Here is a 219,537-nt window from a genome sequence, read left to right as displayed (position 1 = left end):
CTTGGAACACAAGGCGCGCAAGCTGGGCATGCAGTTGGTGATGGCTGGATAATTTTTAGAGCAAAAACAATGGGTTATTTTTTGTTTGATAAGAGCTGCCGCAGGCTGCGATCTTTTTTGCCTTTCGCATTGCCCAGTGTCACTCGACACGTACAGTCTGATAACGTGCGTCTATCGATTGCAGCCGGTATGCTTGGCCCGCAACTTCATGGACGCTTGCTATGACTCTTACAGAATTACGCTACATCGTTACCCTCGCCCAAGAGCAGCACTTCGGCCACGCGGCCGAGCGTTGCCACGTCAGCCAGCCGACCCTTTCGGTGGGCGTGAAAAAGCTTGAAGACGAACTCGGTGTGCTGATTTTCGAGCGCAGCAAAAGCGCCGTGCGCCTGACCCCAGTCGGCGAAGGCATCGTCGCCCAGGCGCAGAAAGTGCTGGAACAAGCCCAGGGCATCCGCGAACTGGCCCAGGCCGGCAAGAATCAACTGACCGCCCCGCTCAAAGTCGGCGCGATCTACACCGTCGGGCCTTACCTGTTTCCGCACCTGATTCCACAACTGCACCGGGTCGCCCCGCAGATGCCGCTGTACATCGAGGAAAATTTCACCCACGTGCTGCGCGACAAACTGCGCAACGGCGAGCTCGACGCGATCATCATCGCCCTGCCGTTCAATGAAGCCGACGTGCTGACCCTGCAACTCTACGACGAGCCCTTCTACGTACTGATGCCGGCCCAGCACCCGTGGACGCAAAAAGAATCCATCGACGCCAACCTGCTCAACGACAAGAGCCTGCTGCTGCTCGGCGAAGGCCACTGCTTCCGCGATCAGGTACTGGAAGCATGCCCGACCCTGACGAAAGGCAACGACGGCGCCAAGCACACCACGGTGGAATCCAGCTCCCTGGAAACCATTCGCCACATGGTCGCGTCCGGCCTGGGTATCTCGATCCTGCCTTTATCGGCAGTCGACAGCCATCACTACGCCCCCGGCGTGATTGAAGTGCGCCCGCTCTCGGCACCCGTACCGTTCCGCACCGTGGCCATTGCCTGGCGCGCGAGCTTCCCGCGTCCGAAGGCGATTGAAATCCTCGCCGACTCCATTCGCCTGTGCTCGGTGGCCAAGCCAGCGGCACAAGTCGCTGCGGGCTAAGCAACGGTCATGAGCGAGTTGTCGCAAGTGTCGGTGACGGCACTCAAGGGTGTCGGTGAAGCCATGGCCGAGAAACTGGCCAAGGTCGGCCTGGAAAACCTCCAGGACGTGCTGTTTCACCTGCCGCTGCGCTATCAGGACCGCACCCGCGTGGTTCCGATTGGCGCATTGCGACCCGGACAGGACGCGGTCATCGAAGGCACTGTCAGCGGCGCCGACGTGGTCATGGGCCGGCGACGCAGCCTGGTGGTTCGACTACAGGACGGCACCGGGGGCTTAAGCCTGCGCTTCTACCATTTCAGCAACGCGCAGAAAGAAGGCCTCAAACGCGGCACGCGGATTCGCTGCTACGGCGAGGCACGGCCCGGTGCTTCGGGGCTGGAGATCTACCACCCGGAATACCGCGCCATCACCGGTGACGAACCGCCGCCGGTGGATGAAACCCTGACCCCGGTCTACCCGCTCACCGAAGGCCTGACCCAACAGCGCTTGCGCCAGTTGTGCATGCAGACCCTCACCCTGCTCGGCCCCAGCAGCCTGCCCGACTGGCTGCCGAACGAACTGGCTCGCGACTACCAATTGGCGCCATTGGCCGATGCGATCCGCTACCTGCACAACCCACCCGCCGATGCCGACGTCGATGAACTGGCCCTCGGTCACCACTGGGCGCAGCACCGTCTGGCCTTCGAAGAACTGCTGACCCATCAATTGTCGCAACAGCGTCTGCGTGAAAGCATGCGCTCCCTGCGCGCGCCGGCAATGCCCAAAGCCACCCAACTGCCGGCTAAGTACCTGGCGAACCTCGGCTTCAACCCGACCGGTGCCCAGCAACGGGTCGGCAACGAAATCGCATACGACCTCAGTCAGCACGAACCCATGCTGCGGCTGATCCAGGGCGACGTTGGCGCCGGCAAAACCGTAGTCGCCGCCCTCGCTGCGCTGCAAGCGCTGGAGGCCGGTTATCAGGTCGCACTGATGGCGCCCACCGAGATTCTCGCCGAGCAGCACTTCATCACGTTCAAGCGCTGGCTCGAACCGCTGGGCATCGAAGTCGCGTGGCTGGCCGGCAAGCTCAAGGGCAAGAACCGCGTAGCCGCGCTGGAGCAAATCGCCAGCGGCACACCGATGGTGGTTGGTACTCACGCGCTGTTCCAGGATGAAGTGCAATTCAAGAACCTGGCGCTGGTGATCATCGACGAGCAGCACCGCTTCGGCGTGCAGCAGCGTCTGGCCTTGCGGCAGAAGGGCGTCGGCGGGCGCATGTGCCCGCACCAGTTGATCATGACCGCCACGCCGATTCCGCGCACGCTGGCCATGAGCGCCTACGCCGATCTCGACACCTCGATCCTCGACGAACTGCCGCCGGGCCGAACTCCGGTCAACACCGTACTGATCACCGACACCCGCCGGGTCGAAGTCATCGAGCGGGTACGCAGCGCTTGCGCCGAAGGGCGCCAGGCCTACTGGGTGTGCACGCTGATCGAAGAGTCGGAAGAGCTGACCTGCCAGGCTGCCGAAACCACCTATGAGGACCTCACCGCCGCCCTCGGCGAGTTGAAAGTCGGGCTGATCCACGGCCGCATGAAGCCTGCGGAAAAAGCCGCGGTGATGGCCGAGTTCAAGGCCGGCAACCTGCAACTGCTCGTCGCGACCACGGTGATCGAAGTGGGCGTGGACGTACCCAACGCCAGCCTGATGATCATTGAGAACCCGGAGCGCCTGGGCCTGGCGCAACTGCACCAGCTGCGCGGCCGCGTCGGCCGGGGCAGCGCCGTCAGCCATTGCGTGCTGCTCTACCATCCGCCGCTGTCGCAGATCGGCCGCCAGCGCCTGGGCATCATGCGCGAAACCAACGATGGTTTCGTCATCGCCGAAAGGGATCTGGAACTGCGCGGCCCCGGCGAAATGCTCGGCACCCGGCAAACCGGCCTGCTTCAATTCAAAGTCGCTGACCTGATGCGCGATGCCGATTTGTTGCCCGCCGTACGGGATGCCGCCCAGGCATTGCTCGAGCGCTGGCCAACCCACGTCAGCCCGCTACTCGACCGCTGGCTACGTCACGGGCAGCAATACGGCCAAGTCTAAGCACCGTCGCAGTTTCCGGGCCATGGGTTTGAGCAAGCTGGTTATACTCCTGCAATTGTTTTGAAACGGATACAGTCCATGACCGAAGTTGCCCAAGCACCCGCCACCCCGCACGCTCCGTCGGTTATTCGGCTGATGCTGGGCAAGTTGGCCATTGCCTACGAAGAAGTGCTGGACCATCACGGCCTCAATGCCGCGCGCAAAGTGCAGGCCGTTCTGCTGGATGACAGCGTCGGCGCATTGATGGTGTTGTTCCCGCAGAGCCAGTTGCTCGACCTCAATCGCCTGACCGAACTCACCGGTCGCCGCCTCACTGCCGTACCCGTCGAACGCCTGGAAAAAATGCTCGGCAAGCACAACCTGAGCCTGTTGCCTGGCCTGCCGGCGCTCACCAGCTCGCCGTGCCTGTACGAAGAAAGCCTGCTGCGCGAACCAAAGCTGCTGGTCAATTCCGGTGAGCCGGGCGTGCTGCTGGAAATCTCCAGTGAAGACTTCAAGACCATGCTGACCAAGGCCAGCGCCGCCAACTTCGGCGAAAACCTGACCAGCATCCGCCCCAACCTCGACCGCCCCGATGACGACCGCGAGGAAATCACCCAGGCCGTCCAGGCGTTCACCGCGCGGCGTATCCAGCAGCGCCTGGAAGCGACCATCGAGATTCCGCCGCTGGCCGAAACCGCGCAAAAAATCATCAAGCTGCGCGTCGACCCCAACGCCACCATCGACGACATCACCGGCGTGGTCGAAACCGACCCGGCGCTGGCCGCACAAGTCGTGAGCTGGGCGGCATCGCCGTACTACGCCTCTCCGGGCAAGATCCGCTCGGTGGAAGACGCCATCGTGCGCGTGCTGGGCTTCGACCTGGTGATCAACCTGGCGCTGGGCCTGGCCCTGGGCAAAACCCTGAGCCTGCCCAAAGACCACCCGCAACACTCCACGCCGTACTGGCAGCAGTCGATCTACACCGCCGCCGTCATCGAAGGCCTGACCCGCGCCATGCCGCGCGCCCAGCGTCCGGAAGCCGGCCTGACCTACCTGGCCGGCCTGCTGCACAACTTCGGCTACCTGCTGTTGGCCCACGTGTTCCCGCCGCACTTCTCACTGATCTGCCGCCACCTGGAGGTCAACCCGCACCTGTGCCACAGTTTCGTGGAACAACACCTGCTGGGCATCAGCCGGGAACAGATCGGCACATGGCTGATGCGTTTCTGGGACATGCCTGAAGAACTGGCCACCGCCCTGCGCTTCCAGCACGACCCGGCCTACGATGGCGCCTACGCCGAATACCCGAACCTGGTGTGCCTGTCTGTACGCCTGCTGCGCAGCCGTGGCATCGGCTCTGGTCCGGACGAAGGCATCCCCGACGCCCTGCTCGAACGCCTTGGCCTGAGCCGCGAAAAAGCCAACGACGTGGTCAGCAAAGTCCTCGAGGCCGAAGTGCTGCTGCGCGAACTGGCTTCGCAGTTCACCCAGGGCTGAAAAGCATCGCGAGCAGGAATCAGGTGATCCCTGTGGGAGCGAGCCTGCTCGCGATGAGTATCACGCGGTCTAACTGACAGCTCTCAAGCCTTGGCCTTGGCCTTCTTCGGCTTCAAATACTTGGTCAGCCCCTGGAACCAGATCACCAGCGCCGGGTTGCCCTTGATCTGAATCGACTTGTCCTGAATCCCCGTCATGAACGCCAGTTGCTTGTTCTTCGCCTGCATCGTGGCAAAGCCGTACGCGGCGTCTTTAAAGGCAATCGCAAACGCCGGCTCGGCATGCACACCCGATTGGCTGGTAATGCGCCGGTCCTTCACACGGAAATGCCGCGCCACTTTCCCGTCCAGGGTCTGCAGCTGAAACACCAGGTCCTTGTCACCCAATTGCTGCTGAAACGCCGCATTGGTCCGGCTGGCCTTACCCATCAAAAAACCCAGCATCCACAGCAGAAAACGAAACTTCATGCGCACAGCCTCAAGAGAAAAATGAACGGCCGGGGCAGTTTAACGGCTTCAGGCGATAACACCAGTATCCAGCTGCATTAGGAGAAGATCATTACCATTACCTGCACGATGACTACTAAGTCACAATTATCAACACATCACTCCGGCCACTCCACACGCCACTTCTGTACCTGAAGAAAGACATTCTGTAGGAGCTGCCGAAGGCTGCGATCTTTTGCCCCCTCTACCCTGCAAACCTATCGGAATCTTCCTTCAAAATGCTGCGCCATACATGACCTAGGCGAATTTTGAATTCATCGATAACCTCTGATCGTCACCACCAAAAACGGCGACCGGATGTGCAAGTCCGAAATCGGGAGCAAAACTTCTTAACCAAGGATTTACACCAATGACTCCGATACCCGACGCATCCGAAAACGAAGCCACATCCCCCTACGAATCCCTCAATTCCAAAAAACTCCACGAAGCCGCCGAACGCGCCCTCGATCACTGTCTCGCCCCACCAAAACAAACACCAACGAAACGCAGCGGCCAGCTCTTCAGTGTCTGCCCGGACATCAACACCGAAGCACTCCTGGCCAACGCCTCGGAAGATCTGCTGTCCATCAGCGCCATCGCCGCTGACCTGGCCGACGATATAGACGGCTCGCGCCGCTCTGTAGCCCTGGCGATCAGTCGCGTGGCTGAGGGGGCGCATTTGCTGGTAGAGCGGGCGCTGGATCATCTGGATGAGCCGTAAATGGCGGCGATTCTCGCCAAGCAACACAGCGGGCTCGGCTGATTCGCCACCCACAAAAAATGGGCACCCAACCCTGGTTGGCGTGCCCATTTTTTATTCCACTCCCCCGCGACGCGGGAGGTGAAAACGGATTACGGATTAACGCTGTCTTTCAACGATTTGCCTGGCTTGAACGCAACGGTGTTGCTGGCCTTGATTTTGACGGGCTCACCGGTTTGCGGGTTTTTGCCGGTGCGGGCACCGCGATGGCGTTGCAGGAAGGTGCCGAAGCCCACCAGCGTCACGCTGTCTTTGCGGTGCAGGGCACCGGTGATTTCTTCAAGAACGGCGTTGAGAACGCGGTTGGCTTGTTCTTTGGTGAGGTCTGCTTTTTCAGCAATGGCTGCGGCGAGGTCTGGTTTACGCATGTGAGTGAAGCCCCTTTGACGGTTTGTTGTTGTTATGTCCGTGCTGCTCTCTGCGGAGCAGCGCCAAAAGCGCCGCAGGTGCTCTACTCTGCGGCAGACGGGAGTGAGGATGGCACGCAGTGAGGCCCCGCGCCAGTATCGGCGCGGCCATTGTTAGGGCAAAAGGGGGGTGATTCCGACAGAACGACCGGTATTTATGCCAACAGCGCCGGAAGCTCTTTGTTCAGGGCCAGTTTTTCCATCACGGCGGCGCCGGTGAGGGCATAACCGAGCAGCTTGCCCGCGGTATCGCGGCATAACACCTTGATGTCGGCGCCCTGCCCTTCGACTGTCCAGATGCCCTCTGCGCCCCGTGGCGGCGGGGATACCACCAACGGGCAGACCGGGGTTTTGACGGTGATCGGCATCGGGCCATAGGTGACGGCGGTCGGGTTGCCGGCGAGGGTTTGGGCCAACGCTCGCGCACAACTCATCAGAGGCATGACGTACAGCAGATTCAGCCCGTCGACCTCGGCACAATCGCCCAGGGCGTAGATGTTGGCATGGGAGGTTTTCAGGTGCCGGTCGACCATGACGCCGCGGCTGACCTGCAGACCGGCCGCTGCCGCGAGGTCGACCCGTGGGCGCAGGCCAATGGCCGAGACCACCACGTCGCACGGGATCACCTGGCCATCGGACAGGTGCGCTTCCAGGCCGTCAGCCACGCGTTGCAGGCGGTTGAGCACTGGCCCAAGGTGGAAGCGCGCGCCGAGGCTTTCGAGGCCAGCCTGTACCGCAGCGGCGGCCGCCGGGTGCAACAGGGTCGGCATGACTTGTTCGCACGGTGCAACCAGTTGCACTTCGTAGCCGCCCAGGGTCAGGTCGTTGGCGAACTCGCAGCCGATCAGGCCGGCACCGAGCAGCAGCACGCGGCGCTTGCCGGCTGCCGCCGCACGGAAACGTGCGTAGTCTTCCAGGTCGTTGATGGGGAAGACGCAATCCGCCGCGTCGCCTTCGATGGGCACGCGCACGGTTTCGGCGCCCCAGGCCAGGATCAGGTCGCGGTAGATCACCGCTTCTTCACCAATCCACAGGCGTTTGTGGCCCGGGTCGATGCCGCTGATGCGGGTGTGGGTGCGTATTTCCGCTTTGAGTTGTTCGGCCATGGCGCCGGGTTCAGACATGCTCAGGCCGTCGGCATCCTTGTTTTTGCCGAAGCCGGTGGAGAGCATCGGCTTGGAGTAGGAGCGCCCGTCATCGGCGGTAATCAGCAGCAGCGGGGTTTCGCTATCGAGTTTGCGAAACTCGCGGGCCACGTTGTAACCCGCCAGGCCGGTGCCAATGATGACGACAGGTGCGTTCATTCCTTACTCCTCAATTATTCAGGCAGCGATTTCGATCATTTCAAAATCCATTTTGCCCACACCGCAGTCCGGGCACAGCCAGTCTGCCGGGACGTCTTCCCAACGGGTGCCCGGCGCAATGCCGTCATCCGGCCAACCGTCGGCTTCGTTGTAGATCAGGCCGCAGACGATACATTGCCACTTTTTCATTCAGGTACTTCCTCAGGGTTCAGGCGTTTTGCCGGCCGGACGGTCGATGGTTGTAGCACTGCCGTCCAACTCAGCGCGTTTTGTACTGATCGGAGCCGTCAGATGCAAGCCTGTTCGGCGCAACGGCAGGCCATTTCAATCGATATCGGCGGCTGACATGTTAAGCTCGCCGCCTCATTTGCTGCCAACAATGACTCATTGTGCATCACACAGAATCCCCCTCTCCAGCTCCTCTCTGGCTCTCGCGCAGCGAACTGGCGCCCCTCCCCGATGCCTCCACCCTCGATTGGCTGTTCGACGAAGGCTCGCTGACCAGACGTCTGATTCATCTGTCGAATGATGCCTTCAGCGTCTCGCCGATGTTCGAAGGCTGGCAACCCCTGCGTGCCGACGAATGCGCAGCGCTGGACCTGGCCGAAGGCAGTGAGGGCTGGGTACGTGAGGTGTATTTGCGCGGTCACGGCCAGGCGTGGGTGTTTGCGCGCAGCGTGGCGTCACGCAGTGCATTGCAAGGCGACGGCTTGCACATGGACGAATTGGGCAGCCGCTCGCTGGGCGAATTGCTGTTTTGCGATCAGGCCTTCCAGCGCCGGGCCATCGAGGTTTGCCATTATCCGCAAGCGTGGCTGCCCGCCGAGGTGCAATCGCCAGGGCTGTGGGGCCGCCGTTCGCGTTTCGACCGCGGCGCCTTGAGTGTTCTGGTGGCCGAAATTTTCCTGCCTTCCCTGTGGGACGCCACCTGCGCCCAATCGGAGAACCGTTGATGTACCAAAGCCTGCTCAAGTCCTTGAACCGCTTGAACCCTCGGGCCTGGGACTTCATTCAGTTGACCCGCATGGACAAGCCGATCGGTATTTACCTGCTGCTGTGGCCGACGCTGTGGGCGCTGTGGATTGCCGGCAAGGGTTCGCCGTCCCTGGCCAATATCGTTATTTTCGTCCTCGGCGTGGTGCTGACCCGCGCCGGCGGCTGCGTGATCAATGACTGGGCGGACCGCAAGGTCGATGGCCATGTGAAGCGTACCGAACAGCGGCCGCTGGTGAGCGGCAAGATCAGCTCCAAAGAGGCGCTGGTGTTCTTCGCGTTGCTGATGGGCGTGAGTTTCCTGCTGGTGCTGTGCACCAATGCCGCGACCGTTTGGCTGTCACTGGGCGGCCTGGCGCTGGCATTCAGTTACCCGTTCATGAAGCGCTACACCTATTACCCGCAAGTGGTGCTGGGCGCGGCGTTTTCCTGGGGCATGCCGATGGCCTTTACCGCCGAAACCGGTGAATTGCCGGCTGTCGCGTGGCTGCTGTGGATCGCCAACCTGATGTGGACCGTGGGTTACGACACCTATTACGCGATGACTGACCGCGATGACGACCTGAAGATCGGCGTGAAGTCCACGGCGATTCTATTCGGCGACGCGGACCGGGCGATCATCCTGACCTTGCAAGGCTTGGCGCTGGGCTGCTTGTTGCTGGCAGGGTCGAAGTTCGAGCTCGGTGGCTGGTTCCATCTCGGCTTGCTGGCGGCGGCGGGCTGTTTTGCGTGGGAATTCTGGTATACCCGAAGCAAGGACCGGATGCGCTGTTTCAAGGCGTTTTTGCACAATCACTGGGCAGGTTTGGCGATTTTCGTCGGGATTGTGCTGGACTATGCGCTGCGTTGACCTTTGAAAAGATCGCAGCCTGCGGCAGCTCCTACCGAAGGCTGCGATCTTTTTGCGGTATTACATATGCTCGCGAACGACGTGCCAGACGTCTTTTTTCTTGTCACCCGTCATGTCTCCGGGTTTTTTGTCGTCTTCGTAGTAGTACAGCGGCTTGCCGTCATAGGCCCATTGCATCTTGCCATCGTCACGCTTGATGACTGTCCATTTACCTTCGGCCTTGGCACCCGCCGGCGCCATCATTGGCGGCCAGTATTTGGCGCAGTCGCCGTTGCACATCGACTTGCCGCCCATGTCCTTGTCGAAGGTGTACAGGGTCATCCCTTTCTGGTCGGTCATCATGCCGTCTTTCATCATGCCCGGTCCGGCGGCGAAGGCCATCGAAGGCAATGCCAGGGCAGCGGCCAGCAGCAGGGCCTTGAGGGATTGCGAGTGTAGATTCATTTGAAACCTTCCTTTTGTGGATGTCAGGATTCGGACTTAAAGCTTAGCCCAGGATCCAGCCAATCGCCGACCGACTAAAATACTGTCACACGACTGCAATAATTCCGTTATCTAATGCGGCGCAAGACAGTTAAATGACAAGAGGAATAAGGGCATGGTTGGCAGGAGCATTCTGATCGTCGACGACGAAGCGCCTATTCGCGAAATGATCGCCGTTGCATTGGAAATGGCCGGCTATGACTGCCTGGAGGCTGAAAACTCCCAGCAGGCCCACGCCATTATCGTCGACCGCAAACCGGACCTGATCCTGCTCGACTGGATGCTGCCAGGCACGTCCGGCATCGAACTGGCCCGTCGCCTCAAGCGTGATGAACTGACCGGGGACATCCCGATCATCATGCTCACCGCCAAGGGTGAAGAGGACAACAAGATCCAGGGCCTGGAAGTCGGCGCCGATGACTACATCACCAAGCCGTTTTCCCCACGTGAGCTGGTCGCGCGCCTGAAGGCCGTGCTGCGTCGCGCCGGACCGACCGATGGCGAGGCGCCAATCGAAGTCGGCGGCCTGCTGCTGGACCCGATCAGCCACCGCGTGACCATCGACGGCCGTCCTGCCGAGATGGGCCCGACCGAATACCGCCTGCTGCAATTTTTCATGACCCACCAGGAGCGCGCCTACACGCGTGGCCAACTTCTGGATCAGGTCTGGGGTGGCAACGTCTACGTCGAAGAGCGTACGGTTGACGTGCACATTCGACGCCTGCGCAAAGCCCTCGGCGATGCTTACGAAAATCTGGTACAAACCGTGCGCGGCACTGGCTACCGGTTCTCGACCAAGGCCTGATGATCGCAGCGGTTCCACTTTCAAGGACGTATTTTTTTCGTGAACCAAAACTGGCATGGCACCCTGATTCGCCACATGCTGCTGCTGGTCACCGCCTGCCTGGTGATCGGCCTGATCACAGGCTTATACGGCTGGAGCCTCGCCGCAGGCCTGGGCCTTTACCTGGCCTGGACCCTCAAGCAATTGCTGCGTCTGCACGAGTGGCTGCGCCTGCACAAACCCGATGAAGCGCCACCCGACGGCTACGGTCTGTGGGGCGAGGTGTTCGACAGCATCTACCACCTGCAACGCCGCGACCAACGGGTACGCGGGCGCCTGCAAGCAGTGATCGACCGGGTTCAGGAATCCACCGCCGCGCTGAAAGATGCGGTGATCATGCTCGACAGCGATGGCAACCTGGAATGGTGGAACCGCGCCGCCGAAACCCTGCTGGGCCTCAAGACCCCGCAGGATAGCGGCCAGCCGGTGACCAACCTGGTGCGCCATCCGCGCTTCAAGGAATACTTCGAGCAAGACAGCTACGCCGAGCCGCTGGAAATTCCTTCGCCCACCAACGACCGCGTGCGCATCCAGCTGTACATCACCCGCTACGGTAACAACGAACACTTGATGCTGGTGCGCGATGTGACGCGTATCCATCAGCTTGAGCAAATGCGCAAAGACTTCATCGCCAACGTTTCCCATGAACTGCGTACACCATTGACGGTGATCTGCGGCTACCTGGAGACCTTGCTCGATAACGTCGACGAGGTGAACCCGCGCTGGAGCCGTGCCTTGCAGCAGATGCAGCAACAAGGCGGCCGCATGCAGACCCTGCTCAACGACCTGTTGTTGCTGGCCAAGCTGGAAGCCACCGATTATCCGTCGGACAACCAGCCGGTGCCGATCGACGGCTTGCTGCAATCGATCAAGAGCGATGCGCAGCAGTTGTCCGGCCAGAAAAACCAGACAATCACCCTGGAAGCCGACCCGACGATACTGCTCAAGGGCAGCGAAGCGGAGTTGCGCAGCGCATTTTCCAATCTGGTGTTCAACGCGGTGAAATACACCCCGGCCGAAGGCAATATCCGCATTCGCTGGTGGGGCGATGACCAGGGGGCGCACCTGAGCGTGCAGGATTCCGGGATCGGCATCGATGCCAAACACCTGCCGCGCTTGACCGAACGCTTCTATCGCGTCGACTCCAGCCGCAACTCCAACACCGGGGGCACCGGCCTGGGGCTGGCGATCGTCAAGCACGTCTTGTTACGACATCGGGCGCGGATGGAAATCAGCAGCGTACCGGGCCACGGCAGCACCTTTACCTGCCACTTTGCTCCGGCCCAAGTCACCAAATCCCGGGTTATCAGCACCGCTGACTGATACCGGTCAGCACGCACCACTAGGCAACTGGCCGGTCAGCCGCTACATTGGCTGACTTGCGTCTGCCTTTCAGGCGCGGCTTTTACTTCCCATTCGAATACACGGAACCCGCAAAACTCCATCATGGACCCTTCCCCTGGCTTGACCCTCGCTACAATTTTCGCCGACTTCGGCATGATTCTTTTTGCTCTGATCCTGGTTTTGCTCAACGGATTTTTCGTTGCGGCGGAATTTGCCATGGTCAAGCTGCGCTCGACCCGGGTCGAGGCCATCGCTGACAAAAACGGCTGGCGCGGGCACATCCTGCGCACCGTGCACAGTCAGCTCGATGCTTACCTGTCGGCCTGCCAATTGGGTATCACCCTCGCCTCCCTGGGCCTGGGCTGGGTCGGTGAACCTGCGTTTGCGCACCTTCTGGCGCCTGTGCTGAGTGCTGTGGGCGTAGATTCCGCTGAAGTGGTCAAGGCGGTTTCGTTCTTCTCCGCCTTCTTCATCATTTCCTACCTGCACATCGTGGTCGGCGAGCTGGCCCCGAAATCCTGGGCGATCCGCAAACCCGAATTGCTGTCGCTGTGGACCGCCGTGCCGCTGTACCTGTTCTACTGGACCATGTACCCGGCCATCTACCTGCTCAACGCCAGCGCCAACCAGATCCTGCGCATCGCTGGCCAAGGTGAGCCCGGCCCGCACCACGAACACCATTACAGCCGCGAAGAACTGAAACTGATCCTGCACTCCAGCCGTGGTCAGGATCCGAGCGACCAAGGCATGCGCGTTCTGGCGTCAGCAGTGGAAATGGGCGAGCTGGAAGTGGTCGACTGGGCCAACTCCCGCGAAGACCTGGTCACCCTCGAGTTCAATGCACCGCTCAAGGAAATCCTGGCGTTGTTCCGTCGCCACAAATTCAGCCGCTACCCGGTGTACGACAGCGAGCGCCAGGAGTTCGTCGGCCTGCTGCACATCAAGGATCTGCTGCTGGAACTGGCGGCGCTGGACCACATTCCCGAGTCGTTCAACCTGGCCGAACTGACCCGCCCGCTGGAGCGTGTATCGCGGCACATGCCGCTGTCGCAGTTGCTGGAGCAGTTCCGCAAGGGCGGCTCGCACTTCGCTGTGGTCGAAGAGGCCGACGGCAACATCATCGGCTACCTGACCATGGAAGACGTGCTGGAAGTGCTGGTCGGCGACATCCAGGACGAACACCGCAAGGCCGAACGCGGGATCCTCGCGTATCAGCCGGGCAAGCTGCTGGTGCGGGGCGATACGCCGCTGTTCAAGGTTGAACGACTGCTGGGCATCGACCTCGACCACGTCGAAGCCGAAACCCTTGCCGGGCTGGTCTACGAAAGCCTCAAGCGCGTTCCGGAAGAGGAAGAAGTGCTGGAAGTCGAAGGCCTGCGGATCATCATCAAGAAGATGAAAGGGCCGAAGATCGTTCTGGCCAAGGTGTTGATGCTGGATTGAGGCATCCCAGCCTGAACCGCGTTGATGCCTTCGCTGGCAAGCCAGCTCCTACAGATATGCGCAGTTCCTGTAGGAGCTGGCTTGCCAGCGAAAGCGTCAGTTCAGACACCTCATCACTGCTTGCCCAACGCAAAGTTGGGCAGCGCGCCGACCGGTTGATTGAATTGGTACGGAATCGATACCAGCCCCAGCCCGGTATTGCGCTGCACCACGAAGTGCAAATGCGGCCCGGTACTGTTGCCAGTGTTGCCCGACAGCGCCAAGGCACTGCCCACCTGTACCCGCTGACCTTCCCGAACGCAGACCGAGCCTTTCTTCAGGTGCAGGTAAACGCCCATGGTCCCGTCATCGTGCAGCACCCGCACGAAATTGCCGGATGCATCAGTGCCGCGCCCGCTCTGGCGATTTTCGGTTTTCACCACCACTCCGCCTCGCGCGGCAATGATCGGCGTGCCCTCAGGCATTGCGATGTCTATGGCATATCGGCTCTTGGGCCCGAAGTGGCTGTAGGGCCCATTGGCGCCCTGGCTGATCCGGAATGGCCCGCCACGCCAGGGCAAGGGGTACCGATAGCCCACCATGGGCCCTGAGGGGTCGCCCAGGGAGTATTTGAACTTCGGGACGTACGCGAGGGACCTTCCACCTTTAGCCGCCGTGAGCTGCGCCAGGCGAACGCTGCTGCGTAGCGGTATCACGCGCCGAATCGTCCCGCCCGGCACACCGCTGGCGTTCTTTACCCCGGCAAAACTCAATTCGACCTCTACCGGCGCATACAGATCATTGCGCACGTACACGCTGTGCACGCCGTTCTTCTTCGTGATGATGAGGCGCACCTGGCGCTCAAGGTGCTCGACCATGCCATCGCGAAAAACGAACACGTGGGCGCCTTTGCTGGGGCGGTCGCTGTAGGAAACCACGCCATAAGCGTCTTTGGACTTGTAGATGGTCATGGCCATGGCCGAGGTGGCGACCATGAACAGGCCACATAAAAACAGCAGGCGCGTGAACATGAGCAAGGATTCTGTCGAGTGAGGCCTGGGATTGAGCCTAGCAGCTGCAATGGACCCGGGTAGTCGGCAGATGTTTCAAAGAGACAAGATCACGCGCCAGGAATGAAATGCTTCTGCGCCGTACCCCGCGCAATCAGGCGCGAAATGTAATCGAGCTTCTGCGCATCCTGATCGACAAAGCGGAAGGTCAGTTGCAGCCAGTCGCTGTCGGGCTTCGGTTCGTGGGCGACGACGGCGTGCAGATAGCCGTTGAGGCGGGCGACTTCGGCGTTATCGCCCTGCTCCAGGTCCAGCACGGCGCTGTCGAGGATCTGCGGCAGGGTCTCGGAGCGCTTCACCACCAGCAGGGCTTCCTTGAGGCTCAAGGCCTTGATCACACATTGCTGGATGCCGTTCGGCAAACGCAGTTGACCCTGGCCACGGCCGCTGGCAGGTGCCGAAGAAGCCGCAGGCGTCTTGACCGGCGGGTTGTTGAGCAGGCCTTTGGACGGTGCAGGTGCGGCTGTTGGCGTGGCGACGGGTGCCTTGCCACCGGTCAAGGCAGCGAGGGAGTCGTTACCGAATGCCGAGCTTGTTTTGGTCGCGGCTACGTTGATCAAGGCGTCGAGTTTGCCAACCTTGTGCAGCGCCTGCTTGACCTTGGTGATCAGTTGCTCGTTGGTGAACGGCTTGCTGACGTAACCGGACACCCCGGCCTGGATCGCCTGGACAACGTTCTCCTTGTCGCCACGGCTGGTCACCATCACGAAGGGCATGGTTTTGAGGTTGTCTTGCTCACGACACCAGGTCAGCAGTTCCAGGCCGGACATTTCCGGCATCTCCCAGTCGCACAGGACCAGGTCGAATGCTTCCTTGGCCAGCATGGCCTGGGCCTTTCTGCCATTGATCGCGTCTTCGATCCGCATGCCCGGGAAATAATTGCGCAGGCACTTCTTCACCAGGTCACGAATGAACGACGCGTCGTCCACGACCAACACACTGACCTTACTCATCCACCACCCCTTTAAAAAATCCCGGCCAGCATACCGCCTTGCTGATGGCACATTGCCAAAAACCTTCAGTCACGCCGGACTTTTCGTTCGCGGGTGCTGCTTTTCGATTTCGTCAGCCGCAAACAAAAACGCCCGGCCAAAAGGCCGGGCGCTTTACTTGGGCAACCTTACTTATCGTCAGTTTTGCCCGGAACATTAGCGGTTTCGCCACTGGTTCCTTCAACTTCTTCCTTCATGCGCTTGAGACCCAGGTGCCGCACGTCAGTGCCGCGCACCAGGTAGATCACCAGCTCCGAGATATTGCGTGCGTGATCGCCGATACGCTCCAGCGAACGCAGCACCCAGATAATGCTCAGAACCCGCGAGATAGAACGCGGATCTTCCATCATGTAGGTCGCCAGCTCACGCAGGGCGGTCTTGTATTCGCGGTCGATGATCTTGTCGTACTGCGCCACCGACAACGCCAGCTCGGCGTCGAAACGGGCAAAGGCGTCCAGTGCATCGCGGACCATGTTGCGCACCTGGTCACCGATGTGGCGCACCTCGACGTAACCGCGCGGCGCTTCGCCTTCTTCGCATAGCTGGATGGCGCGACGGGCGATCTTGGTCGCTTCGTCACCGATGCGCTCCAGGTCGATCACCGATTTGGAAATGCTGATGATCAAGCGCAGGTCGGACGCTGCCGGCTGACGACGGGCCAGAATGCGCAGGCATTCTTCGTCGATGTTGCGTTCCATCTGGTTGATCTGGTCGTCGATCTCGCGCACCTGCTGGGCCAGGCCGGAGTCGGCCTCGATCAGCGCGGTCACCGCGTCGTTGACCTGTTTCTCCACCAGTCCGCCCATGGCCAGGAGGTGGCTGCGCACTTCCTCCAGTTCGGCGTTGAACTGCTGGGAGATGTGGTGTGTAAGGCCTTCCTTAGAAATCATGTTGTCTGCTCCGCAAAAGCTGTGAGCTGCAAGCTACAAGCTGCAAGCTGATGTGTGTCGTACCCGAACCGCTCTGACTTGCCGCTTGAAGCGTGCGGCTTGTGGCTACTGCTAGCCGTAGCGACCGGTGATGTAGTCTTCGGTCTGCTTCTTCGCCGGATTGGTGAACAGGGTATCGGTGTCACCGAATTCCACCAGCTTGCCCATGTACATGAACGCGGTGTAGTCGGACACCCGCGCCGCCTGTTGCATGTTGTGAGTCACGATGACGATGGTGAACTTGGATTTCAGTTCGTAGATCAGCTCTTCGACTTTCAGCGTGGAGATCGGGTCGAGTGCCGAGCACGGTTCGTCGAGCAGCAGCACTTCCGGCTCCACGGCGATGGTGCGGGCGATCACCAGACGTTGCTGCTGGCCACCGGACAGACCCAGTGCCGACTCGTGCAGACGGTCTTTGACTTCGTCCCACAATGCCGCGCCTTTCAACGCCCACTCGACGGCTTCATCGAGGACGCGCTTCTTGTTGATGCCCTGGATGCGCAGGCCGTAAACCACATTTTCGTAGATGGTTTTCGGGAACGGGTTCGGCTTCTGGAACACCATGCCGACGCGACGACGCAGTTCGGCCACGTCTTCGCCCTTGCGGTAGATGTTGTTGCCGTACAGGTTGATCTCGCCTTCAACGCGGCAGCCGTCAACCAGGTCGTTCATGCGATTGAAGGTCCGCAGCAGCGTCGACTTGCCACAGCCGGACGGGCCGATGAAGGCGGTCACGCGCTGTTTCGGGATGTTCATGCTGACGTCGTACAGCGCTTGTTTTTCGCCGTAGAACAGGCTCAGGCCCGGCACTTCGATAGCCACGGTTTCCTGCTCGAGGTTCAGGCTCTGCTTGTCGCGACCCAGCGCCGACATGTTGATGCCGTGGGTATGTGCTTCGTGCTGCATGGGAGGCTCCCTGTGCTAACAAATTCGGTTCGTTTTCCGCTGGCCTTGGCCTGCGGTTACACAATTCTTTCTGTAGGAGCGAGCTTGCTCGCGATGGTCGTTCAGACACAAAAAATGTGTCGGATGTACCTTCCTCGCGAGCAAGTTCGCTCCTACAGGGTTATCAGCTATCCAGCGCCTTGTACTTCTCGCGCAGGTGGTTACGGATGTACACCGCCGACAGGTTCAGCGTGGCGATCACCAGCACCAGCAGCAGCGCCGTGGCGTACACCAGCGGTCGTGCGGCTTCGACGTTCGGGCTCTGGAAGCCGACGTCATAGATGTGGAAGCCCAGGTGCATGATCTTCTGGTCCAGGTGCAGGTACGGGTAGTTACCGTCCACCGGCAGCGACGGCGCCAGTTTCACCACACCCACCAGCATCAGCGGCGCCACTTCACCCGCGGCGCGGGCCACGGCGAGGATCATGCCGGTCATCATGGCCGGGCTGGCCATCGGCAGCACGATCTTCCACAAGGTTTCCGCCTTGGTCGCACCGAGGGCCAACGAGCCTTCACGTACGGTGCGAGGAATCCGCGCCAGGCCCTCTTCCGTGGCCACGATCACCACCGGCACTGCCAGCAGCGCCAGGGTCAGCGAGGCCCAGAGCAGGCCCGGTGTGCCGAAGGTCGGCGCCGGCAAGGCTTCCGGGAAGAACAGACGGTCGAGCGAGCCACCCAGCACGTAGACGAAGAAACCCAGGCCGAACACGCCGTAAACGATAGCCGGAACGCCCGCCAGGTTGTTCACCGCGATGCGGATAATCCGGGTCAGTGCGTTCTGCTTGGCGTATTCACGCAGGTACACCGCCGCCAGTACGCCGAACGGGGTCACGATCATCGCCATGATCAGGGTCATCATCACGGTGCCGAAGATGGCCGGAAAGATCCCGCCTTCGGTGTTCGCTTCACGCGGGTCGTCGCTCAGGAACTCCCAGACCTTGCTGAAGTAGAAACCGATCTTGGTGGTCGTGCTCATGGCGTTCGGCTGATAAGCGTGAACCACTTTGCCGATGCCGATTTCGATTTCCTTACCGTTCGCATCGCGGGCGGTCAGGCTGTCGCGGTTGAACTGCGCGTGCAAGTCGCTCAGGCGCGCTTCGACATCCTGATAGCGAGCATTGAGTTCGGCGCGTTCGGATTCCATGTCCGCTTGTGCGGTGGCGTCGAGTTTGCCGTCCAGCTCAAGCTTGCGACCGTGCAAGCGGATGCGCTCGAGACCGGCGTTGATCGCGCCGATGTCGGTTTTCTCCAGGTTCTTGAGCTGTGCAGCCAGCTTGTTCACGCGGTCGACACGGGCCTGCAACTCAGGCCATGCCGCTTCGCCTTCAGCGACGACTTTGCCATCCTGTTTGACGTTGACCAGGTAACCGTAGAAGTTGCCCCACTCACGACGCTCGATGGCCATCAGCTCCGGCGGCGTCGTCTGGTTGGTCAGCCACTCGCCCACGATCCAGGTGAAGTCGTTGCCGTTCAGGTCACGGTTGCCGACCTTGATCAGCTCGCGGGTCATGAACTCAGGGCCTTCGTCAGGCACCGGCAGGCCGGCGCTCTTCAGACGGGCACGTGGCACTTCTTCCTTCTGTACGATTTCGCCGATCACCAGGTGATTGGCCTGGCCCGGTACGTCGTAACTGGCATGCACCAGATCCGCCGGCCAGAAGTGACCCAGACCGCGCACGGCAATCACTGCCAGCAGGCCAATGGTCATGATGACCGCGATGGACACCGCGCCACCGCTGATCCAGACGCCGGGGGCGCCGCTCTTGAACCATCCTTTCAGGGAGTTCTGTTTCACAGACTTCTACCTTTCTTAAAGCGACGAGTATTTCTTGCGCAGACGCTGACGAATCAGTTCCGCGAGGGTGTTCATGACGAAGGTGAACAACAGCAGCACCAGCGCCGAGAGGAACAGCACGCGGTAGTGGCTGCCGCCGACTTCCGATTCGGGCATTTCCACCGCGACGTTGGCCGCCAGGGTGCGCAGGCCTTCGAACAGGTTCATTTCCATGACCGGGGTGTTACCGGTGGCCATCAACACGATCATGGTTTCACCGACCGCACGGCCCATGCCGATCATCAGCGCCGAGAAGATGCCCGGGCTGGCAGTGAGGATCACCACGCGGGTCATGGTCTGCCACGGCGTGGCACCGAGGGCCAGGGAGCCCAGAGTCAGGCCGCGAGGCACGCTGAACACGGCGTCTTCGGCGATGGAGTAGATGTTCGGGATGACCGCGAAGCCCATGGCCAAACCGACTACCAGGGCGTTGCGCTGGTCGTAGGTGATACCCAGGTCGTGGGAGATCCACATGCGCATGTCGCCGCCGAAGAACCAGTTCTCCATGAACGGACTCATGTACAGCGACAACCAGCCCACAAACAGGATCACTGGAATCAGCAGCGCACTTTCCCAGCCATCCGGGACTTTCAGGCGAATCGACTCAGGCAGGCGGCTGAAGGTGAAACCGGCGACCAGAATGCCGATCGGCAGCAGCATCAGCAGGCTGAAGATGCCCGGTAAGTGCCCTTCCACATAGGGCGCGAGGAACAGGCCGGCGAAGAAACCGAGGATCACCGTCGGCATCGCTTCCATCAGCTCGATCACCGGCTTGACCTTGCGGCGCATGCCCGGGGCCATGAAGTACGCAGTGTAGATCGCAGCGGCAACGGCCAGTGGAGCGGCCAGCAGCATGGCGTAGAACGCGGCTTTCAGGGTACCGAAGGTCAGCGGCGACAGGCTCAGTTTGGGTTCGAAGTCAGTGTTGGCAGCGGTCGATTGCCAGACGTACTTAGGCTCGTCGTAGTTCTCGTACCAGACCTTGCTCCACAGTGCGCTCCACGATACTTCCGGGTGCGGGTTGTCGAGCAGCAGCGGGTGCAACTTGCCGCCGGCTTCCACGATCACGCGGTTGGCGCGAGGCGACAGACCGAAAACGCCTTGGCCTTCAGCGACTGGCTCCACCAGCAAGGTGCGGTGAGCAGTGCTGTGGAACACGCCGAGTTTGCCGGAAGCGTCGAGGGCAATGAAGCCCTTGCGGCGTTCTTCGGCAGTGATTTCAACGATCGGCGTGGTGCCCATCTGGAAGGTGCGGATCTGCTTCAGGCGTTGCTCGCCATCGGGGTCGCGTGCCATGAACCACTGGGCCAGGCCACCTTTGGAGTCACCGATGATCAGCGAGATACCACCCACCAGCTGGGTGCTGGCGGTGACTTGCGCTTCACCGTCTTCAAGCAGTTTGTAGCGACCATTGAGGCTCTTGTCGCGCAAGCTGAACACGTCGGCCTGGGCGCGCCCGTTGACCACGTACAACCACTGCTGACGCGGGTCGACGAAGATGTTCTTCACCGGCTCGGTCATTTGCGGCAGATCGATACGCTTTTGCTCGTTGGTGACTTCGCCGGTCATCATGTTCTCTTCGCTGGTCAGCGACAGAACATTGAGTTGCGAACCGGTGGCGCCAACCAGCATCAGGGTCGAGTCGTTGGCGTTGAGGCTGACGTGCTCCAGTGCACCGCCGGCTTCGTTCACCGCGATTGGCGCTTCGCCATACGGGTACTCGACGGCCGGGGTGATGGTTTTCTTGCCTTCCGGATAGCTGACTTTATAGGTGTGACGGAACACCAGAGCCTGACCGTTGGACAGACCCACGGCCACCAGCGGATGACCTGGCTGATCTTCTCCAATGGAGGTCACGGTGGTGCCGGCCGGGATCAACAGATCGACGCGCTTCAATTCAGCGCCACTGTCGATGTCGAAGAACAATGCCTGGCCCTTGTCGGAAACCCGCATCGCCACCTGGTTCTGCTCTTCCAGGGAGATCATCAGCGGCTTGCCGGCGTCTTGCATCCAGGCTGGCGTAATGGCGTCCTTGGCAGTCAGGCTGGCACCCTGGAACAGGGGCGCGACGACGTAGGCAAGGAAGAAGAAGATCAAGGTGATCGCGCCCAGCACAGCGAGGCCGCCCACGAGGACGTACCAGCGGGTCAGGCGATCCTTGAGCGCGCGAATGCGGCGCTTGCGTTGCAGCTCAGGCGTATTGAAGTCAATTCGCTTGGGGGGATTAGTAGTCATGTTGGAATTGGCCAGATCATTCATGCGCACACCCTAGCGATCCTGTATGACAGAAAGATGACAATGCAGTGACGCAACAAATCCGCCGCTAGCAGTAACCAGCAGCGGATAGAAAATTAGAGGTGTATGGGGGCGGCTCCTGCCGCCCCCATTTGAGTCCAGAGGGATTCACTCTAGACTCAATTTGTTACTTTTTTGCGACTTCAGCGCCGCCTTCCGCCAGACCCAGATCAGCCAGAGCTTTGGCAGCTACTTTGGCCGGCAGTGGGATGTAACCGTCTTTCACTACAACTTCCTGGCCCTGTTTCGACAGGACCAGTTTCACGAACTCGGCTTCCAGCGGGGCCAGAGGCTTGTTCGGGGCTTTGTTGACGTACACGTACAGGAAGCGGGACAGCGGGTACTTGCCGTTCAGGGCGTTTTCTTCGGTGTCTTCGATGAACTCGGTGGTGCCTTTCTTGGCCAGAGCTACAGTTTTCACACTAGCGGTCTTGTAGCCGATGCCCGAGTAACCGATGCCGTTCAGCGAGGAGCTGATCGACTGCACGACCGAAGCCGAACCTGGTTGTTCGTTCACGTTAGGCTTGTAGTCGCCTTTGCACAGGGCTTCTTCCTTGAAGTAGCCGTAGGTGCCCGATACCGAGTTACGACCGAACAGTTGAACCGGCTTGTTGGCCAGGTCGCCGGTCACGCCCAGATCGCCCCAGGTTTTCACGTCGGCTTTAGCGCCGCACAGACGAGTGGACGAGAAGATCGCGTCAACTTGTTCCATGGTCAGGTGCTGGATCGGGTTGTCCTTGTGTACGAATACAGCCAGGGCGTCCACGGCAACCGGGATAGCGGTTGGCTTGTAGCCGTACTTCTGCTCGAAGGCAGCCAGTTCGGTGTCCTTCATCTTGCGGCTCATCGGGCCCAGGTTGGAGGTGCCTTCAGTCAGCGCAGGTGGCGCAGTGGCGGAACCAGCGGCCTGAATCTGGATGTTTACGTTCGGGTATTCTTTTTTGTAGTTCTCGGCCCAGAGGGTCATGAGGTTGGCCAGGGTGTCGGAACCAACGCTGGACAGGTTGCCCGACACACCAGTGGTCTTGGTGTAGCTCGGGATAGCAGGGTCAACAGCGGCAACCGCGTTGGCAGTCGCAACGCCAGCAGCGACAAAAGTCATTGCCGCCATCAAACGCTTCAGTTTCATGCCTTACTCCTAGCAGATAGGGTGTGTTATTCGGGGCCAAGTATCAGCAGGCCGTGTGAACACTCTATGGCTGAAATATGACAATTGGATGAAAGGCCATTATCCCGATCAGGAGACTGACCTTTCAGCTGTAACCGTAGATGTTGGAATTGCGCAGACCGCCAAGATCGCAGCCGATAATTACCGACCCTTCTTCCACAACCAGGCACCCACCAATATCCCCACCCCACACAGCACCGCCACATAGTAAGCAGGCCCCATCGCACTTTCCTTGAGCAACAGGCTGACGATCATCGGCGTCAGACCACCGAAAATCGCGTAGGCGACGTTGTACGAGAACGACAGACCGCTGAAACGCACCACTGGCGGGAAGGCCTTGACCATCACATACGGCACCGCACCGATGGTGCCGACCAGCAGACCGGTCAGGGCATACATCGGGAACAGCCAGTCGGGATGGTCAGCCAGGCTGTGGTAGAAGGTCCAGGAGCTGGCCAGCAACGCGGTACAGCCGATCACGAAGACTCGTCCCGCACCGAAGCGATCGGCCAGTGCGCCGGCAATGATGCAGCCAAAGCTCAGGAATACGATCGCCACGCTGTTCGCCTGCAGGGACGTGGTTGGCGAGACGTGATAGACCGTCTGCAACACAGTCGGGGTCATCAGGATCAGCACCACGATGGCGGCAGACAGCAGCCAGGTCAGCAACATTGAAATGGCGATCGCACCACGATGGTCACGCAGCACCGCCCGCAGCGGCACCTCTTCGGCCAGGGCCTTGCGCAGTTGCAGCTCGGCAAACACTGGGGTTTCGTGCAACCAGCGACGCAGGTACACCGAGAACAAACCAAACACACCGCCAAGCAGGAACGGAATCCGCCAGGCGTAATCCGCTACTTCCACCGCGGTGTAGATGCTGTTGATCGCCGTGGCGACCAGCGAGCCGAGCAAAATGCCGGCCGTCAGACCGCTGGTCAGGGTGCCGCAGGCGTAGCCGACATGCCGTTGCGGAACGTGTTCGGAAACGAAGACCCACGCCCCCGGCACTTCACCGCCAATGGCCGCGCCCTGGATCACCCGCATCAACAGCAACAGGATCGGTGCCCACATGCCGATCTGCGCATAAGTCGGCAGCAAACCCATGATCAAGGTCGGGACGGCCATCATGAAAATGCTCAGCGTGAACATTTTCTTGCGACCCAGCAGGTCGCCGAAGTGCGCCATCACGATGCCACCCAGTGGCCGTGCCAGGTACCCAGCGGCGAAGATGCCGAAGGTCTGCATCAGGCGTAGCCACTCGGGCATGTCCGCCGGGAAGAACAGCTTGCCCACCACAGTGGCGAAGAACACGAAGATGATGAAGTCGTAGAACTCCAGCGCGCCGCCCAGGGCAGACAGCGATAGAGTCTTGTAGTCGTTGCGGGTCAGCGGGCGGGCGGGTTGGTCTGGCTGCGCGATGCTCGAGGGCGCTGTTGTCATGGCAAGGGCTTCTCTTATAGTCGGATCTGCAACCTCAACGACGCTGGCGGAGGTTTGGGCAGGTCCGGCACGATAGCAAATTGTTCGAAAAAGCACATAGAGGTGCATTTTTGACGGTCAAAATGAGAACCGGACGGTCGTCGCGGAGTCTACCGACCGATATACTCGCAGTCTTGCTCCGGTTTTTCAGGGGTTGCTGTGCGAAAACGCCTGTCAGGTTCATAGGCGATTTCGCAGAGTTTCCCTTTAGGCGCCTTATGGAAAACGTGACGAACGTAGTATGTTCGGTGCTGAATCGTTTTTCCCGAAGACGGCTACCACCAGCAATACCAACGAAGAGTCACGGGTCAGAGGCACCCCCGGAATGATAGAGCTCGAACAAGAAGATCCGATCCCGCAAGGCGACCTGGCCCTGCAAATCACCGCGCTTCCTCGCGAAACCAACGGCTTCGGCGATATTTTCGGCGGCTGGCTGGTGGCGCAGATGGATTTGGCGGGCACCGCTATGGCCAGCAAGGTCGCTGGCGGACGCGTTGCCACCGTCGCGATCGACCGCATGGCCTTTCTGGTTCCGGTGGCGGTGGGCGCGCAGCTCTCCTTTTATACCCAGGCCCTGGAAATCGGCCGCAGCTCGATCAAGATGATGGTCGAGGTCTGGAGCGACGATCCGCTGTCCAGCGAGTGGCGTAAAGTAACCGAAGCGGTGTTTGTGTTCGTTGCCATCGACGGCAGCGGTCGCACCCGTTCGGTTCCGCCTCGGGCTCGCTAAACCTGGCAGCCGTTTTGCGGTCGATAGTCGTCCACGTTACTGATCGAGAGCTGTCCCATGAGCACGCCCAATGTTGAAGCCGTAAAACTGAATGAACTGAACTGCTGGCGCATCCGCCACGGTCAGGCCGAATTACTGGTGGCCCAGCAAGGCGCACACATCCTCAGCTATCAATTGGCCGGCCAGCCGCCGCTGATCTGGCTCAACGACGAGGCCGTGTTCAAGACCGGCAAGAGCATCCGTGCCGGCGTGCCGGTGTGCTGGCCGTGGTTCGGCAACTTTGCGCGCAACCCGCAAAGCGTTCAGGCGATGCGCACCAGCAATGAAGCGCCGTCGGCTCACGGCTTCGTGCGAGCGATGGATTGGGAGTTGGGCGGCATAGAAGCCGAAGGCGAAAGCCTGAAAGTCGAATTCGTCCTGCCCTACCCCGAAGGCGGCTTTCCCGGCTGGCCGCACCAAGTGGATTTGACGCTGAGCATTCGCCTCGACGAGCAATTGCACATCCAGCTGACCAGCCACAACCGGGGCACTGATACCGTCAGCATCAGCCAGGCTCTGCACAGTTACTTTGCCGTCAGCGATGTGCGCGACGTGCATGTCGAAGGCGTGGACGGCCTCAACTACATCGAAACCCTGGACAACTGGAAAACCGTCCCCCAGACCGGTGATCTGCGTTTTACCGGCGAGACCGATCGCATCTACCTCGACACCCCGCCGCAGTTGAGCATCGTCGATCCTGCCTGGGAGCGACGCATCGTACTGACCAGCACCGGCTCTCGCACGACGGTGATCTGGAACCCGTGGATCGACCGCGCCGCCGCGTTCAGCGACATGGCCGACGACGGCTGGCAGCGCATGCTGTGCATCGAGACGGCGAACGTGATGGGCGATGTGGTGAATCTGAAACCAGGGGCCAGCCATACGCTAGGCGTGAGCGTCGGTAGCAAGCCGCTCTAATCAGCGCCATAACCCCCTGTAGGAGCGAGCTTGCTCGCGAAAAACGTGAGGACAACGCGTATCCAGATAACACGCGTTATCGTTAGCCTCCATCGCGAGCAAGCTCGCTCCTACAGGGGTTTGGTGCAGTTGTTACAGATCCGACTCTTCCACCACCCGCACCTTCTGCGCATCCAGCGCATACGCCGCATCGGCCAGGTCATTGCTGACCTTCTCGACTTTCAGCGTGCCGGTGACCCACAGCGGCGTGTAGATATCGTTCAGCTTCAGGCCCTTTGGATAGCGCACCAGCACCAGCTGGTTGGGCGGCGGAGGTGGCACATGGATGCACGCGCCCGGGTACGGCACCAGGAAGAACAGCGTACTGCGGCCCTTGGCATCGGACTCCAGCGGCACCGGATAACCACCGATGCGGATGTTCTTGTCGTTCATCGACGCAACGGTCTTGGTCGAGTACATCACCGCCGGCAAGCCTTTGGCCTGCTTCATCCCACCTTTGTCGGTGAAAGTGCCATTGGCTTCAGGGGAGTTGTGGTCGATTTCAGGCATGGCCTCGAGGGCCTTCTGGTCCGACTTGGGCATCAATTCAAGCCAGTCGGTTTCCGGCAGTTCGCCGGCATGGGCAAGGCCCGAACCCAGTAAAACAAGAGTCAACAAAAGACAGCGCATGAAGGTGCTCGCCAAAGGGAAGAACAGGAAACGCCGAGCATTCTAGCCCTCCCGGCTTGTGCCGCCGAGAGGACTTTGTCGCTTGGCTCAGTTCTTTTTGACCAGGCCGTAGATCACCAGCAGGATGACCGCGCCAACCAACGCACCGATAAAGCCTGCACCTTGGCCAGCCTGATAAATGCCCAGAGCCTGGCCGCCATAAGTCGCCGCCAGCGAACCGCCAATACCGAGCAGGATGGTCATGATCCAACCCATGCTGTCATCACCCGGTTTCAGAAACCGCGCCAGCAGGCCGACGATCAAGCCGATAAAGATGGTTCCGATAATTCCCATGGCATTTCCCTCTGATTGATACAGGACACCCAGCCAAAGCCTAGTCAGACTTCAGCATCCTGCCATGAGAGAACGGCGGTCCCTGAATGGTTCCGCCGCTGCCACATGAAACTATTCGGCGATCAGCGCTTCGACCTTGAGGATCTGCGCAGTCAGCGTTTCGCGATCCGCACAACGCAGGTTGGCGTGACCGACCTTGCGGCCGACCTTGAAGGCCTTGCCATAGTGATGCAGATGGCAATCGGCGATAGCCAAGACCTTCTCGGTGTCCGGCACTTTGCCGATGAAGTTGAGCATCGCGCTTTCGCCGACCTTGGCCGTCGAACCCAACGGCAGACCGGCGACGGCCCGCAGGTGGTTTTCGAACTGGCTGCACTCAGCGCCCTCGGTGGTCCAGTGCCCGGAGTTGTGCACGCGCGGGGCGATTTCGTTGGCCTTGAGGCCACCGTCGACTTCAAAGAACTCGAACGCCATCACGCCAACATAATCCAGCTGCTTGAGCACACGGCTGGAGTAGTCTTCGGCCAGGGCTTGCAACGGGTGATCGGTGCTGGCCACGGACAGCTTGAGGATGCCGCTGTCATGGGTGTTGTGCACCAGCGGATAGAAGCGGGTTTCACCGTCACGGGCGCGCACGGCGATCAGCGAGACTTCACCGGTGAACGGCACGAAGCCTTCCAGCAGACAGGCCACGCTGCCCAGTTCGGCGAAGGTGCCAACCACATCTTCAGGGGTGCGCAGGACTTTCTGGCCCTTGCCGTCGTAACCCAAAGTACGGGTTTTCAGCACCGCCGGCAGACCGATGGAAGCCACGGCGGCGTCCAGGTCGGCCTGGGACTGGATGTCGGCGAACGCCGGGGTAGGAATCCCCAGATCCTTGAACATGCTCTTCTCGAACCAGCGATCGCGGGCGATGCGCAGGGCTTCAGCGCTCGGGTAGACCGGGACGAATTGCGAAAGGAAAGCCACGGTCTCGGCCGGAACGCTTTCGAACTCGAAGGTCACCAGATCGACTTCATCGGCCAGCTGACGCAGGTGATCCTGATCGCCGTAATCGGCTCGCAGGTGTTCGCCCAACGCGGCTGCGCAGGCATCCGGCGCAGGGTCCAGAAAAGCGAAGTTCATGCCCAGCGGAGTGCCCGCCAGCGCCAACATGCGACCCAGTTGGCCGCCACCGATTACACCGATCTTCATCGTCAACAACCTCAGGCGATGCGTGGGTCTGGATTGTCCAGGACGCTGTCTGTCTGCTCAGCACGGAAAGTTTTCAGCACCGCGTGGAACTGCGGGTGCTTGGCGCCCAGGATACTCGCCGACAACAGCGCTGCGTTGATCGCACCCGCCTTGCCGATGGCCAGAGTGGCAACCGGAATGCCTGCTGGCATCTGCACAATGGAGAGCAGCGAATCAACGCCCGAAAGCATGGCGGACTGCACGGGTACGCCCAACACCGGCAAGTGGGTCTTGGCCGCACACATGCCTGGCAAGTGAGCCGCGCCACCGGCACCGGCGATGATCACCTCGATGCCCCGTGCTTCGGCCTCTTCGGCGTACTGAAACAGCAGGTCCGGGGTGCGGTGGGCAGAAACCACTTTCACCTCGTAGGGGATGCCGAGCTTTTCCAGCATATCGGCGGTGTGGCTAAGGGTGGACCAATCGGACTTGGAGCCCATGATCACGCCAACCAGTGCACTCATCGTCGTGCCTCTTCTCTCTGGGCGCCCGCAGGCGCATCAAAAAACAACAAGCCACGCAGAATGCGTGGCTTGATTGTACGAATTATGGCCGGTCGTAACCGGCCGAAGGCCGCGCAGTATACCTCAATGAGGCAGATAAACAGCCCCTGTTGCGACCATCTGTCATGCCATCGAGAAATCCATGCTTCTTGACTATCAAGTCAAGCATTAGATTCCGGCATGTCACGAAGTGCTTGATTTCTTACTTCAATGAATTTCGCGACTTTTATCATCATTAGTTGCCGGATTATTGAGATTATAAATATTAAAAAACAAACTATAAGCGGTTAAAAATCTGTGAAAAATTTAGCCTCAAACGGTAGGAAACTTTAAATTAAATAGGGAGTTCAACAGATATGAAAAAACCATCGCCATAATGGTCATCATTCACAGCGACCTACAGGGTTATCAAAAAAACAAATTATACGCCGATTATTTTGCGTGGCTTAAAACCGAACTCAAACTCATCTCGGGACGTGAAGTCCTGATTTTAATGTACCACCATGACGAAGCTCCAAATATGGCCGGATATAACTACAGGAATGAGAATAATGCGGCCGCATTGCAAGGCTGGAGAGATCTGTTACACGACTTGTATTCAAAAATTTTATACAGGGACCGTGATGAAGCGAATATCACCAAGTTTCTCTTGCTGACCCGAAACAACATCAACGAACAGCTCGGCGGCGTTCTCGGGTGGACAGGCGGATTTGCCATGATCGAAGGTCATTGCGCAATCGCGTCGATCGGCTCTTACCGAACGCCCGCACATGAAATAGGCCATATGTTTGGCGCGACCCACGAAGACAGTGAAGTTGTCTATGACGGCTGGTGGCACGACACAATCATGCTTGTCGATGAGTTTTCTCTTGCTCGTGGAAACGTTTACCGCTTCAGCGACAAGAACAGGAAAAATATTCGCGAATATCTAAATCGCTTTTCATAAGTTCAGTCTGCCGTGCGGTAGTTACCACAAACAGTCTCATGAAGCCGAGCCGGCCGCCCCACCCTCCAACTTGCGCCACAACAATCGCACGTTGGCCTTGCGCACCAGCGCACAGCGGTACAGACGAATCTCCAGCGGCACATGCCACTGCGGCCCGCCGCAGACCACCAGTTCACCGCGCGCCAGTTCGGCGCGCACACTCAGTTGCGGCACCCAGGCGATGCCCAGGCCCTCCAGGGCCATGCTTTTCAGGCTGTCGGCCATGGCGGTTTCGTAGATCGTGGTGAAGCGCAGCGCTCGTTGACGCAGCAGCAAGTTCACCGAACGCCCGAGAAAGGCCCCGGCGCTGTACGCCAGCAACGGCACGCTGCCTTCGCCTTCCAGATCGAACAGCGGTTTGCCATTGGCGTCGGCGGCACACACCGGCAGCATCTCGGTGTGGCCAAGGTGCAGCGAGGGGAAGATTTCCGGGTCCATCTGCATCGCGGCGTCCGGGTCGTAGAACGCCAGCATCAGATCGCAACCGCCTTCGCGCAACGCATGCACGGCGTCGCCGACGTTGGTTGCCACCAGCCGCGTGGCGATGTTCAAGCCTTCGTTGCGCAATTGCGCGATCCAGCGCGGAAAGAAACCAAGCGCCAGGGAATGCGCCGCCGCGACCTGCATCACTTCGCCCTGCCCACCTTCCAGGTGATGCAGATGGCGCAGCACTTCGCCCAGTTGCTCGACCACGGTGCGCGCGGTAACCAGAAACAATTGCCCTGCTGCCGTCAGTTCCACCGGCGTTCGGGAACGGTTGACCAGAGTCAGACCGAGCGCGGCCTCAAGGCTACGGATTCGCCGACTGAATGCCGGTTGCGTCACGAAACGCCGCTCGGCTGCCTGAGAGAAACTGCGGGTGGCGGCCAGGGCACTAAAGTCCTCCAGCCATTTGCTTTCCAGATTCATCACGCCCTCCCGGAGATGCACCAATTTAGGTCATACGCCTGCCGACAACACGGCGTCACACGGGCATTATGCCGAATGTGCATAGGCTAGTGTTTAACAGCATTGGCCCAAAATTCTGCACAAGCCTAGCATTCACAGCGTTCCGGCACAGACCGGGTCCATATTGAGATGATTTCTATCATGTCCTCCGCTGCATCATTCCGCACAGAAAACGACCTGCTTGGCGCTCTCGAAGTACCCGCTCAAGCGTATTACGGTATCCAGACCCTGCGAGCGGTGAATAACTTCCGCCTCTCGGGCGTTCCGATTTCGCACTACCCGAAACTGGTTGTCGGCCTGGCCATGGTCAAACAGGCCGCTGCTGACGCCAACCGTGAACTGGGTCACCTGAGCGAAGCCAAGCACGCTGCCATCAGCGAAGCCTGTGCACGTTTGATCCGCGGCGACTTCCACGAAGAGTTCGTGGTGGACATGATTCAAGGCGGCGCTGGCACTTCGACCAACATGAATGCCAACGAAGTCATCGCCAACATCGCACTGGAGGCCATGGGTCACCAGAAAGGCGAATACCAGTACCTGCACCCGAACGACGACGTGAACATGGCGCAGTCGACCAACGACGCGTATCCAACGGCGATCCGTCTGGGTCTGTTGCTGGGTCACGACGCCCTGCTCGCCAGCCTCGACAGCCTGATTCAGGCATTCGCAGCCAAGGGTGAAGAATTCAACCACGTCCTGAAGATGGGTCGTACCCAACTGCAAGACGCCGTGCCGATGACCCTGGGTCAGGAATTCCGTGCGTTCGCCACCACTATGGGCGAAGACCTGGCCCGTCTGAAGACGCTGGCCCCGGAACTGCTGACTGAAGTGAACCTGGGCGGCACCGCGATCGGTACCGGTATCAACGCCGACCCGCGTTATCAGGCTCTGGCTGTTCAGCGCCTGGCAGTGATCAGCGGTCAACCGCTGGTACCGGCCGCCGACCTGATCGAAGCCACTTCCGACATGGGCGCTTTCGTGCTGTTCTCCGGCATGCTCAAGCGTACCGCGGTCAAGCTGTCGAAGATTTGCAACGACCTGCGCCTGCTGTCCAGCGGCCCACGTACCGGCATCAACGAGATCAACCTGCCGGCACGTCAGCCAGGCAGTTCGATCATGCCAGGCAAGGTCAACCCGGTTATTCCGGAAGCGGTCAACCAGGTGGCGTTCCAGATCATCGGTAACGACCTGGCGCTGACCATCGCGGCCGAAGGCGGCCAGTTGCAACTGAACGTGATGGAGCCGCTGATCGCCTTCAAGATCTTCGACTCGATCCGCCTGCTGCAACGCGCCATGGACATGCTGCGCGAGCACTGCATCGTCGGCATCACCGCCAACGAAGCACGCTGCCGTGAACTGGTCGAGCACTCGATCGGCCTGGTCACTGCGCTGAACCCGTACATCGGCTACAAAAATGCCACCCGCATCGCCGCCCTCGCCCTTGAAAGCGGCCGCGGCGTGCTGGAACTGGTGCGTGAAGAAGGTCTGCTCGACGAAGCCATGCTCGCCGACATCCTGCGCCCGGAAAACATGATTGCTCCGCGCCTGGTGCCTCTGAAGGCATAACCCGACGCGTTATTTGTAGCACCGCTCACCAGGTCGAGGGACTAGACACCTCTCACCTTTTGAGGGCCTGGAGATCAATCTCCAGGCCCTTTTTTTTAACTGTTTTGTAGGAGCGAGCTTGCTCGCGAAAGATGTTTAACGATAACGCGTAAACCTGATGGCCAACGGCGCCCTTGAGTTTTTCGCGAGCGAGCTCGCTCCTACAGGAGCCCGACGCCGATAACGTCAGGTGTTTCAAAGGTTTCGTGATACGACACGTACCACAACCATGCAGACGGACGGCACCGTCATCGGTATAGTGCCGCCCCTCTTCGTGTGAGCGGTCGTCGGTAGCGAGGCCTCAACCCATGCGAAACCCGAACTAATAACAAACCCGCGATATGAAACCGGGACGAACGTTGACCCGCCTGTTGTGCCGTGCGCCAGCGGGTGTAACTCGATGTGTTTACCCGGCCAGCATTTGCCTACACAAAAAACAGCGAGGAATAATCCATGCTCGAAGTCATTAACGACTTCCTCTCAGGGAAAGTACTGATCGTGCTCATTGTCGGGCTCGGTAGCTACTTCACGATCCGCTCGCGTTTCGTTCAACTGCGTCATTTCTTCCACATGTTCGCGGTGTTCCGCGACAGCCTCAAAAGCAGCGCCGGGCAACTCAGTTCGTTCCAGGCCCTGATGCTCAGCCTTGCCGGCCGCGTCGGTGCGGGCAACATCGCCGGCGTCGGCATTGCCGTGACCCTCGGTGGCCCCGGTGCCGTGTTCTGGATGTGGGTGACCGCGCTGGTCGGCATGTCCAGCAGCTTCTTCGAATGTTCCCTCGGCCAGCTCTACAAGCGCTGCGATTCCGAAGGCCAGTTCCGTGGCGGCCCGTCCTATTACATCCAGCACGGTCTGCAAAAACGCTGGCTGGGCATGCTGATGGCGTTCTTGCTGCTGGTGACGTTCGGCTTCGCCTTCAACGGCCTGCAAGCCCACGCTGTGACGCACTCGTTGAACAACGCGTTCGGCCTCGACACCACCTACACCGGCATCGGCCTTGCCGTGCTGCTGGGCCTGGTGTTCATCGGCGGGATCAAGCGCATCGCCAAGGTCGCCGACCTGTTGGTACCGGTGAAAACCCTGGTGTACATCGGCGTGACCCTCTACGTGATCGTGCTGCAGTTCGACCATGTGCCGGGCATGCTGATGACCATCATCAAGAGCGCCTTCGGTCTGGACCAGGCCTTCGGCGGCCTGATCGGCAGCGCCATTGTCATGGGCGTGAAGCGTGGCGTGTTCGCCAACGAAGCCGGCCTGGGCAGTGCGCCGAACGTGGCGGCAGTTGCGGCGGTCGAGCACCCGGTGGCACAAGGTGTGGTCCAGGCGTTCAGCGTGTTCCTCGATACCTTCGTGATCTGTACCTGCACCGCACTGCTGATCCTGCTTTCCGGCTTCTACACCCCGGGCTTCGAAGGCGACGGCATTGCCCTGACCCAGAACTCGTTGGCCGCCGTGGTCGGTGACTGGGGCCGGATGTTCATCTCCGTGGCCCTGGCGTTGTTCGTGTTCACCTCGATCCTCTACAACTACTACCTGGGCGAGAGCAACCTGCGCTTTTTGATCGGTGAAAACCGCAAGGCGCTGATTGGCTATCGCGCGCTGGTACTGGTGCTGATTTTCTGGGGCGCCATCGAAAACCTCGGCACCGTATTTGCCTTCGCCGACATCACCATGACTATGCTCGCGTTCGTCAACCTGATCGCGCTGTTCCTGCTGTTCAAGGTCGGCATGCGCATCCTGCGTGACTACGATGATCAGCGCGCCGCTGGCATCAAGACGCCGGTGTTCGACTCGGCCAAGTTCCCGGACCTGGACCTGGACCGCCAGGCGTGGCCGGCCAATCCGCCAGCCGCTCAGGCTGAAGCGACGCTAAAGGCCGCGACCGCAGCGCAACACTGATCGGTTAAAGTGCGGAAATCCCATGTGGGAGCGAGCCTGCTCGCGAATGCGGACTGACATTCAATATTGATGTCGACTGACACACCGCTATCGCTGGCAGGCTCGCTCCCACAAGGAAGTCATCGATTTCGGAGATTCCCATGAATTCCTCGACCTACCCTGCCGCCCAGCACGTCATGGTGCTCTACACCGGTGGCACCATCGGCATGCAGGCCAGCGCCCATGGCCTGGCCCCGGCGTCCGGTTTCGAAGCGCGGATGCGTGAGTATCTGCACAGCCAGCCTGAGCTGGTGGTGCCGCAATGGCGCTTTCGCGAAATGTCGCCGTTGATCGACAGCGCCAACATGACCCCGGCGTATTGGCAACAACTGCGCGAAGCGGTGGTCGACGCGGTGGATGTTCAGGGCTGCGACAGCGTGCTGATCCTGCATGGCACCGACACTCTGGCCTACAGCGCCGCCGCCATGAGTTTCCAGTTGCTCGGCCTGCATGCCCGCGTGTGCTTCACCGGTTCGATGCTGCCGGCCGGCGTCACCGACAGCGACGCCTGGGAAAACCTCGGCGGCGCGCTGGTTGCACTGGGCCAGGGCCTCGCGCCGGGCGTGCATCTGTATTTCCATGGCGAACTGCTTGACCCAACCCGTTGCGCGAAGGTACGCAGTTTTGGCCGGCATCCGTTCAAGCGCCTGGAGCGTCAGGGCGGTGGCGTGAAGGTGCCTTCTTTACCAACACAGCTGAATTACAACCAGCCCAAACAATTGGCGAACGTCGCGGTACTGCCGCTGTTCCCCGGCATCAGCGCCGAGGTGCTGGATGGTTTGCTCGACAGTGGCATTCAAGGCCTGGTGCTGGAGTGCTACGGCAGCGGCACCGGCCCGAGCGACAACCCCGGGTTTCTCGCCAGCCTTGGGCGCGCGCGGGACAACGGCGTGGTCGTGGTCGCGGTGACGCAGTGCCATGAAGGCGGTGTTGTACTGGACGTCTATGAAGCCGGCAGTCGCTTGCGCGGTGTGGGCGTGTTGTCCGGTGGCGGCATGACCCGTGAAGCGGCGTTCGGCAAGTTGCATGGGTTGTTGGGGGCGGGGCTTGAGACAGAAGAAGTCCGTCGACTTGTCGAACTCGACTTGTGCGGCGAGCTGAGCTGAATCAACACATAACCCTGTGGGAGCGGCGGTGCGACGATTCGACTTGCTCGCTCCCACCTTAAGATCCTCGCCCGGCATACAACTTGCTGCGTTCCAGCCATCCCAAGGCTGGAAGTCCTCATGCTCCACTCCCACCTCACCACGCTCAACGCAGTCTCCCTGGTACTCGATGCCTTCAAGGCACAAGGCTTGTCCAGCGAAGCGCTGCTGGCCGGCAGCGGCATAAGTGCGGCGGATCTGAACCGTGCCGACACGTGCATCACCACCAATCAGGAAATGCAGGTCTGTGCCAACGCCGTTGCCCTCAAACGTGACATCGGCCTGGAACTGGGCCGGCGGATGCACGTTTCCTGCTACGGCATGCTCGGTTACGCCCTGCTCACCAGTGCCACCTTCGGTGACGCTTTGCGTCTGGCGATGCGCTATCCGGCGCTGCTGGGAACACTTTTCGAGTTGAGCCTTGAAGACGATGGCGAGCGCATCTGGTTCGCCGCCGCCGATTACCGCGAGAGCCCCGCCATGGCGGTGTTCAACGCCGAATTCTGCCTGGTGTCGCTGAAAGTCACCTGCGACGACCTGCTCGGCCATCCCCTGCCTTTGCTCGGCGCCCGCTTTGAACACGCCGCCCCCGACTACGAAGCGACCTACGCCGAACACTTCAATTGCCCGGTGCACTTCGGCGCCCGCAACAATGCTTTTGCCTTCGACAAACGCTGGCTCGACCAGCCACTGCCGCTGGCCGATATCATCACCCACCAGGCCATGGCCGAACGCTGCCGCAAACAGAACATCGAGTTCACCGGACGCCAGGCCTGGCTGGGACGGATCCGCCAATTGCTCAGCGCGCAATTGAATGCGGCGCCGGGGTTGGAGGGGCTGGCCGAGCAAATGAACTGTTCGGCGCGGACCTTGCGCCGGCATCTCAAGGACATGGGTTGCAGCTATCAGGAACTGCTCGACGAACTGCGTTTCGAGCAGGCCAAGCAAATGCTTTGCGAGGATCAGTTGCCGATCTATCAGATCGCCGAGGCCCTGGGCTTCAGCGAGACCGCGAGTTTTCGGCATGCGTTTGTGCGCTGGAGCGGTGTGGCGCCGAGTCAGTTCCGCCCACAACACAGGCCTTGGTAGGAGCTGGCTTGCCAGCGAAGAGGACAGCACATCCGACGCATCTCTATCGGCTGAAATACCGCCTTCACTGGCAAGCCAGCTCCTACAGGGTGTGTATCCCATACACTGAACAGGGGCGAATTTCGGTCAAATGTTTTGGCCACATTAATCCCCTTTTGGCCTTTCCTGCCGTTCTCCTAAACCGTCTGCACCGCAAGACTGTGTTCAACCGAACCAGCCTGCGGAGAACAAGAAATGCTGACGATCTACTCGGATGATCACCACCTGCACCACGGCCGTTGTGAATTGATCGATGGCCAACTCAAGCCCTGCTTCGAAATGCCTTCCCGTGCCGACCACGTGCTGCAACGGGTGAAAAACCAGAACCTGGGCCCCGTCCAGGCACCGACGGATTTCGGCCTGGAGCCCATCGCGCGCATCCACAGCCGCGACTATCTGGATTTCTTCAAGGGCGCCTGGGCACGCTGGACCGAATTCAACACTGACGGTGACCTGCTGCCCTACACCTGGCCGGCCCGCACGTTACGCCAGGTCAAACCGACCAGCCTGCACGGCCAGCTCGGCTATTACAGCTTCGACGGCGGCGCCCCGATCACCGCCGGCACCTGGCAAGCGGCGTACAGCGCAGCGCAAGTCGCGCTCACCGCCCAAGCGGAAATCCAGCGCGGCGCCCGCTCTGCTTTCGCCCTGTGCCGTCCGCCGGGCCACCACGCCGCCGGCGACTTGATGGGTGGTTATTGCTACCTCAACAACGCCGCCATCGCCGCCCAGGCCTTCCTCGATCAGGGCCACAAGAAGGTCGCGATCCTCGACGTCGATTACCACCATGGCAACGGCACCCAGTCGATTTTCTACAAGCGCAGCGACGTGCTGTTCACATCGATTCACGGTCATCCGGAAGCCGAATTTCCGTTCTTCCTCGGTTATGACGATGAACTGGGCGAAGGCGCCGGTGAAGGTTTCAACTTCAACTACCCGTTGCCCGCCGGTTCAGGCTGGGACACCTGGAGCGCTGCGCTGGAACAGGCCTGCAAGGAGATCGAAAGCTACGGCGCCGACATCGTCGTCGTATCCCTGGGCGTCGATACCTTCAAGGACGATCCGATCTCGCAATTCAAGCTCGACAGCCCGGATTACCTGGCCATGGGCAAGCGCATCGCCAACCTCGGCGTACCGACGCTGTTCGTGATGGAAGGTGGTTATGCCGTCGAAGAAATCGGCATCAACGCCGTGAACGTTCTCGAAGGTTTTGAAAGCGCTTGTTGAGGAAGTAGAAGAATGAAAAGTCTTAAGCGTTTTATCGTGCCGACGCTGTGTGCCTCGGTACTCAGCGTTGCCGCCCACGCCGAAGAGCGAACATTGCGCGTCTACAACTGGTTCGACTACATCACGCCCAAGGCCCTGGAAGACTTCAAGGCGCAGAACACCCAGACCAAACTGGTCTACGACATCTTCGACACCAACGAAGCGCTGGAGGCCAAGCTGCTGACCGGCAACTCAGGCTATGACGTGGTGGTGCCGTCCAACGTGTTCCTCGCCAAGCAGATCGAAGCCGGCGTGTTCCAGCCGCTGGATCGCAGCAAGTTGCCGAACTGGAACCACCTCGATCCCAAGCTGATGAAGCTGATCGAGGCCAACGACCCGGGCAACAAGTTCGCCGTGCCGTACATGTACGGCACCATCCTGATCGGCTTCAACCCGGACAAGATCAAGGCCGTGCTCGGCGACAATGCACCGGTGGACAGCTGGGACCTGATCTTCAAGGAAGAGAACATCAGCAAGCTCAAGCAGTGCGGTGTCGCCCTGCTCGACTCGCCGTCGGAGATCCTGCCGCTGGCCCTGCAACACCTCGGTCTGGACCCCAACAGCAAGAAGCCTGCGGACTATGACAAGGCTGAAGCGCTGCTGATGAAGATCCGCCCGTACATCACCTACTTCCACTCGTCCAAGTACATGGCCGATATCGCCAACGGTGACATCTGCGTTGCGGTCGGATATTCCGGCAGCTTCTCGCAAGCCGCCAACCGCGCCAAAGAAGCCAGGAACGGGGTGGTCGTCGACATGCGTTTGCCGAAGGAAGGCGCGCCGATCTGGTTCGACATGCTGGCGATTCCGAAGGGTGCGAAAAACCCCGACGACGCTTACACCTTCGTCAACTACCTGCTGCAACCCCAGGTGATCGCGCCGGTCAGTGACTTCGTCGGCTACCCGAACCCGAACAAGGACGCCACGGAAATGGTCGACCCGGCGATCCGCAATAACCCGAACCTGTACCCGACCGACACGGCGATGAGCACGCTCTACACCCTGCAACCGCTGCCCCGCGATGCCGAACGTGCGCGGACCCGGGCCTGGACCAAGATCAAGTCCGGCACCTGATACCCGCTTCGCTCCCGCCGTCACCAGGACCTGCGCTCGCGCAGGTTTGTTTTTGCCTGCGGCACATCAGCGACCCGACGCGCTCGTTTCAAAGACAACGCCAGACCGTCCGTAGCCGCTCCAACGCAGCTTCGATAGCCTTTTCCGGCACTGCTGCAAACCCCAGAACCAACCCGGCACGCTGATCCATCGGGATCGTGGACTCGGGCAGCCAATAGCCACTCAAGCCATTGATCTCGACATCGACGCTACGTGCCAATTCAATCAACACCTGTTCTCGCTCAATGCTGTCGACCGACACTGTCATGTGCAACCCGGCGGCGACCGTGGGCAACTGGCCGACACCGGGAATGCCCCCCGGCCAGCCGCTGAGCAACGCATTACGCCGGCTCAGCGCCGCACGCCGCATGCGGCGGATATGCCGCTGGAAATGCCCGGCCGCCATGAACTCGGCCATTACGGCCTGGGTACTGACCTCGGAATGCCGTACGTCCACCGCCCGACGCTGGGCAAATGCCTGTACCAGCCCCGTCGGCAACACCAGGTAACCCAGGCGCAACGCCGGAAACGCCACTTTGCCGAACGTGCCGACGTAGAGCACCCGGCCATGCCGATCCAGTGCTGCCAAAGGTGCCAGTGGCGCACCGCTGTAGCGGTACTCGCCGTCGTAATCATCCTCGACGATCCAGCCCTGCGTGCGTTCGGCCCAGGCCAGCAACTCCAGACGACGAGCCAGGCTCATCACCACCCCGGTGGGGTACTGATGGGACGGGGTGACGTAGGTCAGACGGCAATCGCCCAGCTGTGCCAATTCACCGCAGTCGATACCCTCACTATCCACCGCCACCCCATGCAGCCGGGCACCTGCAACGGCGAATGCATGACCGGCCGCCCGATATCCCGGATTTTCAATCGCCACCCCGTCACCGGGCTCCACCAGCAGCTGTGCACAAAGGCTGATTCCCTGCTGTGCGCCACTGGTGATCACAATTTGTTCAGCCGTGCACTGCATGCCCCGCGAGCTGCGTAGATACGCCGCGATCATCCCCCGCAAGCGCGCATCGCCTGCCGGGTCGCCGTAGCACAGTTGCTGCAAATCCGGTTTGCGCCAGAAAGCCGCATTCAGCTTGGCCCAGACCTCGAACGGAAACAGATCGAACGCCGGAACACCGACCCGAAAAGCCCTGGGCGGACCACTGGGCGGCATGGGTAAATGGTTCTTTTCAACGCGGGACAAGGCGTCCCTGTGGGTAACTTTGCTGGATGAATCCACAGGTAAATCAAGCCAATTTGTGGATAAAGCTGTGGGTAAGCCTGTTGAAAACCCTGTGGATACTTTTGTGGATAGTTTTTTTGCCGGCAAGGTTGCCTGGGGTAATTGCGCGACGTAAGTCCCGTCGCCTACCCGCCCCTCGATAAACCCTTCAGCGTAAAGCTGATCGTAGGCGCGCACGACGCTGTTGCGGGAAATCGCCAGCGCGGCAGCCAGATCCCGACTGGCCGGCAGACGCGTGCCGCTGGCCAGTCGCCCGTCGAGCACCCGCATCCGTAATGCCTGATAGAGCTGCCGACTCAGCCCCTGGCGACGATCAAGCTCGATACCCGCCGGGTTGAAGGTCAAGGACAGTGGTTCGCTAGTCATCACAATGGACCTATGAAATTGGTCATTAATGGCTCTTACAACAGACCAATAGCCTGCCTAGGATGCAGACATTCGCCAAGGAAAATATCTCCATGTACACGCCACGTGCTTTTGCCATCGAAGAGTTGTCCCAACTGCATGAACTGATCCTCGCCACCCGTCTCGCCATATTGGTGACCCACGGTGAAAGCGGCCTGCAAGCCAGCCATGTACCGGTGCTGCTGCATTGCGAACAAGGCTCGAACGGCACGTTGTACGGGCATCTGGCCAAAGCCAATCCACAGTGGAAAGACCTGCGCGACGGCGCCGAAGCCCTGCTGATTTTTGCCGGTGCCGACGCCTACGTCAGCCCTGGCTTCTACCCGAGCAAGGCCGAACACGGCAAAGTCGTGCCAACCTGGAACTACGTCGCCGTACACGCCTATGGCCGAGCCGAAACCTTCAGCGATGGAGGGCGGCTGCTCGACATCGTCAGCACCCTCACCGATCGTCATGAAGCTGGCCGCGCCCAACCGTGGTCAGTGGCCGATGCCCCCGCCGATTACATCGACGGCATGCTCAAGGCCATCGTCGGTTTCGCCATTCCCATCGACCGTCTGGAAGGCAAGCGCAAGCTCAGCCAGAACCGCAGCCCCGCCGACATCGCCGGCGTGCGCGAAGGCCTGGCCGCCAGCCCCGACGTCAACGACCAAACCCTCGCCCAATTGATGCGCTAAGGAAATCACCATGAGTCAGATCGACATTCGTCAGGTCACCGCCGGTGATTACGCGGCCTGGTTGCCGCTGTGGCAAGCCTACTTGCGCTTCTACAACACCGAATTGCCGGAGGCCGTCACTCAAAGCACCTGGCAGCGCATGCTCGATACGAACGAGCCAACCCACGCCGCCCTCGCCTGGGCTGATGGCAAAGCGGTGGGCATGGTGCATTTCATCTACCATCGTTCGAACTGGGCCATCGAAAACGCCTGCTACCTGCAAGACTTGCTGGTGGCCCCGGAAACCCGCGGCACCGGCGTCGGCCGGCAACTGATCGAATTCGTCTACACCACGGCCAAGGCCGACGGCTGCAACAAGGTCCACTGGCTGACCCACGAAACCAACGCCACCGCGATCCAGCTCTACGAGCGCATCGCCGAACGCCCCGGTTTCATCCAGTTTCGCAAAGCCATCTAGGAGAACAGCATGTCGATTTCACTCGCCGACTGGAAAGGCGTCCCGGCACCCACCGCTCAACTGATCGAAGGGCGTTACATCCGCCTGGAAAAACTCGACCCGGCGCGCCACGGCGACGGCCTGTACAAAGTCCTGCAAGGCCCCGGCGCCGACCCGAAGCTGTGGGACTACCTGCCTTACGGCCCCTTCCCGGAGCGTAGCGTCTTCAACGACTGGCTGAACAACCATGCGGCCAACAGCGACCCGTATTTCTTCAGTGTGATCGACCGCGCCAGCGGCGAGGTCCAGGGCATCCTCAGCCTGATGTCCATCGTCCCGGCCCAGGGCCGCATCGAAATCGGCCACGTCACCTTCGGCGCGCCGATGCAGCGCTCGCCGAAAAGCACCGAGGCGGTTTACCTGCTGGCCAAGGAATCCTTTGCCCTGGGTTACCGTCGCCTGGAGTGGAAGTGCAATAACGCCAACGCCCGCTCCAAATACGCAGCCGAACGACTGGGCTTCAGTTTTGAGGGTGTGTTCCGCCAGCACATGGTGGTCAAGGGGCAGAACCGGGATACGGCGTGGTATTCGATTCTGGACTCGGAATGGCCAGCGATCGGGGCGGGGTTTGAGCGGTGGCTATCCGATGAGAACCAGACGGATTCGGGGCAGGTGAAAACGTTGGCGGAGTGCCGCACCTGATTCGGTAGCGCCTGGACGGACGCTATCGTCGGAGCGCCGCCCGGAGCAAGCTTTGCTCCTACGGGATATGGGCCGGACACACGATCTGTGGACGCCACCAAACCTGTAGGAGCATGGCTTGCCCCGCGATGCTTTTAGGCGAGTTTCTGGGCAAGCACCGCAATATGCTCCGGCCCGATCCCGCAGCAACCGCCCAAATGACTGGCGCCGCGTTCTTTCCAATCCGCCGCCCACTGCAAGTAACCCGGCGGATCAAGGTCTTCACGCAACGGGTCCAGACCGTCATTGGCCGTGGCCTCTTTCGGTTGCGGCGGGAAGGCATTGGCATAAGCGCCGATGTGAATCTTCACCCCTAAACGCTCGAAGGTTTCCCGCGCGGCATCAATCGCAGCACCGATTACTTCCGGCTGGCTGCAGTTGAACAGCAACGTTTCGACGCCCAACTCAGCCGCCACGGCGGCGGCTTCAGCCACCGGCTCGCCCGAACGCAAGCGCGGCACTTCGTCCGTGTCCTCATCCTTCAGGGTAAACGACAGCCAGAACGGCTTGCCGTCCGTTGGCAGACCGGCGTGGATCGCTCGCGCTTCAACGATCGAACTCTGGGTTTCTGCCAGCCACAGATCGACATGAGGTGCCAGACCCTTCACCAGCGGCGCCAACAATTCAGTCGCCCGACCAGCATCAAAAAGGTCCGGGCGATAGGACCCAAACAGCGGCGGCAATGAACCGGCCACACGCACCGCTTTGCCCGAAGCCTCTACCGCGCGCCGAGCCAGCTCACCGGCCAACGCCGCGAGCGCCTGCCCTTCTGCTGCAAAACGCTCTTCGCCAATGTGAAACGGCACCACCGCGTAACTGTTGCTGGTGATCACGTTCGCACCGCTTTCGATATAAGCCGAGTGCACCGCCTCTACCGCTTGCGGCGCTTCGCTCAAGGCCAGCGCCGACCACTCAGGCTGCCGGAACGGCGCGCCTCGGCGCTGTAACTCACGACCCATGCCGCCATCCAGAATCACTGTGCTTGCTGCGCCCATATGCCTTTCACTCATAAGCTTATGAAAATAACTCACTATCGGAGTCGTTCTTATAACTATTTAATACGCACCATCCGGTTAATGACAACCTCTTTTTTATCAGGAATCGACTGTGAAATTCCAACCACTCCTGGCCCTGGGCCTGACGATTCTGGCTGCCTCCACCCAAGCCTTTGGCGGCGCCACGCTGGATCGCGTCGAGCAAAAAAAAGAACTGGTGGGCGTGTTGATGGAAAGCTATCCACCCTTCTCGTTCCTCAATGATCAGAACCAGCTCGATGGCTTCGACGTCGACGTGGCCAAGGCCGTGGCAGACAAACTGGGCGTCAAACTGCGCCTCGAAACCCCGTCCTGGGACGTGATCGCTGCCGGCCGCTGGAGTGGGCGCTACGACATCTGCATCTGCTCCATGACCCCGAGCAAGGCCCGCGCCGAGGTCTTCGACTTCCCGGTCGAGTACTACGCCTCGCCAGCGGTGATCGTGGTCAACGCCAAGGACGACAGCATCCACAGCGCCAAGGACCTGAGCGGCAAGAAAGTCGGCCTCACCAGCGCCTCCAGCTATGAAAGCTACCTGAACAAAAACCTGGTGATCGAAGGCGCCGAAGACACCCAATTGCAGTACCCGTTCGAGGACGTGCAGATCGCCCCGTATGACACTGACAACGTGGCGTTCCAGGACCTCGGCCTGGGCGCTGGCGTGCGACTGGACGCGATCCTCACCAACCTTGTCACCGCCCAACCGCGCCTGACCGAAGACAAGCGCTTCAAGCTCGCCGGCGAGCCGCTGTACTCGGAGCCGAACTCGGTGGCCATTGAAAAAGGCGACGCCCAGTGGGACGCCAAAGTGCGTGACGTCTTCGCTCAGCTGAAACAGGACGGCACTCTGAGCAAGCTTTCGCAGAAATGGATCGGCGCCGACATCAGCAAATGACTTCTTTCCCCAAACCTCCTCAGCCGCCACAACCGGTGGCTGAGTCGCTGTTGCAACGGATCTTCGGTTTCCGCACGCGGCTGTTCCTGACCTGGGCAGCGATGTTCGGGTTATTCGCCAGCTTCTTCCTGAGCTTCGACCTGAAGTTCTCGATCATCCTCGACAAACTGCCGAACCTGATCGGTCTGCACCTGGCACCCAGCGGCTTTTTGCAGGGAGCGGCGCTGACGTTGTTCTTGTGCCTGTGCTCGATCGTGACCTCCTCGCTGCTGGGCTTCATCACCGCCCTGGCGCGGCTGTCGAAAAGCGCCGTGGCCTTCGGAATCGCGAGCTTCTATGCCTCGTTCTTTCGTGGCACACCGCTACTGATCCAGATCCTGCTGATCTACCTCGGCCTGCCACAACTCGGCATCGTCCCGGGCGCCATCGCCGCCGGCATCATCGCCCTGTCGCTGAACTACGGCGCGTACCTGAGCGAAATCTTCCGCGCCGGCATCCTCGGCGTCCCCCACGGCCAGCGCGAAGCATCCCTGGCCCTGGGCATGCGCGAAACCGTGATCTTCTGGCGAGTCACCTTGCCCCAGGCCATGCGCACCATCATCCCGCCAACCACCAACCAATTCATCTCGATGCTCAAAGACTCGTCGCTGATCTCGGTGATGGGGGTTTGGGAGGTGATGTTTCTGGCGCAATCGTATGGGCGCTCGAGCTATCGCTACATCGAGATGCTGACGACCGCAGCGGTGATTTATTGGGTGATGTCGATTGGATTGGAGCTGGTTCAGGCAAGGATGGAGCGTCACTACGGGAAGGCGTATTTGCATAACCGATGAGTTCACTTGATGCGTGGTGACGCCATAAAAACGACTCGGCTAACAACGCGAAAAAAAAGGGGAGCACATGCCCCCCCGAGGTTTAAAGCGTTGTTATCGCGGCTGTTAACTCAGCCTTCGATCTCGATCAGTATCTCGCCCGGGTTCACCCGGTCGCCCTTGGCCACATGAATGGCGGTGACTTTACCGGCGATGGCCGCCTGGACTTCGGTTTCCATCTTCATCGCTTCGGTGATCAACACGGCCTGGCCTGCCTTGACGGTGTCGCCCTCCTTGACCAGCACGTCGACGATGTTGCCCGGCATGGTGGTGCTGACGTGGCCCGGAGCAGAGGCTTGCTTGCGCTTGCTGCCACCACCACCGACGAATTCGTTGAGCGGCTCGAACACCACTTCTTCCGGCATGCCGTCGATGGACAGGTAGAAGTGACGCTTGCCTTCAGACTTGACGCCAACACCGGTGATGTCGACGCGGTAGGTTTCGCCGTGAACGTCGATGACGAACTCGGTTGGCACGCCTTCCCCACCAACAGAGGCGACGCCACCGGCTTCAGGAATCGGCAGCAACACTTCCGGTGTCAGGGTGCCCGCAGCACGCTCTTCGAGGAACTTGCGACCGATGTCCGGGAACATGGCGAAGGTCAGCACGTCTTCTTCAGACTTGGCCAGTGCGCCGATGTCGGCACGCAGTTTGGCCATTTCCGGCTTGAGCAGATCGGCCGGGCGAACGTCGATCACTTCTTCGCTGCCGATGGCCTGGCGACGCAGTTGTTCGTTCACGGTACCCGGCGCCTTGCCGTAGCCGCCTTGCAGGTACAGCTTCACTTCGTTGGTGATGGTCTTGTAGCGCTCGCCGGCCAGTACGTTGAAGAACGCCTGGGTGCCGACGATCTGCGAAGTCGGGGTCACCAGCGGCGGGAAGCCGAGGTCTTCACGAACCCGCGGGATTTCGGCCAGCACTTCACTCATGCGATTGAGTGCGCCCTGCTCTTTCAACTGGTTGGCCAGGTTGGAAATCATCCCGCCCGGTACCTGGTTGACTTGAACACGGGTGTCGACGGCGGTGAATTCGCTTTCGAACTGGTGGTACTTCTTGCGTACGGCGTAGAAGTACAGGCCGATTTCTTGCAGCAGTTCCAGATTCAGGCCGGTGTCGAACTCACTGCCTTTAAGGGCTGCGACCATCGACTCGGTGCCCGGGTGGCTGGTGCCCCAGGCGAAGCTGGAGATTGCGGTGTCGATGTGGTCGGCGCCGTTTTCGATCGCCTTGAGCTGGCACATCGCAGCCAGGCCAGCGGTGTCGTGGGAGTGAATGAACACTGGCAGCGACTGCTCGGCTTTCAATGCCCGGACCAGTTCGCCGGTGGCGTACGGGGTCAGCAGGCCGGCCATGTCCTTGATCGCCACCGAGTCGCAACCCATGGCTTCCATTTGCTTGGCCTGGTTCACGAAGGCCTCGATGGTGTGCACCGGGCTGGTGGTGTAGGCGATGGTGCCCTGGGCGTGTTTGCCGGCGGCTTTCACCGCTTCGATGGCCACGCGCAGGTTACGCACATCGTTCATGGCGTCGAAGATGCGGAACACGTCGATGCCGTTGACCGCGGCCTTGGCGACGAAGGCCTTGACCACGTCGTCGCTGTAGTGGCGGTAGCCCAGCAGGTTCTGGCCGCGCAGCAGCATTTGCAGGCGAGTGTTAGGCAGCGCGGCGCGCAGTTGGCGCAGACGCTCCCACGGGTCTTCTTTCAGGAAACGTACGCAGGCGTCGAACGTCGCGCCACCCCAGCATTCCAGCGACCAGTAGCCGACTTTGTCGAGCTTGTCGCAGATCGGCAGCATGTCTTCGGTGCGCATGCGGGTCGCCAGCAGCGATTGGTGAGCATCGCGCAGGATGGTGTCGGTTACATGAATCTTCTTGCTCATTGTTCTATTCCTCACAGGCCTGCGTGGGCGGCGATGGCGGCGGCGATGGCCAGGGCCAGCTCTTCGGGTTTGCGCTTGATCGAGTAGTTGGTCAGTTCAGGGTGGCTTTCAACGAAGCTGGTGTTGAACTGGCCGCTACGGAATTCCGGGTTACGCAGGATTTCCTGGTAGTACGCGGCGGTGGTCTTGACCCCTTGCAGACGCATGTCGTCCAGGGCGCGCAAGCCGCGGTCCATCGCCTCTTCCCAGGTCAGCGCCCACACCACCAGTTTCAGGCACATCGAGTCGTAGTACGGCGGGATGGTGTAGCCGGTGTAGATCGCCGTGTCGGTGCGCACGCCAGGGCCGCCGGGAGCATAGTAACGGGTGATCTTGCCGAAGCTCGGCAGGAAGTTGTTCTTCGGATCTTCGGCGTTGATCCGGAATTGCAGGGCGAAACCGCGGTGCTGGATGTCTTCCTGTTTCACCGAAAGCGGCAGGCCGGAGGCAATGCGAATCTGCTCACGGACAATGTCGATACCGGTGATTTCTTCGGTGATGGTGTGTTCCACCTGCACCCGGGTGTTCATCTCCATGAAGTACACCTCGCCCTCGGCGAGCAGGAACTCCACGGTGCCGGCGTTCTCGTATCCCACGGCCTTGGCTGCGCGCACCGACAGGTCGCCGATGTAGGCGCGCTGTTCCGGGGTCAGTTGCGGGCTCGGGGCGATCTCGATCAGCTTCTGGTTGCGGCGCTGGATCGAGCAGTCACGCTCGAACAGGTGCACCACGTTGCCGAAGCTGTCGCCAAGAATCTGCGCTTCGATGTGTTTCGGATTGACGATGCATTTTTCCAGGAACACTTCCGCCGAACCAAACGCCTTGGTGGCTTCGGAAATGACCCGTGGGAAAGCCTGTTCGAGTTCTTCGCGGCTGTTGCAGCGACGAATGCCGCGACCGCCACCACCGGACGTGGCCTTGAGCATCACCGGGTAACCGATGCGATCGCCTTCGGTCAGGGCTTCTTCGATGCCCGACACGTTGCCTTCAGTGCCCGGGGTCACCGGTACGCCGGCCTTGATCATGCTGCGGCGAGCTTCGGTCTTGTCGCCCATGCGGCGAATGACTTCAGCCGATGGGCCGATGAATTTGATCCCGCGTTCGGCGCAGATTTCCGCCAGCTCGGCGTTTTCCGAAAGGAAGCCATAGCCGGGGTGCAGTGCATCGCAACCGGTTTCTACAGCCAGGTTCACCAGCTTGCGCGGGTTCAGGTAACCGGCCAGTGGCTCGGCACCAATGCTATGGGCCTCGTCCGCACGCTTCACATGCAAGGCATGGCGGTCGGCGTCGGAATAGATCGCGACCGAACGAATGCCCATCTCGGCGCAGGCACGTACGATTCGTACGGCAATCTCACCACGGTTGGCGATCAGGATCTTTGTTATCACTTGGAGGTTCCCTTGAGCCGGTGTACCCACGACCTGCTAGATCAGGCCGACGAGTGACCAAATGTTTCAATTTGGTCGCAGGTCCACACTAGCGCCCACAAGGGATTAACAAAAATGAATAAAAATTGGGTCGTGCATAAGTAAAGACTTATAGTTGATGCACCAGCCAACGACGAGAGCAACGATAAAATGCGTAAGTCATTGATGCGTATGACTTTGCGTCAATTGCAGATCTTCAACGAGGTCTGTGATTTGCGCTCCTACAGCCGCGCAGCCGACGAAATGTCGCTCACACAACCTGCCGTCAGCCTGCAGATTCGTCAACTTGAAGAGCTGATTGGCCAGCCTTTGTTCGATTACGTCGGCAAAAAACTCTACATGACCGAGGCAGCTGAAGCGTTACAGCGGGCCAGCCGGGATATTTTCGGACGCCTGGAAAACCTCGACATGCAGCTGTCGGACATGCAGGGCTCGTTGCAGGGGCAATTGAAGCTGGCGATTGAGTCCAGCGCCAAATATTTCGTGCCGCACTTGTTTGCCGCATTCAAACGCCAGCACCCGGAAGTGAACCTGCAACTGACGGTGGTCAATCGCGGCCAGGTGATCCGGCGCCTGTCGGACAACCGCGACGACCTGGTGATCATGTCCATGGTGCCGCAGGACATGGGCCTGGAATTCCTGCCGTTCCTGAACAACCCGATCGTCGCCGTGGCGCCACCGGATCACCCGCTGTGTCATATGGGGCCGCTGCGCTTGCAGGATCTCGAGCCCTACACACTGCTGCTGCGTGAGCCAGGCTCCGGGACGCGGCTTGCGTGCGAAGAATACTTCAAAGAGAAGCGCGTGCACTTCAACCAGACTCAGGAAGTCTCGTCTGCCGAAGCTCAGCGCGAATGTGTACTGGCAGGCCTGGGCGTTGCGCTGTTGACGCGCCACGCCCTGAGCCTTGAACTGGCAACCGGCGGGCTGATCGAGCTACCGGTCGAAGAGCTGCCACTGTTTCGCAGTTGGTGCCTGGTGCAGGCCAAGGCGAAACGCCTGTCACCGGTGGCTCACGCCTTCCTGGCGTTTATCCGTAGTGAGCGGATTCAAATCAGCGCACTGGCTGAGCGTTTCGACGGGAAGTCGAGGCAGATGCCTGCCAGAAATTGAGTTCCAACTCCGGAAAATCGCCGATTTCGGCCAGAAGCTGACGGCGTTCGCAGCGATCTTCGATGGCGCGACGGAATTCCATGCGGCGCTGATCTTCTTGCTGGCGACGGGTTCTGACAGCGCTGTTGCGTTCTTCGTAGGGCATGGCCATTTCGAGTCTCCCAAGGCGAGTACGGGAGTTTCAAGATAGGCGCGGGGGATGACGGTTTGGCGGCTCGGGGGTTACAGACTGATGAAAATTGCGTCGTATTCGAGGACGCCATCGCGAGCAGGCTCGCTCCCACAGGAGATCGCGGTCAAAGGTGGGAGCGAGCCTGCTCGCGATTAAGGTCGGAACGACCTTACGACGACGTCAGTCGTCCAGCGCTTTCACCGACTTGGGCGACAACCGCAAGCTGCGCAGGCTGCGCTTGACGCTCTTGAGGTGGTTGACCAGGCTCGGGCCACGGGCCATGGCTACGCCCATCGCCAGCACGTCGATCACCACCAGGTGGGCGATACGCGAAGTCAGCGGCGTATAGATTTCGGTGTCTTCATGCACATCGATAGCCAGATTGACCGTAGACAGCTCGGCCAACGGTGTCTGGCTCGGGCACAAGGTGATCAACGAGGCACCGCTTTCACGCACCAGGTTGGCGGTGATCAACAGGTCCTTGGAGCGCCCGGATTGGGAAATGCAGATCGCCACGTCGGTTGGCTTGAGCGTTACGGCCGACATCGCCTGCATGTGCGGGTCGGAATACGCCGCAGCGGTGAGCAGCAAGCGGAAGAACTTGTGCTGGGCGTCCGCCGCGACCGCACCCGAGGCGCCGAAGCCGTAGAACTCGACACGCTGGGCCTGGGACATCAGTGTCACTGCCCGCTGCAACTCCAGCGGATCGAGTTTCTCGCGAACCTCCATCAGCGTATGCAGGGTGGTGTCGAAAATTTTCAGGCTGTAGTCGGCGACCGAATCATCCTCATGGATCGCAAACTGGCCGAAACTCGCACCTGCCGCCAGGCTCTGGGCCAGCTTGAGTTTCAGGTCCTGAAACCCGGAACAACCGATGGCGCGGCAGAAGCGCACGATGGTCGGCTCGCTGATGCCCACGCTGTGGGCCAGGTCGGCCATGGAGCTGTGCATCACGGCCGCAGGATCAAGCAGCACGTGGTCGGCGACCTTGAGCTCCGACTTGCGTAACAGGTGGCGAGACTGGGCGATGTGTTGCAGCAGATTCAAGGGGCTGGACTCTTTGTTATTGGCAGGTGCCGGGGATGTAGCACGCTTGTAGTTATACTACATGAATCGGCTTTTTGCCTGCTCAATGCGTTACCGAATCCCTCGATTTCACGTGCCCGCGCTTCATGTAGCACTGATGCCCTGGTCGCAAGGCTTTACGTCGCCCCACAAAACCCGACGGGAATCAGCCCATTCAATTCGAACATTGCTCTCGCAACAGGATCGCCAGCGCCTGCGACTCGATGGGCCGGCTGATCAAATAGCCCTGCACTTCATCGCAGCGCTCGGCTTTCAGGAACTCAAGCTGTTCTTCCCGCTCCACCCCTTCCGCCACGACCTTCAGCTTCAGGCCGTGAGCCATGGCAATGATCGCCCGGGTGATCGCCGCATCCTCGGTGCCCTCTCCCAACCCGCGGATAAAGGCTTGGTCGATCTTCACGTAATCCACCGGGATACGCTTGAGGTAGCTCAGGGAGGAGTAGCCAGTGCCAAAATCATCAATGGCCAGTTTCACCCCGAGATCACGCAACTGCTGGAAGGTGGCGATGATGTGCTCGACGCTGTCCAGCAACTGGCTTTCAGTGAGCTCCAGCTCCAGGAGATGCGGTGCCAGCCCGGTTTCTTCCAGCACCTGCCGCACCAGGCTGACCAATTTGCCCTGGCGCAATTGATGCACTGACAAGTTGACCGACACCCGAATCGCCTCAAGCCCCTCCCGCTGCCACTCACAGGCTTGCCAGCAGGCCTGACGCAGCACGAACTCACCGATCGGGCCGATCAATCCGGTTTCTTCAGCCAGGCCGATGAAGTCCCCCGGCGGCACACGGCCCATGGTCGGATGATCCCAGCGCACCAACGCCTCGGCGGCATTGAGCTTGCCCGTGGCAAGGCACAGCTTGGGTTGGTAAAAGACCTTCAACTGTTGTTCTTCGACGGCCTTGCGCAAATGGTTTTCCAGCTGTAACCGCTCCAGCGTGCTGGCTTGCAAACTGTCGGTATAAAACTGGAAATTATTACCACCCAGGTGTTTGGCGTGCTGCATGGCCATGTTCGACTGACTGACCAATGCAGAAATTTCCCGGGCGCTGTCCGGCAACAAGCTGATGCCCATCGACACGCTGACCACCAGTTCATGCCCCTCAATCGTCACCGGCAAACGCAGCTTGCTCGCCAGGCGAGTCGCCACCCGGGCCAGGCTCGAAAGGTTGCCGTAAGAGTTGAACAGCACGGCAAACTCATCACCGGAAAGGCGCGCGATGGTGTCTGCTTCAGGCAATGCATTCACCAGCCGCCGGGATATTTTCTGCAGCAACTGATCGGCGACTTCATGCCCCAGGCTGTCGTTGAGTTGCTTGAATCGATCGAGATTGATGTGCAGCAATGCCAGGCTGCGATAACCGCCCTGCCTCACTCGTTGATGAGCCTCACTGAGTCGCTCGCGGAACATCGAACGATTGGCCAGACCGGTAAGTTCGTCGTAATGGGTCAGATAGCGCATTCGCTCTTCGGATTCTCGACGGGCTGAGAGATCGGCGAAAAAGCCCACAATATGGCTGACATTTCCCCGAGTATCACGCACAGCATTCAGTTGCAGCCATTGCGGATACATCTCGCCGTTCTTGCGGGTTTCCACCAATTCGCCCTGCCAGTTGCCTTGCTGCTCCAGCGCCTGATGTATTGCGGCGTAATGCCGACGCGCATCGCGACTACATGGCAGCTCAATGACATTGCGTCCGATCATGTCCTCGATGTCATAGCCGGTCACCCGACTGAAGGCTTGATTGATCGCGATCAGGGCGTAGTTCGGATCGAAAATCACGATCCCTTCGCTGGCCGCCTCGAACACGGTCGCCGCCAGTTGCAGCTGCTCTTCCAGGCCTTTGCTGACGCTGATGTCGCGGCGAGTGCCGACCATGCGAATCACCCGGCCGTTTTTGGCACGCTCGACCGCCCGCCCGCGGTCCTCGATCCAGACCCAGTGGCCGTCGCCATGCCGCACGCGATACTCGATTTGATAGTCCTCGGTGCGGCCCTTCAAATGCTCGACCAGCGCCCTTTTCAGCGCAGGAAGATCCTCGGGATGAAGGCGCGGCTTGAGGTGACGCAGTATTGCCGTGACCTGTTCAGGCTCCAGGCCGAACAATTCCTGAATCTGCGTGTGATGGACTTCGTCAGTTTGCAGATTCCAGTCCCACAACCCCAACTCGCTGGCCTTCAATGCCAGCGCCAGACGCGCCTCACTCTTGCTCAGCGCCTGGTTGGCGGCGTCCAGTTCCAGACTGCGCTGAGCGACACGGTTTTCCAGGTCGATCTGGATTTCTCGCAATTCGGTTTCGGCACGCCGACGCTGTTCAATCTCCTTGGCCAACTTCTGATTGAGCTGATCACTGCAGCTTTGTGCCTGCTGCAGATGCTCGATCAGTGCCTGATTCTGAAAGCGTCGCATCAAGCCCCGATCGATCAATCGATTGACTTGCCAGGCAACCACGCTCAATGCACCGAGCAGGATCAGCCCGAACCAGCCCCAACCTTGCTGCTGTTCGTCAGCCCCCCAAAACATATAGGCGATGGCCGGCAACAGGCAGGGCAAGGTAAATGACAGAAATGCCGGCAAACTGACCGCATAAGCAACACTGGCCGAGAGCGCTGCGGCACCGATGAGGCCGAAGACCCAGGCTTGCTGAATGAAGTTATCGGCGGGAACCAGGGCGATGCCGGCACCCGCCAGGGTCAGGCCCGTGAGGCCGGAGCCCAGCAAAAACATCCGTCGCCAAATGGGATGGGCCTGACGGTTGGGAATGGCCGAATCGAAGGCTGCGACCTGAATCACTCGCAATGCCACCAAAGACAACAACCACACTAGCCATACGCTGACCAGGAAATAGCGCTGCGGGCTCCAGAGCAAACCGGCACAGACCAGGCCATTGATCAGCATGAACAACGTGGGCAGCAGCGAGCCCTGATACAACAGGCGCGTGCGTTCGACCGCCATTTCCATGGCGTACTGCTTACGGATGGCCCTGGGCTCCACGATAGGGCCCGACAGGTCGAAGCTGAGGGTCATAGGCAATGTTCTTGTTCTTATAATGATGAGCATGGGCCCGAAACTGCTCGGAGCATACACAAGCAATGGCCCGGACCAAACTGCTGCCGATCAATAAATGGCCAAATTTTTTCAGCCGCCGACACCCCTGAAAACGCTGTGGACACGCCCCGCCAACGCCTGCAGCCCATGACCGACCGGTCGTCCTTCACTTAACTTTCATCGGCTAAAGCGAAGCGGGGTTTGCCCGGTGTGTCGCCGCCCCCTAGAATGCCCTGATGCGCGATGATCTCTCCCTTCTGCTGAACTCCCTCAACGATGCCCAACGCCAGGCTGTAGCAGCCCCCGTGGGTCGTCAGTTGGTCCTGGCCGGTGCTGGTTCCGGTAAAACCCGAGTGCTGGTGCACCGTATCGCCTGGTTGATCCAGGTCGAAAACGCCTCGCCCCACTCCATCCTGTCGGTGACCTTCACCAACAAGGCCGCTGCCGAGATGCGCCAGCGCATCGAGCAGCTGATGGGTATCAACCCGGCCGGCATGTGGGTCGGCACCTTCCACGGCCTGGCGCACCGCTTGTTGCGGGCGCACTGGCAGGAAGCGGGCTTAAGCCAGACGTTCCAGATTCTCGACAGCGACGACCAGCAACGGCTGGTCAAGCGGGTGATCCGCGAGCTAGGTCTGGACGAACAGCGCTGGCCGGCCCGTCAGGCCCAGTGGTTCATCAACGGGCAGAAAGACGAAGGCCTGCGTCCGCAACACATTCAAGCCAGCGGCGACCTGTTCCTGGCGACCATGCGCGGCATTTATGAAGCCTACGAGGCCGCTTGCCTGCGCGCAGGCGTTATCGACTTCTCCGAACTACTGCTGCGTGCTCTCGACCTATGGCGCGATCATCCGGGGCTGCTGGCGCACTATCAGAAGCGCTTCCGGCACATTCTGGTGGACGAGTTCCAGGATACCAACGCCGTGCAATACGCCTGGTTGCGCCTGCTGGCCAAGGGCGGCGACAGCCTGATGGTGGTGGGCGACGATGACCAGTCGATCTACGGCTGGCGCGGCGCGAAAATCGAGAACATCTACCAGTATTCCGAAGACTTCCCGGACGCCGAAACCATTCGCCTGGAGCAAAACTATCGCTCCACCGCGGGTATCCTGAAGGCTGCCAACGCCTTGATCGCCAACAACACCGGGCGCCTGGGCAAAGAACTCTGGACCGATGGCGGCGAAGGCGAAGCGATCAATTTGTACGCCGCGTTCAACGAACATGACGAAGCCCGCTACGTTGTCGAAACCATCGAAAGTGCGCTGAAAACCGGCTTGTCTCGCAGCGATATCGCGATTTTGTATCGCTCCAACGCCCAATCGCGGGTTCTGGAAGAAGCTTTGCTGCGCGAGCGCATCCCATACCGTATCTATGGCGGTCAACGCTTCTTCGAACGCGCCGAAATCAAGAACGCCATGGCTTACCTGCGGTTGCTCGAAGGACGGGGCAACGACGCCGCGCTGGAACGGGTCATCAACGTGCCGGCCCGTGGTATCGGCGAAAAAACCGTCGAAGCGATCCGCGACCATGCGCGCCACAGCGACGTGTCGATGTGGGAAGCGATGCGCCAACTGGTGGCCAACAAAGGCCTGACCGGTCGCGCGGCCGGCGCCCTTGGCGCGTTTATCGAGCTGATCGAGAACCTCTCCGCCAAGTGCATGGATATGCCGCTGCACCTGATGACCCAGACCGTCATCGAGCAGTCGGGGCTGATCGCCTATCACGAAGCGGAAAAAGGCGAGAAAGGCCAGGCCCGGGTAGAAAACCTTGAGGAACTGGTCAGCGCCGCGCGCAACTTCGAAAACAGCGAAGAAGACGAAGACCTGACGCCATTGGCAGCGTTCCTCGGTCACGCGTCGCTGGAGGCTGGCGATACCCAGGCCGACGAGCACGAAGACAGCATTCAACTGATGACCCTGCACAGCGCCAAAGGCCTGGAGTTCCCTTACGTGTTCCTGGTGGGCATGGAAGAAGGCCTGTTCCCGCACAAGATGAGCCTGGAAGAACCCGGCCGCCTTGAGGAAGAGCGTCGCCTGGCCTACGTCGGCATCACCCGGGCCATGCAGAATCTGGTGATGACCTTTGCCGAAACCCGACGCCTTTATGGCAGCGAGACCTACAACAAAGTGTCGCGCTTCGTACGCGAGGTTCCGAAAGGCCTGATTCAGGAAGTGCGGCTGTCCAACAGCGTCAGCCGTCCGTTTGGTGGCAACCAGTCGATGAGTGGCAGCAACCTGTTCAGCGGCAGCGAGATTCCGCAGACCGGCTTCAGCCTTGGCCAGACCGTACGTCACTCCATCTTCGGTGACGGCGTGATCCTGAACTTCGAAGGTGCCGGGGCTCAGGCCCGGGTGCAGGTGAACTTCAGCGAAGGCAGCAAGTGGCTGATGTTGGGTTACGCCAAGCTGGAAGCCGTTTAAAGACATACTGGATGCTTTTCTGTGGGAGCGAGCCTGCTCGCGATGGCAACACTTCGGTACTTCAGAAATACCGCATCATCGTTCATCGCGAGCAGGCTCGCTCCCACAGGTTGATCTGACCAAAGGCGCTAAAAAATGGGCTCAGGTTTCTTTTCTTCCTGGACATTCTGGGCCCTGTTATCGGCGGCATTCGCGGCAATGACCGCCATTTTCGCGAAACTTGGCATCGAAAACGTCAATTCCGACTTCGCCACCCTGCTACGTACGATAGTGGTGTTGGTCAGCCTGGCCTTGATTTTGTACGCCACGGGCCAATATCAGTCATTGGGATCGATCTCTGCAAAGAGCTACCTGTTCCTGCTGTTGTCGGGCCTTGCCACCGGTGCATCGTGGATCTGCTATTTCCGCGCACTCAAGGTCGGTCCGGCGTCACTGGTTGCCCCAGTGGACAAACTCAGCGTGGTACTGGTGGCTGTTCTTGGCGTTGTCCTGCTGGGTGAAAAACTCGACCTGCGCCAATGGGGCGGAATCGGCCTGATCACGGCCGGGGTTGTCATGCTTGCCCTGCGACGCTAGGCGACCGTCCTACAAACCCTATCCACTCATCTGACATATCAAAGTCAAAAGGCCCTATTGCACTGACTGAAGCTGAACACGACCTGTCAGGCAAAAGCCCGAAACACTCTGCCGCTAGCCAGTAACACTTCAGCTGTGCAACATGGCGCGCGTGCCTTCCACAAATGGGAATTCCCTTTATGAAACGTTTTCTTAGCATCGCCATGGCGTTGTGCATCGGCCTGACGATGAGTCTCGACGCCAATGCCGCCAAGCGCTTCGGTGGTGGTAAAAGCGCCGGCGCTGCGCCGACGCACCAGACCAGCCAGATGGCTCCTTCTTCTCCAGGCATGGGCGGCGCCGCGGCGACCGCGGGTGCTGCCGGTGCCGCTGGCGCCGCCGCCAAGGCCGGTGGCGCCTCGCGCTGGCTCGGCCCTCTGGCCGGTATCGCGGCCGGTGGCCTGCTGGCCTCCATGTTCATGGGTGACGGCTTCCAGGGCATGCAGATCTTCGACATCCTGATCATGGCGGTTATCGCGTTCCTGGTCTTCCGCTTCATCGCCGCCCGTCGTCGCAAGCAGCAGGAGCAATACGCTCCGGCCGGTCATGCGCCAATGCAACGTGAAGCGTTCGAGCAGAAGCCTGCCGGCGGTTCGATCTTCGGTGGTTCGGCTGCGCCTGTTGCCGCTCGCCCAGTGATCAATGCTCCAGCCTGGTTCAACGAAAGAAACTTCGTCGAAGCGGCTCGCAATCACTTCCAGTCCCTGCAACAGCACTGGGACGCCAACGAAATGGACAAGATCGCCGAGTTCGTGACCCCGCAAATGCTGGAGTTCCTCAAGCGTGAGCGTGCTGACCTGGGTGACGGTTTCCAGTCCACCTACATTGATGACCTCAATGTACAACTGGACGGCGTGGACGATCGCGCCGACAAGACCATTGCCACCCTGACCTTCACTGGCGTGTCGAAAACCTCGCGTTTCGACCAGGGCGAAGTCTTCAGCGAAAGCTGGAACATGGAACGTGCACAAGGCGAAAACCAGCCTTGGCTGGTGGCCGGTATCCGCCAGAACGGCTGATACCACGCAGAACTTCACCTGCTGTAAACAAAACCCCGGCTCAGGCCGGGGTTTTCTATTTCGCGGTTGCATCTATAGCAAGCTACTGTATAAACCGCCCCATATAAACCGCGCCATACAAGCAAGAGGATCCCGGACGTGGAAGAAATCATCGAACAACTGCGTGAAGCCAACGAACCGGTACCGGTCCCCTTGGAATTGCCCGACGAAGACCTGCTGGTCGAAATCGAAGAACAACTGTTCATCGATATTCCGTTCGTCTTCAGAGAGTTTCTGCTGACTGTCAGCGACGTGGTCTACGGCAGTCTGGAACCGGTCACCGTGACCGACCCGCAATCCCACACCTACCTGCCCGACGTTGCCGCCAACGCCTGGGACGCCGGCGTCGATCGCAGCCTGATCCCGATTTGCCAGGACGGTGATGACTACTATTGCGTCGAAGAAGACGGCACCGTGGTGCTTTGGCAAGCCGAAGAAGAGCTGATCGCCGAAGAAACCTGGGAATCGGTGTGGCACTGGGCACGGGACGTCTGGCTGGAAAGCTGACCCAGTCAACGCCGCAGGGTGGTCAATGCCCGGACGACTCCTTGTGATTGTCGAGGGTTTCCAGCAACGCCACCTGCATCCGCGTATGCACACGAATGAACCAGCGCCACAGCAGCGCCGCTACGGCGGCCGCGACCACAGCGATCAGCACCAGCAACTTGTTGGTCGGCAGAATACTGGCCGACAAGGCTGCCAATAGCAAAAAGATCACCAGCAGCGACAGGATCGGGATCACTTCGGCTATCACCCGGCGCACCCGCTGCGTGTGGCGCCCGGCCATTTCCGGCTTAACGCCCATTTCCGTCAGCAACATCGACAGCGCCTTTAGCTTGCGGTACGCAGCAATCAAAAACGGCAGCGATAACAGCAGCGCCCCACCCCAGATCAACGCCTTTTGCCAGCTCGGATCGTTGATCCAGCCTTGCAGGTAAGCTGACATACGCTCGGCGAAGTACGCCCCCGAGAAGAAGATCGCGATCACGAGCGCCAGATTGACTCCTACCTGCAGCAAGATCCGCCGAATCATGGATGCCAGTAACGCCCTCTCACCCTGAGGCTGGATGCTGCGCAGCCATTCGCCGTACATCCCCAACACTCGTCCCAGGCGTTCTGGCATGACACCGGCGAGCTTGATCGACAATGGATCGGCCGCGCGAATCAGATATGGCGTCAGCAAGGTCGTGATTACCGAAACGGCCACCGCGACGGGGTACAGAAAGTCACTGGTGACCTGCAATGTCATGCCTAGCGCCGCGATGATGAAAGAGAATTCGCCAATCTGTGAAAGGCTCATCCCGACCCGCAGCGAGGTGCGTCCGTCATTGCCGGCGATAAATGCACCAAGGCCGCAAGACAACATCTTGCCGAGCACCACGGCTACGGTGATTACGGCGATCGGCCAGGCGTATTGCAGCAGGATCTTCGGGTCGAGCATCAGCCCGATCGCCACAAAGAAAATGGCGCTGAACAGGTCGCGAACCGGTTCAATCAAGCGTTCAATTTTCAGCAATTGCCGGGATTCAGCCATGATCGCGCCGATCAGGAACGCCCCGAGGACCATGCTGTATTCAAGCTTGACCACCAGCAGGCAGAAGCCGAAACACAGGCCCAGCACAGTAATCAGCAGCATTTCGTTGCTGTCGAATCTCGCCACGTAGGCCAGCAACCGCGGCACCATCAGAATGCCAATGACCAACGCAACGATCATGAACAGCGACAGCTTGCCGACTGTAGAAAACACTTCGCCGGAGCTGACCGTACCGCTGACAGCGATGCTGGAAAGTAGCGCGATGATGCCGATGCCCAGGATGTCTTCAACGATCAGCACCCCGAATATCAACTGGGCAAACCGCTCGTTTTTCAACTTCAGGTCGTTGAGCGCCTTAACAATGATGGTGGTCGAGGAAATCGCCAGGATCGCGCCGAGGAACAGTGAATCCATGGTGTTCCAGTCAAACCAGCGGCCAATTTCGTAGCCGATCCAGATCATCAGCACGATTTCCAGGAACGCCGCGATGAATGCCGTGGCCCCGACCTTGAACAGCTTGCGCAGGCTGAACTCCAGGCCCAGGCAGAACATCAGGAATATCACTCCGAGTTCGGCCAGGGTCTTGATGGTTTCTTCGTCGTGGATCAGACCGAATGGCGGGGTGTGCGGGCCAATGATGAAACCGGCGACGATGTAGCCCAGCACCACCGGTTGTTTCAGCCGATGGAAGAGCACGGTTACCACACCTGCGATCAACATGATCACTGCCAGATCCTGAATGAAACTGATGGCATGCATGGCGTGAGACTCCCTGGACGGCATTGCTCGATCCCCGAACACAGGAAAAGTCTGATCGAGCAAAAACAAAAATCGGAACTGCACGTAGGAAATGCCCTTGAGTCAGGGCTTTTTGCAGGGTAACACCGCGACTTCTGACAGAAAGGCGGTGCAATATATGGAAACAGATCGATCCGGCGTGACGGCGACTCCGCACCCGGCGTCCCGATAACTGTTGGTTTGAAAAAACCGCCGAGGCACCCGCAGAGGTGCATCCCTCAAACCTGGCCTTGACCCGTGAGAATGCTATGGAACCCGGAAACGCCCAGCTGTCGATGACGGTATTGATGACCCCTGACATGGCCAACTTCTCTGGCAATGTTCACGGCGGCACCCTGCTCAAATACCTCGACGAAGTGGCCTACGCCTGCGCCAGCCGTTATGCCGGTCGCTATGTGGTGACGCTGTCGGTGGACCAGGTCATTTTCCGTGAGCCGATCCATGTCGGCGAACTGGTGACCTTTCTCGCCTCCGTCAACTACACCGGCAACACCTCCATGGAGGTGGGTATCAAAGTGGTGACCGAGAACATCCGCGAGCGCTCGGTGCGTCACACCAACAGTTGCTTCTTCACCATGGTTGCGGTGGATGACCAGCGTAAACCTGCATCGGTACCACCGCTGCAACCGCAGAACAGCGAAGACAAGCGCCGCTATATGCAGGCCCAACAGCGCCGGCAGATTCGCCAGGAGCTGGAAAAGCGTTATCAGGAGATCAAGGGCGACGCTTAAAGCTAAAGATCGCAGCCTGCGGCAGCTCCTACAACCAGGTCACATTCCCTTGTAGGAGCTGCCGCAGGCTGCGATCTTTCTGCTCAAATCTGATTAAAAACTGATCGACGTCGCCTCGAACCTCACCCGCGGATGGGCAATCCGGTCCTGAGCCCGAACCAGTTCCAACTCGTAGCTGGCACACGCCTGGGTTTCCAGCAGCACTTCATGCACCGCCGACGCCGTGAACTCGAAAGCTGCCACCAGGCTGTCCCCCAACAGCACACGCGCCAGGAACAGCCCGGACGTCAGATCGCCCACGCCCACCGGCTGACGCGGAAACGCCAGCAACGGGCGCTGCAAATGCCAGCTTCCTTCGGCCGTCACCAGCAGCATCTCGAAGGTCTCTGCCGATTTGCCCGGGTAGTCCAGATGCTTGACCAGCACCGCTTTCGGGCCGCGCACCAGCAATGCACGCGCCATGGCCAGGCAATCGAACAGCGATTGCGGATTGCGCCCCGAGAAGCTGTCCAGCTCCAGTTGGTTCGGGCACATGAAGTCCGCCACGGCGGCGGCCTCTTCCAACAGGAAATCACTGACTTCCGCCGGAACACTGCAGCCCTTCTCCGGATGCCCCATGACCGGGTCACACAAGTACAGCGCTTTGGGATTCATCGACTTGATCCGCGCCACCCCCGTCAAAATCGCCCGCCCCTGGGCCGCACTGCCGAGGTAACCGGAGAGCACCGCATCGCAGTTGCCCAGCTCGCCAATCGCCGCGATACCTTCGACCAGGTCGGGGATCTGGTGCGGCGCCAGCACTTCACCGGCCCACTGACCGTACTGGGTGTGATTGGAGAACTGCACGGTGTTGAGCGGCCAGACATTCACCCCGACCCGTTGCATCGGGAAAACCGCGGCACTGTTGCCGGCGTGACCGAATACCACGTGGGACTGGATAGCGAGCAAATGCGGAGTACGTTTCATGCGGTGGATTTCCGTAAAACGATTGAAATTCTAGCCGCGCAGTATGCGACTAAACGCAGCCTGTACGACAGACCAGCGACGCAGTTAAGCTGACACTATCTTGTTGGAGCACCCTGTGATGCTGACCCTTGGAAATATATTCGTGCTGATGCTGTTCGCCACTGCCGGCGCATGGCTATGGCACAACCACGGCTTGCGCGAGCGCGCGCTGGAGCGGGTCAAGCAGCATTGCGGCAAACTCGGGATCGAATTGCTCGACGGCAACGTAGCCTTGAAAAGAATCGCGTTCATCAGGGATGCCAGTGGTCGGCGACGTCTGGCCCGTGTGTATAACTTCGAATTCACCGTGACCGGCGAAACCCGCCACAACGGCACCATCACCCAGTTCGGCGCTCACAGCGCACAGATTGAGCTGGCACCCTACCCGGTTCCGTTCGACGAAACCGAACCGGTGATCGACGTGGCGAAACCTCGTGCGCAAGTGATCGAGCTGAGCCAGTGGCGTCAGGAACATACCAAGTGGCGACCTTGATTCGTTAACCCGATTCGGATCGGCACGCAGCCAGTTCTTTCTGCAATAGCTCTGCATTCTTCGGCTCACTGAAAATCAGCTCGATACGCGAATCCTGCCGCCATTCACTGGGCCGCCAGTCCAGCACCGAGTTATCCACCGCGTTCACCGATACCCACCCTTGAGCACTGTGGATAACCAGCTTCGCCCGCTTCCAGCCAAGGCTTTCAAGCCAGCGGCCAACCTGCGCGGCATCAAACACCTGGCTCGAATGCCAGCGCCATCCGATGCTCCAGCCACCGTCCTGCTCCTGACTCAAGCAAATGGGCAATGCGGGATCGCTCCAGACGGCCGGCAGCTGCGCCAATCCCTTGGGCACGACGAAGTTATCCACACCTGCCAGTGCCTTGGCATTCAGCCCCGGTAACTCGCTCAAGGGTAGAACCGCCTGTTGCGTCCAGTACAGAGGGGTCGGCGGCAATTGCCCGGCGATTCGCTGGCGACTTACTTCTTCGAGACCTTCAGATTTGTTCAGCAGCAACAATCCCGCATGGCTCAGCGCTTGCTGCTGCGCCTGCGGCAGCGGTTTGCCTGCGGCAAGCGACTGGGCGTCCAGTACCAGTACACAAGGCTGAACAGCCAGCACGCCTCGCCATGGCGCTTCGCTCAATTGCCTGAGCAACTGCGCCGGATGCCCCAGCCCTGAGGGCTCGATAAACAGGCGATCCGGTTGCGCCTTGCGCAACAAACGCCCAAGACCAATCTGAAACGGCGCCCCGTTGACGCAACACAAGCAGCCCCCGGCCACTTCGCCCAGTGCGATACCATCGGCGTCCCGGGTCAGTAGCGCAGCGTCGAGACCGATCTGGCCAAACTCATTGATCAACACCGCCCACCGCTCGCCAGCCGGGCGCTGAGCCAGCAGGTGTTTGATCAGGCTGGTCTTGCCGGCGCCCAACGGACCGGCAATGACATGAGTGGGGATATTCTGCAGCATGGTCGATTATTTCTGAGGAGGTGATGGATGCGGTTGATTGGCTTGTCGTTGCTCCTGGCACTCGTTTCAGGCGAGGCGCTGGCCCAGGCTTGTGTGGTTCACAGCCAGGGCGAGCGGCTTGATGTCAAGGTTTGCCAGCAGAACCGCAACATCCCGCCAAAGCTCTTTGCCGATGGCTTCTGCCAGCCGAACCTGGCGGGGCAGAAAGTCGAAGTGCAGTATGTCGATCAATGCCCCGGCGGCGCATTTGGTATCTGCAGCAACGCCCAAGTCGCCAATATGCCCTACCACCAGGATATTCACTATTACGGCGTTGCCACCGACGCGGCATATTTGCAGCCGTACTGCGAGGCCCAGAGCCAGGGCACCTGGCTCAAGCCCTGAGGCGCCAGTAGAGGATCAGGCAACCTCTTCGTACCAAGGGCCGAATGGATCAGACAGCAAACTCCAGCCCTCTACGCCCAGCGCCATTTCCTCTTCAGTCAGCAGGCAGGCGTCCAGCTCGGCCGTGAGCTGCGAGAAGTCGATGTTCTGGCCGATAAATACCAGCTCCTGGCGACAGTCCCCGCTGTCGGCGGTCCAGTTTTTCATGATCCCGGCGGTACTTTCTTCGTCTTGCGGCCATTGGTTTTTCGGTACGTAACGCCACCAGCGCCCGGCAAAACCATAGCGCATCAAACCACCGGCCTGGGACCAGCTGCCAGCGTCCATGTGCTTGCTCGCCAGCCAGAAAAAGCCCTTGGAGCGCAGCAGCTTGCCGTTGTCCCAAGGACCGTCGATGAAGTTGAAGAAACGCTGCGGATGGAACGGCCGGCGAGCCCGGTAAGCACTGGAAGCGATACCGTATTCCTCGGTTTCCGGCACGTGTTCGCCACGCAGCTCCTGCAACCATCCCGGGGCCTGGGCAGCCTTTTCGAAGTCAAAACGACCGGTGTTGAGAATCTTGTTCAAGGGGATTTCACCCATCGCCATCGGAATGATTTCCGCCCGGGCGTTGAGCCGCTCAAGTATGGCGATCAGCTCCTCGCGCTCGTGGCTGCTGATCAAGTCGATCTTGCTGAGCAAAATCACATCGGCAAACTCGACCTGCTCAATCAACAGATCGGTAATCGAACGTTCGTCTTCCTCCCCTAGTGTTTCTCCTCGGGAAGCCAGGCTTTCGGCAGCCTGGTAGTCGAGCAGGAAGTTCATGCCATCGACCACCGTGACCATGGTGTCGAGACGTGCGATGTCGTTGAGGCTCTGGCCGTTTTCATCGCGGAAGGTGAAGGTTTCCGCAACAGGCAGCGGTTCGGAAATACCGGTGGATTCGATTAGCAGGTAGTCGAAGCGACCCTCCCTGGCGAGTTGGCTCACCTCCTCCAGCAAATCTTCACGTAACGTACAGCAAATACACCCGTTACTCATCTCCACCAAGCGTTCTTCAGCCCGATTAAGGCTGACATCACGTTGAACTTCGGTGCCATCGACGTTGATTTCGCTCATATCGTTAACGATGACTGCCACTCGCAATCCATCGCGATTACGTAGTATGTAATTAAGAAGTGTACTTTTTCCGGCACCAAGAAAGCCGGAGAGAACGGTCACGGGGAGTCGATTGGACATCTGCATATTCCTCACAGGGATGCCCGGTCGCTGTGTCGGGCTTGTATAATGTTATACTGTTACATTACAAATAAACCATCCCCCCTTGTCCGGCAGGGCAAAGGATACGATGCTGAACGCGTTCCTTTCCTGAGAAGCCCCATGCACAACGTCCTGAAACCTGCACTGATCATGCTTTCCCTGCTGGTGGCTGCCGACGCGATAGCCCAGATCCCGAGCCTGGCCAAGTGCACCCGCAGCGCCAACCTGCTGGCCTGTGTGGATGCGGATGGTAACGCCTACAGCGTCAACACCGTCGGCAGCACCATCTACCTGCGGGGTTTCGAAACGGCCGGAAAACGCTATTGGGCACAGACCAACAGCCGCTACGGCCAGCTGACGTTTTTCACCGGTATCGCTTCCGATGGCGAGACCTGGGTCGGTTACAACCGACGCGTCGGCTGGACCACGATCAACCGGTTTTCCAGCTCCGGCGGCAGCAGCGCCAAGTTCACCTGCAGCCGGATCGCTGGCTGTTAGGCCGGCTTGTTTTTCTGCTCTTGCTGCCAGGCAAGGTAGCTGTTGATTGGCGGATTTTTCTGAAAGTAGCGCTGCAACCCTTCGAACAGACCGTCAGCCACCGCCTGCTGATGGCGTGTGGTCACCAGCCGCTGACTGTCGCGGGCATTGGATATGAAGCCGGTTTCCACCAGGATCGAGGGCACATCCGGCGACTTCAACACCGCGAACCCCGCCTGCTCCACACGCTTCTGATGCAAGGTGGTGATACCCGCCAGGCTACCGAGCACGGTATTGCCCAGCTCCAGACTGGCGGCGAGGGTGGCATTCATCGACATGTCGAGGATGACCCCGGCGAGCATCGGATCCTTGTCCTTGAGATTCAAAAGGCTCGTCGCTCCCAGCAGGTCCGCGCCATTCTCTTGCTGCGCCATGAAGCGCGCAGTGGCAGAGGTCGCCCCTCCTTCAGACAGGCAGTACACCGACGCTCCCGATGCCGTAAGACGCGGAGCCGCATCGGCATGCACCGAGATGAACATATCGGCATTGTGCTTGCGGGCGATGTCCACGCGCTTGCGCAACGGCACAAAGAAATCGTCATTGCGCACCAGTTTCACGTCGAATCCTTTTTCGCGTTTCAGACGCCTGGCCAGCAACTGAGCGATGGACAGCACCACATCTTTCTCACGCTCGCCCTTGGCCCCGATCGCCCCCCCGGATCCTTGCCGCCATGACCGGGATCGACCACCACGATGACGTCGCGCATGGGATGGGCCTTGGCTATGGCCACTGCCGGCTCCGCTGGCGACGACGATGGCAACGGTGCGCTGGTTTTCAGATCGAGTACCAGCCGGTGCCCTTGCCCATCCTGGGGCGGCAGCAGGAAGCTGTTGAGCTGTACCGGCTCGCTGAGGTCGAGGACGATCCGCGTATCACCTTTGCCGAAATGCCCGGAGCGAATCGAACGGATCACGCCATCACCCAGGGCCAACTGACTGAAGTCGCTGCTGAGGCCGGCGCCACTGAGGTCGATGATCAGGCGCTCCGGGGTACTCAGTGAGAAGGTCTTGTACTGCACGGGTCCGCTCAGATCGAACACCAGCCTGAGCTTCCCATCCGAGCGCCAAAGCCGTGCGTTACGAATTTGCGTAGCCGCCGCGCCGAAGGGTAAAGCGAAGGCCGCACTGGCCAGAATCAGGTTGAGCAAGTGGCGTCTGTGCATGATGAAGGTCTGTTCATGAAAAAGGCATCGTCGATTGTATAGTTATACTATAACATACCAAATCAACTCCCACGATGGACCTGCTCATGAATGCGCTGACTCTGCCGGATATCGCCGCGCAGGCCTCACGCCAAGCCCTGCCACTGGAGTGGGTGGGCATGTGCGGCATTGCTCTACCTGTTTTGTTTGATGGCCAACGATTGAATGCAAAGGTCGATGCCGGCGTGAGCCTCGACGATGGCAGCGCGCGCGGCATTCATATGTCACGGCTCTATTTGGCGCTTGAATCGCTGGAGCAGGAAAACCTTTCTCCGGCTTTATTGAGGCGGGTTCTGCAGCGTTTTCTTGAGAGCCATGAAGGGTTGTCCAGCAGCGCACACCTAACCATTCATGCCGATTTGTTGCTGAAAAGGCCGGCGCTGATCAGTCCACTGGCTGGCTGGAAAAGCTATCCGGTCATCATCGAAGCACGTTTGAAAAACGCAATGTTCCACGTGGAACTAAAAATCGATGTGCCTTATTCCTCAACCTGCCCGTGTTCCGCAGCCCTTTCTCGACAGTTGATCCAGCAGCAGTTCGTCGATGATTTCGCCAACAAGTCACTGCAACACGCCGACGTTTTAGCGTGGCTCGGCTCCACCGACGGCATCGTCGCTACACCTCACAGCCAACGCAGCAGCGCAAAATTGTGCGTACGACTGGCTGATTTTTTGGACGAGTTTCCTCTGATCGCCGTCATCAATGACGCCGAAGCCGCACTCGGCACCGCTGTTCAAACAGCGGTAAAACGCGCCGACGAACAGGCCTTCGCCCTGGCCAATGGTCAGAACCTGATGTTCTGCGAGGACGCCGCACGCCGTTTGAATCTGGCCCTGAAAGGCTCCACAGGCATCAACGCCTTCCATATTCGAGTCACTCACGCCGAAAGCCTGCACGCCCACGACGCCGTCGCCGAAAGCCGTTTCAACTGGGAGGTCGCATGATTGCTTGCCACGATTTGCGCTGGGGCGCCCCGGGACAGCCACTCACACCCGCGCTGGACTTCGAACTGTCGAAGGGCAGCCTGACCGCCATCATCGGTGCGAACGGCTCCGGGAAAAGCAGCCTGTTGAAGGTCATCGCCGGCTTGCAAAAACCGTTGGCCGGGAAGGTGCGACTGAGTGTTCCAATCAAGGGCGGTGTGTCGTTTCTGCCCCAGCAACAACACCTGGACAGACAATTTCCGATCAGCCTTCAGGCATTGGTCGCCGCCGGTTTCTGGGGCAACAAACAGTCACCAGATATCCGTAGCCAACGACTGAAAACCGTCCTCGAAAACTGGCGCCTGAACGGCCTGGAAGATCGACCCTTGATGGCCCTCTCCGGCGGCGAATTGCAACGCGCCCTGCTCGCCCGATTGAGCCTGACCGACGCACCCGTGCTGTTGCTCGATGAACCCCACGCGGCCCTCGATGAACTCGGCCAGGCATTGCTCTGGAAGCACATACACGATTGGCACCTCGAAGGCCGGACACTGGTGATCGTATGCCATGACCTGGCCGCTGTCCGCGAGCACATCCCATACACATTGCAGATCAAAAGCAGCGGTTGTGCATTCGGCCCGAGCACCGAACTGATCCGCCAACAACCACAGGCACAGGTGGCCTGATGATCGCTGCCGCGCATCTTTGGCAACCGTTCCAGGAGTTCGTCTTCATGCGTCGGGCGCTGCTTGGCGGACTGGTGTTGGCGTGTAGCACGGCACCACTTGGGGTGTTTCTGATCCTGCGGCGCATGAGTCTGATCGGCGATGCCGTCGCCCACGGCATCCTTCCCGGGGCGGCGCTGGGTTTCTGGTTTGCCGGGTTGAGCCTCCCGGCATTGACCATTGGCGGCCTCGGTGCCGGCCTGAGCATGGCCGGCCTCGCGGCCTGGATTACCCGACGCACCGGCCTGCGAGAAGACGCCAGCCTCGCGGCGATCTACCCGATTTCCCTGGCCGGTGGCGTGCTGATTCTCGGCATCGCCGGCAAACGCCTGGACCTGTTGCACCTGCTGTTTGGCTCGGCTTTGGCTGTCGACGGCCCGACCTTGACCGGCATGCTTTGGGTCTCGGGCCTGAGCCTGATTGCCATGACACTGATCTACAAACCACTGCTGCTCGACACCCTCGACCCGCTTTTTCTGCAGACCGTCAGCCGACTCGGTCCACTGGCCCACGGCGTTTTCCTGACGCTGGTGGTGTTGAATCTGGTCATCGGATTCCAGGCGATCGGCGCGTTGATGGTAGTCGGCCTGATGATGTTGCCTGCCGCCGCGGCACGTTTCTGGAGCCGCCGCCTGCCGGTGCTGATCGTCGTCGCTGCCTTGATCGGCAGCCTCTCGGTGTGGCTGGGTTTATTGATCTCGTTCTATTACTCACTGCCCAGTGGCCCGGCAATCGTGCTGGTGGCCGGCGGTGGATATCTGTTGTCCGTGGTGTTCGGGCCGGTGCACGGCTTGCTGCGCCGCCCGCCTTTGCTCACATCCCAATGAGGTGTTACCCGATGCGCGCTTTACTCGTGCTGTTCAGCTTGATGGTGTCGATGTCGCTGTCTGCCGCCGAAAAACTCCAGGTGGTCACCAGCTTCAGCATCCTTGCCGACATGACCCGCCAGGTCGGCAAGGATCATATCCAGATCACCAATATGGTCGGCCCGGACGCGGATGCCCATACCTACGAGCCGACACCGGACGACGCCAAAGCGCTGCTCAAGGCCAGGCTCATCATCAAGAACGGTCTGGGTTTCGAGCCTTGGCTGGATCGCCTGGTGACGAGCACCGAGACCAAAGCAACGGTCATCAGCGCAAGCCACGGCGTCATACCGCGTAGCCTGGATGAAGACGGTGAAACCGTTCCCGACCCGCATGCCTGGCACAACCTGGCGAACACCGAGTTGTACATCGCTAACATTACCAAGGCGCTGATCGCCGCTGACCCGGCGAACACAGCCGACTATGAGCGCAACAGCCGGATGTACCTGAAACAGGTCTACGCCCTGCTTGCCGAAGCCAAGGCCAAGCTCGGCTCGCTGCCACCGGGCAACCGCAAGGTCGTGACGTCCCATGACGCCTTCGGTTATCTCGGCCAGGCCTACGACATCGAGTTCATGGCGCCTCAAGGTCTCTCCACCGAGCGCGAACCTTCAGCCGCCGAAGTGGCCGCACTGATCACCCAGATTCGTCAGGCCAAGGTCAAGGCGGTGTTTATGGAGAACATCAAGGACGCGCGCCTGCTCAAGCAGATCGCGGATGAAAGCGGCGCGCAGATCGGCGGCACGCTGTACTCCGATGCCCTCGCGGCGAGCGGTCCGGCCAGCACCTTCACCGGATTGTTCGAGTACAACCTCAACACCCTGTACAACGCTCTGAGCAAGCCATGATCCGCAAGAACCCTTCCGGAGATTTACCGCTGATTGCCGAGTCGGCCTACGTCGACAAGACGGCGATCATCTGCGGCAAAGTGGTGATCGGCGAGAACGTGTTCGTCGGGCCCTATGCCGTGATCCGTGCTGACGAAGTCGATGAGTCAGGCGACATGCAGCCGATCACCATCGGCGCCAACTCGAACATCCAGGACGGCGTGGTGATCCACTCCAAATCCGGTGCGGCGGTCACCATCGGCGAGTTCAGTTCCATCGCCCACCGCTCGATCGTGCATGGTCCCTGCACCGTGGGCAATCGAGTGTTCATTGGCTTCAACAGCGTGCTGTTCAACTGCGTGGTCGGTGACGGTTGCGTGGTGCGGCACAACTCGGTGGTCGATGGTCGTGACCTGCCTGAAGCCTTCTACGTGCCCTCCACCACGCGGATCGGCCCCAACACCGACCTCTCGCAATATCCGCCGGTGAGCGTCAGTGCCTCGGAGTTTTCCGAAGACGTGGCGCGCACCAACGTCGACCTGGTGCGCGGCTACAAAGCCCTGCAAAACGAGTTCTGACGCGGGAGGCCAAAAACAGCCATCGTGTCAGGACAAATTGCCTGGCACGACAAACGTCTTAATGTTTGCCCCTACGGTTTATGCGATAAAGCTCGTTAGAAGCACCTGAGTACGCCGACCATGATCCAGATCACCCTGTCCGACGGTTCATTGCGTGAGTACGACCAGCCGCTGTCCGTGCACGAGGTGGCTGCCAGCATCGGCCCCGAACTGGCCAGCGCGGCTGTAGCGGGCCGAGTCAATGGTGTGCTGGTGGACTGTGAATACATGATCGAGGCGGATGCCCGGGTCAGCATTGTCACCCCCCGGGAGCCGGACGGCCTGGAGATCTTGCGCCGCTCCTGTGCCTTGATGCTGGCGATGGCGGTCAAGCAACTCCACCCACATGCGCAAATGCGTGCGGGCAAGGAATTGGGCGACGGGTTCTTTTACGAGTTTGCCGTCGAGCCACCGCTGACCGCGGCAGACCTGCCCCTCATCGAAGCGCGCATGCAATCACTGGCAGCGACCAATCACTCGATCCGTCGCCGGCCGGTGCGCGAAGCAGTGTCGCTATACCGGCTGGGGGACACCGAGTACCAGAGCCATGGACCGCATGTCCCCACCACCAAAGTCTTGCAGGCGTTTACCCTCGACCACATCAACGGCACGTTACAACAACGTATCTACGGCACCTGCTGGTCCAGCCATCAGGAACTGCAACAGTGGCGCGTTCCACCCCACGTGGTCGTTGTGAGCATGGATGATCGCCAGGCGACTTATGCACAAGCGGTGACCGAGTCCTTGCGCCAACGGGGCGTACGCGCCAGGGCCGACCTGCGTAACGAAAAGGTTCACTACAAGATTCGCCAGCACAGCCAGACCGTGCCGTATCTGGTGGTGGTGGGCGAGAAAGAACAAGCTGGGGGATTTGTCAGTGTGCGCAGCCGAACGGGGGAAGATTTTGGCCGGATGCCTGTCGAGGCGGCGTGTGAATGGTTGAGTCGTCCCGAGATTTAGGAAGGCCGTGCGGACGCCTTCGCGAGCAGGCTCGCTCCCACATTGATTGTGTGTCGATCACCAATCCCCTGTGGGAGCGAGCCTGCTCCGGGCGGCGTTCCGACGAAGCTCTTTTAAGCTCTTGGCTTCACAGTACCGCAATCCTGCCCCAGCCAGACGGCGCGGGATTCGAGGCTGCCCTTCTGCTGAATGCCGGTGGCGTTGAACGTTCCGTTGACCTTGGTGGTGAACTCGCGATCACTGAGGAATGTCGCCACGCCCGCACCCTGGGCTTTCGGGCAGCTGAAACGGAACTTCCACTGATTGCCGGAGCGGTCGGTGATTTCCTGCTTGCAGCCCGACTGCGGATCGGTCAACGGAATGTTGTCGGTCTTGACCTGTTCCGGGGTCAGGCACGCCCGGATCCCTTTACCGCCCATGGTGATGCCCTGTTTTTCCAGCATTGCACGCTGCTGAGGGGTCATCTGGCTCTGGAGCTGACCGAGGATCAATTGCAGGTCCGGCATGTTCTGTTCATCGACCTTCATGTTGCTCGTAGTCAGCTCCCACAATCCTGGTTGCAGCATTTGCGCGTGAGCCGCCACAGGAAGTGCCAAACCCAGTGCCATGGCCAAACCCAGCAGACGAACGTTCATCGAGTAACTCCTGATCAGTAGTGGCCGTTAGACGTCAGCCGCAGGCTTCGGTTCATGGGCCAATTAATTAGCGACATTCTGCACGGAACATGGTCTGTTAAGCACTGAATCTTCAGGAGCAAGGCAGCCCCCATGGATTATTTCGGACCGCATATTTTCGGTTATACCATCGCCCTGCTGCACTCGCTGGGCCTGATCGCGGCCATACACGCCGTGTTGACCGTCCGTACCGCTCAAGGCTCGATCGCCTGGGCGCTGTCGCTGTTTTTCATCCCTTACTTCACGCTGATCCCGTACCTGATGTTCGGCCGCAGCACCTTCGATGGCTACATCAAGGCCCGACGGCAGGCCAACGAAGAAATGCGCAAGGCCGTTTCCGAACTCAACTGGCGACCCTGGATAGAAGAGGCGCTCACCGCCCGCGCTTCTTCTGCATACGCCTCACTCAGAGCGATGCCCAAGCTCGGACACATGCCCTGTCTGGCCAACAACCAAATGCGTCTCTTGATCAACGGTCAGAACACGTTCGAGGCCATTTTCGATGCCATCAGCCAGGCGAAAGAAGCCGTGCTGATCCAGTTTTTCATCGTTCACGACGACCGCCTCGGCCAGCGCCTGCAAAACCTGCTGTTGAAGAAAGCCGCCGAAGGCGTGGCGATTTACCTGTTATATGACCGAATCGGCAGCCATTCCCTACCCCACGGCTATGTGCAGGCCTTGCGTGATGGCGGGGTCGAGGTCAAAGCCTTCGCCACCCGCAGTGGCTGGCTCAACCGCTTTCAGGTGAACTTCCGCAACCACCGCAAGATCGTGGTGGTGGACGGCATCCTGGGCTTCGTCGGCGGGCACAACGTCGGTGACGAATACATGGGCGAGAAACCGCCCCTGGCGCCCTGGCGCGATACCCACGTGCAAGTGCGCGGACCGGTGGTGGCGTGCATGCAGGAGTCTTTCGCCGAAGACTGGTTCTGGGTGGCTCGTGCACTGCCGCCGCTGATCTTGCCGGAGGTCTATCCGGAAGACGGCGTGCTCTGCCAGTTACTCGCCAGCGGTCCGGCCGATGCCTATGAAACCTGTTCATTGTTCTTTGTCGAAGCGATCCATGCGGCGACGCAAAGGGTCTGGATCACCAGCCCGTATTTCATCCCCGATGAAGCCGTGTTCGCAGCATTGCGCCTGGCGGTACTGCGCGGCCTGGATGTGCGTCTGCTGTTGCCGTCCAGGCCCGACCACCGAATCGTCTACGCCGCCTCCAGCCTCTACGCCTTCGAAGCGGTGCGCGCGGGTGTGCGGGTGTTCCGCTACCAACCCGGGTTCCTGCATCAGAAAGTGGTATTGATCGACAGCGAAATCAGTGCCATCGGCAGTGCCAACATGGACAACCGTTCGTTCCGGCTGAATTTCGAAGTGATGTTGCTGACTGTCGACCGCGCATTCGCCGCCGAGGTGGAACAGATGCTCAACGATGACTTTGCCAACGCCCACGAAATCGCCAAGGAAGAAGGCCGGGAGACCCGCCGCGTCCAACAGGTCGGCATGCGGGTCGCCCGGCTTATTTCGCCGATTCTCTAGAGGTAGATATCGTCACGGGTCCATGGCAGTTCATGACTGCCATCGGCGTGGGCCTTCACTGCGAGAATCTGGTGCAGGTTGATCCAGCCGCGAGCGAACGCGTAGGCACAACCGGCCAGGTACAGCCGCCAGATGCGCAGGACCTGTTCCGGCACCAGTTTGGAGGCCGCCTCGAGATTGTCTTCCAGGCGTTCGCTCCAGTGATCGAGCGTGCGAGCGTAGTGCAGGCGCAAACTCTCGACATCGACGATTTCCAGCCCCGCCTCACTGATCTCGGCAGAGATCATCGACAGATGCGGCAGCTCGCCGTTGGGGAACACATATTTCCCGATGAAATCACCGGCACCGCGCCCCACCGGACGGCCATCGGTGTATTTGGCGGTGATCCCGTGGTTCATCACCAGGCCGCCCTCTTTCACCGCGTCGAACAGGGTCTTGCAGTACTCGGCAAGATTGGCGTGGCCAACGTGTTCGAACATGCCGACGCTGACCACTTTGTCGAAACGGCCATCCTGCGGCAGGTCGCGATAGTCGAGCAGTTGCAGTTCGACCAGGTCCTCCAGGCCCTCCGCTTTTACGCGTTCCCGGGCCAGGGCCAACTGCTCTTTGCTGAGGGTGATACCGAACACTTTCGCGCCAAATTCTCGCGCCGCATAACGCGCCAAACCGCCCCAACCGCAACCCACATCCAGCAAGTATTCGCCGGGCTGCAGGCGCAGCTTGCGGCACAAATGACGGAACTTGGCTTGCTGGGCCTGCTCGAGGCTTTCACTGCCGGTCTCGAAGTAAGCGCAGGAGTACGCCATGTCGCTGTCGAGCCATAGCTGATAGAACGCGTTGGAAAGGTCGTAGTGGTAGGAAATCGCCTTGGCGTCTGTCTCTTTGTCGTGGGCGCTACGAACAGGCTGATTGTCGTCGCCTTCGTCCAGCAACGCCTGGCTCCACTCATCGCAGACGCGGATCACATCGCTGATGGAGCCTTCCAGTTCCAGTTTGCCTTCGACATAAGCAGCGCCAAGGGCATCCAGGCTTGGATGGGTAAACTGGGTGACCATTTGTGGGTCCTTGACCACAATCGTGACACTGGGCGTCGGCCCCAGATTGAATTCATGGCCATCCCAGAGTCTCAGGCGAAGCGGTAACTGCAGATTCTGTAAGGCCGGTGGAAGATGCGCGAGCATGAAGAATCCCCCTTGTTTCAGACGTCTAAACAGAGGGTAGACCATCTTTGAAAAATAGCTGGCTATCGAATTAATAGCCGTTTTCAATGATTCGCGACGCCTACACCTGCCGCCGCGAACGCACAAAAATGATGTGCCCTCATCTCCAATGACTACGAACCGGGCGCACAGTTCTAAAAAGTTGAAGCACCGTCATTGCCCGGTTTAGAGCGTTCGCCTTCAGGTTTCGTCCTTGAGCTTGAGCAACGGCTCCTGGAACCGCAGCAAACGACCGGCATTGCCCAACACCAGCAAGGTGCTGAGGTTATGCAGCAACGCCGCAATCATCGCCCCGGCAGCGCCAAGCCAGCCGAACGCAGCGAAGGCTACGATCGCCAGGGTCCAGCCCAGTCCGATGATCACATTGACCTGCAACGTCTGGCGGCACTGACGACTCAAGCGCACGCAGGTGCCGAGGCGGCGCAGGTCACTGCCAATCAGCACAATGTCGGCGGAAGCCAGGGCGATGTCCGCACCGCCGGCGCCCATCGCCACACCGACCACTCCAGCCTTGAGCGCGAGTGAATCGTTGATGCCATCGCCAACCACCATCGGCCGGAAGCCGCTGTCGATCTCCTTGAGCACGCGGTTGAGTTTGTCTTCGGGCAAGGCTTGCGCTTCGACATCACTGATCCCGACATCCCGGGCCAGCGTTTGCGCGACGCTGTGCCGGTCACCGGTGAGCAACAACTGACGACCCAATCCCAGCTCACGCAGTTCGCTCAAGGCAAACTGTGCCTCGGGTTTGACGCTGTCGGCCAGCAACAGCCAGGCAAGAAACTCCCCGTTGAGCGCCAGCCCGGCAATCGGACCGTCGTGATCGGGAACCGCCGTCGTACTGATGCCCAGTTGCGCGAACAACTCCGGCCGGCCGAGCGCTGCTTCACCCTGCCCGGTCATCGCCACCACACCGAGACCCTGGCGTTCACGAATGTCGGAAAGCAGCAGGAAATGCTCCTGGGTCACCAACCCCGCGAGCGCGCGGCTGACCGGGTGACTGCTGGCCGAGCCGAGGCTGGCGGCGAGCTTGAGGACATGGCTGCGATCCTCCAGCGGACTGTCGATGGATTGCAGGCGCAAGGTGCCGAATGTCAGCGTCCCGGTTTTGTCGACTACCAGCGAGGTCAGGTCCGCCAACTCTTCAAGGAACGCGGAGCTGCGGATCAGAATCCCGTGGCGTGCCGCGACCGCCACCCCGGCAATAGCCGTCGCCGGTGCCGACAACACCAGCGCACAAGGACAGGCTGCCACCAACACCGCGAGCATCGCTTGAGCGTTGTTGGTGATGAACCAGGTCACCGCCGCCAGCAGCAACACCAGCACCATATAGCTGCCGGCGTAACGCTCCAGTAGACGAGTGATCGGCGGCTTCGAGCGCTCGGCGTTTTGCATCAGGGCGATGACTTTTCCGAGGGTCGACTCATGGCCGGTACGGGTCACTTCGATTCGCAGCAAACCGTCGAGGTTAATTGCGCCACCGAACACCGACATGCCGACGCCCGCCTCCATCGGCACCGATTCGCCGGTAATGGAGGCCGTATCGAGACTGGCCTGACCGGACAATACCCGGCCATCCGCCGGCACCCGGTCCCCGGCCCGCACCTCGACCAGATCGCCCGCCTTGAGCGTGCCGTTGTCGACTTCGATGATGGAGCCGTCCACCTGCACTTTGCGTGCGTGGCTGCGGGTCAGTTTGCCGAGGGCGTGAATCGCTTCCTGGGAGCCGATCACGCTGCGCTCTTCCAGCACGTGGCCGAAGATCATGATGATCGGCAACAGCGCCGCCGTCAGCAGATCTCCGGTAGCCCAGGCACCCAGCATGGCCAGGGCAATCAATTGATCGGTGATGCCGTGCAGGCTCGGATATCGCAAGCTGTACCAGGCCGAGCGCATGACCGGCACGGCAACCAGCAGTGACGCAAAACCCAGCAGCAGCTGACTGACGCCAGTCTGCTCCGGCGCCAGCCAACGCCAGATCAGGCCCAGCGCAAGCAGGCCCAATGCGAGCATGGCCAGGGTCAACTGGCGCGCGGCGCGGCGCTGTTCGGCCGAAGACAGCAGGCTCGGCACGGCGGCGGTTTGAGCGGTCATTGTGCAGCTCCCTGAATGATCAGGCGGGAATCGTCTTTGGGATCAACCGTCGTGACCGATCCGGCCTGACCGAGAATTTTCGGCATCCGCTCGCGGTAAATCCGCAGCAGCATTTGCGGGTCGGTACCTTGCAGTTGCGCCTTGGCCAGGCTTAACACGGTGGCCGTATCAGCCGACGCCTTGGCCAGTCGTTCACTCGCCTGGGCATGGGCCACTTGCAGCGTACGGTCGGCTTGCTCGTTGGCGGTCTGCGTCAGCTTCTCCGCTTCGGTGCGCGCATTGGCGACAGCCTTATCGGCTTGCTGGCTGGCCGTCAGTACCGCGTTGAAAGCGTTCACCGCAGGACTTGGCAGACTCGATTGCACATCGACCCGCGCCACTTCGATCCCCAAGCCTTGCCCGGTTGCAGTGAGTTCGGCCAGCCGTTGATTGATGCCCTGCACCAGATCACCACGCAAGCGCTCGCGTCTTTCCGCCGCCTGGCTATCGGCGCCGATCAATTCCGGGCGAGCAACCAGGATAGTGTCCAGATCCCGTGCAGCCGTGAGCGCGACCGCGCTGCGGGTTACCAGTCGATCCAGCGCCGGCAACACGTGTTCGCCCTGAAGTACGAACGCATAGGGCTCGGTGACTTTGTAGAAAACCCGCACATCGAGTTGCACCACACCGGCATCACCCGTTAACAGGTAGCCTGAGCCTGCGAGGGCATCGCTGATGGGCGTGGCAAAACTGGCCACGCGATCTGCCTGCATCGCGGCACCACTGCGCAACAGACTGTCCACTCGCCGCTCGATCACCCGGTCCGCCGCCGGCAACAAAATCACCTGCTCGAAGGGTTGCGGCCAGGCCAATAACAACCCGGCATTCTGAATGCGATCCAGCGCGCCGAAATGCAAAACCACCGCGCGATTTTGTGGATCGATCTGCCGCACATTGGAAAACACCCACGCCAATGCCGCCAACACCGTCACCGCATACAAAGCCAGAAACGCCAAGCGCCCGGCCTGAATCCAGGGGCTGCTCAACTCATTTGTTCCACGTGGAACCAAACTCATGGCTGCGATCCGGACTTGTTATCGAGGCTCGGCGGACCATCAACCAACACCCGGAACGGTGCGGCATCGGTGCGCAGAATCAGCTTGGTCCCTGGCGTCACCACCGTGCCCAGGGTATCGAGCGAGCGCAGCAGGTTGTAGAGCTGCGGCGATCCTGCATAGGCACGACCATAAATCTGCGCCGCTTCGACGCGCGATTGCGCTTCGATATCTGCCGCTTTCACTGTGGCATCGGCCTGCACGATCCGCGCATCACGTTCGGCGGCGGAACGAATTTGCGCGGCTTCACGCTTGCCGATCGCCGTGCGCTCAGTAGCGATGGTTTCACGCTCGGCACGCATCCGGTCGACCGTCGCGGTGAGCGTCACCGACGGCAGCGTCAATCGTTCGATACCGACCTGCAACACGCGCACGCCATAAGTGGTGAGCAGTTGCTGATCGATTTGCTTGCGCAGCTGTGCTTCGAAATCGGCGATGCGCACCTGGCTGGCATCGGTGTTCACCAGATTCGCCAGGTCAAAACTGCTGGCGGTGGTTTCCAGTGCGGAGCCGACAAAGGTTCGAATCTGCCTTGCGGCTTCATCGGGCTGGTTCTGCACTGCGCGCATGAAACGTTGCACGTTGTCCGGATCACCCTGCACCTGCCACGCCACGTAGGCCTGAACGATGATACGCAAACCGTCACGCGTGCCGACATCCTGCAAGCCGCTGGACGTGGTGCGCAGCCGTAGATCCACCGGGATCGCCGCCTCGAACGGTGCCGGCCAGCGCCAGCCAAGTCCCGGTTCCAGCAAGACTCGTGAAGGGTTGCCGAAGCGTGTGATCACCGTGGCTTCCCCTGAACGCACCTGCACCAGGCTCGCGGCGGCGACTGCAAACGCCACCAGCAATGCCGCCCACCCCATCCGGCGCCATGGGAATGGACCGGCCTCTTGCGGATCGCCGTGATGATGGTGATGGCCGTGGTGGTGATGCCCGCCATGACCGTGATCGTGGCCGGCGTGGTCATCGTGATCGTGAGTATGGGACTGGCTCAATTGGCAGCTCCTGGCTGAGCGGTTTTACGCGACGGCGCAGGGTCAACCGGCAGCGTGAACGTACGGAGGTCGATGGTTGGCGCGTTGCTGCTGCCGCCCAGTCGATGATCGAGAACCAGCAATTTGGCGTTGGCCAAACCCTGGGACAACTGGCTGAAATACTGCTCCAGCACGAAGGCCTGGCCAGCGCTGGCATAGGCTTTTTGCTCGGCGTTGAATTTCAGGTCCGCGGCCTCGGCACCAGCATTGATCTCACGGGCGCTGGCTGTCGCCTGATCGCGGGCGATGCTGGCCTGCAACTGCGCCTGATTGGTGGCCTCGGCGGCGGCGCCGCGTTCACGGGCGATCAAGGCTTGCGCGCCAATCTGCGCCGCTTGCACGCCGTGATAGGCATTGGCTGCACCGGCCGGAGGGTGAATTGCTTCGACCACCGTGGCGAGAATTTCCACGCCGCTATCGAGTTTTTGCAGGTCCGCCTGCACCGCGCGGCCGATCTCTTCGGCCAGCCCTACCCTGTCCTCACCCAGCAAACCATCGAGGGTGCGCGAGGCGAAGTCGTGAACCAGGACTCGGCTGGCAGTGCTGCGAATCAACATCGGCACATCGGCGCTGTTATAGGTCGCAGACAACGCCGCCTGATCGCTCAGACCGATGCGATAGACGAAGCGCACGTCCATGTTGACGATCTGAAAGCTCTGCTTGTCGGCTCGGCTGCTGGCAATCACCTGGGATTTGTCGTTCACATGGCTGGCGTCCCACAAGCGGTTGGCAATCGCCGGGGCCGGACCTTCGGCGGGGTCGGCCTGAGCAGGGGGCGAAGTTTCGCCAACACTGGTGGCCAATTCGTGAACCACGCCATTCTCGACGCTCAACACCCGGCCCAATGGCCATGGCAAGCCCATATGCAAACCTGGGCCGAACACCTCCACCGGCTTGCCGAAGCGCTCGTAGATTCCACGCTCTTGCAGGGCAATTTGGTGAATGCCGGTCAGCGACCAGCCAACCAGCGAAACCACTGCCAACACCGGCAGGAACGCCCGACGCATGTAAGAGAAGGCCCAGATCTGCCGCAGGTCGATGCCGAAGCGGTTATGCAATTCGTGCTGCAACGCCAGCAAAGGCTGTGGTGGCCAGCGCAGCATGTCGGCGACAAAACTGCGCGCCAGTAGCTCCGGCTCAAGACGTTCGCGGCGCGGGCTGAACAATGACAACAGCGCGCGCAGCAACAGCTCCGCCGCCACCAGCCCCGGCAGCAGACCGATCAACACTGCCAGACGTACAGGCCATAACGAGGTTTCATCGGCAAACAACAGACAAAAAGCACCGAGCACCAGGCAGATGATCGCCACACGGATCAATTGCGCCAACGTAGCGGCTTCAGGCCATTGCGCGGTGTTTTCCTGCGCCAGATGGCGTTCCATCACCAACAGGCCAAACGCCAACAACAAGAAGCACGCCGCCCCGACATTGGCCGACAGGCCCAGCGCTGCCGGGGGCAACGTGAGGTTCCAGGCTTGTTCGATGCCCAATACCGCCAACAATGCCCAGCAGCCAAGCCACAACGTTGGCGCACCGATTTGCCCGACCAGGTGCTGCGATTGCCGGCTGATCCGGTCCAGCAAACGTTCATACCACCCCGAGGGTGCGACAGACTCGTCGACAACCACCACCGGCACTACGGGATTCATGGCGCGGACACGCCACTGGGTTACCCACCAGGCCGATTGCAAACCGGCCATCAACACCACAGACGCAGCGCTCAGGTTCAGCAGCAACGCCGGCCACAGTGTTTGCGAGAAAAACAGCCCGGCAAAAAGCGCCAGCAGCACACCCACCGTCGCGAATACGCCCGCACCGATGGCGAACCGCCGCAAACGCCGCCCTTGAATGAACGCCTGCTGAAAGCGCGGCAACCCGGCTAACGGCGCTTCATCAACATCGAGATCGACTTGCATACCACCCCAGAGTGTCTTCGCTTACAGGACAATTCGTTACGATATAACGAAAATGGTGAAATTTCCGTATTCAAGCGCGCCATCTAAAGATGCCCAACCTGTCGCTTACCTGAAGCCTTGACCGAAATGCGGCAGAACGCACATATTACGTTCGTAATTTTATCCGGGAACTACTTTTACCGATCCTTCCCCTTTCGATCCAGGAGTACATCCATGAGCACTTATGACGTCGTGATACTCGGCGCAGGCCCGGGCGGTTACAACGCAGCGATCCGCGCCGGACAACTGGGTCTGAAGGCGGCCTGCGTGGAAGGACGCGCCACACTCGGCGGCACCTGCCTGAACGTCGGCTGCATGCCATCCAAGGCATTACTGCATGCCTCCGAACTGTACGACGCGGCCATGGGCGCGGAATTTGCCAACCTGGGGATCGACGTCAAACCCAGCCTCAACCTCGCCCAAATGATGAAGCAAAAGGATGAAAGCGTTACCGGGCTGACCAAGGGCATCGAGTTTCTTTTCCGCAAAAACAAAGTCGACTGGATCAAGGGCTGGGGCCACATCGACGGGCCGGGCAAAGTCACGGTGACCGATAGCGCCGGTGGCAAGACCGAACTGAGCGCCAAGGACATCATCATCGCCACCGGTTCCGAGCCCACGCCCCTGCCCGGCGTGGACATCGATAACAAACGCATACTCGACTCCACCGGCGCCCTGGCGCTGACCGAAGTGCCCAAGCATCTGGTGGTGATCGGCGCTGGCGTGATCGGTCTTGAGCTGGGTTCGGTATGGCGGCGCCTGGGGGCGCAGGTAACGGTGGTCGAGTTTCTCGACCGGATCTGCCCCGGCGTGGACATCGAAGCCGGCAAAACCCTGCAGCGTTCCCTGAGCAAGCAAGGCTTGAGTTTCAAATTGAGTTCAAAAGTGACCAGCGCCACCACCTCCGCCTCCGGTGTGCAGCTCAGCATCGAGCCTGCCGCAGGCGGTGCTGCCGAGTTGCTGGAAGCCGATTACGTACTGGTGGCCATCGGGCGCCGGCCTTATACCCAGGGCCTGGGCCTGGAGAATGTCGGCCTCGCGACGGACAAACGCGGCATGCTCGCCAACAAGGGTCATCGAACCGAAGCCGCCGGGGTCTGGGTGATTGGCGACGTGACTTCGGGCCCCATGCTCGCCCACAAGGCCGAGGACGAAGCCATGGCCTGCGTCGAGCAGATCGTCGGCAAGGCGGGCGAGGTCAATTACAACCTGATCCCCAGTGTGGTCTACACCAGACCGGAACTGGCCAGTGTCGGCAAGACCGAAGAGCAGCTCAAGGCTGAAGGCCGCGCGTACAAGGTCGGCAAGTTTCCCTTCACCGCCAACAGCCGGGCGAAGATCAACCACGAAACCGAAGGCTTCGCCAAAGTGCTGGCCGATGAGCGCACGGACGAAGTCCTGGGCGTGCATCTGGTCGGCCCGAGCGTCAGTGAAATGATTGGCGAGTATTGCGTGGCCATGGAGTTCAGCGCCTCGGCCGAAGACATCGCCCTGACCTGCCACCCACACCCGACCCGCTCCGAGGCCTTGCGCCAGGCGGCGATGGATGTGGAGGGGATGGCGACGCAGATGTAAGACCTGAAGAGTTGCAGTGACTGATCTATCGCATTCGCGAGCAGGCTCGCTCCCACAAGGTTTGCGTTGTACCTGTGGGAGCGGGCTTGCTCCGGGCGGCGTTCCGACGATGCAGACGACTCGGTCTAGAGCGGCAAATGCTCCAACGGCAACGCCCCCGGCGCCTTCACCGTATGAATCGCAAAATTGCTGCGGATATCGCTCACTCCCGGCAGCTTCAACAAACGCCCGGTGAGAAACCGGTCATAGGCACGCAAGTCCGGCACCACCACCTGCAGCAGAAAATCCGACTCCCCTGACACCAGAAACGCCGAAATCACCTCGGGTAATGCCGTCACCGCCAGGCGAAAGCTTTCGGCTTGTTCGTCGTTATGACGCTCGACCTTGACTCCGACAAACACCGTCAGCCCTAACCCCACCTCATCGCGATCCAGATTGGCCTGGTAGCCGCGAATCACCCCCGCGTCTTCAAGCATCCGCACCCGGCGCAAGCAGGGTGACGCCGACAGGCCGATCTCGTCTGCCAGTTGCACATTGCTCAGGCGTCCATCCCGTTGCAGCGCGGCGAGAATCTTGCGGTCATAGGCGTCGAGTTTCATGGTTTGGCAGATCCAGATGGTTCGAGCGAAAGAAAGTGGCAGATTATGCCAATACGGCGCCCGATAGAAGCCGACAACGCAAGCACCTGCCCTGCCCTTCAGCCCTAGACTGGCACCACCGAATCGACAACGAATGGGGTGCAACGTGGAAGGACTCTGGCTGTTTTTCATGGCACTGGCGGTGGTCTATCTGTTGCCGGGGCCTGACATGATCCTGCTGTTGCAGACCGGTGCCCGCCAGGGCAAAGGTGCCGCGCTGGCCACGGCCGTGGGTTTGGGCATCGCCCGGGGTTGTCATGTGGCATTGGCGGCACTGGGGCTGGCAGCACTGTTCAAGGCGGCGCCCTGGACCTTCGATGTGGTGCGCCTGGCAGGCGCCGCGTACTTGCTGTGGATCGGCATTCAGTGCCTGCGAACCACGATGCTGCCGAGCTTGACCGGCACTGACACAACCGGCGAAAAACCGCGCTGGGGCGCAGCCATCCGACGCGGACTGTTGACCAACCTGCTCAACCCCAAGGCACTGTTGTTCTGCTCGGTGCTGCTACCGCAATTCATCAACCCAGAGGCCGGACCGGTGCTCGGGCAATTTGCGACGTTGGGCGTGGTGCTGGTCGGTGTCGGTTTGCTGTTCGACAGTGCTTACGCCCTGGTCGGTGCGGCACTGGGCCGTTGGCTGCAACGCAGCCCTTCGGCCCAGCGCCTGCAACAATGGTTGTTCGGCAGCCTGTTGATCGGTTTCGCCGTGCGGCTGACCTTTGTGCAACAGGCTTGAACCTCACTGCGCCTTGCGGCGGCGACGCGTGAACATCAACAGCGCGCCTGCCGCGACCGCCAGTACGCTACCAACCTGCAACGGCGTCTTGTACGGGCGCAACGCCGAACGCGCAGCGTCGGTGACTTGGGTCACGTAGCGTTTGTTGGCGTTTTCAAAGTCGGGATACGGGCACTGGTGGCCGAAATCAGCGGCCCATTCCACGTATGGCCCTTCTCTGACATAACGCTGATAAATCGCGCGTTGCTCCTCGAGGCTGCTGTTCCACCCCGACGCCTCACACAGCACCGCGGCAAACGCCTGACTGGTGTGAGGCAAGTTATCCGCCGCCTTGCTCGCCAGCGCCGTGGCCACGAAGCGATAGTGGTAACGCTGATCAGGCTGGGCAGCACTGGCTTGCTGACGCTTCACTTCGTCCTCGGCCACCAATGGACCGACCTTCAGTTCGGCGTTTTCAAGCATATAGTTACCGCCGAACGTGGCGTAATCCGGCGCCATTTCGTAGCCCAGGATGTCCATGCCCCACTCGCGGGCCGTCCAGGCCGCATTGAACAGCGCAGCGGCGCGACGGGTCGGCCACCAGGCTGAATCAGCCGCCATACGTTGCTCGCCATACAGTTTGGCCTTGTGCCGCAAGCCGTCATTGTCGAAGTACGCCGGTGCTTGCTCGTAATGCCCCTCGCGCAACAAACGCCGCCCCAGCAGATTGCGCAGGCTCGCCGCCACCGGCAAAGGCACGTAGTTGTCGCGGTCCTGCTGGCTGAGCGGCGGCGGGGCCGGCACTTGTGTGTCGACGTAGTGCTTGAGTTCTTCGAGGGTCAACACTCGCTCGGCAATGGTGGCGGCATCGAACCAGTAAATGCTTTGGCTGCGATACAGCTGATCGAAGGCTTGCAGGTAATCCCCGCGTTGCAAGGCCAGGATCGCACTTTCACCCTCGACCCGGCATTTGGGCTGAAGCGTTCCGTAATCGTAGTCCGGGGTCCGTCGCTCGCCCCAGGACTCATTCTGCGGGAAGGCCTGGGCCGCTTTGGCATAGGCTGCGGCGGCCGCGGTTTTATCGCCCTCGCGCACCGCCAGTTTTGCCCGCAACCACCAGGCCAACCCGCCATCGCCGGCATGTTCGAGGAAAGCCTTGGCGCTGGCGTAATCGCCCTGTTGATAATTCATCGCCGCCAGACGATCGGCGTTTTCGAGACTGCCGCGGGTGCTGTTTTGCAGCAGCTTGATCATTTTTTGTTCGTTGGCAGGTTGGTCGCCAAACGACCAACCCAACCGGCTGATCAGCGACGCGGTCACCAACTGCTGCACGGGCTGCCCCTTGAGCAACTCGGCCACTTGATCCTCCGGCAGCGTCATCAGGCCCGCCATCAACAGCTTCAACGAGGTGTAGCCCACCGCGGAGCCATGCAGATTCTGCGTCGCGTACAGCTCGATGGCGCGGTTCCAGTCGCCGGCGGTGCGCACCACCCGGGCTTCTTCGCCGAGGCTGGCGACGCCCAGTTCCAGTGGATCGCTGAAGCCGTCGATGCTCAGCTGCCGGGTTTGCTCAAAGGCCTTGCGCGATTGTTCGAGCAGATCCGGGGCCGCATCGGCTTCGACGCTCATAGCGAACAATGCACGCCCCAGCGAGTAAGCCGCCCAGGTACTGCGCGAGGCCCTTTGCTCGGCGGGCAAAGCCAGCACTTTCTTGAAATACCCGGCGGCCAAGGCAGGATCACCCGCGCCAAATGCCACGGCACCCGCCAGGTACAATTTGAGTTCGGGCGGCAGTTGCGCCCCTTGGGTTTCAACCTGGCGGGCATCCGTCAGGCTGCGCAGGTGTTTCACCAACACTTGTTGCTCAGCGGAAAGTCCGGCCTGCTCGGCCTGATCGCGCAGCGCTACCGGGTCAGGTTCATCCGCGTAGCTGGCGCCAGCGGTCACGTTCTTCAACCCGTTGATGGCGTGGCCGAGGCGGCTGATCTCGAAGCGGAAGTTGCCTTCCGGCAGTTCCGCCAGCGACTGGCCTCGGTTATCCAGCAGACGCATGGGGAAGTCCGGGCCGCAGGCCAGTGCCGAACCCAATGGCAGGCTGAGGCTCAGGCAAAGCAAATGACGCGGCCAGTTACGGGTGAACATTCGAACCTCCTTGATCAATGTGTGCGCAACGAGCCCAACCAATGGCACGTTGTCCGCCGGCCGGTATTCGACCGTCGCGCAGGCGGGTGAAAGTAAGCAGATCCGGGCTCTGTTGCAACGCGTAACCGGCCAGGGCATCGGCCCCTTCACAATCACTGACCGCCAGGGTCAGACGTTCGGGCCAGGTACTGTCGAGATTGCCCCGGTTGCCGATGCCAATGTCATAGAGGCCATTGTCAGCCGAGAGTTGCAGTATCAATTGACTGCTGAGGACATCACCACGCACCACGGCGCGCAAGGTGGTCAAGCTCCAGGCCCGGCGGTCGTTGGCCAATGGCAGGCGAAACCAGATCAGGCCCGCCAGATGTTTCGGTGGATCGGCACGCAACTCGGTGCCGAGGGTGCGCAACGTCTGCGGGTCGGCGAGTAATTCCCGACGCTGGCCTGCACGCTCCACCGTCACTTCGCTTTCCACCACAGGCGCGCCGCCCACCGACGGCAGCAACGCCACGCCATAAGCCGGCAGCGCCAGAAAGAAAGGTTTTGTTGTGACGCGGCTCCAGGTCTTCGCCCATTGCCGGGCCTGATCGGCATCAAATAAACCGCGACGCGGATCGCTCACCGCGTGCACCTGCAGCACGCTGCTGTCGACTGTGGATAACAGCGCTGGCAGCTCGCGGCTGCCGAGCCAGGACGGCAACGCCGTGATGCTCAGCGGCAGCGAAGACGGCAACGCTTCGCGCAAATGCGCGAGAAACTCGCGGTACGCCGGTAGCCGGGCATTACCGGCGTCGTGGTCGATTTCCACGCCGGTGAGGTTCAACCCCTGTCCCTGCCAATCGCTGATCACCTGCTGGATCTGCGCAGTGACCTCGTCCTGATCCAGCTCCTTGAGCTGCCCATCCAGGCGAACCACCGCAATCACCGGCCGGCCATCACGCTTGAGCAGTGCCGGGTCAATTCGGGCCCGACTCCAGCCTGCGTTGGGGAAAGCCTGCAAGGCCAGCACCCGCAACGTCGAAAAGTCGGCGCGGCTGTCCCTGAGGGCAGCGTCGTGGGCCGGCGTCCACTGCCGCTGCCAGACGTAAAGCTGTTGATCCAGCGGCGGTGCACCCTGTCTTTCGCATCCGGTGGTGAGCGCCAGCGCCATCAGCAAGACCATCGAGCGAGTGAAAAAAACCATTAAAACGCCTGTTCCTGAAATGCAGAAAGGGCCATTGCGGCCCTTTTTCGTTCTGCTCACTACCCTACCCAGCCATCGACCGGCGGGCAATGTTGGCCTGCAGCGATCTTCAGATATCGAGCACCAACGGCTGCGCCCCTTGCGCCGGAATCGCACAGCAAATCAGCACCTGTCCGTCATCCGGCACCTCCGCTGGCGGCAGTGGGTAATGCACCTGACCGCTGACCAATCGCGTCTTGCAGGTGCCGCATGAGCCACCGCGACAACTGAATTCCGGGCGCAGGCCACGGCTTTCCGCCAACTCCAGCAAGCTGCCGCCCTCCGGCTGCCAGCGCGCTTCCTTGGCCGAGCGCTGGAACACCACGGGCACCGACGTGGTGGCGGCTGGCGGTTGCTCGATGACCACCGCATCGGGGTCCGGTCGCCGACGCAAGGTGGACGGACCGAAGGTTTCGGCGTGAATCCGCGAATCGCGAATGTCCAGTTCACGCAAGCCGTCGTACAACGCCTGGGTAAAACTTCCGGGGCCACAGACGACAAAATCCAGCTGATCGTAGTCCTCGACTGTCAGCAGATCCTTGAGCAGCGCGACGTCGATCCGTCCACTGAGGTCGAAGTCCTCTCCTTGCATCGCCTCGGCTTCCGGTTGGCTGAGCAAACGCACCACCCGCACTGCGTCACCGGCGTCTTCGAGCAAGCGATCCAGCTCCCGGCGAAATGGCTGGTCAGCCAGTGTGCGCGAACTCTGGATGAACCATGTCGGGCGGATACGGCGGGTGCGCAATCCCTGGTAAACCACCTCCCGCAACATCGACAACAGCGGCGTGATACCGACCCCGGCCGCCAGCAACACCAAAGGCCGACGCTCATGGGGTGCGACGGTGAAATGCCCTTGCGGCGCCCGCGCTTCCAATAGATCGCCAACACGAATCTGCTCATGCAAATGAGTAGACACCCGCCCGTCACGCTTCACGCTGATGCGGAAAAAATCATCGGACGGCGCGCTCGATAAACTGTAGGTGCGGATGTGCACTTCACCGTCAATGTTGAAACGCAGGGGCAAATGCTGCCCGGCCTGGAACAGTGGCAACCCGGCTCCGTCGGCAGGCTCCAGGTAAATCGAGCGAATGTTGTGGCTTTGCGCTTCAATCCGCGCCACCCGCAACGGCCGCCATTGATCACCCAGGGCTTTGGCCTGCAAACGCGCCGTGGCCTGCTCCCATGTGCCGGTGAGCAAACTGGTGGGTGACACGCCATCGAAGCGCCAGCGCAAGGCCAGGGCGGCGGGGCGACGTACCACCTGCTCGACATCGATTGTCCACAGACGCTCGGCTCCCTGGAACGCCTCGACCTGAGGGCCCTCCAGGATGATTTCAGTGCGTCCGCTGAGCTGCAGCAAATCACCGCTATTGAAATCGATGAACAGCAATCCGGCCCGGGGGTTGAGCAGCAGGTTGCCCAAGGTGTTGAAGTGCAGGTTGCCGGCGAAGTCCGGAATGGTCAGGCGATTGCCTTCCACGCGTACAAAACCGCTCTGCCCACCACGGTGAGACACATCCACCGAACGTTCACCGTCGACATCCACATAACTGGCAACGAAGAACGTGTCCGCCTCGGCGATCATGGCTTTGGCCGCGTCATCCAGTTCGTTGAAATGCTCGGCGGCACGCGTCGAAGGATCGGCCAGCGGCACCGAGCGAAACTGGCGCAACTGAATGTACTGCGGGCAATTGCCGAAGGACTGGTCTACCGTAACCGCGAAACCACCCGTAGACATGGCGCGGACATGGCCATTGATGCGGTTGCGACGGCGAGTGTGCAGCTCGATACCCAACAAGCCAATGGCCGAGCCATCGCTCACCTGCGCAGGATCGTCAACGGCAGGCAGGCTGCGAAATTGCAGCAAGCCCGGTTCTGGCGAGTGGGCGAAACCAGGCTCACCTTCAAGGATGCTGGCCCAGGGATGACCGTCGGCATCCACCGCTCCGTACAGCATGAACGGCAATTGCTGATAGAACGTGCGGTGCTGGTCCGGCATCTCACTGCGAATCACCTTACGACCGAACACCTCCATTCGCTCGGCAACGCCCACATGCGCCTGCAATTGCTTCTCGCCGGCATGCCAGGGTGAACGGTCCATACGGCTGCTCCCTTGCGCCAGTGGCGCAGAACGGAGTGGCCCGGCAATACCGGGCCACCAACATCAGGCGGTTTTTTGCAGACCGGCAACGGTGCGCGGCATGCCGACAAAACCTGGCAAGGCTTCGATGCGGGCCAGCCAGGCGCGAATGTTTGCGTACTCGTCCAGCGACACATTGCCCTCAGGCGCATGGGCGATGTAGCTGTAGGCGGCGACGTCGGCTATCGTCGGTTCAGTGCCGGCCAGATACGGCGTATTAGCCAGTTCGTGATCGATCACTTTGAGCACGGTATGGGCGTAGGCAATCACTTCTTCAGCGTTGTAAGGCGCACCAAACACAGTGATCAAACGTGCCCGGGCAGGGCCGAAGGCAATCGGACCGGCAGCCACCGACAACCAGCGCTGGACCTTGGCCGCACCCACCGGATCAGCCGGCAGCCAGCGACCGTTGCCGTATTTTTGCGCCAGATACACCAGAATCGCGTTGGAATCGGCCAACACCACACCCTGGTCATCAATCACCGGCACTTGGCCGAATGCATTGAGCGCCAGGAACGCCGGTTGCTTGTGCTCGCCCTTGGCGAGGTCAACGAAGATCAGTTCGATCGGCAATTTCAGCAGGGACAGCATCAACTCGACACGATGAGCGTGGCCGGAACGTGGGAAGTTGTAGAGTTTGATCGCTTGCATGGTCGACACCTCGGGTGAGTGGTGCTGCTCAGGAAGACCAGCACCGATGAGGCGCATACTCTACCTTCAACCAAAACAACAGAATCACCATAAAACGCAATCAATTATTTCATTGGGTGAAATAACTCAACACTTGAGCGCCGGATGCTCGCGCAGGGTCTTCACCGCGAAATCAACAAAGCTGCGCACCCGGGCCGGCGCTTTACGCCCGCCCTGATAGACCACATGGATGGGCAACGGCGGCAGTTCAAAGTCGGCCAAAATGATTTCCAGCTCTCCGGCAGCCACCTTGCTCGCGACTTGATAAGACAGTACCCGCGTGAAGCCCAACCCCAGACAGGCTGCCGTGATGGCCGCCTGATTCGCTGTCACCACCAGTCGTGGTTCAGCCCGGACACTCAAGGTTTCGCCGTCTTCAATGAATGGCCAACTCCGCAATTGGCCTATGGCGGATGTCGCAATGATCGGCGCCACAGCCAGCTCCTGTGGATGCCTGGGCCGACCATGGCTGGCCAGATACTGTGGCGATGCGCAGATCACCCGCCGCACCTCACCCACGCGGATCGCATGCTGGTTGCTGTCGGGGAGCTCGCCAATGCGGATGGCCACATCGACGCCCTCCTCGACCACGCTCACTACCCGGTCCACCAGCAGCGCGTTGATGCAGACTTCGGGGAATTGCATCAGGTAGTTCACCATCAACGGTGTGACAAACAGCTCGCCAAACAAGACCGGTGCGGTGATGGTCAATTGCCCACGAGGATGGATATGGCTGCCCGCTGCCGAATCCTCGGCTTCCTGCACCTCGGCGAGAATTCTCCGACAGTCCTCCAGATATCGCTGACCGGCCTCGCTCAAATACACGCTGCGCGTGGTACGTGTGAGCAGTTGCGTGCCAATACGCTTCTCCAGCGCCGCCACCGCTCGGGTGACGCTGGCCGCCGACAGCCCCAGACGCCGCGCCGCCGCCGAAAAACCCTGTTCCTGGGCGACGGCAGCGAAGACCTGCATTTCCTGGAAGCGGTCCATGGCACTGTCCTCATTTCAGATAGATAAATCGCAATAAAAGGCCGGGATGTTAAACGCAAGTGTGCAATAACAAAGTTGGGCGTCCGACCATCAAGTAAATCAATGGGCTACTGCACTCTAGCGCCTGCGCTGTAAAAACCAAGCGTGGCACAAACCTCAAAGAGCAGACCGGGGATTATTGATAATTAATGAGGATTATTTTCTTGCGACAGGTGCGACTGTTCGCAATTATCCGGACCCGCCCGCTGCAACGGCTAATGCCTGACAGGGAAAAAGAGCCACTGGCTCGGCTCCCAACCCGTTTCCAGGCATGGGCTCGTCAGCGGACGATATCCACAACGGCAGAATTCCAGCCTGCATAAACAGGCGGAATATACGACTGCTCCTATACTACAAGCCACCCTGTTACCTATTGAGTATTAGTAGGTACCTCGTTGAAATCTTCCCTACGTGAAATAAGGCGTTAGTTGTTAACGCTTGGACGCCTGTCCATCGATCTTGCTTTCAAGAGTCACTCCGTAGGGAAGAGTGAACTTCAACTAGCTGGCTAACCTGGTGACACCGCAAGGAGTTCGAGAATGTTGCGCACAAACATTTCCGCAAGAGCACTGTCCGGTGGTTTGCTCGATGTACTGATACGCGCCGGGCTGATTACCGTGCTGGTGCTGTTCTGCTTCCAGATCTTCCACCCCTTCCTCAACCTCATGCTCTGGGCGCTGATTCTGGCCATCACCCTGTATCCGCTGCATGCGCTCATCAAGCGCAAGCTGGTCAACAAGGACGGTCGTGCCGCCACCCTGATCGTGGTGGTCTCCCTGGCCTTGCTGATGGTGCCGATCTACCTGCTGGGCACCTCGATCAGTGAATCGGTCCAGGGCACCCTGGCGGTCCTCAAGTCCGATACGCTGCAGATTCCACTCCCCAGCGAAAAAATCGCTTCCCTGCCACTCATTGGCAAGCCGCTCTACGGCTACTGGATGCAAGCCGCCACCGACATGAGCAGCGTGGTGATGAAGGTGATGCCCTATATCAAGTCCGTCGGCCTGACCTTGTTGGGCAAAATGGCCGACGTTGGCGTGGGCTTTCTGTTGTTCATCGGCGCCCTGATCATTGCCGGCGTGCTCATGGCCTATGGCGAAAACGGCGAAAGAAGCGCCCTGGCCATCACCTCGCGCCTTTCCGGACCAGAGCGTGGCCCACGCATTACCGAGCTCTGCACTGCTACCATCCGCGCGGTCGCCCAGGGCGTGGTGGGCATCGCGTTCATTCAGATGTTACTGGTGGGCGTGGGCTTCGTGCTCATGGGTGTCCCCGGTGCCGGGCTGCTGGCCATGGTGGCGCTGTTGATGGGGATCATGCAATTGCCGGTGCTGCTGGTGACCCTTCCGGTGATCGCGTATGTCTTCGCCACCGAAGGGACCAGCCTGGTCACCATCGTGTTTGGCATCTACAGCCTGATTGCCGGGATGGCCGATAACGTCCTCAAGCCATTGATGTTGGGCCGCGGCGTCGATGTGCCCATGCCGGTAATTCTGATTGGCGCCCTGGGCGGCATGGTGAGCGGCGGCTTTATCGGTTTGTTCATCGGGCCGGTTGCGCTGGCGGTGGGCTACCAACTGTTCTGGCAATGGGTCCAGGATCAACCGTCTGCAGAGGTAATGAACGAGACACCCGAGATCGAGGCGTTGAACGAGACACCGAAGACAGAGGCAATGAACGATCAGCGTCCTGTCTGAGGAGTTTGCGCTTGATGCCACGCCCTGCTCGCATCAGCCGGCTGCTGCTCTGTGGCACCGTTGTCCTGGGGGGCTGCGTGCAACTGGGCCCGGATTTCCAGTCGCCGGCCCAGCCTTGGGTCGACCACTGGAACAGCCCGGCCCTGGAGATCGCCGGCCAACAACACGCGCAACCTGATAGCCGCCAATGGTGGCGCGTGTTCAACGACCCGGTGTTGGACCATTTGATGGCCGAAGCCGATGCCCACAACCCCGACCTGCACGTCGCTGGCCTGCGGGTCATGGAGTCTCGCGCGCAATTGGGCATCGCCCTGAGTGGACGCTACCCGCAATTGCAACAAGCCAGCGCCGACAGCCTGTACCTGAACCGTCGACAGTCGGGCGGCGCCAACCCCCAGGACACGCATTTCTGGCAACACAGCGTCGGCTTCGATATCGGTTGGGAACTGGATTTCTGGGGGCGTTTCAGCCGTGCCATCGAGTCGGCCGACGCGTCCTGGTTTGCCGCCCAGGCCAACTATGAAAATGCCTTGGTGCTGTTGCACGCGCAACTGGCGCAAAACTACTACGCCTTGCGCACTGCCGAGGCGCGCCTGCAAATCGCCCGCAGTAACGCCAAATTACAAAAGCGCAGCTACGAGATCACCGAGCGCCTGTTCAACAGCGGGGCCGAAGCCGAACTCGATCTGCAACAAGCCAAGACCCAGTACCTGGGCACCCTGAGCACCATCCCGGATTTCGAAAGCCAGGTGGCCAGCTTGCGCAATGCGTTGTCCACCCTGATCGGCCAACCACCCGGTTCGATCCCGGACCTCAATCGCAACACCGGAGTGGTGCCATTGCTCGATACAGCAGTCTTGCAGGATGTGCCGGCCAACCTGCTGGTGCGGCGCCCCGATGTACGCGCTGCCGAGCTGCAAGTGGCGGCGCAGTCGGCGTTGATCGGTGTGGCCGAGACCGACCTGTACCCCTCCATCAGCCTGCTGGGCAGCATCGTCTGGTCCGCCAACTCGCTCAACGGTGCGCCCAATACCCTCGACATGGTGGCCGGACCCAGCCTGCGCTGGGATATCTTCGATCATGGCCGGATCACCAACAACGTCCGCGTGCAGGATGCCCGCCTGCAGCAGCTGATCGTTATCTACCAGGACAGCGTGCGCCAGGCGGCGCGCGAGGCTGACGATGCCGCTACCGGTTTGATCAAAGCGTTGGAGCGCGACCAGATCCTCAGCGAAGCCTCGGTAGCCGCCGAACGTTCGGTGACCCTGGCCAATGCCCAATACCGCGAAGGCTATTCGGATTTCCAGCGCGTGCTGGATGCCCAGCGCGCCCTGTTTGCCCAACAGGATATCTACCTGGTCAACCGTGGCACCGCCGTCAACAGCCTGATCGCCCTGTACAAGGCCCTGGGCGGTGGCTGGTACAGCGACCAGCCGATGATCGACCCGGCCACCCGCCAACAGATGCAACAACGGACCGATTGGGGCGATCTGCTCGACGAACCGAAGGAAAGTGCCCATGACTGACAGCCAACAACCGGCCGCCGAGAACGCCTCGGCCCCCAACACCGACCCGGCCAGAAAAGCAATCAACTGGGTGGTGCTGCTGATCATCCTGAGCCTGGTCTGGTACCTGATGGCCGACCGTTATACGCCCTACACGCAACAGGCACGGGTGCAGGCCTTCGTTGTGCCGGTGGCGGCTGAGGTATCCGGCCGGGTGACCAAGGTGCATGTACGCAACAACCAGGACGTCAAGGCCGGCGAATTGCTGTTTGAAGTCAATCCAGAGCAATACCAGATTGCCGTCGATCGCGCCCGCGCCGACCTTGAGTCGACCCGTCGCCAGGTGGGCGCCAACACCGCCGGCGTCGACTCCAAGCAAGCGTCCCTGCGCGCGTCCCAGGCCAACGAACTCAAGGCACGCCAGGACATCCAGCGGCTTGAACGCCTGTACCGCGAAGACCCGGGCACCATCTCGTTGCGACGCCTGGAAATATCCCGCGCCACCCTGGAAGAGTCCATCAGCCAGGTCGCCGCGGCCAAGGCCGAAGTGCAACGTGCACGGGAACAACAGGGCGGTAATGAAGGCGAAAACGCCCAGTTGCTCAGCGCCGCCAGCAACCTTGAAAAAGCCGAGCTGGACTTGAGCAATACCAAGGTCCACGCACGCTCGGCCGGCCTGATCACCGATTTGCGCACCGATGTCGGCCAGTTTGCCGCTGCCGGTGCGCCGGTGATGACCCTGATTGCCATCCACGATGTGTGGATCAGCGCCGATATGACCGAAAACAACCTGGGAAGTGTCCAGCCCGGGACGCCGGTGTCCATCGTCCTCGACGCCCTGCCCGGGAAAATTTACCAAGGTCATGTGCGCAGCGTCGGCTATGGCGTCGATATCGGCCAGACCACCCAACCGGGCAGCCTGCCAAAAGTGGAGAACAGCCGCGATTGGCTACGCCCTGCCCAGCGCTTTCCGGTCATCATCGAGTTCGAACCCGGTGAGTTGACCAGCCCGCAGGGCATCCGGTCCGGCGGGCAAGCAGAAGTCATGGCGTTCCCGAGTGAAGGTAACCCGCTGAATATTCCGGGTCGCCTGTTCCTGCGCCTGATGAGCTGGATGTCCTATGCGTATTGAGCGTCCGGCCCGGGTCACGCGCGCCCTGCGCCTGGGCTTCGGTACGGCACTGTGCCTGGCGGCGAGCTTCGGTCTGGCCCTGCCCATCCCGTTCCTCGCGCCGATGCTGGCGCTGATGATGCTGGCAGCGATGAACCGACCGTTGCCGTTCAAGGCCAGCCTGGGTCTGATCCTGATCCTGATGTTGACCACCGGGACCGGCCTGCTGCTCATTCCCCTGCTGCGTTACTACCCGTTCAGTGGTGTGCTGCTGGTCGGACTGTGCCTGTTCATGGCCTTCGGGTATGGCCTGCGCGGCGGCAACCCGCTGGTGGCGACTTTCCTGGTGGTGGGCCTGACCTTGATCAGCTCGGCCGGAACCGCCGAATTCGCCCTGGCGCTTGAGGTGATCGTGGCCCTGGTCAAGGGGCTGTTCCTGGCCGTGACAACGCTGACCATCAGCCATTGGCTGTTTCCCGACCCCGCCAGTGCCCCCGCGGCAAAGCCCGGCCCGAGCCTTTCTCCAACCGAAAGCAGTTGGCTGGCCCTGCGTGCCACGCTGGTGGTGCTGCCGACCTTCCTGCTGGCCATGGTCGACCCGGCCAGCTACCTGCCGATCATCATGAAAGCCGTCAGCCTAGGCCAACAAAGCTGCGCGACCAGCGCCCGCACCGCCGGCCAGGAATTGCTCGGCTCGACCCTGCTCGGTGGCCTTATGGCGATTCTTTTCTGGTGCGCGCTGAGCCTGTTCGTCAACCTGTGGATGTTCTTTCTGTGGATGTTGCTGTTCGGCTTGCTGGTGGCCAGAAAACTCTACGGCCTGGCCCGGACCCGACAACCACCGAGTTTCTGGCTCAACAGCCTGGCGACCCTGATCATTCTGCTCGGCCAATCGGTACAGGACAGTGCCGCGGGCAAGGACGTCTACACCGCCTTCGCCATCCGCATGGGCCTGTTCATTCTGGTGACTTTGTATGCCTGTGTGATGGTCCATTTGCTGGATACGCGGCGGCGTCGCCATGTCGCCAAGCCGACACCTGAAGAGGGCCAGACCGGTTGATCACACGGTACGAACCAGGAAAGCGTCTTGAATATGTTAGAAAAGCCCCCCTCACATTCCTCGGGCCCATCCAGTTACTGTAAGAAAACTCTCTGGTCAGTGAAGGCTGCATCCGTAAATAAAAGATTCTTGAACATCCTGCTTGTGCAGTCGCCCCTATCTGAATCAAAGATACATTCATGAATGGAAATTTTTCAGGTATTACTTGGGGTCTTCCCGATATCGACCGGCGCCTGCTGAAACTGCAATTCAGCTTTTTGCTGATCACTCTGGGTGGACGGTGCAATCAACTGGCGGTGGCCTGGTGGGCCCTGCAGGTAACAGGCTCTGCCACCTACTTCGCCAACATGATTGCCTGTTCGATCGCGACGGAAGTGTTAGCCAAACCCTTGCTGGGATGGCTGGGCGACAAGTACAACAAAATCCTCATCATCAAACTGACCTCATGGATCAGCCTGCTGACAGCGTTATTGATGGCGGTGCTGTCCGCCACGGAGGCTTTCAACCCTTGGGCGGTTGGCGTGCTGATGATGCTCAGCAGTGCGATCGTCGGCGTTCGCGACCCTCTCCAGGCGTCGATCATTCCTTTGTTTGCAGACGACGATAAAGTCTCCTTCGCCCTTCGGACCAAAAGTGTGATGTCGTCCTTATCTATTCTTCTGGGGCCGGTACTTGCCAGCGGGTTGATTTACGGGTTCGGCATCACATTCGCCCTTGCCACCGATTTTTTTGCAATTCTCATCGCCGGCGCATTGATCGCAACCATCCCGAACTACATCGGTGCGGCTGACGAATGCGAAAAAACACCACGTGCCAGTGGCTTCAGAATGATCTATTCCGGCTTCAAAGTGGTTTATGGCGTGAAAGTCGAATTTTACCTGGCGATTATTTCGATGCTGATCAACTTCTCCCTGTTTCCGTTTTTCACTATCCTGATCCCGCTGTATGTAAAGGACGTCATCCAGTATCCAGTCACTTACATCGGTCTTCTGGATTCGTGCTTCGGGCTGGGCATTTTGGCAGGTAGTTACAGAATCATCGGATGGTTATCCACCCGGTTACCACGTGACATGTGCGTGTCCGCAGGTTTTGCGCTACTGGGAAGCAACCTCGTGGTGGTTGGGACTGTTTCATCGTCGTTCTTCATACCCGTAGCCTTTTTCTGCGGAGGCGTCGGCTTGATGTTAATCAACATTCCCACCTCTGCCGTGAGGTTGTTGGCGACGCCAAAGCTCCATCGCAACAGGGTTTTCGCCATAGTTTCATTTCTGTCTGCGGCGGCCAGCCCCTTGGGCAGTTTCGCGATGCCCTCCCTGATCGTTAATCTTGGAGTCACATTGACAATCACGCTGCTGGGCGTATTGGTTCTACTCTTGTCTTTGCTGGTCTTTCTCGTACCCGATTTCACGACTTTCATGCGTTCCCGGGATACGCAGCTCAATGATGCCTATCGGGTCAAATACCCTAAAGCGTTTACGCAGTGACGTGCCTCGACGTACAGCAGCAAAAAGTCCTAGGAAAATATCAGAGCTGTGAATAAGTCTGAGTACCAATACCAGACTAATTCCCTGGCAAGATCACAGACAAAATTGGACATACAGTGGAGGAATAAAAAAAGCCCCTGAAATCAGGGGCTTTTGGCATTTTTCAAAATCTATTATTTGGCGTCAGAATGTTTTGTCTGTTGTCAAAATCTATTGTCTGAAACCAGGTTTCTTTCATCTGTGGATAACTTATTCCACGGTTACCGACTTCGCCAGGTTGCGCGGCTGGTCAACGTCGGTGCCTTTGAGTACGGCAACGTAGTACGACAGCAGTTGCAGCGGGATGGTGTAGAGGATCGGCGACAGGATGTCGTGGATGTGCGGCATGTGTACCACGTGGGTGCCTTCACCGTTGGTCATGCCGGCCTTCTCGTCTGCGAAGACGATCAACTGGCCACCGCGGGCGCGAACTTCCTGGAGGTTGGACTTCAACTTCTCCAGCAGTTCGTTGTTCGGCGCCACGGTCACCACTGGCATGTCGTTATCCACAAGCGCCAACGGGCCGTGTTTCAGCTCGCCGGCCGGATAGGCTTCAGCGTGGATGTAGGAGATTTCCTTGAGCTTGAGTGCCCCTTCCATCGCTACCGGGAACTGCGCGCCACGGCCGAGGAACAGCGTGTGGTGTTTCTCGGCGAACAGCTCGGAGATTTTTTCCACGGTGCTGTCCATGGCCAGCGCTTCGCCCAGACGGGTCGGCAAACGACGCAGTTCTTCGACCAGCGTCGCTTCGACGCCTTTGGCCAAGGTGCCACGAACCTGGCCCAGGGAAAGCGTCAGCAACAACAGGCCAACCAATTGCGTGGTGAAGGCTTTGGTCGAAGCCACACCGATTTCGCGACCGGCCTGGGTCAACAGGGTCAGATCGGATTCACGCACCAGCGAGCTGATACCGACGTTGCAGATCGCCAGGCTGGCGAGGAAGCCCAGCTCCTTGGCGTTGCGCAGCGCGGCCAGGGTGTCGGCGGTTTCGCCGGACTGGGAAATGGTCACGAACAAGGTGTCCGGCTGCACCACCACCTTGCGGTAACGGAATTCGCTGGCGACTTCGACCTGGCAAGGAATGCCGGCCAGCTCTTCGAGCCAGTAACGCGCGACCATGCCGGCGTGGTAGCTGGTGCCACACGCGACGATCTGTACGTTACGCACTTTGGCGAACAGCTCGGCCGCCTGTGGGCCGAATGCCTGTACCAGTACCTGGTTCTGGCTCAGGCGACCTTCCAGGGTGCGCTGCACCACGGACGGTTGCTCGTGGATTTCCTTGAGCATGAAGTGACGGAACTCGCCCTTTTCAGCGGCTTCGGCACCGTCACGATACTGCACGGATTCGCGCTCGACAGCCTGGCCGTCAACGTCCCAGATCTGCACGCTGTCGCGGCGGATTTCGGCGATGTCGCCTTCTTCCAGGTACATGAAGCGGTCGGTGACCTGACGCAGGGCCAACTGGTCGGACGCCAGGAAGTTTTCCCCCAGGCCCAGGCCGATCACCAACGGGCTGCCGCTGCGGGCTGCGACCAGGCGATCCGGTTGCTGCGCGCTGATCACTGCCAGGCCGTAAGCACCGTGCAACTCTTTGACGGTTGCCTTGAGGGCCACAGTCAGATCGCGCAGATCCTTGAGTTTGTGGTTCAGCAGGTGGGAGATGACTTCAGTGTCGGTGTCCGAAGTGAACACATAGCCCAGGGCTTTGAGTTGTTCACGCAGGGCTTCGTGGTTTTCGATGATGCCGTTGTGCACCACCGCCAGGTCACCGGAGAAATGCGGGTGAGCATTACGCTCGCACGGTGCACCGTGGGTGGCCCAGCGGGTGTGGGCGATGCCCAGACGACCGACCAGCGGCTCGGTGGCCAATGCCTGCTCCAGCTCACTGACCTTGCCCGGGCGACGCAGGCGCTCGAGTTTTTCATCGTTGGTGTAGACCGCCACGCCAGCGCTGTCATACCCACGGTATTCGAGGCGCTTCAGGCCTTCGACGAGGATGGCGGTGATGTTACGTTCTGCGACTGCGCCGACAATTCCACACATGCTATTTCTCCTGACTGACAGCCGCGCAAATCAAATTGATGCCGCGGGCCTGAATCTGATCGCGAGCCTCAAGCGGCAGGCGTTCATCCGTAATTAGGGTATGGACACTGCTCCAGGGCAGCTCCAGGTTGGGAATCTTGCGGCCGATCTTGTCGGCCTCCACCATCACGACCACTTCGCGGGCGACTTCGGCCATGACCCGGCTCAGTCCGAGCAGTTCGTTGAAGGTGGTTGTACCGCGAACCAGATCGATGCCATCAGCGCCGATGAACAGCTGGTCGAAGTCGTAGGAGCGTAGTACCTGCTCGGCAACCTGCCCCTGAAAGGACTCGGAATGCGGGTCCCAGGTGCCACCAGTCATCAACAGCACCGGTTCGTGCTCAAGTTCGCTCAGGGCATTGGCGACATGCAGCGAGTTGGTCATTACCACCAGACCGGGTTGCTGTCCGAGTTCCGGGATCATGGCGGCGGTAGTACTGCCACTGTCGATAATGATGCGCGCATGCTCGCGAATCCGCGCGACGGCGGCACGGGCGATGGCTTGCTTGTATATGGAAACCGGCTGACCAAGGTCTGCGACCAGCTCCTGAGGCATGGTGATCGCCCCGCCGTAACGACGCAGCAACAGACCATTGCTTTCAAGTGCTGCCAGATCCTTGCGAATCGTAACTTCCGACGTTTCGAAGCGCTTGGCCAACTCGTCCACACTGACTTCGCCCTGCTCATTGAGCAAGGCGAGGATGTTGTGGCGACGCTGAGGTGTGTTGCGCTTCGACATGAGCTGATAAGTTTCGTTTCGAAAGATAGCGGAAGCAATCAAAACCTATCAGCGAAACTTCGTCAAGCGCCATGCGATAAAAAGAGCTGTGGATAACTTGTAGGAGCGAGCTTGCTCGCGATGGGCGTGAACGATGATGCATTCTTTCTGGAAAAATGCGCCGCTCTCAAATTCATCGTCGGAACGCCGCCCGGAGCAAGCTCGCTCCTACAAGGGAGTTGTGGATAACTCAGCTCTTCTTGATCTTCTCCGGCCGCTTCCAGCCGTCGATGTTCTTCTGGCGAGCACGTCCGATGGCCAACTGGGATTTATCCACAGTCGAGGTGATAGTCGAACCGGCCGCTGTCGTTGCACCGGCAAGGATATCCACAGGCGCCACCAACGAGTTGTTGGAACCGATGAACACATCTTCGCCCAACACGGTTTTCCACTTGTTGGCGCCATCGTAGTTGCAGGTGATGGTGCCAGCACCGATGTTGGAGCGCGCGCCCACCTCGGCATCGCCCAGATAAGACAGGTGACCGGCCTTGGCGCCTTCGCCCAGGTGAGCGTTTTTCAGCTCGACGAAGTTACCCACATGCGCGCGGGCTTCCAGCACGGTGCCTGGACGCAGACGGGCGAACGGGCCGGCATCGCTGCCTTCACCCAGAATGGCACCCTCGATATGGCTGTTGGCCTTGATGATCACGCCTTTGCGCAGGGTGCTGTCCTTGATCACGCAGTTCGGGCCGATCACCACATCGTCTTCGATGACGACCTTGCCTTCGAGGATCACGTTGATATCGATCAGCACGTCGCGGCCAACGGTGACTTCGCCGCGTACATCGAAACGTGCCGGGTCGCGCAGGGTCACACCTTGGGCCATCAAACGACGGCCGGCGCGCAGTTGATAGTGACGCTCGAGTTCGGAAAGCTGCTTGCGGTCGTTGGCGCCCTGCACTTCCATGGCGTCGTGGGGTTGTTCGGTAGCCACTACCAGACCATCGTTGACCGCCATTTCGATCACGTCAGTCAGGTAATACTCACCCTGAACATTGTTGTTCGACAGGCGGCTCGTCCAGTCGGCCAAGCGATCGGCAGGAACAGCGAGGATGCCGGTGTTGCCTTCGCGGATCGCGCGTTGCGCTTCGTTGGCATCCTTGTGTTCAACGATGGCAGCGACTTTACCGTCAACGTCACGCACGATGCGGCCATAACCGGTCGCATCGTCGAGTTCGACAGTCAGCAGGCCCATCTGTCCTGGCACTACCTGAGTCAGCAGGCGTTGCAGGGTTTCCACTTCAATCAACGGCACGTCACCGTAAAGAACCAGCACGGTGTCGGATTTGATGAAAGGAACAGCCTGGGCCACGGCATGCCCGGTGCCCAGTTGCTTGTCCTGCAGGACGAAGTTCAGGTCGTCAGCGGCCAGACGTTCGCGCACGGCGTCGGCACCATGACCAATCACGACATGGATGCGCTGTGGATCAAGTTGCCGGGCGCTGTGGATAACATGGCCGAGCATCGAATTGCCGGCAATCGGGTGCAAGACTTTCGGCAAGGCAGAACGCATGCGCGTGCCTTGGCCAGCAGCGAGAATAACGATTTCAAGGGACATGACTGGCTACCAATCCAGGGTGGTCAGCGACTGCGACCAAGGTTATAAAATGTCGAAAAAGAAAAAGGGTAGCCGAGGCTACCCTTTTTTATCAATCACACAACAAGCGCTGCCTTAATGGCCGAACTTCTTGCGGATCTGCTGGACGGTGCGCAGCTGAGCTGCAGCCTCGGCCAGTCGAGCAGCAGCAGAACCGTAATCGAATTCCGCGCCTCGCTCATGCAGGGCTTTCTCGGCAGCCTTAACGGCTTCCAAAGCTGCGGCTTCGTCCAGGTCGGCAGCACGTTGCACGGTGTCGGCAAGAACCTTGACCATGTTCGGCTGAACCTCGAGGAAACCACCGGAGATGTAATACACCTCCTCTTCCCCGCCCTGCTTGACCAGGCGGATCGGACCTGGCTTCAGATTAGTGATCAGCGGCGCGTGACCCAAGGCGATACCAAGATCACCCAGTGCACCGTGCGCAATCACCATCTCGACCAGACCGGAAAAGATTTCTCCTTCCGCGCTGACGATATCGCAATGGACTGTCATAGCCATCTGATTGCCTCAACCTAAATTAGCGCCCGTTGCCGGGCGCCGGGATTACAGTTTCTTGGCTTTCTCGATCGCTTCTTCGATGCCGCCAACCATGTAGAACGCTTGTTCTGGCAGGTGGTCGTAGTCACCGTTGAGGATGCCTTTGAAGCCAGCAATGGTGTCTTTCAGGGAAACGTATTTACCCGATGCACCGGTGAAGACTTCAGCCACGAAGAACGGCTGCGACAAGAAGCGCTGGATCTTACGAGCACGGTTTACCAACTGCTTGTCGGCTTCCGACAGCTCGTCCATACCCAGGATCGCAATGATGTCCTTCAGTTCTTTGTAACGCTGCAGAACGTACTGAACGCCGCGAGCGGTGTCGTAGTGGTCCTGGCCGATTACGTTCGGGTCCAGCTGGCGCGAAGTCGAGTCGAGTGGATCGACCGCCGGGTAGATACCCAGGGAAGCGATGTCACGGGACAGAACGACGGTAGCGTCCAAGTGGGCGAAGGTGGTCGCTGGCGACGGGTCGGTCAAGTCGTCCGCAGGTACGTATACCGCTTGGATCGAAGTGATCGAACCTTCCTTGGTCGAAGTGATACGTTCTTGCAGAACGCCCATCTCTTCAGCCAGGGTCGGCTGGTAACCTACTGCAGAAGGCATACGGCCCAGCAGTGCGGATACTTCAGTACCGGCCAGGGTGTAACGATAGATGTTGTCGACGAACAGCAGAACGTCGTTACCTTCGTCACGGAACTTCTCGGCCATGGTCAGGCCGGTCAGTGCTACGCGCAGACGGTTACCCGGCGGCTCGTTCATCTGACCGTAAACCAGTGCCACTTTGTCCAGAACGTTGGAGTCCTTCATCTCGTGGTAGAAGTCGTTACCCTCACGAGTACGCTCACCCACACCGGCGAACACGGAATAACCGCTGTGCTCGATGGCGATGTTACGGATCAGTTCCATCATGTTTACGGTTTTGCCTACGCCGGCACCACCGAACAGACCGACTTTACCGCCTTTGGCGAACGGGCAAACCAGGTCGATAACCTTGATGCCGGTTTCCAGCAGGTCGTTGCCGCCTGCCTGTTCAGCGAACGAAGGCGCTGGACGGTGAATGCCCCAACGCTCTTCGGTGTCGATCGGACCCGCTTCGTCGATCGGGTTACCGAGGACGTCCATGATCCGGCCCAGGGTCGCTTTACCGACCGGTACGGAGATGGCTGCGCCAGAGTCGACAACGTCCAGACCGCGCTTCAAGCCTTCGGTGGAACCCATCGCAATGGTACGAACCACGCCGTCGCCCAGCTGTTGCTGAACTTCCAGGGTGGTCCCGGCCGCGCTCTGTACAGTCAGCGCGTTGTAGATGCTCGGTACGCTGTCGCGTGGAAATTCCACGTCGATAACGGCGCCGATGATTTGAACGATACGTCCGCTACTCATAGCTGGATCCTCTGAATATTTGAACCGTTAAACCGCGGCAGCGCCGCCGACGATTTCCGAGATCTCTTGGGTGATCGCAGCCTGACGCGCCTTGTTGTAGACCAGCTGCAAATCGCTGATCAAATCACCGGCGTTGTCGGTAGCGTTCTTCATCGCGATCATCCGCGCAGCCTGTTCAGCCGCGTTGTTCTCGACCACCGCCTGGTAGACCTGCGACTCCACATAACGGACCATCAAGCCGTCAAGCAGCTCTTTGGCGTCCGGTTCGTAGAGATAGTCCCAGTGGTGCTTGAGTTCTTGATCCGGGGTTGCCACCAGTGGAATCAACTGCTCCACGGTAGGCTGTTGTGTCATGGTGTTGATGAACTTGTTGGACACCACGGACAGGCGGTCAATACGGCCGTCCAGGTAGGCATCCAGCATCACCTTGACGCTGCCGATCAGGTCATTGATCGACGGCTCTTCACCCAGGTGGCTGATAGCTGCTACGACGTTACCGCCGAAGTTGCGGAAGAAAGCCGCACCCTTGCTACCAACTACACACAGATCGATCTCGACGCCGTTTTCGCGGTTTACCGCCATGTCCTTGACCAGAGCCTTGAACAGGTTGGTGTTCAAGCCACCACACAGACCACGGTCACTGCTCACTACGACATAACCAACTCGCTTTACTTCACGGTCGATCATGAACGGGTGGCGATATTCCGGGTTAGCGTTGGCCAGATGGCCAATAACCTGGCGGATGCGCTCCGCGTAAGGACGGCTAGCAGCCATGCGCATTTGTGCCTTGCGCATTTTACTGACCGCCACTTTTTCCATGGCGCTGGTAATCTTTTGCGTGCTTTTGATGCTCGCAATCTTACTGCGAATCTCTTTTGCGCCTGCCATGTAACACCTATCAGGTTAGCAAGCGGGAGCCTTGCGGCTCCCGCTGCGGCTTACCAGGTTTGGGTGGCCTTGAACTTCTCGATACCGGCTTTCATGCCAGCGTCGATTTCGTCATTGAAGTCACCTTTCACGTTGATCTTCGCCATCAAATCGGCGTGATCGCGGTTGAAGAAAGCAATCAGCGCTTGTTCAAAGCTGCCGATCTTGGCGATTTCAACGTCAGTCAGGAACCCACGCTCAGCGGCATACAGCGACAGCGCCATGTCAGCGATCGACATTGGTGCGTATTGCTTCTGCTTCATCAGCTCGGTAACGCGCTGACCATGCTCAAGTTGCTTACGGGTCGCTTCGTCCAGGTCAGAAGCGAACTGGGCGAATGCCGCCAGTTCACGGTACTGAGCCAGAGCGGTACGGATACCACCGGACAGCTTCTTGATGATCTTGGTCTGAGCGGCACCACCCACACGGGATACCGAAACACCGGCGTTCACTGCAGGACGGATGCCCGAGTTGAACATGGCCGATTCCAGGAAGATCTGACCGTCGGTGATGGAAATCACGTTGGTCGGAACGAACGCGGAAACGTCGCCAGCCTGGGTTTCGATGATCGGCAGTGCGGTCAGGGAACCGGTTTTGCCGGTCACTGCGCCGTTGGTGAACTTCTCTACGTATTCTTCCGAAACGCGGGATGCGCGCTCCAGCAGACGGGAGTGGAGATAGAACACGTCGCCTGGGTAAGCTTCACGGCCTGGTGGACGGCGCAGCAGCAGGGAAATCTGGCGGTAAGCCACTGCTTGCTTGGACAGATCGTCATAAACGATCAGCGCGTCTTCACCGCGGTCGCGGAAGAATTCACCCATGGTGCAACCGGAGTACGGTGCCAGGAATTGCAGCGCAGGAGATTCCGAAGCACTGGCAGCCACGATGATCGTGTTGGCCAGGGCGCCGTTTTCTTCCAGCTTGCGAACCACGTTGGCGATGGTCGATTGTTTCTGACCGATGGCTACGTAGACGCAGAAAATGCCGCTGTTCTTCTGGTTGATGATCGCGTCGATCGCCAGAGCGGTTTTACCGATCTGACGGTCACCGATGATCAGCTCACGCTGGCCACGGCCGACAGGGATCATGGCATCGACAGCCTTGTAGCCAGTCTGTACAGGCTGGTCTACCGACTTACGCCAGATCACGCCTGGAGCAACTTTCTCGACCGCGTCGGTCTGGGTGTTGCCCAGTGGACCTTTGCCGTCAACCGGGTTACCCAGTGCGTCGACTACGCGACCCAGCAGTTCCTTACCAACCGGAACTTCGAGGATGCGGCCGGTGCACTTGGCGCTCATGCCTTCAGCCAGAGACTGGTAAGCGCCCAATACAACGGCACCTACGGAGTCTTGCTCCAGGTTGAGGGCCATACCGAAGACGCCGCCCGGAAACTCGATCATCTCGCCGTACATTACGTCGGCCAGACCGTGAATCCGCACGATACCGTCAGATACGCTGACGACAGTGCCTTCGTTACGGGCTTGGGAGGTCACATCGAGCTTGTCGATGCGGCCCTTGATAATTTCACTTATTTCGGAAGGATTGAGTTGCTGCATTGCTCTGCTGCCCCTTCAAACTCAAGATTTCAATGCTTCGGCCAGTTTCGCGATTTTGCCGCGAATCGAGCCATCGATAACCAGGTCGCCGGCGCGGATGACGACACCACCAATAAGGGCAGCGTCCTCCGCAACTTGCAGGCGCACTTCCCGGTTGAGTCGTGCACTGAGAACCTTGGCGAGTTTGTCTTGCTGTTCTTGGTTCAATGCAAAAGCACTGGTCACTTCAACGTCTACCGACTTCTCTTGCTCGGCCTTGTACAGGTCGAAAAGAGCGGCGATCTCCGGCAATAGCAGGAGACGGTCGTTTTCGGCAACGACATTGATGAAGTTCTGTGCCTTGGCATCAAACTTGTCGCCACACACGTCAATGAACGTGGTGGCCTTTTCTGCGCTCGTCAGTCGCGGGGCCTTGAGCACGCGCTGCAGGGTGTCGTCTTGCGACACCGCTGCAGCCAGGCCGAGCATGGCTGACCAATTGGCCAGTTGCTGGTGGGCCTGAGCGTGCTCGAAGGCCGCCTTAGCGTAAGGTCGGGCCAACGTGGTCAGTTCTGCCATGATCGCCCTCGCTTAGATTTCAGCAGCCAGTTGGTTAACCAGCTTTGCGTGCGCGTTTTGATCGATTGTGGCACCCAGGATCTTCTCGGCGCCTTCGACTGCCAGCAAGCCCACCTGGGCACGCAGCATGTCTTTGACACTGTTCAGTTCCTGTTCGATCTCGGCCTGAGCCTGAACCTTCACACGGTCAGCGTCGACACGGGCTTTTTCAACAGCCTCTTCGACAATCTGATTACCGCGTTTCTTGGCTTGCTCGATGATTTCAGCTGCCTGAGCTTTCGCTTCGCGCAGTTGCTGACCCGCTTTCTCTTGGGCCAACTCCAGGTCGCGAGCTGCTCGGCTGGCAGCGTCCAGACCATCAGCGATCTTCTTTTGACGTTCATGCAATGCCGCAATGACCGGAGGCCATACGAACTTCATGCAGAACAGTACAAAAATCAGGAACGCAACGGACTGGCCAATCAGGGTCGCATTAATGTTCACGCCAACACCTCGCAGTTACGTTGTCCATCACACCAAATTACCCGGAAGATCCGAGTAATCAGCCAGCGATTTGACCAACGAACGGGTTCGCAAAGGTGAAGAACAGAGCGATACCAACACCGATCATGGTTACGGCGTCGAGCAGACCGGCAACGATGAACATTTTAACTTGCAGCATTGGAACCATTTCTGGCTGACGCGCTGCGCCTTCCAGGAACTTGCCGCCCAGCAGGCCGAAACCAATTGCGGTACCCAGTGCGCCCAGGCCGATCAACAGTGCAACAGCGATAGCGGTTAGACCAACTACAGTTTCCATCTTTCCTCCCGACTTTTACGTCGTATGGTTTAGGTTTTTTTAATTTAAAGCGGTAAAACAAATCGTTTCAGAGGCCCCGTTAAGAGCCCCCTCCCGTTTAACGGGGAGGGACATCAGACTAGTCGAGACTGGCCTTAATGGTTTTCTTCGTGTGCCATCGACAGGTAGACGATGGTCAGCATCATGAAGATGAACGCCTGCAGGGTGATGATCAGGATGTGGAACACAGCCCACGCCCACTGCAGAACGATGCCCAGGCCACTAAGCCAGAGCAGACCGCTGCCGAACATCACAGCAATCAGAATGAAGACCAGCTCGCCGGCATACATGTTGCCGAACAGACGCAGAGCCAGGGAGATCGGCTTGGCGATCAGGGTCACGAATTCCAGCAGGAAGTTCACCGGGATCAGCAGGGCCTGAAGGAAGATGTTCTTGCTGCCGAACGGGTGCAGGGTCAGCTCGCCGATGAAGCCGCCGAGGCCCTTGATCTTGATGCTGTAGAAAATGATCAGCGCGAACACCGTGAAGGCCATGGCCAGGGTCGCGTTCGGGTCGGTGGTCGACACGGCGCGGAACGGGATGTGGTGGTCGCCGGAGATCAGGATGGCCAGTTGAGGAATCCAGTCGACCGGTACCAGGTCGACGGCGTTCATCAGGAACACCCAGACGAAGATGGTCAGTGCCAGAGGTGCAATCACCGGGCTTCGGCCATGGAAGCTGTCTTTCACGCTGCCATCGACGAATTCGACCAATACTTCAACGAAGTTCTGCAAAGCACCAGGCTGACCCGAAGTCGCTTTCTTTGCCGCCATGCGGAAAAGAAGAACGAAGATCAGACCCAATGCGACCGACCAGCCGAGAGTATCGACGTGGAAAGCCCAGAAGCCCATTTCCTTGGCTTCTGCTGCGGTGTGGGCAAAGCCCCAGCCGCCGTTAGGGAGCTGACCGAAGGTCAGGTTCTGCAAGTGGTGCTGGATATAGCCCGAAGCGGTTGTTTCTGCCATGGTTGCCTCAAACGCCCTAAGGTCTCGAAAGTCTTGTTCTCATCAGCAGGGGAGCGAACCAGCTGACCAGTTGGGTCAGCACGAAGACGCCGAATACAGCCAGCGGCGCCAATGGCTTCACACCTGCGAACGTCAATGCAAAAAGCACCGCCGTCAAAATCAGTTTGCCCGCCTCGCCGGCATAAAAAGACCGGACGATGGCTTGAGCTGCCCGGGCGCCGGTAAACCGAAATGCCCTGTGAGCGAAATAAATATTGGGAAGCAAGGCTATCAGGCCTCCGCAGAGTCCCGAGTACCCGGCAACGACTCCATACCGTTGCCAGAGCGCCAAAGCGGCAATGAGCAGAACGACAAATTGAGCCATTAACACCGGAAAAACTGCCAGGCGATGGAAGGGCAGGCGGTTTGGCGTGCGGGTTTCCATCACTTTTACTCCCCAATGGTCGGCTGCCAGAATTCAATAACTTGGCATAATTTGTGCCGACAAAATGCGCGCAGAGTATAGGGGCGGTTCTGCCCCTATTCAACTGTCAGGTAGTGATTTCCGCCTTCACGCTACATGAGGAATTGTTTCAGCGGATGTGTGCAAGCACACCTTGAAGCTCATCAAGAGAGTTGTAGCCGATCACCAGTTGTCCCTTACCCTTCTTTCCGTGGCGGATCTGCACCGCAGAGCCTAGGCGCTCGGCCAGGCGTTGCTCGAGGCGGGCGATATCCGGGTCCGGTTTTGCCGCTTCAACAGGCTCCGGTTTGCCACTCAACCACTGGCGAACCAGTGCCTCGGTCTGGCGCACGGTCAGCCCGCGTGCGACAACATGTCGCGCCCCTTCAACCTGTTGAATTTCCGGCAAACCGAGCAAAGCTCGGGCATGACCCATTTCCAGGTCGCCGTGGGACAACATGGTCTTGATGACTTCCGGCAAGGAAATCAGGCGCAGCAGGTTAGCCACGGTCACCCGTGACTTGCCCACAGCTTCGGCCACCTGTTGCTGGGTCAGCTGGAACTCCTGCTGCAAACGCTGCAGGGCCACCGCTTCTTCGATCGGATTCAGGTCTTCGCGCTGGATGTTCTCGATCAGGGCGATGGCGATCGCGGTTTCATCGGGTACATCGCGAACCATCGCCGGGATGGTTTCCTTCCCGGCTTGCTGGCTGGCGCGCCAGCGGCGTTCGCCGGCAATGATCTCGAAGCGGCCGCTGCCGATCGGGCGCACCACAATGGGCTGCATGACACCCTGGGCCTTGATCGACTGCGCCAGCTCTTCGAGCGCCTGCGGATCCATGTCACGACGCGGCTGGTATTTGCCGCGCTGGAGCAGATCCAGGGGAAGGTGTTGCAGCTCACGCTGATCGGCTTGCGCCGCTTGTTCTTCCAGCGAACTGACAGTCGGACCACTCAACAGAGCATCCAGTCCACGTCCGAGACCTCGTTTCTTGACGGCCATGGGGATTCCTTAAGTTGCCTGAGCAGCGGCGATGCGTGAGTTTTTGCGTTGACGACGAACCATTTCGCCCGCCAATGCCAGATAGGCAACGGCGCCTCGCGATGCTTTGTCGTACGCCAGCGCCGGCATGCCGTAGCTCGGCGCTTCGGCCAGACGGATGTTGCGCGGAATGACAGTGTCGTAGAGCTGTTCGCCGAAGTGTTCCTTGAGCTGCGCCGAGACATCGTTCATCAGGCTCAGGCGCGGGTCGTACATCGTCCGCAGCAGGCCTTCGACCTTGAGGTTCGGGTTCAGCAATTCAGCGATACGCTTGATGTTATCCACAAGGTCGCTCAAACCTTCGAGTGCGAAGTACTCGCACTGCATGGGGATAATTACCCCGTCGGCGGCAACCAGTGCGTTCAAGGTCAGCATCGACAGCGACGGCGGGCAGTCGATCAGGATGTAATCGTAGTTTTCCCGGATCGGCGCCAGCGCACTGCGCAGGCGACTTTCCTTCATCTGCATTTCCAGCAGCACCACTTCGGCCGCGGTGAGGTCGCGGTTGGCCGGCAACAGCTGGTAACCACCGTGTTCGGAGAAGTGCATGGCCTGGGCCAGATCACATTCGCCGATCAGCAGGTCGTAGACCGAGTTTTCCAGGCCATGTTTATCCACACCGCTACCCATGGTGGCGTTGCCCTGTGGATCAAGGTCGATCAACAGCACCCGGCGCTTGGTTGCGACCAGGGATGCTGCGAGGTTGATGCAGGTGGTGGTTTTGCCCACGCCACCCTTTTGGTTCGCAATCGCGAATACCTTAGCCATTCTTGCTTGTGTTCCCAATCATGCCGTGCGGCGCAGTATCAGCAGATGGCGTTGGCCTTGGCAACCAGGTACGGCCAGGGCGTGTTCGCTATCGAGGTGGAAGTCTGCCGGCAATGCTACCAGCTCATCGGCCGGATGAACGCCCTTCATTGCCAGCCAGCGTGTTTCGCTATCGCCGAGGTGGCGAGTCCAGTTGCTGAAGTTCTCCATGCTGCTGAACGCCCGGGAAATGATCCCGTTGAACGGCTGGGCAGGCTGGAAAGCTTCGACGCGACTGTGGATAACTTGCAGGTTATCCAGTTTGAGTTCGAGTTTGACCTGGGTCAGGAAGCGGGTTTTCTTGCCATTGCTGTCCAGGCAGGTCACCTGGGACTCGGGAAACAGAATGGCCAGCGGAATGCCAGGCATGCCGCCGCCACTGCCGACGTCGAGCCAGCGTCCGTTTTCGATGAATGACATCACGCTCAGACTGTCGAGCAGGTGACGGGAGACCATTTCGTCCGGATCACGTACGGCAGTGAGGTTGTAAGCCTTGTTCCATTTGATCAACAGGGCCAGATAACCCAGCAGTTGCGCGTGCTGGGTTTCTGTCAGCGTGACGCCAAGCTGGCGGGCACCTGTGGATAACTCTTCTGCGTGTTGCGAAGTGACCAACGAACTCAAGCGCTTTGCTCCAACTGACGGCCCGCGCCGCGTTTTTTCAAATGAATCATCAACAGCGAAATGGCTGCCGGCGTTACGCCCGGGATACGCGAGGCCTGGCCCAAAGTCTCTGGACGGGTCGCACCGAGTTTGCTCTGGATCTCCTTGGAGAGACCGGAAATGTTCGTGTAATCGATATCCACAGGCAGTTTGGTGTCTTCGCTGGCGCGCAAGCGGGCGATTTCATCCTGTTGGCGATCGATGTAACCGGCGTACTTGGTCTTGATCTCGACCTGCTCGGCAACCTGTGGATCTTCTGCGCCGCCACCGGTCACGGCAATCAGACCAGCGTAGTCGATTTCCGGACGACTCAAGAGGTTGAGCAGGTTGTATTCGTGAGTCAGTGGCGTGCCGAATTTTTCGGCAATGGCATCGCCCTGTTCGGTGCCCGGGCGTACCCAGGTGCTTTTCAGGCGCTGCTCTTCCAGTTCGATGCTTTCGCGCTTTTTGCAGAAAGCCGCCCAGCGCACGTCATCCACCAGGCCCAGTTCGCGACCTTTTTCGGTCAAGCGCAGGTCGGCGTTGTCTTCGCGCAGAATCAGACGGTATTCGGCACGGGAGGTGAACATCCGGTACGGCTCTTGGGTACCGAGGGTAATCAGGTCGTCGACCAACACGCCGATGTAGGCCTCGTCGCGACGCGGGCACCAGGCCTCTTTGCCTTGCGCACGCAGTGCAGCGTTGGTCCCGGCCAGCAAACCCTGGGCGCCGGCTTCTTCGTATCCGGTGGTGCCGTTGATTTGCCCGGCGAAAAACAGGCCGCCGATGACTTTGGTTTCCAGGCTGTATTTCAAATCCCGTGGATCGAAGTAGTCGTACTCGATCGCGTAGCCCGGCCGCACGATGTGCGCGTTTTCCATGCCGCGGATCGATTGCACGATCTGCAATTGCACGTCGAACGGCAGGGATGTGGATATCCCGTTCGGATACAGCTCGTTTGTCGTCAGGCCTTCCGGTTCGATGAAAACCTGATGGCTTTCCTTGTCGGCAAAGCGATGGATCTTGTCTTCGATCGACGGGCAATAACGCGGGCCGATGCCTTCGATCTCACCGGCAGCGGAATACATCGGCGAACGGTCGAGGTTCGCGGCAATGATTTCGTGGGTGCGCGCATTCGTGTGGGTAATCCAGCAACTGACTTGCCGTGGATGCTGTTCCTTGTTGCCCATGAACGACATCACCGGGATCGGCGTATCGCCCGGTTGTTCGGCCATCACCGAGAAATCCACAGACCGGCCGTCGATACGTGGCGGAGTACCGGTTTTCAAACGCCCCACACGCAAAGGCAGTTCACGCAGTCGGTGAGCCAACGCGATCGATGGTGGATCACCGGCGCGACCACCGGAAAAATTCTGCAAACCGATGTGGATAAGTCCACCAAGGAACGTGCCGGTGGTCAACACCACGGAATCGGCGAAGAAACGCAGACCCATTTGGGTGACAACACCACGGACTTGTTCCTGCTCGACGATCAGATCGTCAGCGGCCTGTTGAAATATCCACAGGTTCGGCTGGTTTTCCAGGATTTCGCGGACAGCGGCCTTGTACAGAACCCGGTCTGCCTGCGCGCGGGTTGCTCGCACGGCCGGGCCTTTGCGGCTGTTCAGTACGCGAAACTGGATACCGCCCTTATCGGTAGCCATGGCCATCGCACCGCCAAGGGCGTCGATTTCCTTGACCAGGTGGCTTTTGCCGATTCCGCCAATGGCCGGGTTGCAACTCATGGCACCGAGGGTTTCCACGTTGTGCGTCAGCAACAGGGTTTTAACCCCCATACGTGCTGAGGCCAGTGCTGCCTCGGTACCGGCATGACCGCCGCCGATGACGATCACTTCAAAACGGGAAGGGAAATCCACCACGCACCTCGTGCCTGCTTAAGTAGGTAATTCAGGAATAGTTTGAGCTCAGGTTTTTGGACCTGGTCGACAAGTATAGGGACTTCGCCCTTCCTAAAGAACCCTTTGCACAAAAATTAACCAGCTGTGGAAAACTCGGAGTTATAGAAATTAAAAAGAAAGAAATTTATTAAATCTTTGTTTTTATGTTTATTTCTATGCAGGCCACTATCTGTGGATAGATCTATGTAGCCCTTTGTTTTCAATATGTACAGAGATTTAAAACCCTGTGTTCATGTACCAATGAGGCCCTTGGATAACCGGTTTAAGCCTGTGGATGAAAGGGGTGGTTATCCACAGAGGCGGTTATGTTCAGTTTTCGACCCCTGTTATCAACTGACCTTAGCTGCGGTTATTCACAGGGCTTAATCCACAGAAAAGCGCCGTTTGCTTGAAATTCGGGTACAGGAATTGCGCTCAAGCAGACGACGTCCGCTCGGCACTGGAGGTTTCTTTCAGAAAAGGAGGGAGCAGACAGGCACGAATGGCCTGTCTGTGAATAACAGGAGGGCTACTTACCGATACAGAAGCTGGAGAAAATTCGCCCCAACAGATCGTCAGAGCTGAAAGCACCGGTGATTTCACCCAGCGACTGCTGAGCCTGGCGCAAATCCTCGGCCAACAACTCGCCAGCGCCGGCCAGGGTCAATTGGGCACGCCCATGCTCGAGGGCAGCACTGGCATGACGTAGCGCCTCAAGGTGTCGCCGGCGAGCACTAAAGCTGCTTTCAGACGTTTGTTCATAGCCCATGCAGGCCTTTAGGTGATCACGCAGCAGCTCGAGCCCGACACCACCAGACTTGGCGCTCAGGCTGATGGTGACATGGCCGTCGTCGCTGACCTCCATGGCAATGGCTTCGCCTGTAAGGTCGGCCTTGTTGCGGATCAGTGTGACTTTCGCGGGATCGGGACGGATTTCGAGAAACTCCGGCCAGAGTGCGAACGGATCGAGGGCTTCCGGGGCGGTGGCATCGACCACCAGCAGTACCCGATCCGCTTCGCCAATGGCTTTCAGGGCTCGCTCGACGCCGATTTTTTCCACATGATCATCGGTATCGCGCAGACCGGCGGTATCCACCACGTGCAACGGCATGCCATCGATGTGGATATGTTCACGAAGGACATCCCGGGTTGTGCCGGCAATTTCGGTCACGATCGCCGCTTCACGCCCAGCCAGGGCATTGAGCAGGCTGGATTTACCGGCATTCGGACGACCGGCAATGACCACGGTCATGCCGTCACGCAGCAAGGCGCCCTGCCCGGCTTCGCGCATGACGGTGGATAACTCGTCGCGCACCTTGTCGAGCATGCTCAGGACGTGGCCATCGGCGAGGAAATCGATTTCCTCTTCCGGGAAATCGATAGCCGCTTCGACATAGATGCGCAGGCCGATCAATTGCTCGGTGAGGTTATGCACACGTGACGAGAAGGCACCTTGCAGGGAGCGCAACGCATTTCGCGCAGCCTGTGCAGAACTGGCTTCAATCAGGTCGGCAATGGCTTCGGCCTGGGCGAGGTCGAGTTTGTCGTTGAGGAAGGCGCGTTCACTGAATTCCCCCGGCCGGGCGAGACGGCAACCCAGTTCCAGGCAGCGCTTGAGCAACATATCCAGAACGATCGGGCCGCCATGGCCTTGCAGTTCCAGTACATCTTCGCCTGTGAAAGAGTTCGGGCCGGGGAAATACAAGGCAATGCCCTGGTCCAGCACTTCGTCGTTTTCACTGAAGAACGGGCCGTAGTGAGCAAATCGCGGCTTGAGCTCGCGACCACTGAAGGCCTTGGCCGCAACGCTGGCCAACGGCCCGGAAATACGCACGATGCCTACACCGCCGCGACCTTGGGCGGTGGCGACGGCGGCGATGGTTTCACGAGGAACGCTCATAAACCGGTATCCAGACAAAAGTGACAGATAGCAAAACGCCCCACTAGGGGGCGTTTTGAGTGGTTATCCACAGTGTAAATCAGGCAGCTGCTTTGGTAGCTGCTTCGATCTTACGCGTGATGTACCACTGTTGGGCGATCGACAGGCAGTTGTTCACTACCCAGTACAGCACCAGACCAGCCGGGAACCACAGGAAGAAGAAGGTGAAGATGATTGGCATCAGCTTCATCACCTTGGCCTGCATCGGATCCGGAGGAGTCGGGTTCAGCTGCTGCTGGATGAACATGGTTGCACCCATGATGATCGGCAGAATGAAGAACGGATCCTTGATCGACAGGTCAGTGATCCACAGCATGAACGGCGCCTGACGCATTTCGACGCTTTCCAGCAGAACCCAGTACAGCGAGAGGAAAACCGGCATCTGCACGAGGATTGGCAAGCAACCACCCAGCGGATTGATCTTCTCTTTCTTGTACAGCTCCATCATGGATTGCGACATTTTCTGCCGGTCATCGCCATGTTGCTCTTTCAGCGCAGCCAGTTTCGGTGCCACTGCACGCATGCGCGCCATGGATTTGTAGCTGGCAGCCGACAGCGGGAAGAAAATCCCTTTGATCAGCATTGTCAGGAAGATGATCGACCAGCCCCAGTTACCCACAATGGCATGGATATGTTGCAGCAACCAGAAGATCGGTTGGGCGATGAACCACAGAATGCCGTAGTCGACCGTCAATTCCAGACCTGGGGACAACTCTTTCAGCACGGCCTGGCTTTTCGGACCGGCGTATAGAACAGCGCTGGTCTCGGCCTTGGCACCCGGCGCAACACTCATCGATGGGCCGGTGTAGCCGATGATGTAGTTGCCTTTGCTGTCTTTACGGGTCTGGACGACGTTGTTTTCGCCCTTGGCCGGAATCCATGCGGTCACGAAGTAGTGCTGCAACCAGGCAACCCAACCGCCAGTGACGGTTTCTTTCAGCGCCGCCTTGTCCATGTCCTTCATGGACACTTTCTTGTACGGCTCGGAACTTGTCCACAGGGCAGCGCCCAGGTAAGTCGCGGTGCCGGTGGCGGTTGTGGAAGATGGATCGGCGCTGGCGTCACGCTTCAATTGCGCGAACATCGCACCTGTCCAGGGCTGAGCGCTCTGGTTGTCGATCAGGTAGGAAACGGTTACGTCGTACAGGCCGCGTTTCAGGCTGAAACGCTTGATGTAGTTGACGCCGTCCTTGCTGAACTTCAGGTCTACGACCAATTGGTCCTGACCGTCAGCCAGTTGATAAACCTTCTTCTCCGAGGAATAAACCGGACGACCGGCCGGATTTGCGTCCGGACCGTTGCTGCCGATCAGACCGCTTTGCGCCAGATAAGTACGTTCGCCGCCGTTATCGAACAGCTGGAACGGAATTTCCGGGTGATCCTGACGACGCGGATACAGCGGCAGGGTCAGTTGGGCAACATCGCCACCTTGTGGGTCGACAGCCAGGTCCAGTACATCCGTTTTGATCTGGATGAGGTCCTTGCTCACAGCCACCGGCGTTTCGGCAGGTGCGCTGGTGTCGCTTGCAGCACGTGGAATGTCGTCACTGGCGGAAGCGTTGGAGCCAGATGCCGTATCCGGCAGGCCCGATGCAGTCGTATTGGTGGCAACATTCTGAGTCGGCAGGGCAGCCTGGCCATAGTCCTGGTTCCATTTAAGAACCATAACGTAGGACACGATTGCCAGGGCGACGATCAGGATCGTGCGTTTGATATCCATGATTACTCGGCCATCGAAGAAGAACGGGAGGTAGGGATAGGTGGAACCGGGTCATAACCACCGGGATTCCACGGATGACAGCGACCTAAACGACGAAAGGTCAGCCAGCCACCGCGAAGAAGACCATGATTTTCGATGGCTTCTAACGCGTAGCAGGAACAACTGGGGTAGAAACGACAGTGGCTGGCCATCAGGGGACTAATGGCATAGCGATAAAACTGGATCGGAACGAGTGCCAGTTTACGCATCTGGACTGTCTACCCCTACAGTTTCGGTTTTGACTGCTGGTACCGGCGAACTGCGAGCCAGACGCTTCCAGAGTTTGCCGAAATGCTGAATCAATTCGGGGTTTTCTACATCACCCAAACCTTTGCGCGCGACGATAACGATGTCCCAGCCGACCAGAGAATCCTGGTTCAGGCGAAACGATTCGCGCATCAGACGTTTGAGGCGATTGCGCTCGACGGAGAGCTTTACGCTCTTTTTCCCGATAACCAACCCGAGACGGGGGTGATCGAGATCGTTATTGCGCGCAAGGAGCAGGAGATTTTTCCCCGGAACCTTGCCGGTAGGGGAGTCAAAGACTGCCTTGAATTGCCGGGGAGTAAGCAGACGCTTTTCCCGACTGAAGTCCTGACTCACCTCCAGTGCCGGATTATCAAACTGCCAGACGCGCACGACCTTTGGCGCGACGACGCGACAGGACGGCACGACCGTTCTTGGTAGCCATGCGAGCACGGAAACCGTGGGTACGAGCGCGTTTGATAGTGCTTGGTTGGAAAGTACGTTTCATTGTCGTGTTACCTGGTTCGTCCACAACGGGCCGGAATGGCCCCCGTTTTAAGAGACCGGGGATTCTAGAGAAAGCAAGCCTTCAGGTCAATTTCCAACCAGCGTTTCCTTATAAATAGATCTCCGGACGTTTTGCGCTGAACGAACCGTCGGCAAATATAAGAATAAGAAAGGAAAGTATTTAAAGCTTTTCTGTAAAGCTTATAAAAGCTAGGCCCGCAGCCTTCTGTGGATAAGTCGATTCAGCCCTTGTTTTGTCTGATGTACAGAGAATGACAACTACAGTGGAAAACAGTGTTCAGCCTGTGCTGCGCTGTCGGATAACCTGTGTGTGGATGCTCGGTTTATCCACAGGCCGGTTATCCACCGAGTTTCGCCCCCACTTGTGCAATGACCTTAACCCCGGTTATCCACAGAGCTTATGCACAGACCGCTGGTCGTCTTTTTTGCGTATGAAACGGCGATTCTTCTTGGTCGATGAACCACCTTCGTGTGGATAAGTCGGCGTCTGGTCGCTACAATGGCCGCTTGTTTTTGCCTCACCGGCTTTCAACTTAGGGGATATCCGTGTCAGTGGAACTTTGGCAGCAGTGCGTGGAGCTTTTGCGCGATGAGCTGCCTGCCCAACAATTCAACACTTGGATCCGTCCACTACAGGTCGAAGCTGAAGGCGACGAGTTGCGCGTCTATGCACCCAATCGTTTTGTTCTGGACTGGGTCAACGAAAAGTACCTGGGGCGTGTTCTCGAATTGCTCGATGAGCACGGCAATGGCATGGCGCCTGTGCTTTCCTTGTTAATAGGCAGCAAACGCAGTTCGGCACCTCGTGCCGCGCCCAATGCTCCCCTGGCTGCCGCCGCTTCCCAGGCCCAGGCTGCTCAAGCGCCCGCCAGTCCACCGTCAGCACCTGCCGCCGTGTCGACCAAACGTGCGACACAAAAAGTGGCGGAGGTCACCGAGCAAGAACCTTCCCGTGACAGCTTCGACCCTATGGCCGGCGCCAGTTCGCAACAGGCCCCGGTTCGCGCCGAGCAACGTACCGTGCAGGTCGAAGGTGCGCTCAAGCACACCAGTTACCTGAACCGCACCTTTACCTTCGAGAACTTCGTTGAAGGTAAATCCAACCAGTTGGCGCGCGCCGCCGCCTGGCAAGTGGCGGACAATCCCAAGCACGGTTACAACCCGCTCTTCCTTTATGGTGGCGTCGGCCTGGGTAAAACCCACTTGATGCACGCTGTGGGTAACCATCTATTAAAGAAGAATCCGAATGCCAAGGTGGTGTACCTGCATTCCGAGCGTTTTGTGGCGGACATGGTCAAGGCCCTGCAACTGAACGCGATCAACGAGTTCAAACGCTTCTACCGGTCGGTGGATGCGTTGCTGATCGATGACATTCAGTTCTTCGCCCGCAAGGAGCGTTCCCAGGAAGAGTTTTTCCACACCTTCAACGCCCTGCTCGAAGGTGGCCAGCAGGTCATTCTCACCAGTGACCGCTACCCGAAGGAAATCGAAGGCCTTGAAGAACGCCTCAAGTCCCGCTTTGGTTGGGGCCTGACCGTAGCGGTCGAGCCGCCGGAGCTGGAAACCCGCGTGGCGATCCTGATGAAGAAGGCCGATCAGGCCAAAGTCGAGCTGCCTCACGACGCCGCGTTCTTCATTGCCCAACGCATTCGCTCCAACGTCCGTGAGCTGGAAGGCGCGCTCAAACGCGTGATCGCCCACTCGCACTTCATGGGCCGCGATATCACCATCGAGCTGATTCGCGAATCCCTGAAGGACTTGTTGGCGTTGCAGGATAAACTGGTCTCTGTGGATAACATTCAGCGCACCGTCGCCGAGTACTACAAGATCAAGATCTCAGATTTGCTGTCCAAACGCCGTTCGCGTTCGGTCGCTCGTCCGCGTCAGGTCGCCATGGCGTTGTCCAAGGAACTGACCAACCACAGCCTGCCGGAAATTGGCGATGTGTTTGGCGGTCGCGACCATACAACGGTCTTGCACGCGTGCCGCAAGATCAACGAACTTAAGGAATCCGACGCGGACATCCGCGAGGACTACAAGAACCTGCTGCGTACGCTGACCACTTGATGAACACCAGCGCAGCTTATTAAGGCAAGGGACTAGACCATGCATTTCACCATTCAACGCGAAGCCCTGTTGAAACCCCTGCAACTGGTCGCAGGCGTCGTCGAACGTCGACAGACCTTGCCGGTGCTTTCCAACGTGCTGCTGGTTGTCGAAGGCCAGCAATTGTCGCTGACCGGTACCGACCTGGAAGTCGAGCTGGTCGGTCGTGTTCAACTCGAAGAGCCGGCGGATCCGGGTTCCATCACCGTGCCGGCGCGCAAGCTGATGGACATCTGCAAAAGCCTGCCGAACGATGCGCTGATCGACATCAAGGTCGACGAGCAGAAGCTTGTGGTCAAGGCCGGCCGTAGCCGCTTCACCCTGTCGACACTACCGGCCAATGATTTCCCTACTGTGGAAGAAGGTCCGGGCTCGCTGACCTGCAGCCTTGAGCAAAGCAAACTGCGTCGTCTGATCGAGCGCACCAGCTTCGCCATGGCCCAGCAGGACGTGCGTTACTACCTCAACGGCATGCTGCTGGAAGTGTCCGCCGGCGTGATCCGCGCCGTCGCCACCGACGGTCACCGTCTGGCCATGTGCTCGATGCAGGCCGATATCGGCCAGCCGGATCGTCACCAGGTCATCGTACCGCGCAAAGGTATCCTCGAGCTGGCACGCCTGCTCACCGAGCCGGACGGCAATGTCAGCATCGTGCTGGGTCAGCACCACATCCGCGCTACCACCGGTGAGTTCACCTTCACTTCGAAATTGGTCGACGGCAAATTCCCGGACTATGAGCGTGTTCTGCCTAAAGGCGGCGACAAGCTGGTACTGGGCGATCGCCAGGCGCTGCGCGAAGCGTTCAGCCGTACCGCGATTCTGTCCAACGAGAAGTACCGTGGTATCCGACTGCAACTGGCCAGCGGTCAGCTGAAGATCCAGGCGAACAACCCGGAGCAGGAAGAAGCGGAAGAAGAAGTGGGCGTTGAATACAACGGCGGCTCCCTGGAAATCGGCTTCAACGTGAGCTACCTGCTCGACGTACTGGGCGTGATGACCACCGAGCAGGTTCGTCTGATCCTGTCCGACTCCAACAGCAGCGCGCTGGTACAGGAATCGGATAACGACGACTCGGCCTACGTTGTCATGCCGATGCGTCTGTAATCATGTTCAGCAGAAGCTAGATGTCCTTAAGTCGCGTCTCGGTCACCGCGGTGCGCAATCTGCACCCGGTGACCTTCTCCCCTTCCCCCCGCATCAATATTCTTTACGGCGCCAACGGCAGCGGCAAAACCAGTGTTCTGGAAGCCATCCATCTGCTGGGGCTTGCCCGTTCGTTTCGCAGCACCCGCCTGTTGCCGGTCATTCAATACGAACAACTGGCGTGCACGGTCTTTGGCCAGGTTGAACTGGCGGAGGGTGGGCAAAGCGCCTTGGGCATTTCGCGGGATCGCCAAGGCGAATTCCAGATTCGTATCGATGGGCAGAATGCGCGCAGCGCCGCGCAACTGGCCGAGATCCTGCCACTGCAACTGATCAATCCGGACAGCTTTCGATTGCTGGAAGGTGCGCCGAAGATTCGCCGACAGTTTCTCGACTGGGGTGTGTTCCACGTGGAACCGCGCTTCATGTCAACCTGGCAGCGCTTGCAGAAGGCCCTGCGCCAGAGAAACTCTTGGCTGCGGCATGGTACACTTGACGCCGTTTCACAAGCGGTTTGGGACAGGGAGCTGTGCCAGGCCAGCGCTGAAATTGATGAATACCGCCGCGCTTATATCAAAGCCTTGAAACCAGTCTTTGAACAAACCTTGAGCGATCTGGTTGAGCTTGAAGGCTTGACGCTCAGCTATTACCGCGGCTGGGACAAAGACCGTGAACTGAGTGCTGTGCTCGCCGGGTCTCTGCAGCGGGACCAGCAAATGGGGCATACCCAGGCCGGACCACAACGTGCTGATTTGCGTCTCAGACTGGGCGCGCACAACGCCGCGGACATCTTGTCCCGTGGCCAGCAGAAGTTGGTGGTTTGCGCATTACGGATTGCCCAAGGGCACTTGGTCAGCCAGGCTCGACGCGGTCAGTGTATTTATCTGGTGGATGACTTGCCGTCCGAGCTGGACGAGCACCACCGTCGCGCGCTTTGCCGCTTGTTGGAAGACTTACGCTGCCAGGTATTTATCACCTGTGTAGATCACGAATTATTGAGGGAAGGCTGGCAGACGGAAACGCCAGTCGCTCTGTTCCACGTGGAACAGGGCCGTATCACCCAGACCCACGACCATCGGGAGTGAAGGCATTGAGCGAAGAAAATACGTACGACTCAACGAGCATTAAAGTGCTGAAAGGCCTGGATGCCGTACGCAAACGTCCCGGTATGTACATTGGTGACACCGACGATGGCAGCGGTCTGCACCACATGGTGTTCGAAGTGGTCGATAACTCGATCGACGAAGCTCTCGCCGGCCACTGCGACGACATCAGCATCATCATCCACCCGGATGAGTCCATCACCGTTCGTGACAACGGTCGTGGCATCCCGGTAGACGTGCACAAAGAAGAAGGCGTTTCAGCAGCCGAGGTCATCATGACCGTGCTGCACGCCGGCGGTAAGTTCGACGACAACTCCTATAAAGTATCCGGCGGTCTGCACGGTGTAGGTGTGTCGGTGGTGAATGCACTGTCCAAAGAACTGGTCCTGACCGTTCGCCGTAGCGGCAAAATCTGGGAACAGACTTACGTACACGGTGTTCCGCAAGAACCGATGAAAATCGTTGGTGAGAGCGAAACCACGGGCACCCAGATTCACTTCAAGCCATCGGCTGAAACCTTCAAGAATATACACTTCAGCTGGGACATCCTGGCCAAGCGGATTCGTGAACTGTCCTTCCTCAACTCCGGTGTCGGCATCGTCCTCAAGGACGAGCGCAGCGGCAAGGAAGAGCTGTTCAAGTACGAAGGCGGCCTGCGTGCGTTCGTTGAATACCTGAACACCAACAAGACTGCGGTCAACCAGGTGTTCCACTTCAACGTCCAGCGTGAAGACGGCATCGGCGTGGAAATCGCCCTGCAGTGGAACGACAGCTTCAACGAGAACCTGTTGTGCTTCACCAACAACATTCCACAGCGCGACGGCGGTACTCACCTGGTGGGTTTCCGTTCCGCGCTGACGCGTAACCTCAACACCTACATCGAAGCAGAAGGCCTGGCGAAGAAGCACAAGGTCGCCACCACCGGTGACGATGCCCGTGAAGGCCTGACCGCGATCATTTCGGTGAAAGTGCCGGATCCGAAGTTCAGCTCCCAGACCAAAGACAAGCTGGTGTCTTCCGAAGTGAAGACCGCGGTCGAACAGGAAATGGGCAAGTACTTCTCCGACTTCCTGCTGGAAAACCCGAACGAAGCCAAACTGGTCGTCGGCAAGATGATCGACGCGGCCCGTGCCCGTGAAGCGGCGCGTAAAGCCCGTGAGATGACTCGCCGCAAAGGCGCGCTGGACATCGCCGGCCTGCCGGGCAAACTGGCTGACTGCCAGGAAAAAGACCCTGCCCTTTCCGAACTGTATCTCGTGGAAGGTGACTCTGCTGGCGGCTCCGCCAAGCAGGGACGTAACCGTCGGACCCAAGCCATCCTGCCGCTGAAGGGCAAGATCCTGAACGTCGAGAAGGCGCGTTTTGACAAGATGATCTCTTCGCAAGAAGTGGGCACCTTGATCACCGCGCTGGGCTGCGGCATCGGCCGCGACGAGTACAACATCGACAAGCTGCGTTACCACAACATCATCATCATGACCGATGCTGACGTCGATGGTTCGCACATCCGTACCCTGCTGCTGACCTTCTTTTTCCGTCAGTTGCCGGAGCTGATCGAGCGTGGCTACATCTACATCGCTCAGCCGCCGCTGTACAAAGTGAAGAAAGGCAAGCAAGAGCAATACATCAAAGACGACGACGCCATGGAAGAGTACATGACGCAGTCGGCCCTGGAAGATGCGAGCCTGCACCTGAACGAAGAAGCACCTGGCATTTCCGGTGAAGCACTTGAGCGTCTGGTGAATGACTTCCGTCTGGTGATGAAGACCCTCAAGCGTCTGTCGCGCCTGTACCCACAGGAGCTGACCGAGCACTTCATCTACCTGCCAGCGGTGAGCATGGAGCAACTGTCCGATCACGCAGCGATGCAAGATTGGCTGGCTCAGTACGAAGTTCGCCTGCGCACCGTCGAGAAGTCCGGCCTGGTTTACAAAGCCAGCCTGCGTGAAGACCGTGAACGTAACGTCTGGCTGCCAGAGGTCGAACTGATCTCCCACGGCCTGTCGAACTACGTCACCTTCAACCGCGACTTCTTCGGCAGCAACGATTACAAGACTGTCGTTTCGCTAGGCGCTCAACTGAGTACCCTGCTGGACGACGGCGCGTACATCCAGCGTGGCGAGCGCAAGAAGCCGGTGACCGAGTTCAAGGAAGCCCTTGAATGGCTGATGGCTGAAAGCACCAAGCGTCACACCATCCAGCGATACAAAGGTCTGGGCGAAATGAACCCGGATCAGCTATGGGAAACCACCATGGACCCAAGCCAGCGCCGGATGCTCAAAGTGACCATCGAAGACGCCATTGGCGCGGACCAGATCTTCAACACCCTGATGGGTGATGCGGTCGAACCTCGTCGTGACTTCATCGAGAGCAACGCTTTGGCGGTGTCCAACCTGGACTTCTGATCCCGGTCGATGCCAACGAAAAGGCCAATGCATTCGCATTGGCCTTTTTATTGTCTGCGTTTTACTCGCTCGCCGGAGCAACTCTTAGCAATTGTTCCGGGCATAAAAAAACCGGCTATATCAGCCGGCTTTTTTACGTCCGAAAAAAACTTATGCACGTTTTTATGGTTTTTATCATTCAAAAAAATATGTAAACAAATCATAAAGTTACGTACAAGAAACGACGTTTTTCAATGAAACGGTACACAGGTTATCCACAGAATCTCAGACAGCCACCTGATCGTTTGAAACCGGCGCTTGCGGAGCCGGTGGCAGCGAGCCCATTTCCCGTTGCATCTGCTCGTTCCACGCCTGGACCCGGTCGTTCAATTCAGCAATGGCTCGCGGTCCTGTGCCTGCGGCATACATCGGTTCGCCAATGATCACAGTGATGACGCCCTGCTTCTTCGCCCAACCGGTTTTCGGCCAGAACTTGCCTGCGTTGTGCGCAATCGGCAGCACGGGCAATTCGGCGTTGACCGCCAAGGCGCTGCCACCGCGCGAGAACTTTCCGACGGTGCCGAAAGGAACGCGCGTGCCTTCAGGGAAGATCAGCACCCAGACATTGTCCTTGAGCAGTTCATCGCCCTTCTTTGCGACATGCTTGAGTGCGGCTTTCGGGTTGTCGCGATCGATGGCGATCGGTCGCAGCATGGCCATGGCCCAGCCAAAGAACGGCACATAGAGCAATTCGCGTTTGAGCACCTGGCTCAGCGGTGAAAAGTAGGCAGAGAGAAAGAACGTCTCCCACGTGCTCTGGTGGTTCGACTGAATGACACAAGGCCTTTCAGGTACGTTCTCGGCACCCTTCACTTCGTAGCGGATACCCAGAAACACTTTGCTCAGCCACAAGGCGCAGCGGCACCAGTACACGTTGATAAAGCGGTAGCGTGCCTTGAATGGCAGAAACGGCGCGATGAAAAAACTCAGGCTGCACCACAGCAAGGAACTGGTGCCCAGCAGCAGGTAAAAGAGGAAGGTTCTGATGGCCTGCAATATCGACATGGTGACGTTTACCGTTGCGGGAATTGCCCGTCCTATATAAAGCGCACTTCCCTTTCATCCCTGGTCAGGACCAATCGAAGCGCACACTTACTCAAGGGCATTTGTGAATAAGTTCTGCGGCAATCGCCGCCAGATCGTCAAAAATCAATGTGCCTGCCGGAAGGGGCAAGCCCTGAGTCTTTTCGCCTTTCCCGGTCTTTACCAAAACTGGCTGTGAATCGACGGCTTTGGCGGCTTCCAGGTCACCAAGGCTGTCGCCGACGAACCAGAGATTGGTCAGCGACACGTTGTAATGAGCGGCGATGGTTTTCAACATCCCGGGTTTCGGCTTGCGGCAATCGCAGCCTTCGTCCGGCCCGTGGGGGCAATAGACGATCAGGCCGACTTCACCGCCCTGCTCCGCCACCAGCGCGCGCAAGCGCTCGTGCATGGCATCCAGGGTGGCGAGGTCGTAATAACCGCGAGCGATGCCCGACTGGTTGGTAGCGACCGCTACCGTCCAGCCGGCCTTGCTCAACTGCGCGATGGCCTCGATCGATCCGGGGAGCGGAATCCACTCCTCCACCGACTTGATGTAAGCGTCGGAGTCGTAATTGATCACTCCGTCCCGATCGAGAATCAGCAGTTTCAACAGCAGTCCCTCAACCCAGCAGCGAAATGTCGGCGACGCCGAGGAACAACCCACGCAGCCGCGCCAGCAACGCATAACGGTTGGCGCGGACTTTTGCGTCCTCTGCGTTGACCATCACAGCTTCGAAGAACGCATCCACGGGCTCACGCAGTGCAGCCAGGCGTGCCAGGGATTCGCTGTACTGACGCGAGGCGGCCATTGGCTGTACAGCCTGGTCAGCCTGCTGGATCGCCGAGTACAGGGAGAACTCGTTGGCATTGTCGAAGTACTTGGCTTCCACGACGGTAGGCACCGAGCCTTCGACCTTGCTCAGCAGGTTCGACACTCGCTTGTTCACCGCGGCCAGGGCAGCGGCTTCCGGCAATTTGCGGAAGGCCTCTACCGCTTGCACGCGCTGATCGAAGTCCAGGGCCGAGCCTGGCTTCAAGGCACGCACCGACAGGTAGGTCGCAACATCGACGCCTTCGTCTTCGTAACGGGCACGCAGGCGGTCGAAGATGAACTCCAGCACCGATTCGTTCAGGCCGGCAGTCTTGACCTTGGTCCCGAATGCATTCACGGCGAAGGCCACGGCGTCGTTCAGGTCCAGGTCCAGTTGCTTCTCGATCAGAATACGCAACACGCCCAGTGCGGCACGGCGCAGGGCGTACGGGTCTTTGCTGCCGGTCGGCAGCATGCCGATACCGAAGATACCCACGAGGGTGTCGAGCTTGTCGGCAATGGCCACGGCCGCACCGGTCAGGGTGCTCGGCAGTTCAGCGCCGGCACCGCGCGGCATGTACTGCTCGTTCAGCGCCAGTGCGACATCTTCCGGCTCGCCATCGTTGAGGGCGTAGTAGTAACCGGCGACACCTTGCATCTCCGGGAACTCGCCGACCATTTCGGTCGACAGGTCGCACTTCGACAGCAGGCCCGCACGAGCAGCCCACGAAGCGTTGCCGCCAATGCGCGCGGCGATGTAGGCGGCGAGTCTGGAAACGCGCTCGGCCTTGTCGTAGACGCTGCCGAGTTTTTCCTGGAACACCACGTTTTGCAGGCGCTGGTTGAAGTCTTCGAGTTTCTGCTTCTTGTCTTGCTTGAAGAAGAACTCGGCGTCGGTCAGGCGTGGGCGAACCACCTTCTCGTTACCGGCGATGATCTGCTGCGGGTCTTTGCTTTCGATGTTGGCCACGGTAATGAAACGTGGCAGCAACTTGCCGTCGGCGTCCAGCAGGCAGAAGTACTTCTGGTTGTCCTGCATGGTGGTGATCAGTGCTTCTTGTGGCACGTCGAGGAAGCGTTCCTCGAACGAGCACACCAGCGGCACCGGCCATTCGACCAGCGCGGTCACTTCATCGAGCAGGGCTGGCGGAACGATTGCCGTGCCTTCCTGACGGGTGGCCAGCTCTTCGGTGCGCTTGCTGATGATCTCGCGACGCTCGTTGGCGTCAGCCAGCACGTAGGCGGCACGCAGGTCGGCCAGGTAGCTGGATGGCGAACCGATGCGCACGCTTTCCGGGTGATGGAAGCGGTGACCACGGGAGTCACGGCCGGCCTTCTGGGCGAGGATGGTGCAGTCGATGACCTGGTCACCGAGCAGCATCACCAGCCATTGGGTCGGACGAACGAACTCTTCCTTGCGCGCGCCCCAACGCATGCGTTTCGGGATCGGCAGGTCGTTCAGGGAGTCTTCGACGATGGTCGGCAGCAGGCTCGCGGTCGCCTTGCCGGCAATGCTCTGGCTGTAGCGCAGTTTCGGGCCGCTCTGATCGATTTCGCTCAGGTCGACGCCGCACTTCTTGGCGAAGCCCAGTGCCGCCTGGGTCGGGTTGCCTTCGGCATCGAACGCGGCCTGACGTGGCGGGCCGTCGAGGTTGATGCTGCGATCCGGCTGCTGGGTGGCCAGCGAGGTGATCAGCACAGCCAGGCGGCGCGGCGCGGCATAAACGGTTTTGGTCTCGTAGTTCAGGCCGGCAGCTTGCAGGCCCTTGTCGATACCGGCGAGGAACGCCTCGGCCAGGGTGTTCAGGGCTTTGGGTGGCAGTTCTTCAGTGCCCAGTTCAACCAGAAAATCCAGAGCACTCATTGTGCAGCCTCCAGCTTGGCCAGTACTTCATCACGCAGGTCCGGGGTCGCCATCGGGAAGCCCAGCTTGGCGCGAGCCAGCAGGTAGGCTTGCGCAACGGAACGCGCCAGGGTGCGTACACGCAGGATGTATTGCTGACGCGCAGTCACGGAAATTGCCCGGCGCGCATCCAGTAGGTTGAAGGTATGGGAGGCCTTCAACACCATTTCGTAGCTCGGCAACGGCAGCGGCTGGTCGAGTTCGATCAGGCGCTTGGCTTCGCTTTCGTAGAAATCGAACAGTTCGAACAGCTTGTCGACGTTGGCGTGTTCGAAGTTGTAGGTCGACTGTTCCACTTCGTTCTGGTGGAACACGTCGCCGTAGGTCACTTTGCCGAACGGGCCGTCAGCCCAGACCAGGTCGTAGACCGAGTCCACGCCTTGCAGGTACATGGCCAGACGCTCGAGACCGTAAGTGATTTCGCCGGTCACCGGGTAGCACTCGATGCCGCCCGCTTGCTGGAAGTAGGTGAACTGGGTTACTTCCATGCCGTTGAGCCAGACTTCCCAGCCCAGACCCCAGGCACCGAGGGTCGGCGATTCCCAGTTGTCTTCGACGAAGCGGATGTCGTGGACCAGCGGGTCCAGACCGACGTGCTTGAGGGAGCCCAGGTACAGTTCCTGGAAGTTGTCCGGGTTCGGCTTCAGGACGACCTGGAACTGGTAGTAGTGCTGCAGACGGTTCGGGTTTTCGCCGTAGCGGCCGTCAGTCGGACGGCGGCTTGGCTGCACGTAGGCGGCGTTCCAGGTTTCCGGGCCGATGGCGCGCAGGAATGTAGCAGTGTGGAAAGTGCCGGCGCCTACTTCCATATCGTAGGGCTGAAGTACCACACAACCTTGCTCGGCCCAGTATTGCTGGAGGGCGAGGATCAAGTCTTGGAAGGTACGCACGGCTGGCGTAGGCTGGCTCACGAAATTCACCTGTTTCTTGGGCTGCGATTTAAAGAGCGGGAGTATACCCGATTCATGGCTGCGCACGCCCCCTGGAGCCTTATGCCACGCTGCTTTTGGTGTTCCGAAGATCCGCTGTACATGGCATATCACGATCAGGAGTGGGGCACGCCGCTACGCGATGCGCAGGGATTGTTCGAGTTGCTTTTGCTCGAAGGGTTCCAGGCCGGCCTCTCCTGGATCACCGTGCTGCGCAAACGCGAGCATTATCGTCAGGTGATGTTCGGCTTTGACGTGCAGCGCGTAGCGCAGATGAGCGATGCCGAAATCGACGAGTTGATGCTCGATCCGGGCATCATCCGCAACCGCCTCAAGCTCAACGCGGCCCGGCGCAATGCCCAGGCCTGGCTGGCGCTGGAGGACCCGGTGGAATTTCTCTGGTCGTTCGTCGGTGGCATGCCTGTGATCAATCATTTCGAGGATCGCAGCGAAGTCCCGGCCGTGACGCCGACCGCCGTGGAAATGAGCAAGGGCTTGAAAAAAGCCGGTTTCACCTTCGTCGGGCCGACCATTTGCTACGCGCTGATGCAGGCCTCGGGCATGGTCATGGATCACACTCGTGATTGCGACCGCTACGCGCAACTGGCGAACGGCGGTTAGAATGGCCGCCTCGCGCACAGCACAAGATCAGGAGTGACCTGTGGATAAGTTGAAAGGCGCCTTGCTGGTAGGCGCTCTGCGGCTGTTTGCCCTGCTTCCGTGGCGGGCCGTGCAGGCCGTGGGCTCGGCGATTGGCTGGGTCATGTGGAAAACCCCGAACCGTTCCCGCGACGTGGTACGGATCAATCTGTCCAAGTGCTTTCCGGACATGGACCCTGCCGAGCGTGAACGCCTGGTGGGCCAGAGCCTGAAGGACATCGGCAAGTCCCTGACAGAGAGCGCCTGCGCCTGGATCTGGCCGGCCCAGCGCTCCATTGACCTGGTGCGCGAGGTCGAGGGCCTCGACATATTGAAGGACGCCCTCGCCTCCGGCAAAGGCGTGGTCGGCATCACCAGCCACCTGGGCAACTGGGAAGTGCTCAACCACTTCTATTGCAGCCAGTGCAAACCGATCATTTTTTACCGTCCGCCCAAATTGAAGGCGGTGGATGAATTGCTGCAAAAGCAGCGGGTGCAACTGGGTAACAAGGTCGCGGCTTCCACCAAGGAAGGCATCCTCAGTGTCATCAAGGAAGTGCGCAAAGGTGGTGCAGTGGGCATTCCCGCTGACCCGGAACCGGCCGAATCCGCCGGGATCTTCGTGCCGTTCTTCGCCACTCAGGCGCTGACCAGCAAGTTCGTGCCGAACATGCTCGCTGGCGGCAAAGCGGTCGGCGTATTCCTGCACGCCCTGCGGCTGCCGGACGGTTCAGGCTACAAGGTAATCCTGGAAGCCGCGCCCGAAGCCATGTACAGCACCGATACCGAGACCTCGTGCGCGGCCATGAGCCAGGTGGTCGAGCGCTATGTGCGGGCGTACCCGAGCCAGTACATGTGGAGCATGAAGCGCTTCAAGAAGCGTCCGCCAGGTGAAGCTCGCTGGTATTGACGCTGTGGATAACCCCGTAGGAGCTGCCGCAGGCTGCGATCTTTTGATCTTGCTTTGATAAAAATCAAAAGATCGCAGCCTTCGGCAGCTCCTACAAGGGCTTCCCACAGGCTGCGTTATCTCTGATCAGTGCGCCTGACGCTCTAGCTTCTTCAGGAACACCGTCATTTCCTTTTCGGCCTGTTTGTCACCATGGCCACGAGCAGCTTCCAGGCCTTGCTCCCAGGCTTGGCGCGCGGCCGCAAACTCCGACAGCGCCAGGTGGGCCTTGCCCAGTAGTTTCCATGCCGCTGAATACTTCGGATCGAATTCGACGCAGCGTTGAAAATGCTCCACTGCCTTGGCGTTCTCCCCCAGATCCAGATAGCCCTTGCCCAAGCCGAAGCGTAGCAAAGCGTTATCCACACCTTTGGCGAGCATTTTTTCCAGGGATTCGATCATGGGGGAGTTTCCGAATGGTTGTCGTTTTCGAAATCGCCTTCGCTGGCAAGCCAGCTCCTACAGAGAATCGCGCACAACCTGTAGGAGCTGGCTTGCCAGCGAAGGCGGCCTAAAGGATCAGAAGAAGCTCAACCCCACATGGAACAGCTTTTCCACATCGCGAATATGCTTTTTATCCACAAGGAACAAAATTACATGGTCGCCCGTTTCGATCACGGTGTCGTCATGGGCAATGATCACTTCTTCGTCGCGAATGATCGCACCGATGGTGGTACCCGGCGGCAGGCCGATGTTCTCGATGGCCTTGCCGATCACCTTGCTCGATTTCGCATCGCCATGGGCAATCGCCTCGATGGCCTCCGCCGCGCCCCGGCGCAGTGAGTGCACGCTGACGATGTCGCCCCGGCGCACGTGGGCCAGCAAGGTGCCGATGGTGGCGAGTTGAGGGCTGATGGCGATGTCGATGTCGCCACCCTGGATCAGATCGACATAGGCCGGGTTGTTGATGATGGTCATCACCTTCTTCGCACCCAGGCGCTTGGCCAGTAGAGACGACATGATGTTGGCTTCGTCGTCGTTGGTCAGGGCGAGGAACAGATCCGCGTCGGCGATGTTCTCCTCCAGCAGCAGGTCGCGGTCCGAGGCGCTGCCCTGCAGCACCACGGTGCTGTCGAGGTGGTCCGAGAGATGACGGCAACGGGCCGGATTCATCTCGATGATCTTTACCTGATAACGGCTTTCGATGGCCTCGGCCAAACGCTCGCCGATTTGCCCGCCACCGGCGATGACGATGCGTTTATAGGTCTCGTCGAGACGGCGCATTTCGCTCATGACCGCGCGAATGTTCGCTTTGGCGGCAATGAAAAATACTTCGTCGTCGGCCTCGATCACCGTGTCGCCCTGGGGCAGGATCGGTCGGTCGCGACGGAAAATCGCCGCGACACGGGTTTCAACGTTCGGCATGTGCTCGCGCAACTGCCGAAGTTGCTGACCCACCAGTGGCCCGCCGTAGTACGCCCGCACCGCCACCAGTTGCGCCTTGCCTTCGGCGAAATCGATCACCTGCAAGGCGCCCGGATGCTGGATCAGGCGCTTGATGTAGTTGGTAACCACTTGTTCCGGGCTGATCAGTACGTCCACCGGAATCGCTTCGTTCTGGAACAACTGCTCTTCGCGGGTCAGGTAGGCGGCTTCGCGAACCCGGGCGATTTTGGTCGGGGTGTGGAACAGGGTGTGGGCGACCTGGCAGGCGACCATGTTGGTTTCATCGCTGTTGGTCACGGCGACCAGCATGTCGGCGTCATCGGCTCCAGCCTGGCGCAACACCGTCGGGAACGAACCGCGACCTTGAACGGTGCGGATGTCCAGGCGGTCGCCAAGGTCGCGCAGGCGTTCGCCATCGGTGTCGACCACAGTAATATCGTTGGCTTCGCTGGCCAGGTGTTCCGCCAGCGAACCGCCGACCTGCCCTGCGCCGAGGATGATGATTTTCATCCAGTCACTCCATTGAATCCATTTAACCGCGAGCGGCGGCGATCTTGATCAGCTTGGCGTAGTAGAAACCGTCGTGGCCGCCTTCCTGGGCCAGCAACTGGCGACCATGGGGCTGCTTGATGCCGGCCGCCGTGGCGAGGTCCAGTTCGCGGGCGCCCGGCGTGCGGGCGAGGAAGGCTTCGATGACTTCGGTGTTTTCGGTCGGCAGCGTGGAACAGGTGGCGTACAGCAGGATGCCGCCCACCTCCAGCGTGTTCCACATGGCGTCGAGCAACTCGCCCTGCAGCAGCGCCAGCGCGGCGATGTCGTCGGGTTGGCGGGTCAGCTTGATGTCCGGGTGACGACGGATCACGCCGGTGGCCGAGCATGGCGCGTCCAGCAGGATGCGCTGGAACGGCTTGCCGTCCCACCACGCCTGAGTGTCGCGACCGTCGGCGGCAATCAGTTCGGCGCTCAGTTTCAGGCGTTCGAGGTTTTCCCGCACCCGCACCAGGCGCTTGGCCTCCAGGTCTACCGCCACGACGCCGGCCAGTTTTGGCTCGGCTTCGAGAATATGGCAGGTCTTGCCGCCCGGTGCACAGCAGGCGTCCAACACCCGTTGACCGGGGGCCAGGTCGAGCAGATCGGCGGCCAGTTGGGCGGCTTCGTCCTGCACGCTGATCCAGCCTTCGGCGAAACCCGGCAGGCTGCGCACATCGGCGGCGGCTTCGAGCACGATGCCGTCGCGGCTGTAGACACACGGCATGGCGGCGATACCAGCATCTGTCAGCAAACCGAGGTAGGTATCGCGACTGTGATGGCGACGGTTGACCCGCAGGATCATCGGCGGATGCGCGTTGTTGGCGGCGCAGATGGCTTCCCATTGCTCCGGCCAGAACGCCTTCAGGGATTTCTGCAGCCAGCGCGGGTGAGCGGTGCGCACCACCGGATCACGCTCCAGCTCGGCGAAAATCGTTTCGCTGTCGCGCTGAGCATTGCGCAGCACAGCGTTGAGCAAACCCTTTGCCCAAGGTTTTTTCAGCTTGTCGGCGCAACCGACGGTTTCACCAATGGCGGCATGGGCCGGAACGCGGGTGTAGAGCAGCTGATAGAGGCCGACCAGCAACAGCGCCTCGACATCGGCATCGGCGGCCTTGAAAGGTTTCTGCAGCAGCTTGGCCGCCAGCGCCGACAAGCGTGGCTGCCAGCGCGCGGTGCCGAACGCCAGGTCCTGGGTGAAGCCGCGATCACGGTCCTCGACCTTGTCCAGTTGCGTTGGCAGCGAACTGTTGAGCGATGCCTTTCCGTTCAGGACAGCGGCGAGTGCCTTGGCGGCGGCCAGACGCGGGTTCATTGAGCATCCGCCGCTTGACCGAGGACAGTGCCGATGGCGAATTTTTCACGGCGGCTGTTGAACAGGTCGCTGAAGTTCAGCGCCTTGCCGCCGGGCAATTGCAGGCGGGTCAGGCACAGGGCTTGTTCGCCGCAGGCGACGATCAGGCCGTCCTTGCCGGCGCCGAGGATTTCACCCGGGGTGCCTTTGCCTTCGGCCAGGTTCGCGGCCAGCACTTTCAGGGCTTCGTCGTTCAAGGTGCTGTGGGTGATCGGCCACGGGTTGAAGGCGCGGACCAGACGCTCGAGCTCAACCGCCGGGCGGGTCCAGTCGATGCGTGCTTCGTCCTTGTTCAATTTGTGCGCGTAGGTCGCCAGGCTGTCGTCCTGCACTTCGCCCTCCAGGGTTCCGGCGGCGAGGCCGGCAATCGCCTGGACCACGGCCGGAGGGCCCATTTCGGCCAGCCGATCGTGCAGGCTGCCGCCGGTGTCTTCGGCGCTGATCGGGGTGGTGACCTTGAGCAGCATCGGCCCGGTGTCGAGGCCGGCTTCCATGCGCATCACGGTCACGCCACTTTGCGCATCGCCCGCTTCCACGGCGCGTTGGATCGGCGCCGCACCACGCCAGCGCGGCAGCAGCGAGGCGTGGCTGTTGATGCAACCCAGGCGCGGAATATCCAGCACCACTTGCGGCAGGATCAGGCCGTAGGCGACCACCACCATCAAGTCCGGCTTCAACGCGGCCAGTTCCGCTTGCGCGTCTTCGTTGCGCAAGGTGGGCGGCTGCAGCACCGGGATGTTGTTCTCTAGAGCAAGCTGCTTGACCGGGCTCGGCATCAGTTTTTGCCCGCGACCGGCCGGACGATCCGGTTGGGTGTAGACCGCGACGATCTCGTAAGGGCTGTCGAGCAGGGCCTTGAGGTGTTCGGCGGCGAATTCCGGGGTGCCGGCAAAGACAATGCGCAGTGGCTCAGTCATGGGTGACGTCTCTTGAAAAGAAAAAGGCTTGCCGCAGCAAGCCTTTGAAGATGGGCATCAGGCGTTCTGGCGATGGAGCTTTTCCAGTTTCTTCTTGATGCGGTCGCGTTTGAGCGTGGACAGGTAATCAACGAACAATTTTCCGTTGAGGTGGTCGCATTCGTGCTGGATGCACACGGCGAGCAAATCTTCGGCGATCAGTTCGTAAGGCTGGCCGTCGCGGTCCAGCGCCTTGACCTTGACCCGTTGCGGGCGATCGACGTTTTCGTAGAAACCCGGCACCGACAGGCAGCCTTCCTGATACTGGCCCATCTCGTCGGTCAACGGTTCGAACTCGGGGTTGATGAACACTCGCGGTTCGGTGCGGTCTTCTGAGAGGTCCATCACGACGATACGTTTGTGCACGTTGACCTGGGTAGCGGCGAGGCCGATGCCAGGCGCTTCATACATTGTTTCAAACATGTCGTCGACCAACTGACGCACTTCGGCGTCCACTACGGCCACTGGCTTGGCGATAGTGCGCAGGCGCGGATCAGGGAATTCGAGGATGTTCAAAATGGCCATAAGCTTGATGATTGCACGTGTGAAGTAAGGTCAGGTCGATGGCCTGGCGATCCGAAGATGCCGGCTACCGTTGTAAAACGTAGCTCCCTTCTGTTGACAAGCAAGTTTTGACAAGCAAGCCGGGAGCGAGCCATTGCGGGCTCTGGCGTTTCACGCGAACGTACATAATAAAGGGATTCACCGCATGAGGAAATCACTACTCGCCCTGCTGCTCCTGGTCTCGGCAGGTTGGGCGCATGGGCAAGCGCAACTTCGGGAAGACATTCCCACCATCAAGCTCTCGCCTCAGGTGCGCAGCAGCCCGGCGAGCGAGGCTATCCCCGGCATTGCGCTGAAATCGATCAACAGCTTTCTGCTGAGCAACCGCATCGTCGACAAGGCCGAGGATTTCGACAAGGCGCCCTACATCGTCGCCGGCGATGCGGAGCGCGTACTCAGCGGCGCGGGTGACCGCATCTTTGCCCGCGGCCATTTCGATCTGGCGCAACCGGCGTACGGCATCTTCCGCCAGGGCAAGGTCTACACCGATCCGCAGAGCAAGGAAATTCTGGGGATCAACGCTGACGACATCGGCGGTGGTGAGGTCGTCGCCATCGAAGGAGACGTCGCCACCCTGGCCTTGCAACGCACGACCCAGGAAGTGCGTATCGGCGATCGCTTGTTCAGCGGTGAAGAGCACGCGATCAACTCGACCTTCACGCCCAATGCACCGAGCCACGAAATCAATGGTTTGATCATCGATGTGCCGCGTGGGGTCACGCAGATCGGCGAGTTGGACGTGGTTACGCTGAACAAGGGGCAGCGCGACGGCCTGGCCGAAGGCAATCTGCTTGCGGTGATGAAGACCGGCGAAACCGTGCGCGACCGGATCACCGGCCAGCCGTTGAAAATTCCCGATGAGCGCGCTGGTCTGCTGATGGTTTTCCGTACCTACGACAAACTCAGTTATGGGCTGGTGCTTAGCGCTACGCGCTCGCTATCGGTGATGGACAAGGTGCGAAATCCGTAAGCATGCCTCACAAGTTACCAACAGAGTTATCCACAGCTTATTCCCGTTTGTACGGGTGCTTATTACGATCAAGGATGATCCATGTCGCTGCCTACTGTTACACCGGTTTCCCCCGCGGAACTGGAAGCTCGATTACGTCTGCATCGTTTGCCGGAACTCGGTCCTGCGCGTTTCAAGAAATTGCTCGAAGCCTTCGGCTCGGCATCCAAAGCCATCAGCGCACCGGCCAGTGCCTGGCGTTCGCTGGGTTTGCCACTGGCCTGCTCTGAGGCCAGACGAAGCACTGAGATTCGTGACGGCGCCAGCCACGCATTGGCCTGGTTAGAGCACCCGGCCCAGCATTTACTGATGTGGGACCAGCCGGACTACCCGGCACTGCTGGCACAAATCAGCGATGCACCACCACTGTTATTTGTCGCGGGCAATCCAGGCATTCTGGAAAAACCACAACTGGCGATGGTGGGCAGCCGGCGCGCGTCCCGGCCGGGGATGGACACCGCTGCAGCGTTTTCCCGCAGCCTGGCCGGTGCCGGTTTTGTCATTACCAGCGGCCTGGCACTGGGCATTGACGCCGCCGCGCACCAGGCCGCTCTCGACGTCGGCGGGCAAACGGTCGGTGTGCTCGGTACGGGGCTCGAGAAGTTTTATCCACAGCGAAATAGACGCCTGGCAGACGCCATGGTCGCTTCGGGCAGCGCAGTGCTTTCGGAGTTCCCGCTGGATGCCGGACCCAACGCCGGCAACTTCCCTCGACGCAACCGGATCATCAGTGGTTTGTCACTCGGGGTGCTGGTGGTCGAAGCCAGTGTCGCCAGCGGTTCACTGATCACCGCGAGGCTGGCGGCGGAACAGGGGCGCGAGGTGTTTGCGATGCCCGGGTCGATCCATCACCCCGGCGCCCGAGGCTGTCACCAGTTGATCCGTGACGGTGCGGTGCTGGTGGAGACCATCGAGCATATCCTCGAAGCCTTGCGCGGCTGGCAACGGCTGTCGTTATCCACGCCAACCTGCACCCCTGCGACGACTCACCCACTGCTGAAGCTGCTGCATGCCGCGCCTCTCACCAGTGAAGCGCTGGCCGACGCAAGCGGCTGGGCCTTGCCGAAAGTGCTGGCTGCGTTGACGGAACTGGAAATGGATGGCAGCGCCGTGTGCGAAAGCGGACGCTGGTTTGCGCGGGTGAGCTAGGTTTTATAAACAAGATCGGTAAACTGCGCAGAGCCTTATTCTGGAGTGTTTTTCATGGTCAACAGTTGGCGTGTGCAACAAGCCGCGCAAGCAATTCGCGCCGGGGCGGTGATTGCCTACCCAACCGAAGCAGTCTGGGGCCTGGGTTGCGACCCGTGGGACGAGGAAGCGGTGGAGCGTTTGCTGCTGATCAAGGGCCGGTCTGTGGACAAGGGGCTGATTCTGGTCGCCGACAATATCCGTCAGTTCGATTTCCTCTTCGAGGACTTCCCCGAATTGTGGATGGACCGCATGGCCAGTACCTGGCCGGGACCGAACACCTGGCTGGTGCCGCACCAGAACCTGCTGCCGGAGTGGATTACCGGGGTGCATGAAACCGTGGCGCTGCGGGTCAGCGATCACCCGCTGGTGCGGGATTTGTGCGCACTGGTCGGGCCGCTGGTGTCGACGTCGGCCAACCCGCAGGGGCGCCCGGCGGCACGTACGCGGATTCGCGTCGAACAGTATTTCCGTGGCCAGGTGGATCTGGTGCTGGGTGGCAATCTGGGCGGGCGCAAGAACCCGAGCGTGATTCGCGATCTGGCGACCGGCAAGGTTGTGCGCCCGGACTGATACCGCGTCATCGTTCTTCGCTGGCAAGCCAGCTCCTACAGGTTTATCGCGAAACTTGTAGGAGCTGGCTTGCCAGCGAAAGCGTCCTCAAGGCAACAAAACAACCGAACCGGTCGTGCGCCGCGCCGACAACTCGGTCTGTGCCTTCGCCGCATCAGCCAGTGGATAACGCTGGCTGATGTTCACGGTCAGCTTGCCGCTGATGATCATCTCGAACAGTTCGTCGGCCATGCGTTGCAGGTTTTCGGCGTTGTTCGCATAAGAGCCGAGGGTTGGCCGGGTCACGTACAGCGAGCCTTTGCCCGCCAGGATCCCCAGGTTCACGCCGTCGACCGCACCAGATGCATTGCCGAAGCTCACCACCAGCCCACGCGGCGCGGCGCAGTCGAGTGAAGTCAGCCAGGTGTCCTTGCCGACGCCGTCGTACACCACCGGGACTTTTTTGCCGTCAGTCAATTCCAGCACGCGTTGGGCGACGTTTTCATGGCTGTAGTCGATGGTCGCCCAGGCACCGTTGGCCTTGGCCAGTGCAGCTTTCTCTGCCGAGCTGACCGTGCCGATCAGCTTCACGCCCAAGGCCCTGGCCCATTGGCAAGCCAGTGAACCGACACCACCGGCCGCGGCGTGGAACAGGATGGTTTCGCCACCCTTGAGTTCATAAGTCTGACGCAGCAGGTACTGCACGGTCAGGCCCTTGAGCATCACCCCGGCGGCCTGTTCGAAACTGATGGCATCCGGCAGTTTCACCAGATTGGCCTCGGGCAAGACGTGAACTTCGCTGTAGGCGCCCAGAGGGCCGCTGCCATAGGCCACACGATCACCGATCTTGAAGCGGGTCACTTCGCTGCCCACCGCCTCAACCACGCCCGCGCCTTCAGAGCCGACTCCCGATGGCAGGGATGGCGGTGGATACAGACCGCTGCGGTAATAGGTGTCGATAAAATTCAGGCCGATGGCCTTGTTGGTCACGCGCACTTCCTTGGAGCCTGGCTCGGCGGGTTGGTAATCCACATACTCGAGTACTTCGGGGCCGCCATGGGCGCGGAACTGGATACGCTTTGCCATCTGAACTCTCCATAGGTCGTTTTACCAAGCTCCCTATCGGACTCCTAAGCTTGATCTTCGTCAACTGCGAAGGAGTAACTTGCGATGTTATGCTACGGACCCATTTGCGCAGGCTGAGCTCCAATGGAGCACCGCGTAGTTTTGCCCGATTCAAGGTGATGACATGACGACCCGCACCGAGGCCGTAAAAGCCTACCTGCTCGACCTGCAAGCGCGCATTTGCGCTGCCCTGGAAGCCGAAGACGGCGGCACGCAATTCGTCGAAGACGCCTGGACCCGGCCTGCCGGCGGTGGCGGTCGCACCCACGTGATCGAAAACGGCGCGGTGATTGAAAAGGGCGGCGTCAACTTTTCCCATGTCTTCGGCAGCGGTCTTCCACCGTCTGCCAGCGCTCATCGACCGGAACTGGCGGGCCGTGGCTTTGAAGCCCTGGGCGTGTCGCTGGTGATTCACCCGCACAACCCCCACGTGCCGACTTCCCACGCCAACGTACGTTTTTTCATCGCTGAAAAAGAAGGTGAAGAACCGGTCTGGTGGTTCGGTGGCGGCTTCGACCTGACCCCGTATTACGGCAACGAAGAAGACTGCATCCACTGGCACCGCGTCGCCGAGCAGGCCTGTGCGCCGTTCGGCCCGGACGTTTACCCGCGTTACAAGGCCTGGTGCGACAGCTACTTCCACATCAAGCATCGCCACGAGCCGCGCGGCATCGGCGGGCTGTTTTTCGACGACCTGAACGAGTGGGACTTCGACACCAGCTTCGCCTTCATGCGCGCCATCGGCGATGCGTATATCGACGCTTATCTGCCGATCGTGCAGCGCCGCAAGAACGATGCGTTCACGGCCAAGCAGCGCGAGTTCCAGGAGTTCCGCCGTGGCCGCTACGTTGAATTCAATCTGGTCTACGACCGTGGCACGTTGTTCGGCCTGCAATCGGGTGGGCGGACCGAGTCGATTTTGATGTCGCTGCCACCGCAAGTGCGCTGGGGTTACGACTGGAAGGCCGAGCCTGGCAGCGAAGAAGCGCGCCTGACCGAGTACTTCCTGCAAGACCGCGATTGGTTGGCCGACGCCTGAACGAGGAAACCTGATGGACCGTTATGTCGTATTCGGAAACCCGATTGGCCACAGCAAGTCGCCGTTGATCCATCGCCTGTTCGCCGAGCAGACCGCGCAAAAGCTGGACTACAACACGCTGCTGGCGCCACTCGACGACTTTTCCACCTGTGCCCGGACGTTTTTCCTCGAAGGTCGCGGTGCCAATGTGACGGTGCCGTTCAAGGAAGAGGCCTATCGATTGGCCAACAGCCTGACGGCGCGGGCGCAGCGGGCGGGTGCAGTAAATACCTTGAGCAAACTGGCCGATGGCGGTCTGCTGGGCGACAACACCGACGGCGCCGGGCTGGTGCGGGACCTGACGGTCAACGCCGGTTTCAGCCTCAAGGGCAAACGCATCCTGTTGCTCGGTGCCGGCGGTGCGGTGCGCGGTGCCCTGGAGCCGCTGCTGGCCGAGCAACCGGCATCCGTGATCATCGCCAACCGCACAGTGGAAAAGGCCGAGCTTCTGGCGGAACTGTTCTGTGATCTGGGACCGATCTCGGCCAGTGGCTACGACTGGTTGCAGGAGTCGGTGGACCTGATCATCAATGCGACCTCCGCGAGCCTGACGGGCGATGTGCCGCCGATTGCGCCCAGCCTGATCGAACCGGGCAAAACGGTGTGCTACGACATGATGTACGGCAAGGAACCGACCGCGTTCTGCCGCTGGGCCAGTGAACACGGCGCGGCGGTGGCGATGGATGGCTTGGGGATGCTGGCCGAGCAAGCGGCGGAAGCGTTTTTCCTGTGGCGCGGTGTTCGCCCGGATACGGCGCCGGTATTGGCTGAGCTTCGCCGGCAACTGGCCCTGTAACCCCTGTAGGAGCGAGCCTGCTCGCGATTGCGGTGGGACAGTCAGCAGAGATGTTGAATGTGATTCCGTCATCGCGAGCAGGCTCGCTCCTACAGGGGTTTGCGAAACGTCGGATTAATCTTCAAACCGGATCGGGCACTTCTCCGCTCCTTCCAGCTTCCTCAACTCTTCCACCACCTGCGGCCGTGCCCGGCGCAAGGTCAGGCTGCGATCTTGACGCAGCAGGCGCCGCGCTTCCTGATGCAGCATTTCCACACCTGAATAGTCGATGAAGTTGATCTGCTGCGCCTCGATCACCACGCGCGCGCCGTGCATGCGTTGCAGGCGCACTTGCAGGTAATGGCTGGCACCGAAAAAGATCGAGCCGCCCACCCGCAGAATGTCTTCCTCGCCATCTCGCACATGCTGTACCCGTGGTTGCGAGGTGCGCTTGAGGTAGAAAAAAAGCGAGGCCAGCACGCCGGCGTAGATCGCCGTTTGCAATTCCAGCAGCAGCGTGGCGACGCAGGTCAGCGCCATTACCACGAACTCAGCGCGGCTGACCCGCAACAACGCGCGAATGCCGCGGTGGTCCACCAGCCCCCAGGCGATCAATAGAATGCTCCCGGCCATGGCCGGGATCGGGATGTGCGCGATCAGGCTCGCGCCGAAGATCGCGAACAGCGCCACCCACAACGCCGAAAAAATCCCGGCCAGTGGTGAACAGGCCCCCGCTTCATAGCTCAGGCCTGAACGAGTGAAGGAGCCGGCCGACAGCGATCCGGAAAAAAACGCCCCGACGATGTTCGACAGGCCTTGGGCACGGACTTCCTGATTGGCGTCGAGTAATTGTTGCGAACGCGCTGAGATCGAGCGGGCAATCGACAGGCTGGTGACCAGCCCGAGCATACCGACCGCCACTGCGCTGGGCAGCAGGCGCAGGATCAGATCGAGATCCAGCGGCAACGGACTGAAAGGCGGCAGCTTGCCGGTGAAGGCGCTGACCAGTTGCACATGGCCGAACATTGATGGCCAAAGCCAGACCAGCAATGCACCCAGCACCAGCGTGATCAACAGCGTCGGCCAGCGTGGCAACCACAGCTTGAGGGTCACGCCCACCACCACCGTCGCCAGCCCCAGCGCAAGCGAAGGTTTGTCCATTTCGCCGAGATGGCGCAACAACGTGACGAAACTATCCAGAGCGGTGGCCTGGCTGGGCAAATCCAGCCCCAGCAGGTTAGGCAATTGACCGATGGCAATCACCACGGCAGCACCCAGGGTGAAGCCGAGTACCACCGAGTGAGAGACGAAATTCACCAATGCGCCAAACCGCAGCAAACCCAGCAGCCACTGGAAGATACCGGCAAGAAACGTCAGCAACAGGATCAACATGACGTAATCCTGCGAGGCTGGAACGGCCAGCGGACTCACGCTGGCGTACAGGACAATCGAGATGGCCGCGGTAGGGCCGCAGATCAAATGCCACGACGAACCCCACAGGCAGGCGATCAACACCGGGATGATTGCGGCGTAGAGGCCGTATTCCGGTGGGAGGCCGGCAATCAGTGCGTAGGCAATGGATTGCGGCAACGCGAGAATCGCGCCGCTGAGGCCGACGATCAGGTCGCGCCCGACGCTGGCGCGGGTTTGCCGTGGTAGCCAGGTGAGGAAAGGGAAGAGTGAATGGCGGCTTGGCAGGGCCATGGGGCCTCTCGGTGAATGACTGTAAATACGTCAGGGTGGTGTGTCAGATGTAATGGCGCAAGGGCATAAATCGATTCGCGAGCAGGCTCGCTCCCACAGGGACTGCGCGGACCTGTGGGAGCGAGCCTGCTCGCGAAGGCGTCCTTGAACCTTAAAGCTTGGCTTTGACCGCCGGCAACGCATCCTTGCCATCCACGGTCTTCACGCCATCGAGCCATTTATCCAGCACCGCCGGGTTGGCCTTGATCCACGCCTTGGCCGCATCAGCATTGCTGACTTTCTTGTTCACCACCTCGGCCATGATGCTGTTCTCCATGTCCTGGGTGAAACTCAGGTTGGTCAGCAGTTTGCCGACGTTCGGGCAGGCCTGTGCATAACCCTTGCGGGTCAGGGTGTGCACGCTGCCGGTGTCGCCGAAGTATTTCTCGCCACCCTTCAGATAGTGCATTTTCAGCTGCACGTTCATCGGGTGCGGGGTCCAGCCGAGGAAGGTCACGAACTTCTGTTTCTTCACTGCGCGGGACACCTCGGCCAGCATCGCCTGCTCGCTGGACTCGACCAGTTTCCACTGGCCCATGTCGAAATCGTTTTTCTTGATGATCTCTTGCAGTGAGATGTTCGCCGGCGCGCCGGAGCCGATGCCGTAGATCTTGCGGTCGAACTTGTCGGCGTATTTGTTCAGGTCGGCAAAGTCATGCACACCCGCGTCCCACACGTAATCCGGAACGGCGAGGGTGAATTCGGTGCCGTCGAGGTTCTTCGCCAGTTGCGTGACATCGCCGTTGGCGACGAACTTGTCATAGAAGCCCTGCTGCGCCGGCATCCAGTTACCCAGGAACACATCGACCTGGCCATCCTTGAGCCCGCCAAAGGTGATCGGCACCGCGAGGGTGTCGACCTTGGCCTTGTAGCCCATGCCGTCCAGCAAAAACCCGGCGATGGCATTGGTCGCGGCGATGTCGCTCCAGCCCGGGTCAGCCATTTTCACGGTCTCGCAACTCTGATCGGCAAACGCCGATGCACTGCCCAGAGCCAGGAGCCCGACCGTCAGTACTGTGGATAACCTTTGCATGGACTTCCCCTTGAGATTATTGGTTTTGGCAGGGTTGTGGATAACGTGCTTTACGCTCCAGATCGTCGAGGTCGATGTGGTTGCGCATGTATTGCTGACTGGCATCCACCAGTGGCTGGTGATCCCAGCTCTTCAGCTTGCCGAGGGTCAGCGCCTCGGCCACGAACCGCCGGCGCCGCTGGCTGGCGAGCACCTGCTGGTGAATCGCCGGAATGTTCCATTTGGCCCGCGCTTCGGCGAGAAAATCGTCGAACAGTTGGCGATGTTGCGGCGAATGACTGAGTTCTTCCAGTTCGCGAGGATCATTGAGTACGTCGAAGAGCAGGCAAGGGTCGTCTTCGCTGTAGATGAATTTGTAGGCGCCGCGGCGGATCATCATCAACGGGCTGATGGTGCCTTCGGCCATGTATTCGCCGAACACCTCGTCGTGACCGCCCTGCCCTTGCAGGTGCGGGACCAGCGAGCGGCCGTCCAGCGGCAAGCCCGGCTCCAGCGAGCCGCCAGCCAGTTCAACGAAGGTCGGCAGCAGATCGGCCGTGGAAACACTGGCGCTGACCCGGCCCGCGCCGAATTGCCCTGGCGCGCTGATCAGCAGCGGCACCCGTGAGGCCATTTCGTACCAGTGCATTTTGTACCAGAGCCCGCGTTCGCCGAGCATGTCGCCATGGTCACCGGAGAACACGATGATGGTGTCGTCGATCAGCCCGGTATCTTCGAGAGTTTGCAGGAGTTTGCCGACGTTACTATCGATATAGCTGCACGCGCCGAAATAGGCGCGGCGGGCGTCGCGGATCTTATCCACAGGTAGCGGCTTGTCCCACAGGTCGTAAACCTTGAGCAAACGCTGCGAGTGTGGATCGAGGTCATGCTGATCCGGAGTCGAAGGCAACGGGATGTCAGCATCGTCGTACAAATCCCAGAAAGCCTTGGGAATGGTGTACGGATCGTGTGGGTGAGTCATGGAAACAGTCAGGCAGAACGGCTGATCGCCATCTTCGCGGATATGGTCGAACAGGTACTGCTGGGCCTTGAACACCACCTCTTCGTCGAAATCCAGCTGATTGGTGCGCACGCACGGGCCGGCTTGCAGCACCGACGACATGTTGTGGTACCAGGTCGGGCGCACGTCCGGCTCATCCCAGTTCACCGCCCAGCCATAGTCGGCCGGGTAAATGTCACTGGTCAGGCGTTCTTCGTAGCCATGCAACTGGTCTGGTCCGCAGAAATGCATCTTGCCCGACAGGGCAGTGCGGTAGCCGAGGCGGCGCAGGTAGTGGGCGTAGGTCGGTACGTCGGCGGGGAAATCGGCGGCGTTGTCGTAGGCGCCGATCTTGCTCGGCAACTGGCCGCTTACCAGGGTGAACCGCGACGGCGCGCACAGGGGGCTGTTGCAATAAGCGGAGTCGAACACCACGCCTTGTGCGGCGAGGCGGCTGAGATTGGGCAGCTTGATGGGCGATGGGCCGTAGAACGGCAACATTGGCGCGGCCATTTGATCGGCCATGATGAAAAGAATGTTCTTGCGCTTCATGTGATCGCGGCATTCCATAGTGGATGTTTATGCGAGAGTGCTGGCTTCGAGAATGAAACCCTTGCACCTTGCGGTAAAGCCCACGCGCGGCAATGACTAGGATAAGCACAGCTTATGTATGACGCCCTTGGTGACCTGTCTCTTGATCTGCTTCGCGCCTTCGAAGCCGCGGCCCGCCAACGCAGCTTCACCGCCGCGGCGGTTGAGCTGGGCACCACGCAACCGGCCATCAGCCAGCAGATCAAGCGCCTCGAAGAGCAGCTGGCGACACGCTTGTTCGATCGCATTTATCGCGGTATCGAACTGACCGAGGCCGGGCAGATTCTTTTCGAACAGGTTCAGCTCGGTTTGCAGAATATCGACGCAGGATTGAGTGCAATCAGCGCACAGCAACAGCATGAGGTACTGCAGGTTGCCACGGATTTTGCCTTCGCCGCCTATTGGTTGATGCCGCGACTGCACCGCTTTCACGCGGCCAATCCACAGGTGGATGTCAGCCTGGTCACCAGTGAACGCAGCCATAACATGCTACGTACCGATATCGATGTGGCGGTGCTGTTCGGCGATGGCCGCTTCAAGCAGGGTGAAAGCCATTGGCTGTTCAACGAGGAAGTGTTTCCGGTGTGCAGTCCGCAGTTGTTGGGTGAGCGTCCCCTGCCCTTGCCGGCCCAGGCATTGATGGAGTTTCCGTTGCTGCACCTGCGTGGGGAACACAGCAGTAACTGGTTCGACTGGAGCGGTGTGTTCCGTGAGCTGGGCATCACCTCGCCCCCCGCGCCCGGGCAATTGCGCTTTGACAATTACACCTTGCTGATTCAGGCCGCGATTGGTGGTCAGGGCGTGGCCATCGGTTGGCGCCACCTTGTGGATAACCTGCTGGCCCAGGGATTGTTGTGCCGACCGATTGCCGAAACGGCGATGTCGAGGTTGGGATATTACGTGGTCCTGCCCCAGCGCAAACGACGCGGAGCGTTAATTCAACAGTTTGTGGATTGGTTGATGGCCGAACAGGCCGGCAGTGCGCAGTCGTTGTCGGGGTTGTCATTGCCTTCGATTGCAGTGTGAAACGTGAAAAGATCGCAACCTGTGCCGCATGATCTGCTCGACCGGATTTAGAGGATTTCAAATGCAACGCATAACGGGCTACCACGCCCATGTCTATTTCGACGCCACTACCATCGATCAGGCGCGGGCCTTGTGTGAGCAGGCTGCGCAACTGTTCCCACTGAAAATGGGCCGTGTGCACGAGCGCCCGGTCGGTCCGCACCCGGACTGGAGTTGCCAGTTGGCGTTCGAGCCGCAGGTGTTGGGCGACGTGCTGCCGTGGCTGGCGCTCAACCGCAAGGGCCTGGTGGTGTTTCTGCACCCTGATACCGGTGACGATCTGCGTGACCACACCGAGCATGCGATCTGGATGGGCGCAATACGGCCGCTGGATCTGTCTGTTTTTTGATCAGAGTGTTTCTTTAGCCTCGCCGGGCAAGTGTTCGCCCATGTTCAACCTCCTGCCCTGTGTGCAGGGACTTGAAACCCAATCCGACGATCGGTTGCACATCCGGTCCTTGCTTTCATTGGCGAAAGCTGGCTGAAAGCTTCCCCGATTAGGATCGCCCCCACTACCGGCAACAGACCGGTTGGCCAATGCCAGCGTTTTATCGCTCGCACAGCCCATTTAACAACAACAATGGTGATTCTGATGTCCTCTTCTACCCGCCGCTTCGCTGTAACTCCGCCCGTACGTCTCGTGCTTCCCGTTCTGCGCTGATCCCGCCCGATCTGCCCATTCCCTAGTCGCGCTACGCCTGGAGTATTCCCATGTTGACTTTCCTTGGCTTCGCCATGGTCATCACGTTCATGTTCCTGATCATGACCAAGCGCCTGTCCGCGCTGATCGCCCTGATCCTCATTCCAATCATCTTTGCCCTGTTCGGTGGATTTTCGCCGAAGATCGGCCCGATGATGCTCGAAGGCATCACCAAGCTTGCGCCAACCGGCGTGATGCTGATGTTCGCTATTCTGTACTTCGCCCTGATGATCGACTCCGGCCTGTTCGACCCGGCCGTGCGCAAGATCCTCAAACTGGTCAAGGGCGACCCGTTGAAAGTTTCGGTCGGCACCGCCGTACTGGCGCTCGTCGTTTCCCTCGATGGTGACGGCGCGACCACTTATATGATCTGCGTGGCCGCCATGCTGCCGCTCTACAGCCGTATCGGCATGAGCCCGCGGATCATGGCCGGCCTGATCATCCTCGCCGGTGGCGTGATGAACATGACGCCATGGGGTGGCCCGACTGCTCGCGCTGCCAGTGCGTTGCACGTGGACCCGTCCGACATCTTCGTACCGATGATTCCTGCGATGCTGGCCGGTGTGGTGGCGATCCTTGTCATCGCCTACTTCTACGGCAAGCGTGAACGTGCTCGTCTGGGTGAACTGCACCTGGTGGGTGATGAAATCGACCACAGTGAAATCAGCGTTTCGCAGTTCCCGGATGCCCGTCGTCCGAACCTGATCTGGTTCAACGGCGCCCTGACCCTGGCCCTGATGGGCACCCTGATCGCCGGCCTGCTGCCGTTGCCGGTGCTGTTCATGGTGGCGTTCAGTATCGCCATGATCGTCAACTATCCTTGCCTGCAACAGCAGAAGGATCGCGTTGCGGCTCACGCCGGTAGCGTGCTGGCGGTAGTCGGGTTGATCTTTGCGGCCGGTATCTTCACCGGTATCCTGACCGGCACCGGGATGGTCGATGCGATGTCGAAAAGCCTGCTGGCGGTGATTCCGGATTTCCTCGGCCCGTACCTGGCGGTGATCACGGCGCTGGTGAGCATGCCGTTCACCTTCTTCATGTCGAACGATGCATTTTATTACGGCGTGTTACCGGTACTTGCCGAAGCCGCGAGCCATTACGGTATAACCGCGGTGGAAATGGCACGTGCCTCGATCGTCGGTCAGCCCGTCCACCTGTTGAGCCCGCTGGTTCCATCGACCTACCTGTTGGTGGCCCTGGCCGGTATCGATTTCGGTGACCACCAGCGCTTCACCCTGAAGTGGGCAGTGCTGGTTTGTACCTGCATACTGATTGCTGCGCTGCTGTTGGGGACTTTCCCGGTGTTCAGCACTCTATAAGCCCAAGACTCACCACTTCGGGTCCAGGCTTCGCTGTTTGAAGCCCGGGCCCGTTGTGGTTTAACAATCGCTCAAAGGAATACACATGGAATGGCTGACCAACCCTGAAATCTGGGTTGCCTTCTTCACCCTGACCGCCCTGGAAATCGTCCTGGGTATCGATAACATCATCATGATTTCGATCCTGGTCAGCCGCATGCCCAAGCACATGCAGGCGCGTACCCGGATTTTCGGTCTTGGGCTGGCCATGATCACGCGGATCCTCTTGCTGCTGTCGATCACCTGGGTCATGCGCCTAACCGCCGATCTGTTCGAAGTGTTCGGCCAGGGTATTTCCGGACGCGACCTGATCCTGTTCTTCGGTGGTCTGTTCCTGCTGTGGAAAAGCTCGCAAGAGATGTTCCACGCGCTGGAAGGTGAAGATGAAAGCAGCGACGAACCTTCTGGCAAGGGCGGCAACTTCCTCTACACCATCATCCAGATCGCAATCATCGACATCGTGTTCTCCCTGGACTCGGTGATCACCGCAGTCGGCATGGTCTCCCACGTACCGGTCATGGTCGCGGCAATCATCGTGGCCGTGCTGGTGATGATGTGGGCATCTGGCACCATCAGTGAGTTCATCGACAAGCACCCATCGCTGAAGATGCTGGCGCTGTCGTTCCTGTTGATCGTCGGTACGGTGCTGATTGCCGAATCCTTCGACGTGCACGTGCCAAAAGGCTACGTCTACTTCGCCATGGCGTTCTCGCTGGCAGTGGAAGCGATCAACATCAGGATGCGCACCGCCATCGCGAAAAAAAAGAAACAGCAGGATCCGGTAAAGCTGCGCAAGGACATTCCGGGCCAGTAACCCGAAAGCGCTAAATACGCAAAACATGTGGGAGCGAGCCTGCTCGCGATGGCGGTCTGTCAGTCAACATCAATGTTGAAGCTGATGGCCTCATCGCGAGCAGGCTCGCTCCCACTTTGTTTTTGGCCGGGTACATGAATCTGTTTTCATGACAGTTTTATTTCAATCCCTTCTTTGGCTATGCGATGCTGGCGCGTAGACCGTTAGCCAACTACAGCTTATGTACAGAACGTAGAACGTCGCGCGGTACCGTCAACTTGCTCCTTTGGGGCGCTCCACCACAGGGGGTCATTATGCTCACCCTGCTCAATTTGCTTTCTGCCGTGGCCCTGTTGATCTGGGGCACGCATATCGTCCGAACCGGCATCCTGCGGGTCTACGGCACCAATCTGCGCCATGTCATTGGCCATAACATGTCCAACCGCTGGCTGGCTTTCCTCTCCGGGATCGCTGTGACGGCGATGGTCCAGAGCAGCAACGCTACCGCCATGCTGGTCACTTCGTTTGTCGGCCAGGGACTGATGGCGCTTACGCCGGCGCTGGTCACCATGCTCGGTGCCGATGTCGGTACGGCGCTGATGGCGCGGGTGTTGACGTTCGATCTGTCGTGGCTGTCGCCGCTGCTGATTTTTGTCGGGGTGATTTTCTTTCTGTCGCGCAAGCAAACCCGACTCGGACAGATGGGTCGCGTCGCCATTGGCTTGGGCTTGATTATTCTGGCGCTGCAATTGATTGTCGAAGCGGCGTACCCGATTACCCATGCCAAAGGGGTAAAGGTGATTTTCGCCTCACTCACCGGCGACCTCCTGCTCGACGCCCTGATCGGCGCGCTGTTCGCGATGGTTTCCTATTCCAGCCTGGCCGCTGTGCTGCTGACTGCGACCCTGGCGGGCGCCAGCGTGATCAGCCTGCCGGTGGCCATCGGGCTGGTGATCGGCGCCAATATCGGCAGCGGCGTACTCGCCTTCCTCAGCACCAGCATGCAGAACCCCGCCGGGCGCCAAGTGGCGCTGGGCAGCCTGCTGTACAAACTGATTGGTCTTTTATTGATCATTCCGGTACTTGATCCGTTGGTGCACTGGCTCGATAGCCTCGATTTCAGCCCTCAGGAAATGGTCATTGGCTTTCACTTGCTCTACAACACCGCACGCTGCCTGATCCTTCTGCCCAGTGTCGGGCCGATGGCCAGATTTTGTGCCTGGGTACTGCCGGAGCGCCCGCAGGTCAACGGCACGGCCAAGCCCCGGCACCTTGACCCCACAGCGTTGGTCACGCCCGGTTTGGCGCTGGCCAACGCGGCCCGGGAAACCCTGCGCATGGGCGACCTGATCGACAACATGCTCGAAGCCATGCTCGACGTGTTGCGCGGTAAGCAAACCGCCGTCACCCAGGAAATACGCCGCCTGACCGACGATGTCGAAGCGCTCTACAGTGCGATCAAATTGTATCTGGCGCAAATGCCCCGGGAAGATCTCAGCGATCAGGACAGCCGACGCTGGGCGGAAATCATCGAGCTGGCGATCAACCTGAAACTCGCCAGCGACTTGATCGAACGCATGCTGCGCAAAGTCCAGCAGCAGAAAACCTCGCAGCGCCGGTCGTTTTCCGAAGTCGGGCTGGGCGAATTGACCGGGCTGCATACTCAATTGATTTCCAGCCTGCGGCTCGGGATGTCGGTGTTTCTCAGTGGCGACCCGGAAAGTGCCCGCCAACTGGTGCGTGAAAAACGTCGTTTCCGCGCTCAGGAGCGACGCCTGGCCCATGCCCATGTCAGTCGCTTGCATCGTAAAATCGTGCAGAGTATCGAAACCAGTTCATTGCACCTGGAGCTGATTGCCGACATGAAGCGCCTGAATTCGCTGTTTTGCAGCAGTGCCTACGTGGTGCTGGAAACATCCGACACCGGCGCGCTGGTGGTCGACGATTTGGCTGACATTACTCATTCACCCTGAACGTCCACAGTTGCCTGAAGTCTGTTGAACTTACGCCAGTCGTACGGAAGCTTGTTATGCGTTGTCTGTTGTTCGCCTGTCTGTTGCTTGGTTCTTTTCCGTCGCTGGCCCTGGATCGCTTCCAGGTCGAGGGCTACACCCTGCGCAACGGGTTGCAGTTGCTGCTCAAACCCGGTACTGACCACGGACATGTGGCGATCCGGCTGGTGGTCGGCGTTGGCCTGGACGATTTCAATTGCGAAGAAAAGGAATTGCCGCATCTGCTGGAACACCTACTGTTCAGCGGCATCGACGCCAGTGGCGAAGGGGGCCTGGAAGAACGCATGCAAGCCCTGGGCGGTGAGTGGAACGCCTTCACCAGCAATGCCGATACAACTTTCGTCATCGAAGCGCCGGCGAAAAACCAGCGCAAGGTGCTCGACCTGCTGCTGGCGCTGCTGACCCAGACTCGTTTCGACGACAACGCCATCCACGCGGCCAAGCAAGTGGTCGAGCGTGAAGACGGCGGCCACTACTCGCACCTGCAACGCTGGCTCGATCGTCAGGATCTCGGCCACACGGCCAGCAACCAGCTGGCCGTGGAGCTGGGCCTCAAATGCCCGGAGCGTGCGCAAGTCGATGACCTGAACCATGAGCAACTGGAGCAGGTGCGCAAGGACTGGTATGCGCCGAACAACATGACCCTGATCGTGGTCGGCGACCTCGACAAGTTGCTGCCGGCCTATCTGGAACAGGCGTATGGCGCGCTGGAAGCGATTACCCCTGGTGAGCATCCTCCGCTGCCGCAAATCCAGGCCAGCGCCGCCCACGAGCGCACTTTGCCCCACGGTCTGGTCGGCAATGGCGCCAAATTGCACTGGCTGGTGCCGGAGCCGGTGCTGGACGACGGGCACGATCAAACCTTCGATTTGCTCAAGGATTATCTGGATTGGGCGCTCTATCGCCAGCTGCGCCTGGCTCACGGTTTGTCCTACGGTCCGTGGGCAGAACGCGAGGTGTTCGGCGGCGTGGGTTTCATGAGCCTCAATGCCGACCTTGAACGCGACGACGTGCTTGCGGCCGAACAAGTGCTCGACGACTTGAAGGCCGGACTGCTCAAGGACGGCCTCAATGCCGACACCTTCAACCGCCTGAAGCAGGCCGCGATTGCCCGCCAGGCCTGGGCCGTGCAAGGCAACAGCGCGTTGGCCGACTACTACTGGAGCGCCATCGGTGATTACGAGGACGGCCAATTCACCAACCCGGCCCGGGAGCTGCAAGGGGTGACGCTGGAAGAGGCGAACAAGGCCGTGCGTGAACTGTTGTTGCAGCCGGGGTATTTGCGGATCGAGAAGCCACTGTTCAGTTATGACCAGTTGATGTGGTTGGCGGTCGGGGGGGTGGGCTTGATCGTGTTGATGTTGGTGGGCTGGCGTTTGCACCGCCGACAGTAATCATTCCAACTGGCGAGTGACTAACTGTGGCGATCCGACAAACCCCCTCGCCACAGGGCCGCACCAACGGTACCCTGTCGAGGTTTTTTCCTACGACTACTGTGAACCCGCCGAATGCAAAACCTGACCCTTTTCGTACAGCGCATCCTCGAATTGATGAAGCGCTACCCTGGGGTCATTGCACTCTGTGGTTTCATCTCCGGGGTGGGCAGTTTCATTCTGGTCGATCGCCAGCAAGGCCTGGCGAGCTGGATCACTACCATCATGCTGATCAGCTGGATCTGGCTGATGCTGGAAAACAGCCTGACCAAGCTGTTCACGCGCATTTTCAAGCGCGAAATTCCGGAACCATTGCTGCGTTATGCAACGCAGATGATCCATCAGGAAAGCCTGTTTTTTGTCCTGCCGTTCTTCTTCATCACCACGACGTGGAACAGCGGCCAGTTGGTTTTCACCGGGCTGCTGGGCGTCGCGGCGCTGATTTCGATCATCGACCCGCTCTACTACAAATGGCTGGCGCCGCGGCGCTGGGCGTTTCTGGCCCTGCACACCCTGACCCTGTTCGCCGCCCTGCTCACCGCGTTGCCGGTGATCATGCACCTGACCACCGCACAGAGTTTCAAATGGGCACTGGGCATCTCGGTGCTGTTGTCGTTCCCGAGCCTGGCGTCGATCTTCCCGATTCGTACTGTACGCAGTGCGTTGGCGATTTTGAGTATCACCCTGGGCATTGGCTTCGTCGGTTGGGAGCTGCGCTCGTGGGTGCCGCCGGCGACGCTGTGGATGACCGACGTGGCCATCAGCACGCAAATGCAGGACCGCACCCCGGGCGCCAGCCTCGACGAAGTCAGCGCCGAGCAGATTCGCAATGGCGGGCTCTACGCGTACACCGCGATCAATGCTCCACGTGGCCTGGACGAGCGGATTTATCACGTCTGGAAGTTCAACGGTAAAGAGGTCGACCGCATTCCTCTGGATATTCGCGGCGGGCGCAAGGAAGGTTACCGGGCCTGGACCCACAAGCAGAACTTCCCGGACAACCCGGCCGGCAAATGGCAGGTTCGGGTGTTGACCGAAGATGGCCAGGTCATCGGCGTGCTGCGCTTCAAAGTCACGGACAGCACAGCGATAAAAGAAAAGTAGTGCGGTTCGTGCTATTACGTAGCGTGTGGCGAGGGAGCTTGCTCCCTCGCCACGTTCATACGAAATAGCAGTATTCCAATAAAGCACGGAGCTTATGATCAGCAGCACGATGGCCGGCAACGCCCGATTAGACACATCGATTACCCCTGCGCGGTTGCGGGTGACGGGCGACTGGACGCTTGCCCATTACGCTGACCTCAAGCTGTTGAGCGAAAAGCTCCACGACCAGTACGACGCAAACACCCCCATCGACCTCAACGGTCTCGGCGCCCTCGACACCGCCGGCGCCTCGCTGTTGGTAGAGCTGCTCGGCTCCGAGCGCCTCGGTCGCTCCGCTGAACATCCTGATTGCACGCTCTCCGCTGCCGATCGCGCGTTGCTGCAAACCGTCTACTGCTCGCTGACCGATTTCTGCGTACCGATCAAGGAACCGGAAGTCAGCGTTACCATTCAGTTGCTGACCCGCATTGGTCGCGCTGTGGACATCGTCTGGCAGGACACCCTGCAACTGCTGGGTTTTGTCGGCCTGATCATCGAAACCATCGCCGGCGGCCTGTTCCGGCCCAAACGCTGGCGCGTCACGTCGATGATTGCGCACATCGAGCAGACTGGCCTCGACGCCGCGCCGATTGTTGCGTTGCTGACCTTTCTGGTGGGCGCCGTGGTGGCGTTTCTCGGGTCGACGGTACTGGCCACTTTCGGTGCCACCGTCTTCACCGTGGACCTGGTGGGGTTTGCCTTTTTGCGCGAATTCGGTGTGCTGTTGACCGCGATCCTGATGGCCGGGCGCACCGCCAGTGCGTTCACGGCGCAAATCGGTTCGATGAAGGCCAACGAAGAAATCGACGCCATCCGTACGCTGGGCCTGGATCCCGTGGAGTTGCTGGTGGTGCCGCGGGTCCTGGCGTTGCTGATCGCCCTGCCGATGCTGACCTTTCTGGCGATGCTGTCGGGGATTATCGGCGGTGCCGTGGTCTGCGCGGTGGCGCTGGATATCTCGCCGGCGATGTTCCTGTCGCTGCTGCAAACGGACATCGGCGTTCAGCACTTTCTGGTGGGGATGGTCAAAGCACCGTTCTTCGCTTTCCTGATTGCCGCTATTGGTTGCCTCGAAGGCTTCAAGGTCAGTGGCAGCGCCGAGTCCGTCGGTGCCCACACCACGTCGAGCGTGGTGCAGTCGATTTTCGTGGTGATCGTGATGGATGCGATAGCCGCGATGTTTTTCATGGAGATGGGATGGTGAGTCGTGTCCCCCGAGCGCCCTCGGAGGCGGTGATTGAAGTCCGTGGATTGTGCAACCGCTTTGGCCGCCAGAGCGTGCACGAGAACCTCGACCTGGACTTGTACAAAGGCGAGATCCTCGCCGTGGTCGGCGGCTCCGGCAGCGGCAAATCGGTGCTGCTGCGCAGTATTGTCGGGTTGCACCAGCCCAGCGAAGGCGTGGTGAAAGTCTTCGGCAAGAACCTGCCAACCTTGTCCGAACACGAACGCTCGCTGGTGGAGCGGCGATTCGGCGTGCTGTTCCAGAAAGGCGCGCTGTTTTCCTCGCTGACCGTAACCGAGAACGTCGCCCTGCCGCTGATCGAACACGCCGGCTTGAGCCGCAACGACGCCGAGCACCTGGCGGCGGTGAAAATGGCGCTGGCCGGATTGCCGCTGTCGGCGGCGGAGAAGTACCCCTCGTCGCTGTCCGGCGGCATGATCAAGCGTGCCGCGCTGGCCCGGGCACTGGCACTGGACCCGGACATCCTGTTTCTCGACGAGCCCACCGCCGGTCTCGATCCGATCGGAGCCGCTGCGTTCGACCAATTGATCCTGACCCTGCGCGATGCCCTGGGCCTGAGCGTTTTCCTGGTGACTCATGACCTCGACACGCTCTACACCATCACTGACCGGGTGGCGGTGCTGGCGCAGAAAAAAGTGCTGGTGGCGGACGCCATCGACAAGGTCTCGGAAACCAACGATGCGTGGATTCACGAATACTTTCATGGCCCTCGCGGCCGCGCGGCATTGACAGCCGCCCAACAGCTCAACGAGGTCTGACATGGAAACCCGAGCCCATCATGTATTGATCGGCCTGTTCACGGTGATTGTGGTGACGGCCGCACTGCTGTTCGGTCTGTGGCTGGCCAAGTCCAGTGTCGACACCGAGTTCAAAGACTACGAAGTCGTGTTCAACGAGGCGGTCAGCGGTTTGTCCAAGGGCAGTTCGGTGCAGTACAGCGGGATCAAGGTCGGCGACGTGATCTCGCTGCGCCTGGACCCGAAAGACCCGCGCCGGGTGCTGGCGCGAATTCGTTTGGCCGGCGATACCCCGGTCAAGGAAGACACCAATGCCAAGCTGGCCCTGACCGGGGTCACCGGGACCTCGATCATCCAGCTCAGTGGCGGCACGCCTCAGAGCCCGACGCTCAAGGGCAAGGACGGCAACCTGCCGACCATTGTCGCCTTGCCCTCGCCCATCGCCCGCCTGCTCAATGACAGCGAAAACCTGATGGCCGGGGTGACCACGCTGATGCATAACGCCAACCTGATGTTCTCCACGGAAAACATCGAGCGCATCAGCAACACCCTGGAGCACCTGGAACAAACCACCGGGACCATTGCCGAGCAGCGCGGCGATATCCGCCAGGCCATGCAGCAACTGGCGTCGGTGGGCAAGCAGGCCAACACCATGCTGGAGCAGACCACGGCGCTGATGCGCAATGCCAATGGGCTGCTCAATGATCATGGTAAGGAGGCGCTGGGCAGCGCCGAGCAGGCGATGAAGTCGCTGCAGGAGAGCAGCGTCACCCTCAACAAGCTGATCACTGCCAATCAGGATTCGCTCAACAGCGGTATGCAAGGCCTCAATGGCCTGGGCCCGGCCGTGCGCGAGATGCGCGAAACCCTGAGTTCGTTGCGCACCATTACCACACGCCTGGAAGCCAATCCCAGCGGTTACCTGCTGGGCAGTGAAAAGACCAAGGAATTCACGCCATGAAGCTGATTCGGATTGTCCTCCTCGCTGGCTTCACGCTGATCAGTTCGTGCTCGATCCTGCCCAAACCCGAGCCCTTCGAGGTCTATCGATTGCCGTCGGCCCAAGGCGCATCGGCCAACCATGGAACGCCGCAACGCTGGTCGTTGCGCCTGAGCAAATTCCAGTCCGGCGAAGCGTTGAACAGCCCGAGCATTGCCGTGATTCCTCAGGGTGATGTGATCAGCCACTACCAGGGTTCACGCTGGAGCGACCCGGCACCGGTGCTCGTACGCAATCGCCTGCTGGAAGGTTTCCTGCATGACGGACGGGTGCCGTTGTTGAGCACCGATGACAGCATTTTCCAGACCGATCTTGAATTGGGCGGCAGGCTGCAGGCGTTCCAGACTGAATACCAGGGCACGAATGCCAGCGCGGTCGTGCGTCTGGATGCATTGCTGGTGCGCAGTTACGACCAGCGCATCCTCGCCAGCCGCCGTTTTGAAGTGCGCCAGCCACTCAGCGATGTGCAGGTTCCGGCGGTGGTGGTCGGGTTCGGTCAGGCGAACGATCAGTTGACCGCGCAGGTGGTGAACTGGGCGGTTGAGCAAGGGCAGAAACTCGCTCCGCCGCCCAGACCCTGAAGGCTTACGCCGTCCCCCTGTGGGAGCGAGCCTGCTAGCGATAGCGGTGTGTCAGACACATTTATTTTGAATGTGCGACCGTCATCGCGAGCAGGCTCGCTCCCACAGGGGCAAGTCGTATCAGCCCTGTAAAAACGCCCGATGCATCTGTTCCAGCGTTTCAAAGTGATACGCCGGAGCCTCGGCGCTCAACTCTTCGTGGCTGCCGAACCCGTAACCCACCGCTGCCGCGTCCAGCCCGTTGCTGCGTGCGCCGATCAGGTCGTGCTTGCGGTCGCCGATCATCAAGGTGTTGGCCGGGTCCAGGTTTTCTTCGGCCATCAGGTGAGCAATCAGCTCGACCTTGTTGGTCCGGGTGCCATCCAGTTCGCTGCCGTAAATCACCTTGAAGTGTTTGGCAAAATCGAAATGCCGGGCGATTTCCCGGGCGAACACCCACGGCTTCGAGGTGGCGATGTACAGTTGCCGGCCTTGTCCGCCCAGGGTTTCCAGCAGCGGCGTGACACCATCGAACACCCGGTTTTCGTAGAGGCCGGTGACCTTGAAGCGCTCACGGTAGAAATTCACCGCCTCCCATGCCTTGGCTTCGTCGAAGTCGTAGAACTGCATGAACGCCTGCAGCAGCGGCGGGCCAATGAAGTGTTCGAGTTTGGCCAGGTCCGGTTCATCGATACCCAGTTTGCCCAGGGCGAACTGGATCGAACGGGTGATGCCCTCGCGTGGGTCGGTCAGGGTGCCATCGAGGTCGAACAAAACGGTTTGGTAATGCATGTTGAGTCCTGAATAAGAGGGCCGGGTCAAAGCTGGTCGTAACCTTCGGCCAGATGCAGGTCCTTGAGCTTCACGTAGTTCGCTGCGCTGTAGGTGAAAAAGCCGCGCTCCTTGTCGGTCAGCGGGCGGATCTGCTTCACCGGGCTGCCCACATACAGGAAGCCGCTTTGCAGATGCTTGCCCGGCGGCACCAGGCTGCCGGCACCAATGATCACATCATCGTCGACCAGCGCACCGTCCATGACGATGCTGCCCATGCCGATCAACACCCGGCTGCCCACCGAACAGCCATGCAGCATGACTTTGTGGGCGATGGTCACGTCATCGCCGATCAGCAATGGAAAGCCATCGGGGTTGAACGGACCGGCGTGGGTGATGTGCAACACGCAACCGTCCTGCACGCTGGTGCGCGCGCCGATGCGGATGCGGTGCATGTCGCCACGGATCACCGTCAGCGGCCAGACCGAGCTGTCTTCACCGATTTCAACGTCGCCGATCACCACCGCCGAGCCGTCTACAAAAGCGCCTTTGCCGAGCAGCGGCGTGTGGTTCTGATACTTGCGAAGGTTCACGATAGGGTTTCTCTCTGTCGCTGATAGCTGCGGTGAGTGCCGATTGTAATTAAGATGGCTGCATGTTTCTCCAGCCAAGGTATCAACCGTGAGCGTGAACAACCCTCTTTTGCAGCCCTACGACCTGCCGCCGTTCTCCGCCATCCGCGCCGAACACGTACAACCGGCCATTGAACAGATTCTGGCTGACAACCGTGCCGCCATCGTCGAGATCCTCAAGACCCAGGCCAAACAGCCAACGTGGGCCGGCCTGGTGCTGGCGATGGACGAGCTCAACGATCGCCTGGGCGCCGCCTGGAGCCCGGTCAGCCACCTCAATGCCGTGTGCAACAGCGCCGAACTGCGTGAAGCCTACGAGTCGTGCCTGCCGGCCTTGAGCGCCTACTCCACCGAGCTGGGCCAGAACCGCGAACTGTTCCAGGCCTTCGAAGCCCTGGCCAGCAGCCCGGAAGCGGCCGGTTTCGAGGTGGCGCAGAAAACTATCCTGGAACACTCCCTGCGTGACTTCCGTCTGTCGGGTATCGACCTGCCGGAAGCCGAGCAGAAGCGTTACGCCGAAGTGCAAAGCAAGCTGTCGGAGCTTGGCAGCCGTTTCTCCAACCAGTTACTCGACGCCACTCAGGCGTGGACCAAACACATCAGCGATGAAGCCGCCCTCACCGGCCTGACGGATTCCGCCAAGGCGCAAATGGCCGCCGCGGCCCAGGCGAAGGACCTGGATGGCTGGCTGATCACATTGGAATTCCCGAGCTATTACGCGGTGATGACCTACGCCCAGGACCGCGCACTGCGTGAAGAAGTCTACGCGGCTTACTGCACCCGTGCGTCGGACCAGGGACCGAATGCCGGTCAAAACGACAACGGCCCGGTCATGGAAGAAATCCTCGACCTGCGTCAGGAACTGGCCAAGCTGCTGGGTTTCAGCAGTTTCTCCGAGCTGAGCCTTGCGACCAAAATGGCTGAATCCAGTGATCAGGTGCTGAGTTTCCTGCGCGATCTGGCCAAGCGCAGCAAGCCGTTCGCCGCCCGGGATCTGGATCAGCTCAAGGCTTACGCCGCCGAACAAGGCTGCCCGGACCTGCAAAGCTGGGACAGCGGTTTCTTCGGTGAAAAACTCCGTGAACAACGCTACAGCGTGGCCCAGGAAGCCCTGCGCGCCTACTTCCCGATCGACAAGGTGCTCAGCGGCCTGTTCGCCATCGTCCAGCGCCTGTACGGCATCGAAATCGCCGAGCTCAATGGCTTCGACACCTGGCACCCGGATGTCCGCCTGTTCGAGATCAAGGAAAACGGCCAGCATGTCGGCCGCTTCTTCTTCGACCTGTATGCTCGTGCCAACAAGCGTGGCGGGGCCTGGATGGACGGTGCCCGGGACCGTCGTCGTACCGCTGGCGGCGTGCTGCAAAGCCCGGTGGCGAACCTGGTGTGCAACTTCACCCCGGCCGACAGCGGCAAGCCTGCGCTGCTGACCCACGATGAAGTCACCACCCTGTTCCATGAATTCGGTCACGGCCTGCATCACTTGCTGACCCGCGTCGAGCATGCTGGCGTGTCCGGCATCAACGGCGTGGCCTGGGATGCCGTCGAACTGCCAAGTCAGTTCATGGAAAACTGGTGCTGGGAGCCGGAAGGCCTGGCGCTGATTTCCGGTCATTATGAAACCGGCGAACCGCTGCCTCAGGACCTGCTCGGGAAAATGCTCGCGGCGAAAAACTTCCAGTCCGGCCTGATGATGGTCCGTCAACTGGAGTTCTCTCTGTTCGACTTCGAATTGCACGCGACCCACGGCGACGGCCGCAACGTGCTGCAAGTGCTCGAAGGCGTGCGTGACGAGGTCTCGGTGATGCGCCCGCCGGCCTACAACCGCTTCCCCAACAGCTTTGCACATATCTTCGCCGGTGGTTATGCCGCGGGTTATTACAGCTACAAATGGGCCGAAGTGCTGTCGGCCGATGCGTTCTCGAAGTTTGAAGAAGAAGGCGTGCTCAATGCCGACACCGGCCGCGCCTTCCGTGAAGCGATCCTGGCACGCGGCGGTTCCCAGGAGCCTATGGTGTTGTTCGTCGACTTCCGTGGTCGTGAGCCATCGATTGACGCACTCTTGCGCCACAGCGGCCTGAGTGAGGACGCAGCAGCATGAGTGAGGGACCTGTGATTACGAAAAAACGCTTTATCGCCGGGGCGGTCTGCCCGGCATGCAGCGAGCCGGACAAGTTGATGATGTGGAACGAAGACAGCGTGCCACATCGTGAATGTGTGGCTTGCGGTTACTCTGACACTCTCAATGAACAAGGGTTGTCGGTGCCCAAGGAGTTGGGTACGCGGGTTAACACCAGCGCACTCAAACCAGCCGACACCAAGGTTCAGGCGGTTCAGTTTTTCCCGAACCCGAAACTGAAGAAAAAGCCTGACGAACAACACTGAGTGAAAAAAAGCCTCCGTTGCGCAATGCCGCGGGGGCTTTCATTATTCGATGTGAGCGGACTTGAACCAGCTCTTCATCGAACACGCCGCAAACGGGCTCGTGCTGCAATCGCCGTTGGCCAATGCAGTGCGAAGCTTGTCCACGTCAGCCTGCATCATGTAACGAATACCGTCCTTGAAATGGGTGCTGTCACCAAAGCCACCCTGGGTCATTTCGTTCAGTGCCTCTTCCTTGCTCCAGCCCTGGATGACAACCCGGTACATGGCCGCCATCAGGCCAGTACGGTCTGAGCCGTGTTTGCAATGCATCAGCACCGGGCCTTTGGCTTCGGCGGTTTGAATGGCTCGCAAAGCCTTGAGTACATCCGCGTCATCCACATGATTGGTGCGATAGGGCAGCTGTACTTGCGTGATGCCTGGCGTGGACAACCAACTGGAGTCCGCTTCAGGCAGGAAGTTGATCACCGTGCCGACCTTGAGTTTCTCCAACAGCGGCACCGCCCCTTTGTCCGGCAGGGCGCTGCGATAAAGCGTCGGCGACATCTGGAAGAGGTTGTATTGCTTCTCGATAGGTTGAGCCCAGTCTGCCGGACGGTGCGCAGTACTGTCGTCGGCAAACACTGGTGTCTGGCTGAACAGAGCGACCAGCAAAAGGCACAGTGCGGGGAAAAGGCGTGGTAGGAACATGCTCGAGTGACCGTTCAGGAAGAGTCTGGATATTCACAAGCAGCATCATCTCTCACCGGTCAAAGGCCTGTGAGGGTCGTGTGAATGAAATGTGAAACATCGGCGCCCGGGTTGATCGCAGAGGTGCCAAAGCGCCTGGACAGCTTTCAGTAAGCCAGATTTACAATTTGAACTTGATGAACGTTTTGACCAGTTCGTCCAGCCCCGTAATGGTCATCGGACGGGAATGAGGGTAGAGCCTGCGAGTTCGAAAAGTCGCACCATCGTCAAGGGAGGTAGCAATCAGGTGAAAGTCCAGCTCCGGTTGATCTCGATCCTCCATGTCCACTACCTCAATGCTTACTGAGATTTTCGCAGGCGGGAGGGGCGGAACGGGTTGTTCCGGATCAAAAATATCAACCAGGTCGGGAGGGGCCAGAGAAATAAACACCCCAGAGTCCAAGTCAATTACCGTTTGATTGTGGTAAGCGAGAGCAAGTTTGGTAATGGCCCCGACGTCCTTCTCATCAATGCTGTTATCACCGTTGATATTCATATCGGACCACGGATCAAAGTCGAGTTTATGCTCGTCGGTTCCCTCGTAATTAAAATTCAAGCTCATGGTTGTTATGTTGTTGTAGACGTTGTCGGAGAATGGGGTTGTATTATTTTCGGTGTTTTCTCTTATCAACTTTATCGTTATTTCTTTATATTGCGGCATTTGTATTTCTTGTAAAAATACGCCTGCATTTCTGGGCGCCCACATATTAATATCCCTGTTTTTTCAGTCTGCTGCGCATGATCTCCAAGCGCAGCAGATCAGTGTGATTTACTATTTTCTCTACGTGAGGATCAGTCACCGATCACGGATTTTCGAAACCTGCATAAGCTTTAGCCAGCGCCAACAGCTTTGCCTTGTCATCTATATCGATATCACCGTCACCGTCGATATCTTTATTGGCATTGCGGATACTGAACGTTTGTCCGCCATCATACGAGGCTGCCAGAAGCGTAGTGGAATCCACCAGGGCAGTAGTGACTACGGAGTTTTCCGCATCCCAGCCCTCCTGTTTCAATGCAAACTGCATCGATACCAGTACTTCGTCTGGGTCTACAGATGTTGGGCCGAGTTTTTGCAAAAAGATACCGCGACTGTTTAAAACTGACATGAGCAAATCCCTTTGTGAAATATCAATATTCAAGTTTCTTGCAACGGAAATAGTACCGACGCCTTTGCCATGTCAGCCAGACTTTATATGTGTCTCTTGGTTGCTTGGATATAATGTATTCAATATAAAAAAAGCAGATGCCGAACGGCACTGGAGATCTGCCGCTTTTAGCGATACTGTATGTGCATACAGTTATCAGGATTTTGCCATGCACACGCCATTGCCTCCCCGTGGCCGCGGCACCGCCACCAACCCGCACAACCGCTTTGCCCCCAGCCATTCGGTGGCTGAGGACGATGGCTGGTATCAGGAAGTACCGCTCACACAGGGCACCGAGGTGCGCATCGAAACGGCGAAAACCATCATTACCCGCAACACGTCGCCGGACTTGCCCTTCGATCGCTCGATCAATCCCTATCGCGGCTGCGAGCACGGTTGCATTTATTGCTATGCGCGCCCCAGTCACGCCTATTGGGACATGTCGCCGGGGCTGGATTTCGAGACAAAGCTGATCGCCAAGACCAACGCCGTGGATGTGCTGGAGCAGCAGTTGTCCAAACGTGGCTATCAATGTGCTCCAATCAACCTCGGTTCCAACACCGACCCGTATCAACCGATTGAGCGTGAATACCAAATCACCCGCCGAACCCTCGAAGTGTTGCTGCGCTACCGCCATCCGGTCACCATCGTCACCAAGGGTTCGCTGATTCTTCGTGACCTGGATCTGCTGACCGAGCTTGCCAGCCAAAGACTGGTGGCGGTAATGATCAGCCTGACCACCCTGGACGACGAACTCAAACGCATCCTCGAACCGCGCGCTGCAGCGCCCAAGGCCCGGTTGCGGGCGATCCGGGTCATGCGCGATGCAGGCATCCCGGTGGGCGTGTTGTGTTCACCGATGATTCCGATGATCAACGACAGCGAACTCGAAAGTCTGCTCGCCGAGGCCCACGGCGCCGGCGCACAGAGCGCCGCTTACATGATGCTGCGCTTGCCACTTGAAGTGGCGCCCCTGTTCGAGGAATGGCTGGGCACCCACTATCCGCAACGGGCGGCGCATGTGCTGAGCCTGATTCGCCAGAGCCGTGGCGGCGAGCTTTATGACAGCCGCTTTGGTGCGCGGATGCGCGGTGAAGGCCCGCTTGCGGACTTGCTGGCGCAGCGCTTTGCCAAAGCGATCAAACGGCTGGGACTCAATCACCGGGAGGGGTTCAATCTGGACTGCGAAGCCTTTTGTCCGCCGGGTCGCCAAATGTCGTTGATTTGAGGACAATTGACCTATGGTTGAGTACTGAAGATTGCGCTCACGCATTAGGCTGGTCACGGTTTTTGTGACCTGGAACACACGTCCTAGAGCGTTTTATTCAGTTTCAATTAAGATTCGATCGCTACCTTGTTCATCGAGTGACTGATGGGTCGAGATGTTTCGCCTGGATGTTTTTTTACCAGCCACTGGCTTCACACCGGACCACGCGGGATGACTTCCTGACTCCGCCAATGAGGATGAATCATGAGTGACAAGGATAAACAGCCGTTGGCTGCGTCGGCATCGCCCGAACCCGAGGCGGAAACCGCCGATGCAGCGTTGCAGCATATCGTTGACGGTTTTTTGCATTTTCATCATGAGGTCTTTCCCCAGCAGGAAGAGCTCTTCAAAAAACTCGCCACGGCCCAGCGGCCACGAGCGATGTTCATTGCCTGCGCCGATTCGCGCATCGTGCCCGAGTTGATTACCCAAAGCTCCCCCGGCGATCTGTTCGTGACCCGCAATGTCGGCAACGTTGTACCGCCTTACGGGCAAATGAACGGCGGTGTTTCCACGGCGATCGAGTACGCCGTACTGGCTCTGGGGGTGCATCACATCATCATTTGCGGGCATTCCGACTGCGGCGCCATGCGTGCGGTGCTCAACCCGGACAGTCTGGAAAAAATGCCCACGGTCAAAGCCTGGCTGCGTCATGCCGAAGTGGCCAAAACCATGGTGCAGGAGAACTGCAACTGCTCTAGCGAAAGCGAAAGCATGCACATTCTCACCGAAGAGAATGTGATCGCCCAATTGCAGCATCTGCGCACCCATCCGTCGGTGGCCTCACGCATGGCCAACGGTCAGCTGTTTATCCACGGCTGGGTCTACAACATCGAAACCAGCGAAATCAAAGCGTACGACGCCGATCAAGGCTGTTTCCTGCCGCTAAATGGCAGCCTGCCGATTCCTGTGGCGACGCCAAAAGCGCGCTTCTAAATCCTCCTAAATCGTTGTGTGGTTTAGCCGAGGCCGCCGTTCAGGCAGCCTGGCTTTGCCATGGCTGAAGAAAACTTCGGGAGACTCACCATGCGTGCTGCTCGACTCAAAGCTGTTCTGCCACGGGAGCTGCTGGCTTCGGTGGTTGTGTTTCTGGTCGCCCTGCCTCTGTGCATGGGCATCGCGATTGCCTCGGGACTGCCGCCGGCGAAAGGGCTGATCACCGGCATCATCGGTGGCTTGGTAGTCGGCTGGTTGGCCGGTTCACCACTGCAAGTCAGCGGCCCGGCGGCGGGCCTGGCCGTTCTGGTATTCGAACTGGTCCGCCAGCACGGCATCGCCATGCTTGGGCCCATACTGTTGCTGGCAGGTTTTCTGCAACTGGTGGCTGGCCGTTTGAAGCTGGGCTGCTGGTTTCGGGTGACGGCACCTGCGGTGGTATACGGCATGCTGGCCGGGATTGGCGTGCTGATCATCCTGTCTCAGGTGCATGTGATGCTGGATGCCGTGCCCAAACCCTCGGGCCTGGATAACCTGGCAGCCTTCCCGGCGGCACTGGCTCAGGCGTTGCCCACGTTTGGCTGGCAAGCCGGTTTGCTCGGTTTGTCGACGATTGCCGTCATGTGGCTGTGGGAAAAGCTCCGTCCACAATCCCTGCGCTTCGTTCCTGGCGCGCTACTTGGCGTCGGTTTGGCCACGCTTGCCAGCCTGGTGCTGGCGTTGCAGGTCAAACGGGTTGAGGTACCGGCCAACCTGACGGAGGCCATCGATTGGCTAAAGCCGGTGGACATGCTCAACCTGGCTGATCCCGCCTTGCTGATCGCCGCGTTTGCCGTGGCCTTTATCGCCAGCGCCGAAACCTTGCTCTCGGCCGCCGCGGTTGATCGCATGCACAGTGGCCAGCGCTCGGACTTCGACCGGGAACTGTCGGCACAAGGTATCGGCAACATGCTGTGCGGCTTGCTTGGGGCGTTGCCGATGACGGGCGTTATCGTACGCAGTTCGGCGAATGTTCAGGCCGGAGCAACTACACGGTTTTCGACCATTTTCCACGGCCTGTGGCTGCTGGCGTTCGTGCTGTTGCTGTCCAGTGTCCTGCAAAGCATTCCGGTGGCAAGCCTGGCGGGCGTGCTGGTGTACACCGGTTTCAAACTGGTGGACCTCAAGGTCTTTCGCGGTTTGGGCCGGTATGGTCGGGCGCCGATGTTCACTTACGCGGCGACCGCGCTCGCCATCGTTTTCACGGACCTGCTGACTGGCGTGTTGATTGGCTTCGGTCTGACGCTGGTGAAGCTGGCGCTTAAAGCTTCGCGGTTGAAAATCAGCCTGATCGACCTGCCGCAGGAAGGGCAAATGGAATTGCGCCTGACAGGCGCTGCAACCTTCCTCAAAGTGCCGGCGCTGACGCAGGTGCTGGGTAGTATTCCACCAGGCGCGACGGTGCATGTGCCGCTCAATAATCTGAGCTACATCGATCACTCGTGTCTGGAGTTGCTGGAGGAATGGGGTCGGGCGAATGCGGCCAAGGGATCGAAGCTGTTGATTGAATCGCGGGGGTTGAAGCGCAGGCTTGAGGGGCGGGTGCGGACGAATACCGGCGTCGGCGCGACCGGGTAGATAACAGTGTGGGAGCGGGCTTGCTCGCGATGGCGGCGGATCAGTCAACATTGATGTTGAATGACGTGGCCCCATCGCGAGCAAGCTCGCTCCTACAGAGGGATTGTGTTTACCGATGGATCAAGCTGCCGGCTGATCCAGCTCCAGGCCCACGCCCAAACGGCGCGACATGCACGGCCAGCGCTTCCACGCGGCACCGGTGTTCGGGCTGCTGAGCTTGTCGCGGTAGGCTTCCACCGACTCTAGCGCAAAGCTCTCTTCGGTCAACATTTGATCGAACGCGTGATGTACGACTTCGTCCAGTTGGTTGGCAAACTCCTCACCGATCAATTGGTGAGCAATCAGGTTGGCGACAGTCATGTCCAAGGGGATCAGTGGCTGGCCGAAATGCTTGATGTACAGGTCATTGACCTCTTCGACAAACCGGTGCGACAGGTAGGCTTCATCCAGCAGGCTGTCGAGCCCGACATGGCCGGCCATGATGGCTGGCGGCTGGAGGAAGTACTGCTCGGCGATATTCAGCACCGGTTTGATCTGTGACTCAATGCCCGCTTCCCTGGCGACTTCATTGGCTGCATCCAGCAGATCGGGGACTTCTTCGATGTAGGCGGTGACAAATCGCGTCAGTACGCCGTTGGTATCGGTCTCCGGCAATTGGATCGTCGGGTGTAGATGAGGCAGTTTACTTTCCAGCTGACGCGTCAGCAGGCCGGTCTCGGCTTCATGTTGTTGGGCTTTTTGGATCTGCTCGCGCAATGCGGCGGTGTTCATGAAAACTCCAGGAAACAAGGCAATGAAATAGGGAAGACATAACTTAGCTGGCTTACGAAAAATGCTAAGACGCATTTGTCATAATTATTTCATCCTTGATGCATCTGCGTTATATCGATTTGCCACCACTCGTCTGCATCCTTCTCCAATCGTGCCCTTGAACGCAAGTCCCCGCTGTTTCAGATCATTTACGTCATCGCGTTGCGTGGTCGGAGTCGCTGTCTATACTCGCCATTGAATGGAGTTAGCTGATGACGCCCGACTGCATATGCAGCAAGGCCCGGTGCTCAAGTTCGTAGTCTGATGCAGCCGCTCCCTTGCCGCAGGTGAAAGCCGGCGGGATAAAAAGAACGATAAGGGGAACCCGCAATGATGCGACATCCACATGTCTGGATGGGCCTCCTGTTGTGGTCGATTTTCAGTCAGGCGCAAGCGGCCTGGACTGTGAATATGGCGCCTGGAGCGACTGAAATCAGTCACGCAGTATTCGACCTGCACATGACCATTTTCTGGATCTGTGTGGTGATCGGCATCATCGTTTTTGGTGCCATGTTCTGGTCGATGATTCTCCACCGCCGCTCGACCGGGCAGGTGGCCGCCAAATTTCATGAAAGCACCACCGTCGAAATCCTCTGGACCATCGTACCCTTCCTGATCCTGGTGGCCATGGCGGTTCCCGCTACCGCAACCCTGATCAAGATGTACGACGCCAGCGAGCCGGAGATCGATATACAGATCACCGGCTACCAGTGGAAGTGGCATTACAAGTACCTGGGCCAGGACATCGAGTTCTTCAGCAACCTGACCACCCCCCAAGATCAAATCCACAACAAGGAAACCAAGGGCGAGCACTACCTGCTCGAAGTCGACAAGCCATTGGTGCTGCCGGTCGGCACCAAGGTGCGCTTCCTGGTGACCTCCGCCGACGTGATCCACTCCTGGTGGGTGCCGGCTTTTGCGGTCAAGCGCGATGCGATTCCCGGGTTCGTCAATGAGGCCTGGACCCGCATCGACAAGCCCGGCATCTACCGTGGCCAGTGCGCCGAGTTGTGCGGCAAGGATCACGGTTTCATGCCGACGGTGGTCGAGGTCAAGGAAAAGGCCGATTACGAAAAATGGCTGGCCGATCGCAAGGTCGAGGCCGCGCAGCTCAAAGAACTGACCAGCAAGGAATGGACGCTCGACGAACTCAAGGATCGCGGTGACAAGGTCTATCACACCACATGCGTGGCCTGTCACCAGGCCGAAGGTCAGGGCCTGCCGCCGATGTTCCCGGCGCTCAAGGGCTCGAAAATCGCCACCGGACCGAAAGACGCTCACCTGAGCATTGTCTTCCACGGCAAGCCCGGCACCGCAATGGCGGCGTTCGGCAAGCAACTATCGGAAGTCGATATCGCGGCGGTCGTGACCTATGAGCGTAATGCCTGGGGTAACAACAAAGGCGACATGGTCACGCCTAAAGAAGTACTGGAGCTGAAACAGGCGGAAAGCAAATGACCCGGTCTATTGCGCACGTACGGAACCGGTCGGGGCTATGCACCCCGGCCTGCCCAGCCCATCTGTTTGCAGGAGACAGGACATGACTGCTGTAATCGATGAACATGTTCATACCGCCACCGACCACGCCCACGGCCCCGCCAAAGGCTTGATGCGCTGGGTGCTGACCACCAACCACAAGGACATTGGCACGCTGTACCTGTGGTTTGCATTCTCCATGTTCCTGCTTGGCGGCTCGTTCGCCATGGTGATCCGTGCCGAGCTGTTCCAGCCGGGGCTGCAAATCGTCCAGCCGGAGTTCTTCAACCAGATGACCACCATGCACGGTCTGGTGATGGTCTTCGGTGCAGTGATGCCGGCTTTCGTCGGCCTCGCCAACTGGATGATCCCGCTGATGATCGGCGCGCCGGACATGGCCCTGCCGCGGATGAACAACTTCAGCTTCTGGCTGTTGCCGGCAGCGTTCCTGCTGCTGGTATCGACCCTGTTCACCGCCGGCGGCGGGCCGAACTTCGGCTGGACCTTCTATGCACCGCTGTCGACGACCTACGCGCCGGAAAGCGTGACCTTCTTCATCTTCGCCATTCACTTGATGGGGATCAGTTCGATCATGGGGGCGATCAACGTGATCGCGACCATCCTCAACCTGCGCGCCCCCGGCATGACATTGATGAAAATGCCGCTGTTCGTCTGGACCTGGCTGATCACCGCGTTCCTGTTGATTGCGGTGATGCCGGTACTGGCGGGCTGCGTAACCATGATGCTGATGGACATCCATTTCGGCACCAGCTTCTTCAGTGCCGCCGGTGGCGGTGACCCGGTGCTGTTCCAGCATGTGTTCTGGTTTTTCGGTCACCCCGAGGTGTACATCATGATCCTGCCGGCCTTCGGTGCCGTCAGCTCGATCATTCCGGCTTTTTCGCGCAAGCCATTGTTCGGCTACACCTCGATGGTCTACGCCACGGCGAGTATCGCGTTCCTGTCGTTCATCGTCTGGGCGCACCACATGTTCGTGGTCGGCATTCCGTTGGTGGGCGAGCTGTTCTTCATGTACGCCACACTGCTGATTGCGGTGCCAACGGGCGTGAAGGTGTTCAACTGGGCCAGCACCATGTGGCAAGGCTCGCTGACGTTCGAGACGCCGATGCTGTTTGCCGTGGCGTTCGTGATCCTGTTCTCCATCGGCGGATTCTCCGGGTTGATGCTGGCCATCGCCCCGGCGGACTTCCAGTACCAGGACACCTACTTCGTGGTTGCACACTTCCACTACGTACTGGTGCCGGGGGCGATCTTCGGGATCTTCGCCTCGGCCTACTACTGGCTGCCGAAATGGACTGGCCACATGTACGACGAAACCCTCGGCAAGCTGCATTTCTGGCTGTCGTTCATCGGCATGAACATGGCCTTCTTCCCGATGCACTTCGTGGGGCTGGCGGGGATGCCGCGACGGATTCCGGACTACAACCTGCAATTCGCCGACTTCAACATGGTGTCGTCGATCGGTGCATTCATGTTCGGCGCCACGCAGATCTTCTTCCTGTTCATCGTGATCAAGACCATTCGCGGCGGCCCCCCAGCACCGGCCAAACCGTGGGACGGGGCTGAAGGCCTGGAGTGGAGCATCCCGTCACCGGCGCCGTATCACACCTTCACCACGCCGCCGGAAGTGAAATGAACACTGTGACCCTTGTAGGAGCGAACTTGCTCGCGATGGCCGTCAACGATAACGCTGGAAGCCTGACTCACAACGGCGCTTTCAAGTTTTTCGCGAGCAAGCTCGCTCCTACAGGGTTGTGCGGAAGTCATGGCTGACTCTATTTCGTTGAAAAAACTGGTCACGCGCCTGCTGACCGTGGTGGTGGCGATGTTTGTGTTCGGGTTTGCACTGGTGCCGATCTACGACGTGATGTGCAAGGCGTTCGGCATCAACGGCAAGACCGCCGGGCAGTACGAGGGCGAGCAAACGGTCGACACCTCGCGGCAGGTGCGCGTGCAGTTTCTGTCGACCAACACCGCCGATATGCCCTGGGACTTCTATCCCAAGGGCGAGGAACTGGTGGCCCATCCGGGGGCAGTGAACGAAATGATCTTCATCGCCCACAACCCCACCGATAAGCCGATGAGCGCCCAAGCGGTGCCGAGCATTGCGCCGAGCACCGCGGCGGCGTACTTCCACAAGACCGAATGCTTCTGCTTTACCCAGCAAGTGCTGCAGCCCGGTCAACGGATCGAGATGCCGGTACGTTTCATCGTTGACCGTGACATGCCCAAGGAAGTGAAGCACCTGACGCTGTCTTACACGCTGTTCGATATCACCGCCCGACATCCTCCGGTAGCTGTAAACACTGGCGGCTGAGCGTGCCCGATAAGGAGAACAATAAATGGCAACTCATGAACATTATTACGTTCCCGCCCAGAGCAAATGGCCGATCATCGCCACGCTCGGCATGGTCACCACCGTGTACGGCCTGGCCACCTGGTTCAATGATCTGAAAGCGGCGCGCCCGGAATCCCACGGGCCACTGATCTTTTTCGTCGGTGGCCTGTTGGTGGCTTACATGCTGTTCGGCTGGTTCGGCACGGTGATCAAGGAAAGTCGCAGTGGTTTGTACAGCGCGCAAATGGATCGCTCGTTCCGCTGGGGCATGAGCTGGTTCATTTTCTCGGAGGTGATGTTCTTCATCGCCTTTTTCGGCGCGCTGTTTTATGTGCGTCACATCTCCGGGCCGGCGCTCGGCGGTGAGGGCGCCAAAGGCATCGCGCACATGCTGTGGCCGAACTTCGAATTCGTCTGGCCGTTGCTGAACAACCCCGACTCGAAATTGTTTCCGCCGCCCAAGGAAGTCATCAGCCCCTGGGGCCTGCCGCTGCTCAATACCGTGTTACTGGTGAGCTCCAGCGTAACCGTGACCATCGCCCACCACGCCTTGAAAAAGGGCCATCGCGGCGCACTGAAACTCTGGCTGGCGCTTACCGTACTGTTGGGCTGTGGGTTCCTCACCTTCCAGGCCGAAGAGTACATTCACGCCTATCACGAACTGGGTCTGACCTTGGGCTCGGGCATCTACGGCGCGACATTCTTCATGCTCACCGGGTTCCACGGCGCCCACGTGACCATCGGCACCATCATCCTGTTCGTGATGCTGATGCGGATCATGCGCGGGCACTTCGACAGCGAGCATCAGTTCGGCTTCGAAGCGGCGAGCTGGTACTGGCACTTCGTGGATGTGGTGTGGATCGGGCTGTTCGTTTTCGTCTATGTGCTTTAAAGCAGCTTGCAGGAGCAAGCTCGCTCCTACAGCTACCAAGGGGCATGCGATACCAACTGGCCGCTGAAAAAACCCCAGGCGATCAGACCGAGGGTAAGGGCGGCCAGCGTCACTCGCACACTCAAGGCAATGACGAGGCGGTTTGAGCGGCTGTCGTCCTTGACCAGAAAAAACAGGCCGCTGAACAGGCTGACAACCGTGGCAATCAGCATCAGGACGATGGCTGCTTTGAGCATGGTGAGACTCCGGGGGGAGAAGCGATGCATTTGAGTATAGCTATCGCGATGACCAACTTTCTGGCGACGCCATGAAGCGCTTTCGGCCAGGTATCGTGCCAACGCTGGTGGTGGCGTTGTTGCTGCCGCTGCTGGTGTCTTTGGGGTTCTGGCAATTGAGCCGGGGCGCGGAGAAAAGCGCGCTGCTGCAAACCTACGCCGAGCGCCGTGTCGCCGAGCCGATGGCCAGCACCGAACTGCAACACACGACAGACCCGGCCTTCCGTCGGGTTCACCTGTACGGCCGGTTCGATGCCGAACACAGCCTGCTGCTGGACAACAGTCAACGCAACGGCAGGGTTGGTGTCGAGCTGTTGCAACCGTTTCACGATCAGGCCACCGGACTTTGGCTGCTGGTCAATCGTGGCTGGCTGCCGTGGCCGGAGCGTCGCACACCACCCCAATTCAAGACACCCACCGAAGCGGTCAGCCTCGACGCGTGGGTCTACGTCTCCCCCGGTGCGACGTTCCAATTGCACGCAGATCCCACAACGTTGACATGGCCGAAGCTGATTACGGCCGTTGAGCCAACCAGGCTCTGGACTGCGCTGAACCGCGAAGGCTTTGCCTTTGAGCTACGCGCCGAAACCGGCCCCGCCACTTATCAGGCCGACTGGCCGGTGGTGGCGATGGGGCCGGAAAAACACATTGCTTATGCCGTGCAGTGGTTCGCCATGACGATCGCCCTGTTCGGCCTTTATCTCTATCTCGGCTGGCACAACGCAAAGGAGAAACACCATGGGAGCGGCCATGAATCCACCCAGCATGTCTGAGGCGAAACCGTCGGTGAACCGGCGCAAGGGCCGCATGCAACTGCTGCTGATCCTGCTCGGGGTGATCGGTCCGATGATCCTTGCCACCGGCATGTACAAGCTGAATTTCTGGGTGCCCGAGGGCCGCAGTTATCACGGCGAACTGATCGGTAACGGCCAGACCCGTGCCGACATCGGCGTGCAGGCTCAGGAGGATCGCTGGCAGATACTGGTAACGGCGCCCAAGGCTTGTGCGGTGGACTGCCAGCAACTGGTGTATCTGGCGCGGCAGGTCCAGATCGGCCTCGGCCGCGATGCGTCCCGCGCCAGCCATGCATTGGCTGCCGCGCAGACGCTGAACAGCGATTACGAGACTAAACTTCAACGCGAGTACCCGCAGTTGCAACGCTATTCACTGGACTTGCCGACCTACACCAAAGGTGCTCAGAGCAATGACGCGCCGCACCTGTGGATCATCGACCCTCACGGCAACCTGGTGCTGCGCTATGACCCGTCGGTGAAGGGTAAGGACCTGCTCAACGACCTGCGTCACCTGCTGAAACTGTCGAACATCGGATAAGGGCATCGTCATGGCCAAACCTGGATTTCGCCTCGCGCTGTTTGCCACCTTGCTGGCACTGATTGTGGTGTTGCTCGGCGCCTACACCCGCCTGACCCACGCCGGCCTCGGCTGCCCGGACTGGCCCGGCTGCTACGGCTTCATCAGCGTGCCGAAAAGCGAAGCCCAGCTGGCCCATGCCGAATTGCATTTCCCGGACGCTCCGGTCGAGGCCCACAAGGGCTGGAACGAGATGATCCACCGCTACTCCGCCGGCACGCTGGGGATATTGATCACGGTGTTGGCCGGTCGCGCGTGGTTACATCGCCGTCATCCGGGACAACCGGTGAAGTTGCCGTTGTTTTTGTTGGCTGTGGTTTTTGGCCAGGCTGCGTTCGGCATGTGGACAGTAACGCTCAGGCTCTGGCCGCAGGTGGTTACCGGGCATTTGCTTGGCGGTTTCGCGACCTTGAGCCTGTTGTTTCTGCTGACCTTGCGCCTGTCCGGCGTACTGCCGGCGCTGACCGTGCCGCGACGCCTGCAGCACTGGGCGACGGCCGGACTGCTGCTGGTGATCGGGCAAATCGCCCTCGGAGGCTGGGTCAGTTCCAATTACGCCGCCGTGGCCTGTATCGACTTTCCTACTTGCCACGGCCAATGGCTGCCGCCTGCCGACTTCGCCAATGGCTTTCACCTGACCCAACACATCGGTCCGAACTATCTCGGCGGGCAACTGGACAGCGATGCCCGTACGGCCATTCACCTGACCCATCGCATCGGTGCGTTGCTGGTCACCCTGGTGTTGCTCGGTCTGGCCTGGCAATTGAAAGTTGTCGGCATGACGCGCCTGGCAGGCCTGGTGCTGATCGCCCTTGGCGCACAAATCACACTGGGCATCAGCAACGTGCTGTTCCATCTGCCGCTGCCAGTGGCCGTCGCGCATAACGCGGGCGGCGCGGCGCTGTTGCTGACCATGGTGCTGGTCAATTACCACGCCCGAACCAGTCTGGTCCGGGTCAAGCAGCCAACGCGCTGGCACTTCAGCCCGCGTAAACACTCAGCCGGGCCCATAACAATAAAAGGAGAGATGCCATGGCGATTCTGATCGGCGAACGTCCCAGTCAGGCGATCTGGCGTGACTACCTGGAGCTGACCAAACCCAAAGTCGTGGTGCTGATGCTCATCACTTCGCTGGTGGGGATGTTCCTCGCGACCCGTGCCGGTGTGCCGTGGACGGTGCTGATTTTCGGCAACCTGGGCATCGCTTTGTGTGCCGGTGGCGCGGCGGCGGTCAATCATGTGGTGGACCGGCGCATCGACGCAGTCATGGCGCGCACCCACAAACGGCCGATCGCCGAAGGTCGGGTGTCACCAAGCGCCGCGCTGACGTTCGCGTTCGTATTGGCGGCCCTCGGGCAAGCCATGTTGCTGACGTTCACCAACCCGCTGACCGCGTGGCTGACCCTCGCCTCGTTGCTCGGCTACGCGGTGATCTACACCGGATTTCTCAAGCGCGCGACCCCGCAGAACATTGTCATCGGTGGTCTGGCCGGTGCTGCGCCGCCGTTGCTCGGCTGGACCGCCGCCACCGGTCACGTCAGCGCCGAACCGCTGCTGCTGGTGCTGATCATCTTCGCCTGGACCCCGCCGCACTTCTGGGCACTGGCGATCCATCGCAAGGAGGAATACGCCAAGGCCGACATACCGATGCTGCCGGTCACCCATGGCGTGCACTACACCAAGATTCATATCCTGCTGTATACCTTCGCATTGCTCGCTGTCAGCCTGATGCCTTACGTGATCCACATGAGCGGTATGCTGTACCTGGTGTGTGCGCTCGGGCTGGGTGCGCGATTTCTGCAATGGGCCGTGGTGCTGTACCGTGGCACTCGGCCGCACGCGGCGATCAACACGTTCAAGTACTCTATTTACTACTTGTTCCTGCTGTTTATCGCCCTGCTCGTAGACCACTACTTACTGTTGAACCTATGACTCGAACCCAGAAAACCGTCTTCATTCTCGTTGCCCTGGTCGCACTGATCCTGGGCCTGACCGTCAACAAGGTGCTATCCGGGAAGAATCAAGGCGATCCGACAGCGCTGATCGACGCCGGAATCATCTTGCTGCCGCAGAGCCGTAATCTGCCGGACGTGACGATGACCAATCAGGACGGCCAGCCGGTCGCGATCAATGAATTGAAAGGCAAGTGGAGCCTGCTGTTCTTCGGCTACACCTTCTGCCCGGACATCTGCCCGACCACCCTCGCCCAACTGCGACAGATCAAGAGCGAGTTGCCGCCAGAAGCGGTGGATAAACTGCAAATCGTGCTGGTCAGCATCGACCCCAATCGCGATACGCCCAAGCAGCTCAAGCAGTACCTGGGTTACTTTGACCCGCAGTTCATCGGCCTGACCCCGGCGTCGACCGAAGAGCTGCAAAAAATCGCCAACGCGGTGAGCATTCCATACATTCCGGCGGACACCAGCAAGCCGAACTACACCGTCGACCACAGCGGCAACCTCGCGGTGATCGGACCGGACGGCACCCAGCGCGGCTTCATCCGCGCGCCGTTGAATAATGCGAAGTTGGTGGCACAGTTGCCGGTGATGCTCAAACGCAATTAAGCACCGCAATCCCTCTGTAGGAGCGAGCTTGCTCGCGATGGAGTGTCAGTCGACATCACAGTGGCTGACACACCTTCGCGAGCAAGCTCGCTCCTACAAGGGGCTGTGTTTCGGGCACAAAAAAGGGGCGCATTCGATGCGCCCCTTTTTCGTTGCAGCCGTTCGGTCAGAACGCTGGCACTACCGCGCCTTTGTACTTCTCGAGAATGAAGGCCTTCACTTCCGGGCTGTGCAGGGCAGCCACCAGTTTCTTCATCGCTTCGCTGTCCTTGTCGTCCGGACGGGCCACCAGGATGTTCACGTACGGCGAGTCGCTGCCTTCGATGAACAGCGCGTCCTTGGACGGATCGAGCTTGGCTTCCAGCGCGTAGTTGGTGTTGATCAGCGCCAGGTCGACCTGGGTCAGCACGCGCGGGATGGTCGCGGCTTCCAGTTCGCGGATTTTCAGGTCCTTGGTGTTCTCGGTGATGTCCTTGACGGTCGACAGGATGTTGTTCGAATCCTTCAACTTGATCAGGCCGGCCTTGGCCATCAGCAACAGCGCACGGCCGCCGTTGGTGGCATCGTTCGGGATCACCACGTTGGCACCGCCAGGCAGTTCGGCAATGGTCTTGTACTTGCTGGAGTAAGCGCCCAGGGGCTCCAGGTGCACACCGGCCACGGAAACCAGGTGGGTGCCCTTGGCCTTGTTGAACTCATCCAGGTACGGCTGGTGCTGGAAGAAGTTGGCATCCAGGCGTTTTTCCGCGACCTGCACGTTCGGCTGGATGTAGTCGGTGAATACCTTGACCTTCAGGTCCACGCCTTCTTTGGCCAGGGCCGGCTTCACGAATTCGAGGATCTCGGCGTGTGGTACCGGGGTGGCCGCGACGGTCAGGGATTGCGCATGGGCAGAGAACGCGGCAACGGCCGCGAAGGCCACGAGTAGTTTTTTCATTCAGCTAACTCCTTGTGCGGCACCGGTTTCCAGCGCCTGCCAGCGAATGGCCGGCTCATGTCTTATTTACGGGAGAAATGCACAACCAGTTTGTCGCCAACGGTTTGCAGTACCTGGACCAGTATCAGCAGCAACACCACCGTCACGACCATCACATCGGTCTGGAAACGCTGGTAACCGAAGCGGATCGCCAGGTCCCCCAGACCACCGGCGCCCACGACACCAGCCATTGCCGTGTAGGACACCAGTGTAATGGCGGTCACAGTAATCGCTGCGAAGATGCCTGGACGGGCCTCAGGCAGCAACGCGTTGGTAATGATCTGCCGCGTGGTCGCGCCCATGGCCTGGGTCGCCTCGATGATGCCGCGATCCACTTCACGCAGGGCGGTTTCCACCAGACGGGCGAAGAACGGCGTGGCACCCACCACCAGCGGCGGGATCGCACCCGCGACACCGAGGGATGTGCCAGTGATCAACACGGTGAACGGAATCATCACGATCAACAGGATGATGAACGGCAACGAACGCAGAACGTTCACCACCAGCGACAACATCGCGTAGACGCCTTTGGCTTCCAGCAACTGGCGCGGGCTGCACAGAAACAGCAGCACACCCAACGGCAAGCCGAGCAGGACAGTGAACAACAGCGAACCGCCGAGCATCAGCAGGGTGTCGCAGGTGGCCAGCCAGATTTCGAACCAGTCGATATTGACGAAGAAACTTGTCAGGGCTTCCATTAGCGCAGCACCTCCATGTGGACGTCGGCTGCGGTGAAGCGGGCGAAGGCCGCTTCCATGTCACCACCGGTCACGGCCAGGGTCAGTTGCCCGTAAGGGATGTCTTTGATGCGGTCGATACGACCGGCCAGGATGCTGTAGTCGACACCGGTTTCCCGGGCGACAGTGCCCAGCAGAGGCGCGTAGGTCGCTTCGCCCTGGAAGGTCAGACGCAGGATGCGCCCCGGCACGTGAGCGAAGTCGTCACGCTGTTCGCTTTCGTCGATCTGCTCGTCTTCCTGCACGAAGCGCTTGGTGGTCGGGTGCTTCGGATGCAGGAACACCTCGGCCACCGAGCCTTGCTCGACGATCACGCCAGCGTCCATCACGGCTACCTGGTCGCAGACCCGGCGGATCACGTCCATCTCGTGGGTGATCAACACGATGGTCAGTTTCAGCTCGCGATTGATCTCGGCCAGCAACTGCAACACCGATGCGGTGGTTTGCGGGTCAAGGGCGCTGGTGGCTTCATCGCACAGCAGGATTTTTGGCTTGGTCGCCAGGGCGCGGGCAATGCCGACACGCTGCTTTTGTCCGCCGGACAATTGCGCCGGGTACTTTTTCGCGTGGTCGGACAAACCGACCCGCGCCAGCAACTCGGCCACGCGCGAGTCGATCTCGCTGCGCGACAGCTCGCCGGCCAGGGTCAGTGGCAGCGCGACGTTGTCGGCGACAGTCTTGGAGGCCAGCAGGTTGAAGTGCTGGAAAATCATCCCGACCTGCTGACGGAAGCGGCGCAGGCCATTGGCGTCGAGCGCGGTGACTTCTTCACCGTCGACGGTGATCTTGCCGCCACTGGCGTTTTCCAGGCGATTGATCAGACGCAGCAGGGTACTTTTTCCTGCACCGGAATGACCGATCAAGCCGAAAACCTGCCCGTTCTCAATCGTCAGACTGGTCGGATGCAGAGCGGGGATTTCCTTACCGGCGACGCGGTAGGTTTTATGGACGTTTTGAAACTCGATCACGTAGCGAACCTTGTGGGGCGCGTTAGAAAAGGATCAGCGGTTAGCCGGGCGCGCATTTTAGCCTGTCCGTATAGAGGTTCTTAGCATTTATTTCGCATTTGTCCTGTCATTTGGAAATAACGCGATCAAAGGTCAGAAAAAAGGAACAGCTGAAGAGGCTCACTCCAGCGATTGGTCGGTATCGGGTTTGGGAGGGGGAGGCAAAGGCCAAGGCGATTTCGGCCTGAGCATTTTTATTGCCAGACAGGACGCCTTCGCGGGCAAGCCCGCTCCTACAATGTCTGGAACCCTGTAGGAGCGGGCTTGCCCGTGAAGCTTTTCAGGGTTTGCGAGGGCTAAGAACCATCTGCGCCGGAACACTGCGCAAAATCTGCCGCTCAAGCTTCAGATCAAACTCAGGATCGAGCTTGTTCACCCGTTTGGTCAGCAAATTAGCCAGCCAAGGGTAATCATTGGTGCGCGGTGCCTGAATGCTCACGTCGCACTGAAAGTTCACCACATCGGCAGCGATGGCATCCAGTTGGCGACGCAGTTTGCCCATATCGTTGATATTCAGCTCGACCGTGGTGCTTTCAGCCGTTAGATCGATGACCTTCGCCTTTGGCTTGGCTTCGGCAGCCTTGAGGGCGGCCTCGGCTTTTTCCAACTCGGCCTTGCGCGCCTGGGCAATCGAGCCGTTGACTCCGCCGGTCAGTGCCGGAGCCTTGGGCATCAATGCGCGGGCACGACTAAGGGCGGTCGCGGCAGCATCTACATCACCCTTTTGCAGCACGATCTGGCTGCGGCGCAGATAGGCTTCGGCCAGTTGCCGCTGGTATTGCTCAAGGGAAGCATCGTTGGGCGATTCGGCCTGCAGGGCTGTCAATTGGTCTTCGGCGGTGGCCAGTTCATCGCTGGCGATGTTTTGTTCCAGCTGTACGATGGCCGTGGCCCGCGCATCAGCGGCCTCGGTGGCCGCCGGTGGCGTGCTTTGGCAGGCGCCCAGCAGCAAAGAAAATGCGACAAGGAGCAGATAACGGGAGGCGAACGACTTCATTCCTGCGACTCTCTATTTGCGCAAAAAACGAGCAAGTCTACACCCCTCGACGGGGCAGAACAAAACTCAGCAGAAACAGCATGGCGGCCGTCACCACAATCGACGGGCCGGCCGGGGTGTCCTTGAACCAGGACAGCGCCAGCCCGCCACACACGGCGAGTATGCCCAGCAGGCTCGCGCCCAGTGCCATCTGCTCCGGCGAGCGGGCGTGACGTTGTGCCGCAGCCGCCGGGATGATCAGCAACGAAGTGATCAACAACACGCCGACGATTTTCATCGCCACGGCAATCACTACTGCGATCAACAGCATTAACGCCAGGCGCAATCCCGCCACCGGCAGGCCTTCGACCCTGGCCAGTTCTTCATGCACCGTGATCGCCAGCAATGGGCGCCACAACGTAACCAGCAAGACCAGTACCGCAGCACTACCGCCAAGAATCCAGGCCAGATCGGTTGGACTGATCGCCAGCAGGTCGCCGAACAGATAGGCCATCAGGTCAATCCGCACTTCGTGCATGAAGCTTAGTACCACCAGGCCCAGCGAGAGCGTGCTGGGTGCGAGAATCCCCAAAAGTGTGTCGGATGCCAGCGGCTGGCGTTGTTGCAAGGTCACCAGCAACACTGCCAACAGCAAGCAGCCGACGGTGACGGCTACGGTCGGGCTGACATCCAGCAGGAAGCCCAGGGCCACACCGAGCAGTGCCGCGTGGGACAGGGTGTCGCCAAAATAGGCCATGCGCCGCCAGACCACGAAAGACCCCAGCGGGCCTGCAACGACGGCCAGGGCCAGGCCTGCAAGCAGGGCGTAGAGCAGAAAATCAGCCATGCTTGCAGCTATCTCCGTGAACATGGGGTTGGCCCGACGCGGGCGCCTTCACCACCGAGCCATGCAGGTCGTGGGCGTGGTCGTGATGGTGGTGATAAATCGCCAGGCTTTGTGCGTTTTTTCCGAACAGCTCGACGAAAGCCGGATCGCCGCTGACCTGCTCGGGATGGCCGGAGCAGCACACGTGACGATTGAGGCAAACCACCTGGTCCGTGGTGCTCATCACCAAATGCAAATCGTGGGAGACCATCAGCACGCCGCAACCGTGACGGTCGCGCAGGCGGGTGATCAGGCTGTACAACTCAGCCTGGCCGGCCACATCGACACCCTGCACCGGTTCGTCGAGCACCAGCAGTTCCGGCTCGCGCAACAAGGCCCGGGCCAGCAACACGCGCTGCATTTCGCCACCGGAAACGCTTTGCACCGGGCTGTCGATCACCTGTTCGGCACCGACCTCCTTGAGTGCCGCCAAGGCCATCGCACGGTCCACGCCCGGCACCAGGCGCAAGAAGCGCAGGACCGATAGCGGGAGGGTTGGATCGACGTGAAGTTTTTGCGGCATGTAACCGACCCGCAGTTTCGGCTTGCGCCATACGCTGCCGCTGTCCGGTTTCAACAGGCCGAGCACGGCACGCACCAGTGTGGTCTTGCCGGCGCCGTTGGGGCCGATCAGGGTAACGATCTGTCCCGGTTCGACGCTCAGCTCGATGTTGTCCAGCACCGGTTGCCCGGCGAACGTGACGGCAACCTGCTCAAGGCGAATCAGCGCGTTGCTCATCAAGCCCCCTGGCAACCCGAGCAGAGACCGATCACTTCAACGGTCTGGCCTTCGACGATAAACCCGACATCCCTGGCGCTGGCGATGATCGCGTCGCTGATGGATTTTTGTTCGAGCTCGATGGCGGCGTGGCACCCACGGCAGATCAGGAACTGACCCTGGTGAGCATGTTCCGGGTGATTGCAGCCGATGAAGGCGTTGAGCGAGGAGATTCGATGGACCAGGCCGTTTTCCAGCAGGAAATCCAGCGCGCGGTACACCGTCGGTGGCGCGGCGCGGCGACCGTCCTGCTCGCTGAGGACCGCGAGAATGTCGTAGGCCCCCAGGGGTTTGTGGCTTTGCCACACCAGTTCCAGCACCCGCCGGCGCAATGCGGTCAGGCGCAGGCCTTGACGTGCGCACAGGGCATCGGCCTCGGACAAAGCGCTGTGAACGCAATGTGAGTGGTCGTGGGGGCGGCTGGCAATCGGTGTTTTTAGCATGAGCGGCGACGAGTTTTGTGAGAGACGTTATTATGTTACCCGTTCTCGCCTCTTCGAGTGGTCATCGTGTTCCGACTTTTTTCTATCTTTGTCGCATTTGTCGCAAGTTTTCTGCTGATCGGTTCGGCGCAGGCCGAGGTCAAGGTCCTTACCAGCATCAAGCCTCTGCAATTGATCGCCGCGGCGGTACAGGACGGTGTGGCGATTCCCGAGGTTTTGCTGCCACCTGGTGCATCGCCGCATAACTATGCGTTGCGCCCTTCCGACGTGCGCAAGGTGCAATCGGTGGACCTGCTGTACTGGATTGGCCCGGACATGGAAGGTTTCCTGCCACGCGTGCTGAAGGGTCGTACGCTGCCGAGCGTCGCCGTGCAGGATTTGTCAGGCATGAAACTGCGCCGCTTCGCCGAAGATAGCCACTCCCACGCCGAAGAAGCTGACGAACACGACCACGATCACCGCCCGGGCAGCCTGGATGCGCACCTGTGGCTGTCGCCGGTCAACGCCCGAGTCATCGCTACGAAAATGGCGGCCGACCTGAGTGCCGCCGATCCTGACAATGCCGCGCGGTATCAGAGCAACCTGAAGGCCTTCGATGAGCGCCTCGATGCGTTGGACGCGCGGCTGAAGAAACGCCTGGCCGATGTTCAGGGCAAGCCCTACTTCGTTTTCCACGAAGCCTTCGACTACTTCGAAGACGCCTACGGTCTCAAGCACGTGGGTGTGTTCAGCGTCGCGGCCGAAGTGCAACCCGGTGCCCAGCATGTCGCGGCGATGCGCGCGCGTTTGCAGGAAGTCGGCAAGACTTGCGTGTTCAGCGAACCGCCGTTGCGCCCGCGTCTGGCGGAAACGTTGGTGGCGGGTTTGCCAGTGAAACTGGCTGAGCTGGATGCGTTGGGCGGGTACACGCCGGCGACTGCTCAGGGGTATGAGCAGGTGCTGGAGAAGCTGGGGAATGATTTGGCAGGGTGTCTGGAGTCGTTGTAATTCGAAAAAAGGTGGCGCCCCCATTCGCGAGCAGGCTCGCTCCCACAAGGATCACCGTGTACCTGTGGGAGCGAGCCTGCTCGCGAAGCTTTTAAAGGGCGAAAGGCAGAGGCGTATTGACCGTCTGCCGCTGCGCCAGGCGCAACTGGAACTCCATCGGATCGTGAATCAACACATCCTGCCCGGCGAACGACTCCGCGGCGATCAAGCGTGACAACCAGAACCGTACGCAAGCCACCCGCAGCATGGTCGGCCACAACTCGGCTTCGGCAGCGGTGAACGGTCGCAAGGCTGCGTAAGCGCCCAGCAAGGCCCGCGCTCGCGGTCCATCGATCACGCCATCGTCGTCCGAGCACCAGTCGTTCAAGGCAATCGCCACGTCGTAGAGCATCGGCCCGGAGCAGGCGTTGTAGAAATCGATCAGCCCGGTCAGGTGCGTGCCTTCGAACATCGCGTTGTCGCGGAACAGGTCGGCGTGAATGTTCGCCCGCGGCAATGCCAGGATTTTTTCTTTCTGCCGGGTGATTTCTTCCAGCGCCCGTTGCAGCAAGTCTTTCTGCTCGGCACCGAGGTGCGAGAGGAACTGCGTGCCCTCTTCCAGCATCCAGTCCAGGCCGCGATCGGTTTTGCGCTTGATCATATTGGCCTGGGTCGCCAGGTGCAGATGGCCGAGCAACTCACCGACCTGTGCGCAATGTTGCGCGTTGGCTTGCTTGATATGCTTGCCGGCCAGGCGTGGTTGCAGCAGCGCAGGTTTGCCCGCCAGTTCGCGCAAGGCCACGCCGTCTGTGGTACGCAGGGCGTAAGGTACCGGCAGGTCGGCGCCGTGCAGCACGTCGAGCAGTTCGATGAAGAACGGCATTTCCTGAACCGGACCGCGCTCGACCAGGGTCAGTACAAATTCGCCCTGCTCCAGGCTGATAAAGAAATTGGTGTTTTCGCTACCGGCGGCAATCCCCTGGAAATCAAGCAGGCGGCCGAGGCCATAAGGGGCGAGAAAAGCTTCCAGCTCGGGCCGAGCCAGGGGGGTGAACACAGACATGTTTAAGCTGCCAGTACGGGCGCCGCTGTTGAGCCAGCGCCGATTAAAGTTAGGGACGACTTACCACTTAAAAATTTCCCACGCCGGAATAAGCATATCCGGGTAGTCGGAGCGGATGAAGTTTCCTTCCGAGCCGTCCGCGCGCACCAGGAAATACGGCTTGCCGCCTTTGGGCGTGACTTTGATCGCATACAGGAAGCCGTTTTGGCGATATTCCTGAATGAGCTTGTCCCCTTCCGTACGAATGGTGACATCCGGTTCCGGCGTTGGCGCATCGTCCGCCGCCATGACGGCCAATGGTGCGATTGCAAACAATCCAGCCAGCAACAGGCGATTTAGTGTGCGCATGATAACCTTGTCCCTTTGTCGTCAACGGTCCCGCTATTCTAGCGCCGGACCCGCCGAAAAGGTTGATCCTGCTCATGAGCCAAGCCCCCCTCGTCCTGGTGGACGGTTCTTCTTACCTGTACCGCGCCTTTCACGCGCTGCCGCCGCTGACCACCTCCAAAGGCCTGCCGACCGGCGCGGTCAAGGGCGTGTTGAACATGCTCAAGAGCCTGCGCAAGCAGTATCCGGACAGTCCGTTTGCCGTGGTGTTCGACGCCAAGGGTGGGACTTTTCGCGATGACATGTACGCCGAATACAAGGCCAACCGTCCGAGCATGCCTGACGACATGCGCGTGCAGATCGAGCCGCTGCACCAGAGCGTGATCGCCCTGGGCTTCCCGCTGCTGTGCGTCGAAGGCGTCGAGGCCGATGACGTGATCGGCACCCTGGCCCGCAGTAGCGCGGCGGCGGATCGTCCGGTGATCATCTCCACCGGTGACAAGGATATGGCGCAATTGGTCGACGGTCACATTACCTTGGTCAACACCATGACCGGTAGCAGCATGGATGTGGAGGGCGTGAAGGAGAAATTCGGCGTCGCTCCCGAGCAGATCATCGATTATCTGGCGCTCATGGGCGATTCGTCCGACAACATTCCGGGCGTTCCGGGCATCGGTCCCAAGACCGCGTCTGGCCTGCTGGTGGGTGTGAACGGCGGCCTGACCGAACTCTATGCGCAACTCGATATCGTGCCGACCCTGCCGATTCGTGGCGCCAAGACCTTGCCGGCCAAGCTTGAAGAGCACAAGGAAATGGCTTTCCTTTCCTATCAGTTGGCGACCATCAAGATCGACGTGCCGCTGGACGTTGGGCTCGACGACTTGCAAATGGGTCCTGAAGATCCGGCGAAACTCTACGAGTTGTACACCCTGCTGGAGTTCAAGAGCTGGCTGAACGACCTTGATCGCGACGCCAAACGCCTGGAACTGAGCGCTGCCGCCGAGCCAGCACCGGCCGCCGATCTGTTCAGCGAACCAGAGGCCGAAGCACCGGCCGCCGTTGCTGAAGCCGCCTATGAAACCATCCTCGATCAAACGCGTTTCGATGCCTGGCTGGAAAAACTGAAAAACGCCAAACTGTTTGCCTTCGACACCGAAACCACCGGCATCGATGCGCAGCAGGCACGACTGGTGGGCCTGTCATTCGCGGTTCAGGCCAACGAAGCGGCCTACATCCCGTTGACCCATTCCTACATCGGCGTGCCGCAACAGCTGGACCGCGACACGGTCCTGCGTGCGCTCAAGCCGATTCTGGAGGACCCGAACAAACTCAAGGTCGGCCAGCACGCCAAGTTCGACATGAACATCCTGGCCAACTGCGCCATCGGCGGCGATCAGGACAACGGCATTACCGTGCGCGGCATCGCCTTCGACACCATGCTCGAGTCCTACGTGCTCAACTCCACGGCCACGCGCCATGACATGGACAGCCTGGCGCAGAAGTACCTGGACCACACCACGGTGAGTTTCCAGGACATCGCCGGCAAAGGCGTGAAACAGCTGACGTTCGATCAGATCGCCCTGGAGCAGGCCGGGCCTTACGCCGCCGAAGATGCGGATATCACCTTGCGTCTGCACCAGACTCTCTTCGAAAAACTTTCGGCCATTCCAAGTCTGGTCGGCGTGCTGACCGACATCGAAATCCCGCTGGTGCCGGTGCTGGCACGCATTGAGCGCCAAGGCGCTTTCGTCGACGCTGCCCTGCTGGGTGTGCAAAGCATCGAACTGGGCAACAAGATGGTGGCGCTGGAGCGTGAAGCCTTCGAGATTGCCGGCGAAGAGTTCAACCTCGGTTCGCCCAAGCAACTGGGCGTGATCCTTTACGAAAAGCTTGGCTTGCCGGTATTGAAGAAAACCGCCAAGGGCCAGCCATCCACCGCCGAAGAAGTGTTGGCTAAACTGGCCGAAGACGACTATCGATTGCCCAAAGTGCTCATGGAATACCGCTCCATGAGCAAGCTGAAAAGCACTTACACAGACCGTCTGCCGGAGCAGATCAACCCGCGTACCGGGCGGATCCATACCTCGTACCACCAGGCGGTGGCGTCTACCGGGCGGCTGTCCTCCAGCGATCCGAACCTGCAGAACATTCCAGTGCGCACCGCCGAAGGGCGTCGCATTCGCCAGGCCTTCGTGGCCCCGTCAGGTTACAAGCTGCTGGCGGCGGACTATTCGCAGATCGAACTGCGGATCATGGCGCACCTGTCCCGGGACGAAGGGCTGATGAACGCCTTCCGCCACAATCTGGACGTGCACACCGCGACCGCCGCCGAAGTGTTCAAGGTCGAACTGGCGGACGTGACCTCCGATCAGCGCCGTAGCGCCAAGGCGATCAACTTCGGACTGATCTATGGCATGGGGGCGCAGAAGCTCGGCAAGGACATCGGCGTCGACACCAAGACCGCCAAGGCCTACATCGATACCTACTTCACCCGATATCCCGGCGTTCGCCAGTACATGGAACGCACCCGTGCGCAGGCGGCAGAACAAGGTTACGTGGAGACACTCTTCGGACGTCGCCTGTACCTGCCGGACATCAACTCCAACAAGCCGCAAGAGCGCGCCGCCGCGGAACGCACGGCGATCAACGCACCGATGCAAGGCACCGCTGCGGACATCATCAAGAAAGCCATGGTTGCAGTGGATAACTGGCTGACCGCGTCTGGCCTCGACGCCAAAGTCATTTTGCAGGTGCACGATGAACTGGTGCTTGAGGTGCGTGAAGACCTGGTCGACCAGGTTCGCGATGAAATTCGCGTACACATGAGCGAGGCCGCGAAACTGGATGTCCCGTTGCTGGTCGAAGTGGGTGTCGGAAATAACTGGGATGAGGCTCACTGAGCCTTCTTGTAGGAGCGAGCTTGCTCGCGATGGAGTGTCAGACACATCGATTTCGACTGAAATTCCATCGTCGGAACGCCGCCCGGAGCAAGCTCGCTCCTACAGAAAATTGTCGTGTTCTGCTGCGGCATAGTGCCGCGGCGGAAGGGCGCAACTCGCTTAGTCCGGAAGGCGCTTAGAGTTATTTCAAAGCTATTTGAAAAAAATCTGAACTAATCTTGTGAGCCACCACTCAGAGTTACTGAATGGCTGGTGAAGCCCTTCGATGCTCCTATGTTGTGTTAAGTGTTGGCAGATATCTGGACCCCGCCCTAGCGGTCTAGAGCTTGAACCCCGGAACTTCTCCCTCCCCATATGAAGTCCGGGGTTTTTTTTGCGTGCGCCAGGGCAAAAGCAACCATATCCCCACCGCTATCGCGATCTTTTGATCTTGCTTTTGCGATCTGGAGATTGTTGATCAAGATCAAAAAGATCGTCCGAACGCGGCCCGAACCTTCGGCAGCCCCTACAGATATTTCGTTATATGTGTTCCCCCGGAATTCCGTGAAGAACTTTTTTTGCCTCGAGAAAACTGCCTGCGTGCGCCGCAGGCAGTTTTCTCGGCACTTACTGAGCTTCTACCTCGGCACCCTTGTCCGCCAGCTCCATCCATCCAGCCAGTACGGTGTAGGCATCTTCCAGGCCCATGCGTTTTGGGGCCGAAAACAGCTGGATTGTCACCAGATCGCCCCAGCCCTTGCGGATTTCCGCCTGTACCTTGAGCAGCGTGTTCTTGGCCGCGCCATAGGTCAGCTTGTCCGCTTTGGTCAGCAGAATGTGCATCGGCATGCCGGCAGCCACGGCCCAGTCGAGCATCAGCAGGTCGAAATCGGTCATCGGATGGCGGATGTCCATCATCAGGATCAGACCTTTCAAACTCTCGCGACCACCCAGATATGCCTCCAGGTGACGCTGCCAGTGTTGCTTGAGCGGGATCGGTACTTTTGCATAACCGTAGCCCGGCAGGTCGACCAGACGGCGTTCATCGTCTAGCTTGAAGAAATTCAACAGTTGCGTGCGCCCCGGGGTTTTCGAGGTGCGCGCCAGGCTGGCGTGGGTCAGGGTGTTCAAGGCACTCGACTTGCCGGCGTTGGAACGCCCGGCGAAGGCGACTTCGAAGCCCTCGTCATCCGGACATTGGTCGACTTTGGCGGCGCTGAGCATGAAGGTGGACTGTTGGCACAGACCGAGGATGGGATTCTTGAGTTGCATGGGATTTCCGATGTGGGCGGCGCCAGGAATGGGTGCGGCAAGCAGTGTCGCTTCCGTTTCAGTGACGCCAGTATATAATGCCGCAGATTTTGTGTGCGCTTTGTCCCAGCGTAGGATGAAGTTCACGAGAGCGACAGACCTTGATTGCGCACTAGAACGCAGCACGCTCTCAACCCTGAAAAGGTCGTTTTATGACGAAATGGCTGCTAGCTGCCGGTGTCTTGATGCCGCTTTACAGCGCTCAGGCTACACAGGATCCGCAAGCTGTGTACAACCGTGTTTGTGGTGCCTGTCATTCCGGCCAACTCCCCATGGCGCCGAAAAAAGGCGATCAGGAAGCCTGGACGCCGAGGTTGGCGAAAGGTATGGAGACGCTGGTGCAACACGTGACCCAGGGTTTCAAGGCGATGCCGCCGCGTGGTTTGTGCATGGACTGCAGTGCCGAGGATTACCAAACCATCATCCTTTGGATGAGCGAGTAAGCCCGGTCCATAACTCTTAACCCTTAGCCGTAGTTGGATTAGCTGATGAAGAAATTGATCGTGAGTCTGCTGTTGACCGTGGGCATCTCCGGCATGGCCCATGCTGCAGGTGAGGCAGTACAACCGGGTGATGCAAAAGCCGGCCAGGCCAAAGCCGCCGTCTGTGGCGCCTGCCACGGCCCGGATGGCAACAGCATGGCGCCAAACTTTCCAAAACTGGCGGGTCAGGGTGAACGCTACCTGACCAAGCAATTGCACGACATCAAGTCGGGCAAGCGCACCGTTCTGGAAATGACCGGTCTGCTGACCAACCTGAGCGATCAGGACCTGGCGGACATTGCCGCCTACTTCGCCAGCCAGAAAGGCAGCGTCGGCGCCGCCGATCCGAAAGTCGTCACTCGCGGTGAAGCCCTGTTCCGTGGCGGTGACCTGGCCAAGGGGATGCCAGCCTGCACCGGGTGCCATTCGCCAAATGGCGCAGGTAACGCGGCTGCCGGTTTCCCGCACCTCGGCGGCCAGCACGCTCAATACATCGCCAAGCAACTGACCGACTTCCGCAAGGAAGAAGGCGGCCGCAACAACGACGGCGATGCCAAAACCATGCAGACCATTGCCAAGAAGCTGAGCGACGAAGACATCGCCGCGGTGTCCAGCTACATTCAAGGCCTGCACTAAGGCCGACGGATCGGGCGTTGAACGGGGTGCTTATCGCCTGCAACGTTAACGCTCGATTAATCCGTGACAGCAAGTATAGAAAGGGTGGCCTTGGCCGCCCTTTTTTGTGGCCGCTGCCGTTACACTACAGAACTCAAGCCCGCCAGGATCTGTCTGAAAACAGTCGCGCGAGGCGATAAAATTTGTCCAGGAGTAAAGCATGCGTAATCTGATCATCAGCGCCGTTTTTGCCGCTGCCAGCCTGTTCGGCATGACCGCCCAGGCTGCTGAAGCCCCCGCCGCACCTTATGTGGAACTGAGCAATCCGGTTCCGGTCGCTGTGCCTGGCAAGATCGAAGTGGTAGAGCTGTTCTGGTACGGCTGCCCGCATTGCTACGCCTTCGAGCCAGTGATCAATCCCTGGGTCGAGAAACTGCCGACGGACGTGAATTTCGTACGCATTCCAGCGATGTTCGGTGGCCCGTGGGATGCCCACGGTCAGATGTTCCTGACCCTTGAAGCCATGGGTGTCGAGCACAACGTTCATGCCGCGGTGTTCAATGCGATTCAGAAAGAACACAAGAAACTGACCGACAAGGATGACATGGCCGACTTCCTCGCTACCCAAGGCGTGGACAAGGACAAGTTCCTCGCGACCTTCGACTCTTTCGCTATCAAAGGTCAGATCGTCAAGGCGCGTGAACTGGCCAAGAAGTATGAAATCACCGGCGTTCCAACCATGATCGTCAACGGCAAGTACCGGTTTGACGTGGGTTCTGCCGGCGGTGCTGAACAGGCCCTGCAACTGGCCGACAAACTGATCGACAAAGAGCGGGCGGCTAACAAGGCTGCCGCCAACTGAGGGCAGTCACTGCCATGCGCCGATGGGGTACTGAACGCGTCGTTGGCCGGCATGATCCGCGGGTCAACGAGCATCATCTGGAGTCCACGGGCCTGCCCGTAGACAGCCGTCTGCGCTTGCTCAGCTTCAATATCCAGGTCGGCATCAGTACCGAGCGTTATCGGCATTACCTGACCCGGGGCTGGCAGCATCTGCTGCCGCACAACGGGCGTGCCGACAATCTGCAGAAAATCGGCAATCTGCTGGGCGATTTCGATCTGGTCGCCTTGCAGGAAGCCGATGGCGGCAGCCTGCGGTCAGGCTACGTCAATCAAGTCGAACACCTGGCCCAGCTCGGCGCCTTCCCGTACTGGTATCAACAACTCAATCGCAACCTTGGTCGCCTGGCCCAGCACAGCAATGGCGTGCTCAGTCGATTGCGCCCGTGGGCCATTGAAGATCATCCGTTGCCGGGGCCAAAAGGTCGCGGAGCCATTCTGGTACGGTTCGGCGAAGGCCCGGAAGCGCTGGTGGTGGTCATGATGCACCTGGCCTTGGGCGCCCGGGCGCGCAGCCTGCAACTGGCCTACATCCGCGATCTGATTGGCGATTACAAACACCAGGTACTGATGGGCGACATGAATACCCATGCCAGTGACCTGCTGCAAAACTCCGCGTTGCGCGATCTCGGCCTGCTTGCGCCACAACTGGAAGCGACGTTTCCCAGCTGGCGCCCGCAGCGCTGCCTGGATCATATCCTGCTGAGCCCGAGCCTGACCCTGGAAAAGGTCGAGGTGTTGGCACAGCCCATTTCCGATCACCTGCCGGTCGCGGTAGAGATTCGTCTGCCGGGTTCGCTCACGGCCGATGCATTGCCCGCGTTGAGTCCTGCCCCTCGCGGATCCCATGAATGAGCGACGAAGCACAGCGCTGGAAAGAGAAATACCTCAAAAGCATCGAACAACAGGAAAAGCTCGAACGTCGCTGGGACGCACGGCTCGACTTGCTGCGTCGTGGGCTGGTGCGCAGCACCCTGGCGGCGGAAGGTACCGACCGCGCCGTTGACCAATGCATGAAGGAAATGCGTGAGGTCGTGCGTACCGACGACATGGACGCCGGCCTGGCCGCGCTGATTCCGCGCCTGGAAAAAGCCGTGCTCGATTCTGAACAGCGTCGGGAAACCCGGGTCAACCAGACCAGTGCCGCCCTGACTGCGCTGGTCACTCAGCTGCAAACATTGCCGCTGCCACGGGATGTGAGCCGGCCACTCAAGCGTTTCGCCAAGCAACTGGAGGCGCGGGTCAGTCAGGCACGTGAGATACCGTTGTTGCTCAGCGAGTTGAGTGGCTTGCAAGGCAAGGCCCTGAGCCAGCTGGATACCCCGGCGGAACCCGATCGGCCTGGCTTGCTGCAGCGGTTGTTCGGCGGTCGTGAAGCGCAGGAGACGGCGGCCTCAACGGCTACTTCTCCTGCGCTGGCTGCCCCTGTAGCCGAGAGCCCTGCGGCGATTATCGCGTCGGCCCCGGTCGTGATCGAGCCAGCAATCTGCGAGGTACCCGCTGTTGAGCGAGCTGAGGACGAGTCCGCGCCGACTGAGCCAGCCGTGGCTTTTGCCCCCCCGGCTGCGGAGCCTCAGCCAGCCAGTGCAGCCGCGACAGAAATCGAATCGGCCGAGCAACCAGCTCCGGAAACCATCGCGACGCCTCCGGAGTCGGAACCAAACCCCGACGAGCTGACCGCGCAAGCGTCGCCGGATAACTCGCCCTTGCCTCCGATTCCGAGGGAGGAAGTGGCTGTCGCCGATCAGGCACATTCCGAACACGACATTCTCTACGCACTCCCGGACTCCCCCGAGCCCTCCTACAGTTCGGTGGCCAGTCATATCGAAGACACGCTGCTAGGGCTGCTCGAAGACCTGACATTGCCCGAACGTTATCGCCCGCAAGCCGAATCCATGCGCGATCGTCTGAAAAACGGTTTGAACTGGTACGAATTGCTGCCGATTCTCGACGACTTCGCCACGTTGATGCTGGCCATTACCGACAGCGGCCAGCATGAGTTCGAAGCCTATCTACAACGATTGAACGAACGCCTCGAATCGTTCCAGAGCAACTTGCAGGCCGCCACCGCAGGGCACGCCGACAACCGTTCGGCTGCGCGGCAGATGGACACGCAAATCCGCGAACAGGTCGATGGCTTGCAAAGCAGCATGCAGGAAGCCGCGGACCTGGAAGATCTCAAGCACGTCCTGGAAAACCATCTCGAAGGCTTGCTGGGCACCATGGACCAGCACCAGAAACAGCGCGATGAGCGCGAGCAAGAGGTCGCTGCGCGCTTGCACAGCCTGGCCGAGCGGGTCGCCCATATGGAGCAGGAGGCCCAGGGTTACCGTGAGCACCTTGAAGAGCAGCGTCAGAAGGCATTGATCGACCCGTTGACCAGTCTGCCCAACCGCGCCGCCTGGAGCGAGCGCCTGGACCATGAGGTCACACAATGGCAGCAACATGGCAACACGCTGCTGCTGGCCATGCTGGACCTCGATCATTTCAAGCGTATCAATGATAACTACGGGCACCTGGCCGGTGACAAAGTGCTGAAAATCATCGCCAGCGTGTTGTGCAAGCGTTTGCGCGGGACGGATTTCATTGCGCGGTTTGGCGGCGAAGAGTTTGTTCTGTTAATGCCATCCACGGTGTCGGCGGCGGGGTTGAAGTTGCTGGAAAGCTTGCGTGCCTCCATCGAGGCCTGTCCGTTCCACTTCAAGGGAGAGCCGGTGACCATCACCGTGTCTATCGGAATGACGGCGTTCAGGCAGGGAGAGCACGGCGATCAAGCGCTTAAAAGAGCCGATCAGGCGCTGTATCGCGCAAAAAATGCCGGCCGCAATCGCGTGGAGCCGGGCTGATCGTCAATTGTTCCATTTTGTTTGATTGGCGTCTGTCCGTCAGGCATTACGTTACACTGTTGCATTATTGTCTTGTGTGTACTGCCTTCGCCATGAAATATTTTGCTCTGATCGCGTCACTGATTCTGCTGGCCGGCTGCGCCAGCGGTCCCCGTATTGACACCAGCCATCCTTCAGCCAATTACGACAGCCGTGTGCAGTTCGTGGTGGTGCATTACACCAACGCCTCGCTGGAGCGTTCGTTGCAACTGCTTACCCACGGTGAAGTCAGCAGCCATTACCTGATCGGCGACGACAAGGGCGCCACCATCTACAAGCTGATGGATGAAAATGTGCGCGCCTGGCACGCCGGGGAGAGCGAGTGGAATGGCCGGACCTGGCTGAACTCCAGTTCCATCGGTATCGAAATCGTCAACCCGGGCTTCGAGGACACACCGACTGGACGCGTGTGGTATCCCTACACCGAAGATCAGGTCCAGTCGTTGATCGTGTTGCTCAAGGACATCAGCAAACGTCACGGCATAAAGCCTCGCGACATCATCGGCCATAGCGATATTGCGCCGTTGCGCAAGCTGGACCCGGGGCCGCTGTTCCCCTGGAAGCGTCTGGCCGCCGAAGGCTTGGGCCTCTGGCCGAATGAACAGTCGGTGGCGCGCCAGCAAATGTTGTTCGCCGAGCAGTTGCCGAGCATCAGCTGGTTTCAGGCGCAGTTGACCCGCTTGGGTTATGCCTCGCCACAAACCGGCGAGCTCGATGTCGCGACACGGCATGTGATAGCGGCATTCCAGATGCATTTCCGTCCGGCGCGCTTCGACGGCACTCCGGATGCGCAAACTGCAGCGCTACTTTTGGTGTTGAATCAGTCAAAATAATGACGCCGCCCGACGGTACGGGCATTTTCCCAATCAGCAGCTATAACTCATTGGTAATCCTTCGGATATTACACAATGCCTGCTGCTCGAGAGACCTTCCGTAGTTGGTTCCATCGCCCCTGGTTTCTGGGGCTGATGTCTGCTGTCTTGAGCGCAACGTTACTGATGGCCGGCAGCCTGTTCGTCGCCATTCACCAGATCGAGCAAAACGAAAGCGAAGAAATGAATGCTCAGGGTGAGCGCTTCCTCGCCCGCCTGGAACAGCTCTTCGGGCAACTACGTGAAAGCCTTGACGACCTTGAAGCGCAGCCGTTGCGCGGCTGCGATGCGGAAATGATCGCGACCCTGCAACAGGTTACGTTCAATTATCGCTTCGTCTACGAAGCCGCCTATATGGACTCCTCGCGAATCTGCTCCAATCGCCCTCGCCAGGAAGGGCTGTCGCTGAGTCGATCGCCAGACATCAAAGGCCCGACTTACAGCTATTGGCTCAACACCACCACCGAACCCGACGAAAACCGCGCCGCGCTTATGCTCGGGCGCGGGAATTTCCGGGTCGCGACCTCTCGCGGGCATTTGACCGATATGGTCGACCTGTCGCCGGGCAGCAGTCTGCTGGTGGTCCTTGACCATGGCGCGCGCGCGATTCCGGTGCTGGGCGCTTCTCAGGTCTGGCCGCCGGCCGAGGCCTGGCCACCGAGAAACCGTGATGCGCTGCAGATAACCCATACACGCCTGATATACCGCATGCCCACCGACAATCCGGAATATCAATTGGTGTTGATCAGCCCGCGTAGCGGCATGCATATCCCGGCGGTCTGGTGGTGGCTGCTGCCGGCCAGCCTCACACTGGGCATATGCGTTGGGTTCCTGGTGTTTCTGCTGGTGCGCCAGCGGCAGTCGCTGGACGCCGAACTGACCGGCGCGATTCGCCGTGGCGAGTTGCAGGTGCTGTATCAACCGATCTTCGACCTCGATAGCCGCAACTGTGTCGGGGCTGAAGCGCTGCTACGCTGGCGCAGGCCGGACGGTACTCTGACCAGTCCCGACCTGTTCATCCCGATGGCGGAGAACACCGGGCAGATTCGCCAGATGACGGACTTCGTCCTGCAACGCCTGCTCGAGCAACTCGGCCAGTTGCTGCGTGCCAACCCGCAACTGTACATCTCGGTCAATCTCGCGGCGTGTGATGTGATGGTTCCGCGGATTGGTCAGGTGATGGCGCGGCTGCTGACCCTGCACCGTGTCGCTGCGCAGCAAATTGCCTTTGAGGTCACCGAGCGCGGGCTGGTGGATGTGGTGGTGGCCCGGGAAAACCTGCAATCGTTACGGGATGTCGGGCACCAGGTGTTGATCGATGACTTCGGCACCGGCTATTGCAGCCTCGCCTATTTGCAAACCCTGCCGGTGGATTGCCTGAAAATCGACAAGGCGTTCATCGATGCGTTGGGCCATGACGCCGCCAGCAGTGGTGTGGCCCCGCACATCATTCACATGGCCCAGTCGCTGCACCTGAAGGTGATTGCCGAAGGCATCGAACATGAGGCCCAGGTCGAATTCCTCAGCAGTGAAGGCGTGAAGTTCGGCCAGGGGTGGCTGTTCGCCCGCGCGCTGAGCGCCGTGCAGTTCATTGAACTGATAACCCGGGGCCGGCGCCTGGCCGGCGCTGGCCGACGTCTGGATGACGAGGCGTGAAGGTGAGCTAAACGGTCAGCGCCATGTAGAACTGAGTACCTTGCCCCGGCCGGGAGTAGACGCCCATGCGCCCGCCATGCAATTGCACGATTTCCTTGCACAAGGCCAGGCCGAGCCCGGCCCCGCCCTTCTTGCGTCCGACCTGTACGAACGGCTCGAAGATCCGCCCCTGTTGACCGTAGGCGATGCCTTCGCCGTTGTCCTCGACACTGATGATGACCCGGTCGCCGTGGCGCCGGGCCTGCAGGCGTATCCGCCCGCCGGAGCCGGTGTGGCGCAAGGCATTGTCGAGCAAGTTGTCGAGTACCCGGTCCAGTTGTGACTGGTCGGCCTGTAACCGCGGCAAAGGCCCCTGCACTTCCACCAGCAGGCTGATTTCCTTCTCTTCGGCCGATGTGGCAAAGCGCGATTGAGCCCGTTCCAGCAATGCCTCGATGGAACACGGCGCCAGGGTGAGTTTCTGCAAACCGTTCTGGTACCGGGAGAAGTTCAGCAGGTCATTGATCAACTGCATCAGCCGCTGCATCTCTTCATTCACGGTATCGAGCAGGTCGGCTTCCCGGGAGTCCGGGGCAAAGTGAACGCGCTCGCGGAACAATCCGAAAGCCATGTGCATGCCGGTGACCGGTGTGCGCAACTCATGGGAGGCGCGCAATACAAATTCGCTGCGTACCCGTTCGAAGGCACGCTGTTCCGTGACGTCATGCAGCACCATCACGGCACCGAGAATATGTCCCTGGGTATGGCTTACCGGGGTCAGGCTATAGGTCAGCAGTCGCGACTCGCCATCGACTTCGATGCTCAAGTCTTCCGGCGCCCGCTCCAGCGTACCGCCGCGCAGCACCAGTTGCAGCTGCTCATCGAGTTCGGGGCGCTCCAGCGCCGTGCCCAACCCCAGACCCAGACGATCGGATTCCCAGCCCAACTGACGCTGGGCCACAGGGTTAAGGTGTTCCAGATGGCCCTGACGGTCGATCATCAGTAGTCCATCGTCAATGCTGTCGAGCACGGCCTGCAAACGTTGTTGACCGGCCAGCAGTTCATCGACGTTAGTGGCCTGATGTTCACGCAGCGCTTGGGCCATGATCCCGAAACGCCGGGTCAGCTGGTTCAGCTCCACCGCCGAAGAGATCGGCAGGGTGACATCGTAATTGCCCTGGCCGATATTGTCCGCCGCCTTGACCAAAGCCTCGATGGGCTCGCCGAAGCGCCGGGCGATGGCCTGCGCGGTCACGAAGCCGACGATCAGCACCGCCAGCCCCACCAGGCCAAGCAGCCCGGCAATCAGCAGCGCCTGCTCCCGGGCCTGACGCTCGGTATCGTTGATGTTATCCAGTGCGCGCTTGTGCTCGGCGAACAGGCCATTGCGTAGCGCGTTGAATTTTTCCGTCAGGTTGCCGTGGCTGCCGAACGCATTCGACGGGGCGGGGGACGTTTCATAAGCCTGGATAAAGCGCTCGTAGTCGGCCTTGGCTTTTCTGAAGCCGTACTCACCTCCGGACTGTTCTGGTTCCTGGGCGATGCCTTCCTCCAGCAGTTCGAAGTAATGCTGCTTCGAGGCGGCGAAAGCGGCGGAGTCAGGATTCTCGCTGAGCATGATGATCAGTTGATCACCCAGGGCCTGACGCAGCTTGAGCCCCAGGTCCAGAGTGACGAAGTTGTTGCGGGTGGGCATTTCCTGGCTGCCGGCCATCTGCATCACGCTGACCAGCCCGAGCAAGAGCCCGAGCAACGCGATGGTCATCAGTGCGGAAATGCTCAGGAACAGCCGGGTCCGCAATTTCATCGCCAGTTTCATCCGCTGTTGCTCACAAGTTGTACTGTTTGCGTTTGCGGTACAGCGTCGAGGCGTCGATGCCCAGGATTTTCGCCGCTTGATCCAGGGTGTCGGCGGTGGCGAGGACCGCGCCGATGTGAGCTTTCTCCAGCTCATCCAGGCTCAGTGCCGCGCCGATACGCGGTGCGTTGTGGACCGGGGGTTCGGCCATGCCCAGATGACTGATCTCGACCCGCTCCTGCGGACAGATGATGCTCGCCCGCTCGATCACGTTGCGTAGCTCACGGATGTTGCCGGGCCAACGATAGCCCAGCAGTGCTTCCCGCGCCTCGTCGCTGAAGGCGCGCGCAGGACGGGCGTATTCCTTGACGAAGCGTGCGAGGAAACGATCGGCGAGGTTGAGAATATCTTCGCGGCGTTCGCGTAGCGGTGGCAGGTGCAAGGTAATGACATTCAGGCGGTAGAGCAGGTCTTCACGGAAACGACCGTCGCGGGCCATGTCCTCAAGGTTGAGGTTGGTGGCCGCAAGGATGCGCACATCGGCGCGACGGGTCACTGGATCACCGACACGCTCATATTCCTTGTCCTGAATGAAACGCAGCAACTTCGGCTGCAATGTCAGGGGAAAGTCGCCAATCTCGTCGAGAAACAGCGTACCGCCGTCAGCCTGGTTGACTCGGCCCAAGGTGCTTTCGCTGGCACCGGTGAAGGCGCCACGGCTGTGGCCGAAAAGTTCGCTTTCCATGAGTTCAGCGTTCAGCGACGGGCAGTTGATCGTGATGCAGGATTTCTTCGCGCGTTTGCTCCAGCCGTGAATGGCTTGGGACAGTTCGCCCTTGCCGGTACCGGATTCACCAAGAATCAGGATATTGGCATCGGTCGTGGCAACCTGACGGGCGGTTTCGAGTACCACTTTCATGGCCGGGCTGTGGGAGTCCAGACCATCCTGGGGCTTGCGTACTTCACCTTCCAGGGCTTCCAGTCGCGCCGACAGTTGCCGCACTTCCAGTTGCTTGGCGGTTGCCAGCCGCAATTGATCGGGGCTGCACGGTTTGACCAGATAGTCGGCGGCACCGGCCTGAATCGCATCCACTGCGGTGTCGACGGCAGAGTGCGCAGTGACGATCACCACCCGCATCCAGGGCGCCTGAATACGCATCTGGGCCAGCACATCGAGGCCGTTGTCTTCACCCAGACGCAAATCGAGGAAGCACAGGTCGAAGACCTGTCGCTGCAACAGTGCTTCTGCCTGCGCGGCGCTGGTAGCGGTGGCCACGCTGTAGCCTTCGTCTTCGAGGCAATAACGGAAAGTACGCAGGATGGCGGACTCATCATCCACCAGCAGAATGCGGCCTTGATGCTCAGTGGCTGATTCCATTTTCCTACGCTCCTTAATGAATAATCTTTATTTAGCCTCAGAGAAATCGGGCAAGTTGCATGATTGATTCTGAGCCATTCCTGTCATGGCAGGGTAGCTTTCATCCCATGTATCGCATTGCCACCTGATTTCGCCGGTCCTTTAATGGATGCTCGGTTTCTTACAAAAACCAGCGTGTATTTCTGACATCCGCGCCCTCCTCTCAATTCAAAAAATTTACGCCTTCCTTCAAACGAATCGTGCAATACGCACGACCGCGCAAGTGGCATCGTGCAGGATGCGTGCGAAGTGATTTCTTTTATGGTCTTAAGATATTGAAATTAAAGGAAATTAAATCGAGTTAAAGCTGGCATGCGGGCTGCAATTGTCTGGTTGACCAGGGCATTCAGAATCCAGCGCCCGCTATCGAATACCGACCCGAGTGGCAGGAGCTCCAGGATGAACCTTCAACGTGCCGCCCACCGGCGCCTTTCGCCTGTGCATATCCAGCAAGGACTGTTTGCTGTACTGGCGCTGTTGATCACCCTGATCGGCGGCCAGCAGTTTCAACGCTGGGAACAGGGCCAGCAGCCTGAAGCGCCACGTCTGTCGATTCAGCGCCCGACCCAAACCCATTTCAGCGCAGTCAGCAGCGGTCAGGCCGATAGCACCCCGATGCACATGATGGATGTCGACCAGGTCGGTCCTGTGGGTGAGATTCGTTATCAGGAGCATTGGGTGTTCTAGGTAAAACTTCCGTGCACCCAATGCGCCGGGAAACGCGGCACCTCTAAACAGAAGCGTAAGGAGAATTACCATGTTGAGTTGGGCAATCACATTCCTGGTTATCGCCATCGTCGCTGCCGTACTGGGTTTCGGCGGTATCGCGGGCACCGCCACAGGTATCGCCAAGATTCTGTTTGTCGTGTTCCTGGTGATGTTCGTTGCTTCCTTCTTCTTTGGCCGTCGCGGTCAAAGCTGACATCGGCGGTTTGTTCAAGGCACTGGCAGCCGCCTTGGCGATGAAGCAAACGAAGAAAGATCCGAACGGGTATTGAAGTACGCACATGAGGGAGGCTACAGCGCCTCTTTCCACTTGCGTCACCTGAGGAAGGCTGGCGCATGACCAAGGGGTCGGGACGTTCTGCCTGTTTCAGGGGCGGAGTGACCTACGGGTACAGCGAGTGCCTGCGCAAGGGCCGGGTCAGGAAAGCTGCTGCGCAAGTTCGCCGGACCGCCATGGTTCGACGGGCTTGCGAAGGGCTTGATCACGCAACACATTGAAATAGAGCGCTCGTCTCGGTTTCTTCAGCGTTTTCGCTTCCTTGTCCTTGTTACGTCGGAAAATACTTTTCCCGGTGTTTCACCGGCGACCGTATATCGAGAAAAATCACCTTTTTTTGGCCGCGATTTTTCGCTTCGTCCTGCGGGATTCTGCTGAAAAATCAACCCTCGGCCACTGCTCAAAAAACATTCAATCTGCTCTGTAATGACCGGTTCACGGCACTTATGCCTGCCGAAATGTCGTATTCGAACCGGTTGGGGCGCGCGTTTTACTAAAAAACCCCCATGCCGATTCGGCATGGGGTAGGCGTTTACGGCATTAGACGGCGCTCCCTTGCATCGGAATAGTTGCGCCTTTTTTCGCCTGCCAGAAAGCGTGTAAACACGGGTTCCGGGGGCACCTTATACAGGGGGAAGATGCACTAGACTTTTTCGCCATAAGCGTTCCAGTTCGCGCATCTCCCTGAGTCAAACAACAATTAAGGGTAAAGATATGAAGAAGGCAAAGCTCAGCCTCGCCTGGCAGATCCTCATCGGTCTGGTATTAGGGATTGCAATCGGTGCGCTGCTCAACCATTTCAGTGCCGAAAAAGCCTGGTGGATCAGCAACGTCCTGCAACCGGCAGGCGATATCTTTATCCGTCTGATCAAGATGATCGTAATCCCAATCGTCATCTCCTCCCTGATTGTCGGCATTGCCGGCGTCGGTGACGCCAAGAAGCTGGGGCGTATCGGCTTCAAGACCATCATTTACTTCGAGATCGTCACCACCATCGCCATCGTGGTCGGTCTGCTGCTGGCCAACCTGTTCCATCCGGGGGCCGGCATCGACATGAGCACCCTGGGTACTGTGGACATTTCCAAGTACCAGGCGACGGCGGCCGAGGTTCAGCATGAACACGCGTTCGTCCAAACCATCCTCAACCTGATCCCGTCGAACATCTTTGCGGCCATGGTTCGCGGCGAAATGCTGCCGATCATCTTCTTCTCTGTATTGTTCGGTCTCGGTTTGTCGAGCCTGCAGGCGGACCTGCGCGAACCGCTGGTGAAGATGTTCCAGGGCGTATCGGAAAGCATGTTCAAGGTCACTCACATGATCATGAACTACGCCCCGATCGGCGTGTTCGCACTGATCGCGGTAACCGTGGCCAACTTCGGCTTCGCCTCGCTGATACCGCTGGCCAAACTGGTGATCCTGGTTTACGTCGCCATCGCCTTCTTCGCTTTCGTGGTCCTGGGCCTGATCGCTCGCCTGTTCGGCTTCTCGGTGATCAAGCTGATGCGCATCTTCAAGGATGAGCTGGTACTGGCCTACTCCACCGCCAGTTCCGAAACCGTGCTGCCGCGCGTGATCGAGAAGATGGAAGCCTACGGCGCGCCGAAAGCCATTTGCAGCTTCGTGGTGCCGACCGGTTACTCGTTCAACCTCGACGGTTCGACCCTGTACCAAAGCATCGCGGCGATCTTCATTGCCCAGCTGTATGGCATCGACCTGTCGATCAGTCAGCAACTGTTGCTGGTACTGACGCTGATGGTCACCTCCAAAGGCATCGCCGGAGTACCGGGCGTGTCCTTCGTGGTGCTGCTGGCTACCCTGGGCAGCGTCGGTATTCCTCTGGAAGGCCTGGCGTTCATCGCCGGTGTCGACCGCGTCATGGACATGGCCCGTACCGCACTGAACGTGATCGGCAACGCCCTGGCTGTTCTGGTTATCGCTCGTTGGGAAGGGATGTACGACGACGCCAAGGGCCAGCGCTACTGGAACTCCCTGCCGCACTGGCGCAGCAAGGAAAAACTGCCGGCGGGCGAAACCTCCAGCAACTGACACAAATCCCCTGTAGGAGCGAGCTTGCTCGCGATGGTGGCAGGAACACCGCGCGTATCCAGAATGCCCGCGTCATCGTTGACGTCCATCGCGAGCAAGCTCGCTCCTACAACAAACCCCGGAGAAATCCGGGGTTTGTCGTTTCTGGCCACCCCGCTATCATTCGCGGATCTTTTGGGGGATTTGACTGATGCTCAATGGCCTGTGGCTTGGCTTCTTCATCGTGGCAGCCGTATCGGCGCTGGCGCAGTGGCTGATCGGCGGTAATGCCGGGATTTTCGCGGCAATGGTGGAAAGCATTTTTTCCATGGCCAAGCTGTCGGTCGAAGTCATGGTGCTGCTGTTTGGCACCCTCACCCTCTGGCTGGGCTTTCTGCGCATTGCCGAGAAAGCCGGGATCGTCGAATGGTTGGCCAAGGCCCTGGGGCCACTGTTTTTGCGCCTGATGCCTGAAGTCCCGCCTGGTCATCCGGCCATCGGCCTGATCACCCTGAACTTCGCCGCCAACGGCCTGGGCCTGGACAACGCCGCCACGCCGATCGGTCTCAAGGCCATGAAAGCGCTGCAAGAACTCAATCCCAGCGCTACCGCCGCCAGCAACGCACAGATCCTGTTCCTGGTACTCAACGCCTCCTCGCTGACCCTGCTGCCGGTGACCATCTTCATGTATCGCGCCCAGCAAGGCGCGCCCGACCCGACGCTGGTGTTCCTGCCGATCCTGTTGGCGACCAGTTGCTCGACCATTGTCGGCTTCCTGTCGGTGGCGTTCATGCAGCGCCTGCGCATCTGGGACCCCGTGGTGCTGGCTTACATGATCCCCGGTGCCCTCGCCCTTGGTGGGTTCATGGCGTTACTGGCGACCCTTTCCGCGAGCGCGCTGGCCGGTCTGTCATCGATCCTCGGCAACCTGACGCTGTTTGGCCTGATCATGCTGTTTCTGCTGATCGGCGCGCTGCGTAAGGTGAAGGTCTACGAGGCCTTCATCGAGGGTGCCAAAGAGGGGTTCGACGTCGCCAAGAACTTGCTGCCCTATCTGGTGGCGATGCTCTGCGCGGTGGGCGTATTGCGAGCCTCCGGTGCGCTGGACTTCGGCCTGGAAGGGATTCGCCATCTGGTCGCGTGGGCCGGCTGGGACACGCGATTCGTCGATGCGCTGCCGACGGCGATGGTCAAACCCTTCTCCGGTAGCGCTGCCCGGGCGATGCTGATCGAAACCATGAAGACCTCGGGCGTCGACAGCTTCCCGGCGCTGGTGGCGGCAACGGTCCAGGGCAGTACCGAGACGACGTTCTATGTCCTGGCGGTGTACTTCGGCGCCGTGGGCATCCAGCGCGCGCGCCATGCCGTCGGTTGTGCATTGCTGGCGGAGCTGGCCGGGGTGTTGGGTGCAATCGGGGTTTGCTATTGGTTCTTTGGTTGATCGGCCCTGTCAGCCAATGTTTTCAGCGCCGCCTTGCGCTCGCCCGCCGGCAAGGCGCCGAGCTTCTCCACGGCGGCATAAAACCTGAGCCAATCGCCATCCACTTGATGGAACAGCGCGGCAAATGCCGGTACCCATTGGTCGTATAAACCAAACGGCAACAGCCGGGCATTGTTCATCGGGGCATAGATCCAGGTGTCGTAGCGTTTGTCTGCGGCCCACTGACTGTCACGCAACTGCCGGTATTCGCTGCGCAAGCGCTCGAACTCGGCAGCCTTGCGCTGGCGCATTTGTCCGGTTGGCAATGGCAATGTGTAGAGCTTTTCCAGTCGGGTGCGGGTCTTGAGTACCAACGCAGTGAATTGGTTGCGCTGACGCGCCTGCGCATTGTTATCCGGTGGCAGGAGGCGGTAGGCGCGCCATTGGCGAGTACCTTCCTGCTCGACGAAGGTGGCGAAGGATTCGTTGAACTCTGTGTCGTCCTTCACATAGAAGCGTTGATGGGCCAGCTCGTGAAAGATCAGCGTGGCCAGTCGCTCGTCCCCCCAGCCCATCATCGAACTGATGATCGGATCGTTGAACCAGCCGAGTGTCGAATAGGCCTCGACACCGCCAATCGACACGTCCATGCCCTGCAAGCGTTGCAAAGCTGCTTCGCCGCGGGCTGCACTCTGGCTGTAGTAACCGCGATAAGCCACGCAACCGGCGATGGGGAAGCAGTGGTTTACGGGTTTGAGGGAAAACTCCGGCGTGGCGAAGACATTCCAGACGACGAAGGGGCGCCCAATGTCTGCGTACAAGCGGTAACTTTGGTTATCCGGCAGGTGCAATTGCTGGCTGGCGAACGTTCGGGCTTTTTGCGATTGCTCCAGGTGTGTACGCAGTTTTTGATCGCGCGCAGGGTCGGCAACCACGCTGGAAACAGGCTCCCTCGCCCGCAGTAACTGCAGTTGACCGCTGGCCAGTTGGTTGTAGTAGCTGACGCCGGCGCAACCGTTGAGCAACAAAAACATCGCACCCGGAAACAAAACGCGAAATACGCGATCAAGTAATCCAAGGCTAGGAAGCGGCCTGAACACAATAATTCTTCCTTGGAGAGTCTTTGCGCAAGATTATCCCGCCTGACTGGAGTTCTGCCATGCGCATGTTGATACTGACAGGAGGTCTGCTGATGCTGGCCGGCTGTGCTTTTTTCGGACTACCCCGCCCTGATCCTGCGCAAGCCTGGATCGACCTGGACTCGAAGCAAGAAGATACGACTCTGCAGGCGCTGGAGGTCGATGACAAGTCCACCGACGACAAACGCTATTTCCAGGTCCAGCCCGGTAGCCATGAGCTGACGGTCCGCTACCAATTCTCGGTCCAGCCCACCAACATCGGCCCTGATGCCGAACCGTTGTGGCGCGATTGCCAGTTGAACGTGAAATTCAACGACTTCAACGCGGGCGAGCGTTATCGGCTAAAGGTGGGGAACATCGGTTTTCGGCCTTGGGCGAAACTCTACGATCAACAGCGAAAAGTGATTGGTCAAGGCACGCCTGCGGGCTGTCAACACACCTGATCGGCGTTATGCTGAATGTATAACCCCTTGGGACATTCATCATGTACAGGTTGATGCTGTTGCTGGCTGCCAGCATTGTCGCTGGCTGTCAGAGCCCGATGCCGACGGCTAATCCAAAGATGGCCTGGGTCGAATTTTCCACGCCCTTCCCTAACGATAAGTTGCTGATGGCCGAGCGTCTGGATAAACAGCGCTTGGCCGACGGGCGTTTTTTTGAGGTTATGCCTGGCAGCCATGAGCTGATCGTCCGCTTCGACTTCGAAGTACCTGGTGGCGGGGGCTTGAACATGATGGGCGGCCCTTCTGAACGCATATGTTACTTGACCATCAACTTCGATCATTTCGAAGCCGGCCAACGTTATGTGCTTGAAGGACGCTCGATTGCCTTCATCCCTGAAGCCAGGCTATACAACGCCAAGCGGGAGATCGTTGCAGAAGATCGGGAGTCTTACTGCTTGATGTGAGGTGTCAGCGGTCGTTCTTCTGGTAGATGATTTTCTTGGTGCCGTTTTCGCACGAGCCAACGACCATGTTCTGGTCGTGGACCTCGTCGTTGGTGACGATTTCAAGCGTGTAGGCGGTGACGCCACTGGCCTGGATCTTGGCTTCGATCTCGGCCTTGAGTTCTTCGCAGGGTTTAGGTGCCGCGAGGGCCGAAGTGGTCAATGCGCAACAGATAACCGCCAGGGTAAAACGTTTCATGTTGAAGCTCCTTTGACGCAGCGCGCACAGTCGTGGGTTTTCGCTGCTGTCGTTTATTCGACCACAGTTTTAGCGGGCAAATCTGTCGCGACGCAAAAAAGATCGCAGACTTGAGCACTTTTTGCCGAATGATCCCGGCAGATTGCGCAAGGCTGCGATCTTTTGTTTTCAACAAAAATCTGGCCGACCAGTGTGGCCTGCAGGCTGATCTTCGCATTCAGCACGTTGGACACCGGGCAGCCCTGTCCGATCAACCTGCTTTTTTCGAGGGATTTTTTACCGGGCTATTGAAACTCGGGTATATGCCCACATTGCATGAACACGCTTTTGGATTCGGCAGGTTTGCGTTCGCAAAAACAAACCTGCGCCCTCAATTGGAGAAGCAGGTTTATGAAACGACTGTCCGATATCAAGTTCTCGACCCTCGATCTGGTGCCGGTGCGCGAGAACGGCAGCGCGGCCCAGTCGCTGCGCAATTCGCTGGACCTGGCGCAGCACGTCGAGAAATTCGGTTACAACCGCTTCTGGGTGGCTGAGCACCACAATATGGACGGCATCGCCAGTTCCGCGACGTCGGTGCTGCTCGGTTACCTGGCCGGTGGCACGTCGACCATTCGAGTCGGTTCGGGTGGGGTGATGTTGCCCAACCACGCACCGTTGGTGATTGCCGAGCAGTTTGGCACCCTGGAAAGTCTTTATCCGGGCCGCATTGACCTGGGCCTGGGGCGCGCGCCCGGTTCCGACCAGATGACCGCACGTGCGCTGCGCCGTGAACGCTCCGGCAGCGCCGACGATTTCCCGGAAGATGTGGCGGAGCTGGTGCGCTATCTCGGGCCGCGTACTCCGGACCAGCGCATCATCGCCATGCCGGGCACCGGGACCAATGTGCCAGTCTGGTTGTTGGGTTCGAGCCTGTTCAGCGCTCAGCTGGCCGGTGAACGCGGTTTGCCCTACGCCTTCGCATCGCATTTCGCGCCGCGCTACATGCATGAAGCGATCCGGGTCTACCGCAATCACTTCAAGCCGTCAGCCGTTTTGGACAAACCCTACGTGATGCTCGGCGTGCCTTTAGTGGCAGCCGATACCGACGAGCAGGCCGATTACCTGGCGACTTCGGTGTTCCAGCGGATTCTCGCCCTGATGCGTGGCCAAAGCCTGGTACAGCGTCCACCGGTGAAGACCATGGACGGCCTGTGGCTGCCCCATGAGAAAGAGGCCGTGCACGATTTCCTTGGCCTGGCCATGATCGGCAGCCCGCAGAAAATCCGCGCCAAACTCGAGGTCCTGATCGAACAGACCCAGGCTGACGAGCTGATTTTCACCAGTGACCTGTACGAACATTCGGATCGCGTGCATTCCTACGAGTTGCTGGCGCAGGTCATGCGAGGCTGATACTCAAATGGCAGGCATAAAAAAGCCGGCGCCATGGCGTCGGCTTTTTCATTCAGGCGGGAATCGGCCTACTTTTTATAGACGATCACTTTGGCGCCTGCTTCGCATTTGCCAACTACTTGCCCGCCGGCAGCGGCACCTTTATCGACAATCTCCAGCGAATATCCGGAAACGCCCTTGGCATCAAGTTTCGCTGCGATTTCGGCTTTCAGCTCTTCGCATGGCTTGCCGCCCGCCAATGCGGTCCCTGCAAGGCTCAACAAACCTACTGCCAACATAAACTTCTTCATCGGTTGCATTTTCCCTGGTCGGATCATAGGGGTAACCAGCCGTCAGCCGGACGCGCTCATGGAGTGCTTTGCCATTCCCTATGGCATTCGGCTGGCGTGCAAGTTCAGAAGACTAGCCCAAAGTCAGCTGCTGGCAATCCGGAACCCGACTTTCAAGGTCACCTGAAAGTGCGCAGCCTTACCGTCCCTGATGTGCCCACGGGTCTCGGTCACTTCAAACCATTCCATGTACTTGATGCTCTTGCTGGCTTCGGTCAGAGCGTTGTTGATTGCATCTTCGATACTGCTGGTGGACGAGCCAACCAGCTCGACTTTCTTGTAGGTGTGATGGTCAGACATGGCGTTCTCCTCGGCGTGTGAATTACAGCCTAGCAGTGATTTTTCCTATTTTTTCTGTTGGTCGCTCTGTGGATGAAGTTCAGGTTTTCTGCACTTTCTCGAACCCCTGAAGTCCCAACCAACACATGCCACTCATCACCAATGCAGGAGAGTCACCATGGCCAACACCTCGTTACGCAAAGCCTCATTGCAAAGCATGGAAGCCGAGATCGAGAGTCTGCTCAAGTCTTTGGAAAGCTTGAAGGACGACGCCTCGGACGAGTCGCGTAAAACACTCAAGACCCTGAAAATCAACGCCGAGAATGCCTTGAAGCACTCGCGCCATTTGCTGGCCGACGCCTATGAAGAGGTCAAGGTCAAAACCCGTGAAACCGGGATTGCCACCCGGGACTACGCCCAGGAACACCCCTGGACAACAGCCGGTGTCGCCGTGGGCGCATTAGGCCTGCTGGCCGCTTATCTGTTGTGCAAGCGTGATTAATCCGTTCGACGCAGTTCGTTCTTGAGCCACTGCGCCAGTTGCCGGGCGCGCCCGTCCGCGGCGCGCTTGGGGAGCCACAACGCCAGGTGTGCCGGGGTTTCACTGAAGCCCCATGGTGCAACCAGGCGACCGGCCTTCAAGTCCTCCGCCACCAGGGGTTCGGGGGCAATCGCCACGCCCAGACCCGCGACGGCGGCTTCCAGCAAGTAATACAAATGTTCAAATCCCTGACCGTACTTCAGCGCCCTGGCGTCGAGTCCGCGTGGTTGCGCCCAGTTCGGCCAGGCTTGTGGGCGTGAGGTGGTGTGCAGCAAGGGTTCGCTCAGCAGCGCGGTTTCCGGCGCCTGCTTGAGCCGTTCATAGCCGGCGAACCGCGGGCTCATGACCGGGCCGATGCGTTCGCTGGTCAGCTCAAATACTTGCATGTCCGCCGGCCATGGTGGCTCGGCAAAGACCAGCAAGGCATCCAGCCCCGGTCTTCGCGGATCCAGATCGCCTTCTCCGGCCGACAGGTGCAGGCGCAAGTCCGGCAGGTCGGCATTGAGTCTCCCCAGTCGCGGGATAAACCAGCGCGCCAGCAGGCTTCCCGAGCAACCGAGCACGAATGGAGCATCGGCCGTGCTTTGTGTGAGTTCAGCGCAAACGCTGCGCAGACGCTCGAAGGCCTCGCTGCTGGCATCACGCAGGCGCAACCCGGCATCTGTGAGTTTCAGGCCGCGACCGTCCTTGACGAACAAGCTTACGCCGAGGTGTTCTTCAAGCACCTTGAGTTGCCGGCTGACGGCCCCATGGGTGACGTGCAACTGTTCGGCCGCCTGACTGACGCTGTTCAAGCGGGCAGTGGCTTCGAAGGCACGAAGCGCGTTCAGCGGAGGAAGGTCATGGCTCATGGGATCTGTGAGTTTTCCTGACAGGTTGTGGCGATCTTATCGGTTTTCAGGCCGGGGCGTCAGGGGTAGAGTGAAGCCCACTATCTCTTTATGCATCACTTCACGCATTCAACTGGAGCGCCCCATGACCCAGACTAATCTGCGCAACGGCCCTGATGCCAACGGCCTGTTTGGCGCGTTCGGCGGTCGCTACGTTGCCGAGACCCTGATGCCGTTGATCCTCGACCTGGCCCGTGAATATGAGCTGGCCAAGGAAGATCCTGCATTCAAGGAGGAACTGGCCTACTTCCAGCGCGACTACGTCGGACGTCCAAGCCCACTGTACTTCGCCGAGCGTCTGACCGAATTCTGTGGCGGCGCGAAGATCTACCTCAAGCGTGAAGAGCTGAACCACACCGGCGCGCACAAGATCAACAACTGCATCGGCCAGATCCTGCTGGCGCGACGCATGGGCAAAAAGCGCATCATCGCCGAGACCGGCGCCGGCATGCACGGTGTGGCCACGGCCACCGTCGCTGCGCGTTTCGGTCTGGATTGCGTGATTTACATGGGCACTACTGACATCGAACGTCAGCAGGCCAACGTGTTTCGCATGAAGCTGCTGGGTGCCGAGGTTATCCCGGTGGTGGCCGGCACCGGCACGCTGAAGGATGCGATGAACGAAGCCCTGCGTGACTGGGTGACCAACGTCGACAGCACCTTCTACCTGATCGGCACCGTGGCCGGTCCGCACCCTTACCCGGCAATGGTTCGCGACTTCCAGGCCGTGATCGGCAAGGAAACCCGTGAGCAACTGCAAGCCCAGGAGGGCCGTCTGCCAGATAGCCTGGTGGCGTGCATTGGCGGTGGTTCCAACGCCATGGGCCTGTTCCACCCGTTCCTCGACGACAAGAGCGTCGAAATCATCGGCGTTGAAGCTGCCGGTTACGGCATCGAGACCGGCAAGCATGCGGCCAGCCTGAACGGCGGCGTACCGGGTGTGTTGCACGGCAACCGCACCTTCCTGCTGCAGGACGACGATGGCCAGATCATCGACGCCCACTCGATCTCTGCCGGCCTCGACTACCCGGGCATCGGTCCGGAACACGCCTGGTTGCACGACATTGGCCGCGTTCAGTACACCTCGGTGACCGATGACGAAGCCCTCGCCGCGTTTCACCAGTGCTGCCGCCTGGAAGGGATCATCCCTGCCCTGGAGAGCGCCCACGCCTTGGCTGAAGTATTTAAGCGCGCACCGAGCCTGCCAAAGGATCACCTGATGGTGGTCAACCTGTCCGGTCGTGGCGACAAAGACATGCAGACCGTGATGCACCACATGGAACACTCTCAACACGAGCAATCCAAGCAGGAGAAACACTGATGAGCCGCCTGCAAACGCGTTTTGCCGAACTCAAGGAACAGAACCGCGCCGCCCTGGTGACTTTCGTGACCGCCGGCGACCCGGGCTACGACACGTCCCTGGCCATCCTCAAGGGCTTGCCGGCGGCTGGCGCCGACGTGATCGAGCTGGGCATGCCCTTCACCGACCCGATGGCTGACGGCCCGGCCATCCAGCTCGCCAACATCCGTGCGTTGGGTGCCAAGCAGAATCTGGCAAAAACCCTGCAAATGGTTCGCGAGTTCCGCCAGGACAACAACGATACGCCGCTGGTGTTGATGGGGTACTTCAACCCGATCCACATGTACGGCGTACCGCGCTTCATTGCCGAAGCCAAAGAGGCTGGCGTTGACGGCCTGATCGTGGTCGACCTGCCGCCGGAGCATAACGGCGAGCTGTGCGACCCGGCGCAGGCCGCGGGCCTGGACTTTATCCGCCTGACCACGCCAACCACCGACGATGTGCGCCTGCCGACCGTTCTCAACGGCAGCTCCGGTTTCGTCTACTACGTCTCGGTGGCCGGTGTGACGGGTGCCGGTGCCGCCACGCTGGAACACGTCGAGGAAGCGGTCGCCCGTCTGCGCCGCCATACCGACCTGCCGATCAGCATCGGTTTCGGTATCCGTACCCCAGAGCAGGCGGCGTCCATCGCTCGCTTGGCTGACGGTGTGGTGGTGGGTTCGGCATTGATCGACCAGATCGCCAATGCGGCAACAGCGGATCAGGCAGTCGACGGTGTATTGAGCCTGTGCTCGGCGTTGGCGGACGGCGTGCGTAAGGCCCGTGTCAGCTGAGGGTGAAGCTCCTAAACGCTGTAAACCTTGTGGGAGCAAGCTCGCTCCCACAAGGTTGCGGTATCAAGGCAACTCTATCCCGCCTGACGCCTTGTGCAATTTGCGCAGGTGCTCGCCAATCTGTTTCACGTTGGCCTCATTGGCAGCCATTTCGGCGGCACGGCCCGGTTCAAGCAACGCTCTCACTTCCTTGTCCAGGTCCCCGGACAGCGCCAGGAGCTGCTTCTGGCGCTGGCTGCTTTCCGATTCCAGGTGCTCCCACTCGCTCGACTGTGGCAAGCCATAACCGTTGGTGCCCAGCAGCTCCGCCGGCCGGCTGAGGAAGCCACTGTTGGCGAGAATGTCCTTGAGCGTCTCGTTGGCCTTGTCCATGCCGCCATTCTTCAGCTCGCGGGCGCCCAGATAACGCTGTTTCACTTCATCCTGGGCCAACAGCAACTGCCGGCGGAAACTCGCTTGCTCCAGCAGAAGCAACGCCGCACTGGTGCGCAAATCAGCCTGCTCGAACCATTGCCGACGCTGCGCGGCTTTCAAGTCGAGCCAGTCTTCGACGGTTTCCTGTTTGATCGGCAAGCGCTTTTTCAGGACTTCGAACATGGCTTGATAGCGATCGCGGAAGGAGTCGAAACGATAACCCAGGCGCAGGGCTTCCCGTGGATCGTCCAGCACGCTGGTGTCCGCCAGTCCTCGTCCCTTCAGCACTTCCAGCAAACCGTTGGGCATGATGTTGTCGAGTCCAACCAACTGTGGGTTGTTGGTCCCGCCGCGCAGCAATTTCAGTTCTTCCACTGCGCAGTTGTTCGACAGGAAGAAGTAGTTGCCGTCGTAGCTCCAGTGCATCTCGGCGGCACGTCCGACCACGTCTTCAATCTCTCTGCGCGACAGGTTCAGGGGTACGGAGGCCAAGCTGCGCAGTTCGGTCTTGGTGTATTCGTCAATGACCTGGGACAGCGGCAGGATAAACAGCCGCGACGGGTATTTACCGACCAGGCCATCCCAGCTCGACAGCTGTACGTCGCCGACGAAGGCGCGGTACGACAGCACCAGATGCTGGTCCAGGTCCAGTCGACAATCCGGTCCGCGTGGTCGGCCCGGCGCGCAGATCACCAGGCGCAACATGCTGTGGCCCCAGCGGCTGAACAGGTTCTGGTTAGCTTCTGCCAGCAGATAGTCAACGGCATACACCCGATCCGGATCGACCTGGCCCAAAGGTGTCTTGGCGAAGTCGTTGCCGGCATTGAGGAACGCGAAGGTTTTACTGCAGGTGTTTTTGGCGGCGGGCGCCCAACCGAAATGTTCCTTGTAGTAGCGGTACAGCGCGGGTCGGCGGCAGGCGTAGCTCGGGTCGAGGAGGAAATACTCCATGTTGACCGCAACGAATTCCTTTGGACTGCTTGTCTCGTAGATATCCGGACTGCGGGCAATCTGGCGGTTGTGCTGTTCGCGTTCACCGCGACGGCCTACGTATTGCTGCCAACCGGCGAGGTCGAGCAGGCGTGGATCGTCACTGAGGGTAAAACGCCGATCCGACTGGCCCCGGCACTGGTCGGGAATGCCAACCAGCCCTGAGCTGTTGTTGCGCTGGGTGCAGCGTTGAATCAGCTTGCGTTCGGCATCCGGCCACAGGCGCGAGCGATCGTAGATGTGAGTCAGCTCGTGCAACACCGTGGCCAGCATTTCCCGGCGCACGGTGCCATGGGGGCGATGGGTTTTCCTCGTCGCGGCGCTGCCATCGGTGAGACCGGCCAGCAGGTTGCGGTTCAGATCGAGCTCGGACACCAGTGATGCCTGACCGTAGGCGTTGCGTGGCATGTCATCGGTCCAGCCGACGTCGATGCGCCGATCGAGTTGCTCGATAAAGCGTGGCGGCAGCGCCTGCATGGCTTCATCGAGCAACGCCTGGCTGGCTTGCTGTTGTGCGGGCGTCAGACCTTCGGTCTTGAGCTGTAACTGAAGGCCTGCGTGGGCCGTGTTGGCGAGCAGCAACAGGGCCCCGGCCAGCAGCCAGGCGCGTGGACGCTTCACAGTGCGAGGATGGCTTCGGCGAGATCCTGATCACTGGCGTCGCGCGCTTCCGGCACGCGGGTGCGCAGCAAGTCGAAAGCGGATTCCAGGTGAGCGCCACGAATGTCGCCATTGCTGGCAACGAAACTGGCGGCGTCGTCCTGGGCTTCGCGCACGATTTTCGAATCGCGAATGGACGTGGTGGTGTCGGAGGTGAAATCGAGGGTGCGCTGGGTAGCACGGATCAGAATATTACTGGTGGCAACCAGAGTATGTGCCTGGGCCACATCGGCCAAAAGTAACAGGCCTAAGGTGGCAGCAATCAGCGGGTTACGCATGGAATGACTCCAGAAAAACAGGGATAGCTATTGGACGAGAATTGCTTGTGCCAGTTCAAGGTCGCTGGCATGAAGTTTTGCCTGGGTTCGGCGCAGATACCGCAGGGCCGACTCCAGTCGTGCGCCTCTCAGTTGGCCGTCGCTGGCAATGAATGCCGCCGCGTCGTCCTGGGCGGCGAGCAGCAGTTTATGGTCGAAGGGGGCGCTGGTCACCAAACTTGTGGCGTAACCGCTGGCGACGATGCCTTGGGTAGACAGGTTGAAGGCGTCATAAGCGTGGGCTGATCCGCAGCAGCCAAGGGTAAGAAAGACTGGAGCGATCAATAAAACTGAAGGGAAACGCATGAGACTCGACAATTGAGCGTGAGTCCCAAGCCTAGCGCAAGGCCCGTTCTAGAGCCAGCGCCGAAACATTGGGACACGTCGGGCGTGCCCCATGTCTGTGCAGTCGTTTAGATTGTCAGGATCGCTTGCGCCAGTTGGGCGTCGGTTGCGTTCAGCTGTGGCGCCTGGCGGTGAATGTGGTCGATGGCGCTTTCCAGCTTCACGCCGCGGATGGAACCTTCACTGGCGACGAAGCTGGCAGCGTCGTCACGGGCCGCGAGGACGATCTTGTCATCCTTGAACGAAGACGAGATGACGTCGGAGGTCGCATCGGACGTGGCTTTGAGCGCGTTGACAACAGCGTCGGTGGTCACGATGAAGCTGCTGGCTTGAGCACTGGCAGCCACGGCAAACAGGGCCGCAGCGCTAAGCAGGCGAAGACGGGACATGGGGTAACTCCTTAGGGTAAACCAATTGAAAAATGGCGCAGTGTCTGCAAAGTCAGACGCCAGGCGCTTGGCGCTCGCCACGTTCTGGTTTGATATTAGGCCTGAGTGTGTCAGTTCGAACAGCCCGTCATGCAAACAGGCAGTCAACGCCAGAACGGTTTATCCAGTTCATTGACGCGCTCAGCGTGGCTGATGCCAAGATCCGATAGCTGATGATCATCGAGTTGAGCCAGTAAACGTCGTGTTCTCGCCCTTTCCAGGCTGGCGAAGAGTTCTGTCAGCAGGTGTCTGGCCCAGCGCAAGCAAGGTCTCGATTGAGTTGATGGGGTGGAAACATCCTGTAAAGAACTCATGCTGCGGTCCCTCTGCCGATAAGTGGAAAGCATCATGCTGACACCGGTCGAAAATCCACTACAGACACACCACAACGATATTGTACTCATCCAGTTAGTTGTTTTTTCAAACTGTACTGGTGTTCATGGTTCCCTACTGTAAAAGCAGATTTGCCAGGCCAAAACGACAAAACCCGTCGTGGTTTCCCACGACGGGTCTTGTTTTTTCAATTCGGGTTGCTGGCGGTGGACCTTCAGGTCAGAGCCAGCGACGCTAACTTAGCGCCAGAACGGCTTGCTCAGCTCTTCGTAGCGTTGTGCTTCGCTAATCCCGGCGTCAGCCAGTAGACGCGAATCCAGGCGAGCCAGTTGATGGCGGCTGGTGATGCGGCGCTGCCACAGCATCAGGTTGGCGATAACGCGCAGAGGCAGGGAGGCCTGGGTTTTTGCAGCAGTGTCTTGAAAGAACAGATCGGAACTGAGTGTACGTTCCATGGTGGTCATCCTTCCGCTTATGGCGGGATTAGGTAGTGGTTTAACTGGTGCCCATGATCCTCTCGTTTGCCTAGTCTCTGTAGATACAGTTCATCTGTATTGTGAGGGCTCAGTTAACTGTTTATAGGGGGTGTACTGGTCTAATTTGAGGCAACTGTACCTGTCCGCACTGTTAAGGTGCAAAATTGCTGTTTTTGCTCGATGAGGTAGGAATTTTCCCTAGGAAATGACCGGTACAGCAGTACAGTTTTTTTCATATTGCGAAGAGGCAAGAGCAAGCTGACGAAACTGTGTTTGCGCCAGCTGCTATCTGTACCAATTACTTCTTCAGCATTTGCCCGGTTTCTTCCAGGTTTATGTGCCAGCTCAGGGCGTCACGCAGAATGTGCGGGGTGTGCCCGCCGATGGCGCATGCGGCGGTGAAGTAATCATTCAGCGCCTGGCGGTAATCCGGGTGCACGCATTTGTCGATGATGATCCGGGCACGCTCCCGCGGTGCCAGGCCTCGCAGGTCTGCCAGACCGACTTCGGTCACGAGGATGTCGACGTCATGTTCGGTATGGTCAACGTGGCTGACCATCGGCACCACGCTGGAGATCGCACCGCCCTTGGCGATCGACTTGGTCACGAACACGGACAGGTGCGCGTTGCGCGCGAAGTCGCCCGAGCCACCGATGCCGTTCATCATCCGTGTACCGCAGACATGGGTGGAGTTGACGTTGCCATAGATGTCGAACTCCAGGGCGGTGTTGATGCCGATGATGCCGAGGCGGCGCACGACTTCAGGGTGGTTGGAGATCTCCTGCGGGCGCAGGACCAGTTTGTCCTTGTAGCGCTCCAGATTGCCGAACACGTCGGCATTGCGCCGGCTCGACAGGGTGATCGAACTGCCCGAAGCAAAACTCAGCTTGCCCGCATCGATCAGGTCGAAGGTCGAATCCTGCAGTACCTCGGAATACATCGTCAGGTCTTCGAACGGCGAGTCGATCAGGCCACACATCACCGAGTTGGCGATGGTGCCGATACCGGCTTGTAGCGGGCCGAGCTTGTTGGTCATGCGCCCGGCTGCCACTTCCTGTTTGAAGAAGTCGATGAGGTGGTCGGCAATGGCCTGAGTCTCGGCGTCCGGTGCCAGCACAGTGGAGGGTGAGTCAGCCTGGTTGGTGACCACGATGGCGACGATCTTTTCCGCTGGAATCGGGATGGCGGTGCTGCCAATGCGGTCGTCGACCTTGACCAGTGGAATCGGCGTGCGGGTCGGACGGTAGGTCGGAATATAGATGTCGTGCAGACCTTCGAGGTTCGGGTTGTGTGCCATATTGATCTCGACGATCACGTGCTTGGCGAAAATCGCGAAGCTGGCCGAGTTGCCGACCGAGGTGGTTGGCACGATATGCCCTTGCTCGGTGATCGCTACGGCTTCAATCACGGCAATGTCCGGCAGTTTCAATTGCTGGTTGCGCAATTGCTCCACGGTTTCCGACAAGTGTTGGTCGATGAACATGACCTCGCCGGCATTGATCGCCTTGCGCAGGGTGCTGTCGACCTGAAACGGCATGCGTCGCGACAACACACCGGCTTCGGTCAGCTGCTTGTCGAGGTCGTTGCCCAGGCTTGCGCCGGTCATCAGGCTGATCTTCAGCGGCGTGACCTTGGCGCGCTCGGCCAGCGCCTGGGGGACGGCCTTGGCTTCGCCTGCGCGAGTGAAGCCACTCATGCCGACGGTCATGCCGTCCTCAATCAGAGCGGCAGCGTCGGCAGCGCTCATCACTTTGTCCAACAACGAAGGCAGGCGAATACGGTCACGGTACATGGATTATTATCTCGGGCAGCAGGTAGCAGGACGTGCAGTCTAGTGAATTGCGCTGAGTTCTGTCCCGCTACCAAGGTCGCAATCGAGGCGTCTATTTCGGGCCTTTCAAGCAAAACACCGTTACCGGATCGGTAACAAAAGAATGGTTTGTCCGACGATTTGCGCAAACAAAAACGCCCCGACGAGTCGGGGCGTTCTGTGTACCGCAGAGGGTTACTCGACAGCCTTGACCATGTCTTCGATGACCTTCTTGGCGTCACCGAACACCATCATGGTCTTGTCCAGGTAGAACAGCTCGTTGTCCAGACCGGCATAGCC

209 protein-coding genes and 2 pseudogenes are annotated in these 219,537 nt (G+C 59.6%); 102 read left to right on the top strand and 109 right to left on the bottom strand.

Annotated features, from left to right (window positions below; translation table 11 throughout):
* The 4 genes from C8K63_RS30640 to C8K63_RS23640 form a co-directional block, all read left to right on the top strand.
* Positions 1 to 225 (top strand): hypothetical protein (locus tag C8K63_RS30640; RefSeq protein ID WP_218279804.1); only part of this gene is annotated, 225 nt, incomplete at its 5' end.
* On the top strand, positions 222 to 1,151 hold the full coding sequence (locus C8K63_RS23650; RefSeq protein WP_108218876.1) for a hydrogen peroxide-inducible genes activator: 930 nt from the start codon (positions 222 to 224) through the stop codon (positions 1,149 to 1,151). The genes C8K63_RS30640 and C8K63_RS23650, both read left to right, overlap by 4 nt.
* A 9-nt stretch (positions 1,152 to 1,160) precedes the next feature.
* Complete coding sequence (recG, locus tag C8K63_RS23645) at positions 1,161 to 3,236, top strand: ATP-dependent DNA helicase RecG (RefSeq protein WP_108218875.1); 2,076 nt, start codon at positions 1,161 to 1,163, stop codon at positions 3,234 to 3,236.
* A gap of 78 nt (positions 3,237 to 3,314) precedes the next feature.
* Positions 3,315 to 4,715: an aminoacyl-tRNA deacylase and HDOD domain-containing protein gene (locus C8K63_RS23640; protein WP_108218874.1), complete on the top strand. Its 1,401-nt coding sequence runs from the start codon at positions 3,315 to 3,317 to the stop codon at positions 4,713 to 4,715.
* Positions 4,716 to 4,798: 83 nt separating this feature from the next.
* Here the strand turns inward: C8K63_RS23640 and C8K63_RS23635 are convergent, their stop codons facing one another.
* Entirely contained in the window at positions 4,799 to 5,182 is a 384-nt protein-coding gene (locus tag C8K63_RS23635) for a helicase (RefSeq protein WP_108218873.1), read from the bottom strand.
* Between the two features lie 388 nt (positions 5,183 to 5,570).
* On the opposite strand from C8K63_RS23635, the gene C8K63_RS23630 reads away from it, so the two are divergent.
* Positions 5,571 to 5,921 (top strand): DUF6124 family protein, encoded by a 351-nt coding sequence (locus C8K63_RS23630; protein WP_108218872.1) that lies wholly within the window; start codon positions 5,571 to 5,573, stop codon positions 5,919 to 5,921.
* A 131-nt stretch (positions 5,922 to 6,052) separates the two neighbouring features.
* Here C8K63_RS23630 and C8K63_RS23625 read toward each other — a convergent pair whose 3' ends face one another.
* The 3 genes from C8K63_RS23625 to C8K63_RS23615 form a co-directional block, all read right to left on the bottom strand.
* Positions 6,053 to 6,328 carry an HU family DNA-binding protein gene (locus C8K63_RS23625; protein WP_003195589.1) on the bottom strand — a complete coding sequence of 92 codons (276 nt, stop codon included), beginning with the start codon at positions 6,326 to 6,328 and terminating at the stop codon, positions 6,053 to 6,055.
* Between the two features lie 194 nt (positions 6,329 to 6,522).
* Positions 6,523 to 7,671, bottom strand: a complete 1,149-nt coding sequence (locus tag C8K63_RS23620; RefSeq protein WP_108218871.1) for an NAD(P)/FAD-dependent oxidoreductase — start codon at positions 7,669 to 7,671, stop codon at positions 6,523 to 6,525.
* Between the two features lie 18 nt (positions 7,672 to 7,689).
* Positions 7,690 to 7,860, bottom strand: coding sequence for a rubredoxin (locus C8K63_RS23615; RefSeq protein WP_007995385.1), 171 nt, complete (start codon positions 7,858 to 7,860; stop codon positions 7,690 to 7,692).
* A 200-nt stretch (positions 7,861 to 8,060) separates the two neighbouring features.
* Between C8K63_RS23615 and C8K63_RS23610 the strand changes: the two genes are divergently transcribed.
* The gene (locus C8K63_RS23610) at positions 8,061 to 8,624 is read left to right on the top strand and encodes a chorismate lyase (RefSeq protein ID WP_108218870.1); all 564 of its coding nucleotides are present in this window, start codon (positions 8,061 to 8,063) and stop codon (positions 8,622 to 8,624) included.
* Positions 8,624 to 9,514, top strand: a complete 891-nt coding sequence (ubiA, locus tag C8K63_RS23605) for a 4-hydroxybenzoate octaprenyltransferase (RefSeq protein WP_108218869.1) — start codon at positions 8,624 to 8,626, stop codon at positions 9,512 to 9,514. The genes C8K63_RS23610 and ubiA overlap by 1 nt, the downstream gene beginning before the upstream one ends.
* A 60-nt stretch (positions 9,515 to 9,574) precedes the next feature.
* On the opposite strand, the gene C8K63_RS23600 is transcribed toward ubiA, so the two are convergent.
* Complete coding sequence (locus C8K63_RS23600; RefSeq protein ID WP_108218868.1) at positions 9,575 to 9,958, bottom strand: hypothetical protein; 384 nt, start codon at positions 9,956 to 9,958, stop codon at positions 9,575 to 9,577.
* 154 nt (positions 9,959 to 10,112) lie between these two features.
* Here C8K63_RS23600 and phoB point away from each other — a divergent pair, with 154 nt between their 5' ends.
* The 3 genes from phoB (at position 10,113) to C8K63_RS23585 (ending at position 13,628) form a co-directional block, all read left to right on the top strand.
* Positions 10,113 to 10,802 (top strand): phosphate regulon transcriptional regulator PhoB, encoded by a 690-nt coding sequence (gene phoB / locus C8K63_RS23595; RefSeq protein ID WP_003229608.1) that lies wholly within the window; start codon positions 10,113 to 10,115, stop codon positions 10,800 to 10,802.
* 75 nt (positions 10,803 to 10,877) lie between these two features.
* Positions 10,878 to 12,164 carry a phosphate regulon sensor histidine kinase PhoR gene (phoR, locus tag C8K63_RS23590; RefSeq protein WP_256594985.1) on the top strand — a complete coding sequence of 429 codons (1,287 nt, stop codon included), beginning with the start codon at positions 10,878 to 10,880 and terminating at the stop codon, positions 12,162 to 12,164.
* 123 nt (positions 12,165 to 12,287) lie between these two features.
* Complete coding sequence (locus C8K63_RS23585) at positions 12,288 to 13,628, top strand: hemolysin family protein (protein ID WP_108218866.1); 1,341 nt, start codon at positions 12,288 to 12,290, stop codon at positions 13,626 to 13,628.
* A 113-nt stretch (positions 13,629 to 13,741) separates the two neighbouring features.
* Here C8K63_RS23585 and C8K63_RS23580 read toward each other — a convergent pair whose 3' ends face one another.
* From C8K63_RS23580 to C8K63_RS23545, 8 genes are all read right to left on the bottom strand, one after another.
* Positions 13,742 to 14,638 carry a peptidoglycan DD-metalloendopeptidase family protein gene (locus tag C8K63_RS23580; RefSeq protein ID WP_108218865.1) on the bottom strand — a complete coding sequence of 299 codons (897 nt, stop codon included), beginning with the start codon at positions 14,636 to 14,638 and terminating at the stop codon, positions 13,742 to 13,744.
* An 89-nt stretch (positions 14,639 to 14,727) separates the two neighbouring features.
* Entirely contained in the window at positions 14,728 to 15,630 is a 903-nt protein-coding gene (locus tag C8K63_RS23575) for a response regulator (RefSeq protein ID WP_108218864.1), read from the bottom strand.
* 167 nt (positions 15,631 to 15,797) lie between these two features.
* Entirely contained in the window at positions 15,798 to 16,559 is a 762-nt protein-coding gene (phoU, locus tag C8K63_RS23570; RefSeq protein WP_007992846.1) for a phosphate signaling complex protein PhoU, read from the bottom strand.
* A gap of 111 nt (positions 16,560 to 16,670) precedes the next feature.
* Positions 16,671 to 17,504, bottom strand: coding sequence for a phosphate ABC transporter ATP-binding protein PstB (gene pstB, locus C8K63_RS23565; protein WP_007971742.1), 834 nt, complete (start codon positions 17,502 to 17,504; stop codon positions 16,671 to 16,673).
* Positions 17,505 to 17,667: 163 nt separating this feature from the next.
* Positions 17,668 to 19,338, bottom strand: a complete 1,671-nt coding sequence (pstA, locus tag C8K63_RS23560) for a phosphate ABC transporter permease PstA (RefSeq protein WP_108218863.1) — start codon at positions 19,336 to 19,338, stop codon at positions 17,668 to 17,670.
* Between the two features lie 15 nt (positions 19,339 to 19,353).
* Positions 19,354 to 21,387 (bottom strand): ABC transporter permease subunit, encoded by a 2,034-nt coding sequence (locus C8K63_RS23555; protein WP_177413294.1) that lies wholly within the window; start codon positions 21,385 to 21,387, stop codon positions 19,354 to 19,356.
* Positions 21,388 to 21,799: 412 nt separating this feature from the next.
* Positions 21,800 to 22,801, bottom strand: coding sequence for a phosphate ABC transporter substrate-binding protein PstS (locus C8K63_RS23550; protein ID WP_108218861.1), 1,002 nt, complete (start codon positions 22,799 to 22,801; stop codon positions 21,800 to 21,802).
* A 180-nt stretch (positions 22,802 to 22,981) separates the two neighbouring features.
* Entirely contained in the window at positions 22,982 to 24,280 is a 1,299-nt protein-coding gene (locus C8K63_RS23545; RefSeq protein WP_108218860.1) for an MFS transporter, read from the bottom strand.
* A 364-nt stretch (positions 24,281 to 24,644) separates the two neighbouring features.
* Between C8K63_RS23545 and C8K63_RS23540 the strand changes: the two genes are divergently transcribed.
* On the top strand, positions 24,645 to 25,049 hold the full coding sequence (locus C8K63_RS23540) for an acyl-CoA thioesterase (protein WP_007942704.1): 405 nt from the start codon (positions 24,645 to 24,647) through the stop codon (positions 25,047 to 25,049).
* Positions 25,050 to 25,106: 57 nt separating this feature from the next.
* Complete coding sequence (locus tag C8K63_RS23535; protein WP_108218859.1) at positions 25,107 to 26,006, top strand: D-hexose-6-phosphate mutarotase; 900 nt, start codon at positions 25,107 to 25,109, stop codon at positions 26,004 to 26,006.
* 132 nt (positions 26,007 to 26,138) lie between these two features.
* Here C8K63_RS23535 and C8K63_RS23530 read toward each other — a convergent pair whose 3' ends face one another.
* The 4 genes from C8K63_RS23530 to purE form a co-directional block, all read right to left on the bottom strand.
* Positions 26,139 to 26,675 (bottom strand): DUF3299 domain-containing protein, encoded by a 537-nt coding sequence (locus C8K63_RS23530; protein WP_108218882.1) that lies wholly within the window; start codon positions 26,673 to 26,675, stop codon positions 26,139 to 26,141.
* Between the two features lie 87 nt (positions 26,676 to 26,762).
* Positions 26,763 to 27,008, bottom strand: a complete 246-nt coding sequence (locus C8K63_RS23525) for a GlsB/YeaQ/YmgE family stress response membrane protein (protein ID WP_008018299.1) — start codon at positions 27,006 to 27,008, stop codon at positions 26,763 to 26,765.
* Positions 27,009 to 27,119: 111 nt separating this feature from the next.
* Positions 27,120 to 28,202: a 5-(carboxyamino)imidazole ribonucleotide synthase gene (locus tag C8K63_RS23520; RefSeq protein WP_108218858.1), complete on the bottom strand. Its 1,083-nt coding sequence runs from the start codon at positions 28,200 to 28,202 to the stop codon at positions 27,120 to 27,122.
* Positions 28,203 to 28,213: 11 nt separating this feature from the next.
* The gene (purE, locus tag C8K63_RS23515; RefSeq protein WP_046038893.1) at positions 28,214 to 28,705 is read right to left on the bottom strand and encodes a 5-(carboxyamino)imidazole ribonucleotide mutase; all 492 of its coding nucleotides are present in this window, start codon (positions 28,703 to 28,705) and stop codon (positions 28,214 to 28,216) included.
* A 415-nt stretch (positions 28,706 to 29,120) separates the two neighbouring features.
* Between purE and C8K63_RS23510 the strand changes: the two genes are divergently transcribed.
* On the top strand, positions 29,121 to 29,690 hold the full coding sequence (locus tag C8K63_RS23510; RefSeq protein ID WP_108218857.1) for a reprolysin-like metallopeptidase: 570 nt from the start codon (positions 29,121 to 29,123) through the stop codon (positions 29,688 to 29,690).
* 36 nt (positions 29,691 to 29,726) lie between these two features.
* On the opposite strand, the gene C8K63_RS23505 is transcribed toward C8K63_RS23510, so the two are convergent.
* Positions 29,727 to 30,638 carry a LysR substrate-binding domain-containing protein gene (locus C8K63_RS23505; protein ID WP_108218856.1) on the bottom strand — a complete coding sequence of 304 codons (912 nt, stop codon included), beginning with the start codon at positions 30,636 to 30,638 and terminating at the stop codon, positions 29,727 to 29,729.
* A 180-nt stretch (positions 30,639 to 30,818) separates the two neighbouring features.
* On the opposite strand from C8K63_RS23505, the gene C8K63_RS23500 reads away from it, so the two are divergent.
* From C8K63_RS23500 to C8K63_RS23475, 6 genes are all read left to right on the top strand, one after another.
* Positions 30,819 to 32,243 carry an aspartate ammonia-lyase gene (locus C8K63_RS23500; protein WP_108218855.1) on the top strand — a complete coding sequence of 475 codons (1,425 nt, stop codon included), beginning with the start codon at positions 30,819 to 30,821 and terminating at the stop codon, positions 32,241 to 32,243.
* A 492-nt stretch (positions 32,244 to 32,735) separates the two neighbouring features.
* On the top strand, positions 32,736 to 34,181 hold the full coding sequence (locus C8K63_RS23495) for a sodium:alanine symporter family protein (RefSeq protein WP_108218854.1): 1,446 nt from the start codon (positions 32,736 to 32,738) through the stop codon (positions 34,179 to 34,181).
* Between the two features lie 140 nt (positions 34,182 to 34,321).
* The gene (locus tag C8K63_RS23490) at positions 34,322 to 35,326 is read left to right on the top strand and encodes an asparaginase (RefSeq protein WP_108218853.1); all 1,005 of its coding nucleotides are present in this window, start codon (positions 34,322 to 34,324) and stop codon (positions 35,324 to 35,326) included.
* A 120-nt stretch (positions 35,327 to 35,446) separates the two neighbouring features.
* Positions 35,447 to 36,454, top strand: a complete 1,008-nt coding sequence (locus C8K63_RS23485; protein ID WP_108218852.1) for an AraC family transcriptional regulator — start codon at positions 35,447 to 35,449, stop codon at positions 36,452 to 36,454.
* A gap of 234 nt (positions 36,455 to 36,688) precedes the next feature.
* Positions 36,689 to 37,720: a histone deacetylase family protein gene (locus C8K63_RS23480; RefSeq protein ID WP_108218851.1), complete on the top strand. Its 1,032-nt coding sequence runs from the start codon at positions 36,689 to 36,691 to the stop codon at positions 37,718 to 37,720.
* 12 nt (positions 37,721 to 37,732) lie between these two features.
* Positions 37,733 to 38,833, top strand: a complete 1,101-nt coding sequence (locus tag C8K63_RS23475; protein WP_108218850.1) for a polyamine ABC transporter substrate-binding protein — start codon at positions 37,733 to 37,735, stop codon at positions 38,831 to 38,833.
* Positions 38,834 to 38,921: 88 nt separating this feature from the next.
* On the opposite strand, the gene C8K63_RS23470 is transcribed toward C8K63_RS23475, so the two are convergent.
* Positions 38,922 to 40,475: a PLP-dependent aminotransferase family protein gene (locus tag C8K63_RS23470; protein WP_108218849.1), complete on the bottom strand. Its 1,554-nt coding sequence runs from the start codon at positions 40,473 to 40,475 to the stop codon at positions 38,922 to 38,924.
* Positions 40,476 to 40,567: 92 nt separating this feature from the next.
* Between C8K63_RS23470 and C8K63_RS23465 the strand changes: the two genes are divergently transcribed.
* Genes C8K63_RS23465 through C8K63_RS23455 form a run of 3 tightly spaced genes read left to right on the top strand, consistent with a single transcriptional unit; the run spans position 40,568 to position 42,329 of the window.
* Positions 40,568 to 41,191, top strand: coding sequence for an FMN-binding negative transcriptional regulator (locus C8K63_RS23465; protein WP_108218848.1), 624 nt, complete (start codon positions 40,568 to 40,570; stop codon positions 41,189 to 41,191).
* Between the two features lie 10 nt (positions 41,192 to 41,201).
* Entirely contained in the window at positions 41,202 to 41,648 is a 447-nt protein-coding gene (locus C8K63_RS23460) for a GNAT family N-acetyltransferase (protein WP_108218847.1), read from the top strand.
* A 9-nt stretch (positions 41,649 to 41,657) separates the two neighbouring features.
* Entirely contained in the window at positions 41,658 to 42,329 is a 672-nt protein-coding gene (locus C8K63_RS23455) for a GNAT family N-acetyltransferase (protein ID WP_108218846.1), read from the top strand.
* 134 nt (positions 42,330 to 42,463) lie between these two features.
* On the opposite strand, the gene C8K63_RS23450 is transcribed toward C8K63_RS23455, so the two are convergent.
* Entirely contained in the window at positions 42,464 to 43,363 is a 900-nt protein-coding gene (locus tag C8K63_RS23450) for a homocysteine S-methyltransferase family protein (protein ID WP_108218845.1), read from the bottom strand.
* A 112-nt stretch (positions 43,364 to 43,475) separates the two neighbouring features.
* Between C8K63_RS23450 and C8K63_RS23445 the strand changes: the two genes are divergently transcribed.
* Positions 43,476 to 44,297: an ABC transporter substrate-binding protein gene (locus tag C8K63_RS23445; protein ID WP_108218844.1), complete on the top strand. Its 822-nt coding sequence runs from the start codon at positions 43,476 to 43,478 to the stop codon at positions 44,295 to 44,297.
* Complete coding sequence (locus C8K63_RS23440) at positions 44,294 to 45,130, top strand: amino acid ABC transporter permease (RefSeq protein ID WP_108218843.1); 837 nt, start codon at positions 44,294 to 44,296, stop codon at positions 45,128 to 45,130. The genes C8K63_RS23445 and C8K63_RS23440 overlap by 4 nt, the downstream gene beginning before the upstream one ends.
* A gap of 110 nt (positions 45,131 to 45,240) precedes the next feature.
* On the opposite strand, the gene oadA is transcribed toward C8K63_RS23440, so the two are convergent.
* Together oadA and C8K63_RS23430 are read right to left on the bottom strand one after the other, a co-directional pair.
* A complete protein-coding gene (gene oadA, locus C8K63_RS23435) occupies positions 45,241 to 47,049 on the bottom strand; it encodes a sodium-extruding oxaloacetate decarboxylase subunit alpha (RefSeq protein ID WP_108218842.1) in 1,809 nt (602 codons plus the stop codon).
* A gap of 11 nt (positions 47,050 to 47,060) precedes the next feature.
* Positions 47,061 to 48,476: an acetyl-CoA carboxylase biotin carboxylase subunit gene (locus C8K63_RS23430; protein WP_046038868.1), complete on the bottom strand. Its 1,416-nt coding sequence runs from the start codon at positions 48,474 to 48,476 to the stop codon at positions 47,061 to 47,063.
* Positions 48,477 to 48,665: 189 nt separating this feature from the next.
* Here C8K63_RS23430 and C8K63_RS23425 point away from each other — a divergent pair, with 189 nt between their 5' ends.
* Positions 48,666 to 49,628 (top strand): LysR family transcriptional regulator, encoded by a 963-nt coding sequence (locus C8K63_RS23425; protein ID WP_108218841.1) that lies wholly within the window; start codon positions 48,666 to 48,668, stop codon positions 49,626 to 49,628.
* Here the strand turns inward: C8K63_RS23425 and C8K63_RS23420 are convergent.
* The 3 genes from C8K63_RS23420 to C8K63_RS23410 form a co-directional block, all read right to left on the bottom strand.
* Positions 49,570 to 49,779, bottom strand: coding sequence for a PA3496 family putative envelope integrity protein (locus tag C8K63_RS23420; protein WP_108218840.1), 210 nt, complete (start codon positions 49,777 to 49,779; stop codon positions 49,570 to 49,572). The genes C8K63_RS23425 and C8K63_RS23420 overlap by 59 nt on opposite strands.
* A gap of 201 nt (positions 49,780 to 49,980) precedes the next feature.
* Entirely contained in the window at positions 49,981 to 50,847 is an 867-nt protein-coding gene (gene hexR / locus C8K63_RS23415) for a transcriptional regulator HexR (protein ID WP_007954250.1), read from the bottom strand.
* A 193-nt stretch (positions 50,848 to 51,040) separates the two neighbouring features.
* Positions 51,041 to 53,911, bottom strand: a complete 2,871-nt coding sequence (locus tag C8K63_RS23410; RefSeq protein WP_108218839.1) for an EAL domain-containing protein — start codon at positions 53,909 to 53,911, stop codon at positions 51,041 to 51,043.
* A 257-nt stretch (positions 53,912 to 54,168) separates the two neighbouring features.
* Between C8K63_RS23410 and uvrD the strand changes: the two genes are divergently transcribed.
* The 4 genes from uvrD (at position 54,169) to C8K63_RS23390 (ending at position 58,532) form a co-directional block, all read left to right on the top strand.
* Positions 54,169 to 56,352 (top strand): DNA helicase II, encoded by a 2,184-nt coding sequence (gene uvrD / locus C8K63_RS23405; protein ID WP_108218838.1) that lies wholly within the window; start codon positions 54,169 to 54,171, stop codon positions 56,350 to 56,352.
* Positions 56,353 to 56,487: 135 nt separating this feature from the next.
* Complete coding sequence (locus tag C8K63_RS23400; protein WP_108218837.1) at positions 56,488 to 56,928, top strand: EamA family transporter; 441 nt, start codon at positions 56,488 to 56,490, stop codon at positions 56,926 to 56,928.
* 179 nt (positions 56,929 to 57,107) lie between these two features.
* Positions 57,108 to 57,986, top strand: coding sequence for a Tim44 domain-containing protein (locus C8K63_RS23395; RefSeq protein WP_108218836.1), 879 nt, complete (start codon positions 57,108 to 57,110; stop codon positions 57,984 to 57,986).
* A 138-nt stretch (positions 57,987 to 58,124) separates the two neighbouring features.
* Entirely contained in the window at positions 58,125 to 58,532 is a 408-nt protein-coding gene (locus C8K63_RS23390; RefSeq protein WP_003187120.1) for an SMI1/KNR4 family protein, read from the top strand.
* Between the two features lie 22 nt (positions 58,533 to 58,554).
* On the opposite strand, the gene C8K63_RS23385 is transcribed toward C8K63_RS23390, so the two are convergent.
* Complete coding sequence (locus tag C8K63_RS23385) at positions 58,555 to 60,318, bottom strand: cation:proton antiporter (RefSeq protein ID WP_108218835.1); 1,764 nt, start codon at positions 60,316 to 60,318, stop codon at positions 58,555 to 58,557.
* Positions 60,319 to 60,605: 287 nt separating this feature from the next.
* On the opposite strand from C8K63_RS23385, the gene C8K63_RS23380 reads away from it, so the two are divergent.
* Entirely contained in the window at positions 60,606 to 61,088 is a 483-nt protein-coding gene (locus C8K63_RS23380; protein ID WP_007934430.1) for an acyl-CoA thioesterase, read from the top strand.
* Positions 61,089 to 61,181: 93 nt separating this feature from the next.
* Here the strand turns inward: C8K63_RS23380 and pdxY are convergent, their stop codons facing one another.
* A complete protein-coding gene (pdxY, locus tag C8K63_RS23375) occupies positions 61,182 to 62,054 on the bottom strand; it encodes a pyridoxal kinase PdxY (protein WP_108218834.1) in 873 nt (290 codons plus the stop codon).
* 118 nt (positions 62,055 to 62,172) lie between these two features.
* On the opposite strand from pdxY, the gene C8K63_RS23370 reads away from it, so the two are divergent.
* Positions 62,173 to 62,586 carry a DUF3301 domain-containing protein gene (locus C8K63_RS23370; RefSeq protein WP_108218833.1) on the top strand — a complete coding sequence of 138 codons (414 nt, stop codon included), beginning with the start codon at positions 62,173 to 62,175 and terminating at the stop codon, positions 62,584 to 62,586.
* Between the two features lie 4 nt (positions 62,587 to 62,590).
* On the opposite strand, the gene C8K63_RS23365 is transcribed toward C8K63_RS23370, so the two are convergent.
* Positions 62,591 to 63,562: a GTP-binding protein gene (locus C8K63_RS23365; protein ID WP_108218832.1), complete on the bottom strand. Its 972-nt coding sequence runs from the start codon at positions 63,560 to 63,562 to the stop codon at positions 62,591 to 62,593.
* Positions 63,563 to 63,589: 27 nt separating this feature from the next.
* Between C8K63_RS23365 and C8K63_RS23360 the strand changes: the two genes are divergently transcribed.
* On the top strand, positions 63,590 to 63,946 hold the full coding sequence (locus C8K63_RS23360; RefSeq protein WP_108218831.1) for an NADH:ubiquinone oxidoreductase: 357 nt from the start codon (positions 63,590 to 63,592) through the stop codon (positions 63,944 to 63,946).
* A gap of 15 nt (positions 63,947 to 63,961) precedes the next feature.
* On the opposite strand, the gene zigA is transcribed toward C8K63_RS23360, so the two are convergent.
* Positions 63,962 to 65,167 (bottom strand): zinc metallochaperone GTPase ZigA, encoded by a 1,206-nt coding sequence (zigA, locus tag C8K63_RS23355; protein WP_108218830.1) that lies wholly within the window; start codon positions 65,165 to 65,167, stop codon positions 63,962 to 63,964.
* A 141-nt stretch (positions 65,168 to 65,308) separates the two neighbouring features.
* On the opposite strand from zigA, the gene C8K63_RS23350 reads away from it, so the two are divergent.
* Entirely contained in the window at positions 65,309 to 65,686 is a 378-nt protein-coding gene (locus tag C8K63_RS23350) for a glutamine synthetase (protein WP_108218829.1), read from the top strand.
* Here the strand turns inward: C8K63_RS23350 and C8K63_RS23345 are convergent.
* Positions 65,683 to 66,887, bottom strand: a pseudogene (locus C8K63_RS23345) (N-acetylmuramoyl-L-alanine amidase). The gene C8K63_RS23350 and the pseudogene C8K63_RS23345 overlap by 4 nt on opposite strands.
* An 86-nt stretch (positions 66,888 to 66,973) precedes the next feature.
* Here C8K63_RS23345 and folE2 point away from each other — a divergent pair.
* The 6 genes from folE2 (at position 66,974) to C8K63_RS23315 (ending at position 71,844) form a co-directional block, all read left to right on the top strand.
* Positions 66,974 to 67,870 (top strand): GTP cyclohydrolase FolE2, encoded by an 897-nt coding sequence (folE2, locus tag C8K63_RS23340; RefSeq protein WP_108218828.1) that lies wholly within the window; start codon positions 66,974 to 66,976, stop codon positions 67,868 to 67,870.
* Positions 67,867 to 68,535, top strand: coding sequence for a metal ABC transporter ATP-binding protein (locus C8K63_RS23335; protein WP_108218827.1), 669 nt, complete (start codon positions 67,867 to 67,869; stop codon positions 68,533 to 68,535). Before folE2 ends, C8K63_RS23335 begins: the two co-directional genes overlap by 4 nt.
* Positions 68,535 to 69,401, top strand: coding sequence for a metal ABC transporter permease (locus C8K63_RS23330; RefSeq protein WP_108218826.1), 867 nt, complete (start codon positions 68,535 to 68,537; stop codon positions 69,399 to 69,401). The genes C8K63_RS23335 and C8K63_RS23330 overlap by 1 nt, the downstream gene beginning before the upstream one ends.
* Before the next feature lie 11 nt (positions 69,402 to 69,412).
* Positions 69,413 to 70,288: a metal ABC transporter substrate-binding protein gene (locus tag C8K63_RS23325; protein WP_108218825.1), complete on the top strand. Its 876-nt coding sequence runs from the start codon at positions 69,413 to 69,415 to the stop codon at positions 70,286 to 70,288.
* On the top strand, positions 70,285 to 70,845 hold the full coding sequence (locus C8K63_RS23320; protein WP_108218824.1) for a carbonate dehydratase: 561 nt from the start codon (positions 70,285 to 70,287) through the stop codon (positions 70,843 to 70,845). The genes C8K63_RS23325 and C8K63_RS23320 overlap by 4 nt, the downstream gene beginning before the upstream one ends.
* 120 nt (positions 70,846 to 70,965) lie before the next feature.
* A complete protein-coding gene (locus C8K63_RS23315) occupies positions 70,966 to 71,844 on the top strand; it encodes a His/Gly/Thr/Pro-type tRNA ligase C-terminal domain-containing protein (RefSeq protein WP_108218823.1) in 879 nt (292 codons plus the stop codon).
* Between the two features lie 113 nt (positions 71,845 to 71,957).
* On the opposite strand, the gene C8K63_RS23310 is transcribed toward C8K63_RS23315, so the two are convergent.
* The gene (locus C8K63_RS23310; protein ID WP_108218822.1) at positions 71,958 to 72,479 is read right to left on the bottom strand and encodes a DUF3617 domain-containing protein; all 522 of its coding nucleotides are present in this window, start codon (positions 72,477 to 72,479) and stop codon (positions 71,958 to 71,960) included.
* Between the two features lie 132 nt (positions 72,480 to 72,611).
* Between C8K63_RS23310 and cls the strand changes: the two genes are divergently transcribed.
* Positions 72,612 to 74,051, top strand: a complete 1,440-nt coding sequence (cls, locus tag C8K63_RS23305) for a cardiolipin synthase (RefSeq protein ID WP_108218821.1) — start codon at positions 72,612 to 72,614, stop codon at positions 74,049 to 74,051.
* Here the strand turns inward: cls and cfaB are convergent.
* From cfaB to hflK (C8K63_RS23280), 5 genes are all read right to left on the bottom strand, one after another.
* Positions 74,048 to 75,232, bottom strand: a complete 1,185-nt coding sequence (gene cfaB, locus C8K63_RS23300) for a C17 cyclopropane fatty acid synthase CfaB (RefSeq protein WP_108218820.1) — start codon at positions 75,230 to 75,232, stop codon at positions 74,048 to 74,050. The genes cls and cfaB overlap by 4 nt on opposite strands.
* Before the next feature lie 219 nt (positions 75,233 to 75,451).
* Positions 75,452 to 77,362 (bottom strand): cation-translocating P-type ATPase, encoded by a 1,911-nt coding sequence (locus C8K63_RS23295; RefSeq protein WP_108218819.1) that lies wholly within the window; start codon positions 77,360 to 77,362, stop codon positions 75,452 to 75,454.
* Positions 77,359 to 78,417, bottom strand: a complete 1,059-nt coding sequence (gene hflK / locus C8K63_RS23290; protein ID WP_108218818.1) for a protease modulator HflK — start codon at positions 78,415 to 78,417, stop codon at positions 77,359 to 77,361. The genes C8K63_RS23295 and hflK (C8K63_RS23290) overlap by 4 nt, the downstream gene beginning before the upstream one ends.
* Positions 78,414 to 79,454 (bottom strand): protease modulator HflC, encoded by a 1,041-nt coding sequence (hflC, locus tag C8K63_RS23285; protein WP_108218817.1) that lies wholly within the window; start codon positions 79,452 to 79,454, stop codon positions 78,414 to 78,416. Before hflC ends, hflK (C8K63_RS23290) begins: the two co-directional genes overlap by 4 nt.
* A complete protein-coding gene (hflK, locus tag C8K63_RS23280; RefSeq protein ID WP_108218816.1) occupies positions 79,451 to 81,409 on the bottom strand; it encodes a protease modulator HflK in 1,959 nt (652 codons plus the stop codon). The genes hflC and hflK (C8K63_RS23280) overlap by 4 nt, the downstream gene beginning before the upstream one ends.
* A gap of 213 nt (positions 81,410 to 81,622) precedes the next feature.
* On the opposite strand from hflK (C8K63_RS23280), the gene lpdA reads away from it, so the two are divergent.
* Positions 81,623 to 83,023 carry a dihydrolipoyl dehydrogenase gene (gene lpdA, locus C8K63_RS23275; protein WP_108218815.1) on the top strand — a complete coding sequence of 467 codons (1,401 nt, stop codon included), beginning with the start codon at positions 81,623 to 81,625 and terminating at the stop codon, positions 83,021 to 83,023.
* A 125-nt stretch (positions 83,024 to 83,148) separates the two neighbouring features.
* Here the strand turns inward: lpdA and C8K63_RS23270 are convergent, their stop codons facing one another.
* Positions 83,149 to 83,622, bottom strand: a complete 474-nt coding sequence (locus C8K63_RS23270; protein WP_108218814.1) for an Lrp/AsnC family transcriptional regulator — start codon at positions 83,620 to 83,622, stop codon at positions 83,149 to 83,151.
* A gap of 145 nt (positions 83,623 to 83,767) precedes the next feature.
* On the opposite strand from C8K63_RS23270, the gene C8K63_RS23265 reads away from it, so the two are divergent.
* Positions 83,768 to 84,397 (top strand): LysE family translocator, encoded by a 630-nt coding sequence (locus C8K63_RS23265; protein WP_108218881.1) that lies wholly within the window; start codon positions 83,768 to 83,770, stop codon positions 84,395 to 84,397.
* Between the two features lie 3 nt (positions 84,398 to 84,400).
* Here the strand turns inward: C8K63_RS23265 and C8K63_RS23260 are convergent, their stop codons facing one another.
* The 5 genes from C8K63_RS23260 to C8K63_RS23240 all read right to left on the bottom strand — a co-directional run bounded on the left by C8K63_RS23260 (position 84,401) and on the right by C8K63_RS23240 (position 91,560).
* Positions 84,401 to 86,518, bottom strand: coding sequence for a hypothetical protein (locus tag C8K63_RS23260; RefSeq protein WP_108218813.1), 2,118 nt, complete (start codon positions 86,516 to 86,518; stop codon positions 84,401 to 84,403).
* The gene (locus C8K63_RS23255; protein WP_108218812.1) at positions 86,505 to 87,701 is read right to left on the bottom strand and encodes a DUF3142 domain-containing protein; all 1,197 of its coding nucleotides are present in this window, start codon (positions 87,699 to 87,701) and stop codon (positions 86,505 to 86,507) included. Before C8K63_RS23255 ends, C8K63_RS23260 begins: the two co-directional genes overlap by 14 nt.
* 109 nt (positions 87,702 to 87,810) lie before the next feature.
* Positions 87,811 to 89,841, bottom strand: a complete 2,031-nt coding sequence (locus C8K63_RS23250; protein WP_108218811.1) for a pyridoxamine 5'-phosphate oxidase family protein — start codon at positions 89,839 to 89,841, stop codon at positions 87,811 to 87,813.
* Between the two features lie 63 nt (positions 89,842 to 89,904).
* Positions 89,905 to 90,531, bottom strand: coding sequence for a glutathione S-transferase family protein (locus tag C8K63_RS23245; RefSeq protein WP_108218880.1), 627 nt, complete (start codon positions 90,529 to 90,531; stop codon positions 89,905 to 89,907).
* A gap of 126 nt (positions 90,532 to 90,657) precedes the next feature.
* On the bottom strand, positions 90,658 to 91,560 hold the full coding sequence (locus C8K63_RS23240) for a LysR family transcriptional regulator (RefSeq protein ID WP_108218810.1): 903 nt from the start codon (positions 91,558 to 91,560) through the stop codon (positions 90,658 to 90,660).
* A 578-nt stretch (positions 91,561 to 92,138) separates the two neighbouring features.
* Here C8K63_RS23240 and C8K63_RS23235 point away from each other — a divergent pair.
* From C8K63_RS23235 to C8K63_RS23215, 5 genes are all read left to right on the top strand, one after another.
* The gene (locus tag C8K63_RS23235; protein WP_108218809.1) at positions 92,139 to 93,296 is read left to right on the top strand and encodes an AI-2E family transporter; all 1,158 of its coding nucleotides are present in this window, start codon (positions 92,139 to 92,141) and stop codon (positions 93,294 to 93,296) included.
* A gap of 14 nt (positions 93,297 to 93,310) precedes the next feature.
* Positions 93,311 to 94,822 (top strand): efflux transporter outer membrane subunit, encoded by a 1,512-nt coding sequence (locus C8K63_RS23230; protein WP_108218808.1) that lies wholly within the window; start codon positions 93,311 to 93,313, stop codon positions 94,820 to 94,822.
* Complete coding sequence (locus C8K63_RS23225) at positions 94,815 to 95,933, top strand: HlyD family secretion protein (protein WP_108218807.1); 1,119 nt, start codon at positions 94,815 to 94,817, stop codon at positions 95,931 to 95,933. Before C8K63_RS23230 ends, C8K63_RS23225 begins: the two co-directional genes overlap by 8 nt.
* Positions 95,923 to 96,972, top strand: a complete 1,050-nt coding sequence (locus C8K63_RS23220) for a DUF2955 domain-containing protein (protein ID WP_108218806.1) — start codon at positions 95,923 to 95,925, stop codon at positions 96,970 to 96,972. Before C8K63_RS23225 ends, C8K63_RS23220 begins: the two co-directional genes overlap by 11 nt.
* Before the next feature lie 179 nt (positions 96,973 to 97,151).
* On the top strand, positions 97,152 to 98,456 hold the full coding sequence (locus C8K63_RS23215) for an MFS transporter (protein WP_108218805.1): 1,305 nt from the start codon (positions 97,152 to 97,154) through the stop codon (positions 98,454 to 98,456).
* A gap of 249 nt (positions 98,457 to 98,705) precedes the next feature.
* Here C8K63_RS23215 and glmS read toward each other — a convergent pair whose 3' ends face one another.
* The 21 genes from glmS to rpmH form a co-directional block, all read right to left on the bottom strand.
* Positions 98,706 to 100,538, bottom strand: coding sequence for a glutamine--fructose-6-phosphate transaminase (isomerizing) (glmS, locus tag C8K63_RS23210; RefSeq protein ID WP_108218804.1), 1,833 nt, complete (start codon positions 100,536 to 100,538; stop codon positions 98,706 to 98,708).
* A 1-nt stretch (position 100,539) separates the two neighbouring features.
* Positions 100,540 to 101,316 carry a DeoR family transcriptional regulator gene (locus C8K63_RS23205; RefSeq protein ID WP_108218803.1) on the bottom strand — a complete coding sequence of 259 codons (777 nt, stop codon included), beginning with the start codon at positions 101,314 to 101,316 and terminating at the stop codon, positions 100,540 to 100,542.
* 229 nt (positions 101,317 to 101,545) lie between these two features.
* Entirely contained in the window at positions 101,546 to 102,913 is a 1,368-nt protein-coding gene (gene glmU, locus C8K63_RS23200) for a bifunctional UDP-N-acetylglucosamine diphosphorylase/glucosamine-1-phosphate N-acetyltransferase GlmU (protein WP_108218802.1), read from the bottom strand.
* A gap of 114 nt (positions 102,914 to 103,027) precedes the next feature.
* Positions 103,028 to 103,453: a F0F1 ATP synthase subunit epsilon gene (locus tag C8K63_RS23195; RefSeq protein WP_007985046.1), complete on the bottom strand. Its 426-nt coding sequence runs from the start codon at positions 103,451 to 103,453 to the stop codon at positions 103,028 to 103,030.
* Between the two features lie 45 nt (positions 103,454 to 103,498).
* On the bottom strand, positions 103,499 to 104,878 hold the full coding sequence (atpD, locus tag C8K63_RS23190; protein ID WP_108218801.1) for a F0F1 ATP synthase subunit beta: 1,380 nt from the start codon (positions 104,876 to 104,878) through the stop codon (positions 103,499 to 103,501).
* 27 nt (positions 104,879 to 104,905) lie between these two features.
* Complete coding sequence (gene atpG, locus C8K63_RS23185; protein WP_007934344.1) at positions 104,906 to 105,766, bottom strand: F0F1 ATP synthase subunit gamma; 861 nt, start codon at positions 105,764 to 105,766, stop codon at positions 104,906 to 104,908.
* A gap of 50 nt (positions 105,767 to 105,816) precedes the next feature.
* Positions 105,817 to 107,361, bottom strand: a complete 1,545-nt coding sequence (gene atpA, locus C8K63_RS23180; RefSeq protein ID WP_108218800.1) for a F0F1 ATP synthase subunit alpha — start codon at positions 107,359 to 107,361, stop codon at positions 105,817 to 105,819.
* A gap of 21 nt (positions 107,362 to 107,382) precedes the next feature.
* Positions 107,383 to 107,919 (bottom strand): F0F1 ATP synthase subunit delta, encoded by a 537-nt coding sequence (locus C8K63_RS23175; protein WP_108218799.1) that lies wholly within the window; start codon positions 107,917 to 107,919, stop codon positions 107,383 to 107,385.
* Between the two features lie 12 nt (positions 107,920 to 107,931).
* Positions 107,932 to 108,402: a F0F1 ATP synthase subunit B gene (locus tag C8K63_RS23170; RefSeq protein WP_108218798.1), complete on the bottom strand. Its 471-nt coding sequence runs from the start codon at positions 108,400 to 108,402 to the stop codon at positions 107,932 to 107,934.
* Positions 108,403 to 108,460: 58 nt separating this feature from the next.
* Entirely contained in the window at positions 108,461 to 108,718 is a 258-nt protein-coding gene (gene atpE, locus C8K63_RS23165) for a F0F1 ATP synthase subunit C (RefSeq protein WP_003097235.1), read from the bottom strand.
* Between the two features lie 134 nt (positions 108,719 to 108,852).
* Positions 108,853 to 109,722: a F0F1 ATP synthase subunit A gene (gene atpB, locus C8K63_RS23160; RefSeq protein ID WP_108218797.1), complete on the bottom strand. Its 870-nt coding sequence runs from the start codon at positions 109,720 to 109,722 to the stop codon at positions 108,853 to 108,855.
* Positions 109,723 to 109,738: 16 nt separating this feature from the next.
* Positions 109,739 to 110,146, bottom strand: a complete 408-nt coding sequence (locus tag C8K63_RS23155) for a F0F1 ATP synthase subunit I (RefSeq protein ID WP_108218796.1) — start codon at positions 110,144 to 110,146, stop codon at positions 109,739 to 109,741.
* Positions 110,147 to 110,294: 148 nt separating this feature from the next.
* Positions 110,295 to 111,167 (bottom strand): ParB/RepB/Spo0J family partition protein, encoded by an 873-nt coding sequence (locus C8K63_RS23150; protein ID WP_108218795.1) that lies wholly within the window; start codon positions 111,165 to 111,167, stop codon positions 110,295 to 110,297.
* 9 nt (positions 111,168 to 111,176) lie between these two features.
* A complete protein-coding gene (locus C8K63_RS23145; protein WP_007969897.1) occupies positions 111,177 to 111,974 on the bottom strand; it encodes a ParA family protein in 798 nt (265 codons plus the stop codon).
* An 18-nt stretch (positions 111,975 to 111,992) separates the two neighbouring features.
* Positions 111,993 to 112,637, bottom strand: a complete 645-nt coding sequence (gene rsmG / locus C8K63_RS23140) for a 16S rRNA (guanine(527)-N(7))-methyltransferase RsmG (RefSeq protein WP_007969895.1) — start codon at positions 112,635 to 112,637, stop codon at positions 111,993 to 111,995.
* Positions 112,634 to 114,532 carry a tRNA uridine-5-carboxymethylaminomethyl(34) synthesis enzyme MnmG gene (gene mnmG, locus C8K63_RS23135; protein ID WP_108218794.1) on the bottom strand — a complete coding sequence of 633 codons (1,899 nt, stop codon included), beginning with the start codon at positions 114,530 to 114,532 and terminating at the stop codon, positions 112,634 to 112,636. Before mnmG ends, rsmG begins: the two co-directional genes overlap by 4 nt.
* A gap of 550 nt (positions 114,533 to 115,082) precedes the next feature.
* Positions 115,083 to 116,453 (bottom strand): tRNA uridine-5-carboxymethylaminomethyl(34) synthesis GTPase MnmE, encoded by a 1,371-nt coding sequence (gene mnmE / locus C8K63_RS23125; RefSeq protein ID WP_108218793.1) that lies wholly within the window; start codon positions 116,451 to 116,453, stop codon positions 115,083 to 115,085.
* A 79-nt stretch (positions 116,454 to 116,532) separates the two neighbouring features.
* Entirely contained in the window at positions 116,533 to 118,212 is a 1,680-nt protein-coding gene (gene yidC / locus C8K63_RS23120; protein ID WP_108218792.1) for a membrane protein insertase YidC, read from the bottom strand.
* 2 nt (positions 118,213 to 118,214) lie between these two features.
* On the bottom strand, positions 118,215 to 118,460 hold the full coding sequence (gene yidD, locus C8K63_RS23115) for a membrane protein insertion efficiency factor YidD (RefSeq protein WP_010207715.1): 246 nt from the start codon (positions 118,458 to 118,460) through the stop codon (positions 118,215 to 118,217).
* Positions 118,453 to 118,854 (bottom strand): ribonuclease P protein component, encoded by a 402-nt coding sequence (gene rnpA / locus C8K63_RS23110; protein ID WP_056727027.1) that lies wholly within the window; start codon positions 118,852 to 118,854, stop codon positions 118,453 to 118,455. Before rnpA ends, yidD begins: the two co-directional genes overlap by 8 nt.
* Positions 118,855 to 118,870: 16 nt before the next feature.
* On the bottom strand, positions 118,871 to 119,005 hold the full coding sequence (gene rpmH / locus C8K63_RS23105) for a 50S ribosomal protein L34 (RefSeq protein ID WP_003213577.1): 135 nt from the start codon (positions 119,003 to 119,005) through the stop codon (positions 118,871 to 118,873).
* Between the two features lie 566 nt (positions 119,006 to 119,571).
* Between rpmH and dnaA the strand changes: the two genes are divergently transcribed.
* The 4 genes from dnaA to gyrB are packed head-to-tail and all read left to right on the top strand — an operon-like array spanning position 119,572 to position 125,782.
* Positions 119,572 to 121,092, top strand: coding sequence for a chromosomal replication initiator protein DnaA (gene dnaA, locus C8K63_RS23100; RefSeq protein ID WP_108218791.1), 1,521 nt, complete (start codon positions 119,572 to 119,574; stop codon positions 121,090 to 121,092).
* Between the two features lie 39 nt (positions 121,093 to 121,131).
* The gene (gene dnaN / locus C8K63_RS23095; RefSeq protein ID WP_007969885.1) at positions 121,132 to 122,235 is read left to right on the top strand and encodes a DNA polymerase III subunit beta; all 1,104 of its coding nucleotides are present in this window, start codon (positions 121,132 to 121,134) and stop codon (positions 122,233 to 122,235) included.
* 20 nt (positions 122,236 to 122,255) lie between these two features.
* On the top strand, positions 122,256 to 123,359 hold the full coding sequence (recF, locus tag C8K63_RS23090; protein ID WP_095057937.1) for a DNA replication/repair protein RecF: 1,104 nt from the start codon (positions 122,256 to 122,258) through the stop codon (positions 123,357 to 123,359).
* Between the two features lie 5 nt (positions 123,360 to 123,364).
* Entirely contained in the window at positions 123,365 to 125,782 is a 2,418-nt protein-coding gene (gyrB, locus tag C8K63_RS23085) for a DNA topoisomerase (ATP-hydrolyzing) subunit B (RefSeq protein WP_108218879.1), read from the top strand.
* Between the two features lie 264 nt (positions 125,783 to 126,046).
* On the opposite strand, the gene C8K63_RS23080 is transcribed toward gyrB, so the two are convergent.
* The 4 genes from C8K63_RS23080 to glyQ all read right to left on the bottom strand — a co-directional run bounded on the left by C8K63_RS23080 (position 126,047) and on the right by glyQ (position 130,472).
* Positions 126,047 to 126,826, bottom strand: coding sequence for a 1-acyl-sn-glycerol-3-phosphate acyltransferase (locus tag C8K63_RS23080; RefSeq protein ID WP_108218790.1), 780 nt, complete (start codon positions 126,824 to 126,826; stop codon positions 126,047 to 126,049).
* Positions 126,827 to 126,917: 91 nt separating this feature from the next.
* The gene (gmhB, locus tag C8K63_RS23075) at positions 126,918 to 127,463 is read right to left on the bottom strand and encodes a D-glycero-beta-D-manno-heptose 1,7-bisphosphate 7-phosphatase (RefSeq protein WP_177413293.1); all 546 of its coding nucleotides are present in this window, start codon (positions 127,461 to 127,463) and stop codon (positions 126,918 to 126,920) included.
* A gap of 4 nt (positions 127,464 to 127,467) precedes the next feature.
* Entirely contained in the window at positions 127,468 to 129,522 is a 2,055-nt protein-coding gene (glyS, locus tag C8K63_RS23070) for a glycine--tRNA ligase subunit beta (protein ID WP_108218788.1), read from the bottom strand.
* Positions 129,519 to 130,472 (bottom strand): glycine--tRNA ligase subunit alpha, encoded by a 954-nt coding sequence (gene glyQ / locus C8K63_RS23065; protein ID WP_003187265.1) that lies wholly within the window; start codon positions 130,470 to 130,472, stop codon positions 129,519 to 129,521. Before glyQ ends, glyS begins: the two co-directional genes overlap by 4 nt.
* Positions 130,473 to 130,553: 81 nt before the next feature.
* On the opposite strand from glyQ, the gene tag reads away from it, so the two are divergent.
* Both tag and C8K63_RS23055 read left to right on the top strand, forming a co-directional pair.
* Complete coding sequence (tag, locus tag C8K63_RS23060; protein WP_108218787.1) at positions 130,554 to 131,111, top strand: DNA-3-methyladenine glycosylase I; 558 nt, start codon at positions 130,554 to 130,556, stop codon at positions 131,109 to 131,111.
* 40 nt (positions 131,112 to 131,151) lie between these two features.
* On the top strand, positions 131,152 to 132,039 hold the full coding sequence (locus C8K63_RS23055) for a lysophospholipid acyltransferase (protein ID WP_108218786.1): 888 nt from the start codon (positions 131,152 to 131,154) through the stop codon (positions 132,037 to 132,039).
* A 126-nt stretch (positions 132,040 to 132,165) separates the two neighbouring features.
* Here C8K63_RS23055 and C8K63_RS23050 read toward each other — a convergent pair whose 3' ends face one another.
* From C8K63_RS23050 to def, 5 genes are all read right to left on the bottom strand, one after another.
* Entirely contained in the window at positions 132,166 to 132,480 is a 315-nt protein-coding gene (locus C8K63_RS23050; RefSeq protein ID WP_108218785.1) for a tetratricopeptide repeat protein, read from the bottom strand.
* Between the two features lie 117 nt (positions 132,481 to 132,597).
* Positions 132,598 to 133,974: a Trk system potassium transporter TrkA gene (gene trkA / locus C8K63_RS23045; RefSeq protein WP_104450374.1), complete on the bottom strand. Its 1,377-nt coding sequence runs from the start codon at positions 133,972 to 133,974 to the stop codon at positions 132,598 to 132,600.
* Positions 133,975 to 133,996: 22 nt separating this feature from the next.
* Positions 133,997 to 135,307 carry a 16S rRNA (cytosine(967)-C(5))-methyltransferase RsmB gene (gene rsmB, locus C8K63_RS23040; RefSeq protein WP_108218784.1) on the bottom strand — a complete coding sequence of 437 codons (1,311 nt, stop codon included), beginning with the start codon at positions 135,305 to 135,307 and terminating at the stop codon, positions 133,997 to 133,999.
* Positions 135,304 to 136,263 (bottom strand): methionyl-tRNA formyltransferase, encoded by a 960-nt coding sequence (gene fmt, locus C8K63_RS23035; RefSeq protein WP_108218783.1) that lies wholly within the window; start codon positions 136,261 to 136,263, stop codon positions 135,304 to 135,306. Before fmt ends, rsmB begins: the two co-directional genes overlap by 4 nt.
* 57 nt (positions 136,264 to 136,320) lie before the next feature.
* A complete protein-coding gene (def, locus tag C8K63_RS23030; RefSeq protein WP_108218782.1) occupies positions 136,321 to 136,827 on the bottom strand; it encodes a peptide deformylase in 507 nt (168 codons plus the stop codon).
* Between the two features lie 268 nt (positions 136,828 to 137,095).
* On the opposite strand from def, the pseudogene C8K63_RS23025 reads away from it, so the two are divergent.
* From C8K63_RS23025 to C8K63_RS23015, 3 genes and pseudogenes are all read left to right on the top strand, one after another.
* Positions 137,096 to 137,836 (top strand): annotated as a pseudogene (locus tag C8K63_RS23025) (peptidoglycan-binding protein); the annotation flags it as partial.
* Between the two features lie 81 nt (positions 137,837 to 137,917).
* Positions 137,918 to 139,024 (top strand): DNA-processing protein DprA, encoded by a 1,107-nt coding sequence (dprA, locus tag C8K63_RS23020; RefSeq protein ID WP_108218780.1) that lies wholly within the window; start codon positions 137,918 to 137,920, stop codon positions 139,022 to 139,024.
* Positions 139,025 to 139,078: 54 nt separating this feature from the next.
* Complete coding sequence (locus tag C8K63_RS23015) at positions 139,079 to 139,636, top strand: L-threonylcarbamoyladenylate synthase (RefSeq protein WP_057397341.1); 558 nt, start codon at positions 139,079 to 139,081, stop codon at positions 139,634 to 139,636.
* An 87-nt stretch (positions 139,637 to 139,723) separates the two neighbouring features.
* Here C8K63_RS23015 and C8K63_RS23010 read toward each other — a convergent pair whose 3' ends face one another.
* Positions 139,724 to 140,701 (bottom strand): NADPH:quinone reductase, encoded by a 978-nt coding sequence (locus C8K63_RS23010; protein WP_108218779.1) that lies wholly within the window; start codon positions 140,699 to 140,701, stop codon positions 139,724 to 139,726.
* 163 nt (positions 140,702 to 140,864) lie between these two features.
* On the opposite strand from C8K63_RS23010, the gene hemF reads away from it, so the two are divergent.
* Together hemF and aroE are read left to right on the top strand one after the other, a co-directional pair.
* The gene (hemF, locus tag C8K63_RS23005) at positions 140,865 to 141,779 is read left to right on the top strand and encodes an oxygen-dependent coproporphyrinogen oxidase (RefSeq protein ID WP_108218778.1); all 915 of its coding nucleotides are present in this window, start codon (positions 140,865 to 140,867) and stop codon (positions 141,777 to 141,779) included.
* A gap of 13 nt (positions 141,780 to 141,792) precedes the next feature.
* The gene (aroE, locus tag C8K63_RS23000; RefSeq protein WP_108218777.1) at positions 141,793 to 142,614 is read left to right on the top strand and encodes a shikimate dehydrogenase; all 822 of its coding nucleotides are present in this window, start codon (positions 141,793 to 141,795) and stop codon (positions 142,612 to 142,614) included.
* A 114-nt stretch (positions 142,615 to 142,728) separates the two neighbouring features.
* On the opposite strand, the gene C8K63_RS22995 is transcribed toward aroE, so the two are convergent.
* The 3 genes from C8K63_RS22995 to betC all read right to left on the bottom strand — a co-directional run bounded on the left by C8K63_RS22995 (position 142,729) and on the right by betC (position 146,900).
* Positions 142,729 to 144,297, bottom strand: a complete 1,569-nt coding sequence (locus C8K63_RS22995; RefSeq protein WP_108218776.1) for a SulP family inorganic anion transporter — start codon at positions 144,295 to 144,297, stop codon at positions 142,729 to 142,731.
* Between the two features lie 151 nt (positions 144,298 to 144,448).
* Positions 144,449 to 145,369, bottom strand: a complete 921-nt coding sequence (choX, locus tag C8K63_RS22990) for a choline ABC transporter substrate-binding protein (RefSeq protein WP_108218775.1) — start codon at positions 145,367 to 145,369, stop codon at positions 144,449 to 144,451.
* Positions 145,370 to 145,385: 16 nt separating this feature from the next.
* The gene (gene betC / locus C8K63_RS22985; RefSeq protein ID WP_108218774.1) at positions 145,386 to 146,900 is read right to left on the bottom strand and encodes a choline-sulfatase; all 1,515 of its coding nucleotides are present in this window, start codon (positions 146,898 to 146,900) and stop codon (positions 145,386 to 145,388) included.
* A 114-nt stretch (positions 146,901 to 147,014) separates the two neighbouring features.
* Between betC and C8K63_RS22980 the strand changes: the two genes are divergently transcribed.
* The 11 genes from C8K63_RS22980 to C8K63_RS22930 all read left to right on the top strand — a co-directional run bounded on the left by C8K63_RS22980 (position 147,015) and on the right by C8K63_RS22930 (position 159,007).
* Positions 147,015 to 147,965 carry a LysR family transcriptional regulator gene (locus tag C8K63_RS22980; RefSeq protein ID WP_108218773.1) on the top strand — a complete coding sequence of 317 codons (951 nt, stop codon included), beginning with the start codon at positions 147,015 to 147,017 and terminating at the stop codon, positions 147,963 to 147,965.
* Positions 147,966 to 148,026: 61 nt separating this feature from the next.
* Complete coding sequence (locus C8K63_RS22975; RefSeq protein WP_108218772.1) at positions 148,027 to 148,353, top strand: DOPA 4,5-dioxygenase family protein; 327 nt, start codon at positions 148,027 to 148,029, stop codon at positions 148,351 to 148,353.
* A 362-nt stretch (positions 148,354 to 148,715) separates the two neighbouring features.
* Positions 148,716 to 150,023, top strand: coding sequence for a CitMHS family transporter (locus tag C8K63_RS22970; RefSeq protein WP_108218771.1), 1,308 nt, complete (start codon positions 148,716 to 148,718; stop codon positions 150,021 to 150,023).
* Positions 150,024 to 150,108: 85 nt separating this feature from the next.
* Positions 150,109 to 150,876: a TerC family protein gene (locus tag C8K63_RS22965; protein ID WP_108218770.1), complete on the top strand. Its 768-nt coding sequence runs from the start codon at positions 150,109 to 150,111 to the stop codon at positions 150,874 to 150,876.
* A gap of 293 nt (positions 150,877 to 151,169) precedes the next feature.
* On the top strand, positions 151,170 to 152,828 hold the full coding sequence (locus tag C8K63_RS22960; RefSeq protein ID WP_108218769.1) for a Na/Pi cotransporter family protein: 1,659 nt from the start codon (positions 151,170 to 151,172) through the stop codon (positions 152,826 to 152,828).
* A gap of 56 nt (positions 152,829 to 152,884) precedes the next feature.
* Entirely contained in the window at positions 152,885 to 154,261 is a 1,377-nt protein-coding gene (locus C8K63_RS22955) for a pitrilysin family protein (protein WP_108218768.1), read from the top strand.
* Between the two features lie 114 nt (positions 154,262 to 154,375).
* Positions 154,376 to 155,404: a DUF5924 family protein gene (locus tag C8K63_RS22950; RefSeq protein ID WP_108218767.1), complete on the top strand. Its 1,029-nt coding sequence runs from the start codon at positions 154,376 to 154,378 to the stop codon at positions 155,402 to 155,404.
* Positions 155,405 to 155,498: 94 nt separating this feature from the next.
* On the top strand, positions 155,499 to 156,647 hold the full coding sequence (locus C8K63_RS22945; RefSeq protein ID WP_108218766.1) for an ABC transporter permease: 1,149 nt from the start codon (positions 155,499 to 155,501) through the stop codon (positions 156,645 to 156,647).
* Entirely contained in the window at positions 156,641 to 157,447 is an 807-nt protein-coding gene (locus tag C8K63_RS22940) for an ABC transporter ATP-binding protein (RefSeq protein ID WP_177413292.1), read from the top strand. Before C8K63_RS22945 ends, C8K63_RS22940 begins: the two co-directional genes overlap by 7 nt.
* A 1-nt stretch (position 157,448) precedes the next feature.
* Positions 157,449 to 158,387, top strand: a complete 939-nt coding sequence (locus tag C8K63_RS22935; RefSeq protein WP_108218765.1) for an MlaD family protein — start codon at positions 157,449 to 157,451, stop codon at positions 158,385 to 158,387.
* The gene (locus C8K63_RS22930; protein WP_108218764.1) at positions 158,384 to 159,007 is read left to right on the top strand and encodes an ABC-type transport auxiliary lipoprotein family protein; all 624 of its coding nucleotides are present in this window, start codon (positions 158,384 to 158,386) and stop codon (positions 159,005 to 159,007) included. Before C8K63_RS22935 ends, C8K63_RS22930 begins: the two co-directional genes overlap by 4 nt.
* Positions 159,008 to 159,127: 120 nt before the next feature.
* Here the strand turns inward: C8K63_RS22930 and C8K63_RS22925 are convergent, their stop codons facing one another.
* Both C8K63_RS22925 and C8K63_RS22920 read right to left on the bottom strand, forming a co-directional pair.
* On the bottom strand, positions 159,128 to 159,778 hold the full coding sequence (locus C8K63_RS22925; protein WP_108218763.1) for an HAD family hydrolase: 651 nt from the start codon (positions 159,776 to 159,778) through the stop codon (positions 159,128 to 159,130).
* A 26-nt stretch (positions 159,779 to 159,804) separates the two neighbouring features.
* Positions 159,805 to 160,350 (bottom strand): gamma carbonic anhydrase family protein, encoded by a 546-nt coding sequence (locus C8K63_RS22920; protein WP_108218762.1) that lies wholly within the window; start codon positions 160,348 to 160,350, stop codon positions 159,805 to 159,807.
* Between the two features lie 88 nt (positions 160,351 to 160,438).
* Between C8K63_RS22920 and prlC the strand changes: the two genes are divergently transcribed.
* Positions 160,439 to 162,490: an oligopeptidase A gene (prlC, locus tag C8K63_RS22915; RefSeq protein ID WP_108218761.1), complete on the top strand. Its 2,052-nt coding sequence runs from the start codon at positions 160,439 to 160,441 to the stop codon at positions 162,488 to 162,490.
* The gene (locus C8K63_RS22910) at positions 162,487 to 162,774 is read left to right on the top strand and encodes a YheV family putative zinc ribbon protein (RefSeq protein ID WP_108218760.1); all 288 of its coding nucleotides are present in this window, start codon (positions 162,487 to 162,489) and stop codon (positions 162,772 to 162,774) included. The genes prlC and C8K63_RS22910 overlap by 4 nt, the downstream gene beginning before the upstream one ends.
* Before the next feature lie 42 nt (positions 162,775 to 162,816).
* Here the strand turns inward: C8K63_RS22910 and C8K63_RS22905 are convergent, their stop codons facing one another.
* From C8K63_RS22905 to C8K63_RS22895, 3 genes are all read right to left on the bottom strand, one after another.
* Complete coding sequence (locus C8K63_RS22905; protein ID WP_108218759.1) at positions 162,817 to 163,461, bottom strand: dual specificity protein phosphatase family protein; 645 nt, start codon at positions 163,459 to 163,461, stop codon at positions 162,817 to 162,819.
* A gap of 160 nt (positions 163,462 to 163,621) precedes the next feature.
* Complete coding sequence (locus C8K63_RS22900) at positions 163,622 to 164,206, bottom strand: hypothetical protein (protein ID WP_146176406.1); 585 nt, start codon at positions 164,204 to 164,206, stop codon at positions 163,622 to 163,624.
* Positions 164,207 to 164,303: 97 nt separating this feature from the next.
* Positions 164,304 to 164,609 (bottom strand): hypothetical protein, encoded by a 306-nt coding sequence (locus C8K63_RS22895; RefSeq protein ID WP_108218757.1) that lies wholly within the window; start codon positions 164,607 to 164,609, stop codon positions 164,304 to 164,306.
* A gap of 208 nt (positions 164,610 to 164,817) precedes the next feature.
* Between C8K63_RS22895 and C8K63_RS22890 the strand changes: the two genes are divergently transcribed.
* From C8K63_RS22890 to C8K63_RS22880, 3 genes are all read left to right on the top strand, one after another.
* Entirely contained in the window at positions 164,818 to 165,876 is a 1,059-nt protein-coding gene (locus tag C8K63_RS22890) for a PA0069 family radical SAM protein (protein ID WP_108218756.1), read from the top strand.
* Between the two features lie 243 nt (positions 165,877 to 166,119).
* Positions 166,120 to 166,851: a carbonic anhydrase gene (locus C8K63_RS22885; RefSeq protein ID WP_108218755.1), complete on the top strand. Its 732-nt coding sequence runs from the start codon at positions 166,120 to 166,122 to the stop codon at positions 166,849 to 166,851.
* 90 nt (positions 166,852 to 166,941) lie between these two features.
* Positions 166,942 to 168,468, top strand: coding sequence for a SulP family inorganic anion transporter (locus C8K63_RS22880; protein WP_108218754.1), 1,527 nt, complete (start codon positions 166,942 to 166,944; stop codon positions 168,466 to 168,468).
* Between the two features lie 120 nt (positions 168,469 to 168,588).
* Here the strand turns inward: C8K63_RS22880 and C8K63_RS22870 are convergent, their stop codons facing one another.
* A complete protein-coding gene (locus tag C8K63_RS22870) occupies positions 168,589 to 169,239 on the bottom strand; it encodes a hypothetical protein (protein WP_108218753.1) in 651 nt (216 codons plus the stop codon).
* Between the two features lie 369 nt (positions 169,240 to 169,608).
* On the opposite strand from C8K63_RS22870, the gene coxB reads away from it, so the two are divergent.
* The 4 genes from coxB (at position 169,609) to C8K63_RS22850 (ending at position 174,005) form a co-directional block, all read left to right on the top strand.
* Positions 169,609 to 170,736, top strand: a complete 1,128-nt coding sequence (gene coxB / locus C8K63_RS22865; RefSeq protein WP_108218752.1) for a cytochrome c oxidase subunit II — start codon at positions 169,609 to 169,611, stop codon at positions 170,734 to 170,736.
* 82 nt (positions 170,737 to 170,818) lie between these two features.
* Positions 170,819 to 172,411, top strand: a complete 1,593-nt coding sequence (ctaD, locus tag C8K63_RS22860) for a cytochrome c oxidase subunit I (RefSeq protein ID WP_103397925.1) — start codon at positions 170,819 to 170,821, stop codon at positions 172,409 to 172,411.
* A gap of 129 nt (positions 172,412 to 172,540) precedes the next feature.
* Positions 172,541 to 173,092 (top strand): cytochrome c oxidase assembly protein, encoded by a 552-nt coding sequence (locus tag C8K63_RS22855; protein ID WP_108218751.1) that lies wholly within the window; start codon positions 172,541 to 172,543, stop codon positions 173,090 to 173,092.
* Between the two features lie 25 nt (positions 173,093 to 173,117).
* Positions 173,118 to 174,005, top strand: coding sequence for a cytochrome c oxidase subunit 3 (locus C8K63_RS22850; protein ID WP_108218750.1), 888 nt, complete (start codon positions 173,118 to 173,120; stop codon positions 174,003 to 174,005).
* Positions 174,006 to 174,037: 32 nt separating this feature from the next.
* On the opposite strand, the gene C8K63_RS22845 is transcribed toward C8K63_RS22850, so the two are convergent.
* On the bottom strand, positions 174,038 to 174,241 hold the full coding sequence (locus tag C8K63_RS22845; protein WP_108218749.1) for a twin transmembrane helix small protein: 204 nt from the start codon (positions 174,239 to 174,241) through the stop codon (positions 174,038 to 174,040).
* Between the two features lie 71 nt (positions 174,242 to 174,312).
* On the opposite strand from C8K63_RS22845, the gene C8K63_RS22840 reads away from it, so the two are divergent.
* The 5 genes from C8K63_RS22840 to C8K63_RS22820 are packed head-to-tail and all read left to right on the top strand — an operon-like array spanning position 174,313 to position 178,215.
* Positions 174,313 to 175,053, top strand: a complete 741-nt coding sequence (locus C8K63_RS22840; protein ID WP_108218748.1) for an SURF1 family protein — start codon at positions 174,313 to 174,315, stop codon at positions 175,051 to 175,053.
* Positions 175,019 to 175,612, top strand: coding sequence for a hypothetical protein (locus C8K63_RS22835; protein ID WP_108218747.1), 594 nt, complete (start codon positions 175,019 to 175,021; stop codon positions 175,610 to 175,612). Before C8K63_RS22840 ends, C8K63_RS22835 begins: the two co-directional genes overlap by 35 nt.
* Positions 175,613 to 175,622: 10 nt before the next feature.
* Positions 175,623 to 176,696: a heme A synthase gene (locus C8K63_RS22830; RefSeq protein ID WP_108218746.1), complete on the top strand. Its 1,074-nt coding sequence runs from the start codon at positions 175,623 to 175,625 to the stop codon at positions 176,694 to 176,696.
* On the top strand, positions 176,684 to 177,583 hold the full coding sequence (gene cyoE, locus C8K63_RS22825) for a heme o synthase (RefSeq protein ID WP_108218745.1): 900 nt from the start codon (positions 176,684 to 176,686) through the stop codon (positions 177,581 to 177,583). The genes C8K63_RS22830 and cyoE overlap by 13 nt, the downstream gene beginning before the upstream one ends.
* On the top strand, positions 177,580 to 178,215 hold the full coding sequence (locus tag C8K63_RS22820) for an SCO family protein (protein WP_108218744.1): 636 nt from the start codon (positions 177,580 to 177,582) through the stop codon (positions 178,213 to 178,215). The genes cyoE and C8K63_RS22820 overlap by 4 nt, the downstream gene beginning before the upstream one ends.
* A gap of 166 nt (positions 178,216 to 178,381) precedes the next feature.
* Here the strand turns inward: C8K63_RS22820 and C8K63_RS22815 are convergent, their stop codons facing one another.
* The 7 genes from C8K63_RS22815 to zur all read right to left on the bottom strand — a co-directional run bounded on the left by C8K63_RS22815 (position 178,382) and on the right by zur (position 184,018).
* Positions 178,382 to 179,152: a MetQ/NlpA family ABC transporter substrate-binding protein gene (locus tag C8K63_RS22815; protein ID WP_108218743.1), complete on the bottom strand. Its 771-nt coding sequence runs from the start codon at positions 179,150 to 179,152 to the stop codon at positions 178,382 to 178,384.
* A gap of 62 nt (positions 179,153 to 179,214) precedes the next feature.
* Positions 179,215 to 179,889 (bottom strand): methionine ABC transporter permease, encoded by a 675-nt coding sequence (locus C8K63_RS22810; RefSeq protein WP_108218742.1) that lies wholly within the window; start codon positions 179,887 to 179,889, stop codon positions 179,215 to 179,217.
* On the bottom strand, positions 179,889 to 180,896 hold the full coding sequence (locus C8K63_RS22805; RefSeq protein WP_007986164.1) for a methionine ABC transporter ATP-binding protein: 1,008 nt from the start codon (positions 180,894 to 180,896) through the stop codon (positions 179,889 to 179,891). The genes C8K63_RS22810 and C8K63_RS22805 overlap by 1 nt, the downstream gene beginning before the upstream one ends.
* Positions 180,897 to 181,215: 319 nt before the next feature.
* Positions 181,216 to 181,932: a PA5502 family lipoprotein gene (locus C8K63_RS22800; protein WP_108218741.1), complete on the bottom strand. Its 717-nt coding sequence runs from the start codon at positions 181,930 to 181,932 to the stop codon at positions 181,216 to 181,218.
* Positions 181,933 to 181,969: 37 nt separating this feature from the next.
* A complete protein-coding gene (gene znuB / locus C8K63_RS22795; protein WP_108218740.1) occupies positions 181,970 to 182,758 on the bottom strand; it encodes a zinc ABC transporter permease subunit ZnuB in 789 nt (262 codons plus the stop codon).
* Positions 182,751 to 183,536, bottom strand: a complete 786-nt coding sequence (gene znuC, locus C8K63_RS22790; protein ID WP_007989407.1) for a zinc ABC transporter ATP-binding protein ZnuC — start codon at positions 183,534 to 183,536, stop codon at positions 182,751 to 182,753. The genes znuB and znuC overlap by 8 nt, the downstream gene beginning before the upstream one ends.
* Positions 183,536 to 184,018, bottom strand: a complete 483-nt coding sequence (zur, locus tag C8K63_RS22785) for a zinc uptake transcriptional repressor Zur (RefSeq protein WP_108218739.1) — start codon at positions 184,016 to 184,018, stop codon at positions 183,536 to 183,538. Before zur ends, znuC begins: the two co-directional genes overlap by 1 nt.
* A 57-nt stretch (positions 184,019 to 184,075) precedes the next feature.
* Between zur and znuA the strand changes: the two genes are divergently transcribed.
* Positions 184,076 to 185,005 carry a zinc ABC transporter substrate-binding protein ZnuA gene (gene znuA, locus C8K63_RS22780; RefSeq protein ID WP_108218738.1) on the top strand — a complete coding sequence of 310 codons (930 nt, stop codon included), beginning with the start codon at positions 184,076 to 184,078 and terminating at the stop codon, positions 185,003 to 185,005.
* A gap of 91 nt (positions 185,006 to 185,096) precedes the next feature.
* On the opposite strand, the gene C8K63_RS22775 is transcribed toward znuA, so the two are convergent.
* Positions 185,097 to 186,047: a homoserine kinase gene (locus C8K63_RS22775; RefSeq protein ID WP_007989412.1), complete on the bottom strand. Its 951-nt coding sequence runs from the start codon at positions 186,045 to 186,047 to the stop codon at positions 185,097 to 185,099.
* A gap of 60 nt (positions 186,048 to 186,107) precedes the next feature.
* Positions 186,108 to 186,395, bottom strand: a complete 288-nt coding sequence (locus tag C8K63_RS22770; protein ID WP_104450417.1) for a DUF2782 domain-containing protein — start codon at positions 186,393 to 186,395, stop codon at positions 186,108 to 186,110.
* A gap of 74 nt (positions 186,396 to 186,469) precedes the next feature.
* Between C8K63_RS22770 and polA the strand changes: the two genes are divergently transcribed.
* Positions 186,470 to 189,274 carry a DNA polymerase I gene (gene polA, locus C8K63_RS22765; protein WP_108218737.1) on the top strand — a complete coding sequence of 935 codons (2,805 nt, stop codon included), beginning with the start codon at positions 186,470 to 186,472 and terminating at the stop codon, positions 189,272 to 189,274.
* Positions 189,275 to 189,880: 606 nt separating this feature from the next.
* Here polA and yihA read toward each other — a convergent pair.
* Positions 189,881 to 190,525 (bottom strand): ribosome biogenesis GTP-binding protein YihA/YsxC, encoded by a 645-nt coding sequence (yihA, locus tag C8K63_RS22760; RefSeq protein WP_008002192.1) that lies wholly within the window; start codon positions 190,523 to 190,525, stop codon positions 189,881 to 189,883.
* 191 nt (positions 190,526 to 190,716) lie between these two features.
* On the opposite strand from yihA, the gene C8K63_RS22755 reads away from it, so the two are divergent.
* From C8K63_RS22755 to C8K63_RS22725, 7 genes are all read left to right on the top strand, one after another.
* Positions 190,717 to 191,007 carry a cytochrome c5 family protein gene (locus C8K63_RS22755; RefSeq protein WP_108218736.1) on the top strand — a complete coding sequence of 97 codons (291 nt, stop codon included), beginning with the start codon at positions 190,717 to 190,719 and terminating at the stop codon, positions 191,005 to 191,007.
* Between the two features lie 45 nt (positions 191,008 to 191,052).
* The gene (locus tag C8K63_RS22750) at positions 191,053 to 191,682 is read left to right on the top strand and encodes a cytochrome c (RefSeq protein WP_108218735.1); all 630 of its coding nucleotides are present in this window, start codon (positions 191,053 to 191,055) and stop codon (positions 191,680 to 191,682) included.
* Positions 191,683 to 191,881: 199 nt separating this feature from the next.
* Positions 191,882 to 192,523: a thiol:disulfide interchange protein DsbA/DsbL gene (locus C8K63_RS22745; protein ID WP_108218734.1), complete on the top strand. Its 642-nt coding sequence runs from the start codon at positions 191,882 to 191,884 to the stop codon at positions 192,521 to 192,523.
* A gap of 14 nt (positions 192,524 to 192,537) precedes the next feature.
* Complete coding sequence (locus C8K63_RS22740; protein WP_108218733.1) at positions 192,538 to 193,416, top strand: endonuclease/exonuclease/phosphatase family protein; 879 nt, start codon at positions 192,538 to 192,540, stop codon at positions 193,414 to 193,416.
* The gene (locus C8K63_RS22735; protein ID WP_108218732.1) at positions 193,413 to 195,407 is read left to right on the top strand and encodes a GGDEF domain-containing protein; all 1,995 of its coding nucleotides are present in this window, start codon (positions 193,413 to 193,415) and stop codon (positions 195,405 to 195,407) included. The genes C8K63_RS22740 and C8K63_RS22735 overlap by 4 nt, the downstream gene beginning before the upstream one ends.
* A 92-nt stretch (positions 195,408 to 195,499) precedes the next feature.
* Positions 195,500 to 196,279 carry an N-acetylmuramoyl-L-alanine amidase gene (locus C8K63_RS22730; RefSeq protein ID WP_108218731.1) on the top strand — a complete coding sequence of 260 codons (780 nt, stop codon included), beginning with the start codon at positions 195,500 to 195,502 and terminating at the stop codon, positions 196,277 to 196,279.
* A 75-nt stretch (positions 196,280 to 196,354) separates the two neighbouring features.
* Positions 196,355 to 197,974, top strand: a complete 1,620-nt coding sequence (locus tag C8K63_RS22725) for an EAL domain-containing protein (protein ID WP_108218730.1) — start codon at positions 196,355 to 196,357, stop codon at positions 197,972 to 197,974.
* Positions 197,975 to 197,981: 7 nt separating this feature from the next.
* Here the strand turns inward: C8K63_RS22725 and C8K63_RS22720 are convergent, their stop codons facing one another.
* The gene (locus C8K63_RS22720; protein WP_108218729.1) at positions 197,982 to 199,772 is read right to left on the bottom strand and encodes an ATP-binding protein; all 1,791 of its coding nucleotides are present in this window, start codon (positions 199,770 to 199,772) and stop codon (positions 197,982 to 197,984) included.
* Between the two features lie 10 nt (positions 199,773 to 199,782).
* A complete protein-coding gene (algB, locus tag C8K63_RS22715) occupies positions 199,783 to 201,129 on the bottom strand; it encodes a sigma-54-dependent response regulator transcription factor AlgB (RefSeq protein WP_108218728.1) in 1,347 nt (448 codons plus the stop codon).
* 438 nt (positions 201,130 to 201,567) lie between these two features.
* Here algB and C8K63_RS22710 point away from each other — a divergent pair, with 438 nt between their 5' ends.
* The 4 genes from C8K63_RS22710 to C8K63_RS22690 all read left to right on the top strand — a co-directional run bounded on the left by C8K63_RS22710 (position 201,568) and on the right by C8K63_RS22690 (position 205,637).
* Positions 201,568 to 201,855: a hypothetical protein gene (locus C8K63_RS22710; protein WP_108218727.1), complete on the top strand. Its 288-nt coding sequence runs from the start codon at positions 201,568 to 201,570 to the stop codon at positions 201,853 to 201,855.
* A gap of 70 nt (positions 201,856 to 201,925) precedes the next feature.
* Positions 201,926 to 202,090, top strand: a complete 165-nt coding sequence (locus tag C8K63_RS22705; protein WP_108218726.1) for a DUF1328 domain-containing protein — start codon at positions 201,926 to 201,928, stop codon at positions 202,088 to 202,090.
* Between the two features lie 795 nt (positions 202,091 to 202,885).
* The gene (gltP, locus tag C8K63_RS22700; RefSeq protein WP_108218725.1) at positions 202,886 to 204,217 is read left to right on the top strand and encodes a glutamate/aspartate:proton symporter GltP; all 1,332 of its coding nucleotides are present in this window, start codon (positions 202,886 to 202,888) and stop codon (positions 204,215 to 204,217) included.
* Positions 204,218 to 204,407: 190 nt separating this feature from the next.
* Positions 204,408 to 205,637, top strand: a complete 1,230-nt coding sequence (locus tag C8K63_RS22690) for a nucleoside recognition domain-containing protein (RefSeq protein WP_108218723.1) — start codon at positions 204,408 to 204,410, stop codon at positions 205,635 to 205,637.
* Here the strand turns inward: C8K63_RS22690 and C8K63_RS22685 are convergent.
* Entirely contained in the window at positions 205,619 to 206,716 is a 1,098-nt protein-coding gene (locus C8K63_RS22685) for an aminopeptidase (RefSeq protein WP_108218722.1), read from the bottom strand. The two genes, C8K63_RS22690 and C8K63_RS22685, sit on opposite strands and share 19 nt — an antisense overlap.
* 59 nt (positions 206,717 to 206,775) lie before the next feature.
* Here C8K63_RS22685 and C8K63_RS22680 point away from each other — a divergent pair, with 59 nt between their 5' ends.
* Together C8K63_RS22680 and C8K63_RS22675 are read left to right on the top strand one after the other, a co-directional pair.
* A complete protein-coding gene (locus C8K63_RS22680) occupies positions 206,776 to 207,198 on the top strand; it encodes a hypothetical protein (RefSeq protein WP_108218721.1) in 423 nt (140 codons plus the stop codon).
* Between the two features lie 41 nt (positions 207,199 to 207,239).
* Positions 207,240 to 207,662 carry a hypothetical protein gene (locus tag C8K63_RS22675; protein ID WP_108218720.1) on the top strand — a complete coding sequence of 141 codons (423 nt, stop codon included), beginning with the start codon at positions 207,240 to 207,242 and terminating at the stop codon, positions 207,660 to 207,662.
* 4 nt (positions 207,663 to 207,666) lie between these two features.
* Here C8K63_RS22675 and C8K63_RS22670 read toward each other — a convergent pair whose 3' ends face one another.
* Together C8K63_RS22670 and C8K63_RS30200 are read right to left on the bottom strand one after the other, a co-directional pair.
* Entirely contained in the window at positions 207,667 to 207,900 is a 234-nt protein-coding gene (locus C8K63_RS22670; RefSeq protein ID WP_108218719.1) for a DUF1161 domain-containing protein, read from the bottom strand.
* A 53-nt stretch (positions 207,901 to 207,953) separates the two neighbouring features.
* Positions 207,954 to 208,133 carry a hypothetical protein gene (locus C8K63_RS30200; RefSeq protein WP_146176405.1) on the bottom strand — a complete coding sequence of 60 codons (180 nt, stop codon included), beginning with the start codon at positions 208,131 to 208,133 and terminating at the stop codon, positions 207,954 to 207,956.
* Between the two features lie 157 nt (positions 208,134 to 208,290).
* Here C8K63_RS30200 and C8K63_RS22665 point away from each other — a divergent pair, with 157 nt between their 5' ends.
* The gene (locus C8K63_RS22665; RefSeq protein WP_108218718.1) at positions 208,291 to 209,292 is read left to right on the top strand and encodes an LLM class flavin-dependent oxidoreductase; all 1,002 of its coding nucleotides are present in this window, start codon (positions 208,291 to 208,293) and stop codon (positions 209,290 to 209,292) included.
* Positions 209,293 to 209,360: 68 nt separating this feature from the next.
* Here C8K63_RS22665 and C8K63_RS22660 read toward each other — a convergent pair whose 3' ends face one another.
* Together C8K63_RS22660 and C8K63_RS22655 are read right to left on the bottom strand one after the other, a co-directional pair.
* Positions 209,361 to 209,582, bottom strand: a complete 222-nt coding sequence (locus C8K63_RS22660; RefSeq protein WP_108218717.1) for a DUF1161 domain-containing protein — start codon at positions 209,580 to 209,582, stop codon at positions 209,361 to 209,363.
* Between the two features lie 123 nt (positions 209,583 to 209,705).
* On the bottom strand, positions 209,706 to 209,921 hold the full coding sequence (locus C8K63_RS22655; protein WP_015092929.1) for a dodecin: 216 nt from the start codon (positions 209,919 to 209,921) through the stop codon (positions 209,706 to 209,708).
* Positions 209,922 to 210,078: 157 nt separating this feature from the next.
* On the opposite strand from C8K63_RS22655, the gene C8K63_RS22650 reads away from it, so the two are divergent.
* Complete coding sequence (locus C8K63_RS22650; RefSeq protein WP_108218716.1) at positions 210,079 to 210,402, top strand: YqjD family protein; 324 nt, start codon at positions 210,079 to 210,081, stop codon at positions 210,400 to 210,402.
* Here the strand turns inward: C8K63_RS22650 and C8K63_RS22645 are convergent.
* Complete coding sequence (locus C8K63_RS22645; protein ID WP_108218715.1) at positions 210,399 to 211,292, bottom strand: LysR family transcriptional regulator; 894 nt, start codon at positions 211,290 to 211,292, stop codon at positions 210,399 to 210,401. The two genes, C8K63_RS22650 and C8K63_RS22645, sit on opposite strands and share 4 nt — an antisense overlap.
* 124 nt (positions 211,293 to 211,416) lie before the next feature.
* Between C8K63_RS22645 and trpB the strand changes: the two genes are divergently transcribed.
* Both trpB and trpA read left to right on the top strand, forming a co-directional pair.
* A complete protein-coding gene (gene trpB, locus C8K63_RS22640; protein ID WP_108218714.1) occupies positions 211,417 to 212,652 on the top strand; it encodes a tryptophan synthase subunit beta in 1,236 nt (411 codons plus the stop codon).
* Positions 212,652 to 213,464 carry a tryptophan synthase subunit alpha gene (gene trpA / locus C8K63_RS22635; RefSeq protein ID WP_108218713.1) on the top strand — a complete coding sequence of 271 codons (813 nt, stop codon included), beginning with the start codon at positions 212,652 to 212,654 and terminating at the stop codon, positions 213,462 to 213,464. Before trpB ends, trpA begins: the two co-directional genes overlap by 1 nt.
* Positions 213,465 to 213,527: 63 nt before the next feature.
* Here trpA and C8K63_RS22630 read toward each other — a convergent pair whose 3' ends face one another.
* The 8 genes from C8K63_RS22630 to C8K63_RS22595 form a co-directional block, all read right to left on the bottom strand.
* On the bottom strand, positions 213,528 to 215,489 hold the full coding sequence (locus C8K63_RS22630) for a DUF4105 domain-containing protein (RefSeq protein WP_108218712.1): 1,962 nt from the start codon (positions 215,487 to 215,489) through the stop codon (positions 213,528 to 213,530).
* A complete protein-coding gene (locus tag C8K63_RS22625) occupies positions 215,486 to 215,806 on the bottom strand; it encodes a DUF2388 domain-containing protein (protein ID WP_057712574.1) in 321 nt (106 codons plus the stop codon). The genes C8K63_RS22630 and C8K63_RS22625 overlap by 4 nt, the downstream gene beginning before the upstream one ends.
* Before the next feature lie 27 nt (positions 215,807 to 215,833).
* Complete coding sequence (locus tag C8K63_RS22620; protein ID WP_108218711.1) at positions 215,834 to 216,151, bottom strand: DUF2388 domain-containing protein; 318 nt, start codon at positions 216,149 to 216,151, stop codon at positions 215,834 to 215,836.
* 107 nt (positions 216,152 to 216,258) lie between these two features.
* Complete coding sequence (locus tag C8K63_RS22615; RefSeq protein WP_108218710.1) at positions 216,259 to 216,579, bottom strand: DUF2388 domain-containing protein; 321 nt, start codon at positions 216,577 to 216,579, stop codon at positions 216,259 to 216,261.
* A 143-nt stretch (positions 216,580 to 216,722) separates the two neighbouring features.
* Positions 216,723 to 216,932 (bottom strand): DUF1127 domain-containing protein, encoded by a 210-nt coding sequence (locus C8K63_RS22610; protein WP_108218877.1) that lies wholly within the window; start codon positions 216,930 to 216,932, stop codon positions 216,723 to 216,725.
* 258 nt (positions 216,933 to 217,190) lie between these two features.
* Positions 217,191 to 217,406, bottom strand: coding sequence for a DUF1127 domain-containing protein (locus C8K63_RS22605; protein ID WP_108218709.1), 216 nt, complete (start codon positions 217,404 to 217,406; stop codon positions 217,191 to 217,193).
* 319 nt (positions 217,407 to 217,725) lie between these two features.
* The gene (locus tag C8K63_RS22600) at positions 217,726 to 219,219 is read right to left on the bottom strand and encodes an acetyl-CoA hydrolase/transferase family protein (RefSeq protein WP_108218708.1); all 1,494 of its coding nucleotides are present in this window, start codon (positions 219,217 to 219,219) and stop codon (positions 217,726 to 217,728) included.
* A 213-nt stretch (positions 219,220 to 219,432) separates the two neighbouring features.
* On the bottom strand, positions 219,433 to 219,537 hold a 105-nt coding region (locus C8K63_RS22595), incomplete at its 5' end, for an NAD(P)(+) transhydrogenase (Re/Si-specific) subunit beta (RefSeq protein WP_146176392.1).

The sequence above is a fragment of the Pseudomonas sp. GV085 genome (genome assembly GCF_003050925.1).
GTDB lineage: Bacteria > Pseudomonadota > Gammaproteobacteria > Pseudomonadales > Pseudomonadaceae > Aquipseudomonas.
This window is presented reverse-complemented; position numbering and strand designations above follow the sequence as displayed.

What these genes read in the sequence shown, in the direction of transcription:
- C8K63_RS23525 (WP_008018299.1), bottom strand. Translation starts at nt 27,008, where the DNA reads ATGGGAATTATCGGAACCATCTTTATCGGCTTGATCGTCGGCCTGCTG.
- C8K63_RS22880 (WP_108218754.1), top strand. Translation starts at nt 166,942, where the DNA reads ATGCGTGCTGCTCGACTCAAAGCTGTTCTGCCACGGGAGCTGCTGGCT.
- C8K63_RS23315 (WP_108218823.1), top strand. Translation starts at nt 70,966, where the DNA reads ATGATCCAGATCACCCTGTCCGACGGTTCATTGCGTGAGTACGACCAG.
- C8K63_RS22650 (WP_108218716.1), top strand. Translation starts at nt 210,079, where the DNA reads ATGGCCAACACCTCGTTACGCAAAGCCTCATTGCAAAGCATGGAAGCC.
- C8K63_RS23485 (WP_108218852.1), top strand. Translation starts at nt 35,447, where the DNA reads ATGCTCCACTCCCACCTCACCACGCTCAACGCAGTCTCCCTGGTACTC.
- recG (WP_108218875.1), top strand. Translation starts at nt 1,161, where the DNA reads ATGAGCGAGTTGTCGCAAGTGTCGGTGACGGCACTCAAGGGTGTCGGT.
- C8K63_RS22610 (WP_108218877.1), bottom strand. Translation starts at nt 216,932, where the DNA reads ATGAGTTCTTTACAGGATGTTTCCACCCCATCAACTCAATCGAGACCT.
- C8K63_RS23505 (WP_108218856.1), bottom strand. Translation starts at nt 30,638, where the DNA reads ATGAATCTGGAAAGCAAATGGCTGGAGGACTTTAGTGCCCTGGCCGCC.
- C8K63_RS23365 (WP_108218832.1), bottom strand. Translation starts at nt 63,562, where the DNA reads ATGCTGCAGAATATCCCCACTCATGTCATTGCCGGTCCGTTGGGCGCC.
- cfaB (WP_108218820.1), bottom strand. Translation starts at nt 75,232, where the DNA reads ATGCTCGCGCATCTTCCACCGGCCTTACAGAATCTGCAGTTACCGCTT.
- C8K63_RS23575 (WP_108218864.1), bottom strand. Translation starts at nt 15,630, where the DNA reads ATGAGTAAGGTCAGTGTGTTGGTCGTGGACGACGCGTCGTTCATTCGT.
- C8K63_RS22750 (WP_108218735.1), top strand. Translation starts at nt 191,053, where the DNA reads ATGAAGAAATTGATCGTGAGTCTGCTGTTGACCGTGGGCATCTCCGGC.
- C8K63_RS23640 (WP_108218874.1), top strand. Translation starts at nt 3,315, where the DNA reads ATGACCGAAGTTGCCCAAGCACCCGCCACCCCGCACGCTCCGTCGGTT.
- C8K63_RS22955 (WP_108218768.1), top strand. Translation starts at nt 152,885, where the DNA reads ATGCGTTGTCTGTTGTTCGCCTGTCTGTTGCTTGGTTCTTTTCCGTCG.
- C8K63_RS22870 (WP_108218753.1), bottom strand. Translation starts at nt 169,239, where the DNA reads ATGAACACCGCCGCATTGCGCGAGCAGATCCAAAAAGCCCAACAACAT.
- C8K63_RS22740 (WP_108218733.1), top strand. Translation starts at nt 192,538, where the DNA reads ATGCGCCGATGGGGTACTGAACGCGTCGTTGGCCGGCATGATCCGCGG.
- C8K63_RS23495 (WP_108218854.1), top strand. Translation starts at nt 32,736, where the DNA reads ATGCTCGAAGTCATTAACGACTTCCTCTCAGGGAAAGTACTGATCGTG.
- gltP (WP_108218725.1), top strand. Translation starts at nt 202,886, where the DNA reads ATGAAGAAGGCAAAGCTCAGCCTCGCCTGGCAGATCCTCATCGGTCTG.
- C8K63_RS23255 (WP_108218812.1), bottom strand. Translation starts at nt 87,701, where the DNA reads ATGGTTTTTTTCACTCGCTCGATGGTCTTGCTGATGGCGCTGGCGCTC.
- hflK (WP_108218816.1), bottom strand. Translation starts at nt 81,409, where the DNA reads ATGCAAGTCGATCTCGATGTTGATGAAGCGCCGTTAGCCGGGTTGCCG.
- C8K63_RS22735 (WP_108218732.1), top strand. Translation starts at nt 193,413, where the DNA reads ATGAGCGACGAAGCACAGCGCTGGAAAGAGAAATACCTCAAAAGCATC.
- C8K63_RS23585 (WP_108218866.1), top strand. Translation starts at nt 12,288, where the DNA reads ATGGACCCTTCCCCTGGCTTGACCCTCGCTACAATTTTCGCCGACTTC.
- C8K63_RS23545 (WP_108218860.1), bottom strand. Translation starts at nt 24,280, where the DNA reads ATGACAACAGCGCCCTCGAGCATCGCGCAGCCAGACCAACCCGCCCGC.
- C8K63_RS22885 (WP_108218755.1), top strand. Translation starts at nt 166,120, where the DNA reads ATGAGTGACAAGGATAAACAGCCGTTGGCTGCGTCGGCATCGCCCGAA.
- atpB (WP_108218797.1), bottom strand. Translation starts at nt 109,722, where the DNA reads ATGGCAGAAACAACCGCTTCGGGCTATATCCAGCACCACTTGCAGAAC.
- C8K63_RS23150 (WP_108218795.1), bottom strand. Translation starts at nt 111,167, where the DNA reads ATGGCCGTCAAGAAACGAGGTCTCGGACGTGGACTGGATGCTCTGTTG.
- C8K63_RS22670 (WP_108218719.1), bottom strand. Translation starts at nt 207,900, where the DNA reads ATGAAACGTTTTACCCTGGCGGTTATCTGTTGCGCATTGACCACTTCG.
- coxB (WP_108218752.1), top strand. Translation starts at nt 169,609, where the DNA reads ATGATGCGACATCCACATGTCTGGATGGGCCTCCTGTTGTGGTCGATT.
- C8K63_RS22730 (WP_108218731.1), top strand. Translation starts at nt 195,500, where the DNA reads ATGAAATATTTTGCTCTGATCGCGTCACTGATTCTGCTGGCCGGCTGC.
- C8K63_RS23370 (WP_108218833.1), top strand. Translation starts at nt 62,173, where the DNA reads ATGCTGACCCTTGGAAATATATTCGTGCTGATGCTGTTCGCCACTGCC.
- mnmE (WP_108218793.1), bottom strand. Translation starts at nt 116,453, where the DNA reads ATGAGCGTTCCTCGTGAAACCATCGCCGCCGTCGCCACCGCCCAAGGT.
- C8K63_RS22995 (WP_108218776.1), bottom strand. Translation starts at nt 144,297, where the DNA reads ATGGCCCTGCCAAGCCGCCATTCACTCTTCCCTTTCCTCACCTGGCTA.
- glmS (WP_108218804.1), bottom strand. Translation starts at nt 100,538, where the DNA reads ATGTGTGGAATTGTCGGCGCAGTCGCAGAACGTAACATCACCGCCATC.
- C8K63_RS22965 (WP_108218770.1), top strand. Translation starts at nt 150,109, where the DNA reads ATGGAATGGCTGACCAACCCTGAAATCTGGGTTGCCTTCTTCACCCTG.
- C8K63_RS23520 (WP_108218858.1), bottom strand. Translation starts at nt 28,202, where the DNA reads ATGAAGATCGGTGTAATCGGTGGCGGCCAACTGGGTCGCATGTTGGCG.
- C8K63_RS22605 (WP_108218709.1), bottom strand. Translation starts at nt 217,406, where the DNA reads ATGGAACGTACACTCAGTTCCGATCTGTTCTTTCAAGACACTGCTGCA.
- C8K63_RS22895 (WP_108218757.1), bottom strand. Translation starts at nt 164,609, where the DNA reads ATGTCAGTTTTAAACAGTCGCGGTATCTTTTTGCAAAAACTCGGCCCA.
- C8K63_RS23480 (WP_108218851.1), top strand. Translation starts at nt 36,689, where the DNA reads ATGCTGACGATCTACTCGGATGATCACCACCTGCACCACGGCCGTTGT.
- C8K63_RS23320 (WP_108218824.1), top strand. Translation starts at nt 70,285, where the DNA reads ATGATCCGCAAGAACCCTTCCGGAGATTTACCGCTGATTGCCGAGTCG.
- algB (WP_108218728.1), bottom strand. Translation starts at nt 201,129, where the DNA reads ATGGAATCAGCCACTGAGCATCAAGGCCGCATTCTGCTGGTGGATGAT.
- C8K63_RS22665 (WP_108218718.1), top strand. Translation starts at nt 208,291, where the DNA reads ATGAAACGACTGTCCGATATCAAGTTCTCGACCCTCGATCTGGTGCCG.
- C8K63_RS23535 (WP_108218859.1), top strand. Translation starts at nt 25,107, where the DNA reads ATGAGCACGCCCAATGTTGAAGCCGTAAAACTGAATGAACTGAACTGC.
- C8K63_RS22810 (WP_108218742.1), bottom strand. Translation starts at nt 179,889, where the DNA reads ATGGAAGCCCTGACAAGTTTCTTCGTCAATATCGACTGGTTCGAAATC.
- hemF (WP_108218778.1), top strand. Translation starts at nt 140,865, where the DNA reads ATGACGACCCGCACCGAGGCCGTAAAAGCCTACCTGCTCGACCTGCAA.
- pstB (WP_007971742.1), bottom strand. Translation starts at nt 17,504, where the DNA reads ATGCAGCACGAAGCACATACCCACGGCATCAACATGTCGGCGCTGGGT.
- C8K63_RS22655 (WP_015092929.1), bottom strand. Translation starts at nt 209,921, where the DNA reads ATGTCTGACCATCACACCTACAAGAAAGTCGAGCTGGTTGGCTCGTCC.
- C8K63_RS23050 (WP_108218785.1), bottom strand. Translation starts at nt 132,480, where the DNA reads ATGATCGAATCCCTGGAAAAAATGCTCGCCAAAGGTGTGGATAACGCT.
- znuC (WP_007989407.1), bottom strand. Translation starts at nt 183,536, where the DNA reads ATGAGCAACGCGCTGATTCGCCTTGAGCAGGTTGCCGTCACGTTCGCC.
- C8K63_RS23295 (WP_108218819.1), bottom strand. Translation starts at nt 77,362, where the DNA reads ATGACCGCTCAAACCGCCGCCGTGCCGAGCCTGCTGTCTTCGGCCGAA.
- C8K63_RS22970 (WP_108218771.1), top strand. Translation starts at nt 148,716, where the DNA reads ATGTTGACTTTCCTTGGCTTCGCCATGGTCATCACGTTCATGTTCCTG.
- C8K63_RS23015 (WP_057397341.1), top strand. Translation starts at nt 139,079, where the DNA reads ATGGTCAACAGTTGGCGTGTGCAACAAGCCGCGCAAGCAATTCGCGCC.
- C8K63_RS22690 (WP_108218723.1), top strand. Translation starts at nt 204,408, where the DNA reads ATGCTCAATGGCCTGTGGCTTGGCTTCTTCATCGTGGCAGCCGTATCG.
- C8K63_RS23540 (WP_007942704.1), top strand. Translation starts at nt 24,645, where the DNA reads ATGATAGAGCTCGAACAAGAAGATCCGATCCCGCAAGGCGACCTGGCC.
- C8K63_RS23250 (WP_108218811.1), bottom strand. Translation starts at nt 89,841, where the DNA reads ATGGACCGTTCACCCTGGCATGCCGGCGAGAAGCAATTGCAGGCGCAT.
- C8K63_RS23175 (WP_108218799.1), bottom strand. Translation starts at nt 107,919, where the DNA reads ATGGCAGAACTGACCACGTTGGCCCGACCTTACGCTAAGGCGGCCTTC.
- atpD (WP_108218801.1), bottom strand. Translation starts at nt 104,878, where the DNA reads ATGAGTAGCGGACGTATCGTTCAAATCATCGGCGCCGTTATCGACGTG.
- C8K63_RS22905 (WP_108218759.1), bottom strand. Translation starts at nt 163,461, where the DNA reads ATGTTCCTACCACGCCTTTTCCCCGCACTGTGCCTTTTGCTGGTCGCT.
- cls (WP_108218821.1), top strand. Translation starts at nt 72,612, where the DNA reads ATGGATTATTTCGGACCGCATATTTTCGGTTATACCATCGCCCTGCTG.
- pdxY (WP_108218834.1), bottom strand. Translation starts at nt 62,054, where the DNA reads ATGAAACGTACTCCGCATTTGCTCGCTATCCAGTCCCACGTGGTATTC.
- fmt (WP_108218783.1), bottom strand. Translation starts at nt 136,263, where the DNA reads ATGACTGAGCCACTGCGCATTGTCTTTGCCGGCACCCCGGAATTCGCC.
- C8K63_RS23220 (WP_108218806.1), top strand. Translation starts at nt 95,923, where the DNA reads ATGCGTATTGAGCGTCCGGCCCGGGTCACGCGCGCCCTGCGCCTGGGC.
- zur (WP_108218739.1), bottom strand. Translation starts at nt 184,018, where the DNA reads ATGCTAAAAACACCGATTGCCAGCCGCCCCCACGACCACTCACATTGC.
- folE2 (WP_108218828.1), top strand. Translation starts at nt 66,974, where the DNA reads ATGAATGCGCTGACTCTGCCGGATATCGCCGCGCAGGCCTCACGCCAA.
- phoB (WP_003229608.1), top strand. Translation starts at nt 10,113, where the DNA reads ATGGTTGGCAGGAGCATTCTGATCGTCGACGACGAAGCGCCTATTCGC.
- C8K63_RS22945 (WP_108218766.1), top strand. Translation starts at nt 155,499, where the DNA reads ATGATCAGCAGCACGATGGCCGGCAACGCCCGATTAGACACATCGATT.
- C8K63_RS22925 (WP_108218763.1), bottom strand. Translation starts at nt 159,778, where the DNA reads ATGCATTACCAAACCGTTTTGTTCGACCTCGATGGCACCCTGACCGAC.
- rsmB (WP_108218784.1), bottom strand. Translation starts at nt 135,307, where the DNA reads ATGAACCCGCGTCTGGCCGCCGCCAAGGCACTCGCCGCTGTCCTGAAC.
- C8K63_RS23310 (WP_108218822.1), bottom strand. Translation starts at nt 72,479, where the DNA reads ATGAACGTTCGTCTGCTGGGTTTGGCCATGGCACTGGGTTTGGCACTT.
- C8K63_RS22960 (WP_108218769.1), top strand. Translation starts at nt 151,170, where the DNA reads ATGCTCACCCTGCTCAATTTGCTTTCTGCCGTGGCCCTGTTGATCTGG.
- C8K63_RS23205 (WP_108218803.1), bottom strand. Translation starts at nt 101,316, where the DNA reads ATGTCGAAGCGCAACACACCTCAGCGTCGCCACAACATCCTCGCCTTG.
- C8K63_RS22930 (WP_108218764.1), top strand. Translation starts at nt 158,384, where the DNA reads ATGAAGCTGATTCGGATTGTCCTCCTCGCTGGCTTCACGCTGATCAGT.
- lpdA (WP_108218815.1), top strand. Translation starts at nt 81,623, where the DNA reads ATGAGCACTTATGACGTCGTGATACTCGGCGCAGGCCCGGGCGGTTAC.
- phoU (WP_007992846.1), bottom strand. Translation starts at nt 16,559, where the DNA reads ATGATTTCTAAGGAAGGCCTTACACACCACATCTCCCAGCAGTTCAAC.
- C8K63_RS23530 (WP_108218882.1), bottom strand. Translation starts at nt 26,675, where the DNA reads ATGCGCTGTCTTTTGTTGACTCTTGTTTTACTGGGTTCGGGCCTTGCC.
- C8K63_RS23385 (WP_108218835.1), bottom strand. Translation starts at nt 60,318, where the DNA reads ATGCATGCCATCAGTTTCATTCAGGATCTGGCAGTGATCATGTTGATC.
- C8K63_RS22775 (WP_007989412.1), bottom strand. Translation starts at nt 186,047, where the DNA reads ATGTCTGTGTTCACCCCCCTGGCTCGGCCCGAGCTGGAAGCTTTTCTC.
- C8K63_RS22710 (WP_108218727.1), top strand. Translation starts at nt 201,568, where the DNA reads ATGAACCTTCAACGTGCCGCCCACCGGCGCCTTTCGCCTGTGCATATC.
- C8K63_RS23155 (WP_108218796.1), bottom strand. Translation starts at nt 110,146, where the DNA reads ATGGAAACCCGCACGCCAAACCGCCTGCCCTTCCATCGCCTGGCAGTT.
- C8K63_RS23245 (WP_108218880.1), bottom strand. Translation starts at nt 90,531, where the DNA reads ATGCAAGCGATCAAACTCTACAACTTCCCACGTTCCGGCCACGCTCAT.
- C8K63_RS23620 (WP_108218871.1), bottom strand. Translation starts at nt 7,671, where the DNA reads ATGAACGCACCTGTCGTCATCATTGGCACCGGCCTGGCGGGTTACAAC.
- C8K63_RS23080 (WP_108218790.1), bottom strand. Translation starts at nt 126,826, where the DNA reads ATGTCGATATTGCAGGCCATCAGAACCTTCCTCTTTTACCTGCTGCTG.
- ubiA (WP_108218869.1), top strand. Translation starts at nt 8,624, where the DNA reads ATGTACCAAAGCCTGCTCAAGTCCTTGAACCGCTTGAACCCTCGGGCC.
- C8K63_RS23010 (WP_108218779.1), bottom strand. Translation starts at nt 140,701, where the DNA reads ATGGCAAAGCGTATCCAGTTCCGCGCCCATGGCGGCCCCGAAGTACTC.
- C8K63_RS23325 (WP_108218825.1), top strand. Translation starts at nt 69,413, where the DNA reads ATGCGCGCTTTACTCGTGCTGTTCAGCTTGATGGTGTCGATGTCGCTG.
- C8K63_RS23650 (WP_108218876.1), top strand. Translation starts at nt 222, where the DNA reads ATGACTCTTACAGAATTACGCTACATCGTTACCCTCGCCCAAGAGCAG.
- C8K63_RS23215 (WP_108218805.1), top strand. Translation starts at nt 97,152, where the DNA reads ATGAATGGAAATTTTTCAGGTATTACTTGGGGTCTTCCCGATATCGAC.
- trkA (WP_104450374.1), bottom strand. Translation starts at nt 133,974, where the DNA reads ATGAAAATCATCATCCTCGGCGCAGGGCAGGTCGGCGGTTCGCTGGCG.
- C8K63_RS22840 (WP_108218748.1), top strand. Translation starts at nt 174,313, where the DNA reads ATGAAGCGCTTTCGGCCAGGTATCGTGCCAACGCTGGTGGTGGCGTTG.
- C8K63_RS22720 (WP_108218729.1), bottom strand. Translation starts at nt 199,772, where the DNA reads ATGAAACTGGCGATGAAATTGCGGACCCGGCTGTTCCTGAGCATTTCC.
- C8K63_RS22660 (WP_108218717.1), bottom strand. Translation starts at nt 209,582, where the DNA reads ATGAAGAAGTTTATGTTGGCAGTAGGTTTGTTGAGCCTTGCAGGGACC.
- C8K63_RS23580 (WP_108218865.1), bottom strand. Translation starts at nt 14,638, where the DNA reads ATGTTCACGCGCCTGCTGTTTTTATGTGGCCTGTTCATGGTCGCCACC.
- C8K63_RS22725 (WP_108218730.1), top strand. Translation starts at nt 196,355, where the DNA reads ATGCCTGCTGCTCGAGAGACCTTCCGTAGTTGGTTCCATCGCCCCTGG.
- aroE (WP_108218777.1), top strand. Translation starts at nt 141,793, where the DNA reads ATGGACCGTTATGTCGTATTCGGAAACCCGATTGGCCACAGCAAGTCG.
- C8K63_RS23380 (WP_007934430.1), top strand. Translation starts at nt 60,606, where the DNA reads ATGGAACCCGGAAACGCCCAGCTGTCGATGACGGTATTGATGACCCCT.
- cyoE (WP_108218745.1), top strand. Translation starts at nt 176,684, where the DNA reads ATGGCGATTCTGATCGGCGAACGTCCCAGTCAGGCGATCTGGCGTGAC.
- C8K63_RS22675 (WP_108218720.1), top strand. Translation starts at nt 207,240, where the DNA reads ATGTACAGGTTGATGCTGTTGCTGGCTGCCAGCATTGTCGCTGGCTGT.
- C8K63_RS22890 (WP_108218756.1), top strand. Translation starts at nt 164,818, where the DNA reads ATGCACACGCCATTGCCTCCCCGTGGCCGCGGCACCGCCACCAACCCG.
- zigA (WP_108218830.1), bottom strand. Translation starts at nt 65,167, where the DNA reads ATGTCCAATCGACTCCCCGTGACCGTTCTCTCCGGCTTTCTTGGTGCC.
- C8K63_RS22820 (WP_108218744.1), top strand. Translation starts at nt 177,580, where the DNA reads ATGACTCGAACCCAGAAAACCGTCTTCATTCTCGTTGCCCTGGTCGCA.
- C8K63_RS23475 (WP_108218850.1), top strand. Translation starts at nt 37,733, where the DNA reads ATGAAAAGTCTTAAGCGTTTTATCGTGCCGACGCTGTGTGCCTCGGTA.
- recF (WP_095057937.1), top strand. Translation starts at nt 122,256, where the DNA reads ATGTCCTTAAGTCGCGTCTCGGTCACCGCGGTGCGCAATCTGCACCCG.
- C8K63_RS22950 (WP_108218767.1), top strand. Translation starts at nt 154,376, where the DNA reads ATGCAAAACCTGACCCTTTTCGTACAGCGCATCCTCGAATTGATGAAG.
- C8K63_RS23260 (WP_108218813.1), bottom strand. Translation starts at nt 86,518, where the DNA reads ATGTTCACCCGTAACTGGCCGCGTCATTTGCTTTGCCTGAGCCTCAGC.
- C8K63_RS22845 (WP_108218749.1), bottom strand. Translation starts at nt 174,241, where the DNA reads ATGCTCAAAGCAGCCATCGTCCTGATGCTGATTGCCACGGTTGTCAGC.
- choX (WP_108218775.1), bottom strand. Translation starts at nt 145,369, where the DNA reads ATGCAAAGGTTATCCACAGTACTGACGGTCGGGCTCCTGGCTCTGGGC.
- C8K63_RS22830 (WP_108218746.1), top strand. Translation starts at nt 175,623, where the DNA reads ATGGCCAAACCTGGATTTCGCCTCGCGCTGTTTGCCACCTTGCTGGCA.
- dprA (WP_108218780.1), top strand. Translation starts at nt 137,918, where the DNA reads ATGTCGCTGCCTACTGTTACACCGGTTTCCCCCGCGGAACTGGAAGCT.
- polA (WP_108218737.1), top strand. Translation starts at nt 186,470, where the DNA reads ATGAGCCAAGCCCCCCTCGTCCTGGTGGACGGTTCTTCTTACCTGTAC.
- C8K63_RS22910 (WP_108218760.1), top strand. Translation starts at nt 162,487, where the DNA reads ATGAGTGAGGGACCTGTGATTACGAAAAAACGCTTTATCGCCGGGGCG.
- C8K63_RS23335 (WP_108218827.1), top strand. Translation starts at nt 67,867, where the DNA reads ATGATTGCTTGCCACGATTTGCGCTGGGGCGCCCCGGGACAGCCACTC.
- C8K63_RS23330 (WP_108218826.1), top strand. Translation starts at nt 68,535, where the DNA reads ATGATCGCTGCCGCGCATCTTTGGCAACCGTTCCAGGAGTTCGTCTTC.
- uvrD (WP_108218838.1), top strand. Translation starts at nt 54,169, where the DNA reads ATGCGCGATGATCTCTCCCTTCTGCTGAACTCCCTCAACGATGCCCAA.
- C8K63_RS23195 (WP_007985046.1), bottom strand. Translation starts at nt 103,453, where the DNA reads ATGGCTATGACAGTCCATTGCGATATCGTCAGCGCGGAAGGAGAAATC.
- C8K63_RS23350 (WP_108218829.1), top strand. Translation starts at nt 65,309, where the DNA reads ATGCACAACGTCCTGAAACCTGCACTGATCATGCTTTCCCTGCTGGTG.
- C8K63_RS23240 (WP_108218810.1), bottom strand. Translation starts at nt 91,560, where the DNA reads ATGGACCGCTTCCAGGAAATGCAGGTCTTCGCTGCCGTCGCCCAGGAA.
- C8K63_RS23425 (WP_108218841.1), top strand. Translation starts at nt 48,666, where the DNA reads ATGCGTAAGTCATTGATGCGTATGACTTTGCGTCAATTGCAGATCTTC.
- C8K63_RS23450 (WP_108218845.1), bottom strand. Translation starts at nt 43,363, where the DNA reads ATGGGCGCAGCAAGCACAGTGATTCTGGATGGCGGCATGGGTCGTGAG.
- C8K63_RS23630 (WP_108218872.1), top strand. Translation starts at nt 5,571, where the DNA reads ATGACTCCGATACCCGACGCATCCGAAAACGAAGCCACATCCCCCTAC.
- C8K63_RS23625 (WP_003195589.1), bottom strand. Translation starts at nt 6,328, where the DNA reads ATGCGTAAACCAGACCTCGCCGCAGCCATTGCTGAAAAAGCAGACCTC.
- glmU (WP_108218802.1), bottom strand. Translation starts at nt 102,913, where the DNA reads ATGTCCCTTGAAATCGTTATTCTCGCTGCTGGCCAAGGCACGCGCATG.
- C8K63_RS22600 (WP_108218708.1), bottom strand. Translation starts at nt 219,219, where the DNA reads ATGTACCGTGACCGTATTCGCCTGCCTTCGTTGTTGGACAAAGTGATG.
- C8K63_RS22770 (WP_104450417.1), bottom strand. Translation starts at nt 186,395, where the DNA reads ATGCGCACACTAAATCGCCTGTTGCTGGCTGGATTGTTTGCAATCGCA.
- C8K63_RS23470 (WP_108218849.1), bottom strand. Translation starts at nt 40,475, where the DNA reads ATGACTAGCGAACCACTGTCCTTGACCTTCAACCCGGCGGGTATCGAG.
- C8K63_RS23440 (WP_108218843.1), top strand. Translation starts at nt 44,294, where the DNA reads ATGACTTCTTTCCCCAAACCTCCTCAGCCGCCACAACCGGTGGCTGAG.
- C8K63_RS22900 (WP_146176406.1), bottom strand. Translation starts at nt 164,206, where the DNA reads ATGTGGGCGCCCAGAAATGCAGGCGTATTTTTACAAGAAATACAAATG.
- C8K63_RS22855 (WP_108218751.1), top strand. Translation starts at nt 172,541, where the DNA reads ATGGCTGACTCTATTTCGTTGAAAAAACTGGTCACGCGCCTGCTGACC.
- C8K63_RS23395 (WP_108218836.1), top strand. Translation starts at nt 57,108, where the DNA reads ATGAAACGTTTTCTTAGCATCGCCATGGCGTTGTGCATCGGCCTGACG.
- C8K63_RS22615 (WP_108218710.1), bottom strand. Translation starts at nt 216,579, where the DNA reads ATGTCCCGTCTTCGCCTGCTTAGCGCTGCGGCCCTGTTTGCCGTGGCT.
- C8K63_RS22835 (WP_108218747.1), top strand. Translation starts at nt 175,019, where the DNA reads ATGGGAGCGGCCATGAATCCACCCAGCATGTCTGAGGCGAAACCGTCG.
- trpA (WP_108218713.1), top strand. Translation starts at nt 212,652, where the DNA reads ATGAGCCGCCTGCAAACGCGTTTTGCCGAACTCAAGGAACAGAACCGC.
- C8K63_RS23400 (WP_108218837.1), top strand. Translation starts at nt 56,488, where the DNA reads ATGGGCTCAGGTTTCTTTTCTTCCTGGACATTCTGGGCCCTGTTATCG.
- C8K63_RS23230 (WP_108218808.1), top strand. Translation starts at nt 93,311, where the DNA reads ATGCCACGCCCTGCTCGCATCAGCCGGCTGCTGCTCTGTGGCACCGTT.
- C8K63_RS22645 (WP_108218715.1), bottom strand. Translation starts at nt 211,292, where the DNA reads ATGAGCCATGACCTTCCTCCGCTGAACGCGCTTCGTGCCTTCGAAGCC.
- C8K63_RS23600 (WP_108218868.1), bottom strand. Translation starts at nt 9,958, where the DNA reads ATGAATCTACACTCGCAATCCCTCAAGGCCCTGCTGCTGGCCGCTGCC.
- C8K63_RS23500 (WP_108218855.1), top strand. Translation starts at nt 30,819, where the DNA reads ATGTCCTCCGCTGCATCATTCCGCACAGAAAACGACCTGCTTGGCGCT.
- tag (WP_108218787.1), top strand. Translation starts at nt 130,554, where the DNA reads ATGCCACGCTGCTTTTGGTGTTCCGAAGATCCGCTGTACATGGCATAT.
- betC (WP_108218774.1), bottom strand. Translation starts at nt 146,900, where the DNA reads ATGAAGCGCAAGAACATTCTTTTCATCATGGCCGATCAAATGGCCGCG.
- C8K63_RS23410 (WP_108218839.1), bottom strand. Translation starts at nt 53,911, where the DNA reads ATGACCCTCAGCTTCGACCTGTCGGGCCCTATCGTGGAGCCCAGGGCC.
- oadA (WP_108218842.1), bottom strand. Translation starts at nt 47,049, where the DNA reads ATGAGCAAGAAGATTCATGTAACCGACACCATCCTGCGCGATGCTCAC.
- C8K63_RS22815 (WP_108218743.1), bottom strand. Translation starts at nt 179,152, where the DNA reads ATGAAAAAACTACTCGTGGCCTTCGCGGCCGTTGCCGCGTTCTCTGCC.
- C8K63_RS22800 (WP_108218741.1), bottom strand. Translation starts at nt 181,932, where the DNA reads ATGAAGTCGTTCGCCTCCCGTTATCTGCTCCTTGTCGCATTTTCTTTG.
- C8K63_RS23225 (WP_108218807.1), top strand. Translation starts at nt 94,815, where the DNA reads ATGACTGACAGCCAACAACCGGCCGCCGAGAACGCCTCGGCCCCCAAC.
- C8K63_RS23235 (WP_108218809.1), top strand. Translation starts at nt 92,139, where the DNA reads ATGTTGCGCACAAACATTTCCGCAAGAGCACTGTCCGGTGGTTTGCTC.
- C8K63_RS23615 (WP_007995385.1), bottom strand. Translation starts at nt 7,860, where the DNA reads ATGAAAAAGTGGCAATGTATCGTCTGCGGCCTGATCTACAACGAAGCC.
- C8K63_RS23465 (WP_108218848.1), top strand. Translation starts at nt 40,568, where the DNA reads ATGTACACGCCACGTGCTTTTGCCATCGAAGAGTTGTCCCAACTGCAT.
- hflK (WP_108218818.1), bottom strand. Translation starts at nt 78,417, where the DNA reads ATGAGTTTGGTTCCACGTGGAACAAATGAGTTGAGCAGCCCCTGGATT.
- yihA (WP_008002192.1), bottom strand. Translation starts at nt 190,525, where the DNA reads ATGCAACTCAAGAATCCCATCCTCGGTCTGTGCCAACAGTCCACCTTC.
- yidD (WP_010207715.1), bottom strand. Translation starts at nt 118,460, where the DNA reads ATGCGTAAACTGGCACTCGTTCCGATCCAGTTTTATCGCTATGCCATT.
- C8K63_RS22850 (WP_108218750.1), top strand. Translation starts at nt 173,118, where the DNA reads ATGGCAACTCATGAACATTATTACGTTCCCGCCCAGAGCAAATGGCCG.
- C8K63_RS22625 (WP_057712574.1), bottom strand. Translation starts at nt 215,806, where the DNA reads ATGCGTAACCCGCTGATTGCTGCCACCTTAGGCCTGTTACTTTTGGCC.
- C8K63_RS22705 (WP_108218726.1), top strand. Translation starts at nt 201,926, where the DNA reads ATGTTGAGTTGGGCAATCACATTCCTGGTTATCGCCATCGTCGCTGCC.
- C8K63_RS22935 (WP_108218765.1), top strand. Translation starts at nt 157,449, where the DNA reads ATGGAAACCCGAGCCCATCATGTATTGATCGGCCTGTTCACGGTGATT.
- phoR (WP_256594985.1), top strand. Translation starts at nt 10,878, where the DNA reads ATGCTGCTGCTGGTCACCGCCTGCCTGGTGATCGGCCTGATCACAGGC.
- purE (WP_046038893.1), bottom strand. Translation starts at nt 28,705, where the DNA reads ATGAGTGCACTGGTTGGCGTGATCATGGGCTCCAAGTCCGATTGGTCC.
- C8K63_RS23555 (WP_177413294.1), bottom strand. Translation starts at nt 21,387, where the DNA reads ATGCAAGACGCCGGCAAGCCGCTGATGATCTCCCTGGAAGAGCAGAAC.
- C8K63_RS23455 (WP_108218846.1), top strand. Translation starts at nt 41,658, where the DNA reads ATGTCGATTTCACTCGCCGACTGGAAAGGCGTCCCGGCACCCACCGCT.
- def (WP_108218782.1), bottom strand. Translation starts at nt 136,827, where the DNA reads ATGGCCATTTTGAACATCCTCGAATTCCCTGATCCGCGCCTGCGCACT.
- atpG (WP_007934344.1), bottom strand. Translation starts at nt 105,766, where the DNA reads ATGGCAGGCGCAAAAGAGATTCGCAGTAAGATTGCGAGCATCAAAAGC.
- C8K63_RS22975 (WP_108218772.1), top strand. Translation starts at nt 148,027, where the DNA reads ATGCAACGCATAACGGGCTACCACGCCCATGTCTATTTCGACGCCACT.
- C8K63_RS22680 (WP_108218721.1), top strand. Translation starts at nt 206,776, where the DNA reads ATGCGCATGTTGATACTGACAGGAGGTCTGCTGATGCTGGCCGGCTGT.
- C8K63_RS23510 (WP_108218857.1), top strand. Translation starts at nt 29,121, where the DNA reads ATGGTCATCATTCACAGCGACCTACAGGGTTATCAAAAAAACAAATTA.
- C8K63_RS23270 (WP_108218814.1), bottom strand. Translation starts at nt 83,622, where the DNA reads ATGAAACTCGACGCCTATGACCGCAAGATTCTCGCCGCGCTGCAACGG.
- yidC (WP_108218792.1), bottom strand. Translation starts at nt 118,212, where the DNA reads ATGGATATCAAACGCACGATCCTGATCGTCGCCCTGGCAATCGTGTCC.
- trpB (WP_108218714.1), top strand. Translation starts at nt 211,417, where the DNA reads ATGACCCAGACTAATCTGCGCAACGGCCCTGATGCCAACGGCCTGTTT.
- ctaD (WP_103397925.1), top strand. Translation starts at nt 170,819, where the DNA reads ATGACTGCTGTAATCGATGAACATGTTCATACCGCCACCGACCACGCC.
- znuB (WP_108218740.1), bottom strand. Translation starts at nt 182,758, where the DNA reads ATGGCTGATTTTCTGCTCTACGCCCTGCTTGCAGGCCTGGCCCTGGCC.
- C8K63_RS23420 (WP_108218840.1), bottom strand. Translation starts at nt 49,779, where the DNA reads ATGGCCATGCCCTACGAAGAACGCAACAGCGCTGTCAGAACCCGTCGC.
- atpE (WP_003097235.1), bottom strand. Translation starts at nt 108,718, where the DNA reads ATGGAAACTGTAGTTGGTCTAACCGCTATCGCTGTTGCACTGTTGATC.
- C8K63_RS22940 (WP_177413292.1), top strand. Translation starts at nt 156,641, where the DNA reads ATGGTGAGTCGTGTCCCCCGAGCGCCCTCGGAGGCGGTGATTGAAGTC.
- C8K63_RS23360 (WP_108218831.1), top strand. Translation starts at nt 63,590, where the DNA reads ATGCGGTTGATTGGCTTGTCGTTGCTCCTGGCACTCGTTTCAGGCGAG.
- C8K63_RS22745 (WP_108218734.1), top strand. Translation starts at nt 191,882, where the DNA reads ATGCGTAATCTGATCATCAGCGCCGTTTTTGCCGCTGCCAGCCTGTTC.
- C8K63_RS22755 (WP_108218736.1), top strand. Translation starts at nt 190,717, where the DNA reads ATGACGAAATGGCTGCTAGCTGCCGGTGTCTTGATGCCGCTTTACAGC.
- C8K63_RS23550 (WP_108218861.1), bottom strand. Translation starts at nt 22,801, where the DNA reads ATGAAACTGAAGCGTTTGATGGCGGCAATGACTTTTGTCGCTGCTGGC.
- glyS (WP_108218788.1), bottom strand. Translation starts at nt 129,522, where the DNA reads ATGAGTGCTCTGGATTTTCTGGTTGAACTGGGCACTGAAGAACTGCCA.
- atpA (WP_108218800.1), bottom strand. Translation starts at nt 107,361, where the DNA reads ATGCAGCAACTCAATCCTTCCGAAATAAGTGAAATTATCAAGGGCCGC.
- C8K63_RS22620 (WP_108218711.1), bottom strand. Translation starts at nt 216,151, where the DNA reads ATGCGTTTCCCTTCAGTTTTATTGATCGCTCCAGTCTTTCTTACCCTT.
- C8K63_RS23635 (WP_108218873.1), bottom strand. Translation starts at nt 5,182, where the DNA reads ATGAAGTTTCGTTTTCTGCTGTGGATGCTGGGTTTTTTGATGGGTAAG.
- C8K63_RS23460 (WP_108218847.1), top strand. Translation starts at nt 41,202, where the DNA reads ATGAGTCAGATCGACATTCGTCAGGTCACCGCCGGTGATTACGCGGCC.
- C8K63_RS23145 (WP_007969897.1), bottom strand. Translation starts at nt 111,974, where the DNA reads ATGGCTAAGGTATTCGCGATTGCGAACCAAAAGGGTGGCGTGGGCAAA.
- C8K63_RS22980 (WP_108218773.1), top strand. Translation starts at nt 147,015, where the DNA reads ATGTATGACGCCCTTGGTGACCTGTCTCTTGATCTGCTTCGCGCCTTC.
- rpmH (WP_003213577.1), bottom strand. Translation starts at nt 119,005, where the DNA reads ATGAAACGTACTTTCCAACCAAGCACTATCAAACGCGCTCGTACCCAC.
- dnaN (WP_007969885.1), top strand. Translation starts at nt 121,132, where the DNA reads ATGCATTTCACCATTCAACGCGAAGCCCTGTTGAAACCCCTGCAACTG.
- C8K63_RS23490 (WP_108218853.1), top strand. Translation starts at nt 34,322, where the DNA reads ATGAATTCCTCGACCTACCCTGCCGCCCAGCACGTCATGGTGCTCTAC.